General features: G+C 53.3%; 225 protein-coding genes, 5 tRNA genes, 3 pseudogenes and 1 riboswitch (2 of these 234 running past the window's edge). Of the genes and pseudogenes, 98 read left to right on the forward strand and 135 right to left on the reverse strand.

Annotation, left to right across the window (positions count from 1 at the left end; all coding sequences use genetic code 11):
* Together NeNHUV3_RS04720 and NeNHUV3_RS04725 are read right to left on the reverse strand one after the other, a co-directional pair.
* Positions 1-897, reverse strand: partial view of a rod shape-determining protein gene (locus NeNHUV3_RS04720; RefSeq protein WP_391482794.1) — the 5' portion only. Its footprint begins 120 nt before the window's first position; the window shows 897 of its 1,017 coding nt (coding positions 1-897); the start codon lies at positions 895-897; its stop codon lies beyond the left edge, outside the window.
* A 121-nt stretch (positions 898-1,018) separates the two neighbouring features.
* Positions 1,019-1,585 (reverse strand): tyrosine-type recombinase/integrase, encoded by a 567-nt coding sequence (locus NeNHUV3_RS04725; protein WP_391482796.1) that lies wholly within the window; start codon positions 1,583-1,585, stop codon positions 1,019-1,021.
* Between the two features lie 438 nt (positions 1,586-2,023).
* Between NeNHUV3_RS04725 and NeNHUV3_RS04730 the strand changes: the two genes are divergently transcribed.
* Complete coding sequence (locus tag NeNHUV3_RS04730; protein WP_391482797.1) at positions 2,024-2,272, forward strand: hypothetical protein; 249 nt, start codon at positions 2,024-2,026, stop codon at positions 2,270-2,272.
* 13 nt (positions 2,273-2,285) lie between these two features.
* A tRNA-Ile gene (locus NeNHUV3_RS04735) sits at positions 2,286-2,362 on the forward strand.
* A gap of 62 nt (positions 2,363-2,424) precedes the next feature.
* Here the strand turns inward: NeNHUV3_RS04735 and NeNHUV3_RS04740 are convergent.
* Entirely contained in the window at positions 2,425-2,952 is a 528-nt protein-coding gene (locus NeNHUV3_RS04740) for a peroxiredoxin (protein ID WP_391482799.1), read from the reverse strand.
* Between the two features lie 171 nt (positions 2,953-3,123).
* Here NeNHUV3_RS04740 and NeNHUV3_RS04745 point away from each other — a divergent pair, with 171 nt between their 5' ends.
* Positions 3,124-3,546 carry a BLUF domain-containing protein gene (locus NeNHUV3_RS04745; RefSeq protein ID WP_391482801.1) on the forward strand — a complete coding sequence of 141 codons (423 nt, stop codon included), beginning with the start codon at positions 3,124-3,126 and terminating at the stop codon, positions 3,544-3,546.
* A gap of 642 nt (positions 3,547-4,188) precedes the next feature.
* On the opposite strand, the gene NeNHUV3_RS04750 is transcribed toward NeNHUV3_RS04745, so the two are convergent.
* From NeNHUV3_RS04750 to NeNHUV3_RS04790, 9 genes are all read right to left on the reverse strand, one after another.
* Complete coding sequence (locus tag NeNHUV3_RS04750; protein WP_391482802.1) at positions 4,189-4,476, reverse strand: hypothetical protein; 288 nt, start codon at positions 4,474-4,476, stop codon at positions 4,189-4,191.
* A gap of 54 nt (positions 4,477-4,530) precedes the next feature.
* Positions 4,531-4,857: a DUF3768 domain-containing protein gene (locus NeNHUV3_RS04755; protein WP_391482803.1), complete on the reverse strand. Its 327-nt coding sequence runs from the start codon at positions 4,855-4,857 to the stop codon at positions 4,531-4,533.
* A complete protein-coding gene (locus NeNHUV3_RS04760) occupies positions 4,850-5,308 on the reverse strand; it encodes a hypothetical protein (protein ID WP_391482805.1) in 459 nt (152 codons plus the stop codon). The genes NeNHUV3_RS04755 and NeNHUV3_RS04760 overlap by 8 nt, the downstream gene beginning before the upstream one ends.
* Positions 5,309-5,397: 89 nt before the next feature.
* Positions 5,398-5,784, reverse strand: coding sequence for a hypothetical protein (locus tag NeNHUV3_RS04765; protein WP_391482806.1), 387 nt, complete (start codon positions 5,782-5,784; stop codon positions 5,398-5,400).
* Positions 5,785-5,841: 57 nt separating this feature from the next.
* Positions 5,842-6,567, reverse strand: a complete 726-nt coding sequence (locus NeNHUV3_RS04770) for a hypothetical protein (protein ID WP_391482807.1) — start codon at positions 6,565-6,567, stop codon at positions 5,842-5,844.
* Complete coding sequence (locus NeNHUV3_RS04775) at positions 6,564-6,848, reverse strand: hypothetical protein (RefSeq protein ID WP_391482809.1); 285 nt, start codon at positions 6,846-6,848, stop codon at positions 6,564-6,566. Before NeNHUV3_RS04775 ends, NeNHUV3_RS04770 begins: the two co-directional genes overlap by 4 nt.
* Before the next feature lie 10 nt (positions 6,849-6,858).
* Positions 6,859-7,092 (reverse strand): hypothetical protein, encoded by a 234-nt coding sequence (locus tag NeNHUV3_RS04780; RefSeq protein ID WP_391482811.1) that lies wholly within the window; start codon positions 7,090-7,092, stop codon positions 6,859-6,861.
* Positions 7,089-7,787 (reverse strand): AAA family ATPase, encoded by a 699-nt coding sequence (locus tag NeNHUV3_RS04785; RefSeq protein WP_391482812.1) that lies wholly within the window; start codon positions 7,785-7,787, stop codon positions 7,089-7,091. The genes NeNHUV3_RS04780 and NeNHUV3_RS04785 overlap by 4 nt, the downstream gene beginning before the upstream one ends.
* 65 nt (positions 7,788-7,852) lie before the next feature.
* Positions 7,853-8,644 carry a hypothetical protein gene (locus NeNHUV3_RS04790; protein WP_391482814.1) on the reverse strand — a complete coding sequence of 264 codons (792 nt, stop codon included), beginning with the start codon at positions 8,642-8,644 and terminating at the stop codon, positions 7,853-7,855.
* A 449-nt stretch (positions 8,645-9,093) separates the two neighbouring features.
* Here NeNHUV3_RS04790 and NeNHUV3_RS04795 point away from each other — a divergent pair, with 449 nt between their 5' ends.
* From NeNHUV3_RS04795 to NeNHUV3_RS04830, 8 genes are all read left to right on the forward strand, one after another.
* On the forward strand, positions 9,094-9,561 hold the full coding sequence (locus NeNHUV3_RS04795) for a hypothetical protein (protein WP_391482815.1): 468 nt from the start codon (positions 9,094-9,096) through the stop codon (positions 9,559-9,561).
* A 335-nt stretch (positions 9,562-9,896) separates the two neighbouring features.
* Positions 9,897-10,223, forward strand: coding sequence for a DUF6626 family protein (locus tag NeNHUV3_RS04800; RefSeq protein ID WP_391482816.1), 327 nt, complete (start codon positions 9,897-9,899; stop codon positions 10,221-10,223).
* A 156-nt stretch (positions 10,224-10,379) separates the two neighbouring features.
* On the forward strand, positions 10,380-10,736 hold the full coding sequence (locus NeNHUV3_RS04805) for a hypothetical protein (RefSeq protein ID WP_391482818.1): 357 nt from the start codon (positions 10,380-10,382) through the stop codon (positions 10,734-10,736).
* A 780-nt stretch (positions 10,737-11,516) separates the two neighbouring features.
* Positions 11,517-11,870 (forward strand): hypothetical protein, encoded by a 354-nt coding sequence (locus NeNHUV3_RS04810; protein WP_391482820.1) that lies wholly within the window; start codon positions 11,517-11,519, stop codon positions 11,868-11,870.
* Positions 11,871-11,952: 82 nt separating this feature from the next.
* The gene (locus NeNHUV3_RS04815; RefSeq protein WP_391482822.1) at positions 11,953-12,699 is read left to right on the forward strand and encodes a hypothetical protein; all 747 of its coding nucleotides are present in this window, start codon (positions 11,953-11,955) and stop codon (positions 12,697-12,699) included.
* 85 nt (positions 12,700-12,784) lie between these two features.
* Complete coding sequence (locus NeNHUV3_RS04820) at positions 12,785-13,984, forward strand: DUF1611 domain-containing protein (RefSeq protein WP_391482823.1); 1,200 nt, start codon at positions 12,785-12,787, stop codon at positions 13,982-13,984.
* On the forward strand, positions 13,981-15,090 hold the full coding sequence (locus tag NeNHUV3_RS04825) for an alanine/ornithine racemase family PLP-dependent enzyme (protein WP_391482825.1): 1,110 nt from the start codon (positions 13,981-13,983) through the stop codon (positions 15,088-15,090). The genes NeNHUV3_RS04820 and NeNHUV3_RS04825 overlap by 4 nt, the downstream gene beginning before the upstream one ends.
* A gap of 413 nt (positions 15,091-15,503) precedes the next feature.
* Positions 15,504-15,785 (forward strand): hypothetical protein, encoded by a 282-nt coding sequence (locus tag NeNHUV3_RS04830; RefSeq protein WP_391482826.1) that lies wholly within the window; start codon positions 15,504-15,506, stop codon positions 15,783-15,785.
* Between the two features lie 805 nt (positions 15,786-16,590).
* Here NeNHUV3_RS04830 and NeNHUV3_RS04835 read toward each other — a convergent pair.
* The 11 genes from NeNHUV3_RS04835 to NeNHUV3_RS04885 form a co-directional block, all read right to left on the reverse strand.
* Positions 16,591-17,703: an alpha-hydroxy acid oxidase gene (locus tag NeNHUV3_RS04835; protein ID WP_391482828.1), complete on the reverse strand. Its 1,113-nt coding sequence runs from the start codon at positions 17,701-17,703 to the stop codon at positions 16,591-16,593.
* Positions 17,703-18,257 carry a sulfopyruvate decarboxylase subunit beta gene (gene comE, locus NeNHUV3_RS04840; protein ID WP_391482829.1) on the reverse strand — a complete coding sequence of 185 codons (555 nt, stop codon included), beginning with the start codon at positions 18,255-18,257 and terminating at the stop codon, positions 17,703-17,705. The genes NeNHUV3_RS04835 and comE overlap by 1 nt, the downstream gene beginning before the upstream one ends.
* The gene (comD, locus tag NeNHUV3_RS04845; RefSeq protein WP_391482831.1) at positions 18,254-18,760 is read right to left on the reverse strand and encodes a sulfopyruvate decarboxylase subunit alpha; all 507 of its coding nucleotides are present in this window, start codon (positions 18,758-18,760) and stop codon (positions 18,254-18,256) included. Before comD ends, comE begins: the two co-directional genes overlap by 4 nt.
* A gap of 47 nt (positions 18,761-18,807) precedes the next feature.
* Entirely contained in the window at positions 18,808-19,218 is a 411-nt protein-coding gene (locus NeNHUV3_RS04850; RefSeq protein WP_391482833.1) for a universal stress protein, read from the reverse strand.
* A 28-nt stretch (positions 19,219-19,246) separates the two neighbouring features.
* The gene (locus NeNHUV3_RS04855; protein ID WP_391482834.1) at positions 19,247-20,227 is read right to left on the reverse strand and encodes an alcohol dehydrogenase catalytic domain-containing protein; all 981 of its coding nucleotides are present in this window, start codon (positions 20,225-20,227) and stop codon (positions 19,247-19,249) included.
* Positions 20,224-20,985 carry an SDR family NAD(P)-dependent oxidoreductase gene (locus tag NeNHUV3_RS04860; protein WP_391482836.1) on the reverse strand — a complete coding sequence of 254 codons (762 nt, stop codon included), beginning with the start codon at positions 20,983-20,985 and terminating at the stop codon, positions 20,224-20,226. The genes NeNHUV3_RS04855 and NeNHUV3_RS04860 overlap by 4 nt, the downstream gene beginning before the upstream one ends.
* A gap of 4 nt (positions 20,986-20,989) precedes the next feature.
* Positions 20,990-22,297 carry a histidinol dehydrogenase gene (gene hisD / locus NeNHUV3_RS04865; protein ID WP_391482838.1) on the reverse strand — a complete coding sequence of 436 codons (1,308 nt, stop codon included), beginning with the start codon at positions 22,295-22,297 and terminating at the stop codon, positions 20,990-20,992.
* Between the two features lie 11 nt (positions 22,298-22,308).
* Complete coding sequence (locus tag NeNHUV3_RS04870) at positions 22,309-23,637, reverse strand: TRAP transporter large permease (protein ID WP_391482840.1); 1,329 nt, start codon at positions 23,635-23,637, stop codon at positions 22,309-22,311.
* 11 nt (positions 23,638-23,648) lie between these two features.
* Positions 23,649-24,161: a TRAP transporter small permease gene (locus NeNHUV3_RS04875; protein ID WP_391483171.1), complete on the reverse strand. Its 513-nt coding sequence runs from the start codon at positions 24,159-24,161 to the stop codon at positions 23,649-23,651.
* 112 nt (positions 24,162-24,273) lie between these two features.
* Positions 24,274-25,425 carry a TRAP transporter substrate-binding protein gene (locus NeNHUV3_RS04880; RefSeq protein ID WP_391482841.1) on the reverse strand — a complete coding sequence of 384 codons (1,152 nt, stop codon included), beginning with the start codon at positions 25,423-25,425 and terminating at the stop codon, positions 24,274-24,276.
* 15 nt (positions 25,426-25,440) lie between these two features.
* Positions 25,441-25,635, reverse strand: a complete 195-nt coding sequence (locus NeNHUV3_RS04885; RefSeq protein WP_391482843.1) for a hypothetical protein — start codon at positions 25,633-25,635, stop codon at positions 25,441-25,443.
* 136 nt (positions 25,636-25,771) lie between these two features.
* Between NeNHUV3_RS04885 and NeNHUV3_RS04890 the strand changes: the two genes are divergently transcribed.
* On the forward strand, positions 25,772-26,806 hold the full coding sequence (locus NeNHUV3_RS04890; RefSeq protein ID WP_391482845.1) for a LacI family DNA-binding transcriptional regulator: 1,035 nt from the start codon (positions 25,772-25,774) through the stop codon (positions 26,804-26,806).
* A 128-nt stretch (positions 26,807-26,934) separates the two neighbouring features.
* Positions 26,935-28,164, forward strand: a complete 1,230-nt coding sequence (locus tag NeNHUV3_RS04895; protein ID WP_391482846.1) for a tyrosine-type recombinase/integrase — start codon at positions 26,935-26,937, stop codon at positions 28,162-28,164.
* Positions 28,165-28,276: 112 nt separating this feature from the next.
* Here the strand turns inward: NeNHUV3_RS04895 and NeNHUV3_RS04900 are convergent, their stop codons facing one another.
* Positions 28,277-28,723, reverse strand: coding sequence for a cupin domain-containing protein (locus NeNHUV3_RS04900; RefSeq protein ID WP_391482847.1), 447 nt, complete (start codon positions 28,721-28,723; stop codon positions 28,277-28,279).
* Positions 28,724-28,840: 117 nt separating this feature from the next.
* On the opposite strand from NeNHUV3_RS04900, the gene NeNHUV3_RS04905 reads away from it, so the two are divergent.
* The 6 genes from NeNHUV3_RS04905 to NeNHUV3_RS04930 all read left to right on the forward strand — a co-directional run bounded on the left by NeNHUV3_RS04905 (position 28,841) and on the right by NeNHUV3_RS04930 (position 34,795).
* Positions 28,841-29,737: a LysR family transcriptional regulator gene (locus tag NeNHUV3_RS04905; protein ID WP_391482848.1), complete on the forward strand. Its 897-nt coding sequence runs from the start codon at positions 28,841-28,843 to the stop codon at positions 29,735-29,737.
* Positions 29,738-30,029: 292 nt separating this feature from the next.
* Positions 30,030-30,521, forward strand: a complete 492-nt coding sequence (locus NeNHUV3_RS04910) for an Lrp/AsnC family transcriptional regulator (protein WP_391482849.1) — start codon at positions 30,030-30,032, stop codon at positions 30,519-30,521.
* A gap of 162 nt (positions 30,522-30,683) precedes the next feature.
* Positions 30,684-31,826: a glycine cleavage T C-terminal barrel domain-containing protein gene (locus NeNHUV3_RS04915; protein WP_391482850.1), complete on the forward strand. Its 1,143-nt coding sequence runs from the start codon at positions 30,684-30,686 to the stop codon at positions 31,824-31,826.
* A 27-nt stretch (positions 31,827-31,853) separates the two neighbouring features.
* On the forward strand, positions 31,854-32,303 hold the full coding sequence (locus NeNHUV3_RS04920) for an OsmC family protein (RefSeq protein ID WP_391482852.1): 450 nt from the start codon (positions 31,854-31,856) through the stop codon (positions 32,301-32,303).
* Positions 32,304-32,323: 20 nt separating this feature from the next.
* Positions 32,324-33,124, forward strand: coding sequence for an enoyl-CoA hydratase (locus NeNHUV3_RS04925; RefSeq protein WP_391482854.1), 801 nt, complete (start codon positions 32,324-32,326; stop codon positions 33,122-33,124).
* A 3-nt stretch (positions 33,125-33,127) separates the two neighbouring features.
* Positions 33,128-34,795, forward strand: a complete 1,668-nt coding sequence (locus NeNHUV3_RS04930; protein WP_391482855.1) for an acyl-CoA synthetase — start codon at positions 33,128-33,130, stop codon at positions 34,793-34,795.
* 242 nt (positions 34,796-35,037) lie between these two features.
* Here the strand turns inward: NeNHUV3_RS04930 and NeNHUV3_RS04935 are convergent, their stop codons facing one another.
* Positions 35,038-35,604 carry a tyrosine-type recombinase/integrase gene (locus NeNHUV3_RS04935; RefSeq protein WP_391482856.1) on the reverse strand — a complete coding sequence of 189 codons (567 nt, stop codon included), beginning with the start codon at positions 35,602-35,604 and terminating at the stop codon, positions 35,038-35,040.
* A 375-nt stretch (positions 35,605-35,979) separates the two neighbouring features.
* Here NeNHUV3_RS04935 and NeNHUV3_RS04940 point away from each other — a divergent pair, with 375 nt between their 5' ends.
* Positions 35,980-36,420 (forward strand): BLUF domain-containing protein, encoded by a 441-nt coding sequence (locus NeNHUV3_RS04940; protein WP_391482858.1) that lies wholly within the window; start codon positions 35,980-35,982, stop codon positions 36,418-36,420.
* Positions 36,421-37,170: 750 nt separating this feature from the next.
* Here the strand turns inward: NeNHUV3_RS04940 and NeNHUV3_RS04945 are convergent.
* The 3 genes from NeNHUV3_RS04945 to NeNHUV3_RS04955 all read right to left on the reverse strand — a co-directional run bounded on the left by NeNHUV3_RS04945 (position 37,171) and on the right by NeNHUV3_RS04955 (position 39,430).
* A complete protein-coding gene (locus NeNHUV3_RS04945; RefSeq protein ID WP_391482859.1) occupies positions 37,171-37,899 on the reverse strand; it encodes a hypothetical protein in 729 nt (242 codons plus the stop codon).
* On the reverse strand, positions 37,899-38,537 hold the full coding sequence (locus NeNHUV3_RS04950) for an AAA family ATPase (protein WP_391482860.1): 639 nt from the start codon (positions 38,535-38,537) through the stop codon (positions 37,899-37,901). Before NeNHUV3_RS04950 ends, NeNHUV3_RS04945 begins: the two co-directional genes overlap by 1 nt.
* Before the next feature lie 77 nt (positions 38,538-38,614).
* The gene (locus NeNHUV3_RS04955) at positions 38,615-39,430 is read right to left on the reverse strand and encodes a hypothetical protein (RefSeq protein WP_391482862.1); all 816 of its coding nucleotides are present in this window, start codon (positions 39,428-39,430) and stop codon (positions 38,615-38,617) included.
* A 182-nt stretch (positions 39,431-39,612) separates the two neighbouring features.
* Between NeNHUV3_RS04955 and NeNHUV3_RS04960 the strand changes: the two genes are divergently transcribed.
* Positions 39,613-40,392 carry a hypothetical protein gene (locus tag NeNHUV3_RS04960; protein ID WP_391482863.1) on the forward strand — a complete coding sequence of 260 codons (780 nt, stop codon included), beginning with the start codon at positions 39,613-39,615 and terminating at the stop codon, positions 40,390-40,392.
* 254 nt (positions 40,393-40,646) lie between these two features.
* Here NeNHUV3_RS04960 and NeNHUV3_RS04965 read toward each other — a convergent pair whose 3' ends face one another.
* The 4 genes from NeNHUV3_RS04965 to NeNHUV3_RS04980 all read right to left on the reverse strand — a co-directional run bounded on the left by NeNHUV3_RS04965 (position 40,647) and on the right by NeNHUV3_RS04980 (position 42,844).
* Complete coding sequence (locus NeNHUV3_RS04965) at positions 40,647-40,934, reverse strand: hypothetical protein (protein WP_391482865.1); 288 nt, start codon at positions 40,932-40,934, stop codon at positions 40,647-40,649.
* Positions 40,935-40,988: 54 nt separating this feature from the next.
* Positions 40,989-41,315, reverse strand: a complete 327-nt coding sequence (locus NeNHUV3_RS04970; RefSeq protein WP_391482866.1) for a DUF3768 domain-containing protein — start codon at positions 41,313-41,315, stop codon at positions 40,989-40,991.
* Positions 41,308-41,766 carry a hypothetical protein gene (locus tag NeNHUV3_RS04975; RefSeq protein WP_391482868.1) on the reverse strand — a complete coding sequence of 153 codons (459 nt, stop codon included), beginning with the start codon at positions 41,764-41,766 and terminating at the stop codon, positions 41,308-41,310. The genes NeNHUV3_RS04970 and NeNHUV3_RS04975 overlap by 8 nt, the downstream gene beginning before the upstream one ends.
* Positions 41,767-42,202: 436 nt before the next feature.
* Complete coding sequence (locus NeNHUV3_RS04980; protein ID WP_391482871.1) at positions 42,203-42,844, reverse strand: hypothetical protein; 642 nt, start codon at positions 42,842-42,844, stop codon at positions 42,203-42,205.
* Between the two features lie 148 nt (positions 42,845-42,992).
* On the opposite strand from NeNHUV3_RS04980, the gene NeNHUV3_RS04985 reads away from it, so the two are divergent.
* On the forward strand, positions 42,993-43,319 hold the full coding sequence (locus NeNHUV3_RS04985) for a DUF6626 family protein (protein ID WP_391482872.1): 327 nt from the start codon (positions 42,993-42,995) through the stop codon (positions 43,317-43,319).
* A 123-nt stretch (positions 43,320-43,442) separates the two neighbouring features.
* Complete coding sequence (locus NeNHUV3_RS04990) at positions 43,443-43,799, forward strand: hypothetical protein (RefSeq protein ID WP_391482874.1); 357 nt, start codon at positions 43,443-43,445, stop codon at positions 43,797-43,799.
* 227 nt (positions 43,800-44,026) lie between these two features.
* Here NeNHUV3_RS04990 and arsJ read toward each other — a convergent pair whose 3' ends face one another.
* The 6 genes from arsJ to NeNHUV3_RS05020 form a co-directional block, all read right to left on the reverse strand.
* Positions 44,027-45,286 (reverse strand): organoarsenical effux MFS transporter ArsJ, encoded by a 1,260-nt coding sequence (gene arsJ / locus NeNHUV3_RS04995; RefSeq protein ID WP_391482875.1) that lies wholly within the window; start codon positions 45,284-45,286, stop codon positions 44,027-44,029.
* Entirely contained in the window at positions 45,286-46,284 is a 999-nt protein-coding gene (locus NeNHUV3_RS05000) for an ArsJ-associated glyceraldehyde-3-phosphate dehydrogenase (protein WP_391482877.1), read from the reverse strand. Before NeNHUV3_RS05000 ends, arsJ begins: the two co-directional genes overlap by 1 nt.
* Entirely contained in the window at positions 46,281-47,129 is an 849-nt protein-coding gene (locus tag NeNHUV3_RS05005; protein WP_391482879.1) for a helix-turn-helix domain-containing protein, read from the reverse strand. The genes NeNHUV3_RS05000 and NeNHUV3_RS05005 overlap by 4 nt, the downstream gene beginning before the upstream one ends.
* Positions 47,130-47,355: 226 nt before the next feature.
* On the reverse strand, positions 47,356-49,161 hold the full coding sequence (locus NeNHUV3_RS05010; protein ID WP_391482881.1) for a hypothetical protein: 1,806 nt from the start codon (positions 49,159-49,161) through the stop codon (positions 47,356-47,358).
* A gap of 84 nt (positions 49,162-49,245) precedes the next feature.
* Positions 49,246-49,398, reverse strand: coding sequence for a hypothetical protein (locus NeNHUV3_RS05015; protein ID WP_391482883.1), 153 nt, complete (start codon positions 49,396-49,398; stop codon positions 49,246-49,248).
* 707 nt (positions 49,399-50,105) lie between these two features.
* A complete protein-coding gene (locus NeNHUV3_RS05020) occupies positions 50,106-50,645 on the reverse strand; it encodes a GNAT family N-acetyltransferase (RefSeq protein WP_391482885.1) in 540 nt (179 codons plus the stop codon).
* Between the two features lie 257 nt (positions 50,646-50,902).
* Between NeNHUV3_RS05020 and NeNHUV3_RS05025 the strand changes: the two genes are divergently transcribed.
* Entirely contained in the window at positions 50,903-51,223 is a 321-nt protein-coding gene (locus NeNHUV3_RS05025) for a hypothetical protein (RefSeq protein ID WP_391482887.1), read from the forward strand.
* Positions 51,224-51,272: 49 nt separating this feature from the next.
* Here NeNHUV3_RS05025 and NeNHUV3_RS05030 read toward each other — a convergent pair.
* Positions 51,273-51,674 (reverse strand): annotated as a pseudogene (locus tag NeNHUV3_RS05030) (VOC family protein).
* Between the two features lie 126 nt (positions 51,675-51,800).
* Between NeNHUV3_RS05030 and NeNHUV3_RS05035 the strand changes: the two are divergent.
* Entirely contained in the window at positions 51,801-52,058 is a 258-nt protein-coding gene (locus NeNHUV3_RS05035; protein WP_391482888.1) for a hypothetical protein, read from the forward strand.
* Between the two features lie 287 nt (positions 52,059-52,345).
* Positions 52,346-52,552 (forward strand): 30S ribosomal protein S21, encoded by a 207-nt coding sequence (gene rpsU / locus NeNHUV3_RS05040; protein ID WP_048600059.1) that lies wholly within the window; start codon positions 52,346-52,348, stop codon positions 52,550-52,552.
* Positions 52,553-52,857: 305 nt separating this feature from the next.
* Here rpsU and NeNHUV3_RS05045 read toward each other — a convergent pair whose 3' ends face one another.
* Positions 52,858-53,493 carry a peroxiredoxin gene (locus NeNHUV3_RS05045; protein WP_391482890.1) on the reverse strand — a complete coding sequence of 212 codons (636 nt, stop codon included), beginning with the start codon at positions 53,491-53,493 and terminating at the stop codon, positions 52,858-52,860.
* A gap of 232 nt (positions 53,494-53,725) precedes the next feature.
* Here NeNHUV3_RS05045 and NeNHUV3_RS05050 point away from each other — a divergent pair, with 232 nt between their 5' ends.
* The 6 genes and pseudogenes from NeNHUV3_RS05050 to NeNHUV3_RS05075 all read left to right on the forward strand — a co-directional run bounded on the left by NeNHUV3_RS05050 (position 53,726) and on the right by NeNHUV3_RS05075 (position 57,675).
* Positions 53,726-54,391 carry a Crp/Fnr family transcriptional regulator gene (locus NeNHUV3_RS05050; protein WP_391482892.1) on the forward strand — a complete coding sequence of 222 codons (666 nt, stop codon included), beginning with the start codon at positions 53,726-53,728 and terminating at the stop codon, positions 54,389-54,391.
* A 187-nt stretch (positions 54,392-54,578) separates the two neighbouring features.
* Complete coding sequence (locus tag NeNHUV3_RS05055; protein WP_391482894.1) at positions 54,579-55,010, forward strand: YeeE/YedE family protein; 432 nt, start codon at positions 54,579-54,581, stop codon at positions 55,008-55,010.
* 3 nt (positions 55,011-55,013) lie between these two features.
* Entirely contained in the window at positions 55,014-55,445 is a 432-nt protein-coding gene (locus tag NeNHUV3_RS05060) for a DUF6691 family protein (protein ID WP_391482895.1), read from the forward strand.
* Positions 55,446-55,544: 99 nt separating this feature from the next.
* Positions 55,545-55,679, forward strand: a pseudogene (locus tag NeNHUV3_RS05065) (MBL fold metallo-hydrolase); the annotation flags it as partial.
* 277 nt (positions 55,680-55,956) lie between these two features.
* Entirely contained in the window at positions 55,957-56,604 is a 648-nt protein-coding gene (locus NeNHUV3_RS05070) for a hypothetical protein (protein WP_391482897.1), read from the forward strand.
* Between the two features lie 246 nt (positions 56,605-56,850).
* Entirely contained in the window at positions 56,851-57,675 is an 825-nt protein-coding gene (locus NeNHUV3_RS05075) for a hypothetical protein (protein ID WP_391482899.1), read from the forward strand.
* 4 nt (positions 57,676-57,679) lie between these two features.
* On the opposite strand, the gene NeNHUV3_RS05080 is transcribed toward NeNHUV3_RS05075, so the two are convergent.
* From NeNHUV3_RS05080 to NeNHUV3_RS05095, 4 genes are all read right to left on the reverse strand, one after another.
* Complete coding sequence (locus NeNHUV3_RS05080; RefSeq protein ID WP_391482900.1) at positions 57,680-58,405, reverse strand: 3-deoxy-D-manno-octulosonic acid kinase; 726 nt, start codon at positions 58,403-58,405, stop codon at positions 57,680-57,682.
* A 135-nt stretch (positions 58,406-58,540) separates the two neighbouring features.
* On the reverse strand, positions 58,541-59,302 hold the full coding sequence (locus NeNHUV3_RS05085; RefSeq protein WP_391482902.1) for a glycosyltransferase family 25 protein: 762 nt from the start codon (positions 59,300-59,302) through the stop codon (positions 58,541-58,543).
* A gap of 325 nt (positions 59,303-59,627) precedes the next feature.
* Positions 59,628-60,596, reverse strand: a complete 969-nt coding sequence (locus tag NeNHUV3_RS05090) for an ABC transporter substrate-binding protein (RefSeq protein ID WP_391482904.1) — start codon at positions 60,594-60,596, stop codon at positions 59,628-59,630.
* 190 nt (positions 60,597-60,786) lie between these two features.
* Positions 60,787-61,062 (reverse strand): hypothetical protein, encoded by a 276-nt coding sequence (locus NeNHUV3_RS05095; RefSeq protein ID WP_391482906.1) that lies wholly within the window; start codon positions 61,060-61,062, stop codon positions 60,787-60,789.
* A gap of 327 nt (positions 61,063-61,389) precedes the next feature.
* Here NeNHUV3_RS05095 and NeNHUV3_RS05100 point away from each other — a divergent pair, with 327 nt between their 5' ends.
* Positions 61,390-62,088 carry a hypothetical protein gene (locus NeNHUV3_RS05100; protein WP_391482908.1) on the forward strand — a complete coding sequence of 233 codons (699 nt, stop codon included), beginning with the start codon at positions 61,390-61,392 and terminating at the stop codon, positions 62,086-62,088.
* 59 nt (positions 62,089-62,147) lie between these two features.
* Here NeNHUV3_RS05100 and NeNHUV3_RS05105 read toward each other — a convergent pair whose 3' ends face one another.
* From NeNHUV3_RS05105 to NeNHUV3_RS05140, 8 genes are all read right to left on the reverse strand, one after another.
* Positions 62,148-62,630 (reverse strand): fasciclin domain-containing protein, encoded by a 483-nt coding sequence (locus tag NeNHUV3_RS05105; protein WP_391482910.1) that lies wholly within the window; start codon positions 62,628-62,630, stop codon positions 62,148-62,150.
* Between the two features lie 238 nt (positions 62,631-62,868).
* Complete coding sequence (locus NeNHUV3_RS05110) at positions 62,869-63,837, reverse strand: GDP-L-fucose synthase family protein (protein WP_391482911.1); 969 nt, start codon at positions 63,835-63,837, stop codon at positions 62,869-62,871.
* 13 nt (positions 63,838-63,850) lie between these two features.
* On the reverse strand, positions 63,851-64,969 hold the full coding sequence (gene gmd / locus NeNHUV3_RS05115; RefSeq protein ID WP_391482913.1) for a GDP-mannose 4,6-dehydratase: 1,119 nt from the start codon (positions 64,967-64,969) through the stop codon (positions 63,851-63,853).
* Between the two features lie 222 nt (positions 64,970-65,191).
* Entirely contained in the window at positions 65,192-66,691 is a 1,500-nt protein-coding gene (locus tag NeNHUV3_RS05120; RefSeq protein WP_391482915.1) for a CoA-acylating methylmalonate-semialdehyde dehydrogenase, read from the reverse strand.
* Positions 66,692-66,859: 168 nt separating this feature from the next.
* Positions 66,860-68,746, reverse strand: coding sequence for an acyl-CoA synthetase (locus NeNHUV3_RS05125; RefSeq protein WP_391482917.1), 1,887 nt, complete (start codon positions 68,744-68,746; stop codon positions 66,860-66,862).
* A 119-nt stretch (positions 68,747-68,865) separates the two neighbouring features.
* Complete coding sequence (locus NeNHUV3_RS05130; RefSeq protein WP_334067148.1) at positions 68,866-70,665, reverse strand: ABC transporter transmembrane domain-containing protein; 1,800 nt, start codon at positions 70,663-70,665, stop codon at positions 68,866-68,868.
* A gap of 111 nt (positions 70,666-70,776) precedes the next feature.
* Positions 70,777-70,850: transfer RNA gene (locus tag NeNHUV3_RS05135), tRNA-Gly, on the reverse strand.
* Between the two features lie 361 nt (positions 70,851-71,211).
* On the reverse strand, positions 71,212-72,789 hold the full coding sequence (locus tag NeNHUV3_RS05140; RefSeq protein WP_048599289.1) for a bifunctional UDP-sugar hydrolase/5'-nucleotidase: 1,578 nt from the start codon (positions 72,787-72,789) through the stop codon (positions 71,212-71,214).
* Between the two features lie 143 nt (positions 72,790-72,932).
* On the opposite strand from NeNHUV3_RS05140, the gene NeNHUV3_RS05145 reads away from it, so the two are divergent.
* Positions 72,933-73,271, forward strand: coding sequence for a DUF952 domain-containing protein (locus tag NeNHUV3_RS05145; RefSeq protein ID WP_391482919.1), 339 nt, complete (start codon positions 72,933-72,935; stop codon positions 73,269-73,271).
* Entirely contained in the window at positions 73,268-74,332 is a 1,065-nt protein-coding gene (locus NeNHUV3_RS05150; protein ID WP_391482920.1) for a quinone-dependent dihydroorotate dehydrogenase, read from the forward strand. The genes NeNHUV3_RS05145 and NeNHUV3_RS05150 overlap by 4 nt, the downstream gene beginning before the upstream one ends.
* Here the strand turns inward: NeNHUV3_RS05150 and NeNHUV3_RS05155 are convergent, their stop codons facing one another.
* The 3 genes from NeNHUV3_RS05155 to NeNHUV3_RS05165 are packed head-to-tail and all read right to left on the reverse strand — an operon-like array spanning position 74,333 to position 76,682.
* Entirely contained in the window at positions 74,333-75,691 is a 1,359-nt protein-coding gene (locus NeNHUV3_RS05155; protein ID WP_391482922.1) for an MATE family efflux transporter, read from the reverse strand.
* Positions 75,688-76,245, reverse strand: coding sequence for a PaaI family thioesterase (locus NeNHUV3_RS05160; RefSeq protein WP_391482924.1), 558 nt, complete (start codon positions 76,243-76,245; stop codon positions 75,688-75,690). Before NeNHUV3_RS05160 ends, NeNHUV3_RS05155 begins: the two co-directional genes overlap by 4 nt.
* On the reverse strand, positions 76,242-76,682 hold the full coding sequence (locus NeNHUV3_RS05165; RefSeq protein WP_391482926.1) for a PaaI family thioesterase: 441 nt from the start codon (positions 76,680-76,682) through the stop codon (positions 76,242-76,244). Before NeNHUV3_RS05165 ends, NeNHUV3_RS05160 begins: the two co-directional genes overlap by 4 nt.
* Positions 76,683-76,885: 203 nt before the next feature.
* Here NeNHUV3_RS05165 and NeNHUV3_RS05170 point away from each other — a divergent pair, with 203 nt between their 5' ends.
* The 5 genes from NeNHUV3_RS05170 (at position 76,886) to NeNHUV3_RS05190 (ending at position 83,430) form a co-directional block, all read left to right on the forward strand.
* Positions 76,886-77,254, forward strand: a complete 369-nt coding sequence (locus NeNHUV3_RS05170) for a MerR family DNA-binding transcriptional regulator (RefSeq protein WP_391482928.1) — start codon at positions 76,886-76,888, stop codon at positions 77,252-77,254.
* A gap of 267 nt (positions 77,255-77,521) precedes the next feature.
* Positions 77,522-77,905: a MerR family DNA-binding transcriptional regulator gene (locus tag NeNHUV3_RS05175; RefSeq protein ID WP_048599365.1), complete on the forward strand. Its 384-nt coding sequence runs from the start codon at positions 77,522-77,524 to the stop codon at positions 77,903-77,905.
* A 27-nt stretch (positions 77,906-77,932) separates the two neighbouring features.
* Entirely contained in the window at positions 77,933-79,711 is a 1,779-nt protein-coding gene (locus tag NeNHUV3_RS05180) for an acyl-CoA dehydrogenase C-terminal domain-containing protein (protein ID WP_391482929.1), read from the forward strand.
* A 299-nt stretch (positions 79,712-80,010) separates the two neighbouring features.
* Positions 80,011-81,222 (forward strand): acetyl-CoA C-acetyltransferase, encoded by a 1,212-nt coding sequence (locus NeNHUV3_RS05185; protein WP_391482931.1) that lies wholly within the window; start codon positions 80,011-80,013, stop codon positions 81,220-81,222.
* A gap of 12 nt (positions 81,223-81,234) precedes the next feature.
* Entirely contained in the window at positions 81,235-83,430 is a 2,196-nt protein-coding gene (locus tag NeNHUV3_RS05190; protein ID WP_391482933.1) for a 3-hydroxyacyl-CoA dehydrogenase NAD-binding domain-containing protein, read from the forward strand.
* 324 nt (positions 83,431-83,754) lie between these two features.
* Here the strand turns inward: NeNHUV3_RS05190 and NeNHUV3_RS05195 are convergent, their stop codons facing one another.
* Both NeNHUV3_RS05195 and NeNHUV3_RS05200 read right to left on the reverse strand, forming a co-directional pair.
* The gene (locus NeNHUV3_RS05195) at positions 83,755-84,387 is read right to left on the reverse strand and encodes a Type II secretory pathway, pullulanase PulA (RefSeq protein WP_391482935.1); all 633 of its coding nucleotides are present in this window, start codon (positions 84,385-84,387) and stop codon (positions 83,755-83,757) included.
* On the reverse strand, positions 84,384-85,346 hold the full coding sequence (locus tag NeNHUV3_RS05200) for a DMT family transporter (protein ID WP_391482936.1): 963 nt from the start codon (positions 85,344-85,346) through the stop codon (positions 84,384-84,386). The genes NeNHUV3_RS05195 and NeNHUV3_RS05200 overlap by 4 nt, the downstream gene beginning before the upstream one ends.
* A 110-nt stretch (positions 85,347-85,456) precedes the next feature.
* Here NeNHUV3_RS05200 and NeNHUV3_RS05205 point away from each other — a divergent pair, with 110 nt between their 5' ends.
* Both NeNHUV3_RS05205 and NeNHUV3_RS05210 read left to right on the forward strand, forming a co-directional pair.
* On the forward strand, positions 85,457-87,079 hold the full coding sequence (locus NeNHUV3_RS05205; protein WP_391482937.1) for an AMP-binding protein: 1,623 nt from the start codon (positions 85,457-85,459) through the stop codon (positions 87,077-87,079).
* Between the two features lie 70 nt (positions 87,080-87,149).
* Positions 87,150-88,181, forward strand: coding sequence for a hypothetical protein (locus NeNHUV3_RS05210; RefSeq protein ID WP_391482939.1), 1,032 nt, complete (start codon positions 87,150-87,152; stop codon positions 88,179-88,181).
* A gap of 1 nt (position 88,182) precedes the next feature.
* Here NeNHUV3_RS05210 and NeNHUV3_RS05215 read toward each other — a convergent pair whose 3' ends face one another.
* The 6 genes and pseudogenes from NeNHUV3_RS05215 to NeNHUV3_RS05240 all read right to left on the reverse strand — a co-directional run.
* Positions 88,183-89,385, reverse strand: coding sequence for an SPOR domain-containing protein (locus NeNHUV3_RS05215; protein ID WP_391482940.1), 1,203 nt, complete (start codon positions 89,383-89,385; stop codon positions 88,183-88,185).
* A gap of 66 nt (positions 89,386-89,451) precedes the next feature.
* A complete protein-coding gene (gene upp, locus NeNHUV3_RS05220; RefSeq protein ID WP_391482942.1) occupies positions 89,452-90,084 on the reverse strand; it encodes a uracil phosphoribosyltransferase in 633 nt (210 codons plus the stop codon).
* The gene (locus tag NeNHUV3_RS05225; protein WP_391482944.1) at positions 90,081-91,055 is read right to left on the reverse strand and encodes an adenosine deaminase; all 975 of its coding nucleotides are present in this window, start codon (positions 91,053-91,055) and stop codon (positions 90,081-90,083) included. The genes upp and NeNHUV3_RS05225 overlap by 4 nt, the downstream gene beginning before the upstream one ends.
* Positions 91,052-92,254 (reverse strand): phosphopentomutase, encoded by a 1,203-nt coding sequence (locus tag NeNHUV3_RS05230; RefSeq protein ID WP_391482945.1) that lies wholly within the window; start codon positions 92,252-92,254, stop codon positions 91,052-91,054. Before NeNHUV3_RS05230 ends, NeNHUV3_RS05225 begins: the two co-directional genes overlap by 4 nt.
* 3 nt (positions 92,255-92,257) lie before the next feature.
* Positions 92,258-93,577 carry a thymidine phosphorylase gene (locus NeNHUV3_RS05235; RefSeq protein WP_391482947.1) on the reverse strand — a complete coding sequence of 440 codons (1,320 nt, stop codon included), beginning with the start codon at positions 93,575-93,577 and terminating at the stop codon, positions 92,258-92,260.
* Positions 93,574-94,017 (reverse strand): annotated as a pseudogene (locus NeNHUV3_RS05240) (cytidine deaminase); the annotation flags it as partial. The pseudogene NeNHUV3_RS05240 and the gene NeNHUV3_RS05235, both read right to left, overlap by 4 nt.
* Before the next feature lie 131 nt (positions 94,018-94,148).
* Between NeNHUV3_RS05240 and NeNHUV3_RS05245 the strand changes: the two are divergent.
* From NeNHUV3_RS05245 to NeNHUV3_RS05255, 3 genes are all read left to right on the forward strand, one after another.
* On the forward strand, positions 94,149-96,434 hold the full coding sequence (locus tag NeNHUV3_RS05245) for an NADP-dependent malic enzyme (protein ID WP_391482949.1): 2,286 nt from the start codon (positions 94,149-94,151) through the stop codon (positions 96,432-96,434).
* Between the two features lie 196 nt (positions 96,435-96,630).
* Positions 96,631-98,520 (forward strand): propionyl-CoA synthetase, encoded by a 1,890-nt coding sequence (locus tag NeNHUV3_RS05250; protein ID WP_391482950.1) that lies wholly within the window; start codon positions 96,631-96,633, stop codon positions 98,518-98,520.
* Positions 98,521-98,574: 54 nt separating this feature from the next.
* Positions 98,575-99,048 carry a CIA30 family protein gene (locus tag NeNHUV3_RS05255; RefSeq protein WP_391482951.1) on the forward strand — a complete coding sequence of 158 codons (474 nt, stop codon included), beginning with the start codon at positions 98,575-98,577 and terminating at the stop codon, positions 99,046-99,048.
* 8 nt (positions 99,049-99,056) lie between these two features.
* On the opposite strand, the gene NeNHUV3_RS05260 is transcribed toward NeNHUV3_RS05255, so the two are convergent.
* Positions 99,057-99,620: a hypothetical protein gene (locus NeNHUV3_RS05260; protein WP_391482953.1), complete on the reverse strand. Its 564-nt coding sequence runs from the start codon at positions 99,618-99,620 to the stop codon at positions 99,057-99,059.
* Positions 99,617-100,384, reverse strand: a complete 768-nt coding sequence (locus NeNHUV3_RS05265; protein WP_341246854.1) for an NAD kinase — start codon at positions 100,382-100,384, stop codon at positions 99,617-99,619. Before NeNHUV3_RS05265 ends, NeNHUV3_RS05260 begins: the two co-directional genes overlap by 4 nt.
* A 198-nt stretch (positions 100,385-100,582) precedes the next feature.
* On the opposite strand from NeNHUV3_RS05265, the gene glyA reads away from it, so the two are divergent.
* Positions 100,583-101,878 carry a serine hydroxymethyltransferase gene (glyA, locus tag NeNHUV3_RS05270; protein WP_341246855.1) on the forward strand — a complete coding sequence of 432 codons (1,296 nt, stop codon included), beginning with the start codon at positions 100,583-100,585 and terminating at the stop codon, positions 101,876-101,878.
* A 25-nt stretch (positions 101,879-101,903) separates the two neighbouring features.
* On the opposite strand, the gene NeNHUV3_RS05275 is transcribed toward glyA, so the two are convergent.
* Positions 101,904-102,275 (reverse strand): hypothetical protein, encoded by a 372-nt coding sequence (locus tag NeNHUV3_RS05275; protein ID WP_391482955.1) that lies wholly within the window; start codon positions 102,273-102,275, stop codon positions 101,904-101,906.
* Between the two features lie 16 nt (positions 102,276-102,291).
* Here NeNHUV3_RS05275 and NeNHUV3_RS05280 point away from each other — a divergent pair, with 16 nt between their 5' ends.
* Positions 102,292-103,032, forward strand: a complete 741-nt coding sequence (locus tag NeNHUV3_RS05280; protein WP_391482956.1) for an alpha/beta fold hydrolase — start codon at positions 102,292-102,294, stop codon at positions 103,030-103,032.
* An 18-nt stretch (positions 103,033-103,050) separates the two neighbouring features.
* On the opposite strand, the gene NeNHUV3_RS05285 is transcribed toward NeNHUV3_RS05280, so the two are convergent.
* Entirely contained in the window at positions 103,051-104,211 is a 1,161-nt protein-coding gene (locus NeNHUV3_RS05285) for a DUF4147 domain-containing protein (RefSeq protein WP_391482957.1), read from the reverse strand.
* A 166-nt stretch (positions 104,212-104,377) separates the two neighbouring features.
* On the opposite strand from NeNHUV3_RS05285, the gene NeNHUV3_RS05290 reads away from it, so the two are divergent.
* The 5 genes from NeNHUV3_RS05290 (at position 104,378) to NeNHUV3_RS05310 (ending at position 110,199) form a co-directional block, all read left to right on the forward strand.
* Positions 104,378-105,304 (forward strand): aldo/keto reductase, encoded by a 927-nt coding sequence (locus NeNHUV3_RS05290; protein WP_391482959.1) that lies wholly within the window; start codon positions 104,378-104,380, stop codon positions 105,302-105,304.
* A gap of 71 nt (positions 105,305-105,375) precedes the next feature.
* On the forward strand, positions 105,376-106,002 hold the full coding sequence (locus tag NeNHUV3_RS05295; protein WP_391482960.1) for a nucleoside triphosphate hydrolase: 627 nt from the start codon (positions 105,376-105,378) through the stop codon (positions 106,000-106,002).
* 155 nt (positions 106,003-106,157) lie between these two features.
* On the forward strand, positions 106,158-108,347 hold the full coding sequence (locus NeNHUV3_RS05300; RefSeq protein WP_391482962.1) for an NADP-dependent isocitrate dehydrogenase: 2,190 nt from the start codon (positions 106,158-106,160) through the stop codon (positions 108,345-108,347).
* Positions 108,348-108,551: 204 nt separating this feature from the next.
* The gene (locus NeNHUV3_RS05305; protein WP_391482964.1) at positions 108,552-109,127 is read left to right on the forward strand and encodes a hypothetical protein; all 576 of its coding nucleotides are present in this window, start codon (positions 108,552-108,554) and stop codon (positions 109,125-109,127) included.
* Between the two features lie 109 nt (positions 109,128-109,236).
* Positions 109,237-110,199, forward strand: coding sequence for an ABC transporter substrate-binding protein (locus NeNHUV3_RS05310; RefSeq protein WP_048599368.1), 963 nt, complete (start codon positions 109,237-109,239; stop codon positions 110,197-110,199).
* Positions 110,200-110,301: 102 nt separating this feature from the next.
* Here NeNHUV3_RS05310 and NeNHUV3_RS05315 read toward each other — a convergent pair whose 3' ends face one another.
* The 5 genes from NeNHUV3_RS05315 to NeNHUV3_RS05335 all read right to left on the reverse strand — a co-directional run bounded on the left by NeNHUV3_RS05315 (position 110,302) and on the right by NeNHUV3_RS05335 (position 115,311).
* On the reverse strand, positions 110,302-111,159 hold the full coding sequence (locus NeNHUV3_RS05315; protein WP_391482968.1) for a fumarylacetoacetate hydrolase family protein: 858 nt from the start codon (positions 111,157-111,159) through the stop codon (positions 110,302-110,304).
* Positions 111,160-111,259: 100 nt separating this feature from the next.
* The gene (locus NeNHUV3_RS05320) at positions 111,260-112,042 is read right to left on the reverse strand and encodes a LysR substrate-binding domain-containing protein (RefSeq protein ID WP_391483172.1); all 783 of its coding nucleotides are present in this window, start codon (positions 112,040-112,042) and stop codon (positions 111,260-111,262) included.
* Positions 111,976-112,629 (reverse strand): SAF domain-containing protein, encoded by a 654-nt coding sequence (locus NeNHUV3_RS05325; RefSeq protein ID WP_391482970.1) that lies wholly within the window; start codon positions 112,627-112,629, stop codon positions 111,976-111,978. Before NeNHUV3_RS05325 ends, NeNHUV3_RS05320 begins: the two co-directional genes overlap by 67 nt.
* A gap of 82 nt (positions 112,630-112,711) precedes the next feature.
* Complete coding sequence (locus NeNHUV3_RS05330; RefSeq protein ID WP_391482972.1) at positions 112,712-113,821, reverse strand: TauD/TfdA family dioxygenase; 1,110 nt, start codon at positions 113,819-113,821, stop codon at positions 112,712-112,714.
* 248 nt (positions 113,822-114,069) lie between these two features.
* A complete protein-coding gene (locus NeNHUV3_RS05335; RefSeq protein ID WP_391482973.1) occupies positions 114,070-115,311 on the reverse strand; it encodes an FAD-binding domain-containing protein in 1,242 nt (413 codons plus the stop codon).
* A 198-nt stretch (positions 115,312-115,509) separates the two neighbouring features.
* On the opposite strand from NeNHUV3_RS05335, the gene NeNHUV3_RS05340 reads away from it, so the two are divergent.
* Positions 115,510-115,824, forward strand: coding sequence for a hypothetical protein (locus tag NeNHUV3_RS05340; RefSeq protein WP_391482975.1), 315 nt, complete (start codon positions 115,510-115,512; stop codon positions 115,822-115,824).
* 37 nt (positions 115,825-115,861) lie between these two features.
* On the opposite strand, the gene NeNHUV3_RS05345 is transcribed toward NeNHUV3_RS05340, so the two are convergent.
* Entirely contained in the window at positions 115,862-117,187 is a 1,326-nt protein-coding gene (locus NeNHUV3_RS05345) for a Y-family DNA polymerase (protein WP_391482977.1), read from the reverse strand.
* A 137-nt stretch (positions 117,188-117,324) separates the two neighbouring features.
* Here NeNHUV3_RS05345 and NeNHUV3_RS05350 point away from each other — a divergent pair, with 137 nt between their 5' ends.
* The 4 genes from NeNHUV3_RS05350 to NeNHUV3_RS05365 all read left to right on the forward strand — a co-directional run bounded on the left by NeNHUV3_RS05350 (position 117,325) and on the right by NeNHUV3_RS05365 (position 121,319).
* Positions 117,325-117,717, forward strand: coding sequence for a dihydroneopterin aldolase (locus NeNHUV3_RS05350; protein WP_391482979.1), 393 nt, complete (start codon positions 117,325-117,327; stop codon positions 117,715-117,717).
* 59 nt (positions 117,718-117,776) lie between these two features.
* Entirely contained in the window at positions 117,777-118,169 is a 393-nt protein-coding gene (locus NeNHUV3_RS05355; RefSeq protein ID WP_391482980.1) for a DUF4149 domain-containing protein, read from the forward strand.
* Between the two features lie 48 nt (positions 118,170-118,217).
* Positions 118,218-119,651: a DUF6880 family protein gene (locus NeNHUV3_RS05360; RefSeq protein WP_391482982.1), complete on the forward strand. Its 1,434-nt coding sequence runs from the start codon at positions 118,218-118,220 to the stop codon at positions 119,649-119,651.
* Positions 119,652-119,834: 183 nt separating this feature from the next.
* Positions 119,835-121,319 (forward strand): tyrosine-type recombinase/integrase, encoded by a 1,485-nt coding sequence (locus NeNHUV3_RS05365; RefSeq protein ID WP_391482984.1) that lies wholly within the window; start codon positions 119,835-119,837, stop codon positions 121,317-121,319.
* A gap of 142 nt (positions 121,320-121,461) precedes the next feature.
* Here the strand turns inward: NeNHUV3_RS05365 and NeNHUV3_RS05370 are convergent, their stop codons facing one another.
* A complete protein-coding gene (locus tag NeNHUV3_RS05370) occupies positions 121,462-121,959 on the reverse strand; it encodes a hypothetical protein (protein ID WP_391482986.1) in 498 nt (165 codons plus the stop codon).
* A 160-nt stretch (positions 121,960-122,119) separates the two neighbouring features.
* On the opposite strand from NeNHUV3_RS05370, the gene NeNHUV3_RS05375 reads away from it, so the two are divergent.
* Positions 122,120-122,671 (forward strand): hypothetical protein, encoded by a 552-nt coding sequence (locus tag NeNHUV3_RS05375; protein ID WP_391482987.1) that lies wholly within the window; start codon positions 122,120-122,122, stop codon positions 122,669-122,671.
* A gap of 746 nt (positions 122,672-123,417) precedes the next feature.
* A complete protein-coding gene (locus NeNHUV3_RS05380; protein WP_391482988.1) occupies positions 123,418-124,740 on the forward strand; it encodes a hypothetical protein in 1,323 nt (440 codons plus the stop codon).
* A 4-nt stretch (positions 124,741-124,744) separates the two neighbouring features.
* Here the strand turns inward: NeNHUV3_RS05380 and NeNHUV3_RS05385 are convergent, their stop codons facing one another.
* The 5 genes from NeNHUV3_RS05385 to NeNHUV3_RS05405 are packed head-to-tail and all read right to left on the reverse strand — an operon-like array spanning position 124,745 to position 128,205.
* Complete coding sequence (locus NeNHUV3_RS05385) at positions 124,745-125,059, reverse strand: recombinase family protein (protein WP_391482990.1); 315 nt, start codon at positions 125,057-125,059, stop codon at positions 124,745-124,747.
* 34 nt (positions 125,060-125,093) lie between these two features.
* Positions 125,094-125,741 (reverse strand): hypothetical protein, encoded by a 648-nt coding sequence (locus tag NeNHUV3_RS05390; RefSeq protein WP_391482991.1) that lies wholly within the window; start codon positions 125,739-125,741, stop codon positions 125,094-125,096.
* A gap of 49 nt (positions 125,742-125,790) precedes the next feature.
* A complete protein-coding gene (locus tag NeNHUV3_RS05395; protein ID WP_391482993.1) occupies positions 125,791-127,320 on the reverse strand; it encodes a peptidoglycan-binding protein in 1,530 nt (509 codons plus the stop codon).
* A 51-nt stretch (positions 127,321-127,371) separates the two neighbouring features.
* Positions 127,372-127,491, reverse strand: a complete 120-nt coding sequence (locus tag NeNHUV3_RS05400) for a helix-turn-helix domain-containing protein (RefSeq protein ID WP_391482995.1) — start codon at positions 127,489-127,491, stop codon at positions 127,372-127,374.
* 54 nt (positions 127,492-127,545) lie between these two features.
* Entirely contained in the window at positions 127,546-128,205 is a 660-nt protein-coding gene (locus tag NeNHUV3_RS05405) for a recombinase family protein (RefSeq protein WP_391482997.1), read from the reverse strand.
* Between the two features lie 1,230 nt (positions 128,206-129,435).
* Here NeNHUV3_RS05405 and NeNHUV3_RS05410 point away from each other — a divergent pair.
* Positions 129,436-129,636, forward strand: coding sequence for a hypothetical protein (locus NeNHUV3_RS05410; RefSeq protein WP_391482999.1), 201 nt, complete (start codon positions 129,436-129,438; stop codon positions 129,634-129,636).
* A 226-nt stretch (positions 129,637-129,862) separates the two neighbouring features.
* Here NeNHUV3_RS05410 and NeNHUV3_RS05415 read toward each other — a convergent pair whose 3' ends face one another.
* The 4 genes from NeNHUV3_RS05415 to NeNHUV3_RS05430 form a co-directional block, all read right to left on the reverse strand.
* Positions 129,863-130,699, reverse strand: coding sequence for a hypothetical protein (locus tag NeNHUV3_RS05415; protein ID WP_391483001.1), 837 nt, complete (start codon positions 130,697-130,699; stop codon positions 129,863-129,865).
* Between the two features lie 189 nt (positions 130,700-130,888).
* On the reverse strand, positions 130,889-131,254 hold the full coding sequence (locus tag NeNHUV3_RS05420) for a hypothetical protein (protein WP_391483003.1): 366 nt from the start codon (positions 131,252-131,254) through the stop codon (positions 130,889-130,891).
* Positions 131,255-131,667: 413 nt separating this feature from the next.
* On the reverse strand, positions 131,668-133,098 hold the full coding sequence (locus NeNHUV3_RS05425) for a hypothetical protein (protein WP_391483005.1): 1,431 nt from the start codon (positions 133,096-133,098) through the stop codon (positions 131,668-131,670).
* 254 nt (positions 133,099-133,352) lie between these two features.
* Positions 133,353-133,442, reverse strand: a tRNA-Ser gene (locus tag NeNHUV3_RS05430).
* Between the two features lie 185 nt (positions 133,443-133,627).
* Between NeNHUV3_RS05430 and NeNHUV3_RS05435 the strand changes: the two genes are divergently transcribed.
* Entirely contained in the window at positions 133,628-134,563 is a 936-nt protein-coding gene (locus NeNHUV3_RS05435; RefSeq protein ID WP_391483006.1) for a carbohydrate kinase, read from the forward strand.
* Here the strand turns inward: NeNHUV3_RS05435 and ychF are convergent.
* Complete coding sequence (gene ychF, locus NeNHUV3_RS05440; protein WP_391483008.1) at positions 134,560-135,657, reverse strand: redox-regulated ATPase YchF; 1,098 nt, start codon at positions 135,655-135,657, stop codon at positions 134,560-134,562. The two genes, NeNHUV3_RS05435 and ychF, sit on opposite strands and share 4 nt — an antisense overlap.
* 55 nt (positions 135,658-135,712) lie before the next feature.
* Positions 135,713-136,249 carry a pseudouridine synthase gene (locus NeNHUV3_RS05445; RefSeq protein WP_391483010.1) on the reverse strand — a complete coding sequence of 179 codons (537 nt, stop codon included), beginning with the start codon at positions 136,247-136,249 and terminating at the stop codon, positions 135,713-135,715.
* A 139-nt stretch (positions 136,250-136,388) separates the two neighbouring features.
* On the opposite strand from NeNHUV3_RS05445, the gene NeNHUV3_RS05450 reads away from it, so the two are divergent.
* Positions 136,389-137,558 (forward strand): L-lactate dehydrogenase, encoded by a 1,170-nt coding sequence (locus tag NeNHUV3_RS05450; RefSeq protein ID WP_391483011.1) that lies wholly within the window; start codon positions 136,389-136,391, stop codon positions 137,556-137,558.
* A gap of 39 nt (positions 137,559-137,597) precedes the next feature.
* Positions 137,598-138,209, forward strand: coding sequence for a sulfotransferase family 2 domain-containing protein (locus NeNHUV3_RS05455; protein ID WP_391483013.1), 612 nt, complete (start codon positions 137,598-137,600; stop codon positions 138,207-138,209).
* Positions 138,210-138,234: 25 nt separating this feature from the next.
* On the opposite strand, the gene NeNHUV3_RS05460 is transcribed toward NeNHUV3_RS05455, so the two are convergent.
* Positions 138,235-139,380 carry an MFS transporter gene (locus NeNHUV3_RS05460; protein ID WP_391483015.1) on the reverse strand — a complete coding sequence of 382 codons (1,146 nt, stop codon included), beginning with the start codon at positions 139,378-139,380 and terminating at the stop codon, positions 138,235-138,237.
* Between the two features lie 158 nt (positions 139,381-139,538).
* Here NeNHUV3_RS05460 and NeNHUV3_RS05465 point away from each other — a divergent pair, with 158 nt between their 5' ends.
* The 4 genes from NeNHUV3_RS05465 (at position 139,539) to NeNHUV3_RS05480 (ending at position 142,565) form a co-directional block, all read left to right on the forward strand.
* Positions 139,539-140,174: a 50S ribosomal protein L25/general stress protein Ctc gene (locus tag NeNHUV3_RS05465; RefSeq protein WP_391483016.1), complete on the forward strand. Its 636-nt coding sequence runs from the start codon at positions 139,539-139,541 to the stop codon at positions 140,172-140,174.
* Positions 140,175-140,289: 115 nt separating this feature from the next.
* Positions 140,290-140,976, forward strand: coding sequence for an aminoacyl-tRNA hydrolase (gene pth / locus NeNHUV3_RS05470; protein WP_391483017.1), 687 nt, complete (start codon positions 140,290-140,292; stop codon positions 140,974-140,976).
* 61 nt (positions 140,977-141,037) lie between these two features.
* Positions 141,038-142,186 (forward strand): serine hydrolase domain-containing protein, encoded by a 1,149-nt coding sequence (locus tag NeNHUV3_RS05475; protein ID WP_391483019.1) that lies wholly within the window; start codon positions 141,038-141,040, stop codon positions 142,184-142,186.
* Positions 142,187-142,196: 10 nt separating this feature from the next.
* Positions 142,197-142,565 carry a DUF2237 domain-containing protein gene (locus tag NeNHUV3_RS05480; protein WP_341247330.1) on the forward strand — a complete coding sequence of 123 codons (369 nt, stop codon included), beginning with the start codon at positions 142,197-142,199 and terminating at the stop codon, positions 142,563-142,565.
* An 11-nt stretch (positions 142,566-142,576) separates the two neighbouring features.
* On the opposite strand, the gene NeNHUV3_RS05485 is transcribed toward NeNHUV3_RS05480, so the two are convergent.
* From NeNHUV3_RS05485 to NeNHUV3_RS05550, 14 genes are all read right to left on the reverse strand, one after another.
* Positions 142,577-143,230 carry a phosphoribosylanthranilate isomerase gene (locus NeNHUV3_RS05485; protein ID WP_391483022.1) on the reverse strand — a complete coding sequence of 218 codons (654 nt, stop codon included), beginning with the start codon at positions 143,228-143,230 and terminating at the stop codon, positions 142,577-142,579.
* Between the two features lie 3 nt (positions 143,231-143,233).
* The gene (locus NeNHUV3_RS05490) at positions 143,234-143,593 is read right to left on the reverse strand and encodes a lipopolysaccharide assembly protein LapA domain-containing protein (protein ID WP_391483023.1); all 360 of its coding nucleotides are present in this window, start codon (positions 143,591-143,593) and stop codon (positions 143,234-143,236) included.
* Between the two features lie 33 nt (positions 143,594-143,626).
* A complete protein-coding gene (ihfB, locus tag NeNHUV3_RS05495; RefSeq protein WP_391483025.1) occupies positions 143,627-143,905 on the reverse strand; it encodes an integration host factor subunit beta in 279 nt (92 codons plus the stop codon).
* Positions 143,906-144,179: 274 nt separating this feature from the next.
* Positions 144,180-145,853 carry a 30S ribosomal protein S1 gene (gene rpsA, locus NeNHUV3_RS05500; protein WP_048599342.1) on the reverse strand — a complete coding sequence of 558 codons (1,674 nt, stop codon included), beginning with the start codon at positions 145,851-145,853 and terminating at the stop codon, positions 144,180-144,182.
* Between the two features lie 195 nt (positions 145,854-146,048).
* On the reverse strand, positions 146,049-146,486 hold the full coding sequence (locus NeNHUV3_RS05505; RefSeq protein ID WP_391483027.1) for a hypothetical protein: 438 nt from the start codon (positions 146,484-146,486) through the stop codon (positions 146,049-146,051).
* A 122-nt stretch (positions 146,487-146,608) separates the two neighbouring features.
* Positions 146,609-147,766 carry a DUF2130 domain-containing protein gene (locus NeNHUV3_RS05510; protein WP_391483029.1) on the reverse strand — a complete coding sequence of 386 codons (1,158 nt, stop codon included), beginning with the start codon at positions 147,764-147,766 and terminating at the stop codon, positions 146,609-146,611.
* 90 nt (positions 147,767-147,856) lie between these two features.
* Complete coding sequence (gene cmk, locus NeNHUV3_RS05515) at positions 147,857-148,468, reverse strand: (d)CMP kinase (RefSeq protein WP_391483031.1); 612 nt, start codon at positions 148,466-148,468, stop codon at positions 147,857-147,859.
* Positions 148,465-149,814 carry a 3-phosphoshikimate 1-carboxyvinyltransferase gene (gene aroA / locus NeNHUV3_RS05520; RefSeq protein ID WP_391483032.1) on the reverse strand — a complete coding sequence of 450 codons (1,350 nt, stop codon included), beginning with the start codon at positions 149,812-149,814 and terminating at the stop codon, positions 148,465-148,467. The genes cmk and aroA overlap by 4 nt, the downstream gene beginning before the upstream one ends.
* 124 nt (positions 149,815-149,938) lie before the next feature.
* Entirely contained in the window at positions 149,939-150,652 is a 714-nt protein-coding gene (gene trmB, locus NeNHUV3_RS05525) for a tRNA (guanosine(46)-N7)-methyltransferase TrmB (RefSeq protein WP_341247337.1), read from the reverse strand.
* A 78-nt stretch (positions 150,653-150,730) separates the two neighbouring features.
* On the reverse strand, positions 150,731-151,912 hold the full coding sequence (gene metK / locus NeNHUV3_RS05530) for a methionine adenosyltransferase (RefSeq protein ID WP_391483034.1): 1,182 nt from the start codon (positions 151,910-151,912) through the stop codon (positions 150,731-150,733).
* 6 nt (positions 151,913-151,918) lie between these two features.
* Positions 151,919-151,968: riboswitch (SAM-SAH riboswitch) on the reverse strand.
* A 27-nt stretch (positions 151,969-151,995) separates the two neighbouring features.
* A complete protein-coding gene (gene lnt / locus NeNHUV3_RS05535; protein ID WP_391483035.1) occupies positions 151,996-153,600 on the reverse strand; it encodes an apolipoprotein N-acyltransferase in 1,605 nt (534 codons plus the stop codon).
* Positions 153,597-154,559, reverse strand: coding sequence for a transporter associated domain-containing protein (locus NeNHUV3_RS05540; protein WP_391483037.1), 963 nt, complete (start codon positions 154,557-154,559; stop codon positions 153,597-153,599). The genes lnt and NeNHUV3_RS05540 overlap by 4 nt, the downstream gene beginning before the upstream one ends.
* Positions 154,560-154,605: 46 nt before the next feature.
* Complete coding sequence (gene ybeY, locus NeNHUV3_RS05545; RefSeq protein ID WP_391483039.1) at positions 154,606-155,076, reverse strand: rRNA maturation RNase YbeY; 471 nt, start codon at positions 155,074-155,076, stop codon at positions 154,606-154,608.
* Entirely contained in the window at positions 155,073-156,146 is a 1,074-nt protein-coding gene (locus tag NeNHUV3_RS05550; protein WP_370726547.1) for a PhoH family protein, read from the reverse strand. Before NeNHUV3_RS05550 ends, ybeY begins: the two co-directional genes overlap by 4 nt.
* 475 nt (positions 156,147-156,621) lie before the next feature.
* Here NeNHUV3_RS05550 and NeNHUV3_RS05555 point away from each other — a divergent pair, with 475 nt between their 5' ends.
* Positions 156,622-157,053, forward strand: coding sequence for a thermonuclease family protein (locus NeNHUV3_RS05555; RefSeq protein ID WP_391483041.1), 432 nt, complete (start codon positions 156,622-156,624; stop codon positions 157,051-157,053).
* A gap of 91 nt (positions 157,054-157,144) precedes the next feature.
* Here the strand turns inward: NeNHUV3_RS05555 and NeNHUV3_RS05560 are convergent, their stop codons facing one another.
* From NeNHUV3_RS05560 to miaB, 3 genes are all read right to left on the reverse strand, one after another.
* Complete coding sequence (locus tag NeNHUV3_RS05560; RefSeq protein ID WP_391483043.1) at positions 157,145-157,462, reverse strand: hypothetical protein; 318 nt, start codon at positions 157,460-157,462, stop codon at positions 157,145-157,147.
* An 11-nt stretch (positions 157,463-157,473) separates the two neighbouring features.
* Complete coding sequence (locus NeNHUV3_RS05565) at positions 157,474-158,010, reverse strand: OmpA family protein (protein ID WP_048599373.1); 537 nt, start codon at positions 158,008-158,010, stop codon at positions 157,474-157,476.
* Positions 158,011-158,283: 273 nt separating this feature from the next.
* Positions 158,284-159,612, reverse strand: a complete 1,329-nt coding sequence (gene miaB / locus NeNHUV3_RS05570; RefSeq protein ID WP_391483044.1) for a tRNA (N6-isopentenyl adenosine(37)-C2)-methylthiotransferase MiaB — start codon at positions 159,610-159,612, stop codon at positions 158,284-158,286.
* A 137-nt stretch (positions 159,613-159,749) separates the two neighbouring features.
* Between miaB and NeNHUV3_RS05575 the strand changes: the two genes are divergently transcribed.
* The gene (locus NeNHUV3_RS05575; protein ID WP_391483046.1) at positions 159,750-160,619 is read left to right on the forward strand and encodes a hypothetical protein; all 870 of its coding nucleotides are present in this window, start codon (positions 159,750-159,752) and stop codon (positions 160,617-160,619) included.
* A gap of 12 nt (positions 160,620-160,631) precedes the next feature.
* Here NeNHUV3_RS05575 and irr read toward each other — a convergent pair whose 3' ends face one another.
* Entirely contained in the window at positions 160,632-161,057 is a 426-nt protein-coding gene (irr, locus tag NeNHUV3_RS05580; protein WP_391483048.1) for a Fur family transcriptional regulator Irr, read from the reverse strand.
* A gap of 185 nt (positions 161,058-161,242) precedes the next feature.
* On the opposite strand from irr, the gene fabA reads away from it, so the two are divergent.
* The 9 genes from fabA to NeNHUV3_RS05625 all read left to right on the forward strand — a co-directional run bounded on the left by fabA (position 161,243) and on the right by NeNHUV3_RS05625 (position 169,048).
* Positions 161,243-161,752, forward strand: coding sequence for a bifunctional 3-hydroxydecanoyl-ACP dehydratase/trans-2-decenoyl-ACP isomerase (gene fabA, locus NeNHUV3_RS05585; RefSeq protein WP_391483173.1), 510 nt, complete (start codon positions 161,243-161,245; stop codon positions 161,750-161,752).
* A 176-nt stretch (positions 161,753-161,928) separates the two neighbouring features.
* Entirely contained in the window at positions 161,929-163,158 is a 1,230-nt protein-coding gene (gene fabB / locus NeNHUV3_RS05590) for a beta-ketoacyl-ACP synthase I (protein ID WP_391483050.1), read from the forward strand.
* A gap of 132 nt (positions 163,159-163,290) precedes the next feature.
* The gene (locus NeNHUV3_RS05595) at positions 163,291-164,079 is read left to right on the forward strand and encodes an enoyl-ACP reductase (protein ID WP_048599356.1); all 789 of its coding nucleotides are present in this window, start codon (positions 163,291-163,293) and stop codon (positions 164,077-164,079) included.
* Between the two features lie 84 nt (positions 164,080-164,163).
* On the forward strand, positions 164,164-164,829 hold the full coding sequence (locus NeNHUV3_RS05600; RefSeq protein WP_391483052.1) for a haloacid dehalogenase type II: 666 nt from the start codon (positions 164,164-164,166) through the stop codon (positions 164,827-164,829).
* On the forward strand, positions 164,829-165,656 hold the full coding sequence (locus NeNHUV3_RS05605; RefSeq protein ID WP_391483053.1) for an alpha/beta fold hydrolase: 828 nt from the start codon (positions 164,829-164,831) through the stop codon (positions 165,654-165,656). Before NeNHUV3_RS05600 ends, NeNHUV3_RS05605 begins: the two co-directional genes overlap by 1 nt.
* A complete protein-coding gene (locus NeNHUV3_RS05610; RefSeq protein WP_391483174.1) occupies positions 165,653-166,615 on the forward strand; it encodes a threonine/serine dehydratase in 963 nt (320 codons plus the stop codon). The genes NeNHUV3_RS05605 and NeNHUV3_RS05610 overlap by 4 nt, the downstream gene beginning before the upstream one ends.
* 5 nt (positions 166,616-166,620) lie before the next feature.
* Positions 166,621-167,412: a 3-oxoadipate enol-lactonase gene (pcaD, locus tag NeNHUV3_RS05615; RefSeq protein ID WP_391483055.1), complete on the forward strand. Its 792-nt coding sequence runs from the start codon at positions 166,621-166,623 to the stop codon at positions 167,410-167,412.
* Positions 167,409-168,644 carry a TCR/Tet family MFS transporter gene (locus NeNHUV3_RS05620; protein WP_391483057.1) on the forward strand — a complete coding sequence of 412 codons (1,236 nt, stop codon included), beginning with the start codon at positions 167,409-167,411 and terminating at the stop codon, positions 168,642-168,644. Before pcaD ends, NeNHUV3_RS05620 begins: the two co-directional genes overlap by 4 nt.
* A gap of 95 nt (positions 168,645-168,739) precedes the next feature.
* Positions 168,740-169,048, forward strand: coding sequence for an ArsR/SmtB family transcription factor (locus tag NeNHUV3_RS05625; protein WP_391483058.1), 309 nt, complete (start codon positions 168,740-168,742; stop codon positions 169,046-169,048).
* Positions 169,049-169,148: 100 nt separating this feature from the next.
* Here the strand turns inward: NeNHUV3_RS05625 and NeNHUV3_RS05630 are convergent, their stop codons facing one another.
* From NeNHUV3_RS05630 to NeNHUV3_RS05665, 8 genes are all read right to left on the reverse strand, one after another.
* Positions 169,149-170,183 carry a betaine/proline/choline family ABC transporter ATP-binding protein gene (locus NeNHUV3_RS05630; protein ID WP_341247226.1) on the reverse strand — a complete coding sequence of 345 codons (1,035 nt, stop codon included), beginning with the start codon at positions 170,181-170,183 and terminating at the stop codon, positions 169,149-169,151.
* A gap of 15 nt (positions 170,184-170,198) precedes the next feature.
* Positions 170,199-171,224 carry an ABC transporter permease gene (locus NeNHUV3_RS05635; RefSeq protein WP_391483060.1) on the reverse strand — a complete coding sequence of 342 codons (1,026 nt, stop codon included), beginning with the start codon at positions 171,222-171,224 and terminating at the stop codon, positions 170,199-170,201.
* Positions 171,225-171,329: 105 nt separating this feature from the next.
* A complete protein-coding gene (locus tag NeNHUV3_RS05640) occupies positions 171,330-172,298 on the reverse strand; it encodes an ABC transporter substrate-binding protein (protein ID WP_391483061.1) in 969 nt (322 codons plus the stop codon).
* A gap of 344 nt (positions 172,299-172,642) precedes the next feature.
* Positions 172,643-173,632 carry a biotin-dependent carboxyltransferase family protein gene (locus NeNHUV3_RS05645; protein WP_391483063.1) on the reverse strand — a complete coding sequence of 330 codons (990 nt, stop codon included), beginning with the start codon at positions 173,630-173,632 and terminating at the stop codon, positions 172,643-172,645.
* The gene (locus NeNHUV3_RS05650; protein WP_391483064.1) at positions 173,632-174,291 is read right to left on the reverse strand and encodes an allophanate hydrolase subunit 1; all 660 of its coding nucleotides are present in this window, start codon (positions 174,289-174,291) and stop codon (positions 173,632-173,634) included. The genes NeNHUV3_RS05645 and NeNHUV3_RS05650 overlap by 1 nt, the downstream gene beginning before the upstream one ends.
* Positions 174,292-174,294: 3 nt before the next feature.
* Positions 174,295-175,050, reverse strand: a complete 756-nt coding sequence (locus NeNHUV3_RS05655) for a LamB/YcsF family protein (RefSeq protein WP_391483066.1) — start codon at positions 175,048-175,050, stop codon at positions 174,295-174,297.
* A gap of 87 nt (positions 175,051-175,137) precedes the next feature.
* Positions 175,138-175,214 (reverse strand) — tRNA-Arg (locus tag NeNHUV3_RS05660).
* 101 nt (positions 175,215-175,315) lie between these two features.
* On the reverse strand, positions 175,316-175,627 hold the full coding sequence (locus NeNHUV3_RS05665) for an ETC complex I subunit (protein ID WP_048598967.1): 312 nt from the start codon (positions 175,625-175,627) through the stop codon (positions 175,316-175,318).
* Between the two features lie 288 nt (positions 175,628-175,915).
* Here NeNHUV3_RS05665 and uvrB point away from each other — a divergent pair, with 288 nt between their 5' ends.
* Complete coding sequence (gene uvrB, locus NeNHUV3_RS05670) at positions 175,916-178,129, forward strand: excinuclease ABC subunit UvrB (RefSeq protein ID WP_391483068.1); 2,214 nt, start codon at positions 175,916-175,918, stop codon at positions 178,127-178,129.
* Positions 178,130-178,216: 87 nt separating this feature from the next.
* Complete coding sequence (locus tag NeNHUV3_RS05675) at positions 178,217-178,441, forward strand: hypothetical protein (RefSeq protein WP_143081960.1); 225 nt, start codon at positions 178,217-178,219, stop codon at positions 178,439-178,441.
* 22 nt (positions 178,442-178,463) lie between these two features.
* Here NeNHUV3_RS05675 and NeNHUV3_RS05680 read toward each other — a convergent pair whose 3' ends face one another.
* The 3 genes from NeNHUV3_RS05680 to NeNHUV3_RS05690 all read right to left on the reverse strand — a co-directional run bounded on the left by NeNHUV3_RS05680 (position 178,464) and on the right by NeNHUV3_RS05690 (position 183,046).
* A complete protein-coding gene (locus tag NeNHUV3_RS05680) occupies positions 178,464-180,755 on the reverse strand; it encodes a right-handed parallel beta-helix repeat-containing protein (RefSeq protein ID WP_391483070.1) in 2,292 nt (763 codons plus the stop codon).
* 185 nt (positions 180,756-180,940) lie between these two features.
* A complete protein-coding gene (locus tag NeNHUV3_RS05685) occupies positions 180,941-181,351 on the reverse strand; it encodes a DUF4864 domain-containing protein (protein WP_391483071.1) in 411 nt (136 codons plus the stop codon).
* Positions 181,352-181,399: 48 nt separating this feature from the next.
* Positions 181,400-183,046: a lysine--tRNA ligase gene (locus NeNHUV3_RS05690; RefSeq protein ID WP_391483175.1), complete on the reverse strand. Its 1,647-nt coding sequence runs from the start codon at positions 183,044-183,046 to the stop codon at positions 181,400-181,402.
* A gap of 166 nt (positions 183,047-183,212) precedes the next feature.
* Here NeNHUV3_RS05690 and NeNHUV3_RS05695 point away from each other — a divergent pair, with 166 nt between their 5' ends.
* Positions 183,213-183,644, forward strand: coding sequence for a tellurite resistance TerB family protein (locus NeNHUV3_RS05695; RefSeq protein ID WP_074842091.1), 432 nt, complete (start codon positions 183,213-183,215; stop codon positions 183,642-183,644).
* Here the strand turns inward: NeNHUV3_RS05695 and dacB are convergent.
* The gene (gene dacB / locus NeNHUV3_RS05700; protein ID WP_391483073.1) at positions 183,641-185,101 is read right to left on the reverse strand and encodes a D-alanyl-D-alanine carboxypeptidase/D-alanyl-D-alanine-endopeptidase; all 1,461 of its coding nucleotides are present in this window, start codon (positions 185,099-185,101) and stop codon (positions 183,641-183,643) included. The two genes, NeNHUV3_RS05695 and dacB, sit on opposite strands and share 4 nt — an antisense overlap.
* Positions 185,102-185,187: 86 nt before the next feature.
* On the opposite strand from dacB, the gene NeNHUV3_RS05705 reads away from it, so the two are divergent.
* Complete coding sequence (locus NeNHUV3_RS05705) at positions 185,188-185,994, forward strand: DMT family transporter (protein ID WP_391483177.1); 807 nt, start codon at positions 185,188-185,190, stop codon at positions 185,992-185,994.
* On the opposite strand, the gene NeNHUV3_RS05710 is transcribed toward NeNHUV3_RS05705, so the two are convergent.
* Positions 185,991-186,596, reverse strand: coding sequence for a nicotinate-nucleotide adenylyltransferase (locus NeNHUV3_RS05710; protein ID WP_391483075.1), 606 nt, complete (start codon positions 186,594-186,596; stop codon positions 185,991-185,993). The genes NeNHUV3_RS05705 and NeNHUV3_RS05710 overlap by 4 nt on opposite strands.
* Positions 186,597-186,698: 102 nt before the next feature.
* Here NeNHUV3_RS05710 and ettA point away from each other — a divergent pair, with 102 nt between their 5' ends.
* Together ettA and NeNHUV3_RS05720 are read left to right on the forward strand one after the other, a co-directional pair.
* Positions 186,699-188,354, forward strand: a complete 1,656-nt coding sequence (gene ettA / locus NeNHUV3_RS05715; RefSeq protein ID WP_334067245.1) for an energy-dependent translational throttle protein EttA — start codon at positions 186,699-186,701, stop codon at positions 188,352-188,354.
* Between the two features lie 277 nt (positions 188,355-188,631).
* Entirely contained in the window at positions 188,632-188,838 is a 207-nt protein-coding gene (locus tag NeNHUV3_RS05720) for a cold-shock protein (RefSeq protein ID WP_048598959.1), read from the forward strand.
* An 83-nt stretch (positions 188,839-188,921) separates the two neighbouring features.
* Here NeNHUV3_RS05720 and NeNHUV3_RS05725 read toward each other — a convergent pair whose 3' ends face one another.
* The 3 genes from NeNHUV3_RS05725 to NeNHUV3_RS05735 form a co-directional block, all read right to left on the reverse strand.
* Positions 188,922-189,170, reverse strand: coding sequence for a hypothetical protein (locus tag NeNHUV3_RS05725; protein ID WP_341246979.1), 249 nt, complete (start codon positions 189,168-189,170; stop codon positions 188,922-188,924).
* A gap of 124 nt (positions 189,171-189,294) precedes the next feature.
* Positions 189,295-189,498: a dodecin family protein gene (locus tag NeNHUV3_RS05730; RefSeq protein WP_048598957.1), complete on the reverse strand. Its 204-nt coding sequence runs from the start codon at positions 189,496-189,498 to the stop codon at positions 189,295-189,297.
* A gap of 57 nt (positions 189,499-189,555) precedes the next feature.
* On the reverse strand, positions 189,556-190,221 hold the full coding sequence (locus tag NeNHUV3_RS05735) for an arylesterase (RefSeq protein WP_391483079.1): 666 nt from the start codon (positions 190,219-190,221) through the stop codon (positions 189,556-189,558).
* A gap of 13 nt (positions 190,222-190,234) precedes the next feature.
* Between NeNHUV3_RS05735 and NeNHUV3_RS05740 the strand changes: the two genes are divergently transcribed.
* A complete protein-coding gene (locus tag NeNHUV3_RS05740) occupies positions 190,235-190,906 on the forward strand; it encodes an ABC transporter ATP-binding protein (RefSeq protein WP_391483081.1) in 672 nt (223 codons plus the stop codon).
* Positions 190,903-193,425 (forward strand): ABC transporter permease, encoded by a 2,523-nt coding sequence (locus NeNHUV3_RS05745; protein WP_391483082.1) that lies wholly within the window; start codon positions 190,903-190,905, stop codon positions 193,423-193,425. The genes NeNHUV3_RS05740 and NeNHUV3_RS05745 overlap by 4 nt, the downstream gene beginning before the upstream one ends.
* Before the next feature lie 41 nt (positions 193,426-193,466).
* Here NeNHUV3_RS05745 and gltX read toward each other — a convergent pair whose 3' ends face one another.
* The 3 genes from gltX to NeNHUV3_RS05760 are packed head-to-tail and all read right to left on the reverse strand — an operon-like array spanning position 193,467 to position 196,859.
* Positions 193,467-194,789: a glutamate--tRNA ligase gene (gene gltX / locus NeNHUV3_RS05750; RefSeq protein ID WP_391483084.1), complete on the reverse strand. Its 1,323-nt coding sequence runs from the start codon at positions 194,787-194,789 to the stop codon at positions 193,467-193,469.
* Between the two features lie 29 nt (positions 194,790-194,818).
* Positions 194,819-195,172: a hypothetical protein gene (locus tag NeNHUV3_RS05755; RefSeq protein ID WP_391483086.1), complete on the reverse strand. Its 354-nt coding sequence runs from the start codon at positions 195,170-195,172 to the stop codon at positions 194,819-194,821.
* Complete coding sequence (locus NeNHUV3_RS05760; RefSeq protein ID WP_391483088.1) at positions 195,162-196,859, reverse strand: NAD+ synthase; 1,698 nt, start codon at positions 196,857-196,859, stop codon at positions 195,162-195,164. The genes NeNHUV3_RS05755 and NeNHUV3_RS05760 overlap by 11 nt, the downstream gene beginning before the upstream one ends.
* Positions 196,860-197,024: 165 nt before the next feature.
* Here NeNHUV3_RS05760 and NeNHUV3_RS05765 point away from each other — a divergent pair, with 165 nt between their 5' ends.
* Entirely contained in the window at positions 197,025-198,485 is a 1,461-nt protein-coding gene (locus NeNHUV3_RS05765; protein ID WP_391483090.1) for an MORN repeat-containing protein, read from the forward strand.
* A 19-nt stretch (positions 198,486-198,504) separates the two neighbouring features.
* Here NeNHUV3_RS05765 and NeNHUV3_RS05770 read toward each other — a convergent pair whose 3' ends face one another.
* From NeNHUV3_RS05770 to NeNHUV3_RS05785, 4 genes are all read right to left on the reverse strand, one after another.
* The gene (locus NeNHUV3_RS05770; protein WP_391483091.1) at positions 198,505-200,517 is read right to left on the reverse strand and encodes a M3 family metallopeptidase; all 2,013 of its coding nucleotides are present in this window, start codon (positions 200,515-200,517) and stop codon (positions 198,505-198,507) included.
* 64 nt (positions 200,518-200,581) lie between these two features.
* On the reverse strand, positions 200,582-201,619 hold the full coding sequence (locus NeNHUV3_RS05775; RefSeq protein WP_391483093.1) for a HesA/MoeB/ThiF family protein: 1,038 nt from the start codon (positions 201,617-201,619) through the stop codon (positions 200,582-200,584).
* Complete coding sequence (gene dut / locus NeNHUV3_RS05780; RefSeq protein WP_391483094.1) at positions 201,619-202,080, reverse strand: dUTP diphosphatase; 462 nt, start codon at positions 202,078-202,080, stop codon at positions 201,619-201,621. Before dut ends, NeNHUV3_RS05775 begins: the two co-directional genes overlap by 1 nt.
* Before the next feature lie 77 nt (positions 202,081-202,157).
* Positions 202,158-202,928 (reverse strand): SseB family protein, encoded by a 771-nt coding sequence (locus NeNHUV3_RS05785; RefSeq protein ID WP_391483096.1) that lies wholly within the window; start codon positions 202,926-202,928, stop codon positions 202,158-202,160.
* Between the two features lie 150 nt (positions 202,929-203,078).
* On the opposite strand from NeNHUV3_RS05785, the gene NeNHUV3_RS05790 reads away from it, so the two are divergent.
* The 8 genes from NeNHUV3_RS05790 (at position 203,079) to NeNHUV3_RS05825 (ending at position 210,835) form a co-directional block, all read left to right on the forward strand.
* Positions 203,079-203,510, forward strand: a complete 432-nt coding sequence (locus NeNHUV3_RS05790) for an ArsR/SmtB family transcription factor (RefSeq protein WP_391483098.1) — start codon at positions 203,079-203,081, stop codon at positions 203,508-203,510.
* The gene (locus tag NeNHUV3_RS05795; RefSeq protein ID WP_391483100.1) at positions 203,507-204,556 is read left to right on the forward strand and encodes a permease; all 1,050 of its coding nucleotides are present in this window, start codon (positions 203,507-203,509) and stop codon (positions 204,554-204,556) included. Before NeNHUV3_RS05790 ends, NeNHUV3_RS05795 begins: the two co-directional genes overlap by 4 nt.
* A 67-nt stretch (positions 204,557-204,623) precedes the next feature.
* Positions 204,624-205,871, forward strand: a complete 1,248-nt coding sequence (locus NeNHUV3_RS05800; protein WP_048598945.1) for a Na+/H+ antiporter NhaA — start codon at positions 204,624-204,626, stop codon at positions 205,869-205,871.
* Between the two features lie 204 nt (positions 205,872-206,075).
* On the forward strand, positions 206,076-206,744 hold the full coding sequence (locus NeNHUV3_RS05805; protein WP_391483102.1) for an ABC transporter ATP-binding protein: 669 nt from the start codon (positions 206,076-206,078) through the stop codon (positions 206,742-206,744).
* Complete coding sequence (locus NeNHUV3_RS05810; RefSeq protein WP_391483104.1) at positions 206,713-208,332, forward strand: capsule biosynthesis protein; 1,620 nt, start codon at positions 206,713-206,715, stop codon at positions 208,330-208,332. The genes NeNHUV3_RS05805 and NeNHUV3_RS05810 overlap by 32 nt, the downstream gene beginning before the upstream one ends.
* Positions 208,332-209,165 (forward strand): 3-deoxy-8-phosphooctulonate synthase, encoded by an 834-nt coding sequence (gene kdsA, locus NeNHUV3_RS05815; RefSeq protein WP_391483106.1) that lies wholly within the window; start codon positions 208,332-208,334, stop codon positions 209,163-209,165. The genes NeNHUV3_RS05810 and kdsA overlap by 1 nt, the downstream gene beginning before the upstream one ends.
* Before the next feature lie 15 nt (positions 209,166-209,180).
* Positions 209,181-210,677 (forward strand): phosphomannomutase/phosphoglucomutase, encoded by a 1,497-nt coding sequence (locus NeNHUV3_RS05820; RefSeq protein ID WP_391483107.1) that lies wholly within the window; start codon positions 209,181-209,183, stop codon positions 210,675-210,677.
* 83 nt (positions 210,678-210,760) lie between these two features.
* Positions 210,761-210,835: transfer RNA gene (locus tag NeNHUV3_RS05825), tRNA-Gln, on the forward strand.
* A 128-nt stretch (positions 210,836-210,963) separates the two neighbouring features.
* Here NeNHUV3_RS05825 and NeNHUV3_RS05830 read toward each other — a convergent pair.
* The 8 genes from NeNHUV3_RS05830 to NeNHUV3_RS05865 form a co-directional block, all read right to left on the reverse strand.
* Positions 210,964-212,460, reverse strand: a complete 1,497-nt coding sequence (locus NeNHUV3_RS05830; protein WP_391483109.1) for an FAD-binding protein — start codon at positions 212,458-212,460, stop codon at positions 210,964-210,966.
* A gap of 141 nt (positions 212,461-212,601) precedes the next feature.
* Positions 212,602-213,579, reverse strand: coding sequence for a GlxA family transcriptional regulator (locus tag NeNHUV3_RS05835; RefSeq protein ID WP_391483110.1), 978 nt, complete (start codon positions 213,577-213,579; stop codon positions 212,602-212,604).
* A 99-nt stretch (positions 213,580-213,678) separates the two neighbouring features.
* Complete coding sequence (locus NeNHUV3_RS05840; RefSeq protein WP_391483112.1) at positions 213,679-215,694, reverse strand: DEAD/DEAH box helicase; 2,016 nt, start codon at positions 215,692-215,694, stop codon at positions 213,679-213,681.
* 181 nt (positions 215,695-215,875) lie between these two features.
* A complete protein-coding gene (gene galE, locus NeNHUV3_RS05845) occupies positions 215,876-216,886 on the reverse strand; it encodes a UDP-glucose 4-epimerase GalE (RefSeq protein ID WP_391483113.1) in 1,011 nt (336 codons plus the stop codon).
* 63 nt (positions 216,887-216,949) lie between these two features.
* Positions 216,950-218,584, reverse strand: coding sequence for a choline dehydrogenase (gene betA / locus NeNHUV3_RS05850; protein ID WP_391483115.1), 1,635 nt, complete (start codon positions 218,582-218,584; stop codon positions 216,950-216,952).
* Between the two features lie 19 nt (positions 218,585-218,603).
* Positions 218,604-219,833, reverse strand: coding sequence for an ABC transporter permease subunit (locus NeNHUV3_RS05855; RefSeq protein WP_334067379.1), 1,230 nt, complete (start codon positions 219,831-219,833; stop codon positions 218,604-218,606).
* A 107-nt stretch (positions 219,834-219,940) separates the two neighbouring features.
* Positions 219,941-220,747 (reverse strand): taurine ABC transporter ATP-binding protein, encoded by an 807-nt coding sequence (locus NeNHUV3_RS05860; RefSeq protein ID WP_391483117.1) that lies wholly within the window; start codon positions 220,745-220,747, stop codon positions 219,941-219,943.
* A 103-nt stretch (positions 220,748-220,850) separates the two neighbouring features.
* Positions 220,851-221,855, reverse strand: coding sequence for an ABC transporter substrate-binding protein (locus tag NeNHUV3_RS05865; RefSeq protein WP_391483119.1), 1,005 nt, complete (start codon positions 221,853-221,855; stop codon positions 220,851-220,853).
* 416 nt (positions 221,856-222,271) lie between these two features.
* On the opposite strand from NeNHUV3_RS05865, the gene NeNHUV3_RS05870 reads away from it, so the two are divergent.
* The 3 genes from NeNHUV3_RS05870 to xsc all read left to right on the forward strand — a co-directional run.
* Positions 222,272-223,663 (forward strand): aminotransferase class III-fold pyridoxal phosphate-dependent enzyme, encoded by a 1,392-nt coding sequence (locus tag NeNHUV3_RS05870; RefSeq protein ID WP_341246025.1) that lies wholly within the window; start codon positions 222,272-222,274, stop codon positions 223,661-223,663.
* Between the two features lie 247 nt (positions 223,664-223,910).
* Positions 223,911-225,362 carry a PLP-dependent aminotransferase family protein gene (locus NeNHUV3_RS05875; protein ID WP_391483121.1) on the forward strand — a complete coding sequence of 484 codons (1,452 nt, stop codon included), beginning with the start codon at positions 223,911-223,913 and terminating at the stop codon, positions 225,360-225,362.
* An 86-nt stretch (positions 225,363-225,448) separates the two neighbouring features.
* Positions 225,449-225,488: the beginning of a sulfoacetaldehyde acetyltransferase gene (gene xsc, locus NeNHUV3_RS05880; protein WP_391483123.1), read on the forward strand. Its footprint extends 1,733 nt past the window's final position; 40 of the gene's 1,773 nt are visible here — the first part of the coding sequence; it begins with the start codon at positions 225,449-225,451; its stop codon lies beyond the right edge, outside the window.

Here is a 225,488-nt window from a genome sequence, read left to right on the forward strand (position 1 = left end):
CTTGATCAGCTCCTCAAGGCCCTGAAGGCCCGCTCCACCACCGGTGATCATCATTCCATCTTCTTGAATATCGCCTGCAAGATCAGGCGGAGTCTGCTCTAGTATCTTCAAAATTGCTTCGCTCAATTGCTGCGCTAAAGGTGCTAATGCAGTAGCAATATCGGCTTGCGTGACTTTTTGCTGTTCTGGCAACCCAGTTAAGGCATGACGACCACGTAAAACAACGTGTTCACCCTGCCCATCTGGTGGCATTATGACACTTCCAATCGAGTGTTTCATTTCTTCGCATGACGCTAAACCGACATGCAGATTGTACGTTTTCTTAATGTAGTTTGAAATTACGACGTCAAAGTGACGACCCCCAATCCTTTCTGAGCGGGCCACAACCACGCCCCCCAAAGAAAGTACTGCTATTTCAGAAGTTCCACCGCCAATATCAATTACCATTGATCCTCGCGGACTAAGCACTTTCAATCCTGCTCCTAAGGCTGCAGCCATTGGTTCCTGGACAAGCCCGACATCTTTACCGCCCGCCGCTTCAATTGTCGCTTTAATAGCTCTTTTTTCAACAGCTGTTGCGCCATAAGGAACACAAACATAAACAATTGGCTTACGCCATTTAGAAAGTCTGACAACTTTTGCAAAAAACGCCGTAATCATTGACTGTGCGGCATCAAAATCTGCAATCACACCGTCAGACAACGGCTGCACAGCCCGTATGCTACCTGGTGTTTTGCCCAGCATGAGCTTCGCATCATCTCCAACGGCCAACATTTTTTCCTGATTATTAGTCGTGTGAAACGCAATCACCGACGGCTCATCCAAAATGACACCATTTTTGTTGTCACAAATCACAATGTTTGACGTGCCTAAGTCTATGCTAATTTTATGACGCAAGCCTTACCTCCACTGCAACAAAGTAGCTACTTTCGTGCAAATTTATTTCGCCTGTAACCGATATAGTAAAAACCGCGATTTAAAACCAAGAAAGAGCACGGCACTGATTTTGGATATTACATTAAAGTAATTCCACGGCCTCAGTTAGCTGCTCTGCGTTCACATCAATATACCTCTGGGTGGTGCTGATATGCGAATGCCCCGCCAATTCTGCTAGCAAGCGCACACCCACGCCTTTGTTGGCCAAGCGTGTGATATAAGTGCGCCTTCCCGAATGGCTTGAAGCGTCCTTAAGCCCTACAGCTTTGTAGATATCCAAGAACAGCTGACACATGGTGTTTGCCGAGAAGTGCCCACCCTTTTGGCTCTCAAACAATGCGTGATGCGGCTTGGCTGTGCGGATTGATGCGCTGTACTCCAGCAGTGCTTTGCGCAAGCGCTGGTTCAAATACACAGTACGCGTATGCCCACCCTTGCTTTGCTCCGCTGTGAGTATGAACTGTGTGCGTACGTCGCCCGCTTCATCAAACACATTGCCCACGGTGAGCGCGGCAATCTCCTTGGCTCGCAGTCCTGCGTAAAAGCTGACCAGTATGATCGTTTCATCACGCACCGGATGACGCCGGCTGCGGCAGTACTGTATCACGCGGCGCAGCTGCGCATCATTGAGTGTCTGTGCTTGGCGCATGTACTGATCCACTCAAAACCTAATCATTTGTTAGCTTTGAGCATAAAGTCTGAGATATTGGTCTTCCTACCGGAAAGACGTCTTTCCTGAAGTCTATGTTTTACAATGACTTACGCAATAATCTCATGCTATGTGTGTTCTATGAGGTTTTGGGCTGTGTGATTGCGCTCAGTACAAGCCTTGCTGCTATGCTCCGCTGCCTACAACACATCCCTCCCAAAACATGGAGACAGCGGAGCTTTGCAGCGCCATAGGCACTGCGAAGCCAAGAACCTGGCATTTAAATCACCTCATGCCAAGTTATAATCGAAATGATCAATCAGTAGCGCTTACAAGCTTTGAGGTCGTGGACTGCGTGATACCATTTACCGTGCTTGAGCACTTGCATCATCAATCGTTTGCCATAGATAACGACCGCAACTTAATAGGAGGCCTTAAATGTTTGATCAGTCAAAAGTCAGGGCTCTTGTGGAGCCAATACTCAACGCCAGTGATCCAGCAAAAGCATTGCGGGAACACGTGCTCGGTGCAGGAGGTAAATGGGCTGAGCCAGATAGCACGGATCTATTCGAGATTAGCTATGCTGGAATTGCAGGTATTGGCTTTGGCACCGAAGAAGCCGCAGAGCACTGGATTGCAAATGCCATAACTCAATTAAGCATTGAGCAGTTAGAAGCACTGGCATAACCAGCTCATGCGTGGGCCTGTAGCTCAACTGGTTAGAGCAGAGCGCTCATAACGCTTTGGTTGCGGGTTCAAGTCCTGCCGGGCCTACCACACATTTGCCATCTTTTTGGAACTAGTGAGCGTACTGGCCTGTGCCATCAACAGTCCACTAATTATCTTTGCCTTAAATAGTCTAACATGGTTTCAGCCGACGAAACGGTCATTGGCACCCCTGCTGGATTATCGCACAAGCCAGGCTCGGCAAAAAACTTTATGATTTCCCTATTTTCCACCAACATCGAGTAACGCCAGCTGCGCATCCCCATGCCTTGCGCTGATCGATCCACCAGCATACCCATTTTCCGCGCAAATTCACCGTTCCCATCAGGCAACATCGACACACGCTGTATGTTTTGTGCCTTGGCCCATTGGAACATCACAAATGCATCATTCACAGCGGAACAGATAACGTCATCAATCCCTTGCGCAATAAATGCATCATAGAGGTGTTCGTAACCCGGCAGGTGGCTTTCCGAACATGCTGGCGTAAACGCACCGGGCAACGCAAAGAACACCACACGTTTCTTTTTAAATAGATCATCAGCTGTCAGCTTTTGCCATTCGAACGGGATTTTAACACCTTGGTCAGGAATACGCACACGCGTATGAAACGCAGCATCTGGCACTTTTTGTTGAAACATCTGGTATTACCCTAATTCGGTTGCTTGGCGTCATATATTACCTTCAATATTAAACCAAACAATCCCACCAAATCCATTAACATATCAATATTTGAATACTTAGTGATTATCTGATACACGTACCTTAGTCGCTAGTACTTCGTTATTAGCAAATGCCCAAAAGGTGAGTGAATGATCCGAACTGTCATGTACCAAAGCACTCCGAAGACAGAGATGCATAGCACTGATGACAGTGACATAATGGAAGCCGCCTGGAAGCATAATGAGGCTATGGGTATAACTGGCTTTTTACTGCGAACACCTTACAATTACTTCCAAGTGATCGAAGGTCAGCCCGAAGTAGTTGATGACCTGATCTTGATGATACGCAATGATACACGGCACCAAAGCGTGGAGATACTCTCAGACAAGTCTTCTCAAAATCGTGCATTCGACACTTGGTGCATGGATTACCATATTGCTTCTGAAGATGAAGGTGCCGATATTATTTCTAAATTGGGCACAGGCGAAGATTTTGTTGCCGCTTTAATTAGTTACATGCAGCGCAAATCGAAACAAAAAATAGCCCGCTCACCGTTAAAGGCATTTGGCTAGTAAGCTATCTCACCCAGAGCTCTGCCAACCCTATCGTGTATTATGTGTCTATCTGTTCAAGCTCAGCTTCGCCGAGCTGACTTTCGGTGTTTGTTCAATCGCTCTCGCTCATTCACAAACACCTTCAGTCTTTTGATTTGCGTTTAAGGAGATCAAATCGCTTAAGCACTATGATCATATATGAACGGGATCTCATCCAGATTGTGTAATCATACCAAGGCTATCCGCTGCCTTGGTATGACGAAGACCTCATCCGAGTTGCTTTCGCCTGTCATGAGCGCAACCTTGTTACAGGAAGCTGGGGTTTCTCGATCAGCTTTACGCGCCACCTTTTCAGCAACGCACCCAATGCATCCAAAGCCATGACAAACCATGGACACGGGCGTGGGGTTCTCTTGCGAGCCTTGTACTCCCACTCCTGCCATCTCTCTCTGCAGACGCTGGATGACACAGCGACAGTTGAACATGCAGCTCGGCTACTGCGCGGCATCCCTAACATCCTCCGCCACAGCGTGACCTGTGTTCGGATCTTCTTGGGGCATCTTACGATGCATAGAGCCTGTCGCCGATCTTAAAGACAGCACAACCATTTTAGTCTTCACGTGTATTTATCAACGGCAGCAAAAAACCGTCCAAAACTGACTATTCTGCAGCCACTGCCACAGGTGCTTTCTTTGGAGCTTTACGCGCAGCGCTTTTGGCCTCAGCCTCTTTGATGATCTTTACAAATCTTGGGTGTACAAAGTCAGGTTCAAGTCCTGCCAGCATACACACTTCGCTAAACTCACGGGTTGGATAGCTCCCAACCCACCTTGCTGCAGTGGCAAAGTCTTTATGTCCTTCATGACTGCGGTTTGCGTCACGAATGTCCCGAAGAACTTGGAACAATACTGCCTGCCAGAGCAATTGGTGTGAGGAGGAATCGGACATTGCAATAGATTAGCCAGAATGCACAAAGTGTCATCACGATAGTTAACAAATTGATCAATATTCTTCTGCCAGCATGATCGTGAGTACACGCGCGGTGACAGTTGGATCGCTTGGGTCTGGCGAATGCATGGTAAGATCGACATCCAAGTAATCGAACTTCCAAAACACAGTCTCGCCTAAGTATCTGAGCGATCCGAAGTCGTGCTCGCCGTAGGGATCGTTGTCAGGCGTGAAGGTGTTATACTTGCGCACTTGATCTAAGAGATGAGGTAGATTGTCTAACGCCTGAACTCCCTGAGTGATCACAACACGACAGTCTGTGAATGAGCGCCGTGCGTGATCATTAAGTGCTGCTATTTTAACTGTGGTTGCATCATGCATTTGCTGCAGCTTTGGCAGCCCCTGGCTTTAGGCGCGGTTGGCGTTCGGCCACTTTGGTGATGGCTGTGTCCAGCTCTCCTGCCGCCGCTGCATTTAGGAAAGCATCCAGAACACCAGCGACATCTTCTAGTGTTTTGACCAGTACCGCGTTGTTGGTGCCATCGGCTGCAATCACACGCGCCCCGTATCTGCACTGCACATACCAGCCACCGTCTTGCTCAAAAAACCATGGGCGCACTCGGCGGTGGGTTTTGACCATAACGCGCTCTCCTGTGTCATTGGTCATCCACTTGTGCCGCTCAACACGGTGATCTTCTTTCTTGAGTGCTGCCGCGTGCACCAGCTTTTGTTCTTTGAGCCCGGCAACCAGTTTGTCACGTCGTGCTATGATGGGATCGCGTTTGGTGCTGCGATCTACTGTCTTGAATGTAAGCTTTGCCAGATGTGTCATATCCGCTCCTACCTGTTTGGTTACAGCTAAAGCGTATGTTCAAACAACGCAGTGGACGACCGGAAAGACAGTCAAGTAACTGATTTTATTTAATTAAGATCAGATCCACCTGAATGAGTGATCGTCACTTTGCGCCGCTTGCGCATCGTACAATCCTCAGGCCCGCACTTCATTGGCGGCAGCTCGTTGTAGCCGTTCAGCACATAGAGCTGCACTCGCTCTTCAAGTTGATCCCAGATCGGAAAGAACGCGCTACGCTCACCATCACTCATCTCAGATGTCGCCAGGCTCACAGTATCCGCGAGCATATGCTCTACGCGATCTTCCATGTCACCAAAGCACGCCGTCTCTTCACGCAAGCAACAGTTAACCGCACGCAGCACTTGAAGCTCCGCTGCATAAAAAGGTGCCTGAGACCGCCATAAAACCGCAAGGCCTGATGCTTCGAGCAAATCAGCCACGTCATCATCAATCACGATGTTTACTTTCTGGAGCGCACCGCCCCTGTATGTACTAAGCCTGACTATTCTCAGTCAGACCACAAGTTCAGGCATCTTCTTTTTGATCAAAGAAGCCGCAGGCTGCAGGCTTCCAGCAACACCGCATAGCGTGGTCAGTTTTGCAAAACTCAGGTCACCGCTACAATCCAAGTAAGCGCAGATAACGCGGAGATGCTTGATCAGCAAGGCACGCTTATTTGCATTTTCAAGGTCATCGGCCAGATGTGCAGCAAATTCAAACCAGAGGGCGTAAGGCTCTAATGCAACCATCAGTGCAGATGCATTCTTGCGCAATACAGTCTCAGAATACGCATCTAATCGGATATTACGAACCGCCCCACTCAGGTACATCATAATGGAATAACGTTCGACATCAGGCAGATCAATTTTGCAGTCAAACGCAACATACTCAAATGGGTGTTCAAAAAGTTCCTGAGACACGTGACGCTTAAATATTCGCATCAAAGGCTCTGGGAAGTTTACACGAATAGATGTTGAGATGATTGCTGTCTTACCGCCCAAATTAGGCCAACTTGTGACAGCAATCGGACCTTCATCACCAACAACACAGCTGCCAAAATCAGCAAAATTATAAGCGTCGGCCTGATACCCGCTGATGGCTGATGTACATGGATTAGGATCATCGTCATCATAGGCAAAGCAAAACTCAACATCCAAATTAACAATGCTAATCCAATCACGAACGATTTGATCCAGGACGGCATTGAGTTCTGTCACTCCAGTGGTGTGGTTGTTCATTTGGAAACACCTCGCACGTAGTCTTCGAGGTACTGGAACTGCTGATAAACAGACATCTGGTTCCATTGGTCAGCAAAAACGGTACTGGCTTCCCGCGAGAGGTTCTCAAAGATAGAGTGGTCGATCGCATGAGTAAGATCACTTTCAAGGTGATCCAACATGTTATGAAACGGGTTCACTGCCTCGTATTCATCCGCCAAAGTGCTCACAGCTTGGCGTTTGTAGACAAGATCACGCACATCAGCGTTCACCACCTGTGATAGCCCCTTCAATTCCAGCATGAGTGTCTGCCTATCCATAATGTTGCTCCAGCATGGTGCAGATTTGTGTTTGCTCATCTCCGGTGAGGGTGGCCCACCGTGCAGCGAACGCACGGGCTTGGGTGGCCGTGAGGACTGTTTCTGCGAGCGGTACAAACTCTACCTTCGGCGTTTTTGACGTCTTTGCGGCGGCAACAACTTTGCGCAGTCCGTAAAGTTCAAAGAGCTTCAGTTCAGTTTTGAGGTTTTTGTCTCGCTCGCTCATGGTGTGCCTCCAGAAGCTTGGTTCAGGACGCTCGCAACAGTGGGAGGCTGAACGGAGGCTGTAGATGCAAATTGCTTTGCCGCCTGCACCTGCTCTTCCATGTAGTCGATGAAGTCACGCGCATCCCCACTGAAGTTTTGCAACAGCTGCGCAACACCACTTTGGGTCACCCGCGCACCTTCTGCAGCAAGGATCGCTTGAGCACGTGGCACCCAGTCTGTGTTTAGCGGCCTTTGAACCTCAACACAGCGCATCCGGCTTTGCAGAGCAGGCTTAAGCTTCTTGATGTAATTGGTGCTGGCCAAGAGCTGTACGCTTTTATGCTGTTCAATGAACGTACGGGTCTTGCTCGGCAGCGCATCCTCAACTTCATCGATCTCATCAATGATGATTAATGCAGGTGTTCCGGGCGCCCACATCTGCATCTGCGCCATGTTCAGGATCCTATCAAAGAGCCCCTTGCCCGCATCTGCACCGTTAACTGTAAAATCATCGCTCGCGATACCAGCTTGTGCGAACTGCGCTTCAACGACCAGTCGCAGAGCTTCTGATTTACCCGTTCCCGGTTCTCCATAAAGCAGCAATGGTTTTGAAGGACGCGCTGTTGCATAGCGCATGATTGTGGCGGCAACTGTGGGATCTGCAAACACAAGATCCTGCACAGCCTTCGGCCGATGACGTTCCTCAAAAGTCATATAAACTCTCCTAAATTGAATAAGGCATGAGCTGCGGGAACATGCGCCCCGCAGCGTCAATCGGATTACTCAGCCGGTACTTGCTGGCTATCGGTAATGCGCACTTGGGCACCCATAGCCGCAAACAACTTAGGGGCAAAAGTTTTAACATCCTCAGCACGGCGCTTGGCCACATCCACAGCCTCAAGCCCTTTTTGGTCATCTTGGGCTTTCTGATCGAGGTACTTGCCCGATGCCACCAACACGGTGTCGATCACTTTGGCTTCGTTGTTGCCGAACAATAGATCACCAGTGCCGTTAGAATTGCAGCGGATCAGCCCCACAACATAATCCTCATCATACTCACTATTGGGCTGGATAAATTCTGGCAGCGCAAAAGACGCCACAGGAATGCGCGCCATGTTCAGACCCGTAACAGCGATCTGTTTATAGTCATCCGCCGTCATCTTCTTGCCGTCTTTGATCTTCGACACCCGGCGCACTTCTTCAACACCGCCGCACTGCTCGATGTAACTCGTCAGTGTCTGCTCAGGAGCTTTAAGATCATAAGCAATCGTCAATAGTCGACCATAAGCGATTTCTCGATTGCCTTCTTTGCCAAAGACATACCGGATAACCTTTAAGCCAAGGCTCGTACTGGTCCGAGGCTTCATAGAGCGATCGGTCAGCAAAGAGTTTAAAGCCCGGCGCTTGGCGGTATCGTCCTTCATTTCAGTGAACACTGCAAAGCAACGCTCCAAAATAGCATAGAGCTCATCATTCGCAGATTTGAGCGTACCTTCTTCCCAAACAGCGCGTGCTTTGGAGATTTGATCGAGGGTGTTCTCAAGTTGGGTTTTGTAAGTTGTAGCAGACATAATCTGTCCTCTCAGTTGGTTGATAACAAACGGCTCTAACGACCGTTTCACACTGCTGAGAATCAACAGCGCACACCCACTTTGCTGGACAGCCAAGCACTTTGGCTTACCTAACGAACGTGTTGGAACTCGTTGAGTCACCTAATCAAGCCCATTGTCGCCGGTCACGCATAGCGCCGACTTACAAACACGCTCAGCCTTCCTTCACCCCAAAACCGCAACAGAGTAAAAGCCCAAATCCACCCTATAAAGACGCTCCTGGCTGGAAGTGTTCAGTCTATTATTATTGGTGGCTATACCTGCGCTACAACGATGATTATCGATCCACCTGCGCTCATAATGGTGATGGCCCCTGCTCGCAGCTCTATGTTGATTTTGGGGACATTTTCGCACACAGCTTCAGAGCCTGGTGGTCTACCCACTACACACTCTTTGCGGAGCCACAGGCAGTGACCTTCACAAAAGATGCCCAAGTATTCGATGCTAACGCTGACATCGTAGACGTGCAAATAGATCTGTCGTTAGGGTCTGAGGCCGTCGAGCGTAGCCTCAAAGATCTACACAGCCAGTTACTCTTTCCCAAAAATACAGCACTCTACCGCTCAGCTGCACGCTATCCTGTCGCCAGACGTCCCGTTCTAATGAACCTGCACCGTCACCTAGCTGTGTTCAAATTACGCAAATCCAATCCAACATTGCCCGATGAGCAAATCGCTGACCGCGTAGGTCTGCACGCAGCACAGCAAGCAAGCGGCATTTCCAAAAGCTATATGGAGCGTCTCGGCTACTCGACCAAAGACATCGACGTTGAACTGCGCCGCGCCAAGCGTAAAGCCATTCAACATGATTTACGCTGCGCTCAGCACCTGATCGACGGCGTTGGCAAAGGTCAGTTCCCTGTTCGCACAAGCGGCTAACATGGTTTGTAAGGTTGATAACCTCTAACGCTAGCATATCGACCACCGACACAACCTAAAGGATATTAACCTTACCTCCTGTTTTTGGAAGTTTCGCGCTTAGTTACAACGGCTTGTAGCCAGTGCTTAATCTAACCTCCCCAAAAACTTCACTGGTTTAAACCAGCAAACTAGTTTGCGGTGTTTGAAAGCAAATTTCCCTCAAAACACAAAAAGGAGAGCTGTGTTTCACTTGTTTTGAACGGGTAAATCCTGAGCACTTCATCAATAAGTATGGCCGTGGGCCGGCTCATTTAAACTAAATAACAATGAACATCAGTTAACGAGGAGATGTCATGAGTATCAAACTTCTTGAACATATTAGAGATGAGCTAATCAGCTCAGGGGCTGCTGCTAATACCCCTGAGTTTTGCCAAGCCTGGCTGGGGCGCAGTGAGGGCTACATCCGCGTATTGCGCTACAACCGCATTGAGCCAAGTGTGGAAACACTGACTGTCTGCTCCAACAAGCTGGGGCATTATGCAGACAGTTTACGCGCCAGTGACGCCCAGTCCCACCAACAATGGGTAAAGCGCTTTGATCGCCTTAAAGCCCTCTGCGATCAGGCCATAGCGCGCCAAGCAGAGGCGGTATGGCGTGAGCCTGCAAGGATGGGCGTATGACATACATATATAAACTCTTGCATGTGACATTACAGCATTCTTCGAAATGGGTTCTGCAGCCGCAAAAATCTGCGCTGCGGTTTTTTAGCGGGAAGTACTTACAGAAGCTGGGTGGTGATTTTGCATCACCCCATTTTGTACAGTTGGGTGTTGCGCATGGATGATCGTGACGAACTCCGCAGACTAATCGATGTCATAGAGAAAGGCTCTGGCACAGGAAGTCTTGAGCAAGCCGTTGATGACATTAAGACCTTTGCCAATACCGCAAGTTTCTTGGCCAACAAGCTGGACACACGGCTTAAGGGTGGCGACGTCAAAGCCAAAAAGCAGCCAAAGTCCCGTATGGGTAAAGCTATTGCAGCTGTGCCAAAGCTAGGTGCGTCTAAGCCCCCTGCTCAAGCCCCACAGCAATCCACGTCAGGTATGCCCCAGGCTACCAGTACGGCAACGTCACAAGCAGATTATGACAGGCTTAAGTCGCAAGGGACGCAGGGAACTGTGGGTGGCTTGTAGTGCAGTGGCACCCAGTGCGCTCTGTAAGCAGCTGTAAGGCGGTGAGTTTGGTGGGATCGCTATGTGTGGTAGTTAACGCGGGTTGACGCGGTACGTGCGCTTTTAAGTGGGATATATGCGGGTGTTGGAATTTGTAGGGCTTGTAGGTTTTGGTTGTGAGAAGACGTGAGAGGCATAGTCAAAACGGTTTCAGCTATAATATCTCGCAATGCGGTCGCTCGTGATGTGCCGTTAAGCACTGAGCCATTCATTCACTCTTCTGACCGCAAGAGAAATTGTGAGCCTTACGACCCCGCTCAGATGCGCTTACCTTGTAAATCCAATGTGTAGACCCTACATAACAATCACGGAATTTGTGGTGCTCTGCGGTAAAATTCTATTAGCCTGTCAGAGCACACCACAGTCATTAATTATGAAAAATTCAGCTGTCATGTCTTGTAAAAGGGGTCTGATGTTTGGGGAGGTTGCCAATGTTATTGAGCACGACCACATCACTTGCGTCCTTTTTTCATGCATTTGTGTTCACAGTTAACACAGATGAACTGACCGTGAGCGAAAATAGAACGTGTTGGCAGGCGCGGAAGGTATGCAGAGTCATAGCGTTGCTAAGCGTCCACAGACAAAGGAATTTATACTGATCAATTTGTACGCTGGAAAGTCACAGCTGCGCGTAGTGGATCACCGAGACCACGAGCCGGCTCTTGTGCAGAATAAGGCCAATGCAAACACGTACGTAGTCAAAAATAGTGCGGCGGCGCTTTCTCCGTCAAAGGACCAAAAATGAAATTTCCCGAATCGACAAAACCTGCTGTTTCCGGTGCCTTGGTCGGCGCAATTGCTGTCTCTATTCTTGGCTTCACTTGGGGCGGTTGGACAACTGCAGGCAGTGCGGATGAAATGGCTCAGCGCTTTGCCGCTGACGAAGTCACATTGGCGTTGGTGCCCGTATGTTTGGATCTCGCACAAACTGATCAAGAACGCGCTGCAAAACTAGCAACACTTCAAGACGCTTTAACATTTCAGCGACGCAATGTGATGATGGAAACAGGCTGGGCTACATTGCCAGGTACTGATACTCCAAGCCGAGATCTAGCAGACGCGTGTCTTGCGAGGCTTGAGTTAAATGGATCATAAATCACAGTTAATGAAGCCGCGACTTCCGCAACCTAGCATTGCCCTTAGCCTAACGGACACACCAACATTCATGACTCTGTTCATGAGTTCGATTATTGCGATCCTGCTGTTTACACTACCTGTAACTGCCCAAACCGCTAGTCAGCCAATGCCTGATAACGCCAGTGTCAAAAGTTATGGTGAAGGTTGGGAATGTGACCCTGGATACAGGCTGAACAAAAATACCTGTGCCACTGTGATTGTGCCGCAAAACGCATATGACACGAACCGGTCCTACGGATCTGGATGGGAATGTCTGCATGGGTTTCGCAGGACCGATGAAACTGCATGCGTTGCAGTAGAGGTGCCTGAGGGTGGGTTTTTGGATCCGTCAGGCGAACGGTGGCAGTGTTCGCGTGGCTACATCAAAGTCGATGACACATGTCAGGAGATAGTGTTGCCAGAAAATGCATACTTGGTAGATGCCTCATATGGCTCTCGATGGACATGCGAACGTGGGTTCGAAAAAACTGGCGACTTGTGCACTGCCATTGCGGTTCCAACCAACGCCTATCTGACTGGATCAGGATACGGTCAGCCGTGGACATGTGAGCGTGGCTTCTTTGAACAGGCTGGACTGTGTGTAGCTGTCGCGATCCCCATAAATGCATATTTTGACGACGCAACCTACGGCACAGGGTGGAAGTGTGAACGTGGATACCAGGCCTCACGAGAGGCATGCAAATTGATCGACGTTCCCCAAAACGCGCATCTGGACAGGTCGGGCAACCGTTGGCAGTGCAACAAGAATTTCCAAAAATCAAAAGGGCTGTGCGTTCTTAACAACTAGGCCCACGCCACGGCTCTATTCCCATTCAAAAGACACATATGAGGTAAATTCTGCCCTTCGTGTCAACCTGTGAAAGAGATCCAAAATGGACAGCAAATCTGAAACTTTCAAAGCCATTCACCATACTGCCAGGGGACCGAAAGCTCCCCCAATCAAACAGAATAAATCCGTAGGCTTGACGTCAGGCAGGCGGATCACGGCCTCACCGACGGCAGTCATCTATTGCGAGGGGAATTTCGCGCAAATCGATGGCAAGACGGCGAATGGCCTTGTGCGCAATTCGCAAGCCTATCACATCCTTTCTGTTATCGACAGCAACTGTAGCGGCCAAGACAGCGGGATCGTTCTTGATAATGTCAGCAACAGCATACCTATCTTTAGTCATCTTGACGCTGCGGTCGCTCACGAAGCCGTCATTCCCAACACGCTGATCTATGGTATGGCCCCTTCTACCGGACGTCTCTCAGCTGTGGACCGAGGCGTTATTCTCCAAGCTATTCAATTAGGCATGAACATCGTAAGCGGGCTGCATGAATTCCTGAGTGATGACGTTGAGATATCCAATGCTGCGTTTGAACAGAAGGTTACGATCCGCGACATCCGAAAGCCAAAACCTAGTAAAGACCTGCGCTTGTTCAATGGCAGTGTCGCTAATGTCAACGCGCTGCGCATTGCCGTTCTTGGCACCGATTGCGCGATTGGTAAACGCACAACGGCGACCATTTTGGCGCAAGCATTGAATGCGAAGGGCATTAAAACAGTGCTTGTTGGTACGGGCCAGACCGGCCTGATGCAGGGTGCGAAATACGGCGTTGCGATGGATGCCGTGCCTCCTCAGTTTTGCTGTGGCGAGCTTGAAGGCGCTATTGTTGCGGCTTCTGAAGCGGAACAGCCCGATGTAGTTTTAATCGAAGGTCAAGGTGCTTTGAGCCACCCCGCTTTTTGCACTTCTGCTTTTATCCTTCGGGGAAGCCAGCCAGATGCTGTCATCCTTCAGCACGCACCAAAACGTGCTCACCGCTGTGACTTTCCCAATATGCCGATGCCTTCTGTCGCCAGCGAGATCGCCTTGATCGAAGCATTTGCTAGTACAAAAGTTATAGGTGTCACGCTCAACCACGATGGAATGTCTGACGAAGAACTTACAGCCACTATTGCGGCGCAATCCGAAAAACTCGCGCTACCCGTCACAGATGCATTAGCGAGACCGGCTGCACATCTGCTTGCCATGGTCGTCAACGCATATCCAGGATTGATACAAAGGCCTGTAGTGACGGCAATATGAGCTGCCCGCGCATTGAGGTGGATTTGGGCAAGATAGGGCGCAACACACAAGCCCTTGTCAGACGTTTAGGCACACGTGGCATTGGCGTCACAGGTGTGACTAAGGCTGTCTGCGGGAATCCGGCAATTGCCCGCACAATGCTTAGTGGCGGGGCTGTGGGGCTTGCAGAAGCCCGTTTGCGAAATGTGCAAAGGTTACGTACGGCAGGCGTGACATGCCCCATCACCCTGATCCGCACGCCGATGTTAAGCCAAACAGAGCAAGTGGTTCATTATTGTGACTCGAGCTACAACACCGACGTTTCGGTCATTTCAGCGTTGGCTGCAGCTGCGATCCGACAGGGTTTTGTTCACGGTATCATCTTAATGGTCGAGATGGGCGACCAGCGGGATGGGATCTTGCCCGAAAACCTGACAGATGTAGCGCGGCAGGTCATGAATATTCCGGGTGTTGCTTTGCGGGGAATTGGAGCAAATTTTGCATGCCTAAATGGGGGGGCTCCAACGGAGTTACAAATGAAGACCCTTAGCGGGTTGGCTAATGAAGTTGAGCGTTTATGCGGTCCATTTCTTAAGTTCGTATCCGGCGGCAATTCTGCCAACTTACCGTGGGCGTTTGGTGGTCATTATACTGGTCGGATCAATGATCTAAGATTGGGCGAGGCGATCCTTCTGGGGGTGGAACCTCTCTCTGGTAAACACATCGACGGGATGCACACAGACGCGTTCACACTTGTTGTTGAGGTGATTGAAACCGATGCAAAACCTTCACCCTGCCCGATCACCTTTTTCGATCAAACACGCATCGACCTAGCTGGTGCTGCCACTGCACGCGTAATTCTCGCGATAGGACATCAAGATACTGATATTTCTGGGCTTTTAATGCCAGATGGCAGCACATTAATCGGTGCGACTAGCGATCACCTGGTCATCGGAACACGCCAATCTCCACCAACTGTGGGGGGCGAGCTGAGATTCCAGATGAATTACAATGCACTGATGCACGCCATGGCCGCGCCTGACATCAAAGTGGAACTCTTGGGCGGTGCGACACAACGGCCACCACAGCGCGCTCGAGGTGACTTCGACTACTTGGCATTAGTTTGAAAGATCTGGCCTGCTCCAACCGACCTTAAACTGCAAAGGAAACTGCAAATTGACCGAACTTACCAAAAGCAGCCTGTTCAAAATGTACGACGCCAAACCGGAAACCGCTTTAGACAAGACGACACGTATAGTTAGGCAAATAATCGACAAAGAAAGGGCACAACGCGACGCTAAGAATTCCCGACTTCGCAGCGCCCGCCTTGAAAAAGAAGCAAACACGCCTCCAGAAACCAAAACCTCGAAATCGTCGAGATCGTGTCGGACGAATGGTACTTCAACGCAGTAGTTTACTTACCGCCACTTTGTCTTCCGCAAGGGTTTCGCGAGAAACCCCGCACTTTAATCACGTTGATATTGATTACGGCTGCTCTTAGCAGCTTTCAATTGTCCCAGCCATTCACAAGGATTCATCGATGACAGATACAGACCAGCCTCGAGAAAAAATTCACTACATCTGCCAGACTTATGTCGTAACAGAGGCTGGACGCAATGAGCAGACAGGCCTGAAGGTTGCCAAGCAATTTGAATATTCCACGGCGTCTGAAGCACAAAACAGAGCCGAACGAGAGGCGCTATCCGACAACTGCGTGGGTGCCGACGCCTACATGGTCGTTGAAGACCCAAAAAGTGGAGAAGTTGGCGAACCAAGTTTCCTTATACGGCTCGGCAACGTTCCTGAATTTGACGATTTCTAGAAGTGTCAGAATAGCTGTGTATTTACGCGCATTGGGTAATGCCTGTTTAATCAGCTGATTGAGTTTGCAAAATTATTGCTGCACACTCTGCCAGCCTAACAACTGATTAAGGTGTTCAACACAGCGTTTATGCCCTGCCCTCAAAATGACGCGATAAACACACTCGCACGCACACCAAAAATATTGCCATGTAAGCCGTTGATAATAAATGCCTAACTTACACCACCTCCATTGAAAATCCTCGTGTCGGTGGTTCGATTCCGCCCCCGGGCACCATTTATCAAGCAATATCAATGACTTAGAAGAGCGTCATACACGCTTAAGTTGTGTTTTTCAAAAACACACCATAAACACACTTTTTGCCGTGTTGCTGACTATTTTAGGCGCTGAATCACGGTGTTGAACATAGTGTTGGCTAGTGCTGTGTTGCAAACACTGTGTTGGCAGAGTTTTGGTTGAACATGGCTTGGGACACACAAGGAACGTGATTGCTGGCTTTCTGACTAGAGCGGACATTCAGGTCAGGCGCGACGAAGATTAGGTTTGAGCCCAACCTGTGAGTTTAGTCTTTATGCTGCATGCGCTCGCAGCGTTAAAGCTCGAACAGCTACGTTGCAAGTTAACCAGCCATTCATGCGAAGCGCATCGAGTTTAATGCGAACAGAGATTGGCGCGGCTGAACCGCATCTAATCTGTTTTGACTACCTAATGTGTTACGTTTGCAAAATGTAGGAATGCTGCGAACGTTTCGCTTCGCTCGTTGAGAACATAATGACTCATCAGAACTTGTTCACGGGATGATTGCTTAACTCAAAGAATGAACAGGATTTCTCAAAAGCAAAGTCTGACCAGTCTGGGCCATCGCGATGCTCAGCTCGTCGCTGAGTATAGCCCAAAGCCGGTGCAGTCCCCGCTCCCCTCCAGCTGCGATGGCGAACTGAAGGATACGGCCCAAGAACACAAAATCTGCCCCTTGGTGCAGGGCACGCAGGACATCTTCGCCGGACCTTATGCCGCTGTCAAAAAATAAAGGAAAATCAGGACCGACCTCTGCACGAATCTCCTGCAGCATTTCGATCGGGGTTGGCGCACTTTCCAATTGGCGGGCACCGTGGCTGGACACTTGGATACCATCGACGCCCACTTTTTTTAGCTCTGCGGCATCTTCTACGTCTAGCACTCCTTTAACTACAAGCTTTCCCGGCCACATATCACGCAATCTAGTAAGCGTACCCCATGTAGCTTTGGCGCGGCTTTCGGTACGATCAAAATCGTAGCCATCCATCTCAAAGTTGGCCATTTGGGGCTTGCCGGCTGCAAGCTGTGTTAGCGACCACCGTGGGTGAACAGCAAAATCAATAAATTGACGCGGCCCGATCGAGAATGGCATTTTGAAACCGTGCCTCAATTCGCGTGGACGGCGGCCGACTTCTGGTACGTCAACGGTCAGCACTAGTGTAGTATAGCCTGCGGCCTTGGCTCGCTCGACTAACTTGAATGTACCATCCCCATCGCCAGAGAAGTAGAGTTGGAACCAGGCGTGCCCGTCAGCCACCTCGATGATCTGCTCAAGTGGTGTGGAGGCCACAGTCGACACACCATGGGGCACTTTGTATTGTGCAGCCAGCCGGGCTAGCATCAGATCAGCTCCCGGTGCGCTAAGATTGCACATACCCATTGGTGCAATGCCAAATGGGCGCTCGGCGTGTGTACCAAACAGTGGTACACTGAGGTTTCGGGAGGACACATCGCGTAGAATGCGGGGCCGCAAGGTTATGGAATCGAGGGCAGCACGGTTGCGCACTGCCCCTGTTTCGCGTCCGGCAGAACCGTCAATGTAGTCAAATACCATCCACGGCAGGCGCCGTTTCGCAATCAGCCGTGCGTCCTCAGCACTATGGATGGCATCGACAGACATTAAGCTTTTACGGCTTCCATAAAACGATGGCGAATGACAACCGGGTCCATTGTAATGACGGGCAGTTTAATATTCCCGCTGTCACATTTGCACACGATGATGGTCATCTGGTCGCTGTCCACTGCCTCTTGCAAAACAGGCCCAAGGTCTTTGTCCTGGACCTCGATTACGTTCTCGCAGCCACAGGCACGCGCCACATCGGTAAGGTTGGTTTTCATGCCTGCATAGGTTGGTTGATCCCCAGTTGATCCATAGGACCCGTTGTCGATGATCAAAAGCGTGTAGTTGCCTGTCGCGTTATTGGCGATCGTGGGCAGCGTGCCGAGGTTGGTCAGAACAGACCCGTCCCCGTCAATTGAGATCACAGGCTTGTCTTGAGCCAACGCCAGACCAAAACCAATAGAAGACGACAAACCCATCGTGCCAAGCATGTAAAAATTACGCTCATTGTCGTCGATCATGTGCAGCTCTTGACTGGGCAGACCGATGTTGCAAACAACAAGGTTAGGATTGAGGATTGGAGCGATTTCTTTCAGGATTTCAGAACGGATCATTGGTCGCCATAGCCTCCCCAGAAGTTGGCGTCGGTCAAGATCGCCACAGGTTTGTTGCACATGAAGGTATATTTTAGAATGTTGTCAAATTCTTTGACATCATCTTTCCAGTGGAAATGATAGGTTGGGATATTCAACTGAGCCAACAACGCTTTTGTGTGAACTGCCATTTCGACCTGACAGGCCACAGGTTCGCGCAATTCGCCACGATAGGAAATGATCATCGGCAGTGGCATGCGGTAAAATTGCGTTAGCGTCGCCAATGTGTTGATCGTCACACCGATTGCGGTGTTCTGCATGATGATGGCAGGACGTTTGCCGCCCATAAAGGCACCAGCGCATAAGCCCATGCCTTCATCTTCTTTGTTTGAAGGGATGTGGAAGATGTCTTCGCGCGCATCAACTTCCTCTATCACACCAGCGAGCTGTTTACACGGCACTGTGGTGACAAAAGAGACGTCGTTTGCGACAAGATCATCTACGATCTTCTTGTCGATGTTCATAAGAAAAAGCCTTTCTGATTGGATAGAATTTGTGAGAGATGGCTACGTCAGGCACTACGGTAAACGTGCACAGCGCAGGGCGCATGCCGCACAACACGCGCAGCAGTAGAGCCCAACAAATAGTCGCTGAACCCCGGTCTATGTGATCCCATGACGATGCAATCGATGCTGTGCATTGATGCATAATCAATAATGGAGCGATAGGTATGTCCAACGACCATCTCGGCTTTCACACCGCTTAGGTGTTTAGTCTTTGCATGCAATTCGGCCCGTGCCCTTACAAGCCCATCTTGTTTTGCTTGATTATCAACATATGCCTGAACAGATCCTTGCGGCGCTTCATAGACATGCAGGGCAATAATCTCACCAGTGCCGCCGTTCAGAGCTTTGGCAATCTCCAGGGTGCCTTTAGACACACCATGGTCAAGCGCCATCGGAACAAGGATTTTTTGATACACGGGGTAAATCTCCGATAGAGTGTCGTAATTACGACCAAGGGTTCAAAATGATTTTCGGCATCGCCACTTTGCCTGCACGAATGTCAGCAAAAGCGCTTGGGCCGTCTGCTAAGGGCCGAATTTGTGTCCAGTCCAACGGACCAAGTCGCCCGTCGAAAAGCGCTGCAGCCGCATCGCGGAAATCAGCAGCCGTATATGTGTATGTGCCGATAAATGTAATCTCTTGCAAAGTGGCGCGGCGCACGTCGAAGCCAGGCTCATCATCACCCAAGCCCACATGCGCGATAATGCCACCAGGTTGCAAAAGCCTGGATGCAGAGGCACGTGTTACTCCAAAGCCAACCGCGTCGATCGCGATGGGAAAACTTTGATCAGTTGCGGCAACCGCAGTCTGACCCGCTTGTTCACACAAGAAAGCGCATCTAGCGGGATCAGGTTCAACGATTGTCACGTCGTCCAAGCCCATCGCTTTCAGTGCGAGGGACGCCGCCAATCCAATGGCCCCACCGCCGATCACTAATGCGCGTTTTTCCATCGCAGGATGCAGCGCCTGAAGCGCCAGTCGGGCAGCATGCCAGCTAACAGCCAAGGGTTCCGCCAATGCCGCCTTTTCCAGTGACACATGATCTGGCACCTCCACCAGATTAGACAGTGGCATCACCAAATATTGCGCAAAGGCACCTTCGCGTGGGGCCATGGAAATGATCTGACGATCTGGACACAAGTTTTCGCGGCCTGCTTTGCAAGCAAGGCATTCGCCGCAAGTCACCAGCGGATTTATAGTGACGCGCATGCCGTCATGTGTGCCGCCTTTGATCGTCCCAGCAGCCTCGTGTCCCAAAATAAGCGGTGCAGGACGACGTGCATCGTGGCCGAGATAAGCGTGCATATCGGATCCGCAAATCCCAACGGCCTCAACTTTGATCAAATGCTCTCCGGCTTGCGGAATGGGATCTAATACATCCGTGAAACTGAGTGTTTCAACACCCTGATAAACAAGCGCTTTCATTTTGCGGTGAACCCCCCGTCGACCATAAGAACCTGACCTGTGACGAAGGCTGACGCATCCGAGCACAAGAACAGGATCGGACCGTCCATATCTTCCAGCATGCCATTGCGACCCACGCAGGTTTGCGCAGCATTGCGGTCGGCACGTGCCGGATCGTCAAACACCGCTGCCGTCAGTTCCGTCGGGAAGAACCCGGGTCCTATGGCATTTGCCGTGATCCCGTAGGGGGACCACGCTTCGGCCATGGCGCGGGTCAATTGGCTGATAGCACCTTTACTGGCACCGTAGGCAATCCCACCGGGAAAAGCCCGTGTGCTTTGCAACGACGCAAAATTCACAATGCGCCCCCAACCTTTGGCTTGCATTGCAGGCATAAAAGCCTGCGACACAAAGAAGGGCGCATTCAGGTTCAGCGCAATGGTTTGATCCCATCCGTCAGGCGTCACGTCATCTGCCGCTTCCCGCGTATTGACGCCAGCAGCATGAACCAGAATATCAGGTGCCCCGAATGGGGCGGACACATCGCGAACCAGTTGCGCCAAGCAATTTCGATCCGCCACATCGGCCACGACTCGCGCAGCGCTTGGGCCAATTTCAGCACAGAGGCTGTCCAAAGCCTCTGCACGTCTTGCAATCCCCACAACCGATGCTCCAGCCGCGGCCAGCGTGATCGTAGCGCGCCGTCCAAGGCCGGAACTGGCGCCGGTAATGCAGGCCACTTTGCCAGACAAATCAAAAAGGGGGGCGGTGTAGGCCACGCGCTTAAACTTCAGCTGTCAGGTCAAAGTTTTCGCCGGGGAAGTATTTGGCGAGGCGCACATCTGCAGCGCGCGCGTGCCCTTCCATCCCCTCTAGCCGTGAGATACGGGCCGTTGCAATCGCTACATCCTTGGAGGCTTCCTGCGTTGCGCGCTGCCATGTGACGATCTTCATGTACTTGTGCACCGACAGACCACCCGTGTAACCTGCCGCACCAGAGGTCGGCAGCACGTGGTTTGTGCCCGACGCTTTGTCCCCGTAAGACACCGTGGTTTCTTCACCTAAGAACAACGACCCGTAGCAGCTCAGGTTTTGCAGCCACCAATCGAGGTCTTCGGCCATCACGGTCAAATGCTCCGGTGCGTATTCGTCGCTGCATTTTGCCATATCAACACGGTCGGCACACACGATGACTTCCGCATAATCGCGCCATGCAGCAAAGGCGTTGTCGCGGTTTAGCTGTGGCAAGTCTTCGATCAACGCGGGCACACGCGCCATGACATCTTCAGCCAATGCACGGTCGTCCGTGACCAGCCAAACTGGAGAATTGTATCCATGTTCGGCTTGGCTGACCAAGTCGGTTGCAACGATGTGCGGATCGGCACCTTTATCGGCAAGGATCAAGCTGTCTGTGGGACCAGCAATCATGTCGATGCCGACGCTGCCGAACAGAATGCGTTTGGCTTCAGCCACAAATTGGTTGCCCGGACCGACAAGAATATTTGCCTTGGGTAACCCAAACAAGCCATAGGTCATTGCGGCCACGCCCTGCACGCCGCCCATAGCCAAAATCTTGTCTGCGCCGCAGATGTGCGCGGCATAGATAATGGCGGGGGCCACACCTACGCCAGGGCGCGGTGGTGAACAGGCGGTGATGTGCTTACACCCCGCAACTTTTGCTGTGGTAACGGTCATGATTGCGCTTGCGATGTGGCTATAGCGCCCGCCAGGCACATAGCAGCCTGCGGCATCAACAGGGATCGCTTTTTGGCCCGCCACATACCCCGGGCTAATCTCCATCTCCACATCCGCGACGGTACTTTTCTGCAGCTCGGCAAAGCGTTTGACGTTGTCATGCGCAAACTGGATATCGGCCTTCAGCTTTTCAGGCACCAAAGCGCTGGCAGCCTCGATTTCGGCGTTGGTCAACATCACGTTGCCTTCATATTGATCGAATTTAGCGGCATATTCCATGGCCTTAGCGTCGCCGCCTGCTTTTATATCATCCAGAATCGAAACAACCCTATCGTGGACGTCAGATGCGCCAGACGCCGATGTAAGCGTCGCTTTCTTGAGATATTCACGTGTCATTTTTATGTGTCCTACTTATAGATATCTGGAAGTAAAGTTGTCGAAACGGCAGGCACGTAAGCGATAAACAAGACCACGACAAACATGCACAATACAAAGGGCACCGCGCGCACGGCGATCTTTAGGATCGATTCACCTGTTATACCTGAGACAACAAAGAGATTGAGGCCGAGCGGTGGAGTGATGAAACCCACCCCAAGCGCAGTGATCATCATGATGCAAAACTGGATTTCGTTCATGCCAATGTTTTCGGCCAATGGTTGAAGGATAGGTGCCAAGATCACGATGTTGGGTGTCGTTTCCATTACACAGCCAGCGGCGATCAGGATACCGATCATCAACAGGATCAGGATCCAAGGCTCAGTAGTAAGGCTAGTTGCAGAAGTGACAAAGCCTTGCGGGACGCCCATAATTGCCAAGGCCTCAGCTAGCGGTGCGGAAAAGGCTATGATCGGAAGGATCACACCGTTGACCTTGGCAGAGCTGACCAGCATCGCGGGAAAGTCCGCAAAGCTCAGCGTCCTAAGTAGAAAACCCATCAAAATTGTAACCACGACGGCTGTTGCACCGGCTTCGGTCGGGGTCAGGCGGCCCGAGAAAATCCCATAAAAAATGATACCGGGCACGATGAACGCATACCAGCCAGATTGTAGCGAACGGCCCAGATTGCCAAGCCATTCCATAATCGTCAGATTGCCGCCGCCCTCATAAGCGTAGATCCGGTTCACAACGAGGTTGGTTATCAAGATCGCGAACAGGATACAGAGGCCGGGGATCAAGGCCGCGAGGAACAAAGTTGATGCGGACACACCCAGTACAAGGCCGATGATGATGTAAGCAATCGAGGGCGGAATAAGAATACCAGTACATGCGCCCGCGGCCACCAAAGCGCAGGCATAGGGGCGTGGATAACCGGCCTCGACCAGACGCGCGATCGTCATGCGACCCACCGCAGCTGCACCCGCCGCGTCAGAGCCCGAAATCGCCGCAAACATACCACAAACCAGCACGGTAGCGGAGCCGAAACCGCCTTTGGTAAAACAGGTCAGGGCTTCAGCAACATCTAGAAACTTACGACTCAGCCCCGTGCGAACTAACACGTCGCCGGTCAGGATAAACAGCGGGATCGCTGTCAGTGCAAAGGCGTCAATGCCAGTGAATAACCGCTCACCCACTAGGCTGAGCGGCAGATCCCCTGACATGAGCAACATCAAAATAGCAGACGACCCAATTGCCGCCCAAACGGGCACGGCCATGGCGATAAGCGCCACGAACAGGATGACGGGCACATAAAAATCCCAACCAAGCTCAACAGTTTGCGCAACAGTATTCCAGAGCATCGTACCGCTCCTCAATCAAATAGAGTGTCGCCCTCATAGACCGGCTTGCCAGTCTTGAGGGAAATGAAATCGCAGCGAAGCGACTGCAGCAAGCGCCAAATCATCAGGCCAAACCCTGTAGGGACAGCCATAAGAAACCAGACTTTGGAAAGCCGTAAACCGTCCGTGACAGAGCCAAATTTCCAAGACACATGGACAGATTCAAACGACCAATAAAGTGCGATCACCGCCACAATCAGCATTACAACATCGCCGAACATATAAAGTAGCGCTTTGGGTCGTTGACCCAGGTAATGCATAACCACGTCAATGCGAATGTGCGCACGTTCTTTGACGGCGGCGGAGGCTCCAATCCAAGCCAGATAAATGAAGGAGTAACGTACGATTTCCTCGCCCCAGATGGACGAATATGCGAAAATCTCACGGCGCAAGACTTCGACCGCCATAGTAATGACCAGCATGACGTAAAATATCAAAAGCAGCCAGCGTTCCGCGTTTTTATCAAGTCGGCACAGGAATTCCATAATCCGTCCAATCGGTTGCCATGCAAAAACAACGCACATCCGTTGCGCCAACCGTTTTGCATGTCGGAGAGAAAGTGTGCCGGACGCTACGTAAGCGCCCGACACGTTCTAATTACGCGTCGTGTACGTAATATTTGCCCTGGGTCGAGGCAGCTTCTTCCATCTGCGCAAAAGCATCCATGGAACCGGCGAGTTTGACTTTGAACTCGTCCCACTCAGAACGCTGATAACCGCCCGCATCTTTCCACTCAGCTAACTGATCATCGCTAAGGCTGTGGAATTCAACGCCAGCCTTGGCCAGCTCGGCCATGGCATGCGCACGTGCCGATGGCACCTTTGCAAGGTTCTGGTGGCCAGTCATCTCGGAAGCCCACATGATGCCTTCTTGAATGTCCGCAGGCATAGAGTTGAACCATTCGAGGTTGCACGAATACACCTGCGAGTCCGGTACCGCCTGCGTGAAAGTCACATGGGATAGCATGTCCTTGAAGCCGAATACGAACAACGCACCAACTGACGGATCAAGCGCATCTGCTACACCCTGCTGGATCGCTGAAGGTGTTTCACCCCATGCTACCGGAGTCGGGTTAGCACCAACCATACGGTAGTACTGCTGCAGCATAGCGGAGCCTGGCACACGGAACTTTACGCCATCCAGGTCGCCGGGCGTTAAGACAGCTCCTGCGCCACCCTTCCGGACAGCAACAACACGCGGGTCAATATTGACGTAGAACAATGGCTTAAAACCGTTTTTCTCAATTTTTGGTGTAACGTTTGTGTTCCAAAAATCAGAGTTTACTAGGTTAGTGAAACGCTGGTTGGACCCACAAAGATACGGCATATTGATCAGGTCAACAGTTGACGCAAATGGCGCGAAGTTAGACAGTGAGTGCTGAGCTGCTTGGATCGTACCACCCTGGACGGCCTGAACCAATGCACCACCTGCCCCCAACTGACCACCAGGAGCTAACTTTACATAAACCCTGCCGTTGGTCGCGTTCTGGATATTTTCCTTAAGGTCGAGCTGCATAATCGGGTAGCTTCGCGATGCACCCAGGACATAAGCTGTTGCAATTGTCATGGTATACTCAGCAGCGGCCTCGCGCTCACGTTCTTCATTAGCCGATTGCGCTGAAGCCTCGCTCGACCAAAGCGTACCCGCAGCACCTGCGACAAGAGCTGCAGTAAACCCCCCAGTTGATGCAACCTTTAAAAAGTTCCTACGCTCTAGCGACGCAATCTCTTTACGATCTTTATGATCCATTTGGATCTCCTCCCTTTAAACTTGTTCGCTGTCGTCATTCTTCGAACGATCAGCCTCTTTTCTCAGAATAGCGACGACGAAAAGAACCGCCGCAAAAGACAGAACCAGCATTTCTCCAATATCTCCAAGAACGGCAGCATCCGCAAAAGCGCCGAGGGCTACGTTCAAAAAGAAGATCAAGAAAACAATAAGTGCACCAATGAGAAACATGACAATCCTCCTCGCTGCCCAGTCCCACCACCAGTGTAAGCGCTTACAAAAATAAATTGCAAGCGTTTACATATTTTATATTTGAATGTGTTAGCATACATATACCAAGTACTAATGTTGAAAACACTGCGACTAGATGAATACTAAACCATGCATCCCCACTCTAAGCGACGTTGCCAAAGCCGCTGGTGTTTCAACTGCGACTGTATCTCGCTGTTTGAATGAAAACCAAAAAGTCGCCGCAAAAACGGTAGAAATGGTAATGAAAGCAGTCGAAGAGCTCGGCTACACCCCAAATTACCACGCGCGTGCGATGGCCGCGAAGCAGTCTCATACGGTTGGCGCAATCATTCCCACGATGGAGAATGCGATTTTTGCACGCGGCTTACAGGCGTTTCAAGAAACACTTTTTGAACAAAAGTATAATTTGCTTGTGTCCAGCAGCGCCTATCAGCCAAAGAGGGAAGCTCAGCAAATCCGTGAACTGGTGGCGCGTGGTGCTGACGGCCTGCTGCTGATTGGATTCGAACGCGACGAGGCCATTTACGACTTTTTAGCTCAGCGTGATATTCCTGTTGTTCTAGCTTGGGCCTCAAGACAAAACTCAGATCACGCCTATGTCGGCTTTGATAATCGAGCTGCGATGAGAATGTTGACTGACAAAGTAATTGAAATGGGTCATCGGCAAATTGGGATAATTTCAGGAATCACTGAAGGCAATGACCGTGCCGCTGAAAGACTTGCTGGCATCAAAGATAGCTGGCAGGCTCATGGTGGTTCCCTAGACAAACTTGCTATTGTTCAAACACCATATGATACAGAAAACGGTGGCGTTGCCTTAGAACAGCTTGTCCAGGCGACCCCAAGACCCTCAATTATTATTTGTGGAAACGATGTGCTTGCAACAGGTGCAATTTCAAAAGCGCGTGATTTGGGCATTAAAGTTCCAGACGATATTTCAATTACCGGATTTGATGATATCGAACTAGCTAAGCATGTCTCCCCTGCCCTAACTACAGTTCACGTTCCACATCGTCAAATGGGCCACATTGCCGCCAAAAGCCTGATTAACTTAATTGAAAAAAAAGGCGAGAAGGCATTTCACCAGTTGGATGTATTTATCGAGATGCGTGCTTCTTTGAAACGAATTTCGACGCCAGGAGCAAATTAGTAAGCCAGCCAGTAAAACGGCAATAACTAGGTTTATTCATTTTAGGCAAAATCTGTCTCTTTCTCTTATACACACTTCCGTAGACTTGTTGGTGCACCCTGCCGTAGTGTCGCTGTGAGGAGCAGGACATGCGGCAGCTGCGTGATGATACACATCTGATACTAGACGGCGAGGTGCGTGTGTATCGGCGTGAGCGCAGCAAGCGCTGGCAGGCAGCCTTTGTGATTGATGGGCACACGATCCGCATCAGCACTGGCAAACGCGATTTGGCCGAGGCCAAGGAGTATGCCCGCGAGACTTTTCTTGAGTACAAGTTCCGCCACAAGAACGACCTGCCCGTTGTGACCAAGAAGTTTTCTGATGTAGCCAAGCTGGCCATTGCGGATATGCGCAAGCAGCTGGATGCGGGTTTAGGGCGCAAGGTGTTTGCTGATTACATCGTGTGTATTGAGCGCTACCTCATCCCGTTCTTTGGGGCGCAGTTTGTGACCACCATTGATTACGAAAAGATACAGGCATTCTACGAGTGGCGGCGCGAGAAGATGGGCCGTGAGCCAAAGGCTTCTACGCTCAACACGCATAACTCAGCTATGAACCGTGTGTTTGATGAAGCCGTGGCCCGTGGCTTTATTGCCCACAAGAGTGTGCCTTTAATGGTGAACCGTGGGGAGAAGAGTGAGCGGCGTCCTGATTTTACCCGCGAGGAATACCGTACGCTTATTCGTAAGCTGCCCAGCTGGATTGAGGCTGGCAAAGCGGGCAAGCCCACAGACATGCGCCACCTCATGCGGGACTATGTGCTGATCCTAGCCAATACAGGCATGCGGCACGGCACAGAGGCCCTGAACCTCATGTGGAAGCATGTGACCCTGTTTGAGGACGGTGGTCAGCAGTACCTAGAGATGAGCGTGACAGGAAAGACTGGGCGCAGAGACATCATCTGTCGCAGTGGCACGCTGAACTATCTCAAGCGCATACATGAGCGGTCTGAAGACATACGCCACATTCCCTTTGAGGACCTACTCAAGCAGCGCATTGATCTGCCTGTGTTCAGGCTGCCTGATGGAACCGTTAGCAAGAACATACACCAGACATTCCGCAAGTTCGTCACAGACGCAGGGCTTATTACCTGTCCACGTACAGGGCAGAACCGCACTCTCTACAGTCTACGTCACACCTATGCGACATTCGCCCTACTCAACGACGGCATGGATATACACGCACTCGCCGTACAGATGGGCACAAGCATAGGCATGATTGAGCGGCATTACAGTCATCTCACGCCACGCCTTAAGAAGGACATGCTCACCGGCAAGCGGTATGAGCTGAGCAGAGAGGAGTTTGAGGGGACAGGGTAGCCAGGGTTTATGAACTGTGGGCGGAGAGCTGTCATTCGTGGCGGTCTGGGCGGAGGTTTGCACTGCAGACGAAGCAGACTTTGATAAAGAGCTTATGAAAGTCCGCTAATAATTATTGAGCCGCTGAAAATCTATATTCGATCTGTGAAAAGGCATCCTCGCCAAACCCGTAAGCCATGGTCAAACCTGTCGGTCCGGCAGTCACGCCGTGTTCCGCGTTGGCTGGTATGAAAATGGCCGACCCGGGTACGATTTCGACGGCTTGCCCATCCAGCATGACTGTACCCGACCCTGTAAGGCCAAAGTAAAATTCGGGTGGTGTATGGCGATGCAGGTGCAAAACGCCGCCTGCTGCGAAGGTTGCGACACCCAAAACCAAACCGTTCGACTGCGTCTTGTCACCAGAAATCAGTGTTTGCCACGTCACATCGCCAAAGACCGGATCAAATCCTCCTTCAATAGGCTGATCATCCAACGCCGCAACAAAGCCAATTGGATTGTCATTTGCGGCTACGGGAACAGGATTTTGTTCGAGTGCGAAGGTGTCGAGCTGAGACATAGGCATGGGGTGATTTCCTGACCAAACAGTATCTTTGTGGGCTGAGCTTTCTACGACTTGCATGAAAAGTAAAAGCGACTAAAAACATAAATTATAGGCAAAATATTTTGGTGGTAGATGATGTTTGAAAAACAGATCAACCTGACATGGCTGCGCACGTTCGAAGCGGCCTCTCGTCATCTGAACTTCACTGCAGCCGCAGCCGAGTTGGGGCTAACCCAAACTGCCGTAAGCCTTCATGTTCGAACACTGGAGGAGCAATTGGGGAGCCGTCTGTTTCATCGCAAGGCGCGTCACCTCTCTTTGAGTGATATCGGGCAGGCTTATGTTTCGACAATCAGGCAAGCTTTAGCGGATATCGACGCTGCCACCGCCAGCCTTTTTGGGGCAACCCGCAACGAGACAATCACCGTCAAAGCGCCGATCTCTACCTCCGCTCTTTGGCTGGCTCCGCGGCTGCCCAAATTCAAATTGGTCCACCCTGACATCGATATCCGTCTCGTGTCTAACATCTGGACGGACACAACTGGGTTTGATCACGTCGATGTGGAACTGCGTGTGGGTAGGGGCGACTGGACGGATGCTGCGTCTGAACGCTTGTCAGATGATGTGATGGTCCCTATTGGGCCTGTGCATTTGGGTAATGCAACGCTTGATCCTAAACAATTGTTGAACGGCCCGTTTATCCGCATTTTAGGGCAGGAAGCGGACTGGGTGAGGTATTTGGCGGCCCATGATCTGGCGTTACCGACGAGCGCAGACGAACTCTATGTTGATACAATGACAGCGGCGATTGAACTAGTTGCGAATGGCGGCGGGTATGCGGTTGTTCTCAAGCGTCTGGTTGAGATGGCAAATGCCACGGCGGCGCGCGTTTCGATTATTGGAACAGACGTTCCAACGCCAAGCGCACATTACCTCATGCGGCCGAGGTCCAAACGTTCAAAACGATCTGTGGTTTTGGTGTTTGAAAACTGGCTGCAGGAGGAATTTTTGGATACCGAAACTGGCTAAATTGATAGTTAAGAATGCCTCGAAGCAGCCATTCGTCGGTTATGCAGCTTTAGTCAGAGTGTGCTTCTTGTCGCCGTTAGCTTCAACAGGCACCAAAGTCCGCAACAGGCAAAAAGCGCCTACAATAGCTCCACCGCTTGACTCAGCTGCTCAGCGTTCACATCAATATACATCTTGGTGGTGCTTATATGACTATGCCCTGCCAGCTCTGCCGTAGTGTTATGGTGAGGAGTAGCATAGCTTGATATCATCCAACGGTTAGGCGTCCTAAAAACATGAAAGATCTGACTTAATGAAGAGACTTTTCCTTGATGCCGCGGACATTCGTATCCTCAGCGCGCTGCAGCAGCATGGGCAATTGAGCAAAGCCAAGCTTGCTGAGGTTAGTGGCCTTTCTGCGACACCATGCTGGGCACGGCTAGGAAGACTGAAAGCTGGTGGATATATTCGCGGCTATCATGCAGATATTGAATTAGGTCGGTTAGCCGACTTCGCTCAGGTAATCGTCACAGTTTCTTTGAGCCGTCATCGAAAAGCAGATTTTGAACGATTTGAGGCGTTTATCAGCAGTCGGGATGAAATCATAGATTGTATAGCTACTGGCGGTGGCGTTGATTATATCATGAAAGTCATCAGTCCCAGCCTCGCTACATTTCAAGACTTAATGGAAGACTTCCATGCTGAAGATATTGGAATTGACCGTTATATGACACACTTTGCAACTCGACAGGTGAAATCAAGTTTGCCCAACGTTTCAAAATTGGCAAAAGCAAATTCAAAATAGCCAATTCAGCCTAAACAGTCCTGCTATCGACAAAAAATATGCCGGTATGGTCCGAAAATCGTAAAACTTCAGACCACATTCGCCTGACTTCAATACTACATTCTTAAATTGAAAATGGTGGTCGTTGATCATTGAGATCACCGACAATAGCGGGAGAATGTCATGATGCAAAAAGATGATTTTGGTTTTGGTACACAGATCCGGAAGTCACCCTATTTTGACGCCACTGTGCGTTGGGGTGCCAAAGGATTTTCAGTCTATAACCATATGTATATCCCACGTGACTTCGGTGATCCTGAGCAAAACTTCTGGAACCTCGTTAATGAGGCGATCCTCTGTGATGTGGCAGTTGAACGTCAAGTCGAGATTACTGGGCCAGACGCAGCAAAATTCACCCAGATGCTGACTTGCCGTGACCTTTCGAAGATGGCCGTGGGCCAGTGCAAATACATCCTAATCACTAACGCAAATGGGGGCATTCTCAACGACCCTATTTTGCTGCGGCTTGCCGAAAACCACTTCTGGATTTCACTGGCCGACAGCGACATCTTGCTTTGGGCGCAGGGCGTTGCGATACATTCGGGCCTTGATGTCACGATTGGCGAGCCTGATGTGTCACCTTTGCAATTGCAGGGGCCCAAGTCTGGCGAAATCATGCGTGTTCTCTTTGGCGACGATATCATGGACATGCGCTATTATTGGCTGCGCGAGGTCGAGTTGAACGGCATCCCACTAATCGTGTCCCGCACGGGTTGGTCCAGTGAGCTGGGATATGAAATTTATTTGCGTGACGGTTCTAAGGGTGATTTGTTATGGGAGACCATCATGGCTGCGGGTCTAGAGTTTGGCCTCAAGCCCGGGCACACATCCTCTATTCGCCGCATTGAAGGCGGGATGCTGTCCTACCATGCTGACGCCGACATGAGCACCAACCCGTTCGAGCTGGGCTTTGATCGGCTAGTCAATCTGGACATGGAGGCTGATTTCATCGGCAAAGCGGCTTTGCGCCGTATCAAGGAAGAAGGCGTCAGTCGTAAGCAAATCGGCCTGATCATCGACGGTGATCCGCTGACCGGCCCGAACACGACGTTCTGGGAAATCAGTTCTGACGGCGCCCCAATCGGTAAGGTAACATCTGCGGTCTATTCCCCACGTTTGGGACAGAACATCGCGCTGGCTATGGTGGCGGCAGAACACGCCAACATCGGTGCGCAGGTCGAGGTCATCACAAAGTCTGGACCCGTCAGCGCGACTATTTGCGAGCGCCCGTTCTATGACCCGAAAAAGCAAATCGTGGCAGCTTAACGCCCTCCAGCACGAAAGAAGACATACATGTCAGACCTTGCGATCGAGCTGCATTGGCAGCGCGCCAGTCCCGTGTTGCAAACGGATGCTTATTCAAACGAGCACACGGTGCAATACAACGACCACTACGGCTTGCCTGTGGATTCTGCCCCTGATTGGGGCGGAAATCCGGACAACACGAACCCTGAGCAAGCGCTCGCCTCGGCCTTGTCTAGTTGTCATATGATGACCTTTCTGGCGCTTGCGGCAAAAGCGGGCTGGCCCGTGGCCAGCTATCACGATTACGCCGAAGCGCATTTGGGTAAAAACCCCAAAGGCCAGATGTCGGTGACGCGGATTGACCTGCATCCTGTAGTGCGTTTCGACACTGGCTTTTCGGTGGGTGACGATCAGCTCGCACAGATGCAAGACCGGGCTCACCGCTATTGCTTTATTGCAAACACCTTGGCCGACAGTGTCAAGATCAACATTCTTTAGCATCCAAGAGGAATAGTCCCGTGACCACATCTAACATCCTGCTCACCAATCTGGGCAAAAACGGCATATTGCGCCTAACCTTGAACGATGTTGCGCGCCGCAATGCCTTGTCCGAAGCGATGCTTGCAGCATTAGGGGCTGCGTTTGCCGATGCAGGAGCTGATCCACAGGTGAGGATCGTTGTCTTGGCAGCTAATGGCCCGGCATTTTGCGCGGGTCATGACCTCAAGGAGATGACAGCTGGGCGCAGGCACGAGGATGGTGGGAGGGCGTATTTTGCAAATGTCATGGCGATGTGCGCGGGCTTGATGCAAGGCATCGTGAATTGCCCCAAACCCGTGATCGCCGAAGTGACTGGCATTGCGACGGCCGCAGGTTGCCAGTTAGTGGCAAGCTGTGATCTGGCGATTGCTGCGGACACGGCTCAGTTCAGTACACCAGGCGTGCATATCGGGCTGTTTTGCTCTACCCCAATGGTGGCTCTGTCGCGAAATGTAGCTGACAAACACGCGATGGAGATGCTGCTGACAGGCGATATGACATCCGCAGCGCGGGCCGCAGAGATTGGTCTTGTGAACCGTGTTGTAGCCCCCCAAGCGCTACAAGAGGCCACGATGGAAATGGCGTGCAAGATTGCGTCGAAATCCAGCATGACGCTCGCCACGGGCAAACGCGCCTACTACACACAGCGCGAAATGACATTGCATGACGCCTACGACTATGCCTCCAGTGTGATGGTCGATAACATGCTGGCGCAAGACGCGCGTGAAGGCATCAGTGCCTTTATTGAGAAGCGCGCGCCCGAATGGCAAGACGCCTGAACCATGACGACAAACCCCTACAACACCAATCTTGACCGCAATCCTGCAAACCACCAGCCACTGACGCCGCTGACATTTCTGGAACGGGCGGCCTCGGTTTTTCCTGATCACACAGCGATCGTGCATGGCGTATTGCGGCGCAGTTATGGTGCATTCTACGCACGATCGCGTCAGCTGGCTTCCGCTTTGGCACGAGAAGGCGTCGGGCGCGGTGATACAGTATCAGCCTTGCTGGCCAATACGCCTGCGATGTTGGAATGCCATTACGGGGTGCCCATGTGCGGCGGTGTTTTACACTCTGTAAACACCCGCCTCGATGCATCGGTGATCGCGTTTCAACTAGACCATGCGATGTCCAAAATCGTCATCGTCGACCGCGAATTCATGCCCTTGATGCAAGACGCGCTAGCGCTGGCAACGGTGAAACCGCTTGTGATCCAATACGACGATGCCGAATTCACGGCGCCTGCAACTGCGACTGATGCGCAGGATTATGAGGCCTTCTTGTCGACGGGTGATTCCGACTTTGACTGGCTGATGCCGCTGGACGAATGGGACGCCATTTCGATCAACTACACTTCGGGTACAACAGGCGATCCAAAAGGGGTCGTTTCGCACCATCGCGGTGCCTATTTGTTGGCGCAGGGCAATGCGCTGACGACATCGATGGCCAAGCACGCGGTCTACCTCTGGACGCTGCCGATGTTTCATTGCAACGGTTGGTGCTTCCCGTGGACCCTTTCGGCGATAATCGGGACCCATGTCTGTCTGCGTCAGGTGCGGGCAGAACCAATTTGGAGCGCTCTGGCAAATGAAGGTGTCACCCACCTATGCGGCGCGCCCATTGTCATGTCCCTGATCATTTCGGCCCCTGAGGACGAGAAGCGCAATCTCGGCCATGTGGTACAATTCTTCACTGCTGCCGCACCACCACCGGAAAAGCTACTGGCCGATATGAAAGCCGCAGGCTTTGATGTGACGCATTTGTATGGGCTGACAGAAACTTACGGCCCTGCTGTGGTGAATGACTGGCATCAGGACTGGTCAGACCTTCCGCCCGCCGAACAGGCTAAGCTAAAATCCCGTCAAGGCGTGCGCTATCTTCCGCTTGAAGGCCTTAATGTGCTGGACCCAGAAACCATGCTGCCGGTTCCACGCGACGGTAAAACCATGGGTGAAGTAATGTTTCGCGGCAACGTAGTAATGAAGGGCTATTTCCAAAATCCGACAGCCACGCGTGAGGCGTTCGCTGGTGGCTGGTTCCATTCCGGCGATCTGGGCGTGCGTCATCCAGACGGCTATATCCAGCTCAAGGACCGTTCCAAAGACATCATCATTTCAGGCGGCGAAAATATCTCGTCTATCGAGGTGGAAGAGGCCCTCTACCGTCACCCCGCAGTCGAGATCGCCGCCGTGGTTGCTATGCCCCATGAGAAATGGGGCGAAACGCCATGTGCCTTTGTGGAATTGGCTCGAGGCGCAGCAGTGGATGCCGAGACCTTGCGCGCATGGTGCAAAGAGCAGCTGGCAACCTACAAGGTGCCCGGGCAGTTTGTATTCATGCCGATCCCACGGACGTCTACTGGCAAGATCCAGAAATTTATCTTGCGCGAGCAAGCCAGAGATATCGCACAGAAAGCAACTGCAGATAAAACGTTCAAGGCTCGATAGCCGAAACTTGTCTTAAGTTGTCAGGAGGGCAAGCCCTCAAATTCTGTACTTACAAGTTGGGAAGACCTCAAAATCACACCCTCACCGCCACGCAGTTTTTGTTTGGGGCTGGCCTATCGTGCACTAAGCAGCTGCTTGGTTCATCTGTAAGACATATGAGCAGATTGCAGCATCGCTTAAACTGGGCTCGAAGCCAGCGTTCGCGGCAGCATGCCTAAAGGTCGGCTCTGAGCCGAAAGCACTTACAACAGCTCTACTGCCTCACTTAACTGCTCAGCGTTCACATCAATATAACTCTGAGTAGTGGAAATATGACTGTGCCCTGCCAGCTCTGCCAATAGCCGCACCCCTACTCCCTTGTTTGCGAGCCGTGTGATGTACGTGCGTCTTCCCGAATGGCTTGATGCATCCTTGAGCCCCACTGCTTTGTAGATGTCGAGGAACAGCTGGCACATAGTGTTAGCTGAGAAGTGCCCACCCTTTTGGCTCTCGAACAATGCGTGATGCGGCTTGGCTGTGCGGATTGATGCGCTGTACTCGACTAGTGCTTTGCGTAAGCGTTGGTTGAGATACACCGTGCGTGTGTGCCCACCTTTGCTTTGCTCCGCTGTAAGGATGAACTGTGTGCGTACGCTGCCTGCCCCATCAAACACGTTGCCCACTGTGAGTGCTGCGATCTCCTTTGCTCTCAACCCTGCGTAGAAGCTTGTGAGTATGATTGTCTCGTCACGCAGCGGATGACGTCTGCTGCGGCAGTACTGTATCACACGGCGCAACTGCGCATCGTTCAGTGTCTGTGCTTGGCGCATTGCGCTATCTCCTCAAAACCTAAGCATTTGTTAGCTTTGAGCATAAAGTCTGAGATATTGGTCTTCCTACCGGAAAGACGTCTTTCCTGAAGTCTATGTTTTACAATGACTTACGCAATAATCTCATACTATGTATGTTCTATGAGGTTTTGGGCTGTGTGATTGCGCTCAGTACAAGCCTTGCTGCTATGCTCCGCTGTCTACAACACATCCCTCCCAAAACATGGAGACAGCGGAACTTAGCAGCGCATTAGTACTGCGAAGCCAAGAACCTGGCATTTAAATCACGCTGTGCCAAGTTATAATCCAATCAGCGAAGTAGTAGCTGCTCAGGCTCAATTTGAAACTTTCGGCAATTTCAACTACGCAGCGTGTATGACCCTCGACCCAAAGCATAACGACTTAGTGCAGCGCAGCTCTACGATGATCCGCTCAATATTGTACGAAAGCACTGCCACTACTGATTTTCCAAGCGCTGAAGACAAAGATATCATCGATACAGCATTAGCTCATAATGACGAGATGGACGTCTCTGGCTACTTGGTCAGGACAAGATTGAAGTATTATCAGGTGCTCGAAGGAGAGCACGACGTTCTTGAGGACCTATTGGGTATGATCCAACGAGATCGTCGCCACACAAATGTCAAAATACTATCGGACAAGACCACTGACAAACGACTGTTTGCCAAGTGGGGTATGGGATACCATCTTGTAACTGAGCAAGAGCGTGACGTCTTTGTAGGTTGGGCAAAACAAGACGAAGAGTTTGTACAATGCATGATTGATTACATGCGTAAAACAGCTGCGCAGAGCTAACCGACAAAATAAGTTAACTGCATTTGCTCAAGTTCTAAGATCAGAACTCTGCCAACCCTATCGTGTATTATGTGTTTCTAGCTGTCCAAGCTCAGCTTCGCCGAGCTGACTTTCGTTGTTTGTTCAATCGCTCTCGCTCATTCACAAACACCTTCAGTCTTTTGTTTCACATTTGAGTAGATCAAACAGCTTAAGCACTATGATCATATATGAATGGGGTCTCATCCAGATTGTGTAGTCATACCAAGGCTATCCGCAGCCTTGGCATGACGAGACCTCATCCGAGTTGCTCTCGCCTGTCATAAGCGCAACCTTGTTACAGGTAGCTGGGGTTACCCTGTCAGCTTTACGCGCCACCTTTTCGGCAACACACCCAATGCATCCAAAGCTATGACTGACCATGGATACGGGCTGTGGGGTACTCTTACGAGCCTTGTCTCCCACTCCTGCCATCTCTCTTTGCAGACGCTGGATGACACAGCGACGGTTGAACATGCAGCTCGGCTACTGCGCGGCATCCCTAACATCCTCCGCCACAGCGTGACCTGTGTTCGGATCTTCTTGGGGCATCTTACGATGCATAGAGCCTGTTGCCGATCATAAAGACAGCACAACCATTTTAGTCTTCACGTATATTTATCAACGACAGCAAAAAACCGTACAAAACTGGATGCCCTTAAGAACCAGAGAACCAGAGAACCAGAGAACCAGCAAATGCACGGATTTGCTTATTGATGTTATATTCCAGTCTCAGTCACCTTTTTTACTGTCGTATGTGTACTGCCGCATCATTGCTAATCGATCGAACCCACGAGTAGTCATATATTTGCGTACTCCAGCTGTATGAGGTCGCAATTGCAGAGCCTTACGACCAAAAATTGCGCAGAAGTCATGATGCCCACGATTACCTGCTCGAAGTAAACTTTGACGCATTTTTAAAATCACAGGATGATCCTCAAACCGTGCTTCAAGGCTCTCGTAACTGGAAAACCAATCAATGGCGCGATCAAGTCGGTAACCTAGCTTTATTGGGAAGCCTTCAATTGCAAGCAGCGTACAATATTTTGCCCATTTGGCTTCATTTGCGACAAAGCTAGGGTGATCTGCTTTGTAGGTTGAAGGGAGATATTCAAGTTCGCGATACCCACCGTTAAGTTTAGCGCGAAGCAGTTTTGTTATAAGTTCATAAGATAAGTGTCGATAGATCCACATGAAGCTATGTGCGTCACCAGGCGCTAAATTCCATCTCGCAGCAGACCAAAAACTACGTTCCAGAACTGCAAAATATGAATAGCTTAAATCATATTTCGAGCCATGCTCTGCAGCCTGTCCATATTGCAAATAAAACAAGATTGGATCGATATCATAGGCATTTTCGATCACAAGACTTAGACCACAAGTATGCAACAAATCGAACAGTGTGACTTCTTCTTCAGTAAGATGAACAGCATTTGGCACGGTTATGTTTATAACGTTCATCACACCACCGCCTTACTTGCGATTACCGTCTCTTCAATAAGATCGATCAGATCACGGGCACTCCCTTTGAAGCTCTGCAGCATCTGCACAACGTCATTGCGCGTTGGTGTCAGCCCTTCGGCCTCCAGAATGACTTTAGTCCGATCAACCCAATCGAGGTTGCTTGGCGGAGTAAGATCTATCATGCGGAACCGACTAAGCAGCGCACCCATAATTTTGGCCTTATGATTGGTTGTTGCGACAAAGCGAATTAAGTGACGTTTGCTGTCCATGAAGTCTCGGAACACAGGCTGCACAGTACGCAGATCAAACGTATCAATCTCGTTGATTAAGATCAGGGCTTTGTCTGGATTGCCAAACATCTGATGATTGATCTCAGACATGATTACATCGTTGTACGATTTGCCTAGCGTCGCTCCATTGTGCTCCCAATTAATGTGCTGAATGTTGTTATTTGCAAAATAGCTTTGGGCAATCACACGCGCAGCTTCGGTTTTGCCTGCCCCGGGTGGTCCTGCCAGCAACAGCGGCTTTGATGGCGGTTGTGTGCAGTACTGTTGAATGACTGCTGCGTTCAGCGGATCGGCAATTACAAGATCAGCAAAACTGTGCGGTAGGTGTTTGAGGTCAAATGACATTGATGCCTCCATCTATAGAAAATGAGGGGGAAGATGGGGCAGCGTGCATGCTGCCCCACTTGGCGAACTGACAAGAGTTAGCCGTAGGTATGCGCTGCTGGCTTCATCGAATGAACATCACTGCTGGCAGATACTGTGGTTTTGCTGCCCATGCGGATCATTTTGGAGGCAAACTCACGCACATCACGGGCACGTTTGGTTGCCAGATCACCTGCATCCAGCTTTGCGAGGCTTTCTTGTGTGCGCTGATCAAGGTCTTTGCCTGATGAGACCAGCACAGCATCGATGATGCCTGCTTCATTGCAGCCATAGACCACAGTCCCCGTACCGTCGTCATGACAGCGGACTAGAGCCACTGCATAATCTTCTTCATAATCTGTATTGGCTTGAATAAAGCTGGGCAGCTCAAACGTAGACACGCCCACTTGCACTTCTTGAAGGCCTTCGAGCGCAAGCTTGCGGTAGTCTTCTTTGGACATGGTTGTCTTCTTAGTGGCAGTTGGCACCCGGCGCACTTCTTCTAAGCCGCCACATTCTTGCACATAGCTGGTAAAGCTTTGGTCTGGCCCCTTCATGTCATGCGCAATTGCAACCACGCGGGCATAGGCATCTTCACGGCGTCCTTGGCCTGCAAACACATAGCGGATCACTTTGAGCGCCAAACTGGTATTTGCTTGTGATTTGAACTCTAGGTCCGTCAGTAAAGCCGCAAAAGCGCGGCGCTTGCCTACTTCTGCTTTGAGCTCTGCATACATGGCGTACACACCTTCGAGGATTGCATAGAGCTCATCGTTTGATGCGCGCAGTGTACCTTCTTCCCACGTGACACGCGCAGTATGCATTGCCTCTAAACGTTTATGGATATCGGTTTTGATTTGAGATTGAACAGACATGGTTCTTCCTTTCGATTATAGCTTGCAGCCATCTGCACAGCGTTGAGTAAAAGCCCCAATCCCTATGAACAGCGTTCTAAGGAAGCAGAGGGCCACAGCACTTTAATGTCATGCTGAGACTCGTTTAATCGAAGAAGTGCCCTAGGTTTTGACTCCATATTCATCATGATGGAGATGGAGTCGTGGTTGCGGGTACCACCAAGGGCAAAAAGCAGCCACTGATATTTTTGACTGCACCGCCAGACGTAAAGCAGACAGCCGGCTCGAGGTTCCGTGTGCCGCGCAATCTGCCCTATCGTGATGCTCCTACGTATAAATCATCAATTTACTATTGGTGGTGGGCCTTTTTAAAGCGAAACCCTAGATATGCAGACACCTGTGCAAACCAAGGCACAGGTCGATCAGCAAAGCTTTACAAAGATTTTGGCAACATTTTTGAAAGTGACTTCTTAACATGGTGGCGATGCCATCAAGGTCTATTTGCTGAACAAAGCTCAGCTCAAAAATATAAAGCACCCTGCAATCAAGAAGGTAGTATCTGGTATCAAATTGACCCCAGTAGGCCATTCAGCCAAATACACGAAGAGATAAAGGCTCTTCACTTACAAGCCCACGCTATAGTGCCAAAAAAGAAGAGCCTGACCAGCTCAACCGCAAGATACCCTGTGTATGCGAATGTATCAGCACATACTTTGCATCGTATCCTCGCGATCTGGGATTTGCGCACCGGTCATCCCAAAGCATCGGCCTATGAGTTAGGAATAATAGCTGGCTACAAGGCCAACCTAATAACTACGTCCAAGTTTGGAGAAACACGCACACGACGAGCGCTGGACGCTCAAGCTCACAATAAGCGCGTGCGTGTTAGCATTGCCAATCAAGCTAATCGTTATCTACGCATTGCGGCTCGATACATCGAGAATGTCGGGTATGGTGAGTTCCCTAAAGCCGCAAATAGGTAAAAATTAGAACTCGCCAAAAATTCTATGTATCTGTTTTTAATATATAATACACCAAACACTGTGTTTGGAAATGCAGTGTTTGCTATTTCTGCCAAACACTGTGTTTTAAAGTGCAGTGTTAACACTGCATGTCAAAACAGCGTGTTTGCTCTGAACTATGTTGTCTCGTGACTGTCAATGCTGACTTTTTGCAGGGCAGAATTGCTGTGTTTGTGTTGACATGCGTCCAACTGGCTTGCGCCATCTAATACAGGCTATTCTGCAGCCACTGCCACAGGCGCTTTCTTTGTGGTTTTACGTGCAGCGCTTTTGGCCTCAGCCTCTTGGATGATCTTTACAAATCTTGGGTGCACAAAGTCAGGCTCCAGGCCTGCACACATACACACTTCATTAAACTCGCGGGATGGATAATTCCCAACCCACCGTGCTGCAGTGACAAAATCTTTATGTCCTTCATGACTGCGGTTCGCGTCACGGATGTCCCGAAGAACTTGAAACAATACTGCTTGCCATAGCAACTGGTGTGAGGATGAGTCGGACATAGAATTAGTTTAGTCAGAATGCAGCAACTGTCATTCTGATACTTTTGTGCAAAATCAATACTCGTCTGCCAACATGATCGTAAGTACACGTGCGGTGACAGCTGGATCAGTGGGGTCTGGCGATTGCATCTGTAGGTCCACGTCATAGGTATCGATCTTCCAAAAGATAGTCATGTCGCCATGAAGGAACGAGCCAAAGTCGTGTTCTCCATAGGGGTCATTGTCAGGCGTGAAAGCGCTGTACCTGCGCACTTGGTCCAGCACTGATGGTACGTCATCTAATGCCTGCACCCCTTGGGTGATCACAACACGACAGCCTGTGAATGAGCGCCGTGCGTGATCATTAAGTGCAGCTATTTTAGCTGTGATGGCATCAGGCATTTGCCGCAGCTTTGGCAGCCCCTGGCTTTAGGCGTGGTTGGCGTTCGGCCACCTTGGTGATGGCTGTGTCTAGCTCCCCTGCCGCTGCTGCATTGAGCAAGGCATCTAGCACAGCTGCTACGTCTTCTAGAGATTTGACCAGTACAGCATTGTTGGTGCCATCAGCTGCAATCACACGTGCTCCGTATCTGCACTGCACATACCACCCACCGTCTTGCTCAAAGAACCATGGGCGAATGCGGCGGTGGGTTTTGACCATCACACGCTCTCCCATGTCGTTGATCATCCACTTGTGTCGCTCAACGCGGTGATCTTCCTTTTTAAGCGCTGCCGCGTGAACCAGCTTTTGCTCTTTGAGCCCTGCGACCAGTTTATCACGTCGTGCTATGATGGGATCGCGTTTTGCACTGCGATCAACTGTCTTGAATGTGAGCTTTGCTAGATGTGTCATATCCGCTTCTCCCTGTTTGGTTACAGCTAAAGCGTATGTTCAAATGACACGACGGACGACCAAAAAGATAGTCAAGTAACTGATTATATGTGATAATATGAGATTTAGAGGGGTCTGACTTAGGTGTACTAGTAGTCACATGTATCTTCACAGGGTGACATTAAAGCAGCGTACTGCAACCGCCCTACGCCCATAAAAAAAGCGTCTAACGGTTTGCTCCGCTGACGCTGTGTTTAGCTCTTATGTCTCTGTCTGTTTGATCAAGTTCGTTTGAGCCTTTGTTGCTGTTTTGTGTTCGTTTAAACATCCTTGCTGTGTGATCTTCGTCTTACGATGTTAGTTCGAACAACAGCTCGTGAACAAGGATGTGCCAAGGTTTTGAACCTACGACATCACAGTGTTTAAATTGTCTACAGATGCTGTTGATTTGAGGGGCTTAGCCGCGCTCCATCATCTGCAAATCACCGCTTGCCTCATATGCTGCCTGTTGTGTGTGTAATGCCTGTTGTGCCTGCTTTAGCCAGAGTGGGCTGGCCGCCCTTTGAATTCGATGTGCCTTTTGTTCAGCATAGTGCTCGCTCAAGGTCTCGTGTGTAAACGTGCTCAAGTGCTGTGTACTCCAGCTTAGTTCATCAGCGATCGTACTACTGCCCAAGCGCCAATACTCATGCGTGACATAGTTTACTATGGCTCCCCGGTCTTGTGCTGGCATGATCCAGTTCTTTGCCAATGGCGCTGTTTGAGCATGATGCTGCGCCCATACAGCGTTGAGTATGCAGCACATATGTTCGGTGTCTTTGAGTGGTGCCAGCAGTGCAAAGTGTATGTGGTAGTTCTCGTGGTCTGACCCTTCATGCGCAAAGCACCACCGTGGTACCCGCATGTTTTGACGCTCAACTGCTTTACCAAAGAATGTACGATCCACTTTATTCCAATAGCTGCGCAGCAGTTTGTTGGCGCTGTGTCTGCCAATAGTTCTGCCGTTTACAAACTTGAGCGTGCCGAACACGTTCCACTCTTGGCTTAGAAGATATGCGTTTAGCTCCTGTCGTTCGTGTTTGCGCTGGTGATACGTCATGTTTGTCTCCTCGTGTATTTATCTACGAGGCGTCAAAAGCAGACAGAAACGGATGCATGCCTATGTGTTTACGGGCGGGCTCAGTGGCTGCAGGGATATCCGTTCAACGAGATAAATACAGCTGCACATATCCAACTGGAGGCAGCACATGAGCATAAGACTACTAGAGCACTTACGAGACGAATTAATACACACTGGGATTGTCCAGAACACACCCGAGTTTTGCCGCAGCAGGCTTGGGCGCAGTGAGGGCTACATCCGTGTGTTGCGCTACAACCGCATTGAGCCAAGTGTGGAGACACTGGCGATCTGCTCCAACAAGCTGGGGCATTATGCGGCGCGGCTGAATGGCTCGGAGGTTGAACAGCACAAGCAGTGGGCCGCTAGGTTAGTTGGCCTAAAGGCCCTCTGCGATCAGGCCATAGCGCGCCAAGCAGAAGCGGTGTGGCGCGAGCCTGAGAGGATGGGCGCGTGAGCTTTTATCTGAAATGGGTTCTGCAGCCCCAAAAATCTGCGCTGCGGTTTTTTGGCGGGAAGTACTTACAGAAGTTGGCTGGTGATTTTGCATCACCTCATTTTGTACAGGTGGGTGCTGGGCATGGATGACCGCGATGAACTGCGCAGATTAATCGATGTGATTGAGAAAGGCTCTGGCACGGGCAGTCTTAAGCAGGCAGTTGATGACATTAAGACCTTTGCCAATACCGCAAGCTTTCTAGCTAACAAGTTGGACACACGGCTAAAGGGTGGCGACGTCAAAGCAAAGAAGCAGCCAAAGTCACGTATGGGTAAGGCTATTGCAGCTGTGCCAAAGCCAAGTGCGCCTAAGCCCCCTACCCCAGAGCCGCAGCAGTCTGCGTCAGGCATGCCGCAGGCTACCAGTACAGCAACATCACAAGCAGACTACGACAAGCTTAAGCCACAGGGAACGCAGGGGACTGTAGGAGGCTTGTAGTGCAGTGGTATCTAATGCGCTGTGTACGCGGGCCTAAGGCGGTGAGATTGGCGGGATCACTATGTGTGAGTGTTAACGCGGGTTGGTGGATTACACGGGATTTAAGCGCACAAATGCACGGCTTTGGGGAAAAGAAGTGTGTTTGATTCACTCGTTGCGATTTGTGTTGGCAGGCATAGCTTAAATATGGTCAGCTACTGCCAGTGAAAATCACCGCTAATTTCAAGCTAGACCTGAGATGTTGATAAGCGGCTGGAAGCTATTCCGGACGCGGTAACCATCGCGGTTGCGACTGCCAGCATGAGCATCAAACCTCCCACTTGATAGGTAAGGCCCGACAAAACTGTTCCCGCAAGTCTTCCGCCTGCATTCGCCATATAATAAAACCCGATATCCATCGTGACCCGCTCTGCCTTTGTAAATGCAAGGATGAGGTATGAATGCAGCGCGGAATTAATGGCGAACAGTCCGCCAAACACCAACAAACCTGCAACCAGCGTAAGCGTTAACCAAGGTTGTGGTTCGGGTGCTATGCTTGCAGCTACGGTCAATACGGCTGGTACAGCGGCGAGCGCCCAAGCCCATTGTTTTGCGACAGTTATCAACTGTGCCTGTGTGCGCGCCTTGGAGCGCAACAAGCGTGGTGCGGCGGCTTGGATCGCACCATAAATGATAATCCAAAGCGCCATGAATGTACCGATCATAAAAAACGCCGATCGGTTACCAGCCACACTGCCATCAGAAAGAACCGCATAAAAATAAATAGGTATACCGACCACGAACCACACATCCCGTGCACCAAACAAGAATACACGAGACAACGCTAGCCAGTTTACATTGGACGATTTTGAAAAAACTTCAGAGAGCTTTGCATCTTTGCGTCCCTCTGGAAGGCCAGAAGGCATAACTACCAAAACCATCACTAATACGATCACGAGGACCGCTGCCATACCAAGCACGGCGGTTGTGAAGCCGAAGGTCGCGAGCAATGCGGTGCCCATCAGAAAGCCCAGACCTTTGACCGCATTTTTGGACCCTGTCAGCAGAGCAACCCACCGAAACAAGCCATCATCATTTTGGGGTGCAAGAATTTTAACAGCCGATTTTGAAGACATTTTAGCCAGATCTTTTGCTACGCCACTTGCACCCTGAACCAACATAACAAACGATACCGATACGCCAATCGCCCATGTCGGATCGAGTTGCGTGAGGGCTAACAGGGCCAATATCTGAATGCTCAGACCTGCATAAAGCGTAGATGTCAGTCCAAACCGCGCAGCAATCCATCCAGCGGCCAAGTTAGTTGCCATGCCCGCCAGTTCATAAAGCACAAACAGATATGCAAGCTGTACTGGTGAAAACCCAAGCGTATGAAAATGAAGCAGCACGAGCATACGTAAAGCGCCATCGGATAGCATAAATGCCCAATAAGCAGCCGTGACGGCGATATAGGCTGACAGACCCTCTGACCGTGTCGAAGTGCCCATCACAAACTGCGCCCCACCATCAGCGCAACGTCAACTAGCCGATGTGCGTAACCCATCTCATTGTCGTACCACGCATAGATTTTTACCTGCGTGCCATTGATAACCATAGTGGAAGGCGCATCCACGATACTCGAGCGTTCATCATTGGTATAATCAGTCGAGACCAACGGACGTTCCTCATATCCAAGAATGCCTTTCAATTCCTCCTCTGATGCAGCCTTAAATAGTGCGTTCACTTCGTCCACCGTTGTGCTGCGCTCCACCTCAAAGACGCAATCTGTTAGGGAGGCGTTGAGCAAAGGTACGCGTACCGCATGACCGTTCAGACGGCCTGCGAGTTCGGGATAAATCAGTGTAATTGCGGTGGCGCTACCTGTGGTGGTAGGCACTAGCGAGTTCAGGGCAGAACGTGCGCGCCGCAGGTCTTTAGCGGGCCGATCTACGATAGTTTGGGTGTTGGTCACGTCATGAATCGTAGTGATTGAGCCGTGCTTGATCCGCAAGTTCTCGTGAATGACCTTAACAACGGGCGCTAGACAGTTGGTGGTACAACTCGCCGCGGTTACGATACGGTGGCGTTCTGCATCGTAAATATGATCGTTAACGCCATAAACGATATTAGCTGCATCGCCATCCTTTACGGGTGCGGAAACTACAACTTTCTTAACACCTGCATCAAAATATGGCGCAAGTTGTTCTTCAGTTTTGAACACTCCTGTACAGTCGATTACCACATCTACTCCATCAAGCGGTAGGCCTGTGATGGCCGCAGTGCCAACAAAGGGTAGACGAGTGCCATCAATCGTCACGCTTTCTGCGTCATGAGAAAACTGAGCGCACCATCGCCCATGAACCGTATCGAATTCAAACAAATGAGCGTGCATCTCTGATGTGCCCACGGCATCGTTGATCCAAGCAACTTTCGCTCCACGCGCCAGCAGGGGTTTTAGCGCGAGCTTGCCGATGCGCCCAAGGCCATTGATTGCATATGTGGTCATTGTTGTTCGCCTTTTTTAGGAAATTGGCCAATCTCATCCAAAGACTTCTGCAAAGATAGCCGATCGAGTGATTGGAACGGTAGTGCGGTGAATGCGGCTATTCGATTATGAAGCCCATCATACATTTGACGAAATGCGAGACTTGTCTCTGCGGCAGAGCCGTCAGTCTGAATTGGATTTGATAGTCCCCAATGTGCGCTAACCGGTTGCCCTGACCATAAAGAGCACTCTTCGTTTGCAGCTTCATTACAAACGGTAAAAACGAAATCGAAGCGTGGCGCGTCTGCTCCTTGAAATTCAGCAACGTTCTTGGAGCGCAGAACTGAAACATCGTGCCCCATTTGCTCCAAAACTTCGAGTGCGACGGGGTTAAGCTCTGAGCGCGGTTTTGTTCCAGCCGAATGTGCAACAAACCGGTTCCCAGCTAAATCGTTGAGGATAGCTTCAGCAAAGATCGAGCGAGTGGAATTGCCCGAGCAGATGAACAGCACAGTGTACTGTGCGCTGCCCACAAGGCTTTCTCGGCGATGGTTTGAATAGACATCTGGAGCACAGATTTCAGGCCGTCCCCGACAGCAATCATGCATGAGGTAATCAATAGTCTGATGCGCAGTATCCATGTCGATCGCGTATCGTAGAGACGTACCAGCCCTTTCTTGAGTAACCAAACCGGCATGCATAAGAGCGTTTACATAGGTCGAGAGAGTGTTTGGCTTTAGCGCCAAGGCTCGTGCAAGTTCCGTTGCGGGGACACGGTCCGGATAGCGGCGCATAAGCAGCCGAAATAAGGCTAGCCGTTGGGGGTGGCCGAGTGTCGAGAGACGATTAGTGATATATGATTCCATAATTCACGAATATATGAAGTAGTGGGGCGAGGTAAGTGAAATATTTGTAACACAGGTCTAAGGGGTTCTAGTGTATGGACCATCTGAACGCAGGTCGCGATTGTTGTGGGAATTCTTTAGGCGCGGGGCACTTACTTCGAGCATGAGTAAATGATTATGTCTGAAAATACATGTAATAAAGGCGCCCGAAAAAATCGAGCGCCTTTGGTTCTATATGATGAAGGCATTAGTCGGTGAGGTTCATCGTGAACATAAAGATTTGTCCACCTGCGTCGCTACCGTTTGCCTGAACAGCCCCTGAGCTTTCTGAGCGCGCTTGAACAACGCCAATGTAGGTCTGATCTTGTATAGGCATTGTGCCGCGAATGTCTTGGCGTGCAGAACCTTTAAGCTCGTCCACTGAATAGAAGCTACCATCCGCTTTACGGGCAATCAGAGATGTTACAGGCCACGAACCAGAGAACTCACTTGTACCGGCTTTAGTGAATGCTCCCCCGAGAGCAGATACACCTGCCTCATAGCGTGCACTGTACTTGCCGCCTGCAAGTCCTAAAAGGTGGGCATCGGTCACATTCATGTCGGCATCAATTGTAAGCGCATATTTACGCTCACCAAAGTCATTGCCGGAGTCTTCATCAACGATGAGATACTCACCATTTGATGTTTTAGCCCAGTACAGACCGTCTGGAGCGACCATCTGCGCTACGCCTTTTTCCATGTGGATTGAGGCGTCGCCATTTACTGTTTTGCCTTCATCACCAATTTTGAGTGTCAAGGCGCCATCAACAGCCGCTACGGTACGGGTTACATTTGCTGGCAGGCTTTCTGGGAGTGTTTCTCCGTCGAAGTCAAATTTGCCGAAATCGATAGCAAACAATCCACCTTTGTTTGTCATGTTAGCGAAGTAGCGCGGTGCACCAGAAGGATCGCCTGCAACATGCTCTACTTTGCTATCACCATTAAAATAGATATGACCTTGGGGTTGTTCATCTTCTTTTTCCCAAAGCATCATCTCTGTGTCTTTGACAGCTACCGGTTTATCCCAGCCACCCCACTGGTATGAAGTTGGAACATAAGTTGCTTTAAATGATGATGGTGCACTTGCATCAGTGATGTAGTCATCAATCATTTTAGATGCTGGATTTGGTTCGGACACTAGCTGTGCGGCAGTTTCGTTAGTAACTGCCATGCCGTATAGCTTGCCAAACAGGAGTCCATTGCGGGCAAGAAACTTGTCGCGCTCATTTGCGCTTGAATAGTCTATTTTTGTACCATCAGCGTTACGATCTTTCATGCCTACATAGACTTTAAGCGGACTTGGCTCCTGACCATGATTGTAGCCTGAAGTCACAACAACCACATAGTCTTCATGACCTGAGTTGATTGGCATCATCTTTTCATAGCCAGTTTGACCAAGTGCTGGTGCAGTATAGGCTACGCCACTGGCTATATCGACCACGACGCTGGCTAGACCCAAAGTTGCAGCAGAGTCTGCTGAACCTGCGGGGAACATACGTCCAATATCCCACTCCTCAGCTGCGAGCCAAACATCATCAGCAAACCCGATGCCGTTTCCGTACTTGTTTGCTTGTTCGTACCAAGCGCCGCAAAAACTTTGGAAAAAGTAATCGGCTTCGCTGAGGCGGAAGTCTGGGCTAAATTGCACTAGGGTGCCGTCAGGACGTGTTTGGTTCCCCCATTTGCCTGAGAGATTATTGGGGTCAAACGATGGCGAGGTAACAAGTTCACCAAAACCGTTATAGACAGTGTCGAACAGCTTGCCTGATCCTTCGACCATTGATGCAGCTGCTTTATCGTTATTCATAAAGTCGGCAAATAGTGCACGATCAAAATCAATAGTGTGGATATGGGAGCCAGTAAACGAAACGCCATTCTTCATTTTCCACGGGTAGGTTTCTGGCTTTGGGGCGCTGCCCATAGTTGCATATGACTCAGACTGATATGCAACACGAACGGTGTCATTATCAGCGAGCCACGCAGCTTGGCCATCAGGGTAGCCTGTAAGTGCCATGTCAGTATTGCCGTCGACTTCGCCTATTGTCGCAAGTGCTTTGAAGTTGGCATACGGGAAGTTAGTGTTTGCGCTTTGACCATCCTAAAGCTGTTGAGTAGGCAACCCAGCCTCAGCAATCAAAGCTGTTGTTTCACCAATAACCTTTGCCCCATGCCCAGCAGAATATGCAGGCAATGCTGTAACAGCGCCAAGTGACGTGGTGAGCCAAAGTGCGAACATTGTACGATTTTTCATGAGTATATATCCGTTTGAAAAAAGTACGTTTTTTTTCCGCCGGAAATGAATCAGCTTCGTAACTGTCCTATGTATTTTATGTGATATTTCTGAATCGGTTTTGTTATAGTGTCACCCCACCGGACAACTGGACACCCCTTTAGGGGGGTGTCCGTGTCTGCCCGTCTAGATGGGGCGCGGACAAGGGCCGGACATGTTCTCAGAATTAGCCCTCTGGCATTGCATTAACGATCAACTGTTGGGAATTTGAACTAGATATGCTCCAATCTACCCTAAACACGTGCTGAAAGTCATCGCTATCTTGCTTGCAACCACCAGTGCCGCCGAATACTCTGTCCAACACGGCTTCTCCACCCTACCCTCGAAATGACATCAAAAACACACTTGTACGCACACCAACAATATCGCCGCGCAAGTCATTGATTATAAGTATTTAATTTACGCCCCCACCATTGAAAATCCTCGTGTCGGTGGTTCGATTCCGCCCCCGGGCACCATTTTACAAGCAATATCAATGACTTAGACGAGCGCCATGCACGCTTAAGTTGTGTTTTTCAAAAACACACCATAAACACACTTTTTGCCGTGTTGCTGACTATTTTAGGCGCTGAATCACGGTGTTGAACACAGTGTTGGCTAGTGCTGTGCTGCGAGCACTGTGTTGGCGGAGTTTTGAGCGAACATAGCTTGGAACACACAAGCCGTGCTCACCAAAATTGTGGGTCGGCAAATGCATCCACGCAACGGCAAGGCTCTGCTAAATTAGGCAAGGGCTTACCGTTTAAGCTTTGAGCCAACCACCCTTCGGGAAATTGTAGCTTATACGGTGCTGCAATCTGATCTTCGGCTATGACGTTAAATCCAGACTTGGTGTAATAGCCGGGGTCTCCATACGTCACGACCACATCCACTGAAGCCGCTCTCAGCTCGGTAAGTCCAAACGCAATTAACTTCTGTCCAATGCCTTGCCCTTGGACTTTAGATGCAACAGCAACAGGAGCCATAACAAATACTGCTTGATCAGAGTTTGGATATGTCAGCCGTGTGAACATAATGCTTCCAGCAATATCGGCCCCCGAAGTTGCTCCAAATACATACAAATCCTCTGGAGCCGTCTTTGCCATAATTCGACGGGTTAAATCACCTATTGCTTGCCCTTCCTCCGCACCCTCTGATGCGGAGAACGTGTTCTCAAAAAGCTCTGTAATTTCTGCAGACCTAGAAATATCAAGTTTTGTAAAATTCATAAGCTGTCTTTCGTGGCAAAGCTTTGAACATCAATACATACAATTCACCCAAAAACACCAGTTTCTGTGAGATCGAACCGCTCAAGCGTGTAGGCGTGCATTCCCATACACACACTTCCATAGACTTGTTGGTGCGCCCTGCCGTAGTGTTGCTGTGAGGAGCAGGACATGCGGCAGCTGCGTGAGGATACGCATCTGATACTAGACGGCGAGGTGCGCGTGTATCGGCGTGAGCGCAGCAAGCGCTGGCAGCGTTTGTGATTGATGGGCACACAATCCGCATCAGTACTGGCAAGCGCGATTTGGCTGAGGCCAAGGAGTATGCCCGCGAGACGTTCCTTGAGTACAAGTTCCGCCACAAGAACGACCTACCCATTGTGACCAAGAAGTTCTCTGATGTTGCTAAGCTGGCCATTGCGGATATGCGTAAGCAGCTGGATGCGGGTTTAGGGCGCAAGGTGTTTGCTGATTACATCGTGTGTATCGAGCGTTACTTGATCCCCTTCTTTGGGGCGCAGTTTGTGACCACCATCGATTACGAGAAGATACAGGCATGCGGCATGCGACAGAGGCCCTGAACTTCATGTGACAGTTTGCTACTGCAACACGAATGCCTACTCCGCAAAATTAGCTGTTCGGCTCGTCCTTCATCTCAATAAGCTGAATCAAGTTTCCGCAGGTGTCATCAATTACTGCAACGCGGACAGATCCGGCATCCACTGGCTCTTGGACAAACGACACCCTGAGCCCGCGTAGCCTTGCGCACTCTGCTTCGAGGTCTTTAACCTTAAACGAGTGGGCAGGAATACCCTCTGCGACTAATGCGTTTTAGTATGGCTGAACCGCGGGGTGGGTGCTGGGCTCTAGCAACACCTCAGGCCCGTCAGGTTGCTCAGGTGATACAACCGTCAGCCAACGATGTTCCCCCATAGGAACGCTGTTCTTCACCTTGAAACCTGGAATGCCACAGTAGAAGTTCTCGGCCCTGTCCTGGTCATCCACAAAGACGCTTGTCACGTAGATTTTCATCGGCTGCTCCAAAAGGTATCTATTGGTAAGACGATAGCAGACGTTCTTGCTCTACGCAGCATTGTTCACACTGGGCTCAAAATTGTAGTTGTCGAGGAACAGCTGGCACATTGCGTTGGCCAAGAAATGTCCACCCATTTTACGACAAACAAAAACGGCTTTAGCTGTGCGGAATTGATGCTTGATCACATAGGGCTTAGCCATACTTTCGATGGCGGGCGTTTGCCGTCTGTTTACCCGTTTGGGCGGGGTTTAAACGCTCAGATTGAGGTGCCAAACATAATTCCACTTATAGCCGCCTTAGAAGTCGCAGGTGTCCCACCGTTCCTCACTCCAGAAGAAAAATGGTACCGCTGTGAGCAGCATGAAGTTGGGAACCGCTAATTCATCGTCGTTGACCCAGATGGCTACTTACTTCGGTTCTACCAATCCCTTGGTGGCCGAGTAAAGCAATCGGATTAGCTGCCACCGTCACGCGATTAGGAATAAATTTGTGACAAAGAAGTATGCGGTGGTTTTCACACGTAGTGCCACCCAATATTCACGGATATGCGCACTCAATCGCCTGAAAACAAGAGAGTCTCGTTATCTGGGGTAGATTCCGTTTGATTTCTCCTCGATTTACTGCGATGTGACCTTCAATTAATTTTTCCAAATACGGCAGAGATCAAATGGAAGTCAGTGTACGCGACAACAACGTCGATCAAGCTCTACGCGCGCTCAAGAAAAAATTGCAGCGCGAAGGTGTGTTTCGTGAAATGAAGCTAAAGCAGCATTTCGAGAAGCCATCAGTGAAAAAAGCACGTGAGCAAAAAGAGGCGATTAGCCGCCAACGCAAGCTTGCACGCAAAAAAGCGCAGCGCGAAGGTATGCTGTAAGTTACTGCAAACCAGCTACTGTACGAATTTGATCAGCGTCCTCTTTGGTAGAGGACGCTGTTTTTTATTGCGTGGATGTCTCGGGAAAAGCGAAATGCAAATCGCTGGATAAGTTGATCTCAGGTTGGGGCATTTAAGGTCGGTCTTGCGTTCTGAAATCACCATAGCGCCTACCCAAAAAACCCAATTTTACAGAGCTTTTGGCACTAACCTGACGTCCGATACAACCAGACAGAGCCTGCTCTGGAGGACCTGCGAAAGGGCAACGCTTGCATCAATCAAACGCGCCCTTTCGAGGTAGCATTTTAATTGCTGCTGATATCGACGGTGCGCAAATATGGGCGGATTTCATCAAATCCTTGCGGGAACTTCTCCGTGGCCTCGGAATTTGAAACCGAAGGCGGAATGATCGCAAGATCACCCGGACGCCAATCAGCTGGTGTCGCAACACCATTGGCATCGCCAGTTTGCAACGCATCAATCACACGTAGAATTTCATCGAAGTTACGACCGACGCTCATAGGGTACGTCATTGTGAGACGCAGCTTTTTGTTAGGGTCGATGATGAAGACAGAGCGGACCGCAGCTGTTTGCGACTCACCTGGGTGGATCATCTCATATAGCTTCGCAACTTCACAGTTTGGGTCCGCAACAATCGGAAAACGCAACGTTGTGCTTTGAGTATCGTTCACGTCTTCAATCCACTTAAGGTGCTCTGAAACATGATCAGTACTTAGGCCAATTGGCTTCACACCGCGTTGGGCAAAGTTTTCAGCCAACTGTGCAGTCCGGCCCATTTCCGTTGTACAAACGGGTGTGAAATCCGCGGGGTGGCTGAAAAAGAACGCCCATTCGTCCCCGATCCAATCATGAAACGATATGGGGCCGTTCGTGGTTTCAGCGGTGAAATTTGGAACTGTGTCTCCAAGAAGTAGGGGCATGTTTGTCTCCGTTTAATGTCTGCAATCATTATCGTAACTATCAGCCAGCAAATCCGTGACAATGTCACCTAACTGGCATTATTTCGTATTTAATGTGGCCGTTCGGTCAGGCAAACCACGCTGCGCACTTTTGAACTGCCGCACCCTGTCACTACTGCAAACTCTCGCGCATTATTGCGATGTATTCCAAGCTTGAAAAATGGCATCACAATCCCAGAAAACGGAGCTCTGAATGACACAGTTTGATTGGACCGAACGTTTCGCCGGAACTGCCGCGCTGCCCACCGCCGTGCGTAAACGCCTGACCGCTACTGCCCGCGTGATCCATATCAAACGCGGGGAGCAGGTCTTTGGGCCGATGAATGTGCCCGAAAGCCTTTTCTTTTTGTATGACGGCCGCATTCGCGTGTCTCAAAGTTCTGATAGTGGCCGTGAGATTGTTCTTTACCGTGTCGAAGCCGGCGATAGCTGTGTTCTCACGACAGCCTGCATATTAGCCGAGGAAGCATATAACGCCGAAGGAATTGCCGAAACGGATGTGACAGCAATCGTCCTGCCCAAACCTGCGTTTGACCGACTTGCAGCAGAGGAAGACGCGTTCCGAAACTTTGTGTTTGCAGCCTACTCCCGTCGGCTTATCGACCTGTTGCGTGTTGTGGATGATGTCGCCTTCGGCAGGATCGACGTGCGTTTGGCAGAGCGGCTTTTGATGCTTGGGGATGGCTTAAAGGAAATCCGCAAAACCCATCAAGAGCTCGCCAGCGAGCTTGGCACCGCCCGCGAAGTCATTTCCCGTGTGCTGAATGATTTCCATAAACGCGACCTCATCTCGCAGTCGCGCGGTATAATTACCTTCACCAACAAGCCCGGGTTGGCCGCCATCGCGCATAGCGCGTAATAAACGCCACATTAGAGGTGGTTTGGCTTCTTATGCCTTAAGTGACAATGTCACTGAAGGCGTGGCTGTTGGGGTGTATTCTGTGGTTATGTTATCGTCCCGAGGAGGCATTCATGAACACTAATTCAGGTAGCACGGCGCGACGCTTTATGGCGGCGGCTGGCATCAAGACAGGGTGGACATAAACATGGAAACAGCTTTCACTCCTTTTGCCTCCCTTGGCGGGGGCCTCGCGATTGGTCTTGGCGCCGTCATGTTGATGCTTGGCCTTGGCCGCATTCTGGGGGCGACCGGTATCATGTCCGGTCTGGTTTTCGCACAAAACCGTGCAGAGGCATCGTGGCGCGCTGCCATGATCCTTGGCATGATCGCTGCACCCGGCGTGATCTTTTTGGTCAGTGGCACAATGCCCGCTGTCGATGTGCCAGTAAGCCCAACCATGATTGTGATCGGCGGCATCATCGTGGGGTTTGGCGCGAGCTTGGGATCCGGTTGCACATCGGGTCACGGGGTCTGCGGACTATCGCGCTTTTCCATTCGGTCGCTTGTTGCGGTGCCTACCTTTATGGCCACCGCCGGCATCACCGTCTTTATCATTCGTCACATATTCGGAGCCTGATCAATGAAACTGATTTTTGCTGGCCTCACAGGTCTTGTCTTTGGCATCGGGATCGCTCTGTCGGGTATGATGAACCCAGCCAAAGTGCTGAACTTCTTTGACATTGCAGGCACATGGGACCCGAGCCTTGCCTTTGTGATGGGTGGTGCACTGGTTGTCACAGGGATTGGGTACCGCGCTGTGTGGCGCCGCGCGCAGCCCTTGTTTGGCGGTACGTTCCAAGTGCCGAACGCAACCAATATTGATCCCAAGCTTGTCGGTGGCTCTGCGTTATTTGGCATCGGTTGGGGCATTGCAGGGTTCTGCCCCGGAGCGGCTATTCCCGCCCTTGGAACAGGGCGTTGGGAAGTGGTTCTGTTCATCGCTGCGGTGGTTGTTGGACTTGCCCTGCGACGACTGATGACCCGGATGACGACAGCCGCTGTGCCCCAATAAAGCGGTGCCCTGAATGACGACCGCTTACTGCCCGCTCACACACTCAGGGTGGCGCAAGGCTGCTGTCACCACCTGCACCTGAGACCAAGGAGATTGACAATGACGTACCCTGTAAACATGAACATCACCCCTGACGTTCAGGCCTTCTTTGATGATGCAACAAACACGATCAGCTACATCGTCGAAGACCCAACATCTGATGCCTGCGCGATCATCGACAGCGTTATGGACATATGCTAGCCCCAGTAGTGAATTAATTAGTCAAAATTTTTCCCCGAGGTTGAGGTAGAATAGCTCTGACCACATTGATATTCTTGTTAGCGTCTGCGAGTAAAGATCATGCCTATGAAAGTGATGACGCGTTAGGAATAAAATGCAAAGACAAGTCGCAACCTTATGGATCGGAAATCGGCTAGGGCCCATAGAACTTGCGTCAATACGCTCTTTCCGCAGACAAGGGCATGATTTCACACTCTTCACGTATCAAAATCTAGAAAACTGCCCCGAAGACGTGATTGTTCGCGATGCGCGGGAGATCTTTGACTGCGACCAGATCTTGGTTTTTAAAAAAAACAAAAGCCCGGCTATACACGCTGATCTTTTTCGTTACGCGCTAATAAGCCAGACGGATTTTGTTTGGGTTGATTTGGATATTGTCGCGCTGCGCCCCTTCACTTTTCCAACAGAGCATATCTACGGGTATGAAGATCAGACCTACGTTAACAACGCAGTTTTGGGACTGCCACACCACTCACCTGCATTGAATATGTTGCTAAAAATCCAACCTGGCACTAAAGGCTGTCCTCCCAATCTAAAAGGTGTGACACGACTCAAATATGGATTACGCAGCTTTGCCGCAGGAGGGCTACCGATTACTCGCTGGCCGTGGGGATCTACTGGACCAAAATTAGTAACGGGCGAGTTACAAAAAAGTGGTGAAATTGATCGTGCACAACCCATATCCGCATTCTACTCAGTCCCGCTAGCTCAAGTTGGAAGGTTCGCAGATCCTGGGGCCTATCAGTCCTCTGATGCTCCAAACGGCGCCTTTGCAGTGCATCTCTGGGCGAGCAGGCTCAACGCGTATGTAAATGAGAAATATGAGGGAGTTTTTCCAGTTGATAGTTTTGTCAGTAAGGTCTGTCGTGACGAGTGGTGATACATTAACCTTAATGTCAAGCACTTTCTTAAAAGTTGTTCGTCTTGACCGATCTGAGAAAAGAAAAACCTCAAACACTGTTAAATTGAATTAATCAACATTTCTTAATTTTAGACTTGGTGCATTCAATTACACAGCGTTATTGGAACAATTTTCGTGTGCTGCGATACTCGCTTGACCTGAGCAAGTGTTGCCGGCACCTAGCCTATTGAAGCGCCCGCTAAACAATTAAACGGACCAGACACCATGGAAAAAGTTGTTATCTGTATGAAATGGGGTGCGGGTTACGCTCCGGATTACGTGAACGTTTTGGCCTCGGCTGTGAAAAAGCATCTTAAGCAGCCGTATCGTTTTGTGTGCTTAACCGATGATGCAGCAGGTATTAGTGACGACGTTGAATGCTACCCGATACCAGAAATGGGACTAACAAAATCCAATGCGGGTTTTGGTGCTTGGCAGAAAGTCTCAATCTTCAAAGAAGATTTATACGGCTTGACCGGTCGCGCACTGTTTATCGATTTGGACTCGATGGTTTGTAATGATCTGGCACCCATGTTTGAGGTGCCTGGCGACTTGGTCATGATCAAAGAATGGAAGCGTCCAGTCGACAAAGTAAAAATCAATCCGCCCGTACGTGGTGCGTCAGGTGTACTTGCGTTTGATTTAGGGTCTCTACCTCACTTGTTCACAAATTTTGTTGAAAATCGTGAGACCCTTACGCGCGAAATACGAAACGACCAACGCTACCTATGGAAGTTCCAGAAGAATATTACGTTTTGGCCTGCAACAGATGTCATCTCTTTTAAAAGGCATTTAATGAGAGCACCGATTGTGAACCGTTTTTTACCGCCGAAAACTGTTCCAAAAGATACGCGTATCCTAGCCTTTCACGGCCGCCCCAGACCTGCAGAGATTATACCTGAAGGAAACTATCGTTGGGGTGATTTCTGGCGATGCGGGCGTGGTCCCGTGGTTTGGTTCCGTCAATACTGGCTAGAGAATGGCGGGCGTGACAACCTTGAAGAAGGGATCGGCCCCATGCGAAAAAGCAACAAACAGCCAAAGACATGAGGCGTTAGAAATTTTTTCTGACAGCGTTGTATTGCTGAATAAAGGCGTGCCAATTATCAGGCGTGTATCCTGCGAAATGATACCTTGAGTGCTCTTTCTCAATAGAACGTTTTAAACGTGACAGGTTGCTTTGGGACCAACCTCCTGATTTGCGCCTGCTACATTTGTCAAAATCAATGAGCCAAAATTTACTGTTTTGGTCCAAAAGAATGTTTCTAATATTCAAGTCAGTATGGTCGACCCCATTCGCGTGAAATCGGGCGATTGTTCCCCCTAGAGAAGCCCATGCTTCGGCATCCAAGCTATCATCCCTTAAAGCATCAAAAAACGTCTTTGCGCTTGGAATTTCTTCGATCAGGATATCTGCGCGATACATAATTCCACTTGGCACAAACCGAGCCGCTACAGGGTTAGGTACAGGCAGCTTTAGGCTTTGCATTTGCGCTAATAAGTTCAGCTCTTGATAACCACGCGACCTTTTTAAAGTGGTTCGCAAATAAAGATCTTTGTTAAGGCGACCAAGCATGCCGCCCCGACGGTAGTGGCGCAAAACCATGGATTTATCGTGATAGGTGAAGATCATCGCTTGGCCACGCCCAACACCTGCACCACGAACCTGCGTGTTTTCTCGTACCCACAATGGGTCAAACAGCGTGTCACTTACTGAAAAGCTTAAGTTGGGCCGATACCATATCAAGGCTCTATCTGCTGTATCTGTCCGAAATTCCAAATAACACTCCGCCCGTAAGCTGCCTTAAGCGGCGCCAGTCCAGTCTGTCGCAGCTATGATCATCCATATCGATGTAGCAAGCCAATAAAAAGAAACGAGCGCCAAGGAAGCAAAAATCACCTGTGAAAAGGTATCTCAAGTCCTCTTGATAATGTTCTTGATTGCGTGAAATTTATTCGCGAACAACCTCACTTGCTTTTTGAGGCCATAGGACCAATGTCGTCGAACACGACGTCGGGGCGCCGAAATTCCGTCAATATCACTCAGAACCTCTTCACGCTGAGTAACCAAGTTAGGCCAAAAACAGTACCCTTGGTTGTTTCTAGCCATTTCCTGGCGGCATTGTGTATCGATTGGCATGGCTATCTGGGACCGCCGAGCCAGAAACGCTTGCGCACCCTTGCGAGACCATAACAGACCAGAAGTCACCATCGGAAAATAGTGCGCATGTAAAACCTGTGATCCACTTGCAAACGAGCCGGCCCAATCAACAAGTCGACAAAGCTTGGATGCATGTGCCCCGAGATGAACCAAATGCCATTTCACAGAGCGCTCTTCAAAACACTCAATAAGTGTTTTGACATCGTTTAAAAGGAACGGATTAACTTCAATGTCATCCTCAAAGACCATTCCGTATTCCGCATCTGTGTCTAGAAATCTCTGCAGAGCGGTAATGTGACTTTTGTAGCAGCCGATTTCGCCACCACTCAACTCACGACCCAAGGTCTTCATGGCCGCCTTCGGATTATAGTCCTCTATCTGTTCAGTCGGTATTTTACGGCCATCAAAAGCAGGTATCCGAGTAAAGTCGATCCCAGCGTTTCTTAACTCGTGGGTCACATGAGCCAACCGCTCTTTACTGTCGTCCAGATTAATCACGAATGCTGGAATATTCATGGAAATGCCTCGGATGATCTTGGTGTACTGCTATGCATCTAACACGGCATAGAAGCCTGCTAAATACTCTTTTAAAGACTAATTTGCTCAATCGGCCCTTTGGGTGAAATCAACCGAGACCAAACACTGAAAAGGCTTAAGCACTGTTTGTGTGAACACATCGGACCACCTAGTGAAACACCAATAAATGGAGGCCGTTTGCTACTTTATTGCAGAAAAAGCACGCTAAACTTCTTGGATTGTTCTCGCCAAAACCAACAATGCCCCCCTAACAGAAAACGCCCACTCAACGGAGCGGACGTTTCCGTATCTTATCCAAGCTGTCTTACTTAAGCAAAGCAGACAGCTTTTCTTTTGCTTCCGCGTTCAGCCAGCTGCCCCAGACGTCTGTGTTGTTCGTCAGGAAGTAAACTGCGGCCTCATCATAGCTTGCGTTGTTGTCTTGCTGCCATGCCAACACGTCGCCCATCTGAGCGTTTGTGAAGCTGATGTTGCTCATCAATTCTACAATCTCTGGCTCACGATCGACCAAAGTGCCGGAGACAGCCGTTGTTACTTTTGCTTCTGGGTAGGCTGACAGTTTCGGCGTGGCACATTCAGCTGAGCTGTTACATGCGTGCGCTTCTGGATCATGCGCGCCTACGTCAACGCGGACCATCGGGTATTTGCCAAGCACAGATGTCGGCGCCCAGTAGTAACCAAACCATGGCTCTTTGGCCGTGTAGGCAGATGCGATGGCTGTTGCCAGTGTCTCGCCTGAACCATGCTGGAAACGCTCGATGCCGTTAGCTTCCAGATCAATTGCCTTGATATTGTTGTTGTTCACGATTTCACAGGCCCAACCCGATGGACAGTCGTGGAAACGACCACCGACCAACTCGGGGTTTGCCATAACGCCTTCCAGCGTGCGCAGTTCTGGGTGGGCATCCGCAAGATACTGCGGGATCCACCAGCCCTCAACGCCGCCGTCTGACAGAACATCGGCAACAACGACCAGCTTACCGGAAGCCACCAGTTCTTCATAAACTGGGATAGAATTCACCCAAGTCTCAGTAACGATGTCCGGCTCGCCGGTTTCAGCAACAGATGTCAGCGCAGGCACAGTCGAGGACGGCACAACAGTCACGTTACAACCGTAACCCTGCTCCATCAGAAATTTTGATACAGATGTCACAACCGCCGAAGACGCCCAATCCATCTCGGTAATGGATACATCACCGCAGTCTGCCATCGCTGTGGTTCCCATAAGGCCCATCGAAGTCGCGGCAACAACGCCAAGTAATGTCTTTTTCATTTCAGTCTCCCGTTTGAACTTCAGCACGTTCGCTTCGGTGAAAGGCTTATTCACGCGCACTGTTGCGCATAACCTCACCCAACGAGCACCGAGCCACAAGAGTTTTTGTCAAAAAACGTCACAAATGTCGCTTTTGTGCAATGAGCTAACCTAGGCATACGTTCAGAACATGCCGCGCCTGCACAATGGCCTACTCCGCGGCAACCAAATCTGAACGCTTTCGCTGCGCCAGCCTTGCCTCAGTTTCTTTCACAATGCGCAAAAATCTTGGGTGGATAAAATCTGCCTCATAGCCCGCGAGCGCACACACTTCGGAGAACTCTCTGGAAGGATAAGTCCCGATCCAGCGCGATGCGGAGATGAAATGCGAGTAGCCGTCAACGCCGCGGTTTACGTCGCGGATGTCTTGCAGCACACGCATTAAAACAGCCTGCCACAGAAGCTGATTTGCGCCGGTATCAATCATCGGCGCACCCCAGTTTGCAACTCAACCCGATGAGAACCCCACCATTTAATGCACTATCAGTCCTGCCAATATTATCCATTTTCTCAGATCGTTCCCCCACCCTCGCAAATTGCTAGCACAGCGAAATTTAGCTTAAAATACGAGCGGGCGGAAATGGAACTGAAACCACTAAATACCTGTAGTGTATTGTTTTTATTGCATTAAAAATGAGACTCTGCCGTTACTTGACTTTGGGCCGCCAAAAAGTACTACTTTGACACTAGGTTGGTAAATTTATGGCGAATGGTTTGTTACCCCGCCGCTGAAACGGCGCTAAATTAACAAGGTATGAGCCGACGCATGAGCAAAGACATCCCGGGCATCGCTGACTTCGATTTTGAGGCTCAAAATGCGAATCCCGATAAGCTGATCCAAGCTTGGATGCCTGAAATTGAAGCAGCCGCCCAAGAACATGTACCAGATGATCGCTTCATCGCGTTTTTGATCGCGGCACTTCGCCTGGGCGCGCGATCGAAAAACTTGCGCAGCTTAAACGTCATGCAAGTGGTTCAAGACGCAGGCTATTCGCGATCAACATTCTTTCGGCTGTTTGAAGGGCACACTACGTTTTTGCTGAAAGGGTATCAGCTGACCTGCCTGCTATCGACGAAAGTTTACGCGCAGCATCTTAGCAAGCACCGCTTTACATTGGACGAGTTTTGCAAATTCACAACAGATGTTTTCTACGGTGCAAACTGTACGGTTCCGACCGAAATCATCCAAATGCTTTGGCGCGAGCATGAGTTGCCACACCATAAATTCCACCCCCACCTTGCAGACTTGGCTCCGACCATTTCTACTTACTTGTCACGCAACGACAGCACCAAACATCTGGACATTGATCTTCAGGAACTGACAGGCGTTTTGCGTGATTTGGATTTGGCCATTTTGAATGCGCGGCTGGAAGGTGACCCGCTGTGGGGCACGCCGCTTTATTATCAAAAACTGAGAAAAATGTTGCAGGGTTACTTATTGACCTGCGGGTAAAACACCAAAAAAGATCAGTAAGCGCGGCCTCATAAATGACCGCGCTTACCTTTTATAGCTTAACTTTCTGGCGGCAGGATAACCGCATCAATGACGTGAATGACGCCGTTTGATGTCTCAATGTCTGCGGCCGTAACAGTCGCGCCATTTACCTTAACACCGTCCATTGTGCTGATTGTGATGTCAGCGCCGTTTACGGTGCCTGCGGTCATGCCGTCGGACAAATCAGTGCTCATCACTTTGCCGGCTACCACGTGGTAAGTCAGGATCGATGTCAGCGTCGGAATGTCATTCAACAGCGCGTCAACTGTGCCTTCGGGCAGGACCGCGAATGCATCGTCTGTTGGCGCAAAGACTGTGAACGGCCCTTCGCCTTTCAATGTGTCGACCAAGCCTGCCGCTGTTACGGCCGCCACAAGCGTGTTGAACGTGCCTGCCTCAACCGCTGTATCAACGATGTCTTTTGAGTGGCCACCCGCAAATGCAGCACCAGTGCTGACAGCGGTTGCGACTGCTAGTCCAAGGAATGATCTACGAAACATATGTCGTTCTCCATTAAATCGGCCGCGTTTTGCGGCGCAGTTACTTTAATGTTGAAGATACGCACGGTCTCAGCACTTGGATGTTGATCACATTTTTGTATGTCTGCTTGAAAAAAAGCCCTCTGCGCTAAGCTGGCCGTCCTGCGCGGATCAACTCACTTTTAGGTGAATAACTGTGATCGGCTTGTGTGAACGCTGCGATGATCCACTTTGATCCAGGACTCATTTTGCCAAAAAACTACCGCCAAAAACTGTCTTGGTTCGCCACAAACCACGCGTAGGTCTGGCGCAGCCCTTCGGCCAATTCAAGCCGCGAACTCCAGCCCATCCGCGACAAACGGCTCACATCCATCAGCTTTCGCATGGTGCCATCAGGCTTGCTGGCGTCATACCGAATGGTGCCCTCAAACCCCGTGACATCGGCAATTATTGCAGCCAACTCAGCGATTGAGATATCTTGCCCCGTACCCACATTGATATGGCTCAGCATCGGCTCTGTGTTGGCGCGGTAGGTTTCGGCATCAAGCCCCAACACAAACAGGCTTGCCTCAGCCATATCGTCTACGTGCAAAAACTCGCGGCGCGGCTTTCCTGAACCCCAGATGACAACCTCATCCAAGTTATTCTGAACCGCCTCGTGAAACCTGCGCATCAAGGCGGGCATCACATGGCTATGCTCGGGATGAAAGTTATCGCCCGGCCCATAGAGATTGGTCGGCATGACCGAGCGATAATCGACGCCGTGCTGACGGTTATAGCTTTCACACAGTTTGATGCCCGCGATTTTCGCAACCGCATAAGGCTCGTTCGTGGGCTCAAGCACACCCGTCAAAAGCGCACCCTCAGCCATAGGTTGACCAACTGCACGGGGGTAAATGCAGGACGAACCAAGCTGCAACAGACGGGTTACACCCGCCTCAAACGCTTGGTGGATCACATTACATTCAATCATCAGATTTTGGTAAATAAAGTCCGCAGGAAGTGTATTATTCGCGGCAATCCCACCCACCCGCGCTGCCGCGAGGATAACAATATCAGGTCGTTCAGCCTGCATGAAATCTCGCGTTGCCGCTTGGTCTGTCAGATCCAGCGCGTCAGAATTCCGCGTGATGATCTCCAGCTTTTCGCCCGCCGCACGCTGTGCTTCAAGGCGGCGCGTGATCGCCGCACCGACCATCCCGCGATGCCCCGCTACATAGATTTTCATGCCAACCGCCCCGCTATTCACCAAAAGAGATTGGCAAATCGTAACCGTGTTCTTTCAGCAGCGCATGACGACGCGCAGTCTTCAAATCTTCACGCACCATTTCGGCACACATCTGCTGCGCAGTGATCTGTGGTACCCAGCCCAGCTTCTCTTTTGCTTTCGTTGGATCGCCAAGTAGGGTCTCAACTTCAGCAGGCCTGAAATACCGTGGGTCAATGCGCATCACTACGTCCCCCACGCTTAAACCCGGGGCGCTGTCACCCTCAATGGCATCCACTGTCGCAATTTCATCAACGCCAGAACCGCTAAACGCCAACGTAATCCCCAATTCTTGCGCTGCCCATGTAATGAACTCACGGACGGAATATTGCTTGCCAGTGGCGATCACAAAGTCCTCCGCCGCACCTTGTTGCAACATCATCCATTGCATCCGAACATAGTCCAGCGCGTGCCCCCAATCGCGAAGGCTGTCGATGTTGCCCATGTAAAGACATTCTTCCAACCCTTGTGCGATATTTGCCAACCCACGGGTAATTTTACGGGTCACGAATGTCTCACCCCGCCGCGGGCTTTCGTGGTTAAAAAGTATCCCGTTACAGGCATACATACCATATGCCTCGCGGTAATTCACAGTCATCCAATAGCTATAAAGCTTGGCCACCGCATACGGAGAGCGTGGGTAAAAAGGCGTTGTCTCGCGTTGAGGGGTCTCTTGAACAAGGCCGTACAACTCGGACGTGGACGCTTGATAAAAGCGGGTCTTTTGCTCAAGGCCCAAAAGCCGAATTGCTTCAAGCATCCGTAACGTCCCAAGCGCGTCCACATCAGCCGTGTACTCAGGCGCCTCAAAACTTACTGCTACATGAGATTGCGCACCAAGGTTATAAACCTCATCCGGCTCTACTTCGCGCATAATCCGTGTCAAATTCGAACTGTCAGTCAGATCACCATAGTGAAGTTTCAATTGCGCATTTGGCACATGTGGGTCTTGGTAGATGTGGTCAATGCGATCTGTATTGAACAATGAAGAGCGCCGCTTGATCCCGTGCACTTCATACCCTTTAGCCAACAAAAACTCGGCCAAATAAGACCCATCTTGCCCCGTGATACCGGTGATCAGCGCTTTTTTCATTATACCAACACTTGTTACCGACACTATTTAATACGGTCGCACAGAAGATACTCAAAGACAACCATAGGTTGTTTTTCGGTGAAATTCTTCAATACCACTCGATATTGAAGACCAATGACGTCTCTGAACCAAACTAATTCCCTCAGACAAAAAAGACCCCACAGTCATGCAGGGCCTTTTCAAGTTGACGTCCGGTTAGTTCGCCAACCAAACCAAAGCCGCTTATTCCATAACGGGAATGGAAAACTCGCCGCCCTCTTTGATGCCTGACGGCCAGCGCGAGGTGACTGTTTTGGTGCGGGTGTAGAATTTGAACGCATCTGGTCCGTGCTGGTTCAAATCGCCAAAGACAGATTTCTTCCACCCACCGAACGTGTGGTAGGCCAGCGGCACGGGAATTGGCACGTTGATCCCCACCATGCCCACGTCCACGCGGTTTGCAAAGTCACGCGCGGCGTCGCCGTCACGAGTAAAGATCGCTGTGCCGTTGCCGTATTCATGATCCATCGCAAGGCCAAGAGCTTCCTCGTAGGACTGCGCGCGCACTGTTGACAGGACCGGGCCGAAAATCTCGTGCTTATAAATATCCATGTCTTTTGTGACGTTATCAAACAGGTGTGGGCCGACGAAAAACCCGTCTTCGTATCCTTGCAAATTAAAGTTACGCCCATCCACAACAAGCTTTGCTCCTTGGTCGATGCCGGTTTGCACAAGACGCTCAATGTTGGCTTTCGCGGCGGCTGTTACGACGGGGCCGTAGTCCACATCAGTGCCCGCAGTGTACGGCCCGACTTTCAACGCCTCAATACGTGGCACCAGCTTTTCGATCAACCGGTCAGCTGTTTCTTCGCCTACGGGAACAGCTACAGAAATGGCCATGCAACGCTCGCCAGCAGCACCGTAACCCGCACCGACCAAAGCATCTGCAGCTTGGTCCATATCCGCGTCAGGCATGATGATCATGTGGTTTTTCGCGCCGCCAAAACACTGGACGCGTTTGCCATTCGCACAGCCCGTCGCATAGATATATTCGGCAATAGGTGTAGAACCCACGAAGCCAACGGACTGAATGGTGTCATTGTGAAGGATTGCATCGACGGACACTTTATCGCCGTTCACAACCTGCAGAATACCTTTAGGCAAGCCGGCTTCTTCCATCAATTCCGCAAGCATCAGAGGCACGGATGGGTCACGCTCGGACGGCTTGAGGATAAACGCGTTACCGCAGGCAATCGCGGGCGCAAACATCCACATCGGGATCATCGCAGGAAAGTTGAACGGCGTAATGCCCGCCGTCACCCCAAGCGCTTGGCGCATGGAATACATATCAATACCGGGGCCCGCGCTGTCGGTGTATTCGCCCTTCAAAAGATGCGGCGCACCGATGCAATACTCAACCACCTCAAGACCGCGCTGCACGTCCCCTTTGGCATCTGGAACAGTCTTGCCGTGCTCGCGGCTCAGAGCCTCTGCCAGCTTTTGCATATCGCGGTTCAGCAGATCGACAAATTTCATCAACACCCGTGCGCGGCGCTGCGGGTTCACCGCTGCCCACGCTGGCTGTGCCTGTGCTGCAACCTCAACGGCATGGGCCATTTCAGCCTCAGAGGCCAAGGGCACCTGCGCCTGAACTTCACCTGTAGCGGGGTTGAACACATCCGCAAAACGGCCCGAGGTTCCTTTGACGTGGGCACCATTGATATAATGAGTTAGCTCTTGCATATGTCGGCTCCTGAAGGGGCGGTGTTTATCACCGCGCGTTAACAAAAAGCACCCGCAAGACGATGTATCACCGCCCTCCCTGCGCGTGCCTTAAGGGGTCACCGCAATGTATGGCGCGGCGCGCGGGCGCATTGCAAGCCCGATCACGCCGCTATGATGTGAAGCGCTTTAGTTGGCCCACTGCCAAGGCCGTGTGAAGCTGCCCAATACGTCTGTAACTTGCGCGTCGCTTACGCCCTCAACAGGAGTCAGCATGGCCAGCAAACCCTGCTTCTTGTTGTCTTGAACTTCGGCCACGCGCACCGCCAAACCCGCATCAGAAAGCGCCTTGTCGTAAATACGCGTGATCGCAGATTTGCGCAGATCAGGTTTGAAGACTTTGCCAACCGCGGTCTTGGGAAGCTCGTCTAAAACCTCAATATACTTGGGGAAAGCCGCGCGTTCATGGATGTTGGCCTTGGCGTATTCCATCAACTCATCGACGCTGACAGACGCACCTTGAACAAGTTCCACATAGGCACATGGCAACTCGCCAGAGTGCGCATCTGGTTGACCAATCGCACCCACCATCGCAACGGCGTCGTGACCCGCAAGGGCCTCTTCGATCTCAGCAGGATCAATGTTGTGACCACCGCGAATGATCAAATCCTTGGCCCGTCCGGTAATCCAAAGATAGCCGTCTTCATCAATTCGACCCAGATCGCCCGTGCGCAAATATGTGTCAAAATGATAGAGGTTCTGGTTCTTCTCGGCCTCTGTGTAGGTATTGCCCGCATAAACACCGTGGTTATCAACACAAACCTCACCGATCTCATCAACGCCCATCTCTTTGGGACCATCTGCGGTGTCCATCAGGATTTTCACATCCGTGTACGGCAACGGCAATCCGACTGAACCAACCTTCTTAAGACCGCCAACCGGATTACAGCTGACCAGACATGTGGCCTCGGTCAGACCGTAGCCTTCGACGATGTTAACGCCGGTCGCGCCTTCAAACTTCTTGAACAACTCCAAAGGCAGCGGGCTTGAGCCTGAAAACGCCGTTTTGATCGATGAAATATCAGCATCTACCGGACGCTGCATCAGCGCAGAAATTGCCGTCGGAACAGTAATGACAAACGTAATCTGCCAGCGCTCGATCAGCTTCCAGAAGTTATCAAACACCCCGTCACCGCGGTAACCTTGTGGCGTTGGAAACACCACATGCGCGCCGGAACTGATCATCGCCATCATAATCACATGGACCGCAAAGACGTGGAACATCGGCAGCGGACAGATCACATTGTCTTCTTCTGTAAACAGCAGCGTGTCACCGATCCAGCCGTTGTAAATCATCCCCGAATAGCGGTGCTGCGCCACTTTTGGCATGCCCGTGGTACCGCCCGTGTGGAAGTAAGCCGCCACGCGGTCACCTTCGCTATCAGCAAAATCAAGCGTCGTGTTCTGTGCGCCGACCGCGGCATCCCATTGGTGCACTTTGGCGTTGTGGGTGACAGGGTTTTTGGGGCGGATCAGCGGGATGATCATCTTCTTGACGCCGGCCACATACCGCAGCAGATCAACCTCAATCACGTGCTCAACATTCGGCGCAAGTGCTACCGCTTCGGCAGTTTTTTGTGCCACGTCAGTCTTTGGGAAAGCCTTCAGCGTGACAACAACTTTGGCCTTTGTCTCACGCAGAATGGCCCCGATTTGCGTGGCGTCCAAAAGCGGGTTCACAGGGTTCACGATGCCCGCGATCATACCGCCAATGACTGTCGCCGCTGTCTCGTTACAGTTGGGCAGCACAAATGCCACAGCATCTTTTTCACCAACACCAAGACTGCGGAACAAGTTGGCGGCCTGAACGCTGCGCGCGAAAAATTCATCCCAGGTCAGCGTCTCGGCTGCATCTTTCGGACCAGAGAAAATCTGATACGAAATCGCAGGGCGCGACCCGAAACGGTCCTTAACATCCTTCATAAACGCATACATCGTCGCGGGTCTGTCGCGGTCCGCATAGGGCATCGCGTTATTGATCGCAGTGATGTCATCTTTCGATGCGAAAATGGACATAGTGGTCTCCTCCCAAAGACAACGCGCCGCACCAAAGCCCGCGCGTTTTAGTATCGTGTGACCAAACGCAAATCACAGCAAGTGTGACGCCACGAAAAACCACAGCAATTGTCGAAAATTTAAGCCATTTCTGCAGTGAACTGCAATCGCGCAAGCCGCGCATAAAGACCGTCTTGTGCAACCAATTCATCATGGGTGCCGGTGGCTACGATCTTGCCTTGATCAAAAACCACGATCCGGTCCGCTTGCTTGATGGTCGCCAAACGGTGCGCCACAATCAACGTCGTGCGGTCCGCCGACAGGGTTTGCACCGCCTGCTGCACCGCGCGCTCGGACGCCGCATCAAGCGCGGAAGTGGCCTCATCAAGCAACAAAACAGGGGCATCACGCAAAATCGCACGGGCAATCGCAATGCGCTGTTTTTGCCCGCCAGACAGCATCACACCGCGCTCACCCACATAAGTGTCATACCCCTCGGGCAGCGCGCTTAGAAACTCATCGGCCGCGGCTGCTTTAGCGGCTGCAATAACCTCTGCGTCCGTGGCAGCGGGCATGCCAAAGCGAATATTATCCGCCGCAGAGGCTGCAAAAATGACCGGCTCTTGGGGAACCAAGGCGATCGCACGACGAAATGCCGCACGCTCCATATCACGCAGGTCCACACCGTTCAGCATAATGCGCCCCGCTTGGGGGTCATAAAAACGCTGCAGCAGCTGAATGATCGTCGACTTACCCGCACCGGACGGACCAACAAGTGCTACTGTTTCACCGGGCTTCACGCTGAACGAAATACCGTCAAGCGCCGCCGCATTGGGCCGCGCGGGATAGCGGAAAGTGACGTCCTCAAAGCTGACTGTGCCGTGCTTTGCATCGGGCAACGCAACAGGCGATGCGGGGTCCAGCACGGTATCTTCGGCGTGCAACAACTCAACCAATCTCTCGGTCGCGCCCGCCGCGCGTTGCAACTCGGACCAGATCTCGGACAAGGCCGCCACGGCGCCCGCAACCATCACCGCGTAGATCACGAACTGTACCAATTCACCCGCGGTCATCGCACCGGCGCTTACGTCATTTGCCCCGATCCACAGCACGCCAACAATGCCTGTGAAGACAAGGAAGATTACAATCACGGTCATCAACGCGCGGGTCAGCACCCGCTTTTTCGCAGCGACAAAACTCTTTTCCGTCACATCCGCGAATTGCGCGCGTGTGTGCCCTTCGGACGTAAAGGCTTGAACAGTTTGAACGGCCAAAAGTGTCTCGGACGCAGTGCCTGAGGACGCCGCGATCCAGTCTTGGTTCTCGCGGCTAAGCACCCGCAAACGGCGGCCCAACACAATGATCGGCACAATTACTGCGGGCACGATCAACAGCACCAACGACGTAAGCTTGGCCGAGGTCAACAGCATCAACACCATACCACCCAGCAAAATCAACGCGTTACGTGCCGCGATCGATATGGACGAACCGATGACCGACTGGATCAACGTCGTATCCGTCGTGATCCGGCTGAGCACTTCACCGGTCATGATCTTTTCGAAAAATGCAGGCGACAGACCGATAACGCGGTCAAATACGGCCATGCGGATATCTGTCACGACCCGCTCGCCAAGACGGGTGACAAGATAAAACCGCAGCCCCGTGCCCAACGCCAAAAGGCCCGCCACGACCAGTGCAGCCAAGAAATACTGATCAAGGATTTCCGCGTCACCGGTGTTGAAGTTATCCACCACGCGGCGCACCGCCAACGGCAACACCAAACTGATCACCGCCGTCGAGATCAGCGCAAAAACCGCCGCCACCAAAAGCGCCGTGTAAGGCTTAATAAACGGTACCAAACCACGCAGGGCCCCAAAGTCCTTCGACTTGGCGCGTTCTTCGTCAGTTGTGTTGGGCGGGGGAGTTTTGGAACGCGCCATGGGGCCTCAATTATCAGTGCGAGATCGCTATAGCCCTCCCCCCGCACAGGAGCAAGCCAAGCCACAGCCGTAACCTGCGACACGCAGTCCGAAAATCTGAAGGGATAAGATTGGAGCGGGTGACGGGAATCGAACCCGTATCATCAGCTTGGAAGGCTGAGGTCTTACCATTACACAACACCCGCGCTGCTGTCCGAATAAGTCAGTGCGCGACAATCGTCAAGCGGTTGTAGCTGATCTGCTCCTACAGACCCGATACCCCGCTAATCACCACATCTGCATGCGTCCAACTAATCAATTCTGCAACTATTTCGCAATTTGTCCGCCGGATTCATCGTATTTTCACTTAGTCGCAATTAGATACTAAAAGTGGACGGACATCCTACATAGTTCATTAACTAATTAGTGCTGGTCAAGTTCATAAGGGGGGCATACGAACGCCGTGTGTCCCCCCGCTTGATTACGCCAAGAAATCGCCACCAAATTCAAACAAAAACGGCGCGCAGGAAACCCCACGCGCCGTGATTAAACATAAATGCTACAGGCTTATTTTACCGCGATGCGACCATCTGTATATGGCGCATAAGGCCCTGATTTTGCCAGGTATTCCGCAACAACATCCGCAAGGTCCGGCCCAAAGTCGTAGGCGTTTTTGTCATCACCTGCGAACATTTTGTAGCCGTCACCCCCGTTACGGACATAGTTATTCGTTACAACCGAATACGTTGCTGCTGGATCAATCGCTTCAAAGCCCGTTGCGGTCTGCACCATCACGTCTTGGATACGGCCTTCATTTGGTGCCACCGTGGGATCAAATGTGAACTTCAAACCCGCAACCTGTGGAAAGCGGCCTTTTACTTCTTCAATCTGGCTCACACCGTTTTCAAGTGCCGCAATGACACCCGCACCATCAATCTGGAACGTCGACAACGTGTTTTGGAACGGCAGCACAGTGAAGACCTCGCCCATTGTCACTTCGCCTGCGTCGATGCTGGCCCGCAAACCTCCAGAGTTTGCAATAGCGATTGTCACACCTTGGTCTGCAACGCGCTCGAGCATGGCGTCCGCCACCAAGTTGCCCATGGCACATTCCATCACGCGGCACACCGCACGGTCGCCTTCAATCGGGGCTGCGGCACTGGCCACAACTTTCTGACGGATTTCATCAAGCGGTGCGGCCAACTCGGCAATGCGTGCCACAGTGCCGGCGTCTTCACCCACCTCAGACGATGTAATGATCGGCTCGCCCACGGCTTGGGTGATCACGCCCGCATCGTCGAAAGTCACGTTCAATTCGCCTAAAAACTTGCCGTAGGCATAGGCTTGCACGATTGCCGTGTCGCCAACCATCACGGGATAAACGTCGACCGCGCGCTCTTGGGTGTTTGACAGCAACGTGTTTGAGTGCCCGCCCACGATCACATCAACGCCCGTCACGTTTGCAGCAACGCGCTTGTCTACATCAAAACCAGAGTGTGACAGCACAACAATCTTGTTGATGCCTTGCGCGCTTAGACGGTCCACTTCGCCCTGCACGGCAGCAACGGGGTCACTGAAGCTGATGTTCGGGCCTGGTGAGGCCAGCTCGTCTGTGTCTTCTGGGGTCAGACCGATCATGCCGATCTTCTCACCACCGCGTTCAATCACTGTGGATTTCAGCAATTTATCCGCCAAAGCAGGTTCTGCCGAAAAGTCCGCGTTTGACATCAAGACCGGGAAATCCACCGCATCCATGAACCCGCGCAGCACTTCTGGGCCATCGTCAAACTCGTGGTTGCCCACGGTCATCCCGTCATAGCCCATTTTGTTCATCATCTCGGCGGCAACTTTGCCTTTATAATACGTATAAAAGAGCGAGCCCTGAAACTGATCACCGCCATCCACAAGAATAGAGTTGTTGCTGCGTGCACGTGCGTCTTCAACGGCTGTCACCAAACGGGCAGAGCCACCAAAGCACTTGCCTTCGGTGTTATCTTCCGCCGAGCACGGACCGTCATATTTGCTGATCGGCTCAAAGCGCGCGTGAAAGTCGTTTGTGTGCAAAATCGTCAGTGAATAGTCAGCGGCAGCAGCCCCCGCACTCACCGCCAAAGCAGCAACAGAAGTAAGCAGACGATTAATCATGTGGAATCCCCTTTGTCAGATAGCGCAAGCGTGGCGCACCCGGTGAATTGTGTCCAGTAGGCATCGCCTACCATGGGCACTTCATGGCCCAATAACGTAACAGATGCTTGACGGCTGCACATTTCGGCGGCACTTGAAGCCCCATGTTGATCTATAAAATCCTGCGGTCAGATGAATGGGCCGCCCTCCAAGACGCGGGCCAGACCCAAGGCGCGCCGATTGATGTCGCCGATGGCTATGTCCACTTCTCAACCGCAGCACAGGCAGGCGAGACCGCGTCCAAATGGTTTGCAGGTGTCGAAGACCTGTGGCTGCTGGCCTATGACGCTGACAACTTGGGCGACGCGCTAAAGTGGGAGCCCTCACGCGGCGGTGATCTTTTCCCCCACCTTTACCGCGACCTTCGTCTGGACGAGGCAAAATGGGCCGTGCCCCTGCCATGGGACGGCGCGCAACATCGCTTTCCGGCGGATATGACATGAGCATCATCGAAAACATCATGGAAACCGTTGGCATGCGCGTTCTGCGCAGCTTTGATCCTGAAACCGCCCACGGATTGTCGCTGAAAGCACTCAACGCAGGCCTCGCCCCAACGCCCGGCCCTATCACGAACGCACGGCTGGCAACTCAAATTGCGGGCATAAACATCGCCAACCCCATCGGCCTTGCCGCGGGTTTTGACAAAAACGCGCAAGCCATTGGCAAGCTTCAGCAGGCAGGTTTCGGCTTTTTGGAAGTGGGTGCCGCGACGCCCCGCCCCCAGCCGGGCAACCCCAAACCCCGCCTGTTTCGGCTGACCGAAGATGCGGCGGTGATCAACCGTTTTGGCTTTAACAATGACGGCATGGACGCCATCGCAACGCGACTGGCCACGCGCAAAACCACAGCAGATGGCGCGATCCCCGTGGGCCTAAACCTTGGCGCCAACAAAGACAGCACGGACCGCGCAGCAGATTTCGCTACCGTGATGGAGCGGGTCCGCGACGTGGTCGATTTTGCAACCGTGAACGTCTCAAGCCCCAACACCGAAAAGCTGCGTGACCTGCAAGGCAAAGCGGCCCTCGCCGAATTGCTGGCGGGCGTAATGGCGGTGCGCGGCACAACGCCCGTGTTCCTCAAAATCGCGCCGGACCTCAGCGATGCAGACATTGCGGATGTGGCGGACGTGGCAAATGACGCGGGCCTTGATGCAATCATCGCCACCAACACCACCCTGCGCCGCGACGGGCTTAATTCGGCACACGCAAATGAAGCGGGCGGGCTGTCGGGCCAACCCCTCTTCGAGATGTCGACACGTATTTTGGCGCGGCTCTCTGGTCTGACGGATATCCCACTTATTGGTGTGGGCGGCGTGGCGACACCGGCACAGGCCTATGCCAAAATCAAAGCGGGCGCCTCTGCGGTACAGCTCTATTCAGGGTTGGTTTACGGCGGCCTTTCGTTGGTCCGAGACCTTGCAAACGGGGTGGATACGCTTTTGCGCCAAGACGGGTTCGTCAACGTCAAAGACGCTGTTGGCACAGACCGCGACCGCTGGCTTTGATCAGCGCGCCGCGGCCCGTTCAAGGGCCGGGTACCTAAGACCCAACGAAATGCCGCGCGCCACAAAACTCAGCAGTAAACACAGCCACAGGCCGTGATTGCCAAGGGTCGGCAACAACACCACCGCACCGGCAAAATAAATCAGCGCCGAGACCAACATCATGTTGCGCATATCGCGGCTGCGAGTGGCTCCAATGAAAATGCCGTCCAACATCCATGACGCGGTCCCAAGCAGGGGGGCGGCAACCATGTAAGGCAGATACTCTCGCGCCGCCGCGCGCACATCGGGCGCGGTGGTCATCACATCAATCACCGCCCCACCAGCCAGCGCAAAAGCCAGCGCCAACACCGCGCAAATGCCCAACCCCCATCCGCTTGTCAAAATGGCCCCGCGCCGCAACCGCGCAGGATCGCGCGCGCCCATCGCACGGCCTACGATCGCCTCGGCGGCAAAGGCAAAACCGTCCATGGCGTAGGCCGTCACATATAAAAACTGCAACAGGATTTGGTTTGCGGCCAAATCCACATCGCCCATTCCCGATCCGAAAAACAGAAAAGACACGAAAATTGCCTGCAGCAACACCGACCGGATCATAATATCTGTGTTGACGGACATCATATTGACCAAGCGCGCTTTATCAAAAACCCGCGCCACGCTGCGCCAATAGGCCCCCAAAAATACCCCGCGGCACAGCCACAACCCAAAGGCCAGACCGGACCACTCGGCCATAACCGTGGCCCAAGCCACGCCGCTTACGCCCCAGCCAAGTTTCAGCCCCAACAGCACGCTTAACCCCATGTTAGCAAGGTTCACCAACAGCTGAATGGCAAACACGCCCATGGTGTTTTCGCGCCCCACCAACCAACCGGTAATGCCGTAAAGCGCGATGGCCGCAGGCGCGGACCAGACACGGATGCTCATGTATTCGCGGGCCAAGCCCTCAACCTGCGGACTGGCAGGCGAAATCATGAACGCCCCTGCAAAAAGGGCCACTTGGGCGGCAATAATCACCATGCCAGCACCAATCCCAATCAGCATCGCCCGCGAGAGCAGCGCCGCCATCTCGCCTTCGTCGCGTGCACCGGCGGCCTGTGCTGTCAGGCCCGCTGTGCCCATGCGCAAGAACCCGAAAACCCAGTAAATCGCACTCAGAATAATCGCGCCGATCCCCACCGCCCCGATGGGCACAGGATCACCAATTTGCCCCACAACGCCCGTATCAACAGCGCCCAAAATCGGCACCGTGGCGTTGGACAACACAATCGGCAGCGCGATGTGCAGCACACGTTTATGGGTCAAATGACCCGCGGCTGCGTCCTTGGGGCGCTGCGTTTTGGGATCAGGCGCTTGGGTACTCACCCGCGATCACGCGGGGCTGCATCCGCACCATCGTTCAGCTCTGGCATCACGAAATGCCCCGTCCCTTGGGCGAAAAGCTTGCTGCGGTTGTCTTGCCACGCCTCAACATGCACAGAGGCAAACCGCCGCCCCGACCGATTGATCCGCGCCCGTGCATAGGCATCGCGGGGCAAGCCCGAACGTAGGTAATCCACAGTAAAATCAATCGTCTTGGGCAAGCGCGGCAGGCTCTCGGGTGTCATCGTCTCAACGTCCAGCGCACCGCTTTCAACGTCGCTCCAGACCCGCGCCCAGCCCAGCTCAATAATCGCCGCTGTCTCCAGAAAAGCCGCCGTTGCCCCGCCGTGTATCGCAGGCAAAAGCGGATTGCCGATCAACTTGGGATCATAACGCAGAGTCGCCGTCAGCTCATCACCGCGCCGGTCAAATTCAATGCCCAAAAACTGCACATAGGGAATGCCCGACACCAACGCCTGAAGCGCACGGTCACGACGCTGTTTGACCACCTGAACCGGTTCGGGCGCGGGGCGGGTGTTTTTGTCAGACGCGCTCATTTCGCAAACTCCACCGTAAAGGCACCGGTTGCCGTGGCCACGGGCCGCCCCGTGTCTTCATCCATCGCAGTGGCCCGCACGAACGCGACCGATCGCGTGACGTGATAGCATTCCGCCCGCGCAGTAATAGTCTGACCTGGCGTGGCCGCGCGCATATAATCAATGCGCAAATCAATGGTCGCCGTCCCAATCGGCCCCGCGTCATGGCACAGCACCGCAGCCCCGCCGCATGTATCCATCAACGCCGACACGGCGCCCCCGTGGATCACCCCTGTAGCAGGGTCCCCCACCAGTTTTTTGTCATACGGCATGGTGATTTCGGCGACCCCTCCGGACACGCTTTGCACCTGCATACCCAAGGCAGTCGAATGTGGAATCGCCGCGATAAATTGCGCAGCAATCCGCGCTTGGCGATCAGCATTTTCAGGGGTGGTCATCTTAGCGGTTCTCCGTCAGTGCGCATCACAAAGCGCGGTGCAGCGGGCACAAAATTATGCAGCACCGCGCATACGCAACATTCACCTGCCAAACACCTTGTGCAAGTCTATTTCGTGATGCGCCACCGGCGAAGCGGTTGCAAGACGCCCCCGACTTGCCGTAAAGTCAGAACAGATTTTTCAGGAGTATTTGCCCCGTGAACATGACCGAAGACCTCAGCTTCAAAGAGATGTGTACCCGGTTTGATGTCACGCCGCGCACCCTGCGCTATTACGAATACATTGAACTTCTGACCCCGCGCAAAGAAGGCCGCGCACGTTTTTACAGCACCCGTGAATGTGCCCGCATGACGCTTATTTTGCGCGGTCGCCGCTTTGGTTTCCCACTTGAAGATATCCGTCAGTGGCTGTTGATCTATGATCATGAGGGCACCGAGACGCAGATGCGCGCATGGGTTGAGCTGGCTGATGTGCAACTGGCCGAACTGGAAGAACAGCAGCGTCAATTGGTTGAAACCACCGAAGAATTGCGCCGCCTGCGCGATCTCACAGCAAATGAGCTGTCGTCCTAAGCCCACCCGAGCGACCACGACAAAACCCCAATAAACATAGCGATTTTTTGCTGATTTCAGGGCACTTTAGGCCATGGAAATCGGTTGATAATTTACGTTTGATTCACGAGTTGTTTACCTTGCGAAAAGTGACGCGGCGTTACATTTACGTTAACGTCAACTGTTTGCTAGCACTTGGGCATGACACATGTAGACACCCCCCACACCACGTTGGCGCACACCTCTGCGGGCGCCACAACGCCGGATGATCTTTTCGTCACGGACCGCATGATGAGCATCCGTGAAATGTGCGAGGCATTCGACGTCACTGCCCGCACATTGCGCTTTTATGAGGCCAAGGAACTGCTGTTCCCGATCCGCGAAGGCCAGCGCCGCCTTTTCACCAAACGTGACCGCGCGCGGCTGAAGCTGATTTTGCGTGGCAAACGCTTTGGGTTCAGCCTTGAGGACATCCGACAGTTGCTTGATCTGTATGACATGGGCGACCAGCAGCAGACCCAGCTCAAGCGCACCTACCAGATTGCCCAAGACCGCCTGAACGCAATGATCGCCCAGCGCGATGAACTGACCGAGGCGATCGAAGACCTCAAAGAACAACTTGCGTGGGGGGCCGAAATTATCGCCCGCAACGCAAACGACACACCTAACTAAAAAGTACCGATCAGGGAGAGATCCGTTATGCCCCATTACACAGCCCCCACCAAAGACATGGCGTTTGTGCTTCACGAGACACTGCGCATTTCCGAGCTTAGCACACGCGGCTACGCCGACCTTGATGCAGATTTCACCAGCGCCGTTCTGGAAGAAGCAGGCAAGCTGGCGATGGACGTCACAGCCCCACTGAACCCCGTTGGCGATGAGCAAGGCTGCACCCTTGAAAACGGCGTTGTGCGCACCCCTGACGGGTTCAAAGAAGCGTTCGAAACCGTGGCCGAAGGTGGATGGATGGGCCTTGATATGCCCGAGGAGTACGGCGGCCAAGGCATGCCTTACATTGTGCAAACCGCCGTGGGTGAGATGTTCAGCTCTGCAAACATGGCGTTCAACATGTACCAAGGCTTGGCCCACGGGGCGATGTCAGCGATCGTGGCGCACGGCACGGATGCGCAAAAACAAACCTATCTGCCCAACATGATCGCAGGCAAATGGGGCGGCACCATGAACCTGACCGAACCCCATTGCGGTACAGACCTTGGCCTAATGCGCACCAAAGCCGCCCCCCAAGAGGACGGCAGCTACAAAATCAGCGGTCAAAAGATTTGGATCTCAGCCGGTGAGCACGACATGGTCGACAACATCGTGCATCTGGTTCTGGCGAAAATTCCGGGCGAGCCGGATGACATCAAGGGCGTGTCTTTGTTTATTGTGCCAAAGTTTTTGGTCAATGAAAATGGCAGCTTGGGCGCGCGCAATGATCTGTCTTGCGGCGGGTTGGAAAAGAAAATGGGCATCCACGGCAATGCCACCTGCGTGATGAATTATGACGGAGCGACCGGCTATCTGATTGGCGAAAAAAATAAAGGCATGCGCGCAATGTTCACAATGATGAACGAAGCGCGTATCGGCGTCGGCCTGCAAGGCTATGCGCAGGGTGTTGTGGCCTATCAAAACGCTGCGGCTTTTGCCCAAGACCGTCTTCAGGGCCGCGATGTCACAGGTGCCAAAGCGCCTGAAAAGCCCGCAGACCCGATCATTGTGCACCCTGATGTGCGCCGCAACTTGATGGAGCAAAAGGCCTTTGTTGAGGGCGCGCGCGCGTTCACGTTTTGGGGCGCTACGATGATTGACCAAGCCGTGCGCGAAGATGATGCCGAGGCCGAGGCGATGATCTCGCTGTTGACCCCCATCATCAAAGGGTTCCTGACCGACAAAGGGTTTGAAACCGCCGTTAACGCGCAACAAACCCTTGGCGGCAGCGGTTTCACCCGCGAATGGGGCCTTGAGCAGTTTGTACGCGATGCGCGCATCACCATGATCTATGAAGGCACCAACGGCGTGCAGTCCCTTGATCTGGTGGGACGCAAACTTGGGCTGAACGGTGGTAAAACCGTTATGGCGTTCTTCGAGTTGGTGAAGTCTTTCATCAAAGACAACGCCGAACACGAAGCGCTAAACACCCACTTCCTGACACCCCTGAAAGCCGCATCAAAAGACCTGCAGGCGGCGGGGATGTATTTCATGCAAAACGGGATGAAAAACCCCAATAACGCACTGTCAGGAAGCTATGACTTCATGCACTTGTTCGGTCAGGTCTGCATGGGGCTGGTCTGGGCCAAGATGGGCAAAGCTGCCTATGCGGCTCTGGATGCTGGCGCCTCAGACACAAGTTTTTACGAGGCCAAAATCGCCACTGGTAAATATTACATGGCGCGATGCTTGCCGGTCACAGCAACCCATTTGGCACGTATCGAAAGCGGTGCGGACACTGTCATGACCCTTGAAGCCGAACAATTCTGAACCACCCCTTGCCGGAGCAGCAGATGTCAGGATTTGAGTATTTCAACCAAAGCGAAGTGGAAGCCCCAATGCGCGCTGCAGCACACGTTGGGGACTTCGCTTCGGACGGTCATCGGCTCTCCAGCCTGTACCGCGCCGCAAGCTTTAGCACCTCTTGGTTAAGCCCAAATAACAGCCAAGCAGATTATGCTTCGCTTTGGGCCAAATACTCATATCCCGCCGGCATCCCCTGCCCCACCTTCACGATTTGACGCGGCGCAATTTGCCCGCTGACCCCGCCCAACAAGGAGACTACCCTCATGTCTGAAGCCTATATTTATGACGCCGTTCGCACCCCGCGCGGAAAGGGCCGCAAAGACGGCTCACTGCACGAAGTCACATCCGTGCGCCTGTCTGCCCAAATTCTCAATGCACTGAAGTCGCGCAACGATCTAAGCGGTCACGCCGTTGAAGACGTGATCTGGGGCAACGTGACCCAAGTCATGGAACAGGGTGGCTGTCTTGCACGCACGGCCGTGCTGGCCTCAGACCTTGATCAGTCAATCCCCGGTCTTGCGATCAACCGGTTTTGTGCCTCTGGCATGGAAGCGGTGAACCTTGCTGCCAACCAGATCAAAGGCGGGGCTGGTGAGGCATATATCGCAGGCGGCGTTGAGATGATGGGCCGCGTTGCCATGGGTAGTGACGGGGCGGCCATCGCCGTTGATCCATCTGTTGCGATGGACACGTATTTTGTCCCCCAAGGCATCTCTGCCGATATCATCGCCACTAAGTACGGCTTCAGCCGCACCGATGCGGATGAGCTTGCCGTGAAATCACAACAACGCGCCAAAGCCGCGTGGGATGACAACCGTTTCGCCAATTCCATGATCACCGTGCGCGATCAAAACGGTCTCGATATTCTGGCCCATGATGAATACATGCGCCCCCAAACGGATATGCAGTCACTGGGCGGTTTGAACCCCGCGTTTCAGGCCATGGGCGAAGTTATGCCCGGCTTTGATAAAGTCGCGCTGCTCAAGTATCCGCACCTCGAAAAAATCAACCACATCCACCATGCGGGCAACTCGTCAGGCATCGTTGATGGGGCAGCGGGCGTTCTGATCGGCTCAAAGGCATTTGGCGAAAAGCACGGGCTGAAGCCGCGCGCTCGCATCCGTCAGACGGCCAAAATTGGCACCGACCCCACCATCATGCTGACCGGACCTGTGCCCGTTACTGAAAAGATCCTTGCGGATGCGGGGATGTCGATCAAAGACATCGATCTGTTTGAGGTAAACGAAGCATTCGCCTCGGTTGTGCTGCGCTTTATGCAGGCCTTTGATGTGGACGATAGCGTGGTCAACGTGAACGGCGGGTCTATCGCCATGGGGCACCCCCTTGGGGCGACCGGCGCAATCATCATCGGCACTTTGCTTGATGAGATGGAGCGCGCAGACAAAGAAGTTGGCTTGGCCACTTTGTGCATCGCCTCTGGCATGGGTGCCGCAACAATCATCGAACGCGTGTAAGGAGCCATTGATATGTCTGACTTTTCTATGAACATCGACGCAGACGGCGTGGCCACAATCGTGTGGGACACCGTTGGCAAATCCATGAACGTGATGAACCAACAGGGCTTTGACGACCTTGACGCGCTCATTGACCAAGTGCTGGCCGATGATGCTATCAAAGGCGCTGTGCTGACCTCTGGCAAACCCGGCTCGTTTGCAGGCGGTATGGATTTGAACATCATCTCCAAGATGAAAGAGATGGCCGGTGACGCACCTGCGCGCGGTCTGATGGACGGCCTCATGGCCACCCATGCTATTTTGCGCAAGATTGAGCGCGCAGGCATGGACCCCAAAACCAATAAAGGCGGCAAGCCAATCGCAGCGGCCCTGCCCGGCACGGCCCTTGGTATCGGGTTTGAACTACCCCTTGCGTGCCACCGCATTTTTGCAGCCCCCAACCCCAAAGCCAAAATTGGCCTACCTGAAATCATGGTTGGCATCTTCCCCGGCATGGGCGGCACAACGCGGCTTGTGCGCAAGATGGGCGCCATGGGTGCCTCGCCATTTCTGCTGGAAGGCAAGCTAAGCGACCCTGCGCGCGCCAAAGCGGCTGGCCTCATCGACGAGATCGCGGATGATCCCGTTGCAGCCGCCAAAGAATGGGTCCTCTCCGAGCCAAAGATCGTCAAACCATGGGACGAAAAGGGTTACAAAATGCCCGGCGGCGCGCCCTACCATCCTGCGGGTTTCATGACCTATGTGGGGGCCTCGGCGATGGTCAACGGCAAAACCCAAGGCGCATTTCCTGCGGCCAAGGCGCTTTTGTCGGCGGTCTATGAAGGCGCGTTGGTGCCTTTTGATACAGCCATCAAAATTGAGGCGCGCTGGTTCACCAATGTGCTGATGAACCCATCGTCTTCTGCCATGATCCGTTCGCTTTTCATCAACAAAGAAGCGCTTGAAAAAGGTGCTGTGCGTCCGGCGGAAGTCAGTGACCAATCCGTGCGCAAAGTCGGCGTTCTGGGCGCGGGCATGATGGGCGCGGGCATCGCACTTGTCTCCGCCCTTGCGGGCATCGAGGTTGTCTTACTGGACCAAAGCCAAGAGGCCGCGGACAAAGGCAAAGACTACACCGCCACCTACATGGACAAAGGCATCGCGCGCAAAAAAGCCACGCCCGAAAAGAAAGAGGCCGTGCTGGCGCAGATCACCGCAACCACAGATTACAACGCCCTTGCGGGCTGTGATCTGATAGTTGAGGCGGTCTTTGAGGACGTGGCGATCAAAGCAGACGTCACCAAGAAAGTCGAAGCCGTCGTGGACGCAGAGTGCATCTTTGCCACCAACACCTCGACCTTGCCGATTTCTGAGTTGGCCAAAGCCAGTGCACGCCCAGAGCAATTCATCGGCATCCACTTTTTCTCACCTGTCGACAAAATGTTGTTGGTGGAAATCATCAAAGGCGCGCAAACCGGTGATCGCGCCACGGCCAAAGCTCTCGACTTTGTGCGCCAGATCAAAAAGACCCCGATCGTGGTTAATGATGCGCGCTTTTTCTACGCCAACCGCTGTATCATTCCCTACATCAACGAAGGCATCCGCATGGTCGCCGAGGGTGTGCAGCCCGCCCTGATCGAAAATGCGGCCAAACAACTGGGCATGCCCCTTGGCCCGCTTCAATTGGTCGATGAAACATCTGTCGATCTGGGTGTGAAAATCGCCAAAGCCACCAAAGCCGCAATGGGCGATGCCTACCCTGACGGCGCCGTGGACGAGGTACTGTTCTGGATGGCCGATGAGGGCCGCTTGGGCCGCAAAGCCAACGCGGGCTTTTACGCCTATGACGACAAAGGCAAGCGCGGGTTGCTGTGGGACGGTCTTGCCGCCAAATACCCCACACGCGATGCGCAACCTGACATCATCGAGGTCCAGCACCGCCTGATGTTTGCCCAAACCCTTGAGGCCGTACGCGCCCTTGAGGACGGTGTTCTGATGGACATCCGCGAAGGTGACGTTGGCGCGATCCTTGGCTGGGGCTTTGCGCCGTGGTCTGGCGGGCCGCTGTCGTGGCTTGATATCATTGGCGCGCCCTACGCGGCAGAACGCTGTGATGCGCTTAGCGAAAAGTTCGGGGCACGCTTTGCGACCCCTGCGCTTTTGCGTGAGATGGCCGACAAGGGACAAAGCTTTTATGGCCGCTTTGCCCCTGCTGCCCCTGCCGCCTAGCAGGCTGTTGGCACTGTAACTTATCAGCGGGGGCGTGCACCGCACGGTGGTCTAAGACACCGTTAACGCCCCCGCACTAAACTGCGCTCAGGACGTCCTGAATTGTTCCGGTTTGACACACCGCATATCGACCCTGATACCGCGCGGGCCTTACACCCCCAACCGGATCATACCAACGGCAGCGCTGCCTCTTTTACGGCCTCGTTTTACCGCAAAAACCCTACAAACATGCCCGAGGCCCCCTCTGGCGATATACGGACCGAGGTGCCCTGCACTGCTGTCCCCCTCGCGGCCTTTCATTGGGCCAGCGGGGTTATTTGTGCATCAAAAAACGTAGCCAAACCGCGCAATGTCTTGGGCACAAACATCGGCAATCACATCGCGGGTCGTGTCGCTGAAATAGCCGCGGTAATCTGCATCGCGCTGTGATGCATTGGCGCGCCCAACCTCAAGCCTAAACCCTAGATGCGCCTCAAACGGGGCAAGATCATCGGTCAGATGCTCAAGGCGGATGAACGCATCGCACTGCTCCACACCGGTTTCATCCGTGACGTAATGAGCATAGGGATGCGCGCGCAGACTGTCTTGCATCCATGGCGTCAAAACAAACGCCTCAAAGGTTTCATCTTTGGCAAGGCTCACGGCGCGGTGGGCAAAGTCTTGGGCGCGCAGCCAGTGATAATAACTCACCACGCGGTCCCACGGATTGCGCACCAAGCTTACCGCAAATGGCGCGCCGTCAAACAACCCGGCCAAATCCGCGCGGGTCGCATGTTTCCAAAGCCGACCCGCCGTCTGAAGGCTCTTTTGCCGCTTTGCCCGCGCTTTGCCTTTTGGGGTATCGCCCACAATAATGTCATCCGCCATCGCCCGCGCCTCAAGCGCCAGCATCAGGGCAGTGCCCCCCGTTTTGGGCGCATGGGTCAGCAGATAGTTGCGGCCCTTGCTGTAGATCATGGGGCAAGCTGCTCGGGTAGCTTAGACTGCTCAGGTCGCTCAAGCCGCTCAAGCCGCTCAAGCCTCCCTGCGCGTTGCACCCGCCACGCCACAACCACACCAGAGCCGATGATGACCACCATCCCCAGCACCCCAAGCGGGCTGACGACCGTGCCAAACAGGATATAGGCCGTGACCGAGGCAAAGATCAGCAGCGTGTATTCAAAGACCGAAACAATCGGCGCGTCCCCGGTCAGGTAGGCCTTCATCAGGCACGCGATCGCCCCAACCGACACCACCGCCTGCACCAGAATGATCCACCATGACAGCGCCGTGGGCCAGACCCACGCGCGGCCCAGGAACCCCTCGCCCGGGTTGGCCTGCAGGTACAGCGACACCAATGCAGCGATCAACAAAACCCACGCCATGTAACTCCATGTCAGCACCCACGGGGTTTCGCCTTCGCACCATTTGCGCGTGGCCACATTACCCGTGGCGTAAAACACACCCGCCAAAATGGGCACCAGGTTGGGCCAGCCAAGCCCGCCCACATCGGGCTTCAGCACCATCAGCGCCCCGCACAGCCCCACAAAGGCCGTCACCAACCGCACAGGCCCGATGGGCGTGCGTGACCAAATAGCCTCGATGAACACCACCAAAACGGGCGCTGTGAACAGCCCCGCCGCCGCAGCCGAAATCGGGAAAAAGCCAAGGCAGCCGAAATACAAAATCATCGCAATCGCCAAAAACAGCGAACGCCCCAGCACGGCCCAAACCCGCTTTGGACGTAAGTTCAGCCCGAAAACCAAACCCAAAAGCGCCACTGTTGCCACTGCAACAATGCTGCGCAGGGTGTGGAATTGCCAAAGGCTGATGTCGTCCACAATATAGGGCACAAGGTTATCGACGATGCCCAAAATGACCATCGCCGTCATCATCCAGCCGATCGCGGCGGTGTTATTGGAAGGTGTACTGCTCATTTTCCCATCATTGACCGCTTGCCTCTTGCCGCGCAAGCGCCATAGTCGACAATATACGCGGTGCCGACGACAAGGCGTGCGTTGGAAGGTGAACTGCTTGGGAGGGCGCAATGGGCTGGATGAAAGATGAGACGGGTTTAGACAAAACACCCGCCAATTACGTGCCCCTAACGCCGCTGTCCCATTTGCGCCGCGCGGCTGATGTGTTCGCCCAAACCACCGCGGTAATTTATGGTGACCATAAAGTCACCTATGCGCAGTACCACGCCCGCTGCTCGCAATTGGCCAGCGCGCTAAAAAGCATCGGTGTGCAAAGCGGTGACGTGGTAGCGACGCTGCTACCAAACACTCCCGCCCAATGCGAAGCGGCCTTTGGCGTGCCCGCGTGTGGTGCGGTTTTGAACACCATCAACACCCGCCTTGATCCAGATACCGTGGCCTACATCTTTGATCACGGCGAGGCCAAGGCCGCTTTGGTCGACACCCAGTTCATGCCACTGGCGTTGCAAGCGATCGAACGGATGGACGGCCCCGCGCCCATCTTGATTGAAGTGCCTGACGCCGTTGCGGGCATCACAGCCACCGGCGCGCACCAAACATACGAAGATTTGCTGGCCACCGGCGATGCAGCGTTTGCGTGGATGATGCCCGAAGATGAATGGGAAAGCCTTGCGCTGAATTACACCTCGGGCACCACAGGGCGGCCCAAGGGCGTGGTCTATCATCACCGCGGCGCGTATCTGATGACCATGGGCACACCGGCCGCGTGGCAAATGCCGCTGCGCCCGCAGTACCTAACGATTGTGCCGATGTTTCACTGTAACGGGTGGAACCACGCGTGGATGATTCCAATGCTGGGCGGTACGATCCACTGCTGTCGCGATGTGACACCTCACGCTATTTATGACGCCATTGCCGCCGGTGTGACCCATTTTGGCGGGGCACCGATTGTGTTGAACATGATCGTCAACGCACCAGATGAAGCGCGGCGCAGTTTTGATCACACAGTCAAAGTCTTCACCGCAGGCGCGCCGCCCGCCCCCGCCACGTTGGCGGCCATCACCAAACTGGGCTTTGATGTGCAACAAGTCTACGGGCTGACCGAAACATATGGCCACGTCACCGAATGTCTTTGGGACCCCGCATGGGACGCGCTGCCCCAAGACGAGGCGGCCAGCATCGCTGCGCGCCAAGGGGTTGCTTTCCCCATGATGGAGCCCGTCGCCGTATGGGACGACAGCGGCAACGACATCCCGCGCGACGGCACCACAACCGGCCAGATCATGTTGCGCGGCAACTGCGTGATGAAGGGCTATCTGAAAAATCCGGACGCCACCGCCGAGGCCTTTGCGGGCGGGTATTTCCACAGCGGCGACATTGCCTTGCACCACCCCGACGGGTTCATACAAATCGCTGACCGTGCCAAGGACATCATCATTTCGGGCGGCGAAAACATCAGCTCTGTTGAGGTCGAAAGCGCGTTGATGAACCACGCGGCCGTCAACCTATGCGCCGTGGTCGCCAAGCCCGATGACAAATGGGGCGAGGTCCCCTGTGCCTTTGTTGAATTGAAAGACGGCGCAACCCCAACCGAGGCCGAGATCATCGCCTTTTGCCGCGCGCGCCTTGCGGGGTTCAAAACGCCCAAACGTGTGATTTTCCAAGAGCTGCCAAAAACCTCGACGGGCAAAATCCAGAAGTTTGAATTGCGCACAGTGGCGAAATCCCTCTGAGTGCAATTGCGGCGGTGCGGCGTCTGACCTATATGTTGTTCAGAGCAAGTTGACGGAGATAAAGCGTCAGATGACCGCCCTTTCACAGTACGCATTGCTCGAAAGCACGGGCCTTTGGCGCGCGGATGCAGATGCGCAGCGCCGCGAGGTGATCGTGTCTTTTGGCAACGCCACCCTTGTGATTACCGATAATGCCGAACGGGTTTTGTCCCATTGGTCATTGGCCGCCGTGCGCAAAGTGTCCGACAAAGATGGCGTGGTCACCTACAGCCCCGATGCAGACGGCACCGAACTTGTTGAGATTGACGACAAAACCATGGTCGAGGCCATCGACAAAGTGCGCAAAGCCATTGACCGGACCCGTCCGCACCGTGGGCGGCTGCGCGCCGCCGTGTTGGCGGGCAGCTTGGCATTGGTGGGCTGGATCGGCTTTTTCTGGATGCCCCCCGCCATGGTGGATCACACGCTTGGGGTTTTGCCCCAAGTCAAACGCGCCGAAATTGGCCGCGAGCTGAGCCGTGAGATTACCCGCCTTGCAGGCCCTGCGTGCACCCGCCGCGAAGGCACCCGCGCACTACAAATGGTGACGGACCGCGTTCGGGGCACGTCGGATAATGCGGATTTCGTAGCGCCTGCTGGGCTGCCGCAAATTCACCGCTCTGGCTTGCCGGATAGTCTGTGGTTACCCGGCGGCAAACTGCTGCTGAGTGCGACGCTGGTTGAGGATCATGATGACCCAGAAGTGCTGGCTGGATTTATGCTGGCGGCAGGTCTGCGCCAAGCGGGCCAAGACCCCGTACGCCCGCTGCTTGAGTTTGCGGGACTGCGCCACACATTCACATTGCTGACCACTGCGCAGCTGCCCCAAGACGTGCTACGCGGCTATGCCCAAGCGTTGGTTCAGACGCCGTTGGAAGATGTTGAGATGGGTGCGTTGGCGGATCAAATGCGGTTACGCGGCCTTGAGACGACCACCCTTGCGGCTGCAATTGACCCCAGCGGAGAGCGGACAAAACCACTGCTTGATGCGGCACAACTAAGCGATCCACCGTTGCTGAGTGACCGCGACTGGCTGGCCCTGCAGGGGATCTGCGATCAGTAAATTACTTGCGTAGAAACGCGTCGCGAAAGCCCGCAGATCGCGCGCCTTGAAGGGCTGCGCGTAGGGCGGATTGATCCTGAAAAGGTCCGGTCAGAACGACCTGATATGTTTTGCCGCCCCGCGTGGCACGCCCGATTTTTGCAGGCAGCCCTGCCGCAGCAAGACGCTGTGCAGCGCGGGTGGCATTGCCCTTCACCTCGTAGGTGCCCACCTGAACGAAGCGGTGCGATGCAGGCGTGCTTTTGGTCCCAAACGACAAACGTAACGGATCATTACCCGCGCGGGTGACCTGAGGAGCTTTTTTTAGCAGCTTGCGGGGGACTTTTTGCGTCCAGATGCGGTTGCTGGCAGCGCGCCCCTCGCGGGTCTCAAGGCCACGGCGCGGGTTCAGACGGTCATCGTCCCAAACGGGGCGGTAACCTTTTGGCGGGTCAAACGTGACGCGGGCGCTGGCGGGCACTTTTGACAGCCGCACCACACCGCGCGAGGGGTCCGGCGCTGTGCGCGGCGCAACATCAAGGCTGCTTTGCGGACCCAGCGTGGTGGTGCCGTCTTGGCCGAAAAAATTACCCTGCTGCGGGCCACATCGGACAGGATTATCGGGCGTGCCCGCGTTGATGTATTTCGAGCTAAGCGCCGAGGCCCCACGACAAGCAGGTTGGCTGCGGGTTGGCTGCGTAGTTGGCGCGGTTTGGATTTTGGGTGCGGCAGCGCTTGGCAACGTCGCGGTGGTGCGCAGAGGCGCGTTGGTGACCCCCTGACGGTCACGGCGCGGTGTCTGCGGTGTCAATGTGGCACTAGCGGTTTGACCAGTAACAGGCGTTGCCACTTTTGTTGTAGGCTGTACTGGCGTTTTGGCTTTTGCAACCGCTTTGGGTTTTGGCGCGGGCTTGCGCGCAGGCTGCGGCGCAGATTTAGTAGGGGCCGCTTGGGCGGGTGCGGCGGCTGTTGCACCCTTTAGAGAGGGTTGAAAGCCGCACACAATCTGACGGTTGCGAGATACACGCGGCACCCATGTGGTGTTGCCCGAAATGCCCGCACGGATGAAAACACATCCTTTACTATCAACGTATTGGTTGCCTTTGAACGAAGAGGGCGGGAACTCTGCTGGGACTGTATTGCCCGCCAGAGACTGGGCGGAGACAGACGTGGTAAACAGCAAGGCAAGGGTCGCCGTGAAGGCCGCGAACTTAGAAACAGACATATGTCACTCCACTAAATATAGCGAAACTGTGCGCCAAAAACCCTATTTAGTAAAGTGATAATGCTGTTACTTGGTGCCGAACATCCGGTCACCCGCGTCCCCCAAACCGGGCACAATGTAGCCCTGATCGTTGAGTTTTTCATCCACAGAAGCGGTCACGATGTGCACGTCTGGATGCGCTTGCCGCATGCGGGCAATGCCCTCAGGTGCGGCCAGCAGGCACATGAAACGGATGTTCGTAGCGCCCGCTTCTTTCAGACGGTCAATCGCTGCGACAGATGAATTGCCTGTGGCCAGCATCGGGTCCACTGCAATCACCAGCCGTTCCTCAAGCACGTCAGGCACTTTGAAATAATATTCAACGGGTTCAAGGGTTTGCTCATCACGGTAGAGCCCAACAAAACCAACCCGTGCAGAGGGAACAAGTTCAAGAACACCGTCCAGAAGGCCGTTTCCCGCCCGCAAAATCGAGATCAGTGCCAGCTTTTTACCGCGTAACATGGGCGCATCCATTGGTCCCATGGGTGTTTCGATTGCTTGATTTTCCAAAGGCAATTCACGGGTGATTTCATAGGCCAAAAACTGACTTATTTCGCGCAGCAACTGACGAAATTGCCCCGTCGAGGTTTCTTTGTCGCGCATGATAGACAGTTTGTGCTGAACCAAAGGGTGATCCACAAGGGTGACGTGTTCGTTCATGATTGAAGCCTTTTTGCAATGATGGCGCGGGTTTCGGCAGAACAGAATGCCGCCTCAAGGGCGTTTTGCTCAACTTCGCGGAAAATCTCATCGTCCCAACCAAAGTGGTGGGCAAGACGGTCGTATTCATTCGTCATGGTGGTGTGAAAGAACGGCGGATCGTCTGTGCTAACGGTCACTTTGACACCTCGGGCGCGCAGCTTTTCTATGGGATGTGACGCCCAGTTCGGCACGACCCCAAGCGCCACGTTTGACCCGGGACAGACCTCAAGGGTGATGTCATTCTCAATCAGCCGGTCGCAAAGCGCCAGATCAGTGATGGCTTGCACCCCGTGACCGATACGCGAAATGCCCGGCAGCTGATCAAGGGTATCGCGGACCATCGCCGCACCGCCCCACTCGCCCGCGTGCGCCGTCAGGCCAAGCCCCGCTTCGCGCGCGCAGTCAAAAGCCCAAGCAAAATCGCGCGGTGCGCCAACGGTTTCGGCCCCTGCAATGCCAAACCCTGTGATGAAGTCACCCGCAGTTTCAGCCGCACAAATGGCCGTTTCGCGGGATTTTTCGGCACCGAAATGGCGGATGGCCGTGACGCAGCCGCGCAGGGTGATGTGCGGCTCCATCGCGGCGGCGGCTTCTTGGATTGCGGCAAGGTATTCGCGCCACGCGCCCACATCACGTCCCCCGCAAAAATCTGGCGACAGGAACGTTTCGGCGTAAACAACCCCATGTTCGGCGCAATCTTGCAGCACCGCTGTGGTGAGGCGCGCGTAATCTTCAGGCATTTTGAGCGCTTGGGTCGCCGCCTCATAGACATCCAGAAAGCCCGCAAAATCCGCATAGTCGTAATTGCCACGTTCATCAAAAATGCCAGAGATATCGAGCTTTTTCTCAGCGGCGAGGCCCTTGATGAACGCAGGCGACGCGGCACCTTCCAAGTGCAAATGCAGCTCAAGCTTGGGGCGGTTCTTCATTTGGCGGGTGTCCCTTTTCCGTATTGTTTCAGGCCAAGATGGGCTGCGAGCGTAGCGCCTACATCGGCAAAGTTGATGGCGCCAAGCTCACCGGATTTCGCTAGCGCGGGCCCCACGACAGGCACCCGTTCGCGGGTGTGATCGGTGCCGCGCCACGTGGGATCATTGCCGTGATCGGCGGTGATCAACAGCAGGTCATCAGACGCAAGACGTGCCAAAAGACGCGGCAATTGCGCGTCAAACCATTCAAGATGGCGCGCATATCCAGCCACATCGCGGCGGTGGCCATATTCGCTGTCAAACTCGACGAAGTTGGCAAAAATGAATGCGCCGTCTTGGGCTGTGCCCGCCAGATCAATTAGGTCTTCCATCAGTTTTGCATCAGGCCCTTTGGTGCAATCTGTGATGCCGCGCATGCTGAAAATATCGCCGATTTTTCCCACGGCGTGAACCGCGCGGCCTTCGGCGGCGGCGAAATCCATCAATACATCTTCGGGGGGCAGTAGAGCAAAATCACGGCGGTGGGGCGTGCGTGTAAATGCCCCCGCAGCCCCCACAAAAGGCCGTGCAATAACGCGGCCAATACCCATTTCATGCAGTATAGGTGCGAGTTCGGCACACAAATCATAAAGCCGCTGAAGGCCGAAAATTTCCTCGTGGGCGGCGATTTGGAAAACGCTATCAACGGAGGTGTAGCAGATGGGCCAGCCGGTCCTAAGGTGCTCTGGGCCGAAGTCATCCAGCACGCCTGTGCCGCTGGCGTGACAGTTGGCAAGAGAGCCTTCGGTGCCTGCGATGCGCGCGACGGCCTCCAAAATTTCAGGCGGAAAAGCCACCGGAGTTTGGGGGAAATAATGCCACTCAAACGGGACCGGCAGGCCCGCCAACTCCCAATGTCCTGAGGGGGTATCTTTGCCGATGCTATGTTCGGTCGCACTTCCCCAAAGGCCCGCAATCGGGCCCGAGGTCGCGTCAAGAAGGCGGCTGTGACCGCTGGCTTGGGCAACAGCCGCACCAAGGCCAAAGGACAGTAAATTGGGAATGTTGAGCGGACCGGACCGCCCCACGTCTGCTTGCCCGTTTGCACAGGCATCGGCAATGTGGCCAAGGGTATTTGCCCCTTCGTCGCCAAAAGCCGCCGCATCAGGCGCGCCGCCACAGCCAACGGAATCCATTACAACCAAAAACGCGCGACCCATGGTTTAGTCCCCCTGCCCGACACGTTTGTAAATGGTCGGCGGCAGGTCCATCGGCGCATCGCCAAGGGTGATCGCCGCGCGGATGATTTTGGTCGCGGCGTCCGCGTCATGCTCGGAACGGGCGTGCAACATACACAGCGGCACATCCGCGTCGATCTGATCGCCCAAAGCTGCGATGTCCGACAGGCCAACAGAGTGATCGATCCGCCCGCCGATCGTTTTGCGCCCGCCACCAAGATGCACGACAAGCTGGCCCAATGCCTCGCCATCAATTGCGGTGACAAAGCCCGCGCGCGGCGGCAGAACTTCTTGCATCACTGGCGCGCTTGGCAAGCGGTCTTCCCACCGATCGACAAAATCATGGGGCCCGCCCATGGCGCTGATCATACGGCCAAAGACCTCGGCGGCGTTGCCATTGTAGAATGTATCCGTAATCAAATCGGCCCCTTGGGTGGCGTCTTGGGCAAGGCCCGCGCTGGCCAAAACAGAGCCTGCCAGATTGGCGGCCATGTCGGGCAAATCATGATCAACCCCGTCGCCCGTCAAGGCGTGCAGGGCCTCGGAAAGTTCCAGCGCGTTGCCCATAGATTTGGCAAGTGGTTGGTTCATGTCCGTGATGAGGGCGGTGGTTTTGCAGCCCGCACCGTTGGCCACATTGACCAAAGCGTTGGCCAGCACTTCGGCCTCGGCCACGGTTTTCATGAACGCGCCGCTGCCCATTTTGATATCAAGCACCAGCGCATCAAGACCGGCCGCAAGCTTTTTGGACAAGATCGACGCGGTGATCAGGGCCGTGCTTTTCACCGTGCCTGTCACGTCACGGACCGCGTAAAGGCGTTTGTCGGCGGGGGCCACATCTGTACTTGCGGCGACGATGGCGCAGCCGACCTCGCCTACTATTTTGCGAAACTTTGCGGGCGCGATATCGGCGGTGATGCCCGGGATGGATTCCAGTTTATCAAGGGTGCCGCCCGTGTGCCCAAGCCCGCGGCCTGAAATCATTGGGACGTATGCGCCACAGGCCGCAAGTGCGGGCGCGATCAAAAACGATGTGCAATCCCCAACACCGCCCGTCGAATGTTTGTCGATCACCGGCCCATCAAGGCCCCATTCCAGCACAGTGCCGCTATCGCGCATTTGCGTTGTCAGGGCCAAGAGTCCCTCGTCTCCCAGCCCGTGCAAACACACGGCCATGGCAAAAGCGCCCGCCTGCGCATCAGTCATGGAGCCGTCAACAAGGCCGCGCACGATCTGGGCAATCTCATCCGGATCAGGCGGCGTGCCACCGCGAAACTGATCAAGTAGAGGAGCGAAAGATGTCATTTGGCCATGTGATCGGCGTTGAAGACACCGGGCAAAAGTTCTTCGAGGGTCATGGAAAGCGTGTTGCCGCCGGTTGTGCCCATGGTGACCACCACATCGCCTGCGCCAAACTCGCGCAGCTTTTGACGGCACCCGCCGCACGGCGGCACCGGGGTTGGCGACCCCGCGATCACGGCGACCTCAACGATGCGTCCTTGTCCTGCGGCAACCATGGCCGCCAACGCGCCCGCTTCAGCACAGGTTCCTTCGGGATAGGCTACGTTTTCAACATTGCAGCCCACAAACACATCACCCGCATCCGTGCGCACTGCAGCCCCTACTTGGAAGTTGGAATAAGGGGCGTGCGCATTTTTCATGACCGCGTGAGCGGCCTGCATGAGCGGTGATGTTGACATGTCTGGTTCCTCTCGGCTTAACGCCAGCATAACTCGGGTTTGGGCTGAGTAAAACGGAGATCACCGCCCATGTCACCGTGCAATCGAACAGCGCGCGCGGCCCCCGTGAAAATATTGCCATTGGCAGGCCATGAAAAAAGTAGTTTAACGTTAAACAAATACCTTGGGAGGGCATTATGACAGACAATTCCAACCGTGATCCACAAGCATTGCGTCAAGCAGCGTTGGATTACCACCGCCACCCCAAGCCCGGAAAGCTGGAAATTCGCGCAACCAAGCCGCTGGCCAACGGACGTGATTTGGCGCGCGCATATTCGCCCGGTGTGGCCGAAGCCTGCATCGAGATCACCAAAGACGCCGAGGCCGCACAAGAATACACATCACGCGGCAATCTTGTGGCGGTTGTCACGAATGGCTCTGCGGTTTTGGGCCTTGGTAACATCGGCGCGCTTGCCTCAAAACCCGTGATGGAGGGCAAGGCGGTCCTGTTCAAGAAATTCGCCAACATCGATTGTTTCGACATTGAGTTGAACGAGCCGGACCCCGAAAAACTTGCGGATATTGTCTGCGCGCTTGAGCCAACGTTTGGCGCGATTAACCTTGAGGATATCAAAGCACCTGATTGTTTTATCGTCGAAAAACTGTGCCGTGAGCGGATGAACATTCCTGTTTTCCACGACGATCAGCACGGAACGGCCATTGTTGTGGGGGCCGCCGCAACAAATGCGCTGCACCTTGCGGGCAAGAAGTTTGAGGACATAAAGATCGTCTCTACTGGTGGAGGTGCGGCGGGCATTGCCTGTCTGAATATGCTGCTGAAACTGGGCGTGAAACGCGAAAACGTGTGGCTGTGCGACATCGAAGGGCTGGTTTACGAGGGCCGCACCAGTGAGATGACAGATCAAAAAGCCGAATACGCGCAGGCCAGTGATCTGCGCACGCTTGATGAAGTAATTGACGGCGCGGATATGTTCCTTGGGCTGTCTGGCGCGGGCGTTTTGAAGCCCGAGATGGTCGCCAAGATGAGCGATCAGCCGATTATTTTTGCATTGGCCAACCCCAACCCCGAGATTGATCCAGAAGCCGCGCGCGCCGTGGCACCGAACGCGTTGATTGCGACGGGCCGGTCAGATTTCCCCAACCAAGTCAACAACGTGCTGTGTTTCCCGTTTATTTTCCGCGGTGCGCTGGACGTGGGCGCGACCGAGATCAACGATGCGATGCAGCTGGCTTGTATCGACGGAATTGCCCAACTTGCCCGCGCCACCACAAGCGCCGAGGCGGCCGAGGCCTACCGCGGTGAGCAGCTTACGTTCGGGCCGGACTACCTTATTCCCAAGCCGTTTGATCCGCGCCTGATGGGGGTTGTGGCCTCGTCCGTGGCGCGCGCTGCAATGGAAAGCGGCGTGGCTAAGCGTCCCCTTGCGGATGTGGATCAGTACCACGCGGACCTTGATACATCTGTATTCAAATCCGCGCTTATCATGCGTCCCGTTTTCCAAGCAGCCAGCACCGCGACACGCCGGATTGTATTCGCCGAAGGTGAGGACGAGCGCGTGTTACGCACGGCCCAAGCGCTGCTTGAGGAAACCACCGAGACACCCATTCTGATTGGTCGTCCTGATGTGATTGGGCGGCGGTGCGAGCGTGCAGGTCTGAAAATTCGTCCCGAAGATTTAGAGATCGTGAACCCCAACCGCGATGATCGTTACCGCGATTACGTGCAGACCTATCACGAGTTGATGGCCCGTTCTGGTGTGACACCTGATTTGGCCCGCGCGATCATGCGGACCAACACCACTGCCATTGGATCCGTGATGGTGCACCGCGGCGAGGCTGACAGCATGATTTGCGGCACATTTGGTCAGTATTTGTGGCACCTCAACTACGTAGAGCAGGTGCTTGGCTCGGACGATTTGAAGCCTGCAGGCGCGCTGTCACTGATGATTTTGGAGGACGGCCCGCTCTTTATTGCCGACACGCACATCCACGCGATGCCCACGCCCGATCAAGTTGCCCAAACCGTTATTAGTGCTGCGCGCCACGTACGCCGCTTTGGGATTGAGCCGAAGATTGCGCTGTGTTCAGGCTCGGAGTTTGGCAACCTTGATAGCCAATCTGGACGCACAATGCGCGATGCGCTGCAGGTTCTTGACGGGTTGGGACTTGATTTCCAATACGAAGGCGAGATGCACACGGACAGTGCTTTGGACCCTGATTTGCGCGGTCGCGTCTTCCCGCAGTCGCGTTTGCAGGGGCAGGCCAATGTGTTGATTTACGCCAACACTGATGCGGCTGGTGCGACGCGAAACATCCTGAAATCCAAAGCCGGCGGGCTTGAAGTTGGGCCAATTCTGATGGGCATGGGCAACCGTGCGCACATCGTCACGCCCTCAATCACGGCGCGCGGATTGCTCAACATTTCTGCTTTGGCGGGCACCCCTGTGACCCACTACGGCTAGGGGCGGCAGGCGCGTCATCCTCTCAGATTGGGGGCTAAATCTGCGCAGAAGCATGATTATTTCGTGCTGTTTGCGCAAACGGTCCCTTGCCAGCACCGCGGTGCATACGCTTAATGCGCCCGACCAATTCTGCGCGGCCTCGTTTCGGCGGGAATGCAGCGCGGGAACGATGGTGCATCTGAGAGGACCCTGACCGATGAGCTATGCCAACACTTACGCCGCGTGGCGCAACGACCCCGAAGCATTCTGGATGGGCGCTGCCCAACAGATCGCGTGGGACCGCGCCCCAACCAAAGCGCTGTTTGCCGAAAACGCGCCGATGTATGAGTGGTTCAGCGACGGTTTGGTGAACACGTGTTACAACGCCGTTGACCGACACGTGGACGCAGGGCGCGGCGATCAGGCGGCAATCATTTACGACAGCCCCGTCACAGGCAGCCAGCGTACTTTGACCTATTCCCAATTGCGCGACGAAGTTGCCGGTTTTGCGGGCGGTCTGGCAGCCCAAGGCGTGGGCAAAGGCGACCGCGTTTTGATTTACATGCCCATGGTCGCCGAAGCGATTGTGGCGATGTTGGCGTGCGGACGCATCGGGGCGATCCACTCGGTGGTATTTGGCGGTTTTGCCGCCCACGAATTGGCCGTACGCATTGATGACGCCCAGCCCAAATGCATCGTAGCTGCGTCCTGTGGTATCGAAGGCAGCAAGACAATCGCTTACAAGCCATTGCTTGATACGGCCATCGACAGTGCCACCCACAAGCCAGAAACCTGCGTGATTTTGCAGCGCGAGCAACTGAGCTGTGATCTGGGGCCACGTGATCTGGATTGGCACGCGTTTCAGCAAGGCACCCAGCCTGCCGCGTGTCTTCCCGTGGAAGGCAACCACCCCGCCTATATCCTGTATACCAGTGGGACGACCGGCGCGCCCAAAGGCGTTGTGCGCCACACAGGCGGGCATTTGGTGGCGATGAACTGGACCATGAAAAACGTCTATGACGTTGAACCCGGTGATGTGTTTTGGGCCGCTTCTGACGTGGGCTGGGTCGTGGGGCACAGCTATATTTGCTACGCGCCGTTGATCCACGGCAACACCACCATCGTCTTTGAAGGTAAGCCCGTTGGCACCCCTGATGCGGGCACGTTCTGGCGCGTGATGTCAGAACACAACGTCAAAGTTTTCTTTACCGCCCCAACCGCGTTCCGTGCCGTAAAACGTGAGGATCCTGAAGGTAAGCTGTTTGCCAATTACGACCTGCCCCATCTGAAATCGATCTTCTTGGCAGGTGAGCGCGCAGACCCCGACACGATCAAATGGTTGGGCAACATGACAGGCCTGCCAGTGATCGACCACTGGTGGCAAACAGAAACCGGTTACGCCATTGCGGGCAACCCCATGGGCATTGAGCCGCTACCTGTCAAAATCGGTTCCCCCACAGTGCCGATGCCCGGCTATGACGTGCAAATTCTTGATGACGGCGGCCACCCGCTACCTGCGGGCGAGTTGGGTGCAATCACCATCAAACTGCCCCTGCCGCCTGGCTGTCTGCCAACCCTTTGGAACGCCGAAGACAGGTTCAAAAGCAGCTATCTTGAAGCCTTTCCGGGATATTACGAGACAGGCGACGCAGGCATGATTGATGAGGACGGCTATGTCTACATCATGGCGCGCACTGATGACGTGATTAACGTGGCAGGTCACCGCTTAAGCACCGGCGCGATGGAAGAAGTCTTGGCCGCCCACAAAGACGTTGCCGAATGCGCCGTGATCGGCGTGAACGACGCGCTAAAAGGTCAGTTGCCGTTGGGCTTTTTGTGCCTGAACGCGGGCGTGGACCGTGACCCAAGCGAAATTGTCGCCGACGTAATCGCAGATGTGCGCGGCCAAATCGGGCCTGTTGCGGCGTTTAAACTGGCGGTGGTTGTTGACCGGTTGCCCAAGACACGGTCGGGCAAAATCCTGCGCGGCGTCATGGCCAAAATTGCCGACAGCGCGCCCTATAAAGAGCCTGCGACCATTGATGATCCGGCGATCCTTGATGAAATCAGGGCCGCACTTCAGACCCTTGGCTACGCGAAAAGCTAAGCGGTTAGTCAACGCCGCACTGGACATCTAACGCCAAGTGCCCACTTTAAGGGTATGGTAATTGATGACTTTTCGAGCTTGGATTTATGGCGCTTTGTCACCGACGGGGTGATGGGCGGTGTCTCTGAGGGCACCATGACACGCGGCCGCGAGGGGGACGTCGATTACGTTCGCCTGAGCGGTGACGTGAGCACAGAAAACAACGGCGGGTTCATTCAAATCCGCCGTGATATGCCGCCTCTGCCGCCCGAAGCGCAGGTACTAACCCTGCGGGTGCGGGGCAATGGTGCCTCCTATTTTGCCAACCTGCGTACAACGGATGCAAAACGTCCGTGGCACAGTTACCGCGCGGAATTTCAGACCACAAATGAATGGCGTGATATCACGTTGCCTTTGGCCGATTTCGCCCCTGCGGGACGCGGCTTTGATCTGCCGCTCAATACCCAAAACATCCGCACCATCGGGATCATCGCCTATGGCCGCGATTACGCAGCTGACGTCAGCGTGGCACAGATTGGCTGGAGGTAGCGCAGTGGCTATCGCGCGGATAGACCACGCAGCGGTTTGGGTTCTGCAAAATAGCTAAGGACGAACGCAGGTTGGCCGCGCAAAATTTGTCCGTCTGGTGTTTCAGACAGGCCAACCAGCACCCCACCCCGTTCAAAAAACGCAATGCAGCTTGGGCCAAAGGCCCGGGCCGTTTGCAAAAACAACTCAGCTAAATTTGCGTTATCCTGTGCGGTCAATTGATCGCCCATGACTTTTGCGGTGGTGCTTTTACCGTCCGTGCACAGCCGCGCGCCCTCAGGCCGAAGGGTGTCAGCAACGGTCATCACCGCCCCAAGATCCGCATCAAGAATAAAGGTTGAGCGCGCCTGAACCGTGCCGTCATTACGTGCTTGATAACGTGAAATCATCTCGCAGCTATCGGTCTCAAGGTCGTAGTTTGCGCACTCAAACGGGGTTGCAGCAGTACGCGTCAGCAGCTCTTGAAAGCCAATTCGGTCTTGCGGGCCAACGCGCAAACTGCACGCGGTCAGAGACGCAGATGCAAACAGCCAACCCACAACAACAGCTGCGCGGCGCAGCGGGTGGATCATACGAATTGTTCCTGAATGAGCCGTTCTTCCAACCCGTGTCCAGGGTCAAACAAAATGCGGTGCGCAATCGAAGGGTCCGAGTGGATTTCCACGCTGGCCACATTGTTCACACTGCGGCTGTCTGCATCGGCCATCACCGGGCGCTTGGCAGGGTTGACCACCTCAAAGCGGACCTTGGCCGTCTTTGGCAAAAGCGCCCCGCGCCAGCGCCGGGGCCGGAACGCCGCCATTGCCGTGAGGGCCAAAACATCCGAACCGATCGGCAAAATCGGACCGTGAGCCGAGTAGTTGTACGCCGTTGAGCCCGCAGGCGTCGAGACCAGCGCCCCGTCACACACCAGTTCTTTCATGCGCAGTTTGTCGTCCACATAAATCCGAAGTTTGGCCGCCTGCGGACCTGCGCGCAGTAGGGATACTTCGTTGATGGCCAATGCCTCGTGGACTGTGCCGTCAACGGTTTTTGCAATCATCGACAGCGGGTTGATGACCTCTTCTTCAGCCGCAGCAAGCCGGAACGGCAAATCATCCGCGTGATATTCATTCATCAAAAAGCCAACAGTGCCGCGGTTCATGCCGTAAACAGGCGTATCGAGGTGCTGTGTTGCGTGCAAAGTTTGCAGCATAAACCCGTCGCCGCCCAAGGCCACAATCACTTCGGCCTGTCCAAGATCCGCATTGCCATACCGCGCGCTTAACACCTCCAACGCGCTTTGCGCGGTCTGCGTATCGCTTGCCGCAAAGGCGATTTTGGGAAGCTGCCCCATGGGAGTTTTCCTTTAGGTTCATGGACGTTGCGTAAAGACATCGCCTGTGCCGATGTGAAACGCAAGCCGCCTATGGCGACCTTTCGTCACCGCTTTCATCACCATTATGACGGAAACGGGCCTTTTTCCGATAGGAAACATGCGTTAACTTACCGCCAAACCGCCCGTGCGCGGTGCTTAACTCAAAAGGATGCTGCCATGAACGCCCCACACCGTGATGATGGATTTTTCACAGAAACCCTCGAGACACGCGATCCGGCTCTCTATGCTGCGATGCAGGCCGAACTTGGCCGCCAGCGTAACGAGATCGAGCTGATCGCCTCTGAAAACATCGTGTCTGCAGCGGTGATGGAAGCCCAAGGCGGCGTGATGACCAACAAATACGCCGAAGGCTATTCGGGCCGCCGCTACTACGGTGGGTGCCAACACGTGGACGTTGCAGAAGACTTGGCAATTGAACGCGCCAAAGAGCTGTTCGGCTGCGGATTTGCAAACGTTCAGCCCAACTCAGGCTCACAGGCGAACCAAGGTGTGTTTCAGGCGTTGCTTGCACCGGGTGCAACTATTTTGGGGATGTCGCTGGACGCAGGTGGCCACTTGACCCACGGCGCGCGCCCGAACCAATCAGGCAAGTGGTTCAACGCCGTTCAGTACGGTGTGCGCAAAGAAGACAATCTGCTGGATTACGATGAGGTCCAACGACTTGCGACCGAGCATAACCCCGACATGATCATCGCTGGCGGCTCTGCCATTCCACGGGTCATTGATTTTGCCCGCATGCGCGAAATTGCAGACAGCGTCGGTGCGTATCTGTTGGTGGACATGGCGCACTTTGCAGGTCTGGTTGCGACAGGTCTGTACCCCTCGCCGTTCCCACATGCGCACGCGGCCACAACGACCACACACAAAACATTGCGCGGCCCACGCGGCGGCATGATCCTGACCAACGACGAAGCTTTAGCCAAGAAGTTCAACTCTGCGATCTTCCCCGGCATCCAAGGCGGCCCTTTGATGCACGTCATCGCCGGTAAAGCCGTGGCATTTGGCGAGGCCCTGCGCCCCGAGTTCCAAAGCTACCAATCCCAAGTGATCAAGAACGCCCAAGCGTTGGCAGATCAACTCATCAAAGGTGGGTTGGACATTGTCACCGGTGGCACTGACACGCACCTGATGCTGGTCGACCTGCGTCCCAAAGGCGTGAAAGGCAACACCACAGAAGAGGCGCTTGAGCGCGCGCATATCACTTGCAACAAAAACGGTATTCCGTTTGACCCAGAAAAGCCGATGGTCACATCTGGCCTGCGTTTGGGCACACCTGCAGGCACAACGCGCGGCTTTACCGAAGTTGAATTCCGCCAAGTAGGTGATCTGATTGTTGAGGTCGTGAACGGTCTTGCAGCAAACGGACCAGACGGAAACGGGGACGTCGAAAAAGCAGTTGCGGCAAAAGTCGAAGCACTTTGCGCACAGTTCCCAATTTACCCGAACCTGTGATCAAAGCCCGTGGCGCGGAGCCAACCTAAACATAGCCGCGCCACACCAGCAGCCCCACAAAGGCAGCACCGGTGATCAAAAGCGCAAACATTGCGCGCCCCAAGATACCAAGAACAAAGCCCACGCGCCGGTCGCGTGGGTTTATTTCGTTTAGATAAAGACACACCTCGGAATGCGCGCGCACGACTGCGGCGGGATCGATCTGTTTTGCCAGTTGCGGATGCTCTGCGACCGTCGCCGCGTGGGCCAGAAAACGCCCTTTTGCGCGGACACGGCGCGGAAGCACCGCGCCACTGCGTGCAAGCTGATCGCTTAGGGTTTTGCCACGCACAGACAGTTTCTCGCGCAGTAAGGACGCGACCTCATCTGCTTTGTGCTGGATATCTTGGGGGGTCATGGGGTATCCGAATACTATGTTACACCACCTCGTATACGGCGACGAAACCGCCCTTCCAACGCTTTTCATCGGGCACGGCTTGTTCGGCTCTGCGCGCAACTGGAACGTCATTGCCAAGCGTCTGTCAGACAACCGCCGCGTTGTTGTGATTGATCAGCGCAACCACGGCGCAAGTGCGCACACAGCAACACACAGCTATCCAGAAATGGCCGCTGATTTGGCCGAAGTGATTACCGCGTTTGGCGGCAAGGGCGACGTGGTCGGCCACTCTATGGGCGGTAAAGCCGCGATGGTCATGGCCTTGCAGCATCCCGCCCTAGTGAACCGCCTTTTGGTCGCCGACATAGCACCCGTGACATACACGCACACACAAATGGACGTGCTGAACGCCGCACGGGCCACTGATTTAAACGTGGATAGCCGCTCGGCGCTTGATATCCCGATCGATGACAAAGCCGTTGCCGCGTTTCTTGCGCAAAGTGTTGATATAAAGGCGCAAAAATGGCTGCTGAACCTTGATACGCTTGCGAACGAAATGGAAAAGATCATCGGGTTTCCACAAATAGAAGGCACGTTCACCGGACCCACATTGTTCTTAAGCGGCGCCAATAGTGATTATGTCACGCCAGCCCATCGCCCCGCCATCAAAGAGCTTTTTCCAGACGCAAAATTCGCGAAACTGCCGGATGCAGGGCATTGGTTACACGCCGAAAAGCCACGCGAATTTGAGGCAACCGTCCGCTATTTTATGGACTGACGCGATGGATATAGCGCCCTAACCTGCATCCGTAGTTTTGCGGTGCACAATAACCAGGTCCATCACATTTGTCCCCGTAGGACCCGTGACCAATTGATCACCAGTGGTGCGGAAAAACGCGCCCGAGTTGGCCAAGCGGATCGCCTCATCCGCACCATCTGCCGCGCCAAAACTGTCACCATCCACAATCGCGCCGGCACCAGCACTTACCCCATCCGAACCATCAGTGCCCGCGACCAGAATACTCAGGTCACTGCGCCCTGAAATGCGGCGCGCAAGTTCAAGCGCAAGGCCTTGGTTCCGCCCACCCTCGCCCGGGTTATCGGGCAGTTGGACCGTGGGTTCGCCACCAAAAATGTAAATCCCCTCGGGGACAGCAACGCCATCCACGGTCGCCAAAATATCGCCCGCGACGTCATTAATATCACCATAAAGCGTTTCCGCATTGTGGTGCACGTGCATCCCTAAAGTCGTGGCCTGTGCTGCAGCGGCATCCCGCGCCACCGCATTTGAGCCAACGATATGGCGGCTATAGCGCAGCGTGCCGCCACCATAAGCACCAATGCCCGAGCCAATCACATCGATCCCGTCACCTTGCACATCTGAAATGGCCAGCACATCCGCCCGCCGTCCGGCAAATGCCGCCAAAAGTTTACCGCCTTTGATACGCGAATGGGCAATGCGTTCTGCGTTGATTTGGCCGATGGTGCTACCGTTTGAGAGCGCAATTTTCGTCCGCTCCATCAGGCTTTCCAAACTCATCCCGCTTGGCAACGCCTCAACCAACGCGGACGCGCCGCCGGACACCAGCATCAACAAACGGCTATCAGGGGCGCAGTCTTGGACGAAAGCCAAAGCAGCCTTCCCCGCAGCGATTGACCGCGCGCAGGGCATCGGATGCGAGGCTTCGCGTATCTCAACATGCGGCAGATCAGGCGCACCGTCGGCGTGGCCATCCTTGGTAATAATCAAAGCAGGCGTGGCGGCGCGCACATTCTCAGGCAGGCCCATGTACATCGCATAGGCGGCCTTACCCACGGCAAGAATGTGATCTGGCGCCTGCATAAAACGCTGCGCAAAAGCACGTGCAACCGCAGGCTCACCCTTCACTGCATCTACACCCGCTTCAAAAAGGCGGCGCAGTGCATCGCGTGTGTTTGAGCTATCAAAACTGTTCATTTGCAAAGCTTAGCGAGCGTGTAAAGCGCGCGCAATTCGCATCGTAGAATATATGCTTGATCGGCGGGACCTTCGCCGGAAACGCAATCCCAACATACAAAGATATGTTGACCTTTGGTCCCACAGCACCAAACCATACCACAGGCCCAGATCGGAGATAACGCCCATGCTCAGCACACAAAATGCCACGCCCATTTCACCGCTTTGTTTTGGCTGCATGCAATTTGGCGGCACCGCCGATGAGGCCAACAGCCGCGCGATGTATGATGCGTGCCGCACCGCAGGGATCAATTTTTTCGACACGGCGCACCTTTATACGGGCGGCGTCTCAGAGGAATTTTTGGGGACCTTTGCCGCCGGCGAGCGCGATGATTTATATATTGCAACCAAGGCCGGATATACGGGCGGCAGCACCGCCAGCAATATTTTCACCACCTTCGACATCAGCCGCCAGCGCCTTGGCATGGACATGGTCGACGCGCTTTACCTGCACCGCTGGGACGACAACACCCCCCTTGAGGAAACATTCGAAGCGCTTGCGACCCTTCAGGCCGACGGCAAAATCCGCCACATCGGCGTGTCCAACTTTGCCGCTTGGCAAGTCATGAAAGCGCAAGCTGTCGCACAGAAACTGGGCAGCAAAATTGATATGTTTCAGCCGATGTATTCATTGGTGAAACGCCAAGCCGAGGTTGAAATCCTTCCCATGGCAGAGGCCGAGGGGATTGCCATTGTGCCCTATTCCCCCCTTGGCGGTGGCCTTTTGACCGGCAAATACAGTACGGGCGCGCAAGGGAGGCTTTCAACAGACGAGCGTTATGCCGCCCGCTACGGTCAGGAATGGATGTATCAAACCGCAGCTGATCTTGCGGCCCTTGCAGAAGAAATGGGGCATTCACCAGCCAGTCTGGCCGTGGCATGGGCCGCCCGTCACCGCGGCGTCACAGCACCAATTATCAGCGCCCGAAACGCCGAACAACTGGCCCCTTCACTGGCCGCCCTTAAGATTTCCCTAAGCGACGAAGACTACGCACGCATCGCCGCCCTATCGCCCACACCAGCGCCAGCGACCGACCGGCTTGAAGAAGCTTAGACTGCCTTCTCAACGGCTACTGCACGCGCTAAACCGCTGATGTGAAATGCAGGAACTAGGCAAATCAAACCATGGACAAAACCGCAGATTATTTCGCTGAAATCGTAACTAGGCGGGCAACTGGGCTGATCGGCTATCGAAAGATTATCGCGATCTCAGGCCCTCCTGCTTCGGGTAAATCGACCGTTGCGGAGGCTGTAGTTGCATCGCTGATTACTATGGAAAAAACGGCGACTTTGGTGCCGATGGATGGATTCCATTTAGACAATGCGGTGCTTGAAAGAGCGGGTACATTGGCGCGCAAAGGAGCCCCTGAGACGTTCGATGCGGATGGGTTTGTGCATCTCATTTCGCGGATCGCGAACGCCACAGAAGCAGTATACGCGCCAGTTTTTGATCGGTCCCGCGATATCGCCGTTGCTGGGGCTCAACTGATCCCGAAGCATGCCGAGTTTGTGATTGTAGAGGGCAATTATTTGATGCTGAACGCGGCACCTTGGGACCAATTGCGGCAGTTCTGGACCCTAAGCGTGGCGATTTCAGCCCCAATGGACGTACTTGAACAGCGGCTGATAGAGCGGTGGGCACATTATGACATCGCCCCCGATGAGGCCCGCGCCAAAGTGCAGGGCAACGACTTGAGGAACGCCAAAATGGTTTTGCAAAATAGTGCGCCAAGCGATCTGATACTGGGCTAAGACGCTCATACGGCGCGCGCTTGCGCACGATTAGGGCTTAATTTCACAAAAACTTGTCAAAACGTCCGATTATTTGACCGTATACAACGGCATACTGTCGACGCGCGTAGATTCATCGGCTAAGGAAATGACAAATCACACTCGCGAGGTTTCTCATGTCAGACATTATCTACACAAAAGTGGACGAAGCGCCCGAACTTGCGTCCGCATCTTTCCTGCCGATCATCCAGAAATTTGCAAAGGCCGCAGGCGTATCTGTCGGCACAAAGGACATCAGCCTCGCAGGTCGTATTTTGGCAACATTCCCAGAGCACCTTAGCGAAGAGCAACGCCAGTCAGACGATTTGGCTGAACTTGGCCGTTTGGTGAAAACCCCCGATGCCAACGTAATCAAGCTGCCCAACATCTCGGCATCCGTGCCGCAACTGGTCGCGGCGGTGAAAGAGTTGCAATCCCAAGGCTATGCCCTGCCCGATTATCCAGAGACACCAACCACGCCAGAAGAAATTGCGGTCCGCGCAAAATATGACGGCATCAAAGGGTCTGCGGTGAACCCCGTTCTACGCGAAGGCAACTCTGATCGTCGTGCGGCCAAAGCGGTTAAAGCATTCGCCCAAAACAACCCCCACCGGATGGGCGAGTGGACCGCAGACAGCAAAACGCGCGTCTCTGCGATGCGCGGTGGTGACTTCTTCTCAAACGAAGTTTCAACAACCCTTAGCGCTGATGCGGATGTGAAGATTGTGCTTGAGACTGCATCTGGCGAGACGGTTCTGAAAGACGGCTTGTCCTTTCCTAAAGGTACAGTAGTTGACGCGACTTTCATGAGTGCGCGCGCGCTTGATGCGTTTCTTGCAGATGAAATCGCAAAGACAAAATCCGAAGGCACATTGTTCTCGCTACACATGAAAGCAACGATGATGAAGGTGTCTGACCCGATCATCTTTGGTCACGCAGTGAAAGCGTTCTTGGCGCCGGTCTTTGAAAAGCACGGGTCCGCAATGGCCGAGCTTGGCGTGAACCCAAACTCTGGCTTGGGTGACTTGTTGGCCCGCGTCAAAGACCAGCCAGCGATCATGGCTGACATTGATGCGTGCATGGCTGACCGTCCCCCGATGTATATGGTCGATTCCGACAAAGGCATCACGAACTTACACGTGCCTTCTGATGTCATCATCGATGCATCCATGCCCGCCTTAATCCGCGCCGGCGGCAAAGGCTGGGGTCCTGATGGGGCTGAAAGCGACGCAAACTGTGTGATCCCCGATAACTCATATGCGCCAGTTTACGACGAGACGATCAAGTTCTTTAAGGCCAATGGCAAGCTGAACCCAGCAACGGCCGGCACAGTGCAAAACATTGGCCTGATGGCACAAAAAGCCGAAGAATACGGCTCACACCCGACCACTTTTGAAATCCCTGAAGCAGGCACCGTAAAGATGGTACTGGCCGACGGCACTGTGTTGCACAGCCACGCAGTTGAAGCAGGTGACATTTGGCGTTCTGCATCTGCGCGCCAAGCGCCGATCGAAGATTGGGTGAACTTGGCCATCGACCGTCAAAAAGCCGAAGGCTGTGAAGCTATTTTCTGGCTTGACGAAAACCGCGCACACGACGCTGAGCTGATCGCTTATGTGAAGCCAATCCTTGAGGCGCGCGGCCTCAGCGACACGTTCAAAATCATGGCCCCACGCGAAGCAACACGCGCATCGCTCGAGACCATCACCGCAGGTCGCAACAGCATCGCCATCACCGGCAACGTACTGCGCGACTACCTGACAGATTTGTTCCCGATCCTTGAATTGGCGACCTCGGCCAAAATGCTGTCGATCGTGAAACTGATGAACGGTGGCGGCCTGTTTGAAACTGGTGCGGGCGGCTCTGCGCCCAAGCACGTTCAACAGCTGATGGAGCAAAACCACCTGCGTTGGGATAGCCTTGGCGAATTCTGCGCATTGGGTGAAAGCCTGCAGTTCCTTGCGGATGCAAAGGGCAACGAAAAGGCTCGTGTTTTGGGTCAAGCCGTTGATGCAGCCACCCAAGGCATCTTGGATAACGACCGCTCACCTTCGCGCAAAGTAGGTGAGCCGGATAACCGTGACAGCCACTACTGGTTTGCCCGTTACTGGGCCGAGGCACTGGCCGCACAAGACGCCGACGCGGATCTTGCGGCACATTTCGCACCAATTGCAGAAGCCCTGCGTGAGAACGAAGCACAGATCGTTGCAGAAATCGCAGCGGCCCAAGGAAGCCCTGCGGACCTTGGTGGTTACTTCCACACGGACCCTGCGAAAACAGCAACGGTGATGCGCGCTTCAGCAACCCTGAACAGCATCATCGGCTAATAAGGCTAGTTTAAGCATCAAGAACCGCGCGCTCCGGATTGGGGCGCGCGGTTTTTTTCATCTATCCAGCATGTGCCCCACCCCCAACTTTCCGTGCACACCACTGTATTCGAAACTGCGGCACTTACGTCAGTACGTTCAGTTTTAATTTGACATCACGCCTTCCAAACCTCTATCGGGCCAAAACGCGATAGGAGAGATGTCATGCGCAGCGTCAGTCTGAAGGCTGAAATTGAGGCAGTGTTCGTTGTTACCCTTGCCTATGTCACATTGTTTGCCGTGACCTTTTTGTTCGTTATGCCCGTCCAAGGTGCGTATTTTCATTGGTTACCAATGAACATCAGCCTTTTGTTTTTGCCCCATGGTGTCCGGCTGTTGTCCATCTATCTTTTCGGGTGGAAGGCGTTGTTCTACCTTCTGCCTGGCCACATAATTACGTGGGCATATCAATCGTTTATGCTGGGAAGTGAGCAGGATATCTTCTCTTCCATTGTCTCAATCACCGCTAGCTTTTTCGCCGTTTGTCTGGTGTTCCGCACATGGACGCATCACAGCGAGAGTGAGCTGCGCTCTCATTGGCAACTGATCTTGATTGCTGGCGCACTTGCGTCAATTGGCAACGGGTTGGGGCACGCTTTTATCTATGGCGGCCAGCTTGATGTGGCGTGGCTGATCTTGGCTGGGGGCTATCTTATTGGGGATGTCACGGGGCTATTTGTCTTGCTCATGGCCCTGATTTTTGTCTCGCGGTGGTACCGTGTTTGGTCAAATAAAGTTTGACGGTGTGAAAACCAAATCTTGCGTGTGTAAAAAACAGTGTCATAGTTCTCCGTATTCACAGACCAGATACTTGCAAAAAAGTCTGGCGCTTAACAACGGGAACAAAGACATGAAAAAAACACTGCTTGCGACAGCATTCGTAGGACTTGGCCTGCCTACGGCCGCTATGGCCGATTGCGGCGAAGTCTCCATTGCTGAAATGAACTGGGCCTCTGGCCAGATCATCACGCGCATCACCGAATTCCTGATGGTCCAAGGATACGGATGTGACGTCACTGTTGTCCCATCCGCAACCACCACCGCGATCACATCACTTGCAGAAAACAACGAGCCTGACATCGTGCCAGAGCTTTGGGTAAACTCTGCACCTGCGTATTTTGACCTCGAAGCCGAAGGCAAGCTGGTCAAAGCATCAGACGTATTTGCTGAAGGCGGCAGCGAAAACTGGTGGGTGCCTGACTACCTTGTCGCAGCGCACCCAGAGCTTGCAACAATCGAGGGCGTTCTTGCTAACCCTGATCTTGTTGGCGGTCGCTTCCACAACTGCCCAGACGGCTGGGGGTGCCGCATTGCGAATGACAACCTTGTTAAAGCGTTCGATTTTGACGGCAAAGGCATGGAAGTCTTCAACCACGGTTCCGGTGAAACACTGGCCGCAACGATGGCTGCAGCCTATGAGAACCAAGAGCCATGGTTCGGCTACTATTGGGGACCAACTGCGGTACTTGGCCGTTACAACATGGTTGCCGTCGACATGGGACCCTACGATGCCGAAATTCACGCGTGTAACCAGACCCAAGATTGCGCTGCACCGCAAATCTCGGCCTACCCTGCAGCGCCTGTTTTGACAGTTGTCACATCGGACTTTGCCGAGCGTAACCCAGATGTATTTGAGTTGGTCAGCAACATCTCGTTCGGCACACAAGAGCTGAGCAATCTGTTGGCATGGCAGAAAGACAACAAAGCATCTGCAGAAGAAGCAACAGTGCACTTCCTGACAACCAACCAAGACACATGGAAGTCATGGATCAATGAAGGTGCAGCCACAAAGCTTGGCGCGATCTTCAAGTAAATTCATAAAGTAACTCAGGCGCCACACGATATTGTGGCGCCTGAGTTTTTTGACCTGCACAAGAAATGCCTCGCGGAACCACAACACCGGCGCAGCGCTCTACTAAGCGGACGGCAGCACCACGTTTGTTTGCTGGCCCAATCCCTCAATCCCCAAGCTAACAGTTTCGCCCCCATGCAAAAAGCGCGGTGGATTTTGCCCCATGCCAACACCGGGTGGCGTGCCCGTTGAGATGACGTCCCCGGGCTGAAGGCTCATGAACTGACTACAATACGAAATAAGATGCGGAACTTTGAAAATCAGCGTCGACGTTGAGCCCGACTGCATCCGCACCCCATCCACATCAAGCCACATCGACAGATCATTCACGTTTGAGATTTCATCAGGCGTCACAAGCCAAGGACCCGTGGGGCCAAACGTGTCACAACCCTTTCCCTTGTCCCATGTGCCCGACCGGTTCAGTTGGAAATCGCGTTCAGACACGTCGTTGATAACACAAAAGCCTGCAACATGGTCCATCGCGTTGGCTTCATCAATGTAGTTGCCACCCTGTCCGATCACGACGCCCAGCTCAACTTCCCAATCAGTTTTGGTACTGCCACGCGGCACCTGAATTGGATCATTCGGGCCACAAACAGCAGAGGTCCATTTGCTGAAAATTATAGGCTCGGCAGGGATATCCATGCCAGCTTCGGCAGCATGATCTGCGTAGTTCAAACCAATACAGATGAACTTTCCAATTCCGCCGACACAGGCCCCAAGGCGCAGGTTTCCTTGTGGCGTCCCCATAACAAGCGGCAGGCTTGCCAGATCGATCCCAGCCAACCGTGCGATGCTGTCGGGCAAAAGCGCATTTCCCCCCACATCATCAATCAAACCAGACAGGTCGCGTACGTGGCCAGTTGCGTCCAGCATCCCGGGCTTTTCCGCACCTTCGGCACCGTATCTTACAAGCTTCATTGCGCCCTCCTTTTAATAAGATTTGGCAGTATGAATGCCCCGCCTACGGCAAAGTAATCAATAGAACGTCACGGAGACAAGACGGCAAGTGGGCCCCGTCCTACCATTCAACGCTTGGCGCCAGAAACTTCAACAGCGCGCGGGACTGAACCGTAATGCTGTCGCGGTCGCGCATGGCGATGCGCAGCTCGCGGCGGGCCCAGTCTTCTTCAATAGGGATCATCACAATGTCTGTCCCCTCAAGGTAGGGCTCAACCGCGCCCAAAGACAAAATCGCGATGCCCAGACGTGCCTGAACCATGCGCCGGACACCGTCGAAACTCATCACTTGTACGCGTGTTCTGATTTGGCTGTTCAGCTCATAGGCCTGCCGCTCAAGATGATGCTGGATGGAGCTACCCTGCTGCAGCGCCACAAAATCTTCGCTCAGCACATCTGCAAATGTCACTTTTTTAAACTCCGCAATCCGGTGATCCGAGGGGGCCGCAATGACAAGCGTATCGCGCCTGTAGAGCACAGATTGCTCCCCCGGTGCATCCGTGAACCCTGAATAGATGCCAAGTTCAGTCTCGCCAGAGCGCACCGCGTCCAAAATATCTGCACTGGTTTGCTCAATCAGCTGAATGCGCAAATCGGGATGTTCCCGCACGAAGGCAGCAAGGTCTTCGGGCAAAAACTGCGTGATCGATGAGGTGTTCGCCGCCACGCGAATGGTTCCTTGGGTGCCGTCCACATGGGCCCCCATACTAACTTCCATTGCAGCAAGGGACTGCCGGATATTGTGGGCGTGCTCTAACAGTTCCTGCCCTGCTGGGGTCAGTTCAACACCGCGTCGCTGTCGATAAAGAAGCGGTGCACCGATGGAACGTTCAAGCTCTGAAATACGTTTGCTGGCTGCCGAAGCAGCGAGGTTATGACGCTTGGCCGCGCGCGCAATACTGCCAAGGCCTCAACGTCTTTGCGAAGGCGATACGCGTCTGTGGTCTGGTCAATTTTGACATCGCCCCACGTGACGGCAGCCCCTTCCACAACATCGCGCGTTAACGTCACATTGTGCGCAAGACCCAATGGCAAGTACCCGTGCTGAACCGATAAAGGTGCAGGACGCAGGCCACCGGAAACAGTATAACCGCCTTCGCCGTCCAAGACCTCGCCTGCCTTAAGGTTGCGCTTGGCGATTGCTGCCACGTCCCCACGGAACTCTGTCGCGACACCTTTTGGTTCACCGCGGATGCCAATGCTTGCTACAGAATAGGGCAATTCCAACCCGATCAAATGCCAACGGCGGCTTTCGCACATGTAGCGCCCTGATGGGTCCGTGACGACTTTGTATTCCTCAAAACAGTTTTTGAGGTATTCCGTGTCCGCCTCAAAACACACCCAAACCCCCTTGCGAATGTCAAAGGGGATCTGCGAACCGTCTTCGCGCAAACAAGAGATCACCTCGAGCATGCCTTTACGCTCAAGCACACCGCCCTACAGAGATAAACCACAGACAAATACGAAAAATGGGACGTACCAACGCGAATGCTGGCCCGCCCCAAGATAGTTGCTACCCCCGCTTCAAAACACGCAAACGGCTGTCCCATTCACCACGATCAACATAGCACCCCCGAAGGTGGCGAAAGCCTGTCGACGGATCAAAAGCCTCGCGGCCATGCATAACGCGACGGTTGTCAAAAACCACCATTTCGCCGCCACACAAGCGAAAAGCGATGCCATAAGCGGGATCACGGGTCATTTGCATAAACTTGCGGTACGCACGGTAGAACGCGGTCATCGTGCTTGGATCAAGGTCCAGAATATCCGCAAGATGCGCGTTAAAACAAACTTCGCGAACTTCACCTTTGGCCCCAAGTTCTATCACACGCTTGCGCGAACGGATGTCCGTTTCATTGTCATGAAACCGAAACGGAACTGATACGGTCGACAGTATCTCAAATGCCCCAGGATCAGCTGTCCGCAAATCCTCAGCAACCGCGGCGCCATCACAAAATGTGGACCCACCGCCTTGGGCCTCGTTGGCAATGCAGTGCAGGAACTGATAGCCCGGAGGCGCATCTTGATTTGTCAGATCAGTGTGTAAAGGCAGCGCATCAGATGTGTAGGCAAGGTTAATCGGGTCAGGTTTGGACATGACCTCAAAAGTCACGCCAAAATTAGTCTCGCGCAGATGCCCGATGTGGCGCGCAACTGTTTCGCCTGCCTCTGGATCATCGGCCAAGCCAGTCACAATCGACAGGCCGTATCTTTTTGTCTGCTCAAGCCACTCAGCAAGGGCATCATTTGACGACATAAGTGTGCTGGCATCTTTGCGCGGCACACCATGGTCGCCAAGCTCGGCGCGCCAAGGAACAGGTGCAATATCCGCGGGGTCATAACGTACCTGTCCAGGCCGATGGGCCTTGACCCAATCAAGGTCAAATCGACTTGGCGCCGCCCCTGACGTCCATGTCAGGATCAAGGCATCGGCGGTGATTTCAGCCTCATGCGGCGCAAGATCAAGCGGCACGCTGGTAAGGTCAAAGTCACGCTCGCCTGTTTTGGCGTGAAAGCCGGAAGGGTCGCTGTCACGCAGCCAAATATACGGAAACTGGCCGACGGTGCCGTCAGGCCAAGATATCTCAAGGCTCTCGGCCCCAGATGTAAGGTTCGGTGTCATAGGTATCTCCGATGAGAATGTGATGTCAGAAAACTGAAAATAGACGCTCACCTAACAGGGGGGTGGCCACCACTCCTGAGCCTTACCGTGCGGGTGGCCCAGACATCTTCCCAACACAGCGCACATGGCTCCTCCCGAAATGCTACCACTCGACTAGAGCACGAACAGCGATACGGTCAAAGAAATTCTTGAATGGCCACTCTAGCGACGCTGACGAAAAAACCCCGCAATAACAGATGTGTACTTGATCAGTGAGTAGTACCAAGTTTTTCCAAAACGGACGGTACCGCTTTTTTCATCGCAAAAAATCCCTTGGTTGCGTGAGGCCAAGCGATTGTATCAAACGGGCGGCGCACTTGAATAAGGTTAATACCCGCTGCTGTCAGATCAGGATGTGCTTCTGTAAGCGCGGTCGCGGTCGGCCCGATGGGCGCATATCCTGTAACCACCGTTTTTGTTTGGTGCCGCTCACAAGCCTTAATGATTTCGTTTGCCCATGCGTCCTGATTGATGATCACAGCGCCACCACAGGCGTCCTGCATCGCGCCTGACGCAAAGCGTTGCGCTAACTCTGCTACAGGCAAGGGTGATCTGCCTGTCGTTGCGAGCGCCCCTATCGTTGCCACAGGCGCATGAGGCAGCACGTCTGCAATCTGCATATCATCTTCTGTGACCACCAGCAGAAACTCATTCCGGATATCTTTTGGCGGCACCGCATCCGGAAGCCGTTTGCGCAAATGATCACTCGCATCTTTAATCGGCGTGACGTTCGTGGTGATCTGGTGGGTCGGACAAAACCGTCTGTTGGTAAATTTGGAAATATTTGAAACACGCGCGATGTAGGGCCGCCCCTTGGTTTGAATGCCCGCAACCCAACGCCAAGCCAAAGTGTTCGATGCGGGATCGCCGTCTATCAAATGCCGCAGAAAGAAATCTGCGCCCAACTCCCAAGGCAGGCGCAAAGTGAAAATCCAGATTGACGCGAACCACATGCGCGCGTGGTTATGCAGATAGCCGGTCGTAACCAGTTCTTCGGCCCATGCGTCAAAGCAATCAATCCCCGTCTCACCTGCTATCGCCTCGCTGTACTGCGCGGCCAAACGCCGATCTTTTTCGAGGCTTTTGATCTGCCTGCGTAACCCCGCTTGGTACGCCGGCCAGACCGTCGGATGCTGTTCAAGCCATCCTTTGAAATAGGTTCGCCAAAAAACTTCATGCACAAACCGTTCAGCTTTTTTGAAATCATGCACGCGAAGTGCCGCCTCTAAAACCTCGGTCTCCGTGATCAAGCGGTGTCTTATCCAAGGTGACAGCGCCGAGACATTTGCACGGCATTCCGGACCCAAATCATAGTTACGGCATCGATCGTAGACATCACCCGCACGGTCGCTAAAGGCCGCCAGCCGCGCCAATCCTGCCTGCCGCGTTGGCGTAAAGTCTGGCTGCTCAAAACGCGCGGCCAACTCAGCGATCAGATCTTTTGTTTTCATGTTTCTGACCCCGCGCCGTTGAACGTAAAATGCTGCAAAAAACGCCCCACGCCACTGTCGTAATAGACGCTTATCAGGCCGCTTCATGGGACATTCAGTTAGCGGCAATTCCGCCTGCGTCGAGAGAAGATCAAACCAAAGTCGGATGTTGCCAAAGATCACGTCGCTCTAGCTTACCAAATAATTGAAAGGCATAGCATGACACAGATTGAACCAAAAACCGCTGACCTTGTGGCACACTATGCCGTGCTGACAAAGGAAACGATGCCAGAGTTAGCGCGGACAACCCACCGCCATTGGCCCGTCAGAAACGATCACTGTTTTCAGCGTATTGTGCTGGATGCCGTATGTGGTGGCGTCTGGTACGACCATTTGGCGCGCCCAGCCTACAAACACTTAACCCGGGCACAAGCGATGCAAGCCGTAAGTCTATGCAGCGATATCATTGACGGAACGGCTGATCTGAATGCGTTGAACAAACAGTCCTTAGTTTGGCGCGGCAAGTTGAGTTAAGTTTCTGAGGCACAAAAAGCGCGCCTGTTTTCAGCCCTCAAAAACTACAGAAATGCGTGTCACCATCGTCACCTATGGGTGCCTCAAAATCCCCCGCCTCTGGTATCCGCCCGAATGCGATTTTACCGCCGACGTATCCGCCCGGAACAGTCTCCTGCACCCCGAGTGACAATGCTTTTCCGCCAAATCGTGACCGCATTTGATCCATCGTTTCACTAATCGTTTCCCACCGTGTGCGATCATCCGCATCGTTGGAAAGCGTATCAAACAGGTCACCTGTTAAATCCGCTTCCGCGTCCAGCCCGTGCAGCATGACTGAGACAGCGTGGGGGCTGAATGGCATCGTCCGGCGTGCCTCAGCCAAACCTTGGGCAAGGGTTTTGCGAAAGCTGTTATCGTCACGCGATGGGGCAAACTGCCCTTCCCAATTCCAACGTTGCGCCTGAGCGCTTTTTGCACGGGTTGAGCGTAAGCGTTGACTTCGCATGGAAAGGGTCAGCCTTGACGCGCGCAGATCTGTGCGCCGCAACCGCCGCGCCGCACCTGCCAGCAGTTGTCGTGCGCAATCTTCTACTTTGTCAGGGCTGCGCCATTCACGCGGCAGCACACGGCTGTGTCCAAACATGCGCTTGCGTGTCTGGGCGCGCGGGGCGTGTGTGCCGTGCAGTTCTTGTAAAAACCGCTCACCTTCAACGTTGCCCCAAATTGCGCGCGCTTGTTTCGGCGCAAGGTGCCAAAGCCCCACAAAATCTGTAACCCCCGCCGCGGCCAGTCGGGCAATCATACCGTCACCGACACCCGACAACTTGGTCAACTTGAGATCGGCCAGCGTATCAGGCAGCATATCCAAATCCAACAAAAGCGTGCCATTTGGTTTATCCCGTTCCGCTGCGATTTTTGCCAAAAGCTCTGTCGGGGCCATCCCAATTGAACAGGTCAAAACAGGGCTGAATTCCTGCGCCAAGGCTGCCTTAATTCTTGCCGCCAGCGCCAAACACTGCCGCGCTTCACTTGGCAACAAAGCGCAGACAACCTCATCAATTGATCTGACGTCTTGGATCGGCACAACAGTTTCGATCGCCTCAAGAATGCGGTTGTGCAACCGCACATAAACATCATGGCGCGCCACAACGAATATCATATCAGGCACCACAGCCCGTGCATCGCGTGCTGGCATGTTGTTTTTCACGCCCATCGCCTTGGCTTCGCGACTGACGGCGATGCAGCCCGTATGAGCGGAATCCAACGCAACAACACCTATGGGCTTGCCGCGTAGTGCGGGGTTAAAATGCTGTTCAGCCGAAGCAAAAAAGCTGTCAAAATCCAGATACAGCCGCTCAGGAAGGCGCAGATTTTCTGACATTTTCAACCTTCCTTTCAAGCCGGCCACAGCCAAAGATAATACCCGTACTCGCATTGCCCAGTGGCCGGACGTTGCCCCGTCCTCCGATCCTGCTACCTGCATGTTACCGAAATGCTTTTGCGAGGTTCAAACCAGATATGCCGGCGACCAGCACAATTGAATTACGCGATATGATTTTGCCTACACAGATTGGAACATACGGCCCTGAGGATGTTGTGCCAGACCATCATTTGCTTGATCTGGTGTTATCCATTGACGCAAGCCAAGTTCTGATCCCGAAGGATGATATGGCCCATGTATTTGACTATGATCCGATGGTCGCAGCAATCCATGACGTGGCGGGTACCGGCCACCGTGCGACGCAGGAGTGGCTGATCACCGAGATTGCAGCGATTTGTGCATTCTACCCTGACATCAAAAGCGCCGAGATCTACCTGCGTAAATTTCCGGTATTAGAACAAAGCGGCACGCTTGGCCTGCGGCTTACCCTAAACGAAGATAATTTAGCGAATATTCGTAATTCAAAGTGACGGACCGGCGTTGAACGTTAGATCAACATTCAACAGTTGTTCAGAAAGAGAGGCTTCAAGTGGATATCGTAACTCTGTTGCTAAGTGCTGTTTTATTCGGCGGCATGACGTTTTTCAGTTTTGGCTTCGCACCGGTGCTCTTTAAACAGCTTCCGATTGGACAAGTGCGCCCACTTTTGCGTGGGACATTTCCATACTATTATTTGGTGATCATTGTGCTGTCCGCTCTGTGCGCTGCCGCAGCATTTATGAGTTCTGGTATCGCTGCGGCTTTGCTCGCCATTATTTGCCTAAGTACAGTCTATGCGCGCCAAATACTGATGCCCCAGATCAACGCGGCAACAGACCGTGATGATGAGGCTACTTTCAAATGGCTGCACGGATTATCGGTTATCATTCAGCTGGTCCAACTGGGGCTTGCGGGATGGGCGCTTGTGCTTCTCGGATCGTAAAATCATAGCCGCCACTCCCCCAAAGCCGTCGAAAGTTCACCGCCCGCCATGTCCAAGAAAACTCTTAACGCAGCTAATTTGACAGCACTCGGCGCTGATCGCCTTGCCGAGCTTTTAATGGAAATCAGCACGGGAAGTGCGGATATCAAACGGCGACTGCGCATGGAGTTAAGCCATAACCTTGGCGCGTCTGAGTTAGCCCATGACGTTCGCAAGCGCCTTGCCGCAATTCGTAAATCCAAAGCGCGCGTGAGTTGGCGCAAGCGCAAGTCCCTTGTGGCGGACCTTAATACTCAAGTCGCAATGATCGTTGACAAAATCTCGCCGGATGACCCGGACACGGCGTTCGATCTTTTGTGGCAGTTCATCGAACTCGCGCCCTCGATTTATGCGCGGGCAGACGACCGCCGTGGTGATATTGCCACCGCATTTCACGAAGCTCTTCAACATTTCGAAGACATTGGCCCCCGCACACAGATCGACAGCATAGCGCTTGCCGACCGTGTTTGGGCAGCAGTTTCTGATAATATCTACGGCGAGTGGGACGATATCATTGGCCTGCTCGCCGAGACATTGGGCACAGACGGTCTTGCCGCCCTCAAAGAACGGATCGTGCAATTTGCAGAAACCTCCAATGAACAAACCGCGCCTGATCACGAGGCATTTGCCTTTTTGCGTGACCTAAGAGGCGGCAGTGACTACCGCACGTCACAACGCGAGGCGCTTGTTCAGAAATCCCTCCAAGAAATTGCAGAACTTAGCGGTGACACAGAAGGGTATATTGCACAGTTCACAGCGGCAGACCTGCGGCGGAAATCCGTTGCAGCCGAAGTTGCGACCCTCAAACTTACCGACAGTCAGCCGGAAGAAGCGCTGGAAATCCTGACAAATGCCAACACCGAATTTGACCCGTCTGCTCAAGATGCTTGGGACAGCGCCTATATCGCAGCGTTGTTGAAACTGGACCGAAAGACAGATGCGCAGACACACCGATGGGCGTGTTTTGAGACGCGGCTCAGCGGTGACCATCTGCGCAACTTCATGAAGGCGCTGCCGGATTTTGACGATGTAGAGGCCGAAGACCGCGCGAGACAGGTTGTGTTAGCTTACCCCGACGCCCCACACGCGTTGCACTTCTGCCTAACCTGGCCCGATCTGCACACAGCAGCGCAGTTAGTCATCGCGCGGGCGGATGAATTCGATGGCGACGACTATGAATTTTTGAACAGCGCAGCAGACACCTTGCATCAAAAGTACCCGTTAGCGGCCACAGTATTGTTACGCGCAATGATCGATTTCGCACTCATTGAAGGCCGCACATCACGTTACGGTCATATCGCTAACCATTTGCGCGATTGCGAAATGCTCAGCAACGACATCTCGGACTATGGTGATTTACCAACGCACGAAAGCTATGTCGCGACTTTGCGAACCGATCATTCAAGCAGATCGTCGTTCTGGGAGAAATACGAACGTAGGTAGTATGGCTCTACGGCTAATCCGCCGGACCACCGAACCAGCAGCACCAAAGTTATACGCCAAAATGATATGAGGTATGGCGGAGACGAAGGGAGTTTCTGCCATTGATTATATAGCGCAATAATATCAACAATACTTGGCGTTTAAGCCTTGCGGAACTGGGTACAAACTGGGTACGTTTGTATAATGAGTAGTTCTCTTGAGCAAGCTTGCCTTAGCAAGAATGGTGGAAAGCAGTACTATCTGCAGTTCCATATTAAGCCTTGGATGAAGCGTTTGCCTTGGTTTCGGCGATACATTGCACAGTATCCAAACCGAAAGAACGTCAAGGAGAGCCTACGCACACCCGATTTGTATACGGCGCTGGGGCTTCTTCATAAGCGGCTGCCTGAAATGGGGCTAGTATGGAGTGAGGCAAGTAATTCTTTAGAGCCATTACCAGCCAAAGAAATCACCACACTCACCGAAGAAGGCGAATACTTCCAAGCTATAGAGCAACTGTCATTACTCGGTGACAGCCAACTCATACCCACGATGGACCCAGCGCACCCCGATGCGCCATCATTGCCAAGAGATATTGAAGAAGAAGTCTTCGTGGAGAGCATGGAGTTTGGCGATAATCGACCAGATCAACGATCTAAAGCTGCGGTCCAAGCTCGACACAACGCAAGGATGAAAGCCTATGATAGGGCTGAAAACAAAGAAGATCAGAAACTCTTCCCAGACCCGCACCCCTACGAAGCTACCTTGTTATCTGCTGCCGCACTTCTCATTTCTGAATATGAGGCTGATCACAGAGCCAAGAAAGACACAGCCAAGATTAACACAGCAACGAAGAAGTTCTTAGCGTGGCTTGAGCAGGACGACGTGCCTCTCAACAAAGTCACCCCTAATCACGTAAAGCAGTATGTAAGATATGCCCGTGATGCCAATGTTCCTAAAAACACGTTCTCCGCTGAGATTGGTAAGCTTAAACAAATCTATGCAATAGCAATGGAGGAAGGACGGCTTGCGACGGATAGTGTTAGTCCCTTTGCCAACGCAACCCTTAAGGGCTTCAAACCAGCTAAGGCTAAAGCCAGCTACTCCCCACAACACGCAGAAGTACTGGCCCGAGAAGCCGCAGCAAAAAAGCGTAAGGACACCCTAATCAACGTTGGGGTGAGCTACTACACGGGAATGCGGAGCAGCGAGTTATATGAGTGCCACCTAAAAGATGTGGATGGCCTTCTTTGTTTCGAGATTAAAGATGGGAAAACAGCTAGCTCAAAACGGAATGTACCGCTTCACAATCACCTGCTGGAATGGCTTAAAGAAGGCGAGAGCTTACCGAACATAGGTTCTGGATTTAACTGGGTGTCGCCTACGAAATCTGAGTTCAACAAGGCGTTTAATAGGTTCAGCGACACCTACTTACTAAAAAAGCATGACATATCCGAAGATGCGGGAACGCTCAGTCATCACAGTTTTCGTCACGGCATGAGTACTAGATTGTTTGAGGCTGGCTATAGTGAGCTAGAGGTAGCTCATGTGGTGGGCCACAGTTCAGAGACTGTGGGGAGAACTGAAACAGCGAAAACCTACATCAAAAAGGCGTCGCTATCCGTACTGCAAGATCGAATAAATAGCATTGAGGCGATTTCACTCCCCTCAATCAGAGACGCCATTTAGTTGGGATAAGCGTTTACCACACAGGCTTAACCCCAGCACCTCAGCCAAGTCCGCCACAACCACCCGTGCTGCATCGTTGTATGGCTGGTAGATTGGCTTGAACGAGATTGGCATAGGTGTGGTTGCTTACTTCAAGAGCAGTTCACAGTTCTCTTCTATAGACCGCTGGTTGCCAAACGTCTGGGCCGTTCTTGCCCTCTTGTACGACTGTAATTGCGCTGAACCCAATTAAGGTATTCAGAGCTTTCATCTGCGCCCTCCCGTCACCTCCGCACCACTTCACGTAATTTGACTGGCTAATCACAAGCTCGTCACCGACGACGCATCGTGACTTGATATGACCCCACAAAAAGTATGCTTGCTTATGCTTTCCGTCTAGCAGTCTTCTATCAAGCTGATCGACATCCATTAGACTAATGACTCTAGGAGACATAATGAAATGGCTTAACTCTCTGCGCTCTTCGTTGGTCAGCGAATGATCGCAGTGGGTAGCTTCAAGCTGCCGAGCATAGTCATCAACCAAGTCAGGTACTACACTCTCGTGTGTTGCAAGAGCCGCTATTTCGACACAGGCTTCTTTGGCAGCTTCAACGAGCTTGCCATGTTTGTTCTGGAAATCTAGTGAAATCTTGTTAGTCATCTTTTGTTTGGCAACCTAGTGATTTGAGGTCTGTTTCGTAACATCACATACAAATGGAAACCAATTAAGCATATTCTCACCTATCTAAAGGGAGGTTAGTTGACAACATTTTGATTGGTCAGATACCACTTGGGTAAAGAGTTAAATAGGAGCGGTATGGATGCAAATGATGAAGAAGTTACTTTCTATTAGCGTTGCTATGACGATATGCGCTTCAACAGCTTTAGCAGAAACATACCTAGAGCCGATTGGCGAGTTTGACGATTGGGTAGCGATTAAGGCGAAGGACCCAGCTGAGTGTTGGATGACAGCTATACCTGTCAGAGGAAAGACAGTGCATGAGCGTAATGGTAAGGTGGTCACTGATGTCGACAGAGGTAAAGAGACCCTATTTTACGTAGTGTTTCGCAGTGATGGGGCGTCTAAAGATGGAGAGCTATCTTTTACTGGCGGTGAATACACATTCGACGAAGATAAAGCGTTCAATTTATCTATCAAAGGTGATGACTATTTGATGATCGCACAGAATAGTGAAGGTAGAGGCTGGGCCTATCCATCTATCGAAGATGAGAAAACTCTCATATCAAAGTTCAAGGCTGGTGCTGATTTCTCAGTTACTAGCCGATCTTCACGTGGCACTGTTTCTAAGGACGTGTTTTCCTTGATAGGTTTTACTGCTGCGTACAACGCTACTAAGAAGGCTTGTAGCTAAGGCACTGAACTGACAGAGCTTATTTAGTACGACGTCATGTGTAAGTTTTTACAGATAGAGTTTATAGCGCTTAAACTTTTGTATTTCTCTAGTCGAATATCTTGTCGTGCTGCGAAAGCCCCAGTCGAATATGCCCTTTCATGTCCGTTGAGTGCTGTGAACTCAAGAGCTGCCCCATTGTTTTGCTGTGCGGTGTAATTAGAAACTGCTTCGCAATAGCCATATGAGAAGGACAAGCTCTGACTACTTTCAGGGTCGAGTTTATAAGTACTTTTTGTGCAAGCTGCTAAACAACAAAGTAGAGTTAGGACGATTACTACCCTACACGTCATATCGCTTCGCTGCTCCCATCAAGAACGTTAATTCGAGCTAACTAATCTTAGCCATTTTGGAGATTGTATACATTTTACCATAAGCAGCAACTATGTGTTCTCGCTCATTCTCTCTTATACCCAACACTGAGATTGTAGTCAGTGTCATAAGTATCCCCTGAGCAGCACTCAAAGATGTTGGACTTACAAACAGCACACTGCTCATGCCCGTGTACGACAACAGTGTTCAGCGGTGACTGACATCTAGGGCAACGTTGCTTGTGGGCATTGGCAGGGTTTAGAGGGTTATCCATCTCAGTATCTATTTTGCAGTCAAAATGAGTATTCTCGTATTGAGCCAGCTTGCACGGAACCTCACTGATTTGACAACTAGGGTGCCATACGTAACTTTCACCGTGAATTAGGAGAATAGCTATGATTGATAATGACTTGCCACCATTCCTTATCCAAGGTGAGCCAACACGGTTATTTCCTGTATTGTCACTCACCTCCAAGGAAGGTCGTGCCACGTCTATTTTACTAGCTGTAATGCAGAGTGTTCCTGCTCTAGCTCAGTCAATCTTCAAGCCGTTTAACCAGCGAGTAGGTCAGAGATCACGTCTCTCATGTTTTACTGAGATTGTATTCAAGACATCGGGAAAGGCTCATAAAGCAAGACCTGATGGTTTGTTGGAATTGCACACTGGGCGAACCACCTGGAGGTGCTTGGTCGAGGCCAAGATCGGTAACGCCGCTTTAGAAGCAGACCAGATTGAAGAATACCGAAGCATAGCAAAAGAGAATAAGATTGATGCGCTCCTCACGATTAGCAACCAATTCACCTACAAGCCTGACGTTCATCCAATACAGCAAGTTACAAACTCTAAATCTAAAACACTTGTCATACACTGGTCTTGGCTAGCTATCGCAACTGAGATTGACCTTCTGTTGTCCGATGATGACTTAACTGATGTTGAACAGATTATGCTGCTCAAAGAACTAAAGCGTTTTCTAAGTCACGAGAGTACTGGCGTTAAAGGGTTCGATAGGATGCCGCCTGAATGGGGAGAAATTAACAAACTTGTTTCTGCGGGTGGCGTACTGACAATGAAGAACCCGCTTGCAGACGCTTCTGTTCGTGCTTGGCAGCAAGAGATGCGTGATTTGTCCCTTCTCCTCACAAGAGAAGTGAAGGAAAGTGTTACTGAGCGCTTGCCTGTGAAGTGGCGTAAGCAACCCGATGAACGTTATAAAGCGGAGGTAAAACGCCTGTGCGATTTGAACGAGTTAAGTGGTGAACTTAGCGTTCCAGGGGCGGCATCCACTCTTGAAATTCGGGCTGATTTACAACGACGAGTTGTTGAAGTTGGTATGACAGTAGAAGCGCCAACAGACAAGAAATCTAGCACTGCACGACTGAACTGGTTGCTAAGGCAAGTTAAGAATATAACGCCAGAAGATGTGTTCATTACATCCTACTGGCCTGGTTCTAGTAAGCCATCTGTGCATTCTTTGACTGCATTGTTGGAAGAACCGTCGGTAATTGAAGAGGGAAAGCAACACCTGCAGGCTCATTCATTTAAGGTATTTCTATCCAAGAGCTTGGGGGCGAGGTTCGCTCAGCAGCAAAACTTTATCGTCGACCTAGAACGAGCAGTACCTGACTTTTATGCTCGTATTGGTCAGAACCTTAAAGCGTGGCAGAAACCTGCTCCCAAGATAGATCAACGCAGTGCCGAATTGGATGAAGAGGATTAGGCTGTCAGGCTTCGTCTGTCATACTCGCAATAATCCTATACAGGCTTGTCTTGCTGATCTCTAAGTCCCTACAAATCTGAGCCTTACTCACGCCCTTCTCCAATGCAAGCTTAACCATGTCAGTCTTTGCACGTGCTGTAGGCTTTCGTCCTTTGTATTTCCCCTCAGCTTTAGCCTTAGCGATGCCTTCACGCTGCCTCTCCAGCATCATCTCACGCTCAAACTGTGAGACAGATGACATGACATTCAGGATCAACTTGCCTGTAGCGTTGGAAGTATCAACGGCGGTGCCACCCATGCCTAAAGTCACGGATCGCATCTGTATCTAATTTAGAGCGCAATGGTACGACTTACTAAAACATCGCTGGACAGCCTGTTTCCTCCTGAAAGCGGATATAAGCTTGATAGAGGTTTTCTCGCTGCAAGAATAAGCCATTGTCGAAAACACGATTATGGTCGTTAAATCTGACGTATTCTAAATCGGACAAATGCTGCTCTAGCAGGACCCAGTCAGAATAAACTGGGTCACCATCATCGCCACAAGAACTAAACGTTTGGTAAATTAGGTCTTCGCCTTTGTACTGATAACTACTGTCAACACCTTGATAGCAATAGGATTGCTCCAATTCAGTTTGGCTAAGCTTTACTAAAAGGTGGTCCATCTGATGGTTAGCTTCAAAGGATACACCAGGTATGGTAATATCCTGTATGTTTAGCCACCACTGGAAGACACAGGTATTCGGTGCTGTTTGTTTGATCTCAAATACTGGCTTCATGTATCTCGCACAGCTAATGCCATCAAACTCCACATCGAAAGAATAAGCCAAAGACTGTAGCCTATTTTGCTTATCCTCATGCACACACCAACCTGGTTCCAAAGCAAATGCTGACGAAGATTGTAGGGTTATAATGAGGGCCAGAGAGACATTGCGCATCCGTAACTTCATCCCACAGATTATGGATTTGCGATGATTGCCAGCGTTTTCAACACTAACTGACATCTAGAGAATGGGCATTTGCAAGATTTAGGAGGTTGGCCATTAATGCTGATCATTCTCTCCAACCATACTGTGCTAAGCAAGACGACATTGCTGCTTTCTTAGCGTCTTTACCTGCTCTGCTTTTAGCTAGACCATCAGCAAAACCGCCCAAAAACCCACCTGAGTCCTTTGAAATGTTACAGTTAATGCTGTTGCCAAAACCTGAGCAGTTTGCTGAGGAGCCAAAATCTATTGGGCGATATGAGCGCTCCGCTTGCCGCTCAGCTTGCCGAGCTTGAGGTCGGCAGATAGCGATAGCTTGGGTAGCGGGTAATGTTGGATTGCCGATAATAGCAGTTAGCCCTGATGTGTTAGGTGTTATTTTGGGCTTAGTAGGTTGCCGTTTAACCACTTTTCTTTTTGGCGCAGCAAAGAAGCTGGGAACGTCAACTTTACTCAAGACGGAAGTAAATACTTCTTCGTCTGACCTTACATTGAGATCATTAATCTGGATGTAGTTGGTGAAGGCTCTGCTCGTGCCACTACCCCATAGACCATCAACGGTGCTGCTATATAGCCCCAACTTCTTAAGTGCGTATTGGAGTTGCTTACGCCGAAGAATTGTTTGAGCCTTAAACAGGCTTCCTAGTACTGCGCCATCTTTGATTGTAATAGCGGCTGGCTGCTCTTGCTCTGGCTTAAAGGCAAGCCCACAATCAGAATACTTACTTTGAATACATTGTAGGGCTAATTCCTGCGCTTCCTCAACTGCATTAGGACTCATCAAACCTGCAATCTTGTCCCGTTGTTCATATGCTTCACCGCTACCATTCATAGAGGCTATATTGAACCACATGTGCGCAATAGTTCTAACTTGGATAGTTCCCCTGCCATCAGCGTATAACTTGCCCAAGATGAACTGCGCTTTGTCATTACCTTGTGCTGCCAGCCGTTGTGCAACAGAGAATGCTTCCGCATACTCTTTAGCCTCATACAGCGCCAGTAACTGCGTTATGCCTTTTGTAGTCGTCTTCGGTTTAGGCTCTGGCGTTAAAACCTCTACCTCTGGCGCTTGCCTTACTGTTTTGTTTTGCGCCTCCTCATCAAAGGCATCCTTTAGAATACTGGTGAGCAGACCATCAACATTAGTTTTGTCCTTAAGGCTCTTATTTGCTCGGTACTCTTTATTGTATGCTTTCAACGCAGCACGAGTTGAGACACCATAGAGGCCATCAACGCTGGATGTGTAGAGTCCTTTGTGAGCAAGGTTTGTCTGTACTTGAAGTCTGTCTTCTTTGGTAAGGCTAGCAAAACGCTTACTTAACACTGTAGTTCGGGTTTGCGCTTTTGGCACTTTGCAGTTGATGCCTCTCTTCCTAGCCTCTGCCCTAAAAACACGGGCTGACGACGTTGTACCCCATCTTTTTGTTCCATTGGATACCTTCACCGCTAAGGTGCAGACTAGTGCGTCAGAGTAAGAACTCACACTTTGAGCCTTTATCTGGGATGGCAAAAGGCAGCTGAAACAAAAAACGAATGAAACCAGGGCCAAGCCTTTGGAATAAGAAAGCCTAGATTTGCACTCATCAAAGATATCCATCTTTACCCCTATTCTTTGCCTGGACATATAAACCCATCACCCTGAACGCTTTCATGCTTGAGCCTTGTGCTTGCTGTCAGCAGTAATCCTGTACAGACTTGTCCTGCTGATCCCCAAGTCATTACATATCTGAGGTTTGCTTACGCCGTCCTCTAATGCAAGCTTAACCATGTCAGTCTTTGCACGTGCAGTGTTGGACTAGCAAAATACGGTAAAGTATTAGCTTCAAACACTCAATCTCTGATCATAGTTGCGAACAGTTGAAGCATACCACTTACCACCTTTCGCTGTAGCAACATCCAGATCATTCAAATGTTCTGCAATATACCTATATGAGCGCCCCATCTTTCGGTTGTCCTTGATTAGCTGAGAAACTTTCAGTGCCATCTGATCAGCCAGCCCTTTAACAGCGTCATGCCGTGCTTGGTTGTTAGGTCTGTTCCCTCCAAGCTTCACACCCCGTGCTTTAGCTTCTTGTAATGCAGCCTTTGTTCTAGTGCTGATGAAGTCACGCTCAGCCTCACTGAGTACAGCATAGATGTGCAGCATCACTTTATCTGCTGTCGGCATTGAAGCGACTTTGAAGTCTACCTTCTTGTCATCCATTAACGTGGCAATGAAAGAGACCTTGCGGGATAAACGGTCCAACTTAGCCACAAGAAGTGTAGCCTGTTTTCTTCTGACTAGTTCAAGTGCTTCTTGTAGCTGAGGGCGATCAGCTTTGGTTCCACTCTCTACATCACAGAAAGTCCCGATAAGCTCATGCTGCGGTTCCGCATAGTTTGCTAGGTACAGCCTGATGTCCCGTTCCTGAGTTTCCAAGCCAAGCCCGCTGTCCCCCTGCGACTTCGTACTGACACGAGTGTAGATAACGAACTGCTTCACTGTGGGTCCCTCTCCGCTGCCTACTTTTGGTCTTACTCAAAGGCTATACACAATGTCAACGGTGGTTCATCTTGTACAGTGTAAGCTAAGAAAAAGGGCCAGACGTGATGTGGAGGCGTCTAGCCCTTTAGGTAGCGTTCTAACAGGGAAGTTAGAATACAGTATATACGGATGTACTTCTGGATTGGATCACATTGTTACCAACACAGGTATGACAGGAAGATTAGAAGCTATGATTGGGGTATGGATACGAAAGAACTAGACCTCGCCCTCATACCGCCCACAACGCCTCTGACGGGCTATCTCGTGGGACAACAACATAGGTGATGCACTGGGTAATGGCAGGTGTGGATTGTGACGACACAGTGGTTCCCACTCAGACAGATAACTCTGGTTGTGCCACTGCTTACCTTTCCGCTTCTGCAAGATGTACTGGATGCGATCCACACAGACGATAACCCGATACTTATGATCGGCATAGACAGTGGGATAGTCAGGGTGTGTTTCGGGTACGGTGATTGGTGAGTGATACATGCGTGAACCTCCGCTTGATCTGCATGATGATGAGGGGGTGGTGGGTGCTAGTGGAAGTGGACAAGGGGGATAAGGGATAGCTGTAAACAGACACGGCCCCCGAACAGTGATTAGAAACTGCCAAGTCAGGACTGAGGGTGTTTAACCCCACGTTTTAAGGTGACCCTGACAGCATAGCTGTACTGGTTACGTGTTCGCAGGAGGTGTTACCTGCTGATGTTAACGGGGGTTAACTTAGGGGGTGCAGCATGGGTATGGCGGGTATGGGGGATATACGTACTCAGCCACTCCCATAGATGCCTTGTTATAAGGGAGACTTTATTAGGATAGTTTGGTGAGACAGTCAGGCGATCTTAAAAATAGACTTAATTATCAGCTTGGCGCCCTGCAAAAAGCTAATTGAGTTCTCCACTATTGCATTAACTATCTGTTTGTAGTTTAATTAATTAGCGAAGATTCACGGGAAAAGAGGGTGAATTATGAAGATTCGAGCAACAGCTATAATTGATTTCGACGTCGAAAATTATGTGGACGCAGCAGCAGAAGACCAAAGAATAAAGCAATTTTTGGCACAATATGTGGCATCCAATCGAAACATAGTTTGGAGCGGGGTGGAGTTGAAAGAGAGAAGAGACACTAAAAAATAATCCGTCTACGGGCCAGTACTACAATTGGTTATATTAGGAGAATAAAGACATGAAACTCAGAGCAACCATCGTTATCGACATTGACGTGGATTCCTACACTGAAGCTGCAGCCGAAGAAAAAGGAATAACTGATTTAATTGATGATTACTGTAAGGATAACAACAAAGTGGTATGGCATGGCGTTAACGTAAAAGAGCGTCGAGGCAACACTGGGGTTGATTTTTCTAAGATGAAATTTCGCAGCAATTAGTAAACCTAATGTTCTACAGTTTCGTCAGATTGGTGTGTGAGATCACGTTGCAAAATGCTGCACGACGGGTCACGGTCAAATTAGCTATAATGACCGCTGCTCCAACCAGCGTACCCACGCCCCAAAATCATTCAAGCCATAATGGCCTTTTGGCGAAGCTATAAAGTTGTGCAAAACGGAACATTGCGAACCTTAAACTTGCTTCAAATCACCTTCCATGTGGGTATCATGTCTTGCCAGAGAACTTGTCGTAGTAGTCCTTGAGGGAAGTGCCTAGCTCGTCTGATGGGTTATACTTTCCGCCTGACTTAACGAACTGACGCATACCGCCCTTACCGCCCAGATGTGCAACAGAGCGTAGCCCGTCACGGTTATAGCCTTTGGCTGCATCACCTAGTGCATCAATAGCTTTGTCGATGTCCTTGAAGTGCCATTGCGCCACCTCGTCTTGTAGGGCTTCATCGGCTTGGAACTCATCCTGTGTGAACGAAGAGCCAGTAGCTTTCTTGTAGTCCGCCAAACGAGCTTTACCGAACTGCAGTTTACCAACGAACTTCCTGCCATCCTTGATCGTGATCTCTGCTTGGCTGTTACCACTGCTCTCGCTTTGTGTGAGCCTTGCAAGGAAGTCATCGTTGTCTGTCTCAGGTTCCTGCTGTGTCTCTACACTGGCTTCGCTTGCAGGTTGTTGCTGGTCCCACTGAGAGTAAAAGTCATCCACGATAGCATCACGGGACTTGCCTACTGGTGCTGCTATTTCTTCTTCTGAGATAGGGTCTGCATCCTGCAAGACCTCTGCAATGATGGAACGTATGCGTGAGTTCAGGCGTGGGTATGTACGATTGACCACCTGCAAATAAGGTTCTGCTTTACCTACACGCATTCCAGTTATCATCTTAACTAGCTGCGCAGTTGTGAGGACAAGGTTTAGTTCGTTCTCGCTCAAGCCCTTTAGCTTCTGATCTAGGGTTAGTGGTGTAGAAGATGCTGGACCGAATGCACGTCTGATGCTGTTCAACAGATCGTCTTCTTTGGGCGTGGGTTTCATTAAGCCAGAGGACATTGGCTTGCTCCTTTATATGGTTGGGATGATTGGTTTTCGCTCTCTCCTGCTGAAACCGTAAACAGACGGCTCTTAGCTTTTTGCTACACAGGAGGAGACAGGGACAGTGAGTGCCGTCAGGTAGTTAAGTATTTAATATAAAACGATAATACATACATTTGTTAACCAGTAATCGTAAGTGTACGACTGTTACGCTAGGTATGTGCTGATGGTATCGCCTACACGCAAACGCCCTTCTGCACGGTGAGATTGTGAACTCAGCAACTCTGCTGCCACAGCCTTGTCCAAGTACTGGATGAGCTTCGTGGAGTAGCCGTACTGGTGCAGTGTACCTGCTCTTCGTGTGGTTATGTCGATGGTATCATCAGCTTCATGTGCAGCTACAACGGACGCAGCGACTAGCTGGTGAAGCTCTTTGTTTAAGCTAGCCCTGCGGTAAGGCAATGCACCTACAGCTTTGAGGATAGCCTCTACAGTAGCTGTGCGCTCTGTGAAGTCTGCATCACCAGTAGCCAGCCGCTCTTCACCACGATCAAGTAAGTGAAACAGGTTCACCGCTTGTGTGCCTGATCAAAGAACGCTGCACTGCCTAGCCGTTTGTGGCTGTTATACATCCTGCGTTGCGTAGTCAGTTCGTAGAACTTGGATGGGTCTGCTTGCCTCAGAGACATGAAGTCTGAGAATACACGGGGGGTGTGTTTAGACATGAAGGTACTCCTTCGTTTGTAGATGTGAGGGGGGTGTCAGAAGGGGCCTTGAAGCACGTGGCAAGGGTAGCCTTCTAGATGTGTATAGTTTTACTCAGAACGGTACAAATGTCAAGGGAAAGCTCCACTTAAGCTGAAGATTAATGTAACTTAAGTGTATGTATATAAACGACTATTTAGGATACGACTATTATGTAATACAAAGAGCTTTCTTTACAGGGATGGGCAGGCCCTCAGCCTGACCCTAACTCTTACTCAGTCTTAATAAAGGTAGCGACCAGGTAGTCTAACTTTATCCTTACCTGCTTCTTCAATTGTGACACTTACTTCAATGTTAAGACACGGGTGTTTCTGTTCCCGTTGGTGCCTAACTACGTAGTCACGAATAACCTGACGGTATGTCTGTACTCCTAAATCCACATCTCGCTTCCTTACAATCACACAGTCGTGGACACCGTATGCAGGAACTCCTGCGTCTTTGAGAGTTAACAATGTCTGGGTTAATATCTCTGACTCGTGGAAAGAGAGATACCCTGTAGCGTTCACGTACTTCTTGTTTAACTGCTTCAAAGCAGGAAACACCTCTAGGGCCTCCCGCTGTATAGTTAGATACATCTGCTTAGAGTAATCCGTATCAAAGAATAGCTGTACATCATCAAACACTAATGGCTTCTCAGGCGGGTCAGTATCCGCAGGGCCAGTACGCTTGTAGTTACCTGTCCCAAGCATCTCTACTATCACCTGCTTCACCATCTTACGTAGAAGCGTATGCTCCTCATCAGCTTGAAGGCGTTGGGCTACAGTGTCGTACACGTCTGTCCAAGTATCCCCAACATTCATAGGCACTCCTAGCAGGGCGCTCAGTAAGGTTGGCTGGCTTCCGTTCAGGTCTATCTCGCAGATAGGTTCATCATCTATGCGCATGTGAAGGCGCTGCTCTGACTTGATCTGTGTATAGCCACCATACCATCTACCACCACTTGCAAGACTGCCGTCGTGAAAGATGCGAGTAGCGCAGGCAAAGAGCTTAGCTGGCTCACTGTTTGTAGCTGGCAGAGTTAAAGGGTGTTGCGCCCAGTAGCCATTCATCTCACGCACAGCTTTCTGTGCAGCCGTTGCCGCTCTACCCTGCTTCCCTTTGTAGACAGCTTGGTACGATAGCTTAGGTGTCTTGAGCCTATCTGCCTTACGCTTAACCTTATCAGTGTAAGCTTCGGGCTTGTTAACCAGCACATAGGGGCGCTGAGCATCCAGAAACATAGCTGATGCCGACTCCAGCCCTTCAAGCAGTGGCTTAGCTTCAATGCGGTATGTGTTGGGTTGCTTCACACGCTCAGTAGGAGCAGTACCAGTAACATCCCGTGCTTCTCTATTTGTCATACCTCCCAGACCAGAGGGTAGATCATCGTGATTAGTGATGTAGCCCGCATCAACAAGCTTAGCTCGTACCGTCCGTACCGTCTGTGCGCCTGTAGCTGGATAAAACGAGTAGCCTACCGTGTCTTGGCTCGTACTACCGCCAGACCAGATAATGGACGCTCCTACACCAGCCTCCTGCACACAGAATAAGAACGATGCCAGTATAGTCTTGTGAGCCTCGCTGGGCTTGAGGTCTAGTTCCGCAGCCAGCGCTTCGACTAACTGATGGGCACCTTGGTTATGTGGAAGGTATTGAGGCTTGAAGCGCTTCATTTGGGGACCTCCCAAGTTATCTAATCGAATGATGAAGAGTGGATATGCTGGGACATTAGCGAATCTCCAAGCACGGGAAAAGCTCAGGGCGATACGTTGGCGCTGAAGCAAGAAGGGTGCTGCTAAAGGTAAAACGGCATTGCTTAAGCAGCTACTGCAGCAAGCATCCAAACACCTAAACCTGGGTACAAACTGGGTACAAATCAGTCCGACACCATCTCTAAGTCACTGAAAATAAACATAATAATGGTGTATGGCGGAGACGAAGGGATTCGAACCCTCGAGACCCTTCCGGGCCTACTCCCTTAGCAGGGGAGCGCCTTCGACCACTCGGCCACGTCTCCGCTGACCGTCCTAGCGGCAGGGGGGGGGGGAAACAAGAGGTAATTGCCAGATTATCGTTACTGCGTGCAGAATTTCACGGGCGCGGGCCGCATGCTACAACCTTGCCCTTATGATACTGCGTTTACGCTTTGACCCTACCTGTAAAAGCAAGCTACTTAGCCGCAAGCAATTAACAGGATGTGTCATGATAATTTGTTGCGGCGAAGCGCTGATCGATATGGTTCCAGAAACACTGGCAAACGGCGAAAGCAGCTATGTGCCGCGCAGTGGTGGTGCAGTTTTCAACACGGCCGTCGCAATGGGCCGCCTCGGGATTGAATGTGCATTGGTGTCCGGCATTTCAAATGACCTGTTCGGCGAACAGTTGGTACAAGGCCTTGAGCACAGCAATGTCGCAACCGATCATCTGATGCGATCAGACCTGCCCACGACTTTGGCGTTTGTGAAGCTGGTTAACGGTCATGCAAGCTACGCCTTCTACGACGAAAACACAGCTGGCCGGATGTTGACGCGTGCGGACGCTGTGACATTGCCCAAAGAATGCCACGCTCTGTATTTTGGCGGCATTAGCCTTGCTACCCTGCCCTGTCAGGAATTCTATCTTGAGACGCTGGCGCAAAACTCCGAAGGCCGCGTGGTCATGATTGACCCAAACATCCGGCCCGCTTTTATTGCCGATGAGATGCAGTACCGCGCAGTTTTGACCGATGCTTTTGAACGGGTCGATATCGTGAAGGTGTCTGACGAAGATCTTGACTGGATCGACCAAAGTGACGCCAGCCTTGAAGAAAAAGCGCGCGCGCTGCTCGGACGCGGTCCATCAGTTGTGATCATTACCCGAGGCGGTGATGGCGCCTTGATCTACCTCAAGGGGGCCGATGCGCCTGTTACTGTCGCAGCACAAAAAGTCACCGTGGCCGATACTGTTGGCGCGGGAGACTCGTTCAACGCAGGGTTCTTGGCCAATCTTGAAGATAATGACCTGCTGGCGCCTGAAAAAATTGCTAACCTAAGCGCAGAGCAAGCACGCGAAGCTGCGCTGTTCGCCGCATCAGTCGCGGCAATTACGGTAACGCGCCAAGGGGCAAACCCGCCTTGGCGCGATGAATTGAAAGCTTAAGTGTTAAACAAGAAGTGAAGGACATCGCCGTCTTTGACGGTGTAGCCCTTCCCTTCAGCGCGCATCTTGCCTGCTTCTTTACAGGGCTGTTCCCCACCTAAGGCGACAAAGTCGTCATAGGCGATTGTCTCGGCGCGAATGAACCCTTTCTCGAAGTCGCCGTGGATAACGCCAGCCGCTTTGGGCGCTGATGTACCCGCTTTGATGGTCCACGCGCGCGCTTCTTTTGGGCCGACTGTGAAATATGTCTCAAGGTGCAGTAACTCGTAGCCCGCGCGGATCAGACGGTCGAGACCCGCTTCGGCAAGCCCCATTTCGTCAAGGAACATCGCCGCTTCATCTGCGTCAAGCTGGCTGATTTCTTCCTCAATCTGGGCTGAAATAACGACATGGCTGTTACCTTGGGCAGCTGCCATTTCGGCCACTTTGGCAGAGTGGGCGTTGCCCTCAACACTCTCGGCCTCGCCCACATTACATACATAAAGCACAGGTTTTGTGGTCAGCAACTGCAACAGCTTCCATGCTTTTGCATCGTCTTCATCCACCTCAACCACACGCAGTGGTTTTCCGTTTTCAAGACACTCTGCCGCGACTTTCAGAAGGCGCTCTTGCTGGACGGCTTCTTTATCACCGCCACGCACTTTTCGGGTGATGTTCTGCAGGCGTTTCTCAATGCTTTCCATATCGGCAAGCATAAGTTCTGTCTCAATAGTTTCTGCATCCGCCACCGGATCAACGCGCCCTTCAACGTGGGTCACGTCACCGTCCTCAAAACAGCGCAGCACATGGGCAATCGCGTCAACTTCACGGATGTTGGCCAAGAACTGGTTGCCCAACCCCTCACCTTTTGAGGCACCTTTCACCAAACCGGCGATGTCCACAAAGGTCATACGGGTCGGAATGATTTCCTTGGAGCTGGCAATCGCGGCAAGCTTATCAAGGCGTGCATCGGGCACCCCAACTTCACCCACGTTCGGCTCAATCGTACAAAACGGGAAGTTCGCAGCCTGAGCCGCAGCCGTTTTGGTCAACGCATTAAAAAGTGTGGATTTCCCGACGTTCGGCAATCCAACAATACCCATCTTAAAGCCCATAGCGGCGCTCCTCATGTCACAGTTGAAAGCGGCTTACCCCGCAAGCGGGCGCACTTCAAGCGTGCCGCCACGCTCCAATGGCAAGGCCATCAACTGTCCAGTCACCCACGCTATGACGTACAAGACGCAGACACGGCAAACCAACGTGAGCAGTCATGCGGCGTACTTGGCGATTGCGCCCTTCGGTGATGGTCAATTTGATCCACGTATCGGGTATCGATTTACGCACACGGATCGGCGGCACACGGGGCCAGATTTCGGGTTCAAACACCTCAACTTTCGCCGGACGTGTCGGCCCGTCCTTCAGGGTGACACCAGCGCGCAAGGCATCAAGCTGTTCGGGCGTTGGCGTGCCCTCAACTTGTGCCCAGTATGTTTTGGGGGTCTTGCTGCGCGGTTGTGTCAAACGCGCCTGCAAACGCCCATCATCCGTCAGCACCATCAAACCTTCGCTATCACGGTCCAAGCGGCCAGCGGGATAAACGGCGGGTACATCAATATAATCAGATAAGGTCGCACGCGGACTTGGGGACTTAAGGTCCGTGAACTGTGAAAGCACATCAAAAGGCTTATTAAACAAGATGATCGCCATGACATTTCCGCCGCGTTTCTACTTGAGCTAAATCCGGTTCATACTTAGCTGCCCCGCCCTGTCAGCGAAAGCAACAATCGCTTGCCTGAGTTTGGCGCCGTTGGTAATCATTGTTTACCAATTTTACGCGGAGCGAGCTATGGCTGTGATCACCAACATCGGCGACCTGAAGAAAATCCACGAGCGCCGCGTGCCGCGCATGTTCTACGATTATGCTGAATCCGGCAGCTGGACCGAGCAAACGTTCCGCGAAAACACTACTGATTTTGACCAAATCCGCCTGCGCCAACGTGTGGCTGTTGATATGACAGGCCGCAGCACTTCAAGCACGATGGCAGGCCAGGATGTAACTATGCCCGTCGCGCTTGCCCCCGTGGGTCTGACTGGCATGCAACACGCAGACGGTGAGATTAAAGCCGCCCGTGCTGCCGAAAAATTCGGCGTGCCATACACACTGTCGACGATGTCCATCAACAGCATCGAAGATGTCGCCGAAGCCACAACCGTACCATTTTGGTTCCAGCTTTATACGATGAAGGACGAGGACTATGTGGACCGGCTGATCGCCCGCGCGAAGGCTGCAAAATGCTCGGCACTTGTGATTACTCTTGATCTGCAAATATTGGGTCAGCGACACAAAGACCTCAAAAACGGACTGTCTGCGCCGCCCAAACTGACCGCCAAAACCATAGCGAACCTTGCGACCAAATGGGGCTGGGGCATTGAGATGCTAAGCGCCAAACGTCGCAACTTTGGCAATATCGTCGGGCACGTCGAAGGCATCAGCGATACGTCATCGCTCAGCTCGTGGACTGCCGAACAGTTTGATCCCGCATTAGACTGGTCAAAAGTCGCCAAGCTGATTGAAAAATGGGACGGCAAGACAATTCTGAAGGGTATTCTTGACGCAGAGGACGCCAAAATGGCCGTCAAAGTTGGGGCAGATGCAATCGTGGTTTCAAACCACGGTGGCCGTCAGCTTGATGGCGCGTTGTCCTCCATTCGTGTGCTTCCCAGCATCATGCAGGCCGTCGGCGGAGAGATCGAAGTGATGCTTGATAGCGGCATCCGCTCGGGTCAGGACGTGCTTAAAGCAATCGCGCTTGGCGCGTCAGGCACGATGATTGGACGGGCATATATTTACGGGCTCGGCGCAATGGGGCAGCAAGGCGTGACCATGGCACTGGACGTGATCCGCAAGGAACTGGACACCACCATGGCGCTATGCGGGCGGCGAACTATTGATGAGTTGGACCGCGATATCTTGCTTGTTCCCGAAGGTTTTGAGGGCGTTTGGCAACAAAACTGATCACTGGCCTAGCCCGTGCAAACGGGCTAGCTTTGCCACATGTTGATATTGTCCCAAAATGGTCTGGTCTATCTCGCAACGCCCAAAACGGGCTCAACCGCGATTGAACAGACTTTGGGCAATCTCGCAGACATTCGGTTCAGCAGACGCCGCAAGCACCAGAATGCACGCTTTTATCATAACCGCGTCGCACCCTTTCTGAAGGCCTCCCTCAACGAGACGAACGAAGTGATCGCCGTGATCCGCGAGCCGATGGACTGGCTGCGCAGTTGGTATCGGTACCGCGTGCGCCTGCCCAAAGATAATCCGCGCTCGACCGATGGGGTATCGTTCCATGATTTTGCCAGCGCAGCCTTGCAAAGCCCGCAACCGCCCCTCGGCACCGTTGGCAGGCAGTTCAACTTCCTAAGCGCAGATGACGGGACCGTGCTTGTGGATCATCTTTTTGCCTATGAAGAACAGCCGGTTCTGCGACGGTTTCTGGATGAGCGTTTTGAGACCAGCTTGAATTTCCCAACTGTGAATGTTTCGCGTCCGCTACTGATTGATGAAATCCCCCAGACCGAGGCAGACGTGCGCGCAGCGTGGCCAGAGGATTTCGCCCTTTACGATCAGGTGATGGCAGCTGGTGGGCATCTGCGCTGTAGGTGAAACCTTTCCAGCAAAGCGCGATAACTCAGGCCTTAGGGCCTTGCCGTTTGAGCATCATTGTTGCGGGCAAAATCATCAGCAAAAAGCATCCAACGGTAGCAAACGCCACCCGAAGCCCGTGATATTCGGCCAACAAGCCAATCACCGGCGGCCCAAGGAAAAACCCAGCAAAACCGATAATCGAAACGCGTGCGATCACCAAAGTTCGATCCGCAATACCGACCCGTTCACCGACAATATTGAGGGCCGTTGGGGCGATCACGGAAATTCCTAAACCCAAAATGCCAAAGCCAACGTAGGCCATGTTTGGGCTGGTCGCGGCTGCGGCCAACCACGCGCCGATAGCTGCGAACATCGATGCGGCCACAATGATTTTCATCCCACTAACGCGCCCTGAAATCAGATGCCCAGAAAAGCGTCCAACAGCCATGGTCAGACCAAGCATCGCGGGCCCGAACGCCCCTTCGGCAGCGCCGCCGCCCAAGGTGCGCTCAACGTGCAGCGCCGACCATGCCTCGGACGCGCCTTCTGTTTCAAAGGCGATCAACACAATGATGCCGCCCCACACGATCACCCCAATTGGCAAACGCCCGCCTTTGGGTGCATCCGGTTCCGTCTCGGACGCCGTACGCATCGGCATCTTGATACACGCCGCGTAAACGACCACCGCAAGCAACGCGAAAACGACCCACGTTTGCCAATCCGCCTCGCGCGCAAAGCCTGTAACGATCGCGCCGCACGCATAGGCTAAGGAAAACCCAGCATGGTTAAGGTTCATCAAGGAACGCCCTGTGCGGGCTTCTGTCTCGGAAATGCGGGCGTTGATAACGATATCCGCAAGACCCGAGGCAAAGGCCACCACAAACATAACAGTCGTAAAGCCCACTGCCGTGCTCACCGTCCCAAGGCCCAGATATGCAGTAGCCAAAGCAGCGATTGCGGCTGGCATCGCAAAACGGCGCAAGCGGCGATCAAGTGTTGGGGCAGCGGCCATGGCAGCCAAAAGCCCCAATGCAGCACATGAAATTATCAATCCAAACGTCGCATCACTTACATCAATTTGGGCTTTCAAACGCGGAATAAAAGCTGCAAACGCACCCCACAAAATGCCCATTGAGCCAAAGCCAAGCAGCGTCTTGCGGCTGTCGTATATGTCTCGGTACACTTTCATTGCGCAAAGCGTTCGCACGAGTTCCTCTTGCACACAAGCGATCACTGGGCACGCGGCCTAAAAACCCTTTGACTTTCACCCAGATTCGCCGCAAAAGCGCCACTTCATCGGGCACCGCACCCTTGGAGGCGGGCCCCTTTATTTATTGGAGAAATATCATGGCAGGTCAGATCCCAGATCTTATCGTCCAGAACCGCGCGGGGACAGGCAAGGGGGCCGCTCGCGCTGCACGTCGTGCAGGTTTGGTTCCGGGCATCGTTTTCGGCGGCGACACAGACCCAGTTGCAATTCAAATCCCATTCAACGAGCTGTTGAAGAAGTTGAAAGCCGGTCGCTTTAAGTCGACACTTTTCAACCTCAAGTGCGAAGGCCAAGAAGACGTTCGCGTTATCTGCCGTGACGTACAGCGTGACGTTATCAAAGACCTGCCGACACACGTCGACTTCATGCGTCTTAAGCGTACCACAAAGATTGCTCTCTACATCCCAGTGAACTTCGAAAACGAAGACACATGTAAAGGCATCAAAAAAGGTGGCGTGCTTACAGCTGTGCGTCCTGAAGTTGAGCTGGTTGTTACTGCTGGTGATATCCCTGAGAGCATCACTGCAGACATCAGCAACATGGAAATCGGCGATACGCTGACAATCTCGCAGATCACTCTGCCAGAAGGTTGCAAAGCAACAATCGACCGTGACTTTGTGATTGCAAACATCCAAGCGCCATCCGGTCTTGCTTCATCTTCCGATGACGACGCTGAAGGCGGCGAAGAAGGCGAAGAGGCAGCGGCAGAATAATCTGCAGCACTCTTTCGAACCTACACGAAGGGCCATGCAATTACTGCGTGGCCCTTTTGTTTTGTGCAAAGCTTGGGCTAAAACAGCGCAACAACAGTGACCAAAGGCGCCCCTTATGAAACTCTTTGCAGGCCTCGGAAACCCTGGGCAGAAATATGCCAAGAACCGCCACAACATTGGCTTCATGGCGCTTGAGCAGATCGCTTCGGACCACGGCTTTGGTCCGTGGAAAGCAAAGTTTCAGGGCCAGATCAGTGAGGGTCGATTGGGCAGAGAGAAAGTTCTGCTTCTTAAACCTGAGACATTCATGAACAACTCAGGACAGTCGTTGCGTGCGGCGCTAGACTTTTACAAACTCGACAGCACGGACGTGATCGTCTTTCACGACGAAATTGACCTTGCGCCGGCTAAAGTACGCGTCAAAACCGGCGGCGGCCATGCTGGCCATAATGGTCTGCGCTCAATCCATGCGCATATTTCTCCCAACTACGACCGTGTGCGGCTTGGTGTGGGGCATCCCGGGCACAAAGACAAAGTGCCCTCGTATGTCTTGAACGACTTCGCAAAGGCAGACCAAAACTGGCTTGATGACGTGCTACGCGGCATCGGTGACGGGGCTGCACATCTTGCTGAAGGCGACACTGCGAAATTTCTAAACGCCGTGGCCCTGCGCGCGGCCCCTGCCCGACCATCGACCGGCACCAAAGGCCCAAATGCCAAAACCACCCCTGCCGCCGAGGCAACACACCCAAAGGAAGATGACCGTACGGCAATGCAAAAGCTGATGGACAAGTTCCGCTAGCAGCGCACGGCCTGTTGAGGTTACGCTTGGTGCATAAACAGAGTTTGGGAGGGCGCTGCTTATGAAACGATTTATCCGCATCGTGATTGTTGTTTTGCTCGGGGTGGGCGCGGTTGCACTTTATCATCAAGACCGCATCGCGCGCTTGCTGGCTGTTAATTCGCTGTTTGATGCGGACCGGATTACACACAACTTTTCCAACATGGACGCCGCCTTTTTGCACGAAGAGGTTTCACGTGGCGACGGCCCAGTGTCTCAGTTGCCTAAAGGTCCGCCGTTAAGTCTAACGCCTGAGCAACAAGACTGGGTCGAGCAGGTGGATGTTACCGCAATAGTCGTGCTACAAAACGGCAAGCTGCGCCACGAAAGTTACTACAAAGACACCACCGCAGAAGATCAACGGATCAGCTGGTCTGTGGCTAAGTCGTTCATATCTGTGCTTATGGGGATCGCACTTGATGAAGGCGCGATCGACAGTATCGATGATCCCGTCACTAAATATGCACCTTCCCTGATGGACAGTGCCTATGCGGGGGCCAGCGTCGAAGATGTGCTGTTGATGTCGAGTGGCGTGACCTTTGATGAGGACTACCTCGACCCGTCGAGCGACATCAACAAAATGGGCCGCGTTTTGGCTTTGGGCCGGTCAATGGATGCGTTCACCGCTGATCTAACAGAAACCTTCCAACCCGCCGGCAGTGCTTGGCAGTACGTCAGCATCGACACCCATGTTTTGGGGATGGTCCTGCGCGGCGCAACTGGCAAAAGCATCCCTGCCCTGCTGTCTGAAAAAGTTATTGCCCCACTCGGGCTTGAGGCGTCGCCTTATTATGTCACGGACGGCTATGGAACTGCGTTTGTATTAGGCGGTCTGAACATGCGCACACGGGACTACGCACGCTTTGGCCAGATGGTATTGCAGGATGGCAGATACAACGGGCGCCAAATTGTACCTGCGGAGTGGCTGCGCCAATCAACTGTGCCGCTTGCCAAGACAAAAGCTGGCGCCATTCAATACGGCTATCAATGGTGGATCCCCGCCGATGCCCAAGAAGGTGAATTCATGGCTCGTGGCATTTACGGTCAATACATCTACATCAATCGTAACACACAAACGGTGATCGCGCTGAACGGCGCACACCGCGGTTTTCGTGAAAAAGGTGTGTTTGATCGAAACATGGCCGTGCTCCGGCAGTTGGCCACCCAATAAGAGGCGCTTCATGCAAAAAGACGACAGCATCAACGTGCGCGGAACCGAACTGGTGATCTGCGGCACCGACCCCGTCACTGGCTTTTTCCGCGACGGCTTTTGCAACACCTGTGACGCCGATCAAGGCAGCCACACAGTTTGCGCAATTATGACTGACGAATTCCTCGCCTTTTCCAAATACGTCGGCAACGATCTTAGCACCCCGCGCCCGCAATACGGATTCGTGGGCTTGAAAGCAGGTGACAGTTGGTGCCTATGTGCGACGCGCTTTTTGCAAGCCCACCACGAAGGTTGCGCTCCCAAAGTCCATCTTGAGGCGACCCACCAGCGCGCGTTGGAAATCGTTCCTATAGAGGTATTGGAAGAGAACGCGGTCTGACACGCGTAGCTTCAGGATATTCCGCCGTTGGCAGCCTCAGCAAAGGCCGTCATTAGCTCGCCGTCTTTAACGCCAACACTTGCCTCAACCCCTGAGGACACATCCAACTGACGCGCGCCTGTCATGGCCACGGCCTCAGCCGCGTTATCGGGGGTCAGACCACCAGCCAGCATCCACGGTACGGGCCAAGATTTGCCCGCAATCAAACGCCAATCAAACGAAAAACCGTTACCACCGGGCAGGTCGGCGTTTTTGGGTGGCTTAGCATCAATCAAAAGCTGATCAGCGGCCATCGCATAGGCATCTAGCGCAGGCAGATCATCCGCATCCGCCACGCCAACAGCTTTCATGACTGGAAGGCCATAGCGCGCGCGCACTTCGCGCACCCGCTCAACACTTTCCGCGCCGTGTAGCTGCAGCATATCCAAGGGCACAGCCTCAACAATTGCGTCCAGCTCAGCATCACTCGCGTTTACAACCAAGGCAACTTTCGCAATCCCAACGGGCACCGTAACGGCCAAATCTGCGGCTTGTTCAATGCTCACGTTGCGGGGGCTTTTTGGGAAAAAGACAAAACCAACATACGCCGCACCAGCATCGGCCGCAGCAGTAACGTCTTCGGGCCGGCTTAGGCCGCAAAATTTTGTTCGGATCAAAGGTGCCATGGATTAGCTGGCGTCATCAAGCAACGCGAGGACCTCGTCTTTGCCCTCGTTTTGTTTCCCTTTTAGGCGGCGTACTTCACGCTCAAGGGATTTCAGCTCGCGTTCAGTCGTGGCTTTGGCTGCGCGGATTTTATGCTCGCGCATCCACTCCCATACAAAACCAAGCAAAACACCGGCTGCAATACCACCAAAAATCACAAGAAATAGGGGTAGATCAACTGAGCGGGCCAATAGCGGTACACCGATTAATTCGGCCAGTTCTGGTGGCAGAATGCGCAATGTCACCACACCTCGGTTCGCAAGGGCGACCACAATCAACACAACCGCGATCGCACCAATAATGCCGTACCGAATGTAGCGCATACTTTGCTCCTTAACTCTGCAACAGCGCCGCGGTTAGTCGTTCAAACGCTCACGCAACAGCTTACCGGTCTTAAAGAACGGAACGTGCTTTTCGTCAACCGAAACAGCCTCGCCCGTACGCGGGTTTCGGCCTTGGCGTGCATCGCGCTTCTTGACGGAAAACGCCCCAAAACCACGCAGCTCAACTCGGTCACCACGAGACATGGCATCAATGATTTCTTCAAAGATCGTATTCACGATTTTCTCAACGTCGCGCTGGTAAAGGTGCGGTTTTTCATCAGCAATCTTTTGGATCAGTTCGCTCCGGATCATGTCGCGGCCCCCTTAGTCTACTTACTCACGCCTAAACGTTGGAACATTAGGCGGAGAAAATCACTAGAAAACAAGCCGTTGCAGCATCTAGCATGCAATTTAGGTTAAATTTGACAGGTTTTTGCGCGCCAAACGACAAAAGAAGGCACGTATTTTGGATCAGCTTGGCTCAAACCTAATCACCGCCGCAAATCAGTAGTTCCCCGATTCGAGACGAAAAAGGCCCCGCATGATCAAGATGCGGGGCCTTTACTAGCAAATTAGAAGCGACGGATTAGTCGTCAGACTTAAGCGCTGCGCCCAAGATATCGCCAAGCGATGCACCGGAATCCGAAGAACCGTACTGCTCAACTGCTTCTTTTTCTTCTGCAATTTCACGTGCTTTGATCGACAGACCCAAGCGACGTGTTTTCGCATCCATGTTTGTTACGCGTGCGTCAACTTTGTCACCAACGCTGAAGCGCTCTGGACGTTGCTCGGCACGGTCACGTGACAGATCAGAGCGACGGATAAAGGCTTTCATACCTTCGTAAGTCACTTCGATGCCGCCGTCTTCGATGGAAGTCACTTCAACAGTTACAACTGCACCGCGTGATACGCCGCCAACTGCTTCTGCGAATTTGTCACCGCCAAGCGCTTTTACAGACAAGCTGATGCGCTCTTTCTCAACGTCGACTTCAGTAACAACAGCCTGAACTGTGTCGCCTTTTTGGTAATCGCCAATCACGTCTTCGCCGCGGCCTTCCCATGTCAAATCTGACAAGTGAACCATGCCGTCGATGTCGCCTTCGAGACCGATGAACAGACCGAATTCGGTGATGTTTTTGACGTCGCCTTCGACTTCTGTACCAACTGGGAATTGCTCAGCAAATACTTCCCATGGGTTGCGCTGTGTTTGCTTGAGGCCAAGTGACACACGGCGTTTTGCACCGTCGATTTCCAGAACCATGACTTCGACTTCTTGGCTGGTGGAAACGATTTTGCCTGGGTGTACGTTCTTTTTGGTCCAAGACATTTCAGACACGTGAACGAGACCTTCAACACCTGGCTCAAGCTCAACAAACGAACCGTAGTCCGTGATGTTGGTGACGCGACCAGTGTGCACAGAATCCAGTGGGTATTTCGCCGCAACGATATCCCATGGGTCTTCTTGCAACTGCTTCATGCCGAGGCTGATGCGGTGTGTTTCTTTGTTGATCTTGATGACCTGGACTTTGATCGTTTCGCCAATCGTCAGGATTTCTGACGGGTGGTTAACGCGGCGCCATGCCATGTCAGTAACGTGCAACAGACCGTCAACACCGCCCAGATCAACGAACGCACCGTATTCGGTGATGTTCTTGACCACACCGTCAACAGTTTGGCCTTCAGCCAAGTTGCCGATGACTTCAGCGCGCTGTTCGGCACGTGATTCTTCGAGGATCGCACGGCGCGATACAACGATGTTACCACGGCGGCGGTCCATCTTGAGGATTTGGAACGGCTGCTTGAGACCCATCAACGGGCCGGCATCACGTACGGGGCGTACGTCAACTTGTGAGCCAGGCAAGAACGCAACTGCGCCGCCAAGGTCCACAGTGAAGCCGCCTTTGACGCGACCAAAGATAGCACCTTCGACGCGCTCTTCTGCGGCGTATGCTTTTTCCAGACGGTCCCATGCTTCTTCGCGGCGGGCCATCTCGCGTGAGATAACTGCTTCGCCACGGGCGTTCTCAGCAGAGCGCAAGAAGACTTCTACTTCGTCGCCAACTGCGATTTCGGGAGCTTCGCCTGGATTTGCGAATTCTTTAAGCTCAACGCGGCCTTCCATTTTGTAGCCTACGTCGATGATGGCTTGGCCTGCTTCAATCGCGATGACCTTACCTTTGACGACTGTTCCCTCATCGGGAGTGTCCATCTCGAAGCTTTCGTTCAAGAGTGCTTCAAACTCTTCCATTGTGTTAGCCATGTGGCGTTAACGTCCTTTTTAAAAGTTTTCTGGCCGTGCGGTTGTCTCCGCCGGTCTTTGGATGAATTTGGCCAAATCCTCAAAACAGCTGGTCCACGAAAACTTCAGGGCCGGTGCAAACCGACCCTGCTCAAATCTCATGTCCGCATCTGTTTCGACGCTTTAACAAGCGCGCGTATAAGCAAGATTCCCTTGCTAATCAAGGGCTGCGTCCAGGTGTTCCGTATGCGCACCAAAGAGCTGATCTTCGATGACATCCGTGGGTAGCAATGAGGCGATAATCTCAAGCATCGCAATTTTCGGCCCCAGCGTTGTTTGCTCGACCCAGAATTCACATTTCGCCTTGCCCAAGACTGTATCATCGGGCGCAAAAAAGTCTGTCTCAAGAGAAACCGCTGTCCGCGTGTCTGTTTCAGCAGCTTGGTGAAATATCTGTGCATTATGACGAAACGGGCCCAATTTCGCGTAAGCCGCTTGGAACGCCTCGATCATATTGCGCGTCTCCGCATGTGAGTTGTTCACCCGCATCGCACCATTATGAAACATCGCGTTCGGCAATTTAAGGAAGTCAGCGGCCGTACAGGCATCGCCAGAGTAGAGGGCAGCACAAAAGCCGCGCATGAAAGTATCCATGAAAGTTCTCGTTTATAGCCATTAACCAATTAGTAGCGCCGCCCTACTACCACTCAGTATTCAGTCAAGGGTTCAATTCGAATGATATCATTGTGAAACTAAAGATTGCTCAAAAAGATGTCCTAAGTCACATCACCCCCAATAACGTCCATATCCAAGCCATCAATCTCTGGCATGGACGCACCGGCAATCGCTTTCAGGTCTGCGCCAACTCCAAGCATTGAGCTTTGCACAAGCTCTAGTTGTTTTTGTCGAACCGCCCATTGCTTCTCCATGAATATCCGCTCTTTGCGCAGCGCGTCCTCCATGACCGAGAACCGCTCGTGCACCGCTTCAATCCGCTGCTTGAACTGTGTCCCTGTCAGATAGTCATAAACAAGCTCCATCTTGCTTTGCTGTCCAACCTTAAGGCCCTTTGCTGTGGACACATCTAACAGCCCCTGCCGCAAAGACCGGGCAAGCGGCACCGCAAAACTAGGACCGCAGACCCAGATACCATCAATCAGATCAAAGCTTTGCACACCATCTGGCAATGCGGTGGACACCAGCACGGCAATATGCGCACCGGCCTTGCGCTGATCCTCCCGCAACTTAGCCAGCCACGCAGGCGACCAATTTTTGGTCCGCTTGCTCTCCCAGAGAATTGTACCGGCTTCACCACCGCGGCCATCACCAACCACTTGGGCAACGTCAGCCCCACTGACACCTTTACCAACAGGTTCCAGCACGTCTAACGGGAATGCCGTACCCAGCGTGTCTTCCAAAACCAGCTCGGCTGCTTCGCCTTGGGCCTGCATACTGCCTTGGGTCGCGCGCTGTTGCAGCTCTTCGATCTTGCGGGTCAGCCCCTCAATCGTTTGGCTCTGCTCACTAATGCGCAAAGCCGCTTTCTGTTCGGCCTCAACTGCCAGTTTGGTACGTAAACTCTCACGCTCAACCGCCAGCTGCTTTTGAATGGTCAGCTCAATTTCAGCCTCTTTATCCGCCAACTCGCGCTCACGCTTCATGGCCGCTGCTTGGGCAGCCTGTGCTTCGGTCAGCTTTGCCTCTCGGTCCGCCAGCCGCTCTGCCAGTTCTTGCGCGTTCTGCTTGCCTGCTTGCTCTGCAGCCGCTTTGGCACGCAGTTCCGCGGCCTTAACCGCTTGCTCCGTCTCATGCCGCTTGGCCTCCAATTGAGCAGCGAATTGCGCCTTCATGTCTGCCATCATGGGACCTGCCAGACTTTCAGTCAGCTCAATTTCACTGCTGCATTTGGGGCATGTAATCTTCAAATCAGACATTGGGCGCAGGCTCCGTTTATCTCGCACAAGTGTAGTGCCCACGCTCTGAACGCAGGCAACAAGGTGAGCATAACAAATAAATAGTGAGGTTTAAGTCTTTATCGCTGCACGGATAAATTGGCTCGCACGCGCAACGGCCGCCTCAATATCCAATGTGGACGTGTCAATCACCACTGCACCTTCTGCAGGCTTCATCGGTGCAACAGCACGCTCGCTGTCGCGGCGGTCACGCTCAACCACATCTGCTAGCACACCGTCGCGGGTCACGTCATGCCCCTTGCCCGCCAGCTCGAGATACCGCCGTTCGGCGCGCACTTCGGCACTGGCTGTGACGAATAATTTCACCTGCGCATCGGGGCAAATCACCGTGCCGATATCACGACCGTCCAAAACAGCACCGCCCGCACGCGCTGCAAACGCACGCTGAAAATCAACCAAAGCGGCCCGTACTTGTTCAATCGTCGCCACTTTTGACGCGGCCTGTGCCACCTCTGCGGTGCGCAGGTTTTCTGGCGTCAAATCAGCCGCTTTAAGAGTTTGCGCGGCAACGATCGGCTCAACACCCGCAAGCATTTTGGCCCCCACGGCACGGTACAAAAGTCCTGTGTCCAAATGGGCAAAACCAAACTCGGCAGCTACACGTTTTGAAATCGTACCCTTCCCGCTGGCTGCTGGTCCATCTATGGCAACGGTCAGGGTCACGCGCGCGCCACTTTGGCACCAAGGCCGTTCATAAGCGCCTCAAAAATTGGGAAGCTTGTGGCAATCGGGCCGCCATCATCAACACAGACAGGCTCCGGCGTGCCCATACCAAGTACCATGAAACTCATCGCAATACGGTGGTCCAAACGGCTCTCAACAGTCGCACCGCCTTTGGCGCTTCCACCCGCGCCACCACCGTGCACGGTCCACCAATCATCTCCCTCATCCACTTGCACACCGCAAGCGCGAAGACCTTGGGCCATTGCATCGATGCGGTCGCTTTCCTTCACACGCAGCTCTTTCACACCAGGCATGAACGTTTTGCCACTGGCAAAGCTCGCCACAACAGACAGCACCGGGTATTCGTCAATCATCGACGCAGCGCGTTCTGCTGGCACCTCAATTCCCTGCATATTGGGCGAGTATTTCGCACGCAGATCAGCAACAGGCTCACCACCCTCGGTGCGCAAATTCTCATACGTTAAATCAGCGCCCATATCGCGCAGGGTCTCAAACAAACCAGCACGCGTTGGGTTTAGACCAATGTTGGGTACCAGAACATCAGACCCCTCAACGATCAACGCAGCACACACAGGAAACGCGGCCGAGCTTGGGTCACGCGGCACCACAATGTCCTGCGGCTTTAATTCCGGCTGGCCCGTCAGGGTAATCTTGCGACCTTCTGGACCTTCCTCGGTGATCACGCTGGCGCCAAATCCGTTTAGCATCCGCTCTGTATGATCACGGGTCGCTTCTTTCTCAATGACAACTGTTTGACCTGGCGCGTTCAAACCAGCTAACAAAACAGCCGACTTCACCTGCGCAGACGGAACAGGCGTGACATATTCAACAGGCACCGGATCGGCGGCACCGACAATTGTCATCGGCAAGCGGCCACCACTGCGGCCGTAAGACTGCGCCCCAAACAGCGCAATCGGGTCCGTCACTCGGGCCATCGGCCGCGAGCGTAACGAGGCATCGCCTGTAAACGTCACAGACATATCGCTGGTGGCCATACACCCCATAATTAGGCGCACGCCAGTACCGGAATTCCCGCAATCAATCACATTCTCAGGTTCGCTAAAGCCACCAACACCAACACCGCACACAGACCATTTACCGCCGCCATGATTGGTCACTGTCGCACCAAATGCCTGCATCGCCTTTGCGGTGTCCAACACATCTTCGCCTTCAAGCAATCCAGTGATTGTTGTCTCGCCCACAGCCATCGCCCCGAAAATCAAAGCACGGTGCGAAATAGACTTGTCGCCCGGTACATTTGCCTCACCGCGCAGCGGGCCTGCTTTGCTCGATTGCATTTGAATTGGCTCACCGTGGCTGGACATAATACGCGCTCTTTCTTGGGACTGCTCGTTGGGTGACCACTTGGTCGGTGTCTCGTTCTAACCCGTGGCTAATGCTAGGTAAATCAGCCAGTTTCGCTTTGGCAGAAATACTCACTCCACTAGATCAAATCTTGCGAAACGTCAGATAATGTTGGGGGCGCCCTTCACGGATGGCCTTTTGCTCGTACCGCGTCGAAATCCAGTCACCCCACGGGGTGCGCCAATCTGCAGGCGCTTCGGCCAACCACTCAAAACCTGCCTTCGGAACTTCAACCAAGGTTTGGCGAACATAGTCTGCAATATCAGTCGCCACACGGAATTCAGCGCCAGGTTTAAGCACACGCGCCAAAGGTTCAAGATGTTCTTGGGTGACAAATCGGCGGCGATGGTGGCGCTTTTTGGGCCATGGATCTGGATAAAGAAGGAACGCCTTTGAAATACTCGCGTCTGGCAACACATCGAACAAATGACGGGCGTCACCGGGGTAAATTGCAAGATTTTCAACGCCTGCTTTACGCACTTTACCAAGCAACATCGCCACGCCGTTGATGTAAGGCTCTGCGCCAATAATGCCGACCTGCGGATTCTCTGATGCCTGGTGCACCAAGTGCTCGCCGCCGCCAAAACCAATTTCAAGCCACACATCTTTGTCGCCAAAAACCTTTGGTAACTCCAAAGGAGTGCGTTCGGGATTATCCTCCCAAGACACAGCACCGGGCGACAAAGCCGCAAGGTCCTCATCAAGATAACGCTCTTGCGCAGAACGCAGGCCCTTACCCTTGAAACGCCCATAAAAATTACGCCAAGGCGCACCGCTTTTGTGTGTTGTATCGGTCATGACCGGCGGTTTACGCACCGCGCGCAGACTTGGCAAGCAAGCCGTTCGCACGCGGCACGTATCACTCTAAACGGTTTGCTAGACCGCTGCTTTCAGCGCATCCACCAGATCCGTGCGCTCCCAGCTAAATCCACCGTCCGCTTCAGGGCTACGGCCGAAGTGACCATAGGCCGCTGTGCGCTGATAGATCGGACGGTTTAGGCCCAGATGTTCGCGAATACCGCGCGGTGTCAGGCTCATCGTTGTACGGATCGCCTTTTCTATCGCCGCATCATCCACTTCGCCTGTGCCAAATGTGTCAGCATAGATCGACAACGGCTCAGCCACGCCAATTGCGTAGCTCAGCTGGATCGAGCATTTCGCAGCCATACCAGAAGCCACAACATTTTTGGCGAGATAACGCGCTGCGTAGGCCGCTGACCGGTCTACTTTGGTCGGGTCTTTACCCGAAAACGCACCCCCACCGTGGGGGGCTGCACCGCCGTAAGTGTCCACGATAATTTTGCGGCCCGTCAGACCCGCATCCCCATCCGGCCCGCCAATCACAAACTTGCCGGTGGGGTTCACGTGCCAAGCGGTATCCGCAGATATCCACCCCTCGGGGAGCACTTCACGAATGTAGGGCTCAACAACTGCGCGAACGTCGGCACTGCTCATTGAGGCATCAAGGTGCTGGGTCGACAACACGATCGAGGACACACCAACGGGCACGCCATCGCGGTATTCAACAGAAAGCTGTGACTTGGCATCAGGCCCCAATGTGGGCTCTGTGCCGTCTTTGCGCACTTCTGCCAAGCGGCGTAAAATCGCGTGTGAATACTGGATAGGCGCAGGCATCAACGCATCTGTTTCGCGGGTGGCGAAACCAAACATAATCCCTTGGTCGCCCGCCCCTTCATCTTTGTCCGCAGAAGCATCAACACCTTGGGCAATATGCGCCGACTGCTCGTGCAACAGGTTGGTGATCTCAACTGTTTCGTGATGAAACTTGTCCTGCTCATAACCGATGTCTTTGATGCAGGCGCGCGCAATCTCGTCGATGCGACCCATGTAGTCTTTCAGCTTGTCGGGATCAGACAAGCCAACCTCGCCGCCGATCACAACGCGGTTTGTGGTGGCGAACGTTTCTGCTGCGACACGCGCCTCAGGCTCCTCGGCCAAAAAGGCATCAAGCACTGCATCGGAAATCCGGTCGCAGACTTTATCTGGGTGACCCTCGGAAACGGACTCCGAAGTAAATGTGTAATTAGATCGTGTCATGAAACGTGCTCCAGTTGAATACCGCCCACACCGTCAGGAAGCCGTTGGTGAGGCATGGCGTCTTCGCTATGCCTTTAGGCACATCACGTCAACGACGAACGCCGCCACACCAGCACAGACGTGCCAATAAGCCACAACATAAAGACGCCGATAATCGGCCAATCACGCGTACGCGCATAAAGTGTGACCTTTCGCGCAGCGGGCACCGCTGCATCGATAAAGCCTGTTTGGTTCATCCCAAGTTGTGCTGTCACGCGTCCGCGGGCATCGATTATTGCACTGATCCCCGTATTGGCCGAGCGCAGCATTGGGATGCCCTGCTCAAGACTGCGAAACTGTGCCTGCACCAAATGCTGTCGCGGACCAGCCCAGTTGCCAAACCATCCATCATTAGTGATCAGTGCAAAAAAGGCAGGGCGCTCTTTGGTTGCCCCCGCCAAATGCGGGAAAATCCCCTCGTAGCAAATCAAAATTTGTGCGCGACCCAGGTCGCCTACCTGTAGCGTGCGCATGCCGATACCGCGCGAAAAACCGCCCCCCTCATTCGCGGCAAGCCCGTAGATGCCAAGCTTGGACAGCAGGCCACCAAGAGGCAGATATTCACCAAACGGGACCAATTGTGCCTTGTCATAAAAGTCCGTCACATAACCATCATCAATCACAACGGCTGTATTGAAAAACCGCAAGCGATCTGCGCGCTGCAGCCCCGCAATCACCGGTGTTTGTGGCAGTGCGCGCGAAATCATACCAATCGCGACATCCGCCTCATCCAACCAAACGGGAATTGATGTCTCGGGCCACACAATCAAATCGGGCCTGCGCCCGCCATTTTCAGGTGCAGCTTCGCTCAGCGCGACACTTCGGTCGAAAAAATCACGCGCTTTTTCGGGCAGCCACTTCTCGGATTGCGGCGCATTTGGCTGCACAATCCGGACCAGCGTTTGCTCCGCTACAGCGGACCCAACATTGGCTGGCGCAGGTGGCATAGGCTGCATTCCAGCCAACACAACGGTTAGCACCCCAATCATCGTCCCCCACCCCACGCGGGCAGGCAAGACATGGCGGTTCAGCACCGCCCATGCAAAGATGCAAATAGCAAGCAAACTGAATAACCCAAGACCATGGGGACCAACCACAGTGGCAAGCATTGAAGCCTGCGTGTCGACCCAAATATAGCCCAACAAACCCCAAGGAAATCCCGTAAACGCAAAGCTGCGCAGCACTTCAACACCACCCAGTGCAAAAGCCCAATTCATCAGAAAATAAGCATGAGCCCGCGGCCCCAAAGCCAATGTGCGTTCACGTTTCCAGGTCGTCTTGAAATGAAAAGTCGAGCCGTCAGCCGGTACAGTTTCAGACGTGGCAAAAAACGCCACCCCCTGTGCCAAGCCCCAAAACACCGCCAAGCCACCGCATAAAAACACCAAGGCAAAAGGCGCCATCCAGCCGTGCCGCGCAGCGTCCACCAAGAACGGTTCAACAATCCAATGCAATGTGACAGCGAAATATCCAAAGCCGAACAGCCAGCCGCGCAGAGACGCCGCACGTATGCTGCGGTCATGAACAGATTGCGACAGGTGCAAAACACCCCCCGCAAAAGCCGCGGCAATGATGCCAAAGGGGGCGCCAGCAAGGGCAACAACAGCACCGGCGATAGCTGAAACCCAAACGGGCAGTTTTGGGATCAAGGCACCCGTACCCGAAGGCGTTTGATCCGGCGGGGGTCTGCGTCAATCACTTCAAATTCTGGTCCAGCAGGGTGTTTGACCACCTCGCCGCGCGCCGGCACCGAACCGGACAACATAAACACCAGCCCACCAAGGGTATCGATACCCTCTTCGTCGATGTCTTCGTGATCCGTCAGGGATTGGCTGATGTGGTGCTCAAACTCATCAAGTGGCGTTTTGGCCAGCGCGAGGTAGCTGCCATCCGTTTCCTGGCTCCACATGTCTGCATCGGCCACATCGTGCTCATCTTCGATCTCACCGATGACTTGCTCAATCAAATCCTCAATGGTGACCAAGCCGTCCACACCGCCATATTCATCGATGACAAGCGCCATGTGAATGCGCTCGGCCTGCATCTTTTGCAGCAAAACCCCAGTCGGCATAGAGGGCGGGGCATAGATCAATTCGCGCAGCATCGCTTTTAGGTCAAACTTTTTGGACCCGTTAAACCCGTGGCGCAGGGCAAGGTCTTTTAGGTGGATCAACCCGACCGGCGCATCAAGATTGCCATCATAAACGGGCAAGCGGGTAAAGCCGCTGTGGCGGAAAACTTCGACCAGATCATCTTTTGAAATATCAAGCGCCACGCCGGTAATATCTGCACGCGGAATAGCAATGTCATCCAACTGCAACCGGCGCAGGTTGATCATCCCGTGGGTCGAGCGCGCGCCAGCATTTGCGCCTGCCCCCGCATCGGAACGGGTATCATCCGCAGGGCTAAGCGCGCCAATAATACGGCCGAAAAAGCTGTCAGATTTTGCCACAGGGACGTCAGCCTCAATGGCAGGTTGCGCATCAGTCGAGCGGAGTTCCGCCGCGACATCATTAGTGTCATCAGAGGAAGGGGATTTAGACGGTGTGGCATCAAGTGCCTGCGCGCGTTGCGCTGCGCTAGAGGAGCCGTCGGAACTGTCGTTCATCGTGTCACAATCGTGTTTGTAAGGGGCCAGTCGCCCTCGGACTTAGCTAATATGGGTTAGGGATGCCCAGTTTTGCAAGGATTTCTACTTCTAAACCCTCCATCAACTCTGCATCTGTGTCTTCAATGTGATCATACCCCAATAAATGAAGGGTTCCATGCACAATTAAATGGGTAATATGCGCCTGTGGCGTAAGCTGGGCTTCCTCTGCCTCGCGATGGCACGTCTCGTAGGCCAGTGCAATATCACCCAACTCTGTTTCATCCTCGAACGGATCAGGTGTTGGGGCTTGCGGTGGGGCAAGCTCTTGAGCGGGCCATGACAACACATTTGTCGCGGTCGGTTTCTCGCGAAATTCGGCATTCAACTCGGCAATCCGCGCATCATCACAGCCCATCACACACACCAAATAAGACACAGGATCCAGCGACAAATGGGTCAGCGTAGCGTCAGTGGCAGCAACAGCCAGCGCCTCAAGCCCCGCCCAGCGCGCGTCTTCCAGAACGACATCGATCATCCTTTGGCCGGATCATCTTTGTCATACGCCTCAATAATTTTGGCTACCAAGTGGTGACGCACAACGTCCTTGGCGGTGAAATAGTTGAAGCTGATGTGCTTTATCCCGTTCAAAAGACGTTCTGCGTCACGCAGCCCTGATTGAACACCACGCGGCAAATCCACCTGCGTGCGGTCACCAGTAATCACCATTCTTGACCCTTCACCCAGACGGGTCAGGAACATCTTCATTTGCATGGATGTGGCGTTCTGCGCCTCGTCCAGCACAACAAACGCATTGGCCAACGTCCGACCGCGCATGAAGGCAAGCGGTGCGATCTCGATCTTTTTGTCTTCGATCAGCTTTGTAACTTGTTTGGACGGCAGAAAATCATTCAACGCATCATAGAGCGGCTGCATATAGGGATCGACTTTGTCTTTCATGTCCCCGGGTAAAAAGCCAAGACGCTCACCGGCCTCAACGGCCGGTCGCGATAGAATGATCTTATCCACTTTACCGCCAACAAACATATTCACCGCAGCAGCGACAGCAAGATACGTTTTGCCTGTCCCGGCGGGACCGATACCAAAGCACAACTCATTTTTGAAAATCTCACGCACATAATTTTTCTGGGCTTGCGTGCGCGGTTTGACCAATTTCTTACGAGTGGTGATCTCAACATCACCACCTTTGAACATCTCGATTTGCGCACCGGTCATGCCGCCTGCGGCCGTTGCAGGCTTTTCCTCAGCACTGTCTTTGGCAGGATCGAAAACAGGCGCGCTCAGGCGTAGTGCGCCGTCAATTTCGCCAATATCAACTTCGCCGCCCGCTTCAAGCCGCATATAGAGCCCACCCAAAACCTGCGCCGCACGTGCACTTGTGTCCACGTCACCAATCAACGCCAGACGGTTGCCACGGCGAATAATCTGAAGCGAAAGCGCGTTCTCAATGTGGCTAAGATTGCGATCGTATTCACCGCACAGGTCAATCAAAAGGCGGTTGTCAGGAAACTCGAGAAGCGTCTCTGTTGTGTCTGGACCCTGATCTGAAGCAGATCCGGTCTCAGGTATCAGCGTATCGACAGGCAATCATGTCTCCCTTTTGATGTGTCGGTGGCGATTGGCCAGAACGTGGCTTCAACCGTGTCCCCACGGGAATGGGGATGCAACCCACCAAAAGCCTGTTTCACAGAATTATAACATTTTTTCGGACGACCAGCGTGCTGAAGAGATAAGAGACGTTTTGACGCAACGACCCAGCCGAACACTCATTCCCAGCAAAGTCTGTACCTACCAACATTTTGCCGACATAGTACTGAGGTATTTAGTGGTAGCGGCACAGCCGTATTAATTGGTGAACGGGTTTATGGAAATATTTGCGCTTATAGCCGTATGTGCAGTTGTTTGGTGGATTGCATCGCAGATGGGGCACAAAACCCCTCCGACACACCCAACACAAAGGCCGCGGCAAAGCACCATGCCGAGGCAAGTCAGGTCTACACGAAAAACCGCTGCTCCGAGCGCCACGGCGTTACGCCCACTTCCAAAGCCATCAACGCCTGAGGTGGGCGAAAAGCTGGAAGGCCCCGCCTACATTATCGACGGAGACAGCCTGCGCATTCAGAAAACGGAAATCAGATTGTTTGGCGTTGATGCCCCCGAGATCAATCACCCCTACGGCCAAAAAGCCAAATGGAAACTTCTTGAACTGTGTAAGGGACAGCGGATCACAGCAGAAATTACAGCAATTGATCACTTCGGACGAGCAGTCGCAAAATGCTACCTACCAGACGGAACAGATGTGTCCGCAGAAATGGTCAGACAAGGACACGCGATCGACTGGCCGCGCCACTCTGGCGGCGTTTACACGCACTTAGAAAGCCCAGGCGTGCGCAAACGTCTATGGTTGGCCAACGCACGACAAAACGGTCAGATGTTCCTTTGGCAACGGCATGAAGAACGCAAAGCCGCAGCAAAGCAAAAGCGCGAACAATGAACGTTTACCGCCCTAAAGTGTTGTAGCGCTAAAAATAAAACCCCCGCCAATTGGCAGGGGTTTCAGAAACACGTCACTAGGATCAGCCGGATCAGAGCGGATCAGATACATCATCGGCGCCCTTGAAAGGACCGATTGCTGTGTTGGGTGGGGCAACGCCTGAGCAAACTGGCTTGCCGTCGGGGTCCAAACGCGCGGACAAATACCCTTCGATACCGTCATCGATAATCCAGTGGTCGCAGCCTGTTGGGTCAACCCAGATACCCGCCTGCAACTGGCTTAGGTCTTTGTTGCCACGAAAGCCTGCATCAACGGTTTTGTCGTCCCGAGGTCCACCCTCAAAGCCAGACACACAGCCCGCCATAAGCAGTCCCGCCGACCCAAGAGCGATGGTTTTCACAATATTCATTTACTCACTCCTCAGCGGATACAGATGATTTCAACGCGGCGGTTTTGCGCCAAGCCTGCTTGGGTTTTATTTGATGCACGTGGTTGGCGTTCCCCGTAACCACGCACATCCACAATATTCGCCCCTGCAGAGCGACCCACCGCGGCGACCGCGTTTGCGCGGTTCAATGATAAGCGCATGTTATAGGCGTCAGATGCGCGGCTGTCTGTGTGGCCAGTGATAACGTAGCCCGCCGCGCCGGTTTCGCGGAAAAACTCGGCCAAGCGCGCGCGGCCTGCGTTCGAGACATGGTACCGGTTGGTGGCAAAAAGTTGGTCAGAGTTGATGACGCCGCACGTATTGCCGCGATTACACACCGGAATGCCTTGGCGGGTGACGTGAGGCGTCATAAAGCCTTCCGCGCCGTCATCCATCACCCAATGCTCGCAGCCATCGGGATCAACCCAGATTGTTGGTACGTAACGCTCGCCTACCACTGTGCGCTGTTGTGCAGCTGCATCAGTTGTCTGAAACGCCAACGCCGCCACAGCGACCGCAGCCGTTGCGATAGCGGATTGCGCTATGTTTTTCACTCTATTCACCACGAGATGTATCCTCTGCCGTTGTAACCGGTGTTCACTCAAAAACACAGAAATCAGTTTTGACGTCGGCGTGTCAAAAATCCGTTAATACCTAAAACTCTAGCAAATTCGGGCAGTTTGTGAAGAAAAAACTACCACATATTGTGCGTGATTGCGCAACAATGGCTAGGCGAACAGCCTATTTTTGCCAATTTGCGCACTATCGTATGAAATATCGGTGACCAAAGGCCTGCCCGCACTTCAGGATGAGACAAGCTCTCCGGTCAGCGAGTTGGTTTCAGAGGCGGTGATTAGCACTTCAGCCACCTCGCCCAACAGATGATCCGGGGCAAATGCATGGGTGGCGTGCAGATACTCGGACTTGCCAATCAACTGCCCCTCGCGACGGCCACGTTTTTCAAAGAGAACTTTCACTTTGCGACCAACCATACTGTCTTGACCTGCGCGTTGCTGCTCTGAAATCAGTGTCTGGAGACGCTGAAGGCGCTCGCTTGCGACCCCATCATCAATCTGCGGCTTTTCTGCCGCTGGCGTGCCGGGGCGTGTAGAGTATTTAAAGCTGAACGCAGAGCCGTAGTTTGTGGCGCGGATCAAAGACATAGTGTCTTCGAAGTCCTGATCCGTTTCACCCGGAAAGCCTACGATAAAGTCGCCAGAGAGCATAATGTCAGGGCGCGCTGCGCGGATACGCTCAATCACCTGAAGGTACTCTTCGGCAGTGTGTTTACGGTTCATCGCCTTGAGAATACGGTTGCTTCCTGACTGCACTGGCAAGTGCAAATACGGCATCAATTTATCGCATGTACCGTGTGCCTCGATCAGGTCATCGGTCATGTCATTGGGGTGTGAAGTGGTGAAGCGGATGCGCTCCAAGCCGTCAATTTTGTCCAGCTGCCAGATAAGTTGCGCCAATGACGTATCAGAACCGTCGTCCGCCGCACCGTGGTACGCATTCACGTTTTGGCCCAGCAAGGTAATTTCGCGCACACCGCGTTCTACCAGATCACGGGCTTCTGTGACGATGCGCGACGCGGGGCGGCTGACTTCGGCACCGCGAGTGTAAGGCACCACGCAGAACGCGCAAAATTTATCACAGCCCTCTTGGACCGTTAGAAACGCCGTTGGACCACGTTTGGCTTTGGGACGCGACTTGAGGTGGTCAAATTTATCTTCTTCAGGAAAATCCGTGTCGAGCGCCTTGCGGCCCGTTTGGATTTTCTCCTCCATCTCGGGCAGGCGGTGATACGACTGCGGCCCAACAACAAGATCAACTGCGGGCTGGCGACGCATGATCTCTTCACCCTCAGCCTGAGCGACACAGCCCGCTACACCAATCTTCAGATCAGGCTTATCGGTTTTAAGCGTCTTGAGGCGGCCCAGTTCGGAGTAGACTTTTTCAGCGGCCTTCTCACGGATGTGGCATGTGTTGAGCAAAATCATGTCTGCTTCTTCGGGGCTGGACACTTCTGTGTAGCCCTTGGAGCCCATCGCCTCAGCCATGCGTTCACTGTCATAGACGTTCATTTGACAGCCGTAGGTTTTGATAAACAACTTCTTGGTGTCAGCCATGACAAGGACCCTTGCTGGTTGGGATGAGGAAAGCACTATGCGCGCCCATGCGCCCATGTATATAATGTAGTTCTGGCATGCAAATGGTTCGCTATTGAAGCACTGTCAACGGGTACTATTGACGGATTTCACAGCTTATGCGGCACAATACGTTAGATGATTTCATCGCCTCAGGCGCAGATGTGTTGCGCCAAGGGCCGATCGCGCTGATCTTTGTGGAAGACAGCGTTGAGGTGAACAACACGATCAAACATCATCTTGGTCTTGGGTTTGGCACCGTTTTGGTCTTTGCGGTGGATGACATCACCATCGATCCCACCCATGAAAAGGTGGTGCACCGCATTGCCTATGACCCGATTGAACCAGCGGCGGTTTGCGCGCACGTAAACCGGGTCATCGGTGCCGCAAACGGGCAATGGGTCTATTACTGTCATAACGCTGAATACTTGTTTTACCCGTTCTGCGAGACCCGTAGCGTCAAGGAAATGCTACAGTTTCACGCCGAAGAACGCCGCGATGCGATGCTGACATATGTGATTGACCTCTATGCAGACGATCTGAACGCGTATCCTAATGCGGTTTCCGTTGAGCGCGCGCACCTTGATAAATCAGGCTATTACGCACTGGCCCGCAAAGACCCCGACGCCAATTGGGAGCCGAAAGAAAGGCAGCTTGATTTCTTTGGCGGAGTACGGTGGCGGTTCGAGGAACACATCCCTGAGCAGCGCCGCAAGATTGACCGGATCAGCCTGTTTCGTGCCAAGTCAGGACTTGAGCTGTGGACAGATCACACATTGAACGATGAAGAATACAACACGTATGCCTGCCCTTGGCACAACAACATCACTGCGGTGGTGGCCTCTTTTCGCACAGCAAAGGCGCTAAAACGGAACCCCGGTTCGTCTTTTGATATCTCAACGTTTCAGTGGCGTAATTCGGTGCAGTTTGAATGGCACTCACAACAGCTTTTGGACCTCGGACTAATGGAGCCGGGTCAGTGGTGCTAATTTAACAGGTAATTAAGTGCGGCGCAGACGGATGACGACATCAACTGACGCAATCTCAGCCCCTTCGGGCAAGTCCGGCAGTTTGGCAATTTCCAGCTGATCCGCTGGCGCATCCGTCAAAGACGCGGTGTCTTCCCAGTAAAAATGCGGGTGATCTGACATGTTGGTGTCGAAATAACTTTTCGCCCCATCAACTGTAATCTCACGCATCAGGCCCGCATCACAAAACGCGGCCAGAGTGTTGTAAACCGTCGCAAGAGAAACACCCTCGCCCGATTTTGACGCAGCCTCATAAAGCCCTTCGGCCGTTACGTGGCGGTTCTGCCCATCGCCCACAAGCAATGTCGCCAATGAAACGCGTTGTTTCGTTGGGCGCACACCAACGGCTGTCAGCCAGTCAGTGCCACGTTGGGTTGGGAGAAGCGTCTCAGTACTCATGTCGTTGATATATGCTATTTTGCGAGCCGTTTTCAACTGCAAAGGCAAGAATGCGTAAAGATGGCTTTTCTTTATGGGCATTTGCTCAGCTCTTTACCCATAGGATTCCAGACGGTTGCACCTGACTTTACGGCAATGATAGAGATGACATGAGCAAGCCACGCAATGTGACGAAAGAGAAAAACATGTCCCAATTCCCCACCAGCTTCGACAAAGATGATCTGCTAAAATGCGCCCGTGGGGAGCTATTTGGCGAAGGCAATGCACAACTCCCAGCCTCACCCATGCTGATGATGGACCGGATCACGGACGTATCTGCAGACGGCGGCGCGCACGGCAAAGGCCACATCACCGCAGAGTTCGATATCACCCCTGATCTGTGGTTTTTCGATTGTCACTTTCCCGGCAACCCCATCATGCCCGGCTGTCTGGGCCTTGACGGCCTGTGGCAGTTAACGGGCTTTAACCTTGGCTGGCGCGGCTGGCAGGGGCGCGGATATGCGCTTGGCGTTGGCGAAGTGAAGCTGACCGGCATGGTGCGCCCTGACCGCAAATTGCTGACCTACAAAATTGACTTCACCAAGGCGATCCAAACCCGCCGCCTGACCATGGGCGTTGCGGACGGCATCGTGGAGGCAGACGGCGAAGTGATTTACCAAGTCAAAGACATGAAAGTGGCCCTAAGCGAAAGCTAAGGATCACACGGGGTTCACCCAAAACAGTTGAGACAAATAAAAGTGCCGCTGCTTCATAAAGACAGCGGCACTTTTCGTTGACCCGTACGCTTCGATACCGCTGTTGGTCAGCGCCCCTCTTGCCCCGCCAGCGGCTCTCCCATACATATCCATAAAGCCAATAAAGGGAGCTGCTCATGCGCCGCGTTGTCGTCACAGGACTGGGAATTGTATCGCCCATCGGAAATTCAGCCGAGGAAGTCACTACCGCTTTGAAAGCCGGTAAAAGCGGAATTGTTGCGTCTGAGGAAATGGCCGAGCACGGGTTTCGCAGCCAAGTCGCCGGCACCCTGAAAATTGACCCCAAGGAACATATCGACAAACGCGCCATGCGTTTCATGGGCCCCGGCGCGGCATACGCCCACATCGCCATGAGCCAAGCGATCGCCGATTCAGGCCTTGAAGAAAAAGACGTTGTGAACCCGCGCACCGGTTTGGTTGCAGGTTCTGGCGGCCCTTCAACGTCATCCATGCTTGCAGCACATCAGACTGTTTTGAAAAGTGGAGCTACCAAACGTATTGGACCATTTGCGGTGCCAAAATGTATGGGGTCGACAATCAGTGCGAATTTGGCAACCGCGTTCCAAATTAAGGGTATCAACTACTCAATCACCTCTGCATGTTCCACTTCCCTGCACTGTATCGGTAACGCAGCCGAGCAAATCATGATGGGCAAGCAAGACGTCATGTTTGCAGGCGGCGGCGAAGAACTTGATTGGACCCTGTCGTGCCTCTTTGATGCGATGGGTGCGATGTCATCGAAATATAACGACACGCCCGAAAAAGCCTCACGGGCGTTTGATGCGGACCGTGACGGGTTTGTCATTGCTGGGGGCGGCGCGATTGTGGTGCTTGAAGATCTTGAGCACGCCAAAGCGCGCGGCGCGAAGATCTATGCAGAAGTCACAGGCCTTGGTGCAACATCCGACGGTGCTGACATGGTTGCGCCATCTGGTGAGGGCGGCGAACGGGCAATGCGTTTGGCGCTGCAAACTTTGCCGCAAGGCCGCAAAATCAGCTACATCAATGCCCACGGCACATCGACACCTGTCGGTGACGTTGGTGAAGTAGAAGCAGTGCGCCGCGTTTTCGGACAAGGCAGCACACCTGTGATCAGCTCGACCAAATCAATGACCGGCCACTCACAAGGGGCAACTGGCGCACAAGAAGCGATCTACTGCCTGTTGATGCTGAAAGACGACTTTATCGCGCCATCAATCAACGTCGAAACACTTGATCCGGCGCTCGACCCTGCAGAGATTGCAACCGCGCGCGTTGACAACGCTGGCCTTGATACGGTCATGACAAACTCGTTCGGCTTTGGCGGGACTAACGGCTCAATGCTGTTGAGCAAGTTCCAAGACTAACCCCCTACGAACCAGATGTGCGGGTGCTTCAACTGCTGCTCGCACATCGAACCCTTCCTCATAAAACCCTGCGTCAACTTGACCTAAGCGCCCAAACGGGTCACTTAGTTCGTAAGTATATGAGGAAGAAAAATGACCAATTCATTGCAAGGTAAACGCGGCCTGATCATGGGTGTCGCGAATGAGCGCTCAATCGCTTGGGGCATTGCCCGCGAAATGCACCGCGCAGGCGCCGAATTGGCATTCTCTTACCAAGGCGAAGCTTTCGGCAAGCGTCTGGCGCCACTGGCTGAAAGCGTTGGTTCGGACATTATGGTCGATGTGGACGTCACCGATGACGCCTCAATGGATGCAGCGTTTGAGACGCTCAAAGACAAGTGGGGCACAATCGACTTTTTGGTGCACGCCATTGCGTATTCCGACAAAAATGAGCTGACGGGCCGCATCTCGGACACCTCACGGGACAACTTCAAGAACTCCATGGCGATCAGCTGTTATTCTCTGATTGATTGCGCAAAACGCGCGTCTTTGTTGATGCCAAACGGGGGCACAGTACTGACCCTGACGTACCAAGGCAGCAACCGCGTCACACCTTTCTATAACGTGATGGGCGTTGCCAAAGCGGCACTTGAAAGTGCAACGCGCTATCTTGCCAATGACCTTGGCCCGGACGGCATTCGCGTAAACGCAATCAGCCCCGGCCCGATGAAAACTTTAGCAGGTGCCGCGATTGGCGGCGCGCGCAAGACCTTCCGACAGACCGAGACAAACGCACCACTGCGCTCAAACGCAACCCTAGAGGCCGTGGGCGGCACAGCAGTGTATCTGGCGTCGGATGCAGGCGCGTGCACAACCGGCGAGATCATCCGTGTGGATGGCGGCTACCACGTTCTTGGTATGCCGCAATCCGAAAACCTCTAGCACACGACCTAGCGCGTCACAGACACGCTTGACGCTGGCGGGCGGATGGGCACTCTGGCTTTGTACGTTGAAGGAGCCAAGGCAATGCCCATCACCACCTGTGTATTCGATGCTTACGGCACGTTGTTTGATGTAGCCTCGGCCGCGCGCCGAGCAGCATCACAGCCAGAAAACCACGCAATAGCTGAGTGCTGGCAACAAATTGCGGCAGACTGGCGCGCCAAACAGCTGAACTACACTTGGCTGCGCACAATCGCCAAAGAACACGCTGATTTCTGGCAAATCACTCAAGACGCGCTTGATTGGGCCCTTGAGGCACAGGGAATTTCTGACGCAAATCTGCGCCAAAGATTGCTGGACCTTTACCGCCACCTTGATGCCTACGATGAAGTTGCAACTGTGCTGCGCGATCTATCAGAGCGCGGTATATCTTGCAGCATTTTGTCCAACGGCACCCACGACATGTTGAATGCTGCGATCGGGTCCGCTGGGCTAAGCCATGCGTTTACAAATGTCTGGAGCATCGATGACATCGGCGTCTTCAAACCCGACACGCGTGTTTATGACTTGGTAACGGCGCCAAAAGATGAGGTGCTGTTTATGTCATCCAACGGCTGGGACGCGGCAGGTGCGGCGCACTACGGCTGGCGCACCGTCTGGGTGAACCGAGCCGGTGACCCTGTAGACCGGCTCTACGGGGTGCCAAAAATTATCGAGCGGGACCTGACCAAAATTGCCGAGTATCTCTAGTGCCAATTTTCGCAGCAGCTGACCGCACCAACCTTTATTATACTGACGAGGGCAGCGGCACGCCCCTTTTGCTCTTGTCTGGGCTGACCCGTAATGGTGACGATTTTCAGTATGTCATCCCCCATTTGCGCCAACGCGGCGATGTGCGGATCATAACGATGGACTACCGCGGGCGGGGCAAATCAGATTGGGCCGACCCTGCCACATATTCAATCGCTCACGAAGCCCAAGACGCGTTGGACCTGCTGGATTATCTGGGGGTGAACTCCACCGCAATCCTGGGAACATCACGCGGCGGGCTAATCGCCATGGCGCTTGCCGCGACGCACAAAAACCGCCTCACCGGTGTCGCGCTTAATGATATCGGGCCCGAGATTTCCCAAACTGGCATGGATGCAATCCGTGCGTATGTGGGGCGCAATCCTGCTGCACAAACCTACTCTGAGGCGGCCAACATGCGTGCGCAGTTGATGGTGGGCTTTGCGAATGTACCAGCCAGCCGTTGGCACGAAGAAGTGCACACGCATTATCGCCAAACTCCAGATGGCTTGAAAATCAACTATGACCCGCGCCTGTCGGAAACCATTTTGCCGCCCCCTGATACACCCCTTCCAGACATGTGGCCCCTATTTGATGCGCTGGCAGGTTTACCAATTTGCACAATTAAGGGCGAAAACTCAGACCTGTTTACTCAAGCCACCCTCGACAAGATGCTGGCCAAACGCCCCGATATGATGCACGCCATCATCAAAGACCGCGGTCATGTGCCATTTTTGGACGAACCAGCGGCAGTGCAGACCCTGAACAAATGGTTGGATTGTTTATGAACATTGATGAAATTCGCGCAGCGGACAAAAGACTTGAAGGGCACGTGCGCCGTACGCCACTGCTCAATTCACCGGCCCTCGACAAAATTGCGGGCAAGCGCCTATTTTTGAAAGCTGAGAACCTGCAGCACACGGGGTCATTCAAATTTCGTGGTGGCTGGGCGGCCATAAGTGCGCTGCCACAAGACACCAAAGGTGTGCTTGCATATTCAAGTGGGAACCACGCCCAAGGTGTTGCAAATGCTGCGCAGCATTTTGGGCTACCTGCAGTGATTATCATGCCCTCGGATGCACCGCTCACTAAGATCAATAATACCAAGGCGCTTGGCGCAGAAGTTATTGTTTACAATCGTGAATCTGAAGATCGGGATCAAATTGGTGCGCAAATTGCTGCGCAGCGTAAACTTACTCTGATCAAGCCATTTGATAACGCCGATGTCATAGCAGGCCAAGGTACATGCGGGCTGGAAATTGCTGCGCAAGCAAAAGAGGCCAGCATTGATGAAGCAGATGTTCTGGTTTGCTGCGGCGGCGGCGGGTTCGTGAGTGGCATCGCCCTCGCGCTTGAGGCTGACGCACCAAAAATGCGTGTCCGTCCCGTTGAGCCGGTTGGCTTTGACGATGTGATCCGTTCGCTTGCAGCGGGCAAGAGACTGAGCAACCCGTCCACCACCGGCAGTATTTGTGACGCCATCATCAGCCCCAGTCCGGGCGAAATGACTTTTCCCATCATGAGCCGCCTGCTGCACAGCGGCATTACTGTAAGTGATGAAACGTGCCTACGAACAATGGCATTGGCATTTACCCACCTAAAAGTCGTTCTGGAGCCAGGCGGTGCGATCGCATTAGCAGCAGCGCTTTTTCACAATAAGGGTCTGGGAGATACCATTATTGCCACTGCCAGCGGCGGCAATGTGGACGCACCAATGTTTGCGCGCGCGCTTGAAACGCTGGACTGACATCTGTGAGTGAACACATCATCGATCGCCCACAGGGGCAGCAAATCTTCTGCAAATCAGAAGGTGAAGGCGCGCCATTAGTGCTGCTGCACGGGCTTGGAACACATATGGGCATCTGGGATGGATTGTTGCCATATTTACCCCCTAACTTGCGAATAATCAGATGCGATATTCGCGGGCATGGCCGCTCAAGCGCACCCGATGCCCCCTACTCAATGGGCCAGTTAATCAGCGACATTGAAGCGGCTTTGGGTCATCTACGTGTGCAGGATGCAGTGGTGCTTGGAACGTCTATCGGCGGGATGATTGCACAAGGGCTTGCAGTCAAGCGGCTTGATCTTGTACGCGGGCTGATCCTGTCCAACACGGCAGCAAAAATTGGAAATGCTGACCACTGGCAAGACCAGATTGATGCGTATCGCGCGCACGGGCTAAGCAATTCCGCTGACAGTATTTTGCAGAAATGGTTCAGCCGCGATTACGCGATGTTCAATCAGACCCGCAATTTTCGCCAGATGCTTTTGTCGACCCCTTTAGAGGGCTACCTTGGCTGCTGTCATGCGATCAAGGGCACGGATTTCTACACACCAACAAGCGCATTACGATTGCCAACTTTGGGGATCGCCGGTTCGGAAGATCAAGTAACTCCACCGGACTTGGTCCGCGAAACGCTTGATGTCATTCCTGGGTCGAAATTTCACCTGATGCGACGTGTCGGTCATTTACCTTGCGTTGAAGCGCCCAAAGCCTATGCAGAAGTGATCACGCAGTTTCTAAAAGACATAGGCCACATATGAACATCTCCGAAACTGCGCAGCAGCCAATCAAAAGCACACGCCTACCCTTTGTTTTCATATTGATCACGCTAACGCTTGACGCGATGGGGATTGGCTTGATCTTGCCAGTAATGCCCGATCTCATCCGCGAAGTAAGTGGTGGCACTTTGGGAACAGCCGCGATTTGGGGCGGTATTTTGGCCACAACTTTTGCTGTGATGCAGTTTGTTTTTGGGCCCGTTTTGGGATCACTGTCCGACCGTTTTGGCCGAAGGCCGGTTCTATTAATCTCACTTTTCGTCATGGCAGTGGACTATTTGGTGATGGCGCTTTCTGGCACCATTTGGTTGCTGTTTTTAACCCGCGTTGTGGGTGGGATTACCGCCGCGACCCAATCCACAGCGGCCGCATTCATTGCCGACATTTCCGCGCCAGAGAAAAAATCTGCCAACTTTGGGCTGATCGGCGCCGCTTTTGGTATCGGCTTTGTGTTGGGCCCCGCAATAGGCGGACTGTTGGCTGAGTTCGGAACCCGCGCGCCGTTTTATGCCGCCGCAAGTCTTGCTGCGATGAACCTTGTTCTGGGCTATTTTGTATTGCCCGAAACTGTGACGGATGCGATACGCCGCCCCCTTGATTGGCGACGCGCCAACCCGCTTGGAGCGCTATTGCAGATTAGCAAACTGAAGGGGGTCACAGCGCTACTCACACTCTTTTTCGTTTATGAGTTTGCCTTCATCGTCTACCCCGCCACATGGGCTTATTTCACCCAAGAACGGTTTGGATGGGCGCCCTCAATGGTGGGCGTGTCACTGGCATCGTTCGGGATTTCGATGGTCATCGTCCAAGGATTTCTGATCCGCTGGGTCATCCCAAAATTTGGCGAGGTAAATACAATCATCTACGGCTTTGTCTTCAACGGGCTGGCGTTTGTGTTCCTATCAAGCGTCAGTCTGGGATGGCTGGTGCTGGCCTTCACTCCCGTGACCGCCTTTGGTGCCGTTGTGACACCCGCACTTCAAGGGTTGATGAGCCGCGCGGCAGGCGCAGATCAGCAAGGAGAGCTGCAAGGCGTCATAGCTTCGGCCAAGTCCTTGGCAATGATCTTGGCACCGCTGGTCTTAACGTGGCTCTTTTATCACTTCACAGATGACGTTGGTATTTATCTGCCGGGGGCCGCATTTGCACTGTCCGCAGCCCTAATGGTGTTGTGTTTCTTTGTCTTTTTGGGCTGGAGGCGCGGTCAGTCGTAAAGCGGAAAACAGCGCAGAGTACCGCTACGGAAGTTTCCCATTGCCATTAGTGTAAACTTTAGATTACAGTTACTATGTAATTAAGGATTTACACTTTGAGAGACGAAACCATCAGCATCGCGCAACGCACTGCCCCACTGGCAGAAGATACTGCGCAATATCTCAAAACGCTCGGGCATGCTGGACGATTGATGATCATGTGTCATTTGGCAAACGGTGAGAAATCTGTCGGAGATCTCGAAGAGTTGCTTGGTATCCGTCAATCTGCTGTCAGCCAGCAATTGGGCCGTTTACGCGCCGAAGGCATGGTCCGGACGCGGCGTTCAGGTAAAGCAATCTATTACTCGCTGTCGGACAATCGCGCGATTGATGCCATTAATTGTGTGCTTCAACACGGCGCCTAATCCGACTTCGCTAAACCACTTCCTCTATTCAAAAAAATAAAAAAAGCCGCGAAGGGTCTCCCCTGCGCGGCTGTTGTTTTTGTCTATCTGCACACAGAGTTTACGCGGCCGATGAAATCCGGGGCACCAGCGCTTTGACAAGGTCCCGCATATCCAGCTGACCTACGGGCGTCTCACCATCGAGAACACGGTAAATATTGGACGTATCCCCCTCAGACAACGCGATCAGACTTTCAAGGTTGTCCGTCAGCTGTACATCGCCTGAGAACTTCTTGGCAGACAATGCGCCCATCACAGATTTCACCCGCAACACACGCGCGCGGTTAATATCCGAGACAAAGTCCTCAATGTAGGGGTCAGCTGGGTTAAGCAGAATACCCTGCGGCTCACCCTGCTGCACGACTGCGCCGTCTTTCAGGATCACCAAGTGATCAGCAAGTTTAAGCGCTTCATCTAGATCGTGCGTGATAAAGATGATGGTCTTTTGCAATTCTGCTTGAAGCTCCAACAGCAGGTTCTGCATATCCGTGCGGATCAGTGGATCAAGAGCAGAGAATGCCTCATCCATCAACATGATATCCGTGTTCGCAGTCAACGCACGGGCGATCCCCACACGCTGCTGCATCCCACCAGAAAGCTGTGATGGATAGCGGTTCTCATAGCCGCCCAAACCCACACGGTCCAACCACTTGGCCGCCTCTTTTTCTTGGGTCTCAACATCCATACCGCGCACGTTGAGTGACATAGCAGCGTTCTGCAAAACAGTCCGGTGCGGCAGAAGAGCAAACTTCTGAAACACCATAGACATCCGCTCTTGGCGAAGGGCGCGCAGACCGCTTTCCGACTGCTTCATCACGTCATCGCCGTCGATCAAGATTTCGCCCGCAGTTGGTTCAATCAAACGGTTTAGGTGACGGATCAGCGTAGATTTACCCGAGCCGGACAAACCCATCACAACCGTGATTTCACCGGCCTGCATATCAACGTTGATATCTTGCAGGCCAAGAACGTGTTTGTGCTCGGCCAGCAACTCTTCTTTACCCATGCCGCCATGAACGTGGGGCATCATTGCTTCCGGCTCAGAGCCGAAAATTTTGTACACTCCGCGCAGGCGGACTTTTGGTTCTTGTGTCATGTGTCCTGCTCCGGATCAGTTTTGGTTGCGACCCATGTCCACGCGGGACAGGGCAGCTTTTGAGGTGCGATCAAGGATAACCGCCAACAGCACGATGCCGATACCCGCAACAATACCCACACCCAATTCAAGGTTACGGATACCGCGCAGCACAAGCACACCAAGGCCAGGTGCAGACACAAGTGACGCAATAACAACCATCGCAAGGCTCATCATAATGGTCTGGTTCACCCCAGCCATAATGTTGGGCAACGCCAATGGAAGTTGTACTTTGATAAGTTTCTGACGGTTGGTCATGCCAAACGCGTCGGCAGCTTCGATCACGTCTTTGTCCACAAGGCGAATGCCCAAATCGGTCAAACGAATGATCGGCACGATCGCATAGAGGATGATCGCAATACCGTACAGTTTGGACTCGGTGACCGAGAACAAGAAGATCAGCGGGATTAGATAAACGAACGATGGCAAGGTTTGCAGCAAATCAAGCACCGGAATAGACGCCCGCTGCATCGTGTCGGATTTCGACATCGCAATGCCAATAGGCACGCCAAGTATGACCGACAGCCCCGTACAGACAAAAATAATCGCCAAGGTCTGCATCGCCACGTCAAGGTGATCAATGAAGCCAAGAAACAAGAAGGAAAGTGCGACAAACACTGTCACCGCAAAGGATCGCGCAACGTACCATGTCAAAAGGACCAACAACGGGATCATCACGAACCACGGCACAGCCTGAAACAGCCAAAGCGCCCCATCAAGGGCCCAAGACAGCGGTTGTGTGATCGGATCAAGCACCAGCTTCAGTGATGATTTCGCCGCCAAAAATGCTTCTTCGATGCCCGCTGTCAGGTCGCGTGTCTGGCTGACCGTGCCGCAGCTTTCGTTCAACGCATCGAGAGACGGGAAAGGAACCCCCTCGCCGCCTTCGTCATTGCCGGCTTGCGCCAGCAAATCTGCCATCGATAGCGGTGCAGCGCTTGTATCGCTGTTGCACCATTCCCGGAGCCCGAGCCCGTCAAAGACCCAATCATAAAATGCCATGTTTTCCCGTTCCCTGTTGCAGACCTCTTGCTCTCAAAAAGAGCGGATCCTTAAAATAGCAACGCCCGCGCAAATCGGCGGGCGCTGCTGTGTCGACCTTAACGCTTACTGAAGCAGTGCGGAAAGCTTTTCTTTTGCTTCCGCGTTCAGCCAGTTGCTCCAGACGTCTTTGTTGTTCGTCAGGAAGTAAACTGCGGCTTCGTCGTAGCTTGCGTTATTGTCCGCTTGCCACGCCAAAACTTCACCCATCTGCGCGTTCGTGAAGCTTACGTTGCTCATCAATTCTACAATCTCTGGCTCACGCTCAGTCAGCGCGCCGGAAACGGCAGTTTTCACTTTAGCTGTCGGGTATGCTGACAGTGTTGGTGTCGCGCAATCCGGTGTGCCGTTACACGCGTGCGCTTCTGGATCATGCGCACCTACATCAACGCGGACCATCGGGTATTTGCCAAGCACAGATGTCGGCGCCCAGTAGTAACCAAACCATGGCTCTTGCTCGGAATATGCAGCAGCAATCGCAGTAGCAAGCGTTTCACCTGAACCGTGCTGGAAGCGCTCAATACCGCTACCCTCAAGGTTGACCGCTTTGATGTTGTTGTTGTTGATGACATCGCACGCCCAACCCGATGGACAGTCGTGGAAGCGCGCACCGACCAACTCAGGGTTTGCCATAACGCCTTCAAGGGTCAGCAGCTCTGGGTGCGCATCCGCAAGGTACTGCGGGATCCACCAGCCTTCAACGCCGCCGTCTGACAGAACATCTGCAACTTCGACCAACTTACCCGATGAGACAAGCTCTTCGTAAACAGGTGTTGAATTGACCCAAGTTTCAGTAACGATGTCCGGCTCGCCGGTTTCAGCAACAGATGTCAGCGCAGGCACAGTCGAGGACGGCACAACAGTCACGTTACAACCGTAACCCTGCTCCATCAGGAATTTTGATACAGATGTCACAACCGCCGAAGACGCCCAATCCATCTCGGTAATGGATACATCACCGCAGTCTGCCATCGCTGTGGTCCCCATGAGGCCCATCGAAGTCGCGGCAACAACGCCAAGTAATGTCTTTTTCATTTCAGTCTCCCGTTTGAACTTCAGCACGTTCGTTTTAAGTGAAGTTTCCCTTCACGCGCGCCGTTGCCCTTAGCCTTTAACAACGAGACCTGAGCTACAAGGGGGATTCGGTCAAAAAACGTCAAAAATGTCGTTTTTGCGCATCTGCACTGCCAAAACCGACAGTGATCCGCCCATTTACTACACATTCAGACCTGTGAATTGCATTTCAACGGTCATCCACAGGTCAATCGGGTGCGCATTAGCGACTTACTCATCGCTAAAATCCCAAAAATTCCCCATGAACTTGCAGTTTTTTACTCTCATACAAAATTTCTCAGCCTGAAATTTACTAACTCACGCGGTTAATTTTCTGATCCGGCCACAGCACCACTGATCAAATTCATTTGCATTAGCTTCTCATCCAAACTGGCCCGCGGCGCTGCGCAAGCGTCCAAAAACGACACGCGTGCTTCTGCAACAGTTCGGGCATAGGCAACTGCCGCCTCCGGCGTAACTGCTTGAAACGAAACCTGTGCACCTGACCGCATTTGAGCAAACCGATCAGTCTCGCACGACAAAACAGTCGCAATCTTGGGATAGCCTCCCGTTGTTTGATGATCTGCCAACAAAACAGTCGGCACACCGTCGCCCGCCACTTGAACAGAGCCACGCACGATCGGCTCAGACGGGATGCCCAGCGCCTCATCCAACACAACCGAAGGCCCATCCAAGCGAACCCCCATCCGGTCAAACGCATCCGTCAGTTTATACGTACTGCCCAAAAACACCTCCGCCGCGTCATCCGCAAAATGACGGCCCTGTGGACTTGGCGTCACCAAAACAGGCGCGGTTTGATTAGGCTGTGGAGGGGCGTCATAGCTGCCCTCACGGGCGCTACGCACCTCCGCGTTTTCGACGCGCAGCACATCGCCTGTGCGAACGGCACCGCCACCAAGCCCTGAAATCGCGTGGGTCGCAAAACTGTCCAACCACTTGGGTCGCGCCAGATCACCTGCAAAAGCCAGATAACACCAACTCCCCCATGTGCCCGCCTGAACGCGCAACCGATCACCTGCACGCAGCGTTGCCACGTGCCAGCCCCCTGCAAAACCACCACCTGCTTGAGCATAGCTGACCTCGCCCTCAACACATTCAAGCACGAGCCCGCCCAACGTCACTTCAATCGCTGCAGCGGCAGCACGATTAGCAATCATCACCTGCGCCGCAGCAAACGCCAACCGGTCCATAGGCCCAGACGCTGGAACCCCGTAGCGCATATGGCCAAAGCGACCTGCGTCTTGGACCGTGATCAATGGGCCAGCCGCGACCACTTTCAAAACAGCCACCGCCATTACACACCCAGCTCCGCGCGGCTGATCCGCTCATAGACCACACGGTCCCCGACCTTGAACACAAATGGATCGGGCGCATCGCTTTCAATCACGTCGAACCCAGAACGCCCAATGACCCACCATCCCGTCGGCATTGTCAGTGTCGTGATCAAAGACTGCGCGCCAGAAATGATAATGCTGCCTTTTGGAATATCGCGTACCGCAGCGGGTTTTCGCGGCAAGTGAATGCTTTGCGGCAGACCGCGCAAATAGGCATATCCTGGTGAAAACCCATACATCTCAACCCGCATTTCAGACCCCAAATGTGCTGCGATAACAGCCTCAACACTCTGGTTTGTCAGTCTCGCCACTTCCAGTAAATCAGGGCACAATTCCGGATCGTAACACACGGGCACACGGTGGACCTGAGGCGTTCTGCTGGCGGCAGCATCTGGCTTTAACGCCTGAACAGCCGCCGTGACCGCGCCGTGATCTGTTTGAATAGGATCAAACGCCACCAACAAATTAATCAATGCGGGCACGACCTCGACCACGCCGTTGATATCTGCCGCCGCGATTGCCTCAGCCAAAGCGCAAATCGCTGCATGGGTCCGCTCGTCTGCGACCTCCCCAAGCTGAAAGAGCACCGCCCCTTCACCAACTGACGTTGCTTTCATCATTACTTAGCCTTGGATAAACGAGCGAATTTCGACGCCCTGCGCCGTCAAACGCTTTCGTATTTGCGAGGCCATCTCAACGGCTTCTAGCGTGTCGCCGTGCACGCAAATTGAGTGCGCCTCAAGAGCAATAGATCCACCACCGAGCACCGGCATTTCACCGCTTTCCAAGAACGCAATCAACCGGTCAGCCGCGAAAACAGGATCATGTATCACCGCACCTTCTTCGCTGCGCGGCACCAACTCGCCGTTGGCCTGATACGCGCGGTCGGCAAATATTTCCGAGTAAACCTGATGACCCCGCGCCTTGGCTTGTTGTTCAAGCACAGTCCCAGAAATCGCTAAAACAGGCAGTGCGCCAACCCCATCAAGAATGGCATTCGAAACCTCCGCATCCCGCGCAGCCAAATTGGCAAGAGCACCGTGCGGCTTAACGTACGCGACACGCGCTGAGGTCAATTGCGCGACCCCGCTCAACGCCCCAATTTGTGCTGCAACCATATGAGAGATCTGCGCAGCCGCCATAGGAATAACACGGCGCCCAAAGCCAAGTGGGTCCGCATACCCGGGATGCGCGCCAACACAAACCTCGTTTGACGCCGCTTCACCAAGTGTGGCGTGCATCGTGTCGGGATCGCTCGCGTGCCCACCACAGGCCACATTCGCACTGCTTACCAACCCCAATATCCGCGCATCATCGCCCATCCGCCAAGGGCCATAGCCCTCACCAAGATCAGAATTGAGATCAATATACTTTGTCATGAGACAGCGTCCTTGAGTGAGGTGGCAAAATTTTAAGGCCATCAAAGACATTTACCGTGCAGGGTACAAGAGGTGGGAAAAAAACACTGGCGATCCCTGAAGGACTCGAACCCTCAACCTGCTGATTAGAAGTCAGCTGCTCTATCCAGTTGAGCTAAGGGACCGCTTGGGTGTTGGCATAGCGCTTTGGGTGCAAGCTGCGCAAGGGTGGTGTGCGTTTGTTTATACTCACGTAAGTTCCGAACACCAGAAACGGCAGGTAACCCTAGTGCGTCCAAGCGCCTCGGCGGTTTACAGCGAAATTCTCGGAGTAGCCAGCAGCACGCACGTTAGGGCGGCGCGTTTTAGGCTCTTGCACAACTGCCTCAATACCGTTGTCGCGCGCATAATCGACCGCATCTTCTTTGCTGTCGAACGTCAGCTTCACTTGGCTTTGGGTATCATCAGATGAGGTCCAGCCCATCAACGGATCCACATCGCGCGACGAGGCTGCAGCAAATTCCAGCACCCATTTACGCGTTTTTGCTGTGCCCGAAGACATGGCAGTTTTGGCTGGCTTATAAATACGTGCGCGCATGGTGAACCCTCAGACGTTGGCTGATGCCTATATCCATAACTCTGCGGGTAAATGCAATATCTGGCATACATCGGTTTGAACTAAGGTTTGACGCTGAAGCGAAAACTCTGAAACGACCGTGGGAGATAGGGGAATGAACCGCTCAGTCCAGGCTACACTCCAGCGCCTACCTTTATCATATTCCAATTTTCGCATTTAAGCGAGCTATTTGTTTGATCAACATCCAGCGGCTCCCTTGAACCCACGGTAGAAGGCGTCACATTGTATGCTGACCAAAGGGAATCGCTCATGTCTTACGCCCATTCAGATAGCCAGCCACCACGCCCGACAGCGCCCGTTTTGGCAAATCCCGCGCCAGACGTGAAAACCCGTGACAAGCTGGAGGGCGGCATTTCGTTCAAGCTCAACACCGAGTTTGAACCCGCGGGCGACCAACCCACGGCCATCAAAGAACTGTCGACTGGTGTGCTGAACGGCGACCGCGATCAGGTGCTGCTTGGCGCAACAGGCACCGGCAAAACATTCACTATGGCAAAAGTGATTGAGCAAACGGGACGCCCCGCGATCATCCTTGCGCCTAACAAAACGCTGGCCGCCCAACTTTATGGGGAGTTCAAAGGCTTTTTCCCCGATAACGCAGTCGAGTATTTCGTCAGCTATTATGACTACTATCAACCGGAAGCCTATGTAGCGCGCTCTGATACTTACATCGAAAAAGAGAGCCAGATTAACGAGCAAATTGACCGTATGCGCCACTCTGCAACCCGTGCGCTTTTGGAACGTGATGACGTTATTATCGTGGCGTCCGTGTCGTGTATTTACGGCATCGGTTCGGTCGAAACTTATGGGGCCATGACCCAAGATATCCACGTGGGCAAAATGTACGATCAGCGTCAGGTCATCGCCGATCTGGTCGCCCAACAATACAAACGTAACGACGCGGCGTTTCAGCGTGGCACGTTTCGCGTGCGCGGAGATAGCCTTGAAGTCTTCCCTGCCCACCTTGATGATCGTGCGTGGCGGCTGTCTTTCTTCGGCGAAGAATTGGAAACCATTACTGAATTCGACCCCCTGACTGGTGAGAAAACAGACACGTTCGACAAAATCCGCATCTACGCCAACAGTCACTACGTCACCCCAAAACCTACGATGCAACAAGCGATTACGGGCATCAAAAAGGAACTGCGGGTTCGGCTTGATCAGTTGGTGGCAGATGGCAAATTGCTTGAAGCGCAGCGCCTTGAACAGCGCACGAATTTCGATCTTGAGATGCTGGAAGCCACTGGGGTTTGCAACGGGATCGAGAACTATTCACGCTATCTGACAGGCCGCGCACCGGGCGAGCCGCCCCCCACACTGTTTGAATTCATCCCAGACAACGCCATTGTTTTCGCTGACGAGTCCCATGTCTCTGTGCCGCAAATCGGCGGCATGTACAAAGGTGACTTCAGACGCAAAATGACGCTGGCCGAGCACGGCTTCCGCCTTCCGTCTTGCATGGACAACCGCCCCCTCAAATTTGAGGAATGGGATGCGATGCGGCCCCAGTCTGTCTTTGTGTCAGCTACTCCAGCCGCTTGGGAAATCGAACAAGCAGGCGGCGTATTCACAGAACAAGTCATCCGCCCCACAGGCCTTTTGGACCCCGTCATCGAAATTCGCCCCGTTGAGACACAGGTGGATGACCTTTTGGATGAAATCCGCCGCGTTGCAGCGGATGGCATGCGGGTGCTGGCCACGACATTGACCAAGCGCATGGCCGAGGACCTGACGGAGTATCTGCACGAACAAGGGATTCGCGTACGCTACATGCACTCAGACATCGATACGATTGAACGGATTGAGATTTTGCGCGACCTGCGCCTTGGGGCATTTGATGTACTGGTGGGGATCAACCTGCTGCGTGAGGGTCTCGACATTCCCGAATGTGGGCTTGTGGCAATTCTTGATGCGGACAAAGAGGGCTTTTTGCGCTCGGAGACGTCATTGGTGCAGACCATCGGCCGCGCGGCGCGAAACGCCGAAGGCCGCGTGATCATGTACGCGGATAAAGTTACCGGCAGCATGGAGCGCGCCATGGGCGAAACCGAACGCCGCCGCACCAAGCAAATTGCGTATAATGAAGAACACGGCATCACACCTGAAACAGTGAAGAAAAACGTCGAAGACGTGCTGGCCGGTCTCTACAAAGGCGACGTGGATATGAACCGCGTGACAGCGACCATCGAAAAACCGATGGCCGGTGATAATCTTGCGGCACATCTTGATGGGCTGCGCGAAGACATGCGCAAAGCCGCCGAAAACCTTGAGTTTGAAGAAGCCGCCCGCCTGCGTGACGAGGTGAAGCGTCTTGAGACTGTAGATTTGGTGGTGTCCGACGATCCTCTGGCCCGCCAAGCAGTTGTTGAGAAAGCAGTTGATGATGCGCAAAAAGCATCGGGCCGCTCAACCGCAGGACGTGCCGGGCAACGGGGCGGAACAAAGCGCAGCAAACGGCGCTAGATCGCCTTTTGACAAAACGAACATACGCAGCGGGTTTTTCACCGCTGCGTAACTGAGCGTTAAGACATGCTGTCGTAGCAAGCTTGCATGAGTATGCACCGCACCTTTAGCCCCTCGACGGATTGGCAAACGCCAACCAGCATCACCCTGTCGCACATCGACCGGATGGAGCGTGATTTGCGCACCCTGCGCCGTGATCTGTTCGATCATCCGCGTGAGATGACAGGGCCTGTGACGGTGAAACTTGTGCAGACAGAAATTGCGCTGCAGGAACTCCGTCTTGAGGTGACAAAACTTGGCCACGCTAACTAGCGAACGCAGCCAAGAACCAATGCTAGACAGGCGTGTCGCACCGCATCGTCACATTAGCCCGCCCCCTAGTGGACTGACCCCACTTTAGTCGTACTTCAGATTTATCCGCGCCTTGTTCAACTTGCGCCCAAGGTTGAATGAACACGTCTGTGCTACCAGATTTTGTTTGCTCAACGGGCTGCACCGACTGAACTGCACGGGCCCACCCATCAAAGGGTAACCGCCCTGATGCAGATACGTTCCACGTTGCAGCATCGGTGTTTTGGTCATGATTTATCACAACAGGATTGATCGTAACTGTGCCAACATTGTTGAACGTGTTGCCATCAAAAACGATATTTCGATACCGCCCTTTAGCCAGATCAGCGCGGCTTGTATCAACCCGGTCGGCACGTTCGACATTGCCGTTTACCGCCTTGAAAACATTACCTTGAACCGACAATCCTTGGATAAAATGCCCCGCACCATAAGGGGACACAACCAGCCATGAAAAGTCAGATCGCGAGTTGAGCGATATGAAAAAATTGCCGGAAATTGTCAGCCCACCAAACGAGAACTGGTTGGCAAAATCCGGAAAGGCCTCGTGCTCGTTGGTCATCTCAATATAGTTATTGTCGATATAGTTACCCGTAACAGCACTCATACAATTCGGTTGCGTGAAAATCAGGCCAGCCTTGCGGATACCGTTTGAACCAGCATCCCCATGAAACCAATGATTGCCCGTCACCAAATTGCCTGCGCCAGACAAAACCGCGAAATGCTCAAACAACACGACGCGGTTGTTGCGCAGCTTGGGATCATTCGAATTGACGTTCAGCGCAGTTGTCACACGGTCTTCAACCTGAAGCGACTGCTCGTTCGACAGAAACTGACAACGGTCAACAATCATCCCCTGACAGCCGCGATCAACAGACGTGATCCCGCGGCTTTTGGGTTTGTTGATCAAGCAATCAAGCACTTCGAACACAACACCATCGGGCGCCAACATGATGCCACTTGCACGGCCTGAACACTGTAGTTGGATGTTGTTCAAAACCATTTTCGATAGTTTTTCAAAACCACTAAAATCAAGCATATATTTGAAACGCGTGAACGTATAAATCTGGCTTGCCGCAGCTCCGAACAGCGGTTGGCATAGGGTCAACGTGTTTGCACTGGGGTTCACGGACGCCACATAAACCTCACGGCCAACCCCGTTTCCACTTACCAACGACCCCACCTTGATAGACGCGGCGTTCACCACATTGCGCAGTTTATACGGATCGTTCGGGTCATAGCTGGCACTTGCTGTCACCACATCATCGGCCCAGGCTGTGCTATCACGGGCTTCAAACATACCGTTTGCAATGACGCGCCGGACCTCAAACCGCGCACGATTAGGCACCAAAGCGGCCATATCAAGCGGTTCAGTCAATTGAACCTGCCGGCCACACAGGTCAAAAACCTCATGATCTGCCCCGTTAAGCAGGGCCTGAAACCCCTTTTTGAAACCCACAACTTCGTCGCCAAACGCATCGGCATAAGTCGGCAGATCGAAAGAGCGCCTAAGAACAAAACGGTGCTCAGGCAATTGGGTGATCTGGCCTTCAAAACGGATCTTGCTGTTGATCGTCACATCGCGGCCCATCCAGAAAACGCCGTCCGTCACCAAAACAGTACGCCCCTGCGCTGCTGCATCAGCCGCCTCAATCGCATCAGCATCATCAGCCACACCGTCCCCAATTGCACCGAAATCCCGCACGTCCAAAACATCAAATGTTTGGCTAAAGAAAAGCGGCGTCACATCTTCGATCTTAAGGTCATCAATGCGGATTACGCCACCGACTGGCCCCGTCAAATCTAGGCCGATATGCGCATATTCAGCGTTCATTCCCCACGCCATATCCACCCCGGGACGACTGCCCTGCCCCACGATAGCAGACACCTCAATCACGTTTCCGTAGGTTTGCAACGTCAGCGCTGCCCCAGCCAGTTGCACCCCAGTCAAAGCATCATCCGAGGCATCAAAGACAGAGCCCGCAATCTGCACAGATGGCCGACTGCCGCTTACCGCTTTGATGCGCGCGCTCACTTTGTAGTAGCAACCCGTGGCAAGTGCGGTTTGGCCCGTGAACCGCAATCGTTGGGTGCCGCCTTGGTTTTTTGTCAGCTGAAGGCAACTGCCAAAATCAGGATCAGATGGCACGACCACAGCACTGCTGTAGCTGGCGTAGGTTTCTGTTCCAAAAGTCCCATCTTCACGGGACCACTGGCCCAAGCCTTGCGAGAACGGTGCCGGAGACAAGCTAAAGCGGTCAGTAATTGCCATATTCATGAACGATATCCTTTCGTGGAACCTTGGCGTCAGACATGAAAAAAACCGCACAAACGGGACGTCCGTTTCTGCGGTCTCATAATGTCAGCGCGGGCGAGTTAGTCTGCTCTATGTGACCAACCTAGCGTCCGTTCGTTAAGCACACCTTAGGCAAGCGAACGCGCCAATAGTGACGCGCGCAACACCTAAACGCCCACGTCCGGGGCTTCCAACACCTGCACGGCAGCAATTTTCCAACCCGCTTCCGTTTGCAGCATCATATAATCAAGGACATGCTGACCACCGGCCGCATCTGTCACGCGGACTTGTTGCCAAACATGGCCATTCAGCACTCGCAATTCACCGAACCCAACCTGATCGTTGTTCCAAACCATAGGGTAGCCACGCTCAACCATCCGCCCGAATGCATTGGGGTCTTGCCCAAACATTCGGCGAATATTCGGAGCCGCAAACGTCCACGCGCCGTCCACATTACCGTCGCGAAAGGCATCCATCTGATTTGAAATGGTATTTTGAATATCACGCGTTGGCGTATCTTGCGCTACGGCAAGCCCCGCCCACACACAAAAGACCAGACCGACTAAAATACGAACCATGTGGACCTCCTCTGACTGTACCAAAAGCTAAGTCAGAGGAGCGCTAGGTCAATTAATCAACGCACCGTCCAGGGCTTCGTCGATCAAATTTGCCGTTTCATCAACGCCGTAGAGCGCGATAAATCCACCAAAGCGTGGCCCCTGAGTAGCCCCAAGAAGCACTTCATAAATCGCGCCAAACCAATCACGAAGCGGCTCAAACCCGTGGTTCTTACCAACAGCAAAGACAATTGATTGCAGGTCCTCGGCACTGGAGTAATCCAACTCAGCCACTGGATCATCTTTGCCCATTGCTGCGTTTTTCGTCTCAATCATGTGACGTGCCAACGCGGGATCACGCAGCGCCGCTGCCATATCCGCCAAAGCCGCACGTTCTTGATCTGTTGGTGCGCGGTAGGTTTTCTCGGGCTTCACAAAGTCGTTGTAGTACGCAACCGCATAGCCTGCCGCCGCATCCAAATCGGGATGGGTTTCCGCGGACGCTTCAGGCGCATAGCGCTGAATAAAGCCCCACAATTGCTCTTTACCCTCGGCATTGGCCACAGCCGCAAGGTTCAACAACATTGAGAACGGCACAACCATGTCAGACTTAGGCGCAGTCTCACCATGGATGTGGAAAATCGGATTCGCCAGCTTTTGCTTGGCATCTTGGTCCTCATAACCGCGCAATTGTTGATGATACTCATCCACCATTTTGGGAATCACATCAAAATAGAGGCGTTTAGCCGTCTTTGGCTTCTGATACATAAAATACGACAGGCTTTCGGGCGCCGCATAGGTCAGCCACTCTTCCATCGAAAGGCCATTGCCTTTTGATTTCGAGATTTTCTGACCAAGTTCATCATTAAACAACTCATACGACAGGCTTTCGGGTGCTGGCGCACCAAGGGCGCGACAAATTTTACCCGATTGGACAACGCTGTCGATCAGGTCTTTGCCAGACATTTCATAATCCACCCCAAGGGCAGCCCAACGCATCGCCCAATCGGGTTTCCATTGCATTTTCACGTTACCGCCGGTGACGGGCACTTCGATACGCTCGCCATCAGGCTCTTCATAAACGATCGTGCCTTTCGCCACATTCCGTTCAAGCGTTGGCACCTGAAGCACGTGGCCTGTTTTCGGGCTTACGGGCAGAAAACACGAATATGTGGCGCGGCGTTCTTCACCAAGTGTCGGCAACATGATCTCTTGGATTTTATCAAAGCGCTCTAGGGCCGTCATTAGCGCTTCATCGAACTTCCCGCCAGTGTAGTAGTCAGTTGATGAGGCAAACTCATACTCAAACCCGAATCCGTCCAGAAAATCACACAGACGCGCATTGTTGTGCTGCGCAAAACCTTCATGGCACCCAAACGGATCGCGCACTTTAGTCAGCGGCAGGTTGAGGTCCTGCAACAGCTCTTCTTGCATCGGAACGTTGGTCGGCACTTTACGGAACCCGTCCATATCGTCGGAGAAACAAATCAGCTTCGTCGGAATATCGCACAAAACTTCAAAAGCGCGACGCACCATGGTCGTACGCGCAACCTCACCAAAAGTCCCGAGATGCGGCAGCCCCGACGGGCCGTATCCCGTTTGGAACAATACATAACCCTTCTCTGGGTCTTTACCCTTAAGCCGTTTTAGCACCCGACGCGCTTCTTCAAAAGGCCATGCTTTGGACTGTTGGGCTTCGTCGCGCGAAAGGCTCATCTGGGTATCTCCGGTTTTGATCATCGGTGTACGTAATTGGACGCAGCGAGGGCGCGCAGATTAGCCGCGCGGTGGCACAACCCCGCGCACCATGCGCACTCCCTATTGCGAGGGCGGCCAGCCGTCAATAAACCAAGGGCAGAGCAGTCCAAAAGGAACACCCCTCGTGAACGCACAAGCCCCCCTAACGGCCCAAGACAGCCTTGCCGCACTGATGATCGCCGTTTCCGCGAGCGATGAAGATATTCGCACGGCTGAACTCGTGAAAATCACCAATATTGTGAACAACTTACCCGTCTTTTCGGGATATGATCCAGAACGCCTTCAAACAATCGGGCGCACCGTTTTTGACTTGTTCGATCAAGAAGACGGGCTGGACGCGCTCTTTGGCTTGATCCGCGACGCATTGCCTCAAACCCTGTACGAAACGGCTTACGCATTATCATGCGACGTCGCAGCCGCTGACGGATCAATTGCATCGCCCGAACTGCGCATGCTTGAAGAAATTCGGTACGAACTTGAACTTGACCGATTGCACGCCGCCGCAATTGAGCGCGGCGCACGCGCGCGTCACATGACCCTGCCGACCGCGCTTTAAGCCCGCCCCCAGCGGTGCAGCAGGCGCTGCTGCATTGACTTTGCGCGCCTGTTCCAACCGGATGCACCACGGGGCCTTTCTCTGTCTGACTTTTTGATTTTACCGCGCGCACCCAGATCTGCAGAGACAATCGCAAAGGCCCGCTTTGCACCTTGCGGGGTGGTGATGTAGCCCGCCAATGTGCTGACAAAGTTTAACGTGCCAGTTTTGGCCGTCACTTCGATGCCTTGCCCGTCAACGACTTTGCCGTTCGCATCGCGCAGCTTGATCGGCTTTATCAGGGGCCCGATGGGGCCGTTTGCGGTCGCGACTAAAATCTGCACCAAATCAGACGCGCTGACCCGACTTCGATCACCAAGCCCTGAGTGATCAACCAGTTGTGCATCAACGCCAAAACGCTCCTTGGCCCATTCATTCATAGCCGAAGCAGAACTTCGAAGTGTCTTTGCACCAGAGGCCTGCAAACCAATAACTTCAGCCGTCAAGTTGGTAGAAAACTTAAGCATATCGCGGCACATCTCGGAAAGTGGCACACTTGCATGCTGGACCAGAATACGCCCCTTTGCAGGGCGATCAGTCACCTGACCGGTGGGAAGCGAAATTCCCTTGGCGCGGGCAAGTTGACCAAAAACATCAGCTGCATAAAGCGCGGGTTGGCGAACCGGCAACCACCGCGCGCCACCCCCACCAAGTGCAGACCGGCTGACCGTCCAAGCATCACGCCCCTTTTCAAGAGCGTATCCGTAAACAGGAAAGTCACGCGAAACGATGCGCATCGTTGCCATCTCTACCGCAGGAGCATGACGTTTTGCGCGGGCATCCATGGTGGTACGATATCCATCCGCGCCGCGTCGCCATTCGAAATGCACACGATTGAAGTTCAGGTTCACGCCACCGATTGTTGGGTTATATCCCAAATAATCAGGCTGATCGCGGTCAATAAACAGAATAGCCGGTAGCGCGCTGTTTTGAACGTAAAAGCTGCCATCAATCCTGCGCACACCGCTACTGTGAAGATCGGCAACCATGCGGCCAAGATCATCGGTATTCAACGTCGGATCACCGCCGCCCACCAGCCACAGATCACCTCGCAACGTGCCGTCCTCAATCGCAGCGTCGCTAACAAGCCGCGTGTTAAATCGGAACCCAGCCCCAAGTCGGTCAAGCCCGTAAAGCGCTGTCAGCATCTTTGCCACTGACGCAGGCGGTAGCGCTTCATCTGCTTGAAATTGCTCAATACTTACCCCGCTTGTCGCGTCGGCAACCGCAAATCCTGTGACGCCACTAAGGCCTGCTTGGCCCACGAGATCTTTGGCAGTGGGGTCAACTTTGCGGGCAAAATCATCAGGCCTCGCAATTGGGCGCGCTGACATCGTTGGCGCAGTAGCACCGGCCGCCGTCGCCGTTGTTGCAAGAAGACCGGCCAGCAAGAACCGTCGGGAATACACACGCGTCATGCCCCGACTAAAGCCCAGCAGTTGGCGCGTGACAACTCACAATCTGCGGCGTAACCACCTGCCTTATGTTACGCGCCACTCTTTTAATGTTCCTCGCCATGTCGCTGATCCCTGCAGGGGACACGGCCGGTAAGCTTCTGTCAAATAACTACGAAGTGCACCCGCTCTGGATCGCATGGAGCCGCTTTGCCCTTGGCGCGTTGATTGCAGCGCCGTTTATGCCGCGCGGGACATGGGGTGTCCTGCGCAACCCTAAGGTAGTTTTCCGTGCTCTTCTGTTGGCTGGCGGTATTTCATGCATTCTAACAGCCCTGCGCACAGAGGACATCGCCAATGTGTTTGCTGCGTTCTTCATCGGTCCGCTGCTGTCGTTCACCCTATCGGCGTGGCTGCTCAAAGAAAAAATCACATGGGCGCAAACGGCTCTATTGCTGCTTGGGTTTTGTGGCGTCCTGTTGGTGGTCAAACCAGGCTTTGACTATTCACCGGGCCTCGGGTTCGCGGTCCTTGCGGGATGTTTTTACGGAAGTTTCCTGACCGCGTCCAAATGGCTGATAGGCGTCGCACCTGCACGCACACTTCTGCTGAGCCAACTCCTGATCCCCGCAATTATCATGCTCCCTGTCGCCGCAGTTTTCTGGCCACCGCTGAGCCTGCCCATTGTGGGTCTGGCCACTGCATCTGCTGTTGGGTCCATGTCGGGGAACTTTTTGCTGCTTTTTGCCTATGCAATGGCCGACAGCACGCGGCTGGCCCCACTGGTATATTTTCAGCTGATCGCGGCAACCGTTTTGGGATGGACGGTGTTCGGCACTTTGCCCGATACCCTGACGCTTTGCGGTTTAGTGCTGATCATCGGCGCAGGTGTCGGTGCGGCAACTTTGCGTCGCTAATCGCGCTGCCACTCGCCACGTTTTCTGATTTCGCTACTCGAAACAGACAGCATCGGTATATTCACAAACGACCATGCAGGCGCATCAGAGCGGCCCAAAAGCTGGCTTTGCCTGCCTTTCAACCGTGCGAAATCATAGATCTTGGCCGCCGGTGACGTGCGCGCCGATATACGATCACCCGGACGCGCCAGCACCCCAACAGGTGTGGTCACCAAAATACCTCGCCAGTCTTGCCAATGATGGAACTGGGCCAAATTATCGGCCCCCATCAACCAAACAAACCGCACCCCAGGATACCGCAAACGCAGCGCATCAAGGGTTTGCGCGGTATATCTGGTGCCAAGATGGGCTTCGATATCTGTCACCTCAACGCGCGGATCGCACATAACTTGGCGGGCCGCCTTCAAACGCCGTTCAAGCGGTGCGGGCCCGTGCTCTTTCAGCGGATTACCAACTGAGACCAGCCACCAAACACGGTCCAGCCCAAAGCGTTTCAACGCCTCTTTGGTGATGTGCACGTGCCCTGCGTGTGCGGGATCAAACGATCCGCCCAACAAACCAACAACTTGGCCCTGCCGCGCATATGGAAGCTTCCGTGTCATGCGCACCTTGTCGAACACCCTCACAGTCCAGTCAATGCATTGCCCCCGCGACCATGCCGCGTTATCTGGGGCCAACTTACCTTTTACTCGGAGATGTAACAGATGGCTGCCAATCAATTCGTCTACTTCATGGACGGCGTGTCCAAACAATACCCTGGCGGCAAAAAGGTGTTTGAGAACATCCGCCTGAACTTCCTGCCCGGTGTGAAAATTGGTGTAGTCGGTGTGAACGGCACAGGTAAATCCACCTTGATGCGCATCATGGCCGGTCAGGACAAAGAATTCACCGGTGAAGCATGGGCGGCAGAAGGCGCACGCGTCGGCTACCTCCCCCAAGAGCCTGATTTGGACCCAAGCCTTGATGTGCGCGGCAACGTGATGCTGGGCGTGAAGGCAAAGAAAGACATTCTGGATCGCTATAACGAATTGGCGATGAACTACTCCGATGAGACCGCCGAAGAAATGGCGCAGCTACAAGACGAGATCGACAGCCAGAACCTGTGGGACCTCGATGCGCAAATCGACGTGTCGATGGAGGCACTGCGCTGCCCTGCGGATGATGCAGACGTCACAACCCTATCGGGCGGTGAAAAGCGCCGCGTGGCCCTGTGTCAGCTTTTGCTCGATGCGCCTGACATGCTGCTGCTCGACGAACCGACCAACCACCTTGACGCCGAAACAATCGCATGGCTGCAACAGCACCTGATCGATTACAAAGGCACCATCCTGATTGTTACCCACGACCGTTATTTCCTTGATGCAATCACCGGATGGATTCTGGAACTGGACCGCGGCTCAGGCATCCCACATGAGGGTAACTATTCGTCATGGCTGGAAGCCAAAGCCAAGCGCATGGAGCGTGAAGCGAAAGACGACAAATCCAAGCAAAAGACCCTCGAGCGTGAACTTGAGTGGATGCGACAAGGCGCCAAAGCGCGCCAAGCCAAATCAAAAGCGCGGATTGCGGCTTACAACGAGATGGCCAATCAATCAGAGCGCGAAAAAGTCGGCCGCGCACAGATCATTATTCCAAACGGTCCCCGACTTGGTGACAAAGTCATCGAGATCGACAACCTCACAAAAGCCTATGGCGATAAACTTCTGATCGAAGATTTGTCCTTCTCGCTGCCTCCGGGTGGTATTGTGGGCGTCATCGGGCCGAACGGTGCGGGTAAATCTACATTGTTCAAAATGCTCACGGGCGATGAACAACCAGATGCGGGATCAGTCAGCTACGGCGACACAGTTGACCTTAGCTATGTGGATCAGTCACGTGACGCACTGCCCGACGATAAAACCGTCTGGGAAGTAATTAGCGACGGCAATGATATCATCATGCTGGGTGACGCTGAAGTGAACAGCCGCGCGTATTGTTCGTCGTTCAACTTCAAAGGCGGCGACCAGCAGAAAAAAGTCGGCGTTCTATCAGGTGGTGAGCGCAACCGCGTTCACATGGCCAAGCTGCTGCGCGCCGGTGGCAATGTCCTGCTGCTCGACGAACCGACGAACGACCTTGATGTTGAAACGCTTCGCGCCCTTGAAGATGCGTTGGTCGACTTTGCTGGGTGCGCTGTGGTCATTTCACACGATCGCTTCTTCCTTGATCGGATTTGCACCCACATTTTGGCATTCGAAGGCGAAGCGCATATCGAGTGGTTTGAGGGTGGCTTCACCGAATACGAAGAAGACAAAAAACGCCGCCTTGGACCCGATGCCTTGGAACCAAAGCGCGTCAAATACAAGAAATTCGCACGCTAAAATCCTGTTTAGCGCGACGATACATTAAGGATACGCTTGGCCAAATAGCGGCTCGGCGTATCCCAAACACCACATATCGTAGCCAGATCAGCCGCGAATTGCTGATCAAAATGCTTTCCCCGATTTCCCTTGCTTTATGAGGGTCGTCACCCCATATGGGGTTTAGCTACGTTATGCACTCGATCCCTGTCTTCCCTTACCGGCTACAGTCTTTCGATCCCTGACTAAGCCGACGTGCTGCAATTTCGCGGGCACGAATTTAAAAGGAGACACGGATATGGCTACTGGCACCGTGAAATGGTTTAACACTACTAAAGGCTACGGCTTTGTTGCACCCGATGGCGGCAGCAAGGACGTTTTCGTTCACATCTCTGCTGTTGAGCGTTCAGGCCTCACTGGTCTTGCTGACAACCAAAAAGTAACATTCGACATCGAAAGCGGCCGTGATGGCCGTGAGAGCGCGATCAACATCGCCCTCGCGTAAGTCATTGTACTTATAATGGAAAAGGCGCCCATCCAATTGGATGTGGCGCCTTTTTTTTATGTCTAGATCTAACCGTCCCATTATTAGTTCAGGACTTGGCTCCAAAACATGTAGCACGGTGTAATAAACGCAAAAGCGATACAGAATTTCGCTGAAAGACCACCCGCCCAATCCAACAAAGGTGTGCCCCCATCAGGTGTCTGATTTGCGCGCATATCTGCGACCGTCGCACTTGGGCGGTACACGCGGTTATGCGCCTGAAGGCTTTCCATAGCTTGTGCGTAGACGCGGGCTTGGCGGGTTTGTTCATCGATGTTGTGCATAGAATTCATATTGCGGCTCCTCCGGTGTTGACCCGTAACATGGAACGATTTTTCCACCCGCCAAGACCCAAACCGCAAAAAAGGCTACCAGCCGCATGACAACGGACCTTCAAGTCGTTCAACTGTCAGAAAATCAGTCTTCCAGAACGAAAGTAACTTTCAAAACAACACGGTATTCATCGATTTTACCGTCTGAAACAGTTACTTTTTGATCCTGCACCCACGCGCCCGTTACGTTCTTCAGCGTTTTCGCTGCACGCTCAACGCCGGTTTCTATTGCATCATCAAATGACTTTTTCGAACTTGCGATGACTTCGGTTACTCTTGCAACACTCATACTCGTTACTCCTTATTTACAATACTCAAAAAGCCTATGCGCCTAAGGCTTGCCCGTCTAGTCGCCATCGATCAGCGCCGCCACCGACGGCCCGACAACCTTTACAATTTGCGTGACACCCTCTGCGTTCGGATGGATTGCATCGGCCTGCATGAACGGCAGCACGTCCCCCTCAAACGCCGTGAAAAAGCCGGGGTGATAATCCGCCCCGAAACGCGCTGCGATGTCTGCGAAAATTGGATCAAACGCGGCCTTATAATCAGGTCCGTAATTTAATGGCGCTTCAATCCCCACCACCAACACAGCCGCACCGGAGTTCGCAGCCTGCTGGACAATGGTTTCCACATTCTGCCGCACAACACTTGGATCAATGCCGCGCAGCATGTCGTTGCCGCCAAGGGCAATCACAATGGCATCAACCTGCTCACTCAACGTCCAAGCGATGCGCGCCGCACCACCTTGGGTCGTATCACCAGAGACCCCCGCATTCACAAGCGTTACCTCGGTCCCGTTTGCCTGCAGCCAGCTGTCTAATTGTGGCACAAGGCCCTGCTCAACAGGCAACCCATAGCCTTGAACAAGGCTGTCACCAAAGATCACCACGGTACTTTCGGCACGCGCAGCACTGTGCCCCATGCCAAGGCCCAGACCCAAGATCGCAACAATTGTCATCATCAGGTTGCGCAGCAGCAATACCGCCCCATATCCAGTTGTGATCCCCATGAAAGGCCCCTCAATGTCTAACCCGATCCTGTCCCTCAAAGATGTGCACCTTTCGCTAAATGGCAATGCGGGGATGGTGGATATCTTGCACGGCATCAGTCTTGACGTGACAAAAGGCGAGACATTGGCGCTGATCGGCCCATCGGGTTCGGGAAAATCATCACTTCTCATGGTAATGGGTGGGCTCGAGCAAGCAACTGGCGGCACGATCAGCGCAGTTAACCAAGACCTCACCAATTTGGACGAAGACGCACTTGCCGCGTTTCGACGGCACCACATGGGCGTAGTGTTTCAGTCTTTTCACCTTATCCCGACCATGACGGCGCTTGAAAACGTGGCCGTTCCGCTTGAGTTAGCTGGTGCAAGCGATGCCTTTGACCGCGCCCAAACGGAACTGGAAGCAGTCGGCCTTGGGGCGCGGGCGGATCATTATCCCAATCAGATGTCGGGGGGCGAGCAACAGCGCGTGGCCCTTGCACGTGCTCTCGCGCCGCGTCCGGAGATTTTGCTGGCGGACGAGCCGACGGGCAATCTTGATGGCACCAACGGTGAGGCCGTCATGGACCTTCTGTTTGATTTGCGCGACCGTCACGGTGCGACCCTCATCATGGTCACCCATTCGCCTGAATTGGCAAACCGCTGTGACCGCGTGATCCGATTGCGTGACGGACGGTTGGACCAATGAAAACTGCATGGATTTTTGCAACACGTGAACTGCGCAATGGCTTGCGCGGCTTTGGTATTTTTCTGGCCTGCCTTGCGCTCGGCATCGCCGCGATTGCCGCCGTGGGCAGCACCCGCACAGCCATCCTCAAAGGCTTAGAACGGGACGGGGCAGCACTGCTTGGGGGCGACGCAGAACTGCAACTCACCTACCGCTTCGCCACGGAAGACGAGCGCGCATGGATGCAAAGCCAAGCCGTTCAAGTGTCCGAGATTACTGATTTTAGATCTATGATTGTGGTGCCATCGGGGAGCGATGCGCCACCAGAGCGGGCATTAACCCAAGTCAAATCAGTCGATGCAGCCTACCCCCTTGTGGGCGAGGTTAAGTTATCCCCTGAGATGCCGCTTGATCAGGCCATTGCCGCAAATGGTGCGGTGATGGAGCGTGTCTTGGCTGACCGCCTTGGGCTGATAATCGGCGACAGCTTCAACATTGGTACCGGCACATTCCGCCTTTCAGCTATTTTGCAACGCGAGCCTGACAGTGCCGGTGGTGGTTTCGGCTTGGGCCCGCGTACATTGGTGCGCACTGAAAGTCTGGCAAACGCGGGCCTGCTACAAACCGGCACTTTGTTCGACACGAAATACCGCATGCTGTTGCCAGAAGGCACCGAACTTGCCGCCCTTGAGCGTGACGCCGAGCAACGCTTTGCTAATTCAGGGCTACGCTGGACCGATGCGCGCAACGGCGCGCCAGGCGTTCAGCAGTTTGTTGACCGGCTTGGTGCCTTTTTGGTGCTTGTCGGGCTATCTGGTTTGGCGGTCGGGGGCGTGGGTGTCAGCGCAGCGGTGCGCAGCTACCTCGAGCGGAAAACATCCGTAATCGCGACGCTCAAAACATTGGGCGCATCACGCTCAACCATCTTTGCCACTTACGCCATTCAAATCAGCCTGTTGACGATCTTGGGCATAGCTATCGGGCTTGTGCTTGGCGCGGCACTTCCACTTGCCCTCGCACCCATCATTGAAGCCCGCCTGCCGGTTCCCGCCGAGTTTGCAATTCACCCCAAACCACTCATCGAAGCTGCCATATATGGCGCGTTTGCCGCTGCAATCTTCACGCTTTGGCCACTTGCGCGCACGGAAAATATTCGCGCAGCCACGCTATTTCGGGACGCATTAGGACACGACAACGCACTGCCACGCAAAAGATACCTGTTTCTGACTGCGGGGTTGGTCGCCGCGTTGGTGCTTAGCGCCATCGCATTTTCGGGCACGGCGTTCCTAACCCTTTGGACCGCGGGGGGCATTATCGCTGTACTGGGTGTGCTTGCTTTAGCCGCGCGCGGACTGCGAGCGTTGGCGGCAGCCGCAACCAAAATGCGCGCGTTGCGCGGGCGGCCTGCCTTACGCCTTGCGCTTGGTGCCATTGGCGGGCCACGTGAACAGGCAAGCTCAGCTATTTTGTCACTGGGTCTTGGCCTTTCCGTGCTTGCCGCTGTTGGGCAAATTGACGGCAACCTGCGCGGCGCAATCGCGCGAGATTTGCCAGACGTCGCCCCCAGCTACTTCTTTGTAGATATTCAGTCTGACCAACTCAACGGCTTTAACGCGCGGCTGACGGGTGACCCTGCAGTGTCTCGGGTGGATACTGCGCCAATGTTGCGCGGAGTCATCAGCAAGATAAATGACCGCCCCGCAAAAGAGGTCGCAGGTGATCATTGGGTAATACAAGGTGACCGCGGCGTCACATACGCACCAACAGCGGCAGACGGGGTGACAATCACGCAAGGCAGTTGGTGGCCCGCAGATTATACAGGCGCACCGCAAATTAGCTTTGCCGCCGAAGAAGCCGAAGAGATGGGTCTTGTCCTTGGGGATACGATGACGATCAACATCCTGGGGCGTGATATCACGGGCACGATCACATCGTTTCGGGAGGTGGACTTTTCGACCGCAGGGATTGGCTTCATCCTGACCATGAACCCTGCTGCACTGCAGGGCGCACCGCACAGCCACATCGCAACAGTTTACGCAACACCCGAGGCCGAGGCCGAAATTTTGCGTGACCTCGCAGGAACATTCCCCAACATCACCGCGATCAGGGTCGCCGACGCGATTGCACGTGTGGGAGAGCTTTTGGCAAGCCTTGCTGCGGCCACATCCCTAGGGGCATCAGCCACATTGATTAAAGGCTTTTTGGTCTTGATCGGAGCCGCAGCAGCAGGTGTTGATGCGCGCACGTTTGAGGCGGCAGTCCTCAAAACACTCGGTGCATCAAAAGGCGTTATCCTGCAAAGTTTTGCATTACGAGCAGGGCTTTTGGGAGCGGCCGCGGGCACAATTGCGCTGGTTGCAGGGCTGACTTTTGCATGGGCCGTCAGCAAGTTTGTGATGGAAACCAGCTTTGCGATTGTCTGGGGAAATGCGTTGGCCATTATCATTGGCGGTGTTGCAGCCACGATGCTGGCGTTCCTGGGGTATGCTTGGGGGCCGCTGAAGGCACGCCCCGCCGGCATCCTGCGTAGAGGAAATTAGGGCAAAGGTGCGGGGCGGTCTTGCGCCCCGCTATACCTGCTTTAGGATTTCGCGCGAATGACTTGCAACAGGGGCAAAAGCGCAGACATATCAGGGCCGTGCTGCATGCCGGTTAGCGCTTTGCGCAATGGCATAAACAACCCGCGCCCCTTCCGACCAGTTTCGGCTTTTACAGCTGATGTCCACTGACCCCATGTCTCGGCGTCAAATGGAGCGTCTGGCAACAATGCCATCGCTTGGGCAACAAACTCAGCATCTTCGTCGTCAATAACAGGGTCTGCACCCTCGGAACAAAGCGTCCACCACTGGGCCAAATCTGCCTTTACGGTGATATTATCCTTCGCAACCGCCCAGAACTGCGCCTGAAGCTCTGCCGGCACACCCAACCCGTTCAGATCATTCGTCACGGCGTCAGCAGGCAGGCCTTGCAGCACATTCGCAGTCAGCGGGAACAGATCATTCTCATCAAATTTTGTCGGTGCAGAGCCAAACTTGGTGATGTCAAAGCCTTCAACCAATTCATCAATTGAGCCGCGCAGCTCAACCGGATCGGACGAGCCGATGCGCGCCAAAAGCGACAACAACGCCATTGGTTCGACACCGCGTTCACGAAGATCGCGCAACGCAAGTGTGCCAAGACGCTTTGAAAGCGCCTCGCCCTGCGGTCCGGTCAAAAGAGAGTGGTGCGCAAAAGTTGGAACAGTACCACCGATTGCTTCGATCATCTGGATCTGGGTCGCAGTGTTGGTCACGTGATCAGAGCCGCGCACAACATGGGTCACGCCCATGTCGGTGTCGTCCACAACCGACGCCAAAGTGTAAAGCACCTGACCGTCACCGCGGATCAGAACCGGATCACTTACGGATGCCGCATCAATGCTGATGTCGCCCAAGATACCATCGGTCCACTCAATTCGCGACTGGTCGAGCAAAAAGCGCCAGTGGCCAGAACGCTCAGCGCGCAACGCGTCTTTCTCAGCGTCACTCAACGAAAGACCCGCACGGTCATAAACCGGTGGTTTGCCCATGTTGAGTTGCTTTTTACGCTTCAAATCAAGCTCGGTAGGCGTTTCGAAACACTCGTAAAACCGGCCAATGCCGCGCAGCTTGTCTGCCTCCGCTGCATAGCGGTCAAGGCGGTCTGACTGACGCTCCATCCGGTCCCATGTGATGCCAAGCCACTCCAGATCTTGCTGAATCGCATCCACATACTCTTGCTTTGAGCGCTCTGGATCGGTGTCATCAATCCGCAGAATGAAAGAGCCGTTGTTCTTGCGCGCAATCAGATAATTAAAAAGCGCTGTGCGCAGGTTACCAATATGCAAAAAGCCAGTGGGCGAAGGGGCAAAACGAGTCGTGGTCATCGGAAATTCTCCTGTTCGCGCGGGATGTCTCACACCCTTGGGCGCTTGTCTAGTTTTCGCCATGCCACGGCACCAAGCAAAGCTATCAATAGCGCCCCAGTTGCCCAAGGTGCGCCGCGACACCCCTCAGAATAAAGCTGCCCTGCGACGGTGACATTTGCAAAGAGGGTCTCAACCTCACCTAGCAAAGCAAAAGACACCACCACCAATGCAGCATACCGCACCAAAGGTATCGGCCATAACAGCGACAACGCAGCAAGGACTAATGCGGCGACACCCACGGGATGCGTTGCGAAATACCCCACTTCGGCCAGCGCACCAACGGCCCCGTCTGTCGGGGACCAATCAGGCCTTAAGCGGGGGCACAGCGCATCAGCTACCATCGCGCCAACGGTTCACAATCGGATAGCGGCGATCAAGCCAAAACGCTTTTTGGCTCAGCCTTGGTCCCGGCGCAGCCTGAAAGCGTTTATACTCACTGATATAAACCAAATGCTCGACGCGCTTGACCACATCGCGGTCAAAGCCCGCAGCGACACATTCAGCAACCGACCGCTCCTCATCGATGAGCATTTCAAGGATCGCATCAAGAACTTCATACTCGGGCAAGCTGTCGCTGTCTTTTTGATCTGGACGCAACTCTGCTGTCGGCGGCTTGTTGATCACACGTGGCGGAATAACAGTGCCTTCAGGGGCCATCATCCAAGGGCGGTGGTTTGCATTGCGCCAACGGCACGTCTCAAACACGCGGGTTTTGTACATATCTTTGATGGGGTTATAACCACCCGACATATCACCATAGATGGTCGCATAGCCAACGGCGACTTCGGATTTGTTGCCCGTTGTCAAAAGCATCTCGCCAAATTTGTTCGACTGGGCCATCAACAAAAGCCCCCGCAAGCGTGACTGAATATTCTCTTCGGTCAGTCCCTCATCAAGTCCTGCAAAAAGCGGTGCAAGGGCTTCGGTCACTGCCGCGCGCGGGCCTGCAATGCTGACCTCATCGAGCTTACATCCAAGCAGGTTTGCAACTTCACCGGCATCATCAAGACTTTCGCGGCTGGTATATTCTGACGGCAACATCACGCAACGCACGTTCTCAGGGCCAAGCGCATCCGCCGCGATGGTCGCCACAATCGCACTATCAATGCCACCCGACAAACCAAGCAGTACTTTGGAAAATCCGGTTTTGCCCATGTAATCCCGCAGACCCTCAACCATGGCGCGGTAATCTTGTTCCTCTGTGCAAGGTTGCGGGGTTATCTCCCCCTCCACGGCACGCCACCCATCTGCGGTGCGCGTGAAATCAATGTGACTAAGCGCTTGATCAAAAAGGGGCATCTGAAGGGCAAGTGCGCCGCCTTTGTTCAACACAAATGAGCCACCATCAAAGATCTGATCGTCCTGTCCACCAACCATATTGAGGTACACCAGCGGCAAACCTGTCTCGACGACACGGGCCACCATGTGGCTCATCCGGACATCAAACTTACCGCGAAAATAGGGCGACCCGTTCGGAACAAACAGCATCTCGGCGCCGCTTTCTTCCATCGCCTCAGCCACATCTTCGTGCCACGCATCTTCGCAAATCGGAAAGCCGATACGAACACCGCGCACAGACATCGGTCCCTGAAGCGGCGCAGATGCGTAGTGGCGGACCTCGTCAAAGACGTTGAAGTTTGGCAGCTCATGCTTGTGACCCACGGATGTGATCTCGCCGCCATCCAGCAGATAGTACGCGTTAAACAACTGACCGTCTTTGCTTTGTGGCCCGCCAATTGCCATCGCTGGTCCGTGCTTAACACGCGCGGCCAACGCCTCGATCTGGGCCATCGCATCACGCACAAACTGAGGCTTTAGAACCAAGTCTTGCACCTGATAACCGGTGATAAACATCTCGGGAAACATGATCAGGTCTGCACCTGCCTCACGCGCTTCTTGCCACGCATCAAAGGCAAGCTGCGCATTGCCCGCCAAATCCCCAACCGTTGGGTTTAGCTGCGCCATTGTCAGCCGAAAGTTATCCTCGGCGCGTGTACGCGACCCTTTTTGACCGACCAGATCAGACATTGCCGTCCCTTTTTCGAAAACCACGCTTTGCTTTAGCAGATGTAGCCCCAAGCGAAAGGCCTGCCAATTTGCGATGCGCAAAAGTCGTTGTTCATTGCTCGTTGCTGATTTAGGCTTTCGCCAAGGGGCATCAATGGCCCTGCCTAGACTTTCGGGGGAACTACCGTGCAGCGCAATACCGCATCCGTCCTTGCGGCCCTTTTGGCCGCCACCTCTTTGGCCGCAGCACCCGTGGCCGCACAAAGCACACAGACAAAGCAGTATGAAAATGGCGGTGTCTACGAGGGAACTTTCAAAGACGGCAAGCAACATGGCATGGGCCGCTACACTTTGCCTAACGGATATGAGTACGAAGGCGAGTGGGTTAACGGCACGATCAGCGGCCAAGGTACAGCACGCTTTCCCAATGGCTCACTTTATGTGGGTGAGTTTCAGAACGGCCAACCCAACGGTTTTGGCAAGATCACTTTCACCGATGGCGGCACCTATGAGGGGGATTGGGCAGCAGGTATGATGACCGGCACTGGCCTCATTCTATACGATGGCGGTGTTGTGTATGAAGGCGGTGTCACAAACGGGCGGCACGACGGCATCGGCAAGATGCAAGACCCCTCCGGCTACATCTATGAAGGCGAGTGGATCGACGGGATTAAATCCGGCTCTGCCAAAATCACCTACCCCGATGGTTCTGTATTCGAAGGCGAGATGGCAGATGGTAAGCGCGCTGGCCCCGGGACGCTCGAGACCGCAGATGGGCTTGTGTTTGAGGGCACATGGGTCAACGACCAGATGGAAGGCGACGGTAAGCTGACCCAAATCAACGGTGACGTTTACGAAGGCACTTTCGTAGCCGGCCAGCGTCAGGGGCAAGGCACCGTAACGTACGCAAACGGCGATATCTACGTGGGCGCGTTCAACAATGATGCACGCCACGGCCAAGGCACGTTCACAAGTACGGACGGCTACAAATACGTGGGCAACTGGACCCGCGGCGAGATTGATGGCGAAGGTGTGGTGACCTATCCCGATGGCTCTGTGTACACAGGCTCATTCGTGGGTGGTCTGGCCGAAGGCACCGGCGAAATCATCTACGCAGATGGCAACACCTATTCGGGTGAGTGGGACGCAGGCGTGATTTCTGGCGAAGGGCGTGCCACTTACACCAATGGCCTGATTTACGAAGGCGGGTTCAAAAACGCGCGCAACCATGGCCAAGGCGTGATGACGTACCCTGATGGCTACCGCTATGAAGGCGCGTGGGAAAACGGGCAACGCAACGGGCAAGGTACCGCAACCTACGCAGACGGCACTGTATATGTGGGCACGTTCAGCGCAGGGCAGCGGTCAGGCACCGGCAAAATCACCATGCCTGATGGTTTTATCTATGAGGGTGAATGGACCCGTGGCGAAATCAGCGGTCAGGGCAAGGCCACTTACGCAAACGGCGACATCTATGAAGGTCTGTTCGTTCAAGGCAAACGCCAAGGCGCGGGCACAATGACCTACGCCACAGGCGAAACAGCAAGCGGTGAGTGGGACAACGGCGCACTGCGCGAAGAGACAGCCTCAATCGAAGGCGCTGACGATACAGCTACAAGAGAAGCTGAGGCGCAAGCGGACCAATAGGTCGCTCGCGCATCGGTCTTTAGGCGGCCAGTCCGCGCCCCTTAAGAAGGGCTTGCACACCAGGCAATCTGCCGCGGAAGGCAATATACAAGTCTTTCGGATCAACACTGCCTCCTTTTGATAAGATGTGCTCCTCAAGAGCCTTGGCAGTTTTGCTATCAAATGCGCTTCCCGCGTCTTCAAAGGCTTCAAACGCATCAGCGTCCATAACCTCGGACCACATGTAACTATAGTAGCTGGCCGCGTAGTAGCCGCCTGAAAACACATGGGCGAAATGCGGCGTGGCGTGGCGCATGCGGATGGCGGCGGGCATCCCGATCCGGTCAAGCGTCTCCGCTTGGGCCTGCATCGCATCAGCAGGTGGTGGACCGTCGTGGAAATCCAGATCAACCAACGCAGAAGCGACGTATTCAACCGTTTGGAATCCCATATTGTAGGTCGATGCCCCAAGAAGCCGTTCCCGCAAATCCGCAGGCATCGCCGCCCCCGTAATGGCGTGGGTAGCGAATGTCTCAAAGACTTCGGGCACCTCCATCCAGTGCTCGTAGAGTTGGCTTGGTAGCTCCACAAAATCGCGCGGCACTGATGTGCCACTTACCATTTCATAGGTTACATCTGACAGCATCTGATGCAGCGCATGTCCAAATTCATGAAACAACGTGCGCGCGTCATCATAAGACAAAAGCGCAGGTCCACCGGAAGGTTTGGCAAAATTACACACGTTTAACACAACTGGGCGGACTTCTTTATCCATCCGGTTTTGCGCCCGCATCGCAGAGCACCACGCACCAGACCGCTTTGACCCGCGCGCAAAATAATCCCCCACGAACACCGCAATATGCTCACCGTTGCGCGTCACATTCCACGCACGACAGTCTTCATGATACAAATCCAGCTCGACAGGCTCAAAAGACAGATCAAAAAGCCGGGACGCACAAGAAAACGCAGCCTCGATCATACGGTCAAGCTGTAGGTAGGGCTTCAATTCAGCCTCATCCAAATCGTGCTCTGCCTTGCGACGAGCCTCTGCATAATAATGCCAGTCCCACGCCTGAATGGGTCCTTCGTGACCATCTGCAATAAGCACCTGCTCAAGAACAATCGCATCTGCGTCCGCCGCCGCCTGTGCAGGGGCCCACACATCCATCAATAACGAACGAACTGCATCAGCATCGCCCGCCATTTCAACTTCCAGCTTGTAGGCCGCATAGTCTTTATAGCCCAACAGTTGTGCCAGTTCATGGCGCAACGAAAGCATTTCATTTGCCAGTGCGCGGTTATCCGTTTCGCCCCCATTTGCACCGCGCGCCACGTAAGCTTCATAAGCCGCTTTGCGCAAATCACGGTTCGGACAAAACTGCAAAAACGGTGTGATGATTGAGCGGGCAAGGGTGACAACGGGGCCGTCTACGCCTTTTTCCTGTCCCGCCGCGCGCATTGCATCGACGGCAAACTCCGGCAGGCCATTCAGATCAGCTTGGGTAAGCTCCATAAACCAAGTCCGCTCATCAGACAGAAGGTTCTGACCAAACGCGGTTCCAAGGCTGGCAAGGCGTGATTTGATCTTTGCGTAGCGCGCACGGTCGTCCCCCTCCAAGAGCGCCCCTGCCCGCACATAGTTTTTGTAGCTCAGCTCCAAAACGCGGGCTTGTTCGGCGGTTAAATCTAGATCGGCGCGCTGATCCCAAAGCGCTTGGTACCGCGCAAACAGGTCCGCGTTCAAAGAAATCTCAGAACTGTAATCTGCCAAAGCAGGTGAGAAATCGCGGCTCAACGCCTCTCGGGTATCGTTAGAGACAGCGCCAGAAATTGTGTAGAAAATTGATAAAACCTTATCGAGATCTTCTCCCACGCGGGCCATCGCCTCAATCGTGTTTTCAAATGTGGCAGGTGCGGGGTCAGCTGCAATTGCTGCCACATCCGCACGCGCCTCGGCCAATGCCGCCTCGAAAGCCGGCGCAAACATGTCATCGCGCACCTTCGAGAAAGCCGGCATGTCAAAAGGTTCGGTCCATGTGGTCAATGCGGTCATCATATCTCTCCGGTAAACTACGCTTTAGTTTTATGTAGGCACGCAAGCACCGCGATGTAAGCCGCTACGTCGCGCTGCCGCACACGGTACAATTCTTGTTGCGTGTAATTTTGATGTGGCGCGTTTGCGCATAAAGCGCATCGTAGATCAGCATTGATCCCGACAACCCCTCGCCCGCGCCAGTTATCTCTTTCACCGCTTCAACAGCCATCATCGCCCCGATAACGCCGGGCAAAGGCCCCGCGACGCCAGCTTCTGCGCAGCTTAGCGCAAGCTTACTGTCAGGTGCTTTAGGGAACACGCAAGCGTAACACGGCCCACCCTGAACATACGTGCTGATCTGCCCTTCCCATTGGGTCAGCGCTGCGGCAATCAACGGCTTACCGAGCTTCTGGCATGTCTCGTTCACTAAATAACGGGTGTCAAAATTGTCGCTGCCATCAAGCACCAGATCGTAGTCCGCAATTAAGTCCACTGCCATATCAGCAGTCAGGCGGCGGTTATACGGGCGCACTGTGACAAAAGGGTTTTGTGCCTTTAAGCGCGCCTCAGCACTGAACACTTTGGGCATGCCGATCGCCGCATCATTGTGTATGATTTGGCGCTGTAGATTGGTGTTTTCGACAATATCATCATCAATAATTCCGAGCGTACCAACACCCGCTGCGCCCAGATACATCAAAGCAGGCGCCCCAAGGCCGCCAGCCCCAATCACCAAAACTTTCGCCTCTTTTAGGGACTTCTGACCAACGCCACCGATCTCTCGCAACACGATGTGACGTGCGGCGCGTTCCAACTCTACGTCCGCAAATAACTGACCGGTTTCGGGAACTTCAAAACTGACGGGATTTGTGCGAGCTCTGATCCACAGCAAACCACGGCGGTAAGCCAGAACAAGCCCCACGAAAGCCGCCAGTAATATCCAAAGCCGCGCATCCCCACCGGTGCCCTCGCGCAGCGGGTGACCGTTTGGCAAAATGATGTGCACCGCCAAAACTGCAACAAACAACAAACCGATCATGATCCAGCGTGCTTGTTTTGGCGTTTGGGTGATCATGCCGAACACCCACAAAAACGCGGCCATTGAAAAAACAACTAACATCAGCTGCGCCCCGTCGAACCAAAGCCACCGCTACCACGCGCCGTTTGCCCAAGTGCGCTTTCCACTTTGAATTCACCCTGAACAACTGGCGCCACAACCATTTGCGCGATGCGATCAGCGTGACTAATCACAAAAGGCTCAGACGATGTATTCAGCACGATGATACCTACTTCACCACGGTAATCCGCATCAATAGTACCGGGGCTGTTTAGCAACGTAATCCCATGCTTAAGCGCCAAACCACTGCGCGGCCGGATCTGCACCTCAAAACCCGCTGGAATTGCCATGCACAGCCCTGTCGGAACAAGCGCGCGCGCCCCAGGCTCAAGCACCAGCGCACCGCGGTCTGGCAAGTTGGCCCGTAGATCAGCACCGGCTGCCAACGTCGTCTCATACGCCGGCAACCCAAGCGACGTATCCGCCCCCTCTACCCACATCATCTCGATCATCGGTTGGCTCATCACGAACGGCCTCTCATCTTCTTTTGTTCAAAATATCCCAGAGCGCGAGACAGCGTCTCGCACCCGCATCCAACCACTTAGCGCAGTTTCGGCGGATTTGCAGGGTCCATCCCGGGTGCTTTTGGCGCCTCAGGCATCAACAACTCTGGCAGATCAAATTGCAGCCCCGCGGCCAGAAGCGCAGACACACTTGGATCGCGGGAGGCAAGAAACGCCACATCCAAGACACCCGCCTCAAGCCCCGAGAACGTCAGCGCTTCACCAACAGCGCGCGCCAGCGCATTCTCGGCACCCGCCGCCACATCAATAAATGCCAGCATATGCCCACGCGATCCGTCATCATAAGCAACCCCGACCAGCACAGCCTTTTGCGCAAGCCCCGTGGCGGTTGCCAGCTTTGCATCAAGTGCCGCGATCAAATCTTCTGGCAGACCCTTGGGCGGTGTAATCTCTTTCGGCGTCGCGGTGACTTCTGTTGGCAGATTTCCAAGTGTCGCATGCAACCATTCAACCGCATCGCTTGGGATCAATATTTCGGACGACTGCCCCAGATTGACACCCATGCCAATGCCTTGTCCGCTTAACATCGCGGCCAATATGCGTCCTGACACAGCAACATAAGGCACGGGCTTTTCAGCAAATGCTGTCAGGCGTTCAATGCGGTCAAATACCAATACGAACTGCCCGCCCTCAACATCGAACACGTCTGGCTCAACGTCTTCACCGTCTGCCTCTTGAAGCAGCAGCATAAACAACTCTGCATCCGCTAACCGCTCATAAAACCGCAAACGCGCCGCATCAGAGGCATCCATATTTTCAAAAGCGATATCAACGGGCGTCTTGGACATGGGGGCCTCATGTTTGGAAGGTATAGCTCGGTCATCGGGGTAGTGATTTCACCACGATCAAACAAGGTGAAAGATGCGCGCAGGTAAATCATTTCGAAACCTATCGAAATAACGCTTGCTATTGTTTCGAATATCTTCGAAATATAGGATATGAAACATGAAAGCGCTCTGCACCCCGCCGCCTCCAGCGGTCTCAGTCTAACAGTAGCTGCATCCACGTTTGCCGCGTTAGGCAGCGAACAACGCTTGGGTGTGCTCCGTGTTCTGGTGCAAGCGGGACCAAAAGGGCTCAGCATCGGAGAGCTGGCAGAGCGGTCGGACGTCTCGGGCTCAACACTCACACATCACATGAAAATTCTTGCGGCAGCGGGTCTAATCCAACAGCAAAAACACGGGCGTTCAATTATTTCGGTTGGTGCCGCCTACGACGATATCGAGGCGCTCTGCGGGTTTTTGATGGCCAATTGCTGTGCCTGTGGTCCCGCATGTCAGTGTGGTCCAGATTGCAAATGTAGCGACGGCGAATGCTGTTCCGACATCCAGGGCCAAGAAGCATCAAACAATACAAAGGCTACATCATGAGCGACGCATCCCAAACACGGTCGAGCGCGATCAAACCTGCAGCACTTTGGCGCGGGGCGGACAAAGCAATTCTTGTCACTTTGGCAGCTCTTGCAGCTCTTGCCTTCTTCGACCTGAACGCCCTTGGCCCCGTAATCGCCAGCGGTTTTGGCAGCTTGGCACACACAGCGCCATTTATCTTATTTGCAATCTTTTCTGTAGCTTACCTCAAGGCCACTGGCGCCGAAGGGCTGGTGGCCAAAGCCTTCACCGGCCCACCGGTTCGTATGATTATATTCGCCGCAATTGTCGGGGGTGTGGCGCCGTTTTGTTCGTGCGAGGTCATTCCGTTTGTTTCCGCGCTTTTGGCGCTTGGGGCGCCCCTTGGGGCGGTCATGGCACTGTGGCTAGCGTCGCCATTGATGGACCCTGCCCAATTCGCGATCACCGGATCCGCCCTTGGCTTTGACTTTGCAATCGCAAAAACCGTGGCGGCAATCAGTGTCGGCATCGGCGGCGGTCTGGTCACGCAGCTGCTATCTGGCACCGCCGTCTTCAGCGACCCACTAAAGATTGCCCCCGTGAAGTCTTGCTGCTCAAAATCATCTGGTCCTTCGGGATTTGATCAAAAGCCGCAATGGAAATTCTGGGGCGAAGCTGACCGCACTGCTACTTTCCGTGAAACCACCCTTACAAACGGAGTGTTTTTGTTCAAATGGCTGCTCATCGCGTATATTTTTGAGGCCATGATGACGCGCTATGTTCCGGCCGAATTTGTCGCGGGCTTTTTGGGTGGTGAAGGCGTGCAGCCGGTTATTCTTGGTGCAATTTTGGGCGGTCCTGCCTATCTCAACGGCTACGCAGCGGTCCCACTTGTTGCGGGCTTGGTGGATCAAGGCATGTCACAAGGCGCAGCGCTGTCATTCATGATGGCCGGTGGCGTAAGCTGTATTCCCGCAGCGATTGCAGTCTACGCGCTTGTGAAACGCAAAGTTTTCGCAGCGTATCTTGGACTGGCATTCGTCGGTTCTGTCAGCGCAGGGTTGGTCTGGCAGGCGATCGCCTGACGCAATGGGCGTTGAACCGTTGAACCAGTTGGCGTAGGCAGCTGGCACAATAATACGGGAAGACACCATGTACCGCGTCTGGAATTTCGTCACCAATTACTCGCTTTTGCTCATTGCCGGAGCATTGATCGCGCTGATTTGGGCAAACATTAACGCCGAAAGCTACCACCATTTTGTAGAGTTCACTATTTGGGATCATGCGCCGATCGGGCACCTTCATGATGGACATCGCACCCTCACCCTACACTATCTGGTGAATGATATTTTGATGGCGCTGTTCTTTGCAATCGCCGCAAAAGAGGTCTGGGAGGCCGTGATCCTCAAAGAAGGCTCGCTGCGTGGCAAGAAAGCGGCAACACCTTTGTTTGCCACACTCGGCGGCATGGTTGGTCCGATTTCTGTGTACCTTGGGTTGGCGTTTTTGCTTGGTGAAGACAAGTTCAGCGCAGTCGCTAACGGGTGGGCAATTCCAACGGCAACAGACATCGCATTCAGCTACCTCGTTGGACGCCTTGTGTTTGGCGCAGGCCACCCTGCGGTACGCTTTTTGTTGTTGCTGGCAATCGCAGATGATGCTGCGGGCCTCATCATTTTGGCGATTTTCTACCCATCGGGCGAATTGGCTCCGGTTTGGCTGCTAGCCTCATTTGGCGCTGCCATCGGTGTGTTTCTCTTGGCCAACTGGCTGCCGCGCAAAATGGACAGAGGAAACCAAATGCGCCCTGTTAGCACATGGGTACGCACCAAGCTGCATTTCCTGCCCTATGCCATTGCTGCCTGCATCAGCTGGTACGGCTTCATGCGTTCGGGCCTTCACCCCGCATTGGGCCTTTTGCCGATCGTGCCAACCATTCCGCATGCTGACCGCGCTTTTGGTATTTTCAGCGAGGCCGAGCAGTATTTGACAGACTTGCTCAACAAGATCGAGCACGCGTTGAAGCACCCCGTAGAGATCATCTTGTTCTTCTTTGGTCTGCTGAATGCCGGTGTTGAGTTCAGCTCTATTGGCGATGCGACATGGCTTGTTCTTGCGGGTCTGCTGATCGGTAAGCCTGTTGGTATCTTTATCTTCGGATGGATCGCAGCACGCCCTCTGGGTCTTGGGCTGCCCCAAGGGATGCGTCTTGTTGATCTGATCGTGATTGGTTTTGTGGCGGCTATTGGCTTTACGGTTTCGCTTTTTGTGGCCTCAGTGGCCTTTGACGCTGGGCCCGTTCAAGACGCTGCGAAAATGGGGGCGCTCTTTAGCTTCTTTGCTGCTGTGGCGTCATTCATCGCAGGCAAATTGTTGCGGGTTGAGAAACAGCAAGCCTAACTGGATCATCGGCAGATTTTCGCATAATTTGAAGGGCTCCAGTCACCGCTGGGGCCCTTTTTCGTTTAACCAGTCCGCCCGAAACGTGGCAATTGTTTTCAAAAACAGACATAATAATGCCCAATTGCGTTCCTATTGATTGGCGGAAGAAACCCGCTTTGTACCGTTACCGAGCGCGAGGTGTAGTGTCAGGAACCGGAGCCAATGCTCGAGTTTGAAAATGTCAGCAAATCATTCTGGACGGGGACACAGCGTAAAGTGATCCTGGATCGGGTAAGCTTTCGGGTCAAGCTTGGCAAATCCTTGGGCATCCTTGCGCCTAATGGCACCGGCAAGACCACCCTGATCAACATGATGGCGGGGCTCGAAAAACCAGATGAGGGCGAGATCAGGCGCAGTTGCCGCATCTCGTTTCCTTTGGGCTTTATGGGCGGCGTGACCAACAGACACACGGCCATGGACAACTCACGGTATATCGCACGGCTTTACGGGCTAGACCCCGATTATGTCGAAGCATTCTGCCGCTGGATGTGTGACATCGATGAATATTTCGACATGCCTGTCGGCACCTTTTCGTCAGGCATGCGTGCGCGTTTTACTTTTGCGCTAATGCTTGCGCTCGATTTTGATGTCTACCTCATCGATGAGGGAATGCCCTCAACCACGGATGTGAACTTCAACCGCAAAGCCGCAGAAATCCTGAAAGAGCGGTTCCGGACAACGACCGTTATCATCGTGTCGCACCAAGCAGAGACTTTGGAAAAACACGCCAAACAAGCCGCCGTTTTGATGAACGGCCAATTGAATATGTTTGAAACCTTGGAAGAGGCTAAGCAACTTTATGACTACCAAACCCAAGGCGCAAAAGTTTAGGATCCGCCGCCCCGTTCAAGGTGCAACGCCCGCACTGGATCAGGCAGCGGCCGAAACACCGACACCTCAAGGTACTACTCCGCTCAAGGCCGTTGAGGGGCCGCTTGATGCGATCCGCCAAGAGGGGCTGACCGGTCGTCAGCTGCGCATGGCGCGACGCGTGGCACAAAAACACGGGCTCGCACCCACATCCGATTTTGATGCAATCAGGTTGCTGCGCGAAAAAGGGATTGATCCGTTTCAACGGGCCGACACGCTTGATTTGGTCATGCCTGAGAGCAATACCAACGCAGGCGCCGCAGCTTCAAACGTGGCCCAAAGTGGCAACACGGCCCGCGATGAAGAAGCGGTGCGCCAAGCCCTTGGGCGCATTCAATTGCCCCAAACCACCCAAAACGGCAAAGCACAGCTACCCTCAACCGAGGTGGCATCGCCGGACGATCGCGCCCTCGAAATTAGGCGCATCCAACAAGACATCGCAAAACGCCGCCGCCGCAAACTATTGCTTTTGATCTCGCGGCTGAGCGCCTTTGTCTTTTTGCCCACATTGATCGCGGGGTATTATTTCTATGTTCTCGCGACACCAATGTACGCCACCAAATCCGAGTTCCTCATCCAGCAAGCAGAGCCACCGGGCGCGTCCGGTGCCGCAAGTCTTTTCGGAGGCTCGCCCATCGCCACGTCCCAAGACAGCATCGCCGTACAAGGGTATCTACAATCGCCCGAGGCGATGCTCCGGCTTGATGAAGACCTTGGGTTTAAGGAGCATTTCTCACAAGAAAACATTGATACCCTCAAGCGGCTTGCACCTGATACCACCAATTCTGCGGCCTATAAGCTGTACAAAAAGAAAGTGAAGATCGGTTATGATCCCACCGAAGGGATTGTGCGCATGGAGGTCATCGCAGCCGATCCTGAAACCAGTGCGCTTTTCGCAGAACGGCTCGTGGCCTATGCTGAGGAACGCGTCGACAATATCTCGCTGCGTGTGCGTGAAGACGCCATGAAAGGCGCACGTGAAAGCTATGAGGCCGCGGAAGCCGAACGGGTTGAGGCGCTTTCTCGTGTGACGCGCCTGCAAGAAAGTCTTGGTGTTCTGAACCCTGCTGCGGCTAACGCGCTTTTGCAAAGCGAGATGCAACAACTGCAATCGCTGCTTTTGGAAAAAGAGCTCACGTTGGCCAGTCTGCTTGATAATCGCCGCCCTAATCAAGCCCGCGTAGATGGCACCCGCGCCGAAATCCGGCGCCTTGAAGAAAAAATCGCGGACGTGCAGGCGCAAATGACATCCACGGGGGGCGATGCCAACAACCAAGCGCGCAAGAATGCAGAGCTGCGCGCCGCTGAAGAAGACTACCAAACCCGCACGGCCCTGTTGCAACAATCACTGCAATCACTCGAAACGGCGCGGGTCGAGGCCGAACGGCAGGTCCGCTATCTGTCAATTGCCGTGGCCCCTGTTCCGCCAGACGAGGCAAGCTATCCGCGCAAGTTTGAGAACACCATTCTGGCATTCCTGATTTTTGCTGGTATCTATCTGATGATTTCGCTAACTGCGTCCATCCTCAGAGAACAGGTGACAAGCTAATGAAAACCGTAAACGTAGGGGCGCTGTCCATTTCTAACGACGCCCCCCTCACCTTGATTGCAGGGCCGTGCCAACTTGAAAGTGCTGACCATGCGCAAATGATCGCAGGCACCCTTGCCGAAGCGTGCGCCGCAGCGGGTGTGCAATATGTGTTCAAGGGAAGCTACGATAAAGCCAACCGCACGTCTTTAAATGCGCCTGCCCCGCTTGGGCTTGATAAAGGGCTGGCCGTTCTTGAGGGGGTTCGCAACGCAATTGGATGCCCCGTGATCACAGACATTCACAGCGAAGACCAATGTGAGCCTGTGGCAAGCGTTGTAGATATCATGCAAATCCCTGCATTCTTGTGCCGCCAAACCGCACTTTTGCTGGCAGCAGGTCGCTCAGGTGCCGCGATCAACATCAAGAAGGGTCAGTTTTTGGCCCCTTGGGACATGGCAAACGTTGTCGCCAAAGTAGAAAGCACAGGAAACAACAAGCTTTTATTGACAGAACGCGGCGCATCTTTTGGTTACAACAACCTTGTGGTCGACATGTGTTCGCTGCCTGAAATGGCTAAAACAGGCTATCCGGTTGTGATGGATGCCACCCATGCAGTTGCCAAACCCGGTGGCTTGGGCTCTGCGTCTGGTGGGCAGCGTGAGTTGGCCCCTGTATTGGCACGTGCAGCCGTTTCGCTTGGCATTGCGGCCCTCTTTACCGAAACTCACGAAGATCCAGACAACGCGCCATGCGACGGGCCTAACATGATCTATTTGCGCGACATGCCTGCGTTGATCGAAAGCTGGGCCGCGTTCGACAAATTGGCAAAGTCAAACCCTATACGCCTCTGATCGGACAGCATCCTCATGGTCAAACCACACCCAACCGTCGCGCCAAACACTTGGTCATTCCTACGTGATGCAATGATCACCACAACGGGGTTTCGTGAATACGACGCACGTTGGAAATACCCAGATGACATCAACCTGCCGGGCATAACCGCGTTGGGATTGGGGCTTGGCACCCAAATGCATCGCCGCGGGATTGAGCCCGTGATTGCAGTGGGCAACGACTATCGGGATTATTCGCTTTCGATCAAAAACGCGCTCATGCTTGGGCTTATGCAAGCTGGAATTCACGTCAAAGATATCGGTCCTGCGGTCTCGCCAATGGCCTATTTTGCACAGTTCCACCTTGATGCACCAGCAGTCGCCATGGTCACTGCAAGCCATAATCCAAACGGCTGGACAGGGGTCAAAATGGGGTTTGAACGCCCCCTCACCCATGGCCCTGATGAAATGAGCGAGCTCCGCGACATCGTTCTAAACGGTGAAGGTGAGCCACGCGCCGGTGGGCAATATGAATTTGTGGACGGGGTACGCGAGGCTTATCTTGATGACCTTGTGGGTGATTTCAAAATGAGCAGACCGCTTAAAGTGGTATGCGCCGCCGGCAACGGCACGGCAGCAGCTTTTGGACCCGATCTGTTTGAGCGCATCGGCGTTGAGGTGGTTCATAGCCATACTGAACTTGACTACACCTTCCCCCATTACAACCCCAACCCAGAAGCCATGGAAATGCTGCACGATATGTCCAAAACCGTGCTGGCAACAGGGGCGGACTTAGCGCTCGGCTTTGATGGGGACGGTGATAGATGCGGTGTTGTCGATGATGAGGGTGAGGAAATATTTGCGGACAAAGTCGGCGTCATCATGGCGCGCGATCTGTCCAAATTACACAAAGATGCGCTGTTTGTAGCGGATGTGAAATCAACCGGCCTTTTTGCGTCAGACCCAGAACTTCAGAAGAATGGCGCTAAAGCTGACTATTGGAAAACAGGCCACAGCCACATGAAGCGCCGTGTAAAAGAACTGGGCGCGTTGGCAGGTTTTGAAAAATCCGGTCACTACTTCCTCGCTGAACCAATTGGGCGTGGCTACGACTGCGGGATGCGAGTGGCCGTTGAAATCTGTAAACTCATGGACCGCAATCCTAACGCCAAAATGTCTGACCTTCGAAAAGCGCTGCCGCGGACATGGGCCACACCGACAATGTCCCCCTACTGTGCGGATACCGAGAAATACGCGGCCCTCGACCGGATCGTTGCGAAGATTACCGCACATTTTGAGCAAGGTGGCACCATCGGCGGACGGGCAATCAAAGATGTTGTAACCGTCAACGGCGCACGCATCATATTGGAAAATGGCGCTTGGGGCTTGGTACGGGCAAGTTCAAACACACCCAACCTTGTAGTCGTCTGCGAAAGTCCGGAATCAGAAGCAGAGATGCGTGATATTTTTGCAGACATCGATGCAATCATCCGTACAGAACCAAGCGTCGGGGCATATGACCAGACGATCTAAAGTCTATCTCTAAATTTAGATAGTAATTTGTCATTTCCCCCCTTGAACCAGTCAAACCATCGAAGTAGATAACCGCTCAGCGTTGGGATGTAGCCAAGTGGTAAGGCAACTGTTTTTGGTACAGTGTACCGTAGGTTCGAATCCTACCATCCCAGCCAACTTCTCTTTAGAGCAACGAAAATACCAAAGGCCAAGCCTTGATCGTCTGTGATACAGGGAACGTAGTTCAACGATGCTGCTGCCAAAAGCACTACAAAATACCCAACCGAAATCTTTTGTAGCAAACTCATAACACCCCCAAATACCTGTCCCAAAAGTTATTCCGCAGGATCAGCTTTGGGTCCATCTGGCGCTTTGCAGCGGCAAACTCAGCAGCGCGTGGATAGGCCGCTGTCAGCTGATCCAATCGCGCGTGAGGGCGATACGGCAAATAATATGTGCCCCCGATCGAAACGACTCCGTCAATCAATTCTTGGGTCATCCGCTGCATGTCAGCCTCTGCGCGGGCAGTCATTTCCTGACTAAATGACATCACCGCAGCGATCCGCGGTGTTGTGCTGTAACTCAGCCAGCTTTCTTCATCGGTATCGACAAACCGCAAGGTGACGTTGAGAAATTCTTGATACGAGGCAGGAATGACGGTCCTGCAAATGATCACAAATTCCGCAAAACGTTCTGGTGCGACAAAGTACTCGTGCAAAATGTCCGTTCGCTTAGGGTCGCGATCATCAAGCGTGTGCACAGGCTCATTGATCAAACTGTTACGCGTTGTAGGCCCACCCGCCAGCTTCGTCGCTACATCCGCCTCAAACCACCACCGCAGCTTTTTCATTCGTTCGTTACCAAGCTGGGCACGGTAAATGCGGCTCGCAATTTTCGCCGCCACACCCGAGCCTTGCGCCGCAGGAAGTGCACTTTGATCAGCACTTGGCCGGTACGACACAAGTAAACCGCGCATCATAAAATCATCACGCCCCACATTAAGCCGCCCGTAGGCCATATTGACGGTGCGGTCCTTCAGTACCTCAACAAAGCGTTTACCCAAACTCTCTGCGGGCACTTCTTCAAATGTAGGCTCAAGGCGCACATTTTTTGCGAGGTCCACGTCCATCTGTGTGACAATGCCTGTTAGGCCATAGCCACCCATCGTCATGTTGAATAAATCACTATTTTCCGATCGAGAGCATCGCACCAATTCGCCCTCTGGCAGCAACATTTCAAAGGCGCGAACAGTGCTGCCCATTGGCCCCTCTTTCACAGGCCAACCGTGGGCATTCACACAAAAGGTCGCCGCAACCCCAAAATCATTGTTGGATTGCATGACACGTGGGCCAAGCCCAACAGGATCCGCAGCATTGATCACATCCCGCCAGCGCGCACCCGCATGAAGGCGCATCACACTGTTTTCCGTATCAAGCTCTATATACGCATTCTCAAACGTAATGGCGTGACCGCCACGTGGAATTGCCTGCCCCCCCATTGAGTGACGCGCAGCCCCCACGTTTACGGCGCGGTTATTTGCGCTCGCATCTGCAAGTTCGGCTCTGAGCGCCGCAACCAATTTCTCACCTTGGTCCTCGCGCAGGGTTATGTGCTTGAAGATTGATGTCTCATTCAACTCACTGGCGTCGTTTAAGGTTTTGCCCGCCCCAAGCGGTTTGACCATACGGGTGCCCGCAATCGTGGGGTTCGACGCCGAGAACCCTTTGGAAACCGCAACACCCACAGCGGCTCCGCCCCCGAGGAGTGCCGCACGCCGACCGATTTTGACGATCTGTACCAATTTGCCAAACCTTACTGGTTACTCGAAATTCACTCATGAATATGCACAATATGAAATGCACGCCGCGGCTTTGGCAACGCACTGCGCAGCGGAATTTGGCAAACGTATCAAAAGAGCCGCATATAAACCCAGCAGTGTACGTTAGTCGTATTTCAAAAGCTTAATCTTTTTGCGGGCGCGCATTTTTGCGGGGCTAAGCCCATATTCCTCGCGCACTGCCTTCGACATTGTATCAACAGAGCCAAATCCCGTGGCAACCGCCACATCAACAATCGGCAACAAGGTTTCTTCAATCATGTTACGGGCGCGTTTCGTGCGAAGCCGCTTATAGAACCGCGCAGGCGTGTCATCGAATACCTTGCGAAACGTCCGCTCAAGGCTGCGTGTCGACAGACCTAGCTGATCGGTCAAATCAGCCATGGAAATTGGGTCCGCAATGGTCTCTTCCATCAGACGGATCGCTTCGGTGACCTGCGCATCAAAAAGGCCCTGATTATCAGCAATGTCCTTTGGTTGCTCTGCATCGCTTTTGCGTAAGGTATGCAGCAAAAGGCGGTTTCCCAACTCGGCAACTTGTGCGGCCTCAAGACTGCTTGAAATCAGACCGATGATTAGCTCCGCCGTCGCACCCATGCCCGCAGCAGTAATGATACCACCGCTGTTTTCAGAAAAACGTGCGGTAAGGTTGGGGTAATACCCAGTTTCATTAAGGGCGACCGCGTCGCGCCAATGGGTCGTCACATGACCGGGGGGGGTTTTCGTAAGCTCAATATAGGCCGTTGCAGCATCAGACAGCAAAACTGCCGGCCGCCCCAAACGCTGCATTTGACGCGCGCGGCGCTGCCAGCCAGCGGCAGCCCCTGATTTACCACCAACCACGATCAGAACATCTGCTACGTTGTGATCATCGATCAAAGGCTCGGCGCGCAAAAGCCCGCCTGTCAGGCCCTGTACCACGCCTGGTGTTTCCGCCACAAAACGCCAGTCAAAAGCGGTACGTGCAAGAACTTCATTGGCAATGTTCAGGGTGTGCGTCACGGCGGACGCTTCATAATCACAAAAGCCATGACCGACATAAAGCTCAAACAGCTGTGGCGTCGTGGTGGTATCATGAAGCATCGCAGAGCAGTTCCAACATAGGGACAACGCAAAAGCGCCAGCACATAAGGTGCTGGCGCTTGTTAAACACATAATCCCAAGAAGGGTAAATATATCAATCTAACGCTTTGGACCATTCGACTTGGTGCGTGGCTTACGCGGCCCACCTTCGGCTTTTGCGGCAGCATTGCGCGCTTGGTTCTTTTTGCTATTTGATTTGCCTTTAGGGGGCGGTGGGCCTTTGGGGCCAGATTTACCGTATGGCTTGCCAGAAGGTTTTCCACCGGGCTTTCCACTTGGTTTCCCTGCACCTTTAGGGCTACGCGGCTTAACCGCACCTTCGTGGGTTTCAGTCAGGTTTTCACGTGGCGCACGATACGGCGCTGCGGCTTGCTCATCACTGCGGGGTTTCTTGGTGCGCGGTTTGCGCGGCGCGTCCTCACGGCGCGCAGCTCCTTTGCCCTCGCCTTTTGGACCAGCAGGATGCCAATCACCCTTGGGTTTGGAGCCTTTATAGGCAGGCTTGCCACCCCGCGGCGCACCGCCGCCGCGTGGACCAGATGCACCAAGGTTCGGTGCCCGGTCCAGCTTCGTCAGCTTGGCGCCTTCCACATTCATGTCAGAACCAATCTCAGCCAAAAAACGTTCGACGGATTCGTCACGAATTTGAACATAGCTCTCGTCTTGCTGAATTCGGATTGCACCGATGTCGTCTTTATCAAGACCACCAGCTTTGCAGAGCATAGGCAGCAAACGGCGCGGCTCAGCACCATCCTTGCGGCCACCGGCCACAGAGAACCATGTGCTAGCGCCAAATTCTTCGCGCGGTTTTGGTGCAGCGTCGGCAGCACCCAGCTCTTCTGGTGCAGAGCGGTTGGCTTTATACAAACGCAAATAAGCAGCGGCCAATTGCTCGGGCGTGAATTGGGCAGCAAGACCTGATACGGCTTCCATCTCACCTTCAGCGATTGCCTCAGACCATGCGGGATCCGCCAACATCCGCTCATCATCACGGGCGTTCACGGCATCAGCAGAAGGCGCTTGGCCCCACACCGCCTGAACCTTTGCCATACCTAAAATACGTTCGGCTTTTTTGCGCACTTTTGGCGTGACGATCAGCGCAGACACACCCTTGCGACCCGCACGGCCCGTACGGCCAGAACGGTGCAACATCGTCTCGTGGCTACCCGGCAGTTCAGCGTGCACAACAAGATCAAGGTTCGGCAAATCAATGCCGCGCGCAGCAACATCTGTCGCAACACAAACGCGGGCACGACCGTCACGCATGGCTTGCAGCGCGTGTGTCCGCTCGTTTTGGGACAGCTCACCAGAAAGCGCCACAACCGAAAAACCACGGTTCGACAGGCGTGTCGTGATGCGGTTTACCATCGCGCGGGTATTGCAGAAAACAATCGCGTTTGGCGCCTCGTAGTAGCGAAGCACGTTTATAATGGCGTTCTCACCATCGCGAGGTGATACAGCCATTGCATGATATTCAATATCAGCGTGTTGCGATGTTTCAGCTTTGGTCGAGACCCGCACCGCATCTTTTTGGTAGCTTTTCGCAAGGTTCGCGATGGCCTTTGGCACAGTGGCCGAGAACAGTAATGTTTGCCGCTCATCCGGCGCTTCGCCCAAGATAAATTCAAGATCTTCGCGAAAGCCCAGATCAAGCATTTCATCGGCTTCATCCAGAACCACAGCGCGTGTCTGGCTTAGATCGATTGAACCACGCATAATATGATCGCGCAGGCGGCCCGGTGTTGCCACGACAATATGTGCACCACGGTCAAGCGCACGACGCTCGTCACGCATGTCCATCCCACCAACGCAAGACGCCATCACCGCACCGGCTGGCCCATAAAGCCATGCCAGTTCGCGCTTTACCTGCATCGCAAGTTCGCGAGTTGGTGCAATGATCAACGCCAGAGGGGTGCTTGCCCGCTCAAAACCATCACCATCGCCCAAAAGCGTCGGCGCAATCGCAAGCCCGAAGCCGACCGTTTTGCCCGATCCTGTCTGTGCTGAAACCAGCATATCAGCACCAGTAAGAGCCGGATCAGAGACCGCCTCTTGGACCGGAGTAAGTTTGTCGTAGCCTTTGGCGGCCAGAGCGTCAGCGATGGTTTTTTTCACGTCAGGGTCTTTCAATAAGGTCGTTGGCCCCTGAAGGATATACGGGGGACGATATGATCAACGATTCACTTGGTTGAGTGCGCCACTAGAGTGTTGTGAGCCGTTTGTATAGGGGCAGTTGCATATGTACCCTTTACAAAACGCAACGTAGCCCTAAGCCTACCGCTGCATTTTGACGCTATCAGGCGTCTTTCTGTATCCATGCCCAGTTCGATCGGCACATATCAAACAGATCGCGCTTGGTCTCGAACCCCAGCACCTCACGGGCCAAAGTTGCATCCGCTAAATAAACAGCAACGTCCCCTGCACGGCGCGGCGCGGCGCGGTAGGGTATCTTGATGCCGGACACCGCCTCATAGGCACGGATAACCTCAAGAACGGAATAGCCCTGCCCAGTCCCAATATTGACGGTGTGCCCTTGGCCCGTGGCCTCAATCGCATCAAGTGAGCGCACGTGCCCTTCGGCCAAATCCATGACGTGGATATAGTCGCGCACGCCGGTGCCATCAGGGGTAGGGTAATCATCACCGTACACAACTAATTCCGGCAGACTGCCGGTAGCCACGCGATCAATGTAGGGGAGCAAATTGGCAGGTATGCCATTAGGACGCTCGCCGATTGCGGCACTTTCGTGGGCACCGATGGGGTTAAAATAGCGCAACACCCCAAACGACCACCGATCATCATTGCTGCCAACACGCTCAAGCATTTGTTCAGAGCTAAGCTTGGTAAATCCATATGTGTTGACGGCAGAACGCTCGGCCGTTTCGGGGATGGGGAAAATCTCCTGATCACCGTAAACAGTCGCGGATGACGAGAAAACCAAATTGAAAACCTCGGCCTGCTCCATCGCGCGCAGCAGCGTCAAAAGACCACCGATATTTGTTTCCAGATATGCCAGCGGCTGCGCCTCGCTCTCGGCCACAGATTTGAGGGCAGCAAAATGCACCACACCAAAGAATGCGTGATCTGAAAATACCCGCTCCAGAGTAGCCGCATCCGTGACATCGCCCTCGATGAAAGTCAGATGATTGTGGCCAACCAACGTGCCAAGTGCATCAAACACGGAACGCTCAGAATTTGACAGATTATCAAGGATCACAACTTGGTAGCCCGCCTCAACCAATGCGACAGCCGTATGCGAGCCAATGTAGCCAAGCCCGCCCGTCAGCAAAATAGTGTGTCGCGTCATCTGAAGTTCACCTCGTGGGCGCACATCGCCCGCCCTCTTGATGCCAAACAACCACGCGGGCGTCTAGCGATCAGAGATTTCCCAGTTCGGATTGATCCACGGCTCAAGATTGCTGGGTGGCAATGGCGCGCGGCCCAAAATATGGTCAGCCGCTTTCTCACCCGTCATGATCGACGGCGCGTTGAGATTGCCATTGGTCACATTCGGGAAAATCGAGCTGTCCGCAACCCGCAGGCCGTCAACGCCGATAACGCGACATTCAGGATCAACCACAGCCATTGGGTCATCCGCCCGGCCCATCTTGCAGGTGCCACATGGGTGATATGCGCTTTCAACGTGCTCGGCGATAAATGCATCAAGCTCTGCGTCCGTTTGCACATCTGCGCCGGGCTGGATTTCTTTGCCGCGATATGGATCAAAAGCCGCCTGACTAAAGATTTCACGCGTGAGGCGAATGCAGTGGCGGAAGTCCTTCCAATCATCTGGGTGGCTCATGTAGTTGAACAAAATCTTAGGCTCGGCTGCGGGATCAGCAGATTGCAGCGTCACTTGGCCACGCGATTTTGACCGCATTGGCCCCACATGCGCCTGCCAGCCGTGCCCTTCGGCAGCGGCCTCACCGTTGTATTTCACGGCAATTGGCAAAAAGTGATACTGAATGTCGGGGTACTTCACACCCGCTTTTGAGCGCACAAACGCACAGCTTTCAAAGCCGTTACTGGCCCCCGCCCCCGAGCGGTTCAAAACCCACTCCAAGCCAACTTTGAATTTGCCCCATAGCGACCAATGTTTGAACAACGTGATCGGTTGAGTACAGGCTTGCTGAATATAGAGTTCAAGATGGTCTTGAAGGTTCTGCCCGACCCCCGGCCTGTCCGCGATCACCTCAATGCCGTGCTCTTGGAGGTGTGCTGCTGGCCCGATGCCTGACAGCATCAAAAGTTTGGGGGAATTAAAAGCTGATGCGCTTACGATCACCTCTTTATGCGCCTTCACAAAACCTTTTGACGTTTCCACGCCGACACAGCGTTTACCGTCAAAGCGCAGCTTGTGGGCCTCGCATTTCTTCAGCCGCACTTTGCCCTTAGCCAGTGCAGGCTTCAAATATGCCTTGGCCGCAGACCAACGCGAGCCTTTGTGGATTGTGGCGTCGAACGCCCCAAAGCCTTCTTGCTTGGTGCCGTTGTAATCTTCTGTCACTTCAAAACCGGCCTGCGCGCCAGCTTCGACAAATGCGTGATAGAGCAGGTTTTCTTGGGGCATTTTGCTGACGTGCAGCGGCCCATCCCCGCCGCGGAAATCTGAAGGACCGCCGCTCCAGTTTTCCATGCGCTGAAAGTAAGGCAGCACATCGGCGTAGCCCCAGCCATCTGCTCCGGCCTCAACCCAGCCATCGTAGTCCATTGCATGGCCACGGACATAGATCATCCCGTTAATTGAAGAAGACCCACCCGTCACTTTGCCGCGCGGTGCAATGATCTTGCGGCCGCCTAAATGCGGCTCTGGCTCTGTCTCATAGAGCCATGTGTATTGCTTCATATTAAGCGGAAACGATAGCGCACCGGGCATGTTGATAAGCGGGCCCCAATCGGAACCGCCTGCCTCAAGAACCAAAACATCGCAGCCCGCCTCACCGAGACGGGCCGCAATCGCGGACCCGGCTGAGCCGGATCCAATAATTACATAGTCAGCTTCCAAGAAAGCCTCCTTTTACAAATCAACCTTTACCCTTCCAAGGGACCAACCATTTTTCAGCCAAACGCATCAGAACGTCGATGCCAAAGCCAATGATGCCGATCAGAATGATCCCCATCAAAACAATGTCAGTGTCTTGGAATTTAGAAGCGGCCACAATCATTTTGCCCACGCCCTTTTCAGCCGCGACCAACTCTGCTGCAACCACTGTGCCCCAGCAGACCCCCATCGCAACCCGTGCTGCGGTGAAGATTTCCGGCAGTGAGTTTGGAATGATCACGTGGCGCAAAATCTGGACCTTGGACGCACCCAAAGAGTAGGCCGCGTGCACCTTGGAAATTTTCACACCAGACACACCGGACCGTGCGCCGATCGCCATAATCCAAAGAGCTGCCAAGAACAGCAGAATGATTTTACCCTGCTCGCCAATGCCGGCCCAGATAATGACCAGCGGGATCAGCGCCAGAGGTGGCACGGGACGCATGAATTCAACGATTGGATCAAACCAACCACGGAACCAGTCAGACAAACCCATCGCATAGCCAAGCGGAATACCGACCAACGCACCAAGGAAAAAGCCGACGATCACACGGAAAAGAGAGAACGACAGGTGCTCAGCCAAGGTGACGTTTTGATACCCCTCAGCCCAGACAGACACGAGGCGCGACGCCACAGAGTCAGGTGCTGGAAGCCAGATATTTTCCATCTGCCAGCCCTTGCCTGGTTCAAAGTTCAACGTGCCCTTATCGGTCAACGCAACACGGCCAAAGCCCACATCAACGGCGTTGTCTTTGCTAATTGCGCGGCCATCCACAGAAACAATTTTCGCCCCTTCAGAGCGGTTAGTTTCGTCATTCTTGTCCCAAAGGATCAGCTTCGAACGATACGCCTGAACAGCCAAAAAGTCATCCTTGGCAAAGCCAGTGCCCGCCGCCACTTCCTGGCTTGGAACTTCTGCGCCTTTTTCAAAGACGGAAACGAAAACCGTCGCCTCGTCTTGGTTTCCGTTGGCATCTTCAACTGTGTAGACAAAGCTGCTGTCACCAACAAATGGACCGGGTGCGTGGAACATACCAGGCAACCAGTTGGAGCCTGTGAAAGCGCCCCAGATAACAAAGATCAGCGCGATTGAAATGAACGACGCGGCTTTGTCCGATACCACTGCGCTTTCGTCACCAAAAGTAACGGTTTTGAGCGATGTATAATCGGCCTTGGGGGTCATTTGACGGCGAATGAACCGCCAAACAGTCATCGCCAGCAAGATAATCGCGATGTAGCCAACAAGTGCAGGAAGCGCTTGGGCGATAGATACAAACAGGACGAACAGTTCGCCGCCCAGATCAGATAAAATCTGTCCCATTACGCGCTCTCCTCACTGCGGCCCATGATTTCTTCTTCCATGTCCCAGATCATTGTCAGAATTTCTTCACGTGTTTTCGCGTAGTCAGGATGCTTTTTGACTTCGCGAAGGTCCGCGCCAACACCCAGTTCCGCAAACGGTAAACGGTATTCTTTATGAATACGCCCCGGACGCGGCGCCATAACCAGCAGACGTTCACCCAACAAAAGCGCTTCTTCAACAGAGTGCGTGATCAGGATAATTGTTTTGCCGGTCTCTTTCCAAAGCTTCAGAACCAGCCCCTGCATTTTTTCGCGGGTCAGCGCATCAAGCGCGCCGAGCGGCTCATCCATCAAGATGACGTCAGGTTCGTTGCACAGACAGCGCGCAAGCGAAACGCGCTGCTGCATACCGCCAGACAATTCGTAAACAGCCTTTTCCTTGAAATCTTGAAGGCCGACGACATCCAACAAATGATCAACTTTTTCGCGCTTTTCAGCTGCTTGCATGCCCTTCATCGAAGGACCAAAGCCAACGTTGTCGCGCACGGACATCCACTCGAACAGAGCACCTTGCTGAAATACCATGCCACGGTCAGCAGACGGGCCGGAAACAGTGCCACCGTTCAGGCGAATTTCGCCGCCCGTCGGCGCAAGGAAACCTGCGACGATGTTCAAAAGGGTTGTTTTACCACAGCCCGAAGGCCCCAAAACGCTCAGCAATTCACCTTTTTTCAGGTCAAGGCTGACGTCTTTCAAAGCTTGCACCGCGCCACCATTAGGCAGCTCGAAGCGCATAGATATATTATCTATCTCAAGGCCACTCATTGCGCCTCTCCGATCATTTGTTGGATGTTGTCGTTGAAAATGTACGTCTCAAAAAACGGGCAGCGCGGTACAAAAAATCGCGCTGCCCAAGGTCGTGAAGTGTTTAGTTCATCGCTGCTTTGAGGCCAGCGGTGTTCACTGTTGCGTTATAGCTTTCGAGTGCGGATGGGATTGAGCCCGCGTTAACGAAAACGTCCGCAACACCCTTCATGAAGCTTTGCGCGTTGCCGCCCAACCATGCTTCTGAAAGCTGTTGGTCAACTGTTGGGAAGCTGAATGTTGACAGTGTTGAAGCTGTGTCTTCTTCAGACATACCCGCGTCTTTTGCGATTACTGGGAGCATTTTGGCGTGGTTCGCGCTGTCCGCCCACATTGCGTTCGCATCTGCTGTGACTTTCAGGAACGCTGCAAGTGTGTCGCTTTCTTCTGCGATGAAAGTTGCTGGTGCAGTTGTCGCGTCAAAAACAAGAATACCGAGTGCTTCTTTTTCTGCGCCTGTCAGCAACACGTTACCGTGCTCTTTCATGCGACGCAGCGCGCCACCCCAGCCACAAGCCATATCGATTGAGCCTTGAGCAAGTGCAGCAGCACCTTCAGCAGGCGCCATGTCAACAACTTCCATGCCGGCTGTATCCACACCGAAGTGGTTCATTTGGCTCAGGAAGCCGTAGTGCGCAGCAGTACCGAGTGGCACAGCAACTTTTTTGCCAGCAAGCTCAGCTGCAGATGTTTTGTCGATCTCAAGGCCAGAGGCAACAACGCAGTTGTCGTTTTCTGAGTAGCTTACAGCCACGTCAACAACTTGGATGTCCTGACCTGCAGACGCGGCCACAACGAACGGTGGGATACCTTGGCTTACAGAAATCTGCACGTCGCCGGATGCCATAGCAGCTGACATTGCGGTGCCTGTGTCAAAAGAGACCCAGTTAATTTTCTTGCCGAGTGCTTCTTCATACATGCCTTCTACTTTGGCAAACTGGAATGGCATCGGCCACTCAAGGAAGTAAGCAACTGTGATTTCTTCGTGGCCAGCCGCGACAGCAGCTTGCGCACCTGTCAGCATAGCTACGCCAGCGACAGCACCCATCAATTTGGACTTAAGTGTCATATTTTGAACTCCCATGTTCATTTTGGCTCTTATGTTGAGCGTCTTGCTTGGAACCTCATATTTGAGGCTCTGACGCGTTGATAACGCGGATGCCGTGGTTGGCCCACAGAGCAATCGGCATAAAGCAAACATACATATCGAATTTAAGAAACCCTAAAGTTGGCAGCTTGAGAGCACAAAAGCGACATTATCGCTGCGGGTGCCAAAATTTTGAGCGCGTTTGCAGACGCAGCAAGGAATTGAAACTACATAATTTTTTGAAGCTTTCCGAAAATCTGGTAAATTTACGGTTGTTTAGAACGCGACAAACCACAACCAACTGGCTATAAATGTGGTGTAAAACTGGCCCTATTTGCAAAGTCTAAATTTCGGGCAATGCTTGTGTATATTCTGCAATTCAACGCGAGGTCCGACTCATGGACGGTAACTTTTCTTCGAATGATATCAGTGCTGTAGTCGACGCCGACCGCAAGCACGTCTGGCACCACCTGATTCAGCACAAGCCCTTTGAGACCGGTGAACCCCGGATTATTGTCGAGGGAAAAGGCATGTTGGTGTGGGACCAAAATGGCAAAGAGCACCTTGATGCAGTGTCAGGCGGCGTATGGACCGTCAACGTTGGATACGGCCGCGAAAGCATTGCAGACGTCGTGCGTGACCAGCTGGTAAAACTGAATTATTTCGCCGGTTCAGCAGGCTCAATTCCTGGCGCTTTGTTTGCAGAAAAACTGCTCAGCAAAATGCCTGGGATGACGCGCTGCTACTATGCAAACTCCGGCTCTGAGGCGAACGAAAAAGCATTCAAACTTGTACGCCAAATCGCGGCTAAACGATACGGCGGTAAGAAGCATAAGATTTTGTACCGCGACCGCGATTATCACGGCACAACGATCACTGCACTGTCCGCAACTGGTCAAGATGAACGCGCTGCACAGTATGGGCCATTTACGCCCGGGTTTGTGCGCGTGCCGCACTGCCTTGAGTACCGAAAGCACGAGCAAGATGGCGCGCCCGCGGAAAACTACGGTGAATGGGCTGCAAACCAGATTGAAGAAGTTATCCTGCGCGAAGGACCAGAGACTGTTGGCGCGCTCTGCCTTGAGCCAATCACAGCAGGAGGCGGCGTCATCACCCCCCCTGATGGATATTGGGAGCGGGTGCAAGAAATCTGCACGAAATATGACATTTTACTTCATATCGACGAAGTTGTCTGTGGCGTAGGCCGCACGGGCACGTGGTTTGGGTACCAACACTATGGCATCAAGCCTGACATGGTAACGATGGCGAAAGGTGTCGCCTCCGGCTATGCCGCGATCTCATGCCTTGTCACAACTGAAGAAGTCTTTGACATGTTCAAAGATGACCCGTCCGATCCAATGAGTTATTTCCGCGACATCTCAACTTTTGGTGGTTGTACCGCTGGTCCCGCAGCGGCGCTGGAAAACATGCGTATCATTGAGGATGAGAACCTTCTTGAGAATACGACGGCGATGGGTGAGTACATGCTCGACAACTTGCATGCGCTTGCTGACAAGCACCCAATTATCGGCCAAGTGCGCGGCAAAGGTCTGTTCCTTGGCTGTGAGTTGGTTGCTGACCGCACAACCCGTGAACCTGCAAACGAGAAAATCGCTCAGGCAATCGTTGGTGACTGTATGCAACAAGGCGTTATCATTGGCGCAACAAACAGATCACTTCCAGGCAAGAACAACACGCTTTGCTTCTCACCTGCGCTGATCGCCACAAAAGACGATATCGACAACATCACAAACGCAGTCGATGCGGCGATTACACGGGCAACTGCCTAAACCACACATCATCAGAGCGGCGCAGGCTGTGCCGCTCTGATAACCAGTCCAGTTATCTGGCAAAGTGTCTCATTATTTTGCAAACTGGCCATATCTGTAATTTTAATTTCGCTGACAGCCAAATATCCTCATCTCGCGCGCTCAGCACTATTCAGCAAATTTAGAGCGCACGTTTGACTACGGTTGCCTAGAACACCTCTTGGCCCTAAAATAATACCAGATTATTCCTGCGATAAGGCCAGATTACATGGCATTGCCCGTCGAAACATTTTTTCTGAACAGCACCACCCAAGGCACTCTTAAGGCGCAAATCCAGCAGATGGTTGCCGAAGGCATTCTGTCTGGGCGCTTTAAACCAGGTGAAAAACTACCCTCGTCACGCAAACTCGCCACGCACCTCGGGGTCAGCCGAATTACGGTAACCCTTGCCTACACAGACCTGCTGGCTGATGATTATATCGTCGCGCGCGGCAGGTCGGGATATTACGTTTCGGAAAACGCGCCGCAACCACCGGAGATGCCATCGCTCAGACCCACAAACGATGCGGTCGAATGGTCACGCGTCTTGGCGCATCGCAACAGCGACGTGCCACAATTGGCCAAGCCAGCCGATTGGCAACGTTACCAATACCCGTTCATCTACGGACAAGCGGACCCTACGCTATTTGATCGTGCAAACTGGCGGCTTTGCGCCTTACAAGCGCTCGGCAAGCGGGATTTTGACGCATTAACAACAGATTACGTTGATCAAGACGATCCAAAGTTAATCGAATTCATCGCCCGTCACACTCTCCCACGCAGGGGTATCAAAGCGCGCCCAGATGAAATTCTGGTCACAATGGGTGCTCAAAACGCGCTATGGCTGTCCGCGCAACTGTTGCTGACACAGCGTCGCAACGCGGTGATGGAAGAGCCCTGTTATCCGGGCCTGAGGGACATCTTGATGCAAAGCCGGTGCAACCTTCACCACATCCCAGTTGATGAAGATGGGCTGCCACCAGATTTACTTCCCAAAGACATTGATGTGGTTTTTTGCACCCCCTCACATCAATGCCCAACAACAGCCTCAATGCCGCTTGAGCGCAAAACAGAACTGCTTAATCGCGCGGCATCAGACGACTTTTTGATCGTAGAGGACGACTACGAATTTGAGATGTCGTTCCTGAAGGCCCCCTCTCCTGCGCTAAAGTCACTCGATCAAGACGGGCGGGTAATTTACATCGGCTCATTCTCGAAATCGCTGGCGCCAGGCTTGCGGCTTGGCTACATGGTCGGCCCTGCGCCTTTCATCAAACAGGCTCGCAAGCTGCGCGCATCAGTTCTGCGTCACCCCCCCGGGCAAATTCAGCGCACTGCTGCCTACTTTTTGTCCCTCGGGCACTACGACGCACTGATCAAACGTATGTCCAAGGCATTTTACCGCCGCCGCATGGAAATGGAAAAAGCAATTGATCATAACGGCTTAACTGTTGCCGGTCGCGGTGCATTTGGCGGATCCAGCATTTGGATGAAGGCTGAAAACCGGCACAATACAATGGAGTTAGCCCGCGCGTTAAAGCCCCAAGGCGTTTTGATTGAACCCGGCGGTCCGTTCTTTTTGCAAAAAGAGGACCGCGTTTGTCATTATCGGCTCGCGTATTCTTCAATTCCCGAGGAACGGATCGCAAAAGGCATTGAAATACTGGCTGCGGCAATCTGACTGGACTTAATTGAGCGTAAAACTGGACCTACTCAGAGGTTCACGAATCCGAGTATGTTGCCTCCAATTCAAAAGGAGACTGCCTCATGAAAATGACTACAGAAGAAGCGTTCGTCAAAACGCTGC

The sequence above is a fragment of the Nereida sp. NH-UV-3 genome (assembly GCF_042939535.1).
Classification (GTDB): domain Bacteria; phylum Pseudomonadota; class Alphaproteobacteria; order Rhodobacterales; family Rhodobacteraceae; genus Nereida; species Nereida ignava.

What these genes read in the sequence shown, in the direction of transcription:
- NeNHUV3_RS04725 (WP_391482796.1), bottom strand. Translation starts at nt 1,585, where the DNA reads ATGCGCCAAGCACAGACACTCAATGATGCGCAGCTGCGCCGCGTGATA.
- NeNHUV3_RS04730 (WP_391482797.1), top strand. Translation starts at nt 2,024, where the DNA reads ATGTTTGATCAGTCAAAAGTCAGGGCTCTTGTGGAGCCAATACTCAAC.
- NeNHUV3_RS04740 (WP_391482799.1), bottom strand. Translation starts at nt 2,952, where the DNA reads ATGTTTCAACAAAAAGTGCCAGATGCTGCGTTTCATACGCGTGTGCGT.
- NeNHUV3_RS04745 (WP_391482801.1), top strand. Translation starts at nt 3,124, where the DNA reads ATGATCCGAACTGTCATGTACCAAAGCACTCCGAAGACAGAGATGCAT.
- NeNHUV3_RS04750 (WP_391482802.1), bottom strand. Translation starts at nt 4,476, where the DNA reads ATGTCCGATTCCTCCTCACACCAATTGCTCTGGCAGGCAGTATTGTTC.
- NeNHUV3_RS04755 (WP_391482803.1), bottom strand. Translation starts at nt 4,857, where the DNA reads ATGCATGATGCAACCACAGTTAAAATAGCAGCACTTAATGATCACGCA.
- NeNHUV3_RS04760 (WP_391482805.1), bottom strand. Translation starts at nt 5,308, where the DNA reads ATGACACATCTGGCAAAGCTTACATTCAAGACAGTAGATCGCAGCACC.
- NeNHUV3_RS04770 (WP_391482807.1), bottom strand. Translation starts at nt 6,567, where the DNA reads ATGAACAACCACACCACTGGAGTGACAGAACTCAATGCCGTCCTGGAT.
- NeNHUV3_RS04775 (WP_391482809.1), bottom strand. Translation starts at nt 6,848, where the DNA reads ATGCTGGAATTGAAGGGGCTATCACAGGTGGTGAACGCTGATGTGCGT.
- NeNHUV3_RS04780 (WP_391482811.1), bottom strand. Translation starts at nt 7,092, where the DNA reads ATGAGCGAGCGAGACAAAAACCTCAAAACTGAACTGAAGCTCTTTGAA.
- NeNHUV3_RS04785 (WP_391482812.1), bottom strand. Translation starts at nt 7,787, where the DNA reads ATGACTTTTGAGGAACGTCATCGGCCGAAGGCTGTGCAGGATCTTGTG.
- NeNHUV3_RS04790 (WP_391482814.1), bottom strand. Translation starts at nt 8,644, where the DNA reads ATGTCTGCTACAACTTACAAAACCCAACTTGAGAACACCCTCGATCAA.
- NeNHUV3_RS04800 (WP_391482816.1), top strand. Translation starts at nt 9,897, where the DNA reads ATGAGTATCAAACTTCTTGAACATATTAGAGATGAGCTAATCAGCTCA.
- NeNHUV3_RS04805 (WP_391482818.1), top strand. Translation starts at nt 10,380, where the DNA reads ATGGATGATCGTGACGAACTCCGCAGACTAATCGATGTCATAGAGAAA.
- NeNHUV3_RS04810 (WP_391482820.1), top strand. Translation starts at nt 11,517, where the DNA reads ATGAAATTTCCCGAATCGACAAAACCTGCTGTTTCCGGTGCCTTGGTC.
- NeNHUV3_RS04815 (WP_391482822.1), top strand. Translation starts at nt 11,953, where the DNA reads ATGAGTTCGATTATTGCGATCCTGCTGTTTACACTACCTGTAACTGCC.
- NeNHUV3_RS04820 (WP_391482823.1), top strand. Translation starts at nt 12,785, where the DNA reads ATGGACAGCAAATCTGAAACTTTCAAAGCCATTCACCATACTGCCAGG.
- NeNHUV3_RS04825 (WP_391482825.1), top strand. Translation starts at nt 13,981, where the DNA reads ATGAGCTGCCCGCGCATTGAGGTGGATTTGGGCAAGATAGGGCGCAAC.
- NeNHUV3_RS04830 (WP_391482826.1), top strand. Translation starts at nt 15,504, where the DNA reads ATGACAGATACAGACCAGCCTCGAGAAAAAATTCACTACATCTGCCAG.
- NeNHUV3_RS04835 (WP_391482828.1), bottom strand. Translation starts at nt 17,703, where the DNA reads ATGTCTGTCGATGCCATCCATAGTGCTGAGGACGCACGGCTGATTGCG.
- comE (WP_391482829.1), bottom strand. Translation starts at nt 18,257, where the DNA reads ATGATCCGTTCTGAAATCCTGAAAGAAATCGCTCCAATCCTCAATCCT.
- comD (WP_391482831.1), bottom strand. Translation starts at nt 18,760, where the DNA reads ATGAACATCGACAAGAAGATCGTAGATGATCTTGTCGCAAACGACGTC.
- NeNHUV3_RS04855 (WP_391482834.1), bottom strand. Translation starts at nt 20,227, where the DNA reads ATGAAAGCGCTTGTTTATCAGGGTGTTGAAACACTCAGTTTCACGGAT.
- hisD (WP_391482838.1), bottom strand. Translation starts at nt 22,297, where the DNA reads ATGACACGTGAATATCTCAAGAAAGCGACGCTTACATCGGCGTCTGGC.
- NeNHUV3_RS04870 (WP_391482840.1), bottom strand. Translation starts at nt 23,637, where the DNA reads ATGCTCTGGAATACTGTTGCGCAAACTGTTGAGCTTGGTTGGGATTTT.
- NeNHUV3_RS04875 (WP_391483171.1), bottom strand. Translation starts at nt 24,161, where the DNA reads ATGGAATTCCTGTGCCGACTTGATAAAAACGCGGAACGCTGGCTGCTT.
- NeNHUV3_RS04880 (WP_391482841.1), bottom strand. Translation starts at nt 25,425, where the DNA reads ATGGATCATAAAGATCGTAAAGAGATTGCGTCGCTAGAGCGTAGGAAC.
- NeNHUV3_RS04885 (WP_391482843.1), bottom strand. Translation starts at nt 25,635, where the DNA reads ATGTTTCTCATTGGTGCACTTATTGTTTTCTTGATCTTCTTTTTGAAC.
- NeNHUV3_RS04890 (WP_391482845.1), top strand. Translation starts at nt 25,772, where the DNA reads ATGAATACTAAACCATGCATCCCCACTCTAAGCGACGTTGCCAAAGCC.
- NeNHUV3_RS04895 (WP_391482846.1), top strand. Translation starts at nt 26,935, where the DNA reads ATGCGGCAGCTGCGTGATGATACACATCTGATACTAGACGGCGAGGTG.
- NeNHUV3_RS04900 (WP_391482847.1), bottom strand. Translation starts at nt 28,723, where the DNA reads ATGTCTCAGCTCGACACCTTCGCACTCGAACAAAATCCTGTTCCCGTA.
- NeNHUV3_RS04905 (WP_391482848.1), top strand. Translation starts at nt 28,841, where the DNA reads ATGATGTTTGAAAAACAGATCAACCTGACATGGCTGCGCACGTTCGAA.
- NeNHUV3_RS04910 (WP_391482849.1), top strand. Translation starts at nt 30,030, where the DNA reads ATGAAGAGACTTTTCCTTGATGCCGCGGACATTCGTATCCTCAGCGCG.
- NeNHUV3_RS04915 (WP_391482850.1), top strand. Translation starts at nt 30,684, where the DNA reads ATGATGCAAAAAGATGATTTTGGTTTTGGTACACAGATCCGGAAGTCA.
- NeNHUV3_RS04920 (WP_391482852.1), top strand. Translation starts at nt 31,854, where the DNA reads ATGTCAGACCTTGCGATCGAGCTGCATTGGCAGCGCGCCAGTCCCGTG.
- NeNHUV3_RS04930 (WP_391482855.1), top strand. Translation starts at nt 33,128, where the DNA reads ATGACGACAAACCCCTACAACACCAATCTTGACCGCAATCCTGCAAAC.
- NeNHUV3_RS04935 (WP_391482856.1), bottom strand. Translation starts at nt 35,604, where the DNA reads ATGCGCCAAGCACAGACACTGAACGATGCGCAGTTGCGCCGTGTGATA.
- NeNHUV3_RS04940 (WP_391482858.1), top strand. Translation starts at nt 35,980, where the DNA reads ATGACCCTCGACCCAAAGCATAACGACTTAGTGCAGCGCAGCTCTACG.
- NeNHUV3_RS04945 (WP_391482859.1), bottom strand. Translation starts at nt 37,899, where the DNA reads ATGAACGTTATAAACATAACCGTGCCAAATGCTGTTCATCTTACTGAA.
- NeNHUV3_RS04950 (WP_391482860.1), bottom strand. Translation starts at nt 38,537, where the DNA reads ATGTCATTTGACCTCAAACACCTACCGCACAGTTTTGCTGATCTTGTA.
- NeNHUV3_RS04955 (WP_391482862.1), bottom strand. Translation starts at nt 39,430, where the DNA reads ATGTCTGTTCAATCTCAAATCAAAACCGATATCCATAAACGTTTAGAG.
- NeNHUV3_RS04965 (WP_391482865.1), bottom strand. Translation starts at nt 40,934, where the DNA reads ATGTCCGACTCATCCTCACACCAGTTGCTATGGCAAGCAGTATTGTTT.
- NeNHUV3_RS04970 (WP_391482866.1), bottom strand. Translation starts at nt 41,315, where the DNA reads ATGCCTGATGCCATCACAGCTAAAATAGCTGCACTTAATGATCACGCA.
- NeNHUV3_RS04975 (WP_391482868.1), bottom strand. Translation starts at nt 41,766, where the DNA reads ATGACACATCTAGCAAAGCTCACATTCAAGACAGTTGATCGCAGTGCA.
- NeNHUV3_RS04980 (WP_391482871.1), bottom strand. Translation starts at nt 42,844, where the DNA reads ATGACGTATCACCAGCGCAAACACGAACGACAGGAGCTAAACGCATAT.
- NeNHUV3_RS04985 (WP_391482872.1), top strand. Translation starts at nt 42,993, where the DNA reads ATGAGCATAAGACTACTAGAGCACTTACGAGACGAATTAATACACACT.
- NeNHUV3_RS04990 (WP_391482874.1), top strand. Translation starts at nt 43,443, where the DNA reads ATGGATGACCGCGATGAACTGCGCAGATTAATCGATGTGATTGAGAAA.
- arsJ (WP_391482875.1), bottom strand. Translation starts at nt 45,286, where the DNA reads ATGGGCACTTCGACACGGTCAGAGGGTCTGTCAGCCTATATCGCCGTC.
- NeNHUV3_RS05000 (WP_391482877.1), bottom strand. Translation starts at nt 46,284, where the DNA reads ATGACCACATATGCAATCAATGGCCTTGGGCGCATCGGCAAGCTCGCG.
- NeNHUV3_RS05005 (WP_391482879.1), bottom strand. Translation starts at nt 47,129, where the DNA reads ATGGAATCATATATCACTAATCGTCTCTCGACACTCGGCCACCCCCAA.
- NeNHUV3_RS05010 (WP_391482881.1), bottom strand. Translation starts at nt 49,161, where the DNA reads ATGGCACTTACAGGCTACCCTGATGGCCAAGCTGCGTGGCTCGCTGAT.
- NeNHUV3_RS05015 (WP_391482883.1), bottom strand. Translation starts at nt 49,398, where the DNA reads ATGAAAAATCGTACAATGTTCGCACTTTGGCTCACCACGTCACTTGGC.
- NeNHUV3_RS05020 (WP_391482885.1), bottom strand. Translation starts at nt 50,645, where the DNA reads ATGAATTTTACAAAACTTGATATTTCTAGGTCTGCAGAAATTACAGAG.
- NeNHUV3_RS05035 (WP_391482888.1), top strand. Translation starts at nt 51,801, where the DNA reads ATGTCCACCCATTTTACGACAAACAAAAACGGCTTTAGCTGTGCGGAA.
- rpsU (WP_048600059.1), top strand. Translation starts at nt 52,346, where the DNA reads ATGGAAGTCAGTGTACGCGACAACAACGTCGATCAAGCTCTACGCGCG.
- NeNHUV3_RS05045 (WP_391482890.1), bottom strand. Translation starts at nt 53,493, where the DNA reads ATGCCCCTACTTCTTGGAGACACAGTTCCAAATTTCACCGCTGAAACC.
- NeNHUV3_RS05050 (WP_391482892.1), top strand. Translation starts at nt 53,726, where the DNA reads ATGACACAGTTTGATTGGACCGAACGTTTCGCCGGAACTGCCGCGCTG.
- NeNHUV3_RS05055 (WP_391482894.1), top strand. Translation starts at nt 54,579, where the DNA reads ATGGAAACAGCTTTCACTCCTTTTGCCTCCCTTGGCGGGGGCCTCGCG.
- NeNHUV3_RS05060 (WP_391482895.1), top strand. Translation starts at nt 55,014, where the DNA reads ATGAAACTGATTTTTGCTGGCCTCACAGGTCTTGTCTTTGGCATCGGG.
- NeNHUV3_RS05075 (WP_391482899.1), top strand. Translation starts at nt 56,851, where the DNA reads ATGGAAAAAGTTGTTATCTGTATGAAATGGGGTGCGGGTTACGCTCCG.
- NeNHUV3_RS05085 (WP_391482902.1), bottom strand. Translation starts at nt 59,302, where the DNA reads ATGAATATTCCAGCATTCGTGATTAATCTGGACGACAGTAAAGAGCGG.
- NeNHUV3_RS05090 (WP_391482904.1), bottom strand. Translation starts at nt 60,596, where the DNA reads ATGAAAAAGACATTACTTGGCGTTGTTGCCGCGACTTCGATGGGCCTT.
- NeNHUV3_RS05095 (WP_391482906.1), bottom strand. Translation starts at nt 61,062, where the DNA reads ATGATTGATACCGGCGCAAATCAGCTTCTGTGGCAGGCTGTTTTAATG.
- NeNHUV3_RS05100 (WP_391482908.1), top strand. Translation starts at nt 61,390, where the DNA reads ATGAGCCGACGCATGAGCAAAGACATCCCGGGCATCGCTGACTTCGAT.
- NeNHUV3_RS05105 (WP_391482910.1), bottom strand. Translation starts at nt 62,630, where the DNA reads ATGTTTCGTAGATCATTCCTTGGACTAGCAGTCGCAACCGCTGTCAGC.
- NeNHUV3_RS05110 (WP_391482911.1), bottom strand. Translation starts at nt 63,837, where the DNA reads ATGAAAATCTATGTAGCGGGGCATCGCGGGATGGTCGGTGCGGCGATC.
- gmd (WP_391482913.1), bottom strand. Translation starts at nt 64,969, where the DNA reads ATGAAAAAAGCGCTGATCACCGGTATCACGGGGCAAGATGGGTCTTAT.
- NeNHUV3_RS05120 (WP_391482915.1), bottom strand. Translation starts at nt 66,691, where the DNA reads ATGCAAGAGCTAACTCATTATATCAATGGTGCCCACGTCAAAGGAACC.
- NeNHUV3_RS05125 (WP_391482917.1), bottom strand. Translation starts at nt 68,746, where the DNA reads ATGTCCATTTTCGCATCGAAAGATGACATCACTGCGATCAATAACGCG.
- NeNHUV3_RS05130 (WP_334067148.1), bottom strand. Translation starts at nt 70,665, where the DNA reads ATGGCGCGTTCCAAAACTCCCCCGCCCAACACAACTGACGAAGAACGC.
- NeNHUV3_RS05140 (WP_048599289.1), bottom strand. Translation starts at nt 72,789, where the DNA reads ATGATTAATCGTCTGCTTACTTCTGTTGCTGCTTTGGCGGTGAGTGCG.
- NeNHUV3_RS05145 (WP_391482919.1), top strand. Translation starts at nt 72,933, where the DNA reads ATGTTGATCTATAAAATCCTGCGGTCAGATGAATGGGCCGCCCTCCAA.
- NeNHUV3_RS05150 (WP_391482920.1), top strand. Translation starts at nt 73,268, where the DNA reads ATGAGCATCATCGAAAACATCATGGAAACCGTTGGCATGCGCGTTCTG.
- NeNHUV3_RS05160 (WP_391482924.1), bottom strand. Translation starts at nt 76,245, where the DNA reads ATGAGCGCGTCTGACAAAAACACCCGCCCCGCGCCCGAACCGGTTCAG.
- NeNHUV3_RS05165 (WP_391482926.1), bottom strand. Translation starts at nt 76,682, where the DNA reads ATGACCACCCCTGAAAATGCTGATCGCCAAGCGCGGATTGCTGCGCAA.
- NeNHUV3_RS05170 (WP_391482928.1), top strand. Translation starts at nt 76,886, where the DNA reads ATGACCGAAGACCTCAGCTTCAAAGAGATGTGTACCCGGTTTGATGTC.
- NeNHUV3_RS05175 (WP_048599365.1), top strand. Translation starts at nt 77,522, where the DNA reads ATGATGAGCATCCGTGAAATGTGCGAGGCATTCGACGTCACTGCCCGC.
- NeNHUV3_RS05180 (WP_391482929.1), top strand. Translation starts at nt 77,933, where the DNA reads ATGCCCCATTACACAGCCCCCACCAAAGACATGGCGTTTGTGCTTCAC.
- NeNHUV3_RS05185 (WP_391482931.1), top strand. Translation starts at nt 80,011, where the DNA reads ATGTCTGAAGCCTATATTTATGACGCCGTTCGCACCCCGCGCGGAAAG.
- NeNHUV3_RS05190 (WP_391482933.1), top strand. Translation starts at nt 81,235, where the DNA reads ATGTCTGACTTTTCTATGAACATCGACGCAGACGGCGTGGCCACAATC.
- NeNHUV3_RS05195 (WP_391482935.1), bottom strand. Translation starts at nt 84,387, where the DNA reads ATGATCTACAGCAAGGGCCGCAACTATCTGCTGACCCATGCGCCCAAA.
- NeNHUV3_RS05200 (WP_391482936.1), bottom strand. Translation starts at nt 85,346, where the DNA reads ATGAGCAGTACACCTTCCAATAACACCGCCGCGATCGGCTGGATGATG.
- NeNHUV3_RS05205 (WP_391482937.1), top strand. Translation starts at nt 85,457, where the DNA reads ATGGGCTGGATGAAAGATGAGACGGGTTTAGACAAAACACCCGCCAAT.
- NeNHUV3_RS05210 (WP_391482939.1), top strand. Translation starts at nt 87,150, where the DNA reads ATGACCGCCCTTTCACAGTACGCATTGCTCGAAAGCACGGGCCTTTGG.
- NeNHUV3_RS05215 (WP_391482940.1), bottom strand. Translation starts at nt 89,385, where the DNA reads ATGTCTGTTTCTAAGTTCGCGGCCTTCACGGCGACCCTTGCCTTGCTG.
- upp (WP_391482942.1), bottom strand. Translation starts at nt 90,084, where the DNA reads ATGAACGAACACGTCACCCTTGTGGATCACCCTTTGGTTCAGCACAAA.
- NeNHUV3_RS05225 (WP_391482944.1), bottom strand. Translation starts at nt 91,055, where the DNA reads ATGAAGAACCGCCCCAAGCTTGAGCTGCATTTGCACTTGGAAGGTGCC.
- NeNHUV3_RS05230 (WP_391482945.1), bottom strand. Translation starts at nt 92,254, where the DNA reads ATGGGTCGCGCGTTTTTGGTTGTAATGGATTCCGTTGGCTGTGGCGGC.
- NeNHUV3_RS05235 (WP_391482947.1), bottom strand. Translation starts at nt 93,577, where the DNA reads ATGACATCTTTCGCTCCTCTACTTGATCAGTTTCGCGGTGGCACGCCG.
- NeNHUV3_RS05245 (WP_391482949.1), top strand. Translation starts at nt 94,149, where the DNA reads ATGACAGACAATTCCAACCGTGATCCACAAGCATTGCGTCAAGCAGCG.
- NeNHUV3_RS05250 (WP_391482950.1), top strand. Translation starts at nt 96,631, where the DNA reads ATGAGCTATGCCAACACTTACGCCGCGTGGCGCAACGACCCCGAAGCA.
- NeNHUV3_RS05255 (WP_391482951.1), top strand. Translation starts at nt 98,575, where the DNA reads ATGGTAATTGATGACTTTTCGAGCTTGGATTTATGGCGCTTTGTCACC.
- NeNHUV3_RS05260 (WP_391482953.1), bottom strand. Translation starts at nt 99,620, where the DNA reads ATGATCCACCCGCTGCGCCGCGCAGCTGTTGTTGTGGGTTGGCTGTTT.
- NeNHUV3_RS05265 (WP_341246854.1), bottom strand. Translation starts at nt 100,384, where the DNA reads ATGGGGCAGCTTCCCAAAATCGCCTTTGCGGCAAGCGATACGCAGACC.
- glyA (WP_341246855.1), top strand. Translation starts at nt 100,583, where the DNA reads ATGAACGCCCCACACCGTGATGATGGATTTTTCACAGAAACCCTCGAG.
- NeNHUV3_RS05275 (WP_391482955.1), bottom strand. Translation starts at nt 102,275, where the DNA reads ATGACCCCCCAAGATATCCAGCACAAAGCAGATGAGGTCGCGTCCTTA.
- NeNHUV3_RS05280 (WP_391482956.1), top strand. Translation starts at nt 102,292, where the DNA reads ATGTTACACCACCTCGTATACGGCGACGAAACCGCCCTTCCAACGCTT.
- NeNHUV3_RS05285 (WP_391482957.1), bottom strand. Translation starts at nt 104,211, where the DNA reads ATGAACAGTTTTGATAGCTCAAACACACGCGATGCACTGCGCCGCCTT.
- NeNHUV3_RS05290 (WP_391482959.1), top strand. Translation starts at nt 104,378, where the DNA reads ATGCTCAGCACACAAAATGCCACGCCCATTTCACCGCTTTGTTTTGGC.
- NeNHUV3_RS05295 (WP_391482960.1), top strand. Translation starts at nt 105,376, where the DNA reads ATGGACAAAACCGCAGATTATTTCGCTGAAATCGTAACTAGGCGGGCA.
- NeNHUV3_RS05300 (WP_391482962.1), top strand. Translation starts at nt 106,158, where the DNA reads ATGTCAGACATTATCTACACAAAAGTGGACGAAGCGCCCGAACTTGCG.
- NeNHUV3_RS05305 (WP_391482964.1), top strand. Translation starts at nt 108,552, where the DNA reads ATGCGCAGCGTCAGTCTGAAGGCTGAAATTGAGGCAGTGTTCGTTGTT.
- NeNHUV3_RS05310 (WP_048599368.1), top strand. Translation starts at nt 109,237, where the DNA reads ATGAAAAAAACACTGCTTGCGACAGCATTCGTAGGACTTGGCCTGCCT.
- NeNHUV3_RS05315 (WP_391482968.1), bottom strand. Translation starts at nt 111,159, where the DNA reads ATGAAGCTTGTAAGATACGGTGCCGAAGGTGCGGAAAAGCCCGGGATG.
- NeNHUV3_RS05330 (WP_391482972.1), bottom strand. Translation starts at nt 113,821, where the DNA reads ATGACACCGAACCTTACATCTGGGGCCGAGAGCCTTGAGATATCTTGG.
- NeNHUV3_RS05335 (WP_391482973.1), bottom strand. Translation starts at nt 115,311, where the DNA reads ATGAAAACAAAAGATCTGATCGCTGAGTTGGCCGCGCGTTTTGAGCAG.
- NeNHUV3_RS05340 (WP_391482975.1), top strand. Translation starts at nt 115,510, where the DNA reads ATGACACAGATTGAACCAAAAACCGCTGACCTTGTGGCACACTATGCC.
- NeNHUV3_RS05345 (WP_391482977.1), bottom strand. Translation starts at nt 117,187, where the DNA reads ATGTCAGAAAATCTGCGCCTTCCTGAGCGGCTGTATCTGGATTTTGAC.
- NeNHUV3_RS05350 (WP_391482979.1), top strand. Translation starts at nt 117,325, where the DNA reads ATGCCGGCGACCAGCACAATTGAATTACGCGATATGATTTTGCCTACA.
- NeNHUV3_RS05360 (WP_391482982.1), top strand. Translation starts at nt 118,218, where the DNA reads ATGTCCAAGAAAACTCTTAACGCAGCTAATTTGACAGCACTCGGCGCT.
- NeNHUV3_RS05365 (WP_391482984.1), top strand. Translation starts at nt 119,835, where the DNA reads ATGAGTAGTTCTCTTGAGCAAGCTTGCCTTAGCAAGAATGGTGGAAAG.
- NeNHUV3_RS05370 (WP_391482986.1), bottom strand. Translation starts at nt 121,959, where the DNA reads ATGACTAACAAGATTTCACTAGATTTCCAGAACAAACATGGCAAGCTC.
- NeNHUV3_RS05375 (WP_391482987.1), top strand. Translation starts at nt 122,120, where the DNA reads ATGCAAATGATGAAGAAGTTACTTTCTATTAGCGTTGCTATGACGATA.
- NeNHUV3_RS05380 (WP_391482988.1), top strand. Translation starts at nt 123,418, where the DNA reads ATGATTGATAATGACTTGCCACCATTCCTTATCCAAGGTGAGCCAACA.
- NeNHUV3_RS05385 (WP_391482990.1), bottom strand. Translation starts at nt 125,059, where the DNA reads ATGCGATCCGTGACTTTAGGCATGGGTGGCACCGCCGTTGATACTTCC.
- NeNHUV3_RS05390 (WP_391482991.1), bottom strand. Translation starts at nt 125,741, where the DNA reads ATGTCAGTTAGTGTTGAAAACGCTGGCAATCATCGCAAATCCATAATC.
- NeNHUV3_RS05395 (WP_391482993.1), bottom strand. Translation starts at nt 127,320, where the DNA reads ATGGATATCTTTGATGAGTGCAAATCTAGGCTTTCTTATTCCAAAGGC.
- NeNHUV3_RS05400 (WP_391482995.1), bottom strand. Translation starts at nt 127,491, where the DNA reads ATGGTTAAGCTTGCATTAGAGGACGGCGTAAGCAAACCTCAGATATGT.
- NeNHUV3_RS05410 (WP_391482999.1), top strand. Translation starts at nt 129,436, where the DNA reads ATGAAACTCAGAGCAACCATCGTTATCGACATTGACGTGGATTCCTAC.
- NeNHUV3_RS05415 (WP_391483001.1), bottom strand. Translation starts at nt 130,699, where the DNA reads ATGTCCTCTGGCTTAATGAAACCCACGCCCAAAGAAGACGATCTGTTG.
- NeNHUV3_RS05425 (WP_391483005.1), bottom strand. Translation starts at nt 133,098, where the DNA reads ATGAAGCGCTTCAAGCCTCAATACCTTCCACATAACCAAGGTGCCCAT.
- NeNHUV3_RS05435 (WP_391483006.1), top strand. Translation starts at nt 133,628, where the DNA reads ATGATAATTTGTTGCGGCGAAGCGCTGATCGATATGGTTCCAGAAACA.
- ychF (WP_391483008.1), bottom strand. Translation starts at nt 135,657, where the DNA reads ATGGGCTTTAAGATGGGTATTGTTGGATTGCCGAACGTCGGGAAATCC.
- NeNHUV3_RS05445 (WP_391483010.1), bottom strand. Translation starts at nt 136,249, where the DNA reads ATGGCGATCATCTTGTTTAATAAGCCTTTTGATGTGCTTTCACAGTTC.
- NeNHUV3_RS05450 (WP_391483011.1), top strand. Translation starts at nt 136,389, where the DNA reads ATGGCTGTGATCACCAACATCGGCGACCTGAAGAAAATCCACGAGCGC.
- NeNHUV3_RS05455 (WP_391483013.1), top strand. Translation starts at nt 137,598, where the DNA reads ATGTTGATATTGTCCCAAAATGGTCTGGTCTATCTCGCAACGCCCAAA.
- NeNHUV3_RS05460 (WP_391483015.1), bottom strand. Translation starts at nt 139,380, where the DNA reads ATGAAAGTGTACCGAGACATATACGACAGCCGCAAGACGCTGCTTGGC.
- NeNHUV3_RS05465 (WP_391483016.1), top strand. Translation starts at nt 139,539, where the DNA reads ATGGCAGGTCAGATCCCAGATCTTATCGTCCAGAACCGCGCGGGGACA.
- pth (WP_391483017.1), top strand. Translation starts at nt 140,290, where the DNA reads ATGAAACTCTTTGCAGGCCTCGGAAACCCTGGGCAGAAATATGCCAAG.
- NeNHUV3_RS05475 (WP_391483019.1), top strand. Translation starts at nt 141,038, where the DNA reads ATGAAACGATTTATCCGCATCGTGATTGTTGTTTTGCTCGGGGTGGGC.
- NeNHUV3_RS05480 (WP_341247330.1), top strand. Translation starts at nt 142,197, where the DNA reads ATGCAAAAAGACGACAGCATCAACGTGCGCGGAACCGAACTGGTGATC.
- NeNHUV3_RS05485 (WP_391483022.1), bottom strand. Translation starts at nt 143,230, where the DNA reads ATGGCACCTTTGATCCGAACAAAATTTTGCGGCCTAAGCCGGCCCGAA.
- NeNHUV3_RS05490 (WP_391483023.1), bottom strand. Translation starts at nt 143,593, where the DNA reads ATGCGCTACATTCGGTACGGCATTATTGGTGCGATCGCGGTTGTGTTG.
- ihfB (WP_391483025.1), bottom strand. Translation starts at nt 143,905, where the DNA reads ATGATCCGGAGCGAACTGATCCAAAAGATTGCTGATGAAAAACCGCAC.
- rpsA (WP_048599342.1), bottom strand. Translation starts at nt 145,853, where the DNA reads ATGGCTAACACAATGGAAGAGTTTGAAGCACTCTTGAACGAAAGCTTC.
- NeNHUV3_RS05505 (WP_391483027.1), bottom strand. Translation starts at nt 146,486, where the DNA reads ATGGATACTTTCATGCGCGGCTTTTGTGCTGCCCTCTACTCTGGCGAT.
- NeNHUV3_RS05510 (WP_391483029.1), bottom strand. Translation starts at nt 147,766, where the DNA reads ATGTCTGATTTGAAGATTACATGCCCCAAATGCAGCAGTGAAATTGAG.
- aroA (WP_391483032.1), bottom strand. Translation starts at nt 149,814, where the DNA reads ATGTCCAGCCACGGTGAGCCAATTCAAATGCAATCGAGCAAAGCAGGC.
- trmB (WP_341247337.1), bottom strand. Translation starts at nt 150,652, where the DNA reads ATGACCGATACAACACACAAAAGCGGTGCGCCTTGGCGTAATTTTTAT.
- metK (WP_391483034.1), bottom strand. Translation starts at nt 151,912, where the DNA reads ATGACACGATCTAATTACACATTTACTTCGGAGTCCGTTTCCGAGGGT.
- NeNHUV3_RS05540 (WP_391483037.1), bottom strand. Translation starts at nt 154,559, where the DNA reads ATGAACGACAGTTCCGACGGCTCCTCTAGCGCAGCGCAACGCGCGCAG.
- ybeY (WP_391483039.1), bottom strand. Translation starts at nt 155,076, where the DNA reads ATGATCGATGTCGTTCTGGAAGACGCGCGCTGGGCGGGGCTTGAGGCG.
- NeNHUV3_RS05560 (WP_391483043.1), bottom strand. Translation starts at nt 157,462, where the DNA reads ATGAATATTGTGAAAACCATCGCTCTTGGGTCGGCGGGACTGCTTATG.
- miaB (WP_391483044.1), bottom strand. Translation starts at nt 159,612, where the DNA reads ATGGCTGACACCAAGAAGTTGTTTATCAAAACCTACGGCTGTCAAATG.
- NeNHUV3_RS05575 (WP_391483046.1), top strand. Translation starts at nt 159,750, where the DNA reads ATGCGGCACAATACGTTAGATGATTTCATCGCCTCAGGCGCAGATGTG.
- irr (WP_391483048.1), bottom strand. Translation starts at nt 161,057, where the DNA reads ATGAGTACTGAGACGCTTCTCCCAACCCAACGTGGCACTGACTGGCTG.
- fabA (WP_391483173.1), top strand. Translation starts at nt 161,243, where the DNA reads ATGTCCCAATTCCCCACCAGCTTCGACAAAGATGATCTGCTAAAATGC.
- fabB (WP_391483050.1), top strand. Translation starts at nt 161,929, where the DNA reads ATGCGCCGCGTTGTCGTCACAGGACTGGGAATTGTATCGCCCATCGGA.
- NeNHUV3_RS05595 (WP_048599356.1), top strand. Translation starts at nt 163,291, where the DNA reads ATGACCAATTCATTGCAAGGTAAACGCGGCCTGATCATGGGTGTCGCG.
- NeNHUV3_RS05600 (WP_391483052.1), top strand. Translation starts at nt 164,164, where the DNA reads ATGCCCATCACCACCTGTGTATTCGATGCTTACGGCACGTTGTTTGAT.
- NeNHUV3_RS05610 (WP_391483174.1), top strand. Translation starts at nt 165,653, where the DNA reads ATGAACATTGATGAAATTCGCGCAGCGGACAAAAGACTTGAAGGGCAC.
- NeNHUV3_RS05620 (WP_391483057.1), top strand. Translation starts at nt 167,409, where the DNA reads ATGAACATCTCCGAAACTGCGCAGCAGCCAATCAAAAGCACACGCCTA.
- NeNHUV3_RS05630 (WP_341247226.1), bottom strand. Translation starts at nt 170,183, where the DNA reads ATGACACAAGAACCAAAAGTCCGCCTGCGCGGAGTGTACAAAATTTTC.
- NeNHUV3_RS05635 (WP_391483060.1), bottom strand. Translation starts at nt 171,224, where the DNA reads ATGGCATTTTATGATTGGGTCTTTGACGGGCTCGGGCTCCGGGAATGG.
- NeNHUV3_RS05640 (WP_391483061.1), bottom strand. Translation starts at nt 172,298, where the DNA reads ATGAAAAAGACATTACTTGGCGTTGTTGCCGCGACTTCGATGGGCCTC.
- NeNHUV3_RS05645 (WP_391483063.1), bottom strand. Translation starts at nt 173,632, where the DNA reads ATGGCGGTGGCTGTTTTGAAAGTGGTCGCGGCTGGCCCATTGATCACG.
- NeNHUV3_RS05650 (WP_391483064.1), bottom strand. Translation starts at nt 174,291, where the DNA reads ATGATGAAAGCAACGTCAGTTGGTGAAGGGGCGGTGCTCTTTCAGCTT.
- NeNHUV3_RS05655 (WP_391483066.1), bottom strand. Translation starts at nt 175,050, where the DNA reads ATGACAAAGTATATTGATCTCAATTCTGATCTTGGTGAGGGCTATGGC.
- NeNHUV3_RS05665 (WP_048598967.1), bottom strand. Translation starts at nt 175,627, where the DNA reads ATGCGCGCACGTATTTATAAGCCAGCCAAAACTGCCATGTCTTCGGGC.
- uvrB (WP_391483068.1), top strand. Translation starts at nt 175,916, where the DNA reads ATGTCTTACGCCCATTCAGATAGCCAGCCACCACGCCCGACAGCGCCC.
- NeNHUV3_RS05675 (WP_143081960.1), top strand. Translation starts at nt 178,217, where the DNA reads ATGAGTATGCACCGCACCTTTAGCCCCTCGACGGATTGGCAAACGCCA.
- NeNHUV3_RS05680 (WP_391483070.1), bottom strand. Translation starts at nt 180,755, where the DNA reads ATGAATATGGCAATTACTGACCGCTTTAGCTTGTCTCCGGCACCGTTC.
- NeNHUV3_RS05685 (WP_391483071.1), bottom strand. Translation starts at nt 181,351, where the DNA reads ATGGTTCGTATTTTAGTCGGTCTGGTCTTTTGTGTGTGGGCGGGGCTT.
- NeNHUV3_RS05690 (WP_391483175.1), bottom strand. Translation starts at nt 183,046, where the DNA reads ATGAGCCTTTCGCGCGACGAAGCCCAACAGTCCAAAGCATGGCCTTTT.
- dacB (WP_391483073.1), bottom strand. Translation starts at nt 185,101, where the DNA reads ATGACGCGTGTGTATTCCCGACGGTTCTTGCTGGCCGGTCTTCTTGCA.
- NeNHUV3_RS05705 (WP_391483177.1), top strand. Translation starts at nt 185,188, where the DNA reads ATGTTCCTCGCCATGTCGCTGATCCCTGCAGGGGACACGGCCGGTAAG.
- NeNHUV3_RS05710 (WP_391483075.1), bottom strand. Translation starts at nt 186,596, where the DNA reads ATGACACGGAAGCTTCCATATGCGCGGCAGGGCCAAGTTGTTGGTTTG.
- ettA (WP_334067245.1), top strand. Translation starts at nt 186,699, where the DNA reads ATGGCTGCCAATCAATTCGTCTACTTCATGGACGGCGTGTCCAAACAA.
- NeNHUV3_RS05720 (WP_048598959.1), top strand. Translation starts at nt 188,632, where the DNA reads ATGGCTACTGGCACCGTGAAATGGTTTAACACTACTAAAGGCTACGGC.
- NeNHUV3_RS05725 (WP_341246979.1), bottom strand. Translation starts at nt 189,170, where the DNA reads ATGAATTCTATGCACAACATCGATGAACAAACCCGCCAAGCCCGCGTC.
- NeNHUV3_RS05730 (WP_048598957.1), bottom strand. Translation starts at nt 189,498, where the DNA reads ATGAGTGTTGCAAGAGTAACCGAAGTCATCGCAAGTTCGAAAAAGTCA.
- NeNHUV3_RS05735 (WP_391483079.1), bottom strand. Translation starts at nt 190,221, where the DNA reads ATGGGGATCACAACTGGATATGGGGCGGTATTGCTGCTGCGCAACCTG.
- NeNHUV3_RS05740 (WP_391483081.1), top strand. Translation starts at nt 190,235, where the DNA reads ATGTCTAACCCGATCCTGTCCCTCAAAGATGTGCACCTTTCGCTAAAT.
- NeNHUV3_RS05745 (WP_391483082.1), top strand. Translation starts at nt 190,903, where the DNA reads ATGAAAACTGCATGGATTTTTGCAACACGTGAACTGCGCAATGGCTTG.
- gltX (WP_391483084.1), bottom strand. Translation starts at nt 194,789, where the DNA reads ATGACCACGACTCGTTTTGCCCCTTCGCCCACTGGCTTTTTGCATATT.
- NeNHUV3_RS05755 (WP_391483086.1), bottom strand. Translation starts at nt 195,172, where the DNA reads ATGGTAGCTGATGCGCTGTGCCCCCGCTTAAGGCCTGATTGGTCCCCG.
- NeNHUV3_RS05760 (WP_391483088.1), bottom strand. Translation starts at nt 196,859, where the DNA reads ATGTCTGATCTGGTCGGTCAAAAAGGGTCGCGTACACGCGCCGAGGAT.
- NeNHUV3_RS05770 (WP_391483091.1), bottom strand. Translation starts at nt 200,517, where the DNA reads ATGACCGCATTGACCACATGGACCGAACCTTTTGACATGCCGGCTTTC.
- NeNHUV3_RS05775 (WP_391483093.1), bottom strand. Translation starts at nt 201,619, where the DNA reads ATGTTAGTTGTTTTTTCAATGGCCGCGTTTTTGTGGGTGTTCGGCATG.
- dut (WP_391483094.1), bottom strand. Translation starts at nt 202,080, where the DNA reads ATGAGCCAACCGATGATCGAGATGATGTGGGTAGAGGGGGCGGATACG.
- NeNHUV3_RS05785 (WP_391483096.1), bottom strand. Translation starts at nt 202,928, where the DNA reads ATGTCCAAGACGCCCGTTGATATCGCTTTTGAAAATATGGATGCCTCT.
- NeNHUV3_RS05790 (WP_391483098.1), top strand. Translation starts at nt 203,079, where the DNA reads ATGAAACATGAAAGCGCTCTGCACCCCGCCGCCTCCAGCGGTCTCAGT.
- NeNHUV3_RS05795 (WP_391483100.1), top strand. Translation starts at nt 203,507, where the DNA reads ATGAGCGACGCATCCCAAACACGGTCGAGCGCGATCAAACCTGCAGCA.
- NeNHUV3_RS05800 (WP_048598945.1), top strand. Translation starts at nt 204,624, where the DNA reads ATGTACCGCGTCTGGAATTTCGTCACCAATTACTCGCTTTTGCTCATT.
- NeNHUV3_RS05805 (WP_391483102.1), top strand. Translation starts at nt 206,076, where the DNA reads ATGCTCGAGTTTGAAAATGTCAGCAAATCATTCTGGACGGGGACACAG.
- NeNHUV3_RS05810 (WP_391483104.1), top strand. Translation starts at nt 206,713, where the DNA reads ATGACTACCAAACCCAAGGCGCAAAAGTTTAGGATCCGCCGCCCCGTT.
- kdsA (WP_391483106.1), top strand. Translation starts at nt 208,332, where the DNA reads ATGAAAACCGTAAACGTAGGGGCGCTGTCCATTTCTAACGACGCCCCC.
- NeNHUV3_RS05820 (WP_391483107.1), top strand. Translation starts at nt 209,181, where the DNA reads ATGGTCAAACCACACCCAACCGTCGCGCCAAACACTTGGTCATTCCTA.
- NeNHUV3_RS05835 (WP_391483110.1), bottom strand. Translation starts at nt 213,579, where the DNA reads ATGCTTCATGATACCACCACGACGCCACAGCTGTTTGAGCTTTATGTC.
- galE (WP_391483113.1), bottom strand. Translation starts at nt 216,886, where the DNA reads ATGACGCGACACACTATTTTGCTGACGGGCGGGCTTGGCTACATTGGC.
- NeNHUV3_RS05855 (WP_334067379.1), bottom strand. Translation starts at nt 219,833, where the DNA reads ATGACTGTTTGGCGGTTCATTCGCCGTCAAATGACCCCCAAGGCCGAT.
- NeNHUV3_RS05860 (WP_391483117.1), bottom strand. Translation starts at nt 220,747, where the DNA reads ATGAGTGGCCTTGAGATAGATAATATATCTATGCGCTTCGAGCTGCCT.
- NeNHUV3_RS05865 (WP_391483119.1), bottom strand. Translation starts at nt 221,855, where the DNA reads ATGACACTTAAGTCCAAATTGATGGGTGCTGTCGCTGGCGTAGCTATG.
- NeNHUV3_RS05870 (WP_341246025.1), top strand. Translation starts at nt 222,272, where the DNA reads ATGGACGGTAACTTTTCTTCGAATGATATCAGTGCTGTAGTCGACGCC.
- NeNHUV3_RS05875 (WP_391483121.1), top strand. Translation starts at nt 223,911, where the DNA reads ATGGCATTGCCCGTCGAAACATTTTTTCTGAACAGCACCACCCAAGGC.